230 protein-coding genes, 3 tRNA genes and 1 pseudogene (1 of these 234 running past the window's edge) are annotated in these 222,257 nt (G+C 61.1%); 93 read left to right on the top strand and 141 right to left on the bottom strand.

Going from position 1 to position 222,257, the window contains the following annotated elements; all coding sequences use genetic code 11:
- On the bottom strand, positions 1–756 hold the start of the coding sequence (gene rpsA / locus DDE77_RS07530; RefSeq protein ID WP_108396833.1) for a 30S ribosomal protein S1. It extends 957 nt beyond the left edge of the window; the window shows 756 of its 1,713 coding nt (coding positions 1–756); it begins with the start codon at positions 754–756; its stop codon lies beyond the left edge, outside the window.
- A 172-nt stretch (positions 757–928) separates the two neighbouring features.
- The gene (locus DDE77_RS07525; protein ID WP_108396832.1) at positions 929–1,570 is read right to left on the bottom strand and encodes a (d)CMP kinase; all 642 of its coding nucleotides are present in this window, start codon (positions 1,568–1,570) and stop codon (positions 929–931) included.
- A 242-nt stretch (positions 1,571–1,812) separates the two neighbouring features.
- On the opposite strand from DDE77_RS07525, the gene DDE77_RS07520 reads away from it, so the two are divergent.
- Together DDE77_RS07520 and DDE77_RS07515 are read left to right on the top strand one after the other, a co-directional pair.
- On the top strand, positions 1,813–2,217 hold the full coding sequence (locus tag DDE77_RS07520) for a TIGR02300 family protein (protein ID WP_108396831.1): 405 nt from the start codon (positions 1,813–1,815) through the stop codon (positions 2,215–2,217).
- A 140-nt stretch (positions 2,218–2,357) separates the two neighbouring features.
- Positions 2,358–2,433 (top strand) — tRNA-Ala (locus DDE77_RS07515).
- Between the two features lie 97 nt (positions 2,434–2,530).
- Here the strand turns inward: DDE77_RS07515 and DDE77_RS07510 are convergent.
- Positions 2,531–3,415 carry a YsnF/AvaK domain-containing protein gene (locus DDE77_RS07510; protein WP_245895120.1) on the bottom strand — a complete coding sequence of 295 codons (885 nt, stop codon included), beginning with the start codon at positions 3,413–3,415 and terminating at the stop codon, positions 2,531–2,533.
- A 1-nt stretch (position 3,416) separates the two neighbouring features.
- Positions 3,417–3,815, bottom strand: a complete 399-nt coding sequence (locus tag DDE77_RS07505; protein WP_108396829.1) for a YsnF/AvaK domain-containing protein — start codon at positions 3,813–3,815, stop codon at positions 3,417–3,419.
- A 152-nt stretch (positions 3,816–3,967) separates the two neighbouring features.
- On the opposite strand from DDE77_RS07505, the gene DDE77_RS07500 reads away from it, so the two are divergent.
- The 4 genes from DDE77_RS07500 to DDE77_RS07485 all read left to right on the top strand — a co-directional run bounded on the left by DDE77_RS07500 (position 3,968) and on the right by DDE77_RS07485 (position 7,167).
- Positions 3,968–4,240 carry a hypothetical protein gene (locus DDE77_RS07500; RefSeq protein WP_108396828.1) on the top strand — a complete coding sequence of 91 codons (273 nt, stop codon included), beginning with the start codon at positions 3,968–3,970 and terminating at the stop codon, positions 4,238–4,240.
- Positions 4,241–4,304: 64 nt separating this feature from the next.
- Entirely contained in the window at positions 4,305–5,444 is a 1,140-nt protein-coding gene (locus tag DDE77_RS07495; RefSeq protein WP_108396827.1) for a winged helix-turn-helix domain-containing protein, read from the top strand.
- 72 nt (positions 5,445–5,516) lie between these two features.
- Positions 5,517–6,827: a nicotinate phosphoribosyltransferase gene (gene pncB / locus DDE77_RS07490; RefSeq protein ID WP_108396952.1), complete on the top strand. Its 1,311-nt coding sequence runs from the start codon at positions 5,517–5,519 to the stop codon at positions 6,825–6,827.
- Positions 6,828–6,924: 97 nt separating this feature from the next.
- Positions 6,925–7,167: a hypothetical protein gene (locus DDE77_RS07485; protein ID WP_108396826.1), complete on the top strand. Its 243-nt coding sequence runs from the start codon at positions 6,925–6,927 to the stop codon at positions 7,165–7,167.
- A gap of 81 nt (positions 7,168–7,248) precedes the next feature.
- Here DDE77_RS07485 and DDE77_RS07480 read toward each other — a convergent pair whose 3' ends face one another.
- Positions 7,249–8,520, bottom strand: coding sequence for an NAD(P)/FAD-dependent oxidoreductase (locus DDE77_RS07480; protein ID WP_108396825.1), 1,272 nt, complete (start codon positions 8,518–8,520; stop codon positions 7,249–7,251).
- 169 nt (positions 8,521–8,689) lie between these two features.
- Between DDE77_RS07480 and DDE77_RS07475 the strand changes: the two genes are divergently transcribed.
- The 4 genes from DDE77_RS07475 (at position 8,690) to DDE77_RS07460 (ending at position 11,912) form a co-directional block, all read left to right on the top strand.
- On the top strand, positions 8,690–9,127 hold the full coding sequence (locus DDE77_RS07475; protein ID WP_108396824.1) for a hypothetical protein: 438 nt from the start codon (positions 8,690–8,692) through the stop codon (positions 9,125–9,127).
- A 96-nt stretch (positions 9,128–9,223) separates the two neighbouring features.
- Positions 9,224–11,029, top strand: a complete 1,806-nt coding sequence (lepA, locus tag DDE77_RS07470) for a translation elongation factor 4 (protein ID WP_108396823.1) — start codon at positions 9,224–9,226, stop codon at positions 11,027–11,029.
- A gap of 276 nt (positions 11,030–11,305) precedes the next feature.
- Positions 11,306–11,500 carry a DUF2283 domain-containing protein gene (locus DDE77_RS07465; RefSeq protein ID WP_108396822.1) on the top strand — a complete coding sequence of 65 codons (195 nt, stop codon included), beginning with the start codon at positions 11,306–11,308 and terminating at the stop codon, positions 11,498–11,500.
- Positions 11,501–11,600: 100 nt separating this feature from the next.
- Positions 11,601–11,912: a YdeI/OmpD-associated family protein gene (locus tag DDE77_RS07460; RefSeq protein WP_108396821.1), complete on the top strand. Its 312-nt coding sequence runs from the start codon at positions 11,601–11,603 to the stop codon at positions 11,910–11,912.
- A gap of 40 nt (positions 11,913–11,952) precedes the next feature.
- Here the strand turns inward: DDE77_RS07460 and DDE77_RS07455 are convergent, their stop codons facing one another.
- Complete coding sequence (locus DDE77_RS07455; protein ID WP_108396820.1) at positions 11,953–12,210, bottom strand: YjhX family toxin; 258 nt, start codon at positions 12,208–12,210, stop codon at positions 11,953–11,955.
- A gap of 371 nt (positions 12,211–12,581) precedes the next feature.
- Between DDE77_RS07455 and mscL the strand changes: the two genes are divergently transcribed.
- On the top strand, positions 12,582–13,016 hold the full coding sequence (gene mscL / locus DDE77_RS07450; RefSeq protein ID WP_108396819.1) for a large conductance mechanosensitive channel protein MscL: 435 nt from the start codon (positions 12,582–12,584) through the stop codon (positions 13,014–13,016).
- 317 nt (positions 13,017–13,333) lie between these two features.
- On the opposite strand, the gene DDE77_RS07445 is transcribed toward mscL, so the two are convergent.
- On the bottom strand, positions 13,334–13,783 hold the full coding sequence (locus DDE77_RS07445) for a universal stress protein (protein WP_157959710.1): 450 nt from the start codon (positions 13,781–13,783) through the stop codon (positions 13,334–13,336).
- Positions 13,784–14,333: 550 nt separating this feature from the next.
- On the opposite strand from DDE77_RS07445, the gene DDE77_RS07435 reads away from it, so the two are divergent.
- The gene (locus DDE77_RS07435) at positions 14,334–14,798 is read left to right on the top strand and encodes a hypothetical protein (RefSeq protein ID WP_108396817.1); all 465 of its coding nucleotides are present in this window, start codon (positions 14,334–14,336) and stop codon (positions 14,796–14,798) included.
- Positions 14,799–15,400: 602 nt separating this feature from the next.
- On the opposite strand, the gene DDE77_RS07430 is transcribed toward DDE77_RS07435, so the two are convergent.
- A complete protein-coding gene (locus DDE77_RS07430; protein ID WP_108396816.1) occupies positions 15,401–15,616 on the bottom strand; it encodes a hypothetical protein in 216 nt (71 codons plus the stop codon).
- A 494-nt stretch (positions 15,617–16,110) separates the two neighbouring features.
- Between DDE77_RS07430 and DDE77_RS07425 the strand changes: the two genes are divergently transcribed.
- Positions 16,111–16,755: a LuxR C-terminal-related transcriptional regulator gene (locus tag DDE77_RS07425; RefSeq protein ID WP_170116491.1), complete on the top strand. Its 645-nt coding sequence runs from the start codon at positions 16,111–16,113 to the stop codon at positions 16,753–16,755.
- Here DDE77_RS07425 and DDE77_RS07420 read toward each other — a convergent pair.
- On the bottom strand, positions 16,745–17,026 hold the full coding sequence (locus tag DDE77_RS07420) for a hypothetical protein (RefSeq protein WP_108396814.1): 282 nt from the start codon (positions 17,024–17,026) through the stop codon (positions 16,745–16,747). The genes DDE77_RS07425 and DDE77_RS07420 overlap by 11 nt on opposite strands.
- A gap of 221 nt (positions 17,027–17,247) precedes the next feature.
- Here DDE77_RS07420 and DDE77_RS07415 point away from each other — a divergent pair, with 221 nt between their 5' ends.
- Both DDE77_RS07415 and DDE77_RS07410 read left to right on the top strand, forming a co-directional pair.
- Positions 17,248–17,721 carry a glutathione peroxidase gene (locus tag DDE77_RS07415; protein ID WP_157959729.1) on the top strand — a complete coding sequence of 158 codons (474 nt, stop codon included), beginning with the start codon at positions 17,248–17,250 and terminating at the stop codon, positions 17,719–17,721.
- 124 nt (positions 17,722–17,845) lie between these two features.
- Positions 17,846–18,499 carry a DUF1236 domain-containing protein gene (locus DDE77_RS07410; protein ID WP_108396812.1) on the top strand — a complete coding sequence of 218 codons (654 nt, stop codon included), beginning with the start codon at positions 17,846–17,848 and terminating at the stop codon, positions 18,497–18,499.
- A gap of 73 nt (positions 18,500–18,572) precedes the next feature.
- Here DDE77_RS07410 and infB read toward each other — a convergent pair whose 3' ends face one another.
- The 4 genes from infB to rimP are packed head-to-tail and all read right to left on the bottom strand — an operon-like array spanning position 18,573 to position 24,393.
- Positions 18,573–21,410 carry a translation initiation factor IF-2 gene (gene infB, locus DDE77_RS07405; protein ID WP_108396811.1) on the bottom strand — a complete coding sequence of 946 codons (2,838 nt, stop codon included), beginning with the start codon at positions 21,408–21,410 and terminating at the stop codon, positions 18,573–18,575.
- On the bottom strand, positions 21,403–22,104 hold the full coding sequence (locus DDE77_RS07400) for an RNA-binding protein (protein ID WP_108396810.1): 702 nt from the start codon (positions 22,102–22,104) through the stop codon (positions 21,403–21,405). Before DDE77_RS07400 ends, infB begins: the two co-directional genes overlap by 8 nt.
- A gap of 24 nt (positions 22,105–22,128) precedes the next feature.
- Positions 22,129–23,730: a transcription termination factor NusA gene (gene nusA, locus DDE77_RS07395; protein ID WP_108396809.1), complete on the bottom strand. Its 1,602-nt coding sequence runs from the start codon at positions 23,728–23,730 to the stop codon at positions 22,129–22,131.
- The gene (gene rimP / locus DDE77_RS07390) at positions 23,731–24,393 is read right to left on the bottom strand and encodes a ribosome maturation factor RimP (protein ID WP_108396808.1); all 663 of its coding nucleotides are present in this window, start codon (positions 24,391–24,393) and stop codon (positions 23,731–23,733) included.
- A 551-nt stretch (positions 24,394–24,944) separates the two neighbouring features.
- Here rimP and DDE77_RS07385 point away from each other — a divergent pair.
- Complete coding sequence (locus tag DDE77_RS07385) at positions 24,945–25,244, top strand: hypothetical protein (protein WP_108396807.1); 300 nt, start codon at positions 24,945–24,947, stop codon at positions 25,242–25,244.
- 48 nt (positions 25,245–25,292) lie between these two features.
- Here DDE77_RS07385 and DDE77_RS07380 read toward each other — a convergent pair whose 3' ends face one another.
- From DDE77_RS07380 to lnt, 4 genes are all read right to left on the bottom strand, one after another.
- Positions 25,293–25,682, bottom strand: a complete 390-nt coding sequence (locus DDE77_RS07380; protein WP_108396806.1) for a winged helix-turn-helix transcriptional regulator — start codon at positions 25,680–25,682, stop codon at positions 25,293–25,295.
- Positions 25,683–25,793: 111 nt separating this feature from the next.
- Positions 25,794–26,498, bottom strand: a complete 705-nt coding sequence (gene trmB / locus DDE77_RS07375) for a tRNA (guanosine(46)-N7)-methyltransferase TrmB (protein WP_108396805.1) — start codon at positions 26,496–26,498, stop codon at positions 25,794–25,796.
- Between the two features lie 12 nt (positions 26,499–26,510).
- A complete protein-coding gene (gene metK / locus DDE77_RS07370) occupies positions 26,511–27,767 on the bottom strand; it encodes a methionine adenosyltransferase (RefSeq protein ID WP_108396804.1) in 1,257 nt (418 codons plus the stop codon).
- A gap of 141 nt (positions 27,768–27,908) precedes the next feature.
- A complete protein-coding gene (gene lnt / locus DDE77_RS07365) occupies positions 27,909–29,522 on the bottom strand; it encodes an apolipoprotein N-acyltransferase (protein ID WP_108396803.1) in 1,614 nt (537 codons plus the stop codon).
- A 150-nt stretch (positions 29,523–29,672) separates the two neighbouring features.
- Here lnt and DDE77_RS07360 point away from each other — a divergent pair, with 150 nt between their 5' ends.
- Positions 29,673–30,677, top strand: coding sequence for an adenosine kinase (locus DDE77_RS07360; protein WP_108396802.1), 1,005 nt, complete (start codon positions 29,673–29,675; stop codon positions 30,675–30,677).
- On the opposite strand, the gene DDE77_RS07355 is transcribed toward DDE77_RS07360, so the two are convergent.
- The gene (locus DDE77_RS07355; protein ID WP_108396801.1) at positions 30,674–31,441 is read right to left on the bottom strand and encodes a TIM barrel protein; all 768 of its coding nucleotides are present in this window, start codon (positions 31,439–31,441) and stop codon (positions 30,674–30,676) included. The two genes, DDE77_RS07360 and DDE77_RS07355, sit on opposite strands and share 4 nt — an antisense overlap.
- Complete coding sequence (pyrF, locus tag DDE77_RS07350; protein ID WP_108396800.1) at positions 31,438–32,136, bottom strand: orotidine-5'-phosphate decarboxylase; 699 nt, start codon at positions 32,134–32,136, stop codon at positions 31,438–31,440. The genes DDE77_RS07355 and pyrF overlap by 4 nt, the downstream gene beginning before the upstream one ends.
- A 122-nt stretch (positions 32,137–32,258) precedes the next feature.
- Between pyrF and DDE77_RS07345 the strand changes: the two genes are divergently transcribed.
- On the top strand, positions 32,259–32,474 hold the full coding sequence (locus DDE77_RS07345; protein ID WP_108396799.1) for a hypothetical protein: 216 nt from the start codon (positions 32,259–32,261) through the stop codon (positions 32,472–32,474).
- On the opposite strand, the gene DDE77_RS07340 is transcribed toward DDE77_RS07345, so the two are convergent.
- Positions 32,460–33,071 (bottom strand): histidine phosphatase family protein, encoded by a 612-nt coding sequence (locus DDE77_RS07340; protein WP_108396798.1) that lies wholly within the window; start codon positions 33,069–33,071, stop codon positions 32,460–32,462. The genes DDE77_RS07345 and DDE77_RS07340 overlap by 15 nt on opposite strands.
- A gap of 4 nt (positions 33,072–33,075) precedes the next feature.
- Positions 33,076–33,621, bottom strand: coding sequence for an NADPH-dependent FMN reductase (locus tag DDE77_RS07335; RefSeq protein WP_108396797.1), 546 nt, complete (start codon positions 33,619–33,621; stop codon positions 33,076–33,078).
- A 245-nt stretch (positions 33,622–33,866) separates the two neighbouring features.
- On the opposite strand from DDE77_RS07335, the gene DDE77_RS07330 reads away from it, so the two are divergent.
- The 4 genes and pseudogenes from DDE77_RS07330 (at position 33,867) to DDE77_RS07315 (ending at position 37,382) form a co-directional block, all read left to right on the top strand.
- Positions 33,867–34,898, top strand: coding sequence for a PhoH family protein (locus tag DDE77_RS07330; RefSeq protein WP_245895119.1), 1,032 nt, complete (start codon positions 33,867–33,869; stop codon positions 34,896–34,898).
- 5 nt (positions 34,899–34,903) lie between these two features.
- Complete coding sequence (gene ybeY / locus DDE77_RS07325; RefSeq protein ID WP_108396795.1) at positions 34,904–35,368, top strand: rRNA maturation RNase YbeY; 465 nt, start codon at positions 34,904–34,906, stop codon at positions 35,366–35,368.
- 67 nt (positions 35,369–35,435) lie between these two features.
- A complete protein-coding gene (locus DDE77_RS07320) occupies positions 35,436–36,461 on the top strand; it encodes a hemolysin family protein (protein WP_245895118.1) in 1,026 nt (341 codons plus the stop codon).
- 8 nt (positions 36,462–36,469) lie between these two features.
- Positions 36,470–37,382 (top strand): annotated as a pseudogene (locus DDE77_RS07315) (acetamidase/formamidase family protein).
- A 95-nt stretch (positions 37,383–37,477) separates the two neighbouring features.
- Here the strand turns inward: DDE77_RS07315 and DDE77_RS07310 are convergent.
- Positions 37,478–38,044: a NifU family protein gene (locus DDE77_RS07310; RefSeq protein WP_108396793.1), complete on the bottom strand. Its 567-nt coding sequence runs from the start codon at positions 38,042–38,044 to the stop codon at positions 37,478–37,480.
- A 129-nt stretch (positions 38,045–38,173) separates the two neighbouring features.
- Between DDE77_RS07310 and DDE77_RS07305 the strand changes: the two genes are divergently transcribed.
- A complete protein-coding gene (locus DDE77_RS07305; RefSeq protein WP_210204354.1) occupies positions 38,174–38,464 on the top strand; it encodes a DUF3817 domain-containing protein in 291 nt (96 codons plus the stop codon).
- Positions 38,465–38,478: 14 nt separating this feature from the next.
- Here the strand turns inward: DDE77_RS07305 and gshB are convergent, their stop codons facing one another.
- The 4 genes from gshB to DDE77_RS07285 form a co-directional block, all read right to left on the bottom strand.
- Complete coding sequence (gene gshB / locus DDE77_RS07300) at positions 38,479–39,423, bottom strand: glutathione synthase (protein WP_108396792.1); 945 nt, start codon at positions 39,421–39,423, stop codon at positions 38,479–38,481.
- A gap of 105 nt (positions 39,424–39,528) precedes the next feature.
- Positions 39,529–39,873, bottom strand: a complete 345-nt coding sequence (locus tag DDE77_RS07295; RefSeq protein ID WP_245895117.1) for a YraN family protein — start codon at positions 39,871–39,873, stop codon at positions 39,529–39,531.
- 7 nt (positions 39,874–39,880) lie between these two features.
- Entirely contained in the window at positions 39,881–40,783 is a 903-nt protein-coding gene (gene rsmI / locus DDE77_RS07290; RefSeq protein WP_108396791.1) for a 16S rRNA (cytidine(1402)-2'-O)-methyltransferase, read from the bottom strand.
- A gap of 38 nt (positions 40,784–40,821) precedes the next feature.
- Complete coding sequence (locus tag DDE77_RS07285; protein ID WP_108396790.1) at positions 40,822–41,382, bottom strand: TetR/AcrR family transcriptional regulator; 561 nt, start codon at positions 41,380–41,382, stop codon at positions 40,822–40,824.
- A 60-nt stretch (positions 41,383–41,442) separates the two neighbouring features.
- On the opposite strand from DDE77_RS07285, the gene DDE77_RS07280 reads away from it, so the two are divergent.
- A complete protein-coding gene (locus DDE77_RS07280) occupies positions 41,443–41,895 on the top strand; it encodes a DUF2214 family protein (RefSeq protein WP_108396789.1) in 453 nt (150 codons plus the stop codon).
- Here DDE77_RS07280 and nth read toward each other — a convergent pair.
- Entirely contained in the window at positions 41,883–42,578 is a 696-nt protein-coding gene (nth, locus tag DDE77_RS07275) for an endonuclease III (protein ID WP_210204353.1), read from the bottom strand. The genes DDE77_RS07280 and nth overlap by 13 nt on opposite strands.
- A 48-nt stretch (positions 42,579–42,626) precedes the next feature.
- Between nth and DDE77_RS07270 the strand changes: the two genes are divergently transcribed.
- A complete protein-coding gene (locus tag DDE77_RS07270; RefSeq protein ID WP_108396788.1) occupies positions 42,627–43,112 on the top strand; it encodes a DUF2244 domain-containing protein in 486 nt (161 codons plus the stop codon).
- 72 nt (positions 43,113–43,184) lie between these two features.
- Complete coding sequence (locus DDE77_RS07265) at positions 43,185–44,054, top strand: methylated-DNA--[protein]-cysteine S-methyltransferase (RefSeq protein ID WP_108396787.1); 870 nt, start codon at positions 43,185–43,187, stop codon at positions 44,052–44,054.
- 60 nt (positions 44,055–44,114) lie between these two features.
- Here DDE77_RS07265 and DDE77_RS07260 read toward each other — a convergent pair whose 3' ends face one another.
- Complete coding sequence (locus DDE77_RS07260) at positions 44,115–44,729, bottom strand: 2,3-bisphosphoglycerate-dependent phosphoglycerate mutase (RefSeq protein ID WP_108396786.1); 615 nt, start codon at positions 44,727–44,729, stop codon at positions 44,115–44,117.
- Positions 44,730–44,746: 17 nt separating this feature from the next.
- Entirely contained in the window at positions 44,747–45,559 is an 813-nt protein-coding gene (gene dapB, locus DDE77_RS07255; RefSeq protein ID WP_108396785.1) for a 4-hydroxy-tetrahydrodipicolinate reductase, read from the bottom strand.
- 116 nt (positions 45,560–45,675) lie between these two features.
- Between dapB and DDE77_RS07250 the strand changes: the two genes are divergently transcribed.
- Positions 45,676–46,026 (top strand): VOC family protein, encoded by a 351-nt coding sequence (locus DDE77_RS07250; protein ID WP_108396784.1) that lies wholly within the window; start codon positions 45,676–45,678, stop codon positions 46,024–46,026.
- Between the two features lie 131 nt (positions 46,027–46,157).
- On the opposite strand, the gene coaA is transcribed toward DDE77_RS07250, so the two are convergent.
- From coaA to hisB, 7 genes are all read right to left on the bottom strand, one after another.
- A complete protein-coding gene (gene coaA / locus DDE77_RS07245) occupies positions 46,158–47,108 on the bottom strand; it encodes a type I pantothenate kinase (protein ID WP_108396783.1) in 951 nt (316 codons plus the stop codon).
- Entirely contained in the window at positions 47,108–47,425 is a 318-nt protein-coding gene (locus DDE77_RS07240; RefSeq protein WP_108396782.1) for a phosphoribosyl-ATP diphosphatase, read from the bottom strand. The genes coaA and DDE77_RS07240 overlap by 1 nt, the downstream gene beginning before the upstream one ends.
- Positions 47,422–48,237, bottom strand: coding sequence for an imidazole glycerol phosphate synthase subunit HisF (hisF, locus tag DDE77_RS07235; RefSeq protein WP_108396781.1), 816 nt, complete (start codon positions 48,235–48,237; stop codon positions 47,422–47,424). Before hisF ends, DDE77_RS07240 begins: the two co-directional genes overlap by 4 nt.
- The gene (gene hisA / locus DDE77_RS07230; RefSeq protein WP_108396780.1) at positions 48,234–48,965 is read right to left on the bottom strand and encodes a 1-(5-phosphoribosyl)-5-[(5-phosphoribosylamino)methylideneamino]imidazole-4-carboxamide isomerase; all 732 of its coding nucleotides are present in this window, start codon (positions 48,963–48,965) and stop codon (positions 48,234–48,236) included. The genes hisF and hisA overlap by 4 nt, the downstream gene beginning before the upstream one ends.
- Complete coding sequence (gene hisH, locus DDE77_RS07225; protein WP_108396779.1) at positions 48,962–49,612, bottom strand: imidazole glycerol phosphate synthase subunit HisH; 651 nt, start codon at positions 49,610–49,612, stop codon at positions 48,962–48,964. Before hisH ends, hisA begins: the two co-directional genes overlap by 4 nt.
- Positions 49,609–49,953, bottom strand: a complete 345-nt coding sequence (locus DDE77_RS07220; RefSeq protein ID WP_157959708.1) for a DUF2628 domain-containing protein — start codon at positions 49,951–49,953, stop codon at positions 49,609–49,611. The genes hisH and DDE77_RS07220 overlap by 4 nt, the downstream gene beginning before the upstream one ends.
- Positions 49,954–50,105: 152 nt before the next feature.
- Positions 50,106–50,693, bottom strand: a complete 588-nt coding sequence (gene hisB / locus DDE77_RS07215; RefSeq protein ID WP_108396777.1) for an imidazoleglycerol-phosphate dehydratase HisB — start codon at positions 50,691–50,693, stop codon at positions 50,106–50,108.
- A 156-nt stretch (positions 50,694–50,849) separates the two neighbouring features.
- On the opposite strand from hisB, the gene hslV reads away from it, so the two are divergent.
- Genes hslV through hslU form a run of 3 tightly spaced genes read left to right on the top strand, consistent with a single transcriptional unit; the run spans position 50,850 to position 53,235 of the window.
- Positions 50,850–51,410 carry an ATP-dependent protease subunit HslV gene (gene hslV / locus DDE77_RS07210; RefSeq protein ID WP_108396776.1) on the top strand — a complete coding sequence of 187 codons (561 nt, stop codon included), beginning with the start codon at positions 50,850–50,852 and terminating at the stop codon, positions 51,408–51,410.
- Positions 51,407–51,928: a GNAT family N-acetyltransferase gene (locus tag DDE77_RS07205; RefSeq protein ID WP_157959707.1), complete on the top strand. Its 522-nt coding sequence runs from the start codon at positions 51,407–51,409 to the stop codon at positions 51,926–51,928. Before hslV ends, DDE77_RS07205 begins: the two co-directional genes overlap by 4 nt.
- Entirely contained in the window at positions 51,925–53,235 is a 1,311-nt protein-coding gene (gene hslU / locus DDE77_RS07200) for an ATP-dependent protease ATPase subunit HslU (RefSeq protein ID WP_108396774.1), read from the top strand. The genes DDE77_RS07205 and hslU overlap by 4 nt, the downstream gene beginning before the upstream one ends.
- 115 nt (positions 53,236–53,350) lie before the next feature.
- On the opposite strand, the gene DDE77_RS07195 is transcribed toward hslU, so the two are convergent.
- The 7 genes from DDE77_RS07195 to rph form a co-directional block, all read right to left on the bottom strand.
- Entirely contained in the window at positions 53,351–53,992 is a 642-nt protein-coding gene (locus DDE77_RS07195) for a MarC family protein (protein WP_108396773.1), read from the bottom strand.
- A gap of 29 nt (positions 53,993–54,021) precedes the next feature.
- A complete protein-coding gene (locus DDE77_RS07190) occupies positions 54,022–54,465 on the bottom strand; it encodes a Fur family transcriptional regulator (protein WP_108396772.1) in 444 nt (147 codons plus the stop codon).
- 9 nt (positions 54,466–54,474) lie between these two features.
- The gene (rimI, locus tag DDE77_RS07185) at positions 54,475–54,954 is read right to left on the bottom strand and encodes a ribosomal protein S18-alanine N-acetyltransferase (protein ID WP_108396771.1); all 480 of its coding nucleotides are present in this window, start codon (positions 54,952–54,954) and stop codon (positions 54,475–54,477) included.
- Positions 54,951–55,553: a tRNA (adenosine(37)-N6)-threonylcarbamoyltransferase complex dimerization subunit type 1 TsaB gene (gene tsaB / locus DDE77_RS07180; protein ID WP_108396770.1), complete on the bottom strand. Its 603-nt coding sequence runs from the start codon at positions 55,551–55,553 to the stop codon at positions 54,951–54,953. The genes rimI and tsaB overlap by 4 nt, the downstream gene beginning before the upstream one ends.
- Positions 55,554–55,795: 242 nt before the next feature.
- Positions 55,796–56,953, bottom strand: a complete 1,158-nt coding sequence (gene hemW / locus DDE77_RS07175) for a radical SAM family heme chaperone HemW (protein WP_108396769.1) — start codon at positions 56,951–56,953, stop codon at positions 55,796–55,798.
- The gene (locus tag DDE77_RS07170) at positions 56,943–57,584 is read right to left on the bottom strand and encodes a non-canonical purine NTP pyrophosphatase (RefSeq protein WP_108396768.1); all 642 of its coding nucleotides are present in this window, start codon (positions 57,582–57,584) and stop codon (positions 56,943–56,945) included. Before DDE77_RS07170 ends, hemW begins: the two co-directional genes overlap by 11 nt.
- 145 nt (positions 57,585–57,729) lie before the next feature.
- Complete coding sequence (rph, locus tag DDE77_RS07165; protein ID WP_108396767.1) at positions 57,730–58,446, bottom strand: ribonuclease PH; 717 nt, start codon at positions 58,444–58,446, stop codon at positions 57,730–57,732.
- Between the two features lie 140 nt (positions 58,447–58,586).
- Here rph and hrcA point away from each other — a divergent pair, with 140 nt between their 5' ends.
- Positions 58,587–59,669 carry a heat-inducible transcriptional repressor HrcA gene (gene hrcA, locus DDE77_RS07160; protein WP_108396948.1) on the top strand — a complete coding sequence of 361 codons (1,083 nt, stop codon included), beginning with the start codon at positions 58,587–58,589 and terminating at the stop codon, positions 59,667–59,669.
- Positions 59,670–59,736: 67 nt separating this feature from the next.
- Positions 59,737–60,321, top strand: coding sequence for a nucleotide exchange factor GrpE (grpE, locus tag DDE77_RS07155; protein WP_425430731.1), 585 nt, complete (start codon positions 59,737–59,739; stop codon positions 60,319–60,321).
- Positions 60,322–60,376: 55 nt separating this feature from the next.
- On the opposite strand, the gene pncA is transcribed toward grpE, so the two are convergent.
- The gene (pncA, locus tag DDE77_RS07150; protein WP_108396766.1) at positions 60,377–61,012 is read right to left on the bottom strand and encodes a bifunctional nicotinamidase/pyrazinamidase; all 636 of its coding nucleotides are present in this window, start codon (positions 61,010–61,012) and stop codon (positions 60,377–60,379) included.
- Positions 61,013–61,960: 948 nt separating this feature from the next.
- On the opposite strand from pncA, the gene dnaK reads away from it, so the two are divergent.
- Positions 61,961–63,874: a molecular chaperone DnaK gene (gene dnaK / locus DDE77_RS07145; RefSeq protein WP_108396765.1), complete on the top strand. Its 1,914-nt coding sequence runs from the start codon at positions 61,961–61,963 to the stop codon at positions 63,872–63,874.
- 379 nt (positions 63,875–64,253) lie between these two features.
- Here dnaK and DDE77_RS07140 read toward each other — a convergent pair whose 3' ends face one another.
- The 10 genes from DDE77_RS07140 to DDE77_RS07095 all read right to left on the bottom strand — a co-directional run bounded on the left by DDE77_RS07140 (position 64,254) and on the right by DDE77_RS07095 (position 79,656).
- On the bottom strand, positions 64,254–64,724 hold the full coding sequence (locus tag DDE77_RS07140; RefSeq protein WP_108396764.1) for a universal stress protein: 471 nt from the start codon (positions 64,722–64,724) through the stop codon (positions 64,254–64,256).
- Between the two features lie 9 nt (positions 64,725–64,733).
- Complete coding sequence (trpS, locus tag DDE77_RS07135; RefSeq protein ID WP_108396946.1) at positions 64,734–65,765, bottom strand: tryptophan--tRNA ligase; 1,032 nt, start codon at positions 65,763–65,765, stop codon at positions 64,734–64,736.
- 66 nt (positions 65,766–65,831) lie between these two features.
- Positions 65,832–67,397 (bottom strand): murein biosynthesis integral membrane protein MurJ, encoded by a 1,566-nt coding sequence (gene murJ / locus DDE77_RS07130; RefSeq protein ID WP_108396763.1) that lies wholly within the window; start codon positions 67,395–67,397, stop codon positions 65,832–65,834.
- Between the two features lie 27 nt (positions 67,398–67,424).
- On the bottom strand, positions 67,425–70,223 hold the full coding sequence (locus DDE77_RS07125; protein WP_108396762.1) for a [protein-PII] uridylyltransferase: 2,799 nt from the start codon (positions 70,221–70,223) through the stop codon (positions 67,425–67,427).
- Complete coding sequence (gene mutS / locus DDE77_RS07120) at positions 70,204–72,909, bottom strand: DNA mismatch repair protein MutS (RefSeq protein WP_108396761.1); 2,706 nt, start codon at positions 72,907–72,909, stop codon at positions 70,204–70,206. Before mutS ends, DDE77_RS07125 begins: the two co-directional genes overlap by 20 nt.
- A 93-nt stretch (positions 72,910–73,002) precedes the next feature.
- Positions 73,003–73,818 (bottom strand): DUF2189 domain-containing protein, encoded by an 816-nt coding sequence (locus DDE77_RS07115; protein ID WP_108396760.1) that lies wholly within the window; start codon positions 73,816–73,818, stop codon positions 73,003–73,005.
- 166 nt (positions 73,819–73,984) lie between these two features.
- Positions 73,985–75,595, bottom strand: a complete 1,611-nt coding sequence (locus DDE77_RS07110) for a glycoside hydrolase family 43 protein (RefSeq protein WP_108396759.1) — start codon at positions 75,593–75,595, stop codon at positions 73,985–73,987.
- Between the two features lie 157 nt (positions 75,596–75,752).
- Entirely contained in the window at positions 75,753–77,060 is a 1,308-nt protein-coding gene (xylA, locus tag DDE77_RS07105) for a xylose isomerase (RefSeq protein WP_108396758.1), read from the bottom strand.
- Positions 77,057–78,520, bottom strand: coding sequence for a xylulokinase (gene xylB / locus DDE77_RS07100; protein WP_108396757.1), 1,464 nt, complete (start codon positions 78,518–78,520; stop codon positions 77,057–77,059). The genes xylA and xylB overlap by 4 nt, the downstream gene beginning before the upstream one ends.
- Positions 78,521–78,612: 92 nt before the next feature.
- A complete protein-coding gene (locus DDE77_RS07095; protein ID WP_108396756.1) occupies positions 78,613–79,656 on the bottom strand; it encodes a LacI family DNA-binding transcriptional regulator in 1,044 nt (347 codons plus the stop codon).
- A gap of 124 nt (positions 79,657–79,780) precedes the next feature.
- On the opposite strand from DDE77_RS07095, the gene DDE77_RS07090 reads away from it, so the two are divergent.
- Both DDE77_RS07090 and DDE77_RS07085 read left to right on the top strand, forming a co-directional pair.
- Positions 79,781–80,791 carry an aldose epimerase family protein gene (locus DDE77_RS07090; RefSeq protein WP_108396755.1) on the top strand — a complete coding sequence of 337 codons (1,011 nt, stop codon included), beginning with the start codon at positions 79,781–79,783 and terminating at the stop codon, positions 80,789–80,791.
- 315 nt (positions 80,792–81,106) lie between these two features.
- The gene (locus DDE77_RS07085) at positions 81,107–81,805 is read left to right on the top strand and encodes a helix-turn-helix transcriptional regulator (protein WP_108396754.1); all 699 of its coding nucleotides are present in this window, start codon (positions 81,107–81,109) and stop codon (positions 81,803–81,805) included.
- 16 nt (positions 81,806–81,821) lie between these two features.
- Here the strand turns inward: DDE77_RS07085 and DDE77_RS07080 are convergent, their stop codons facing one another.
- Both DDE77_RS07080 and DDE77_RS07075 read right to left on the bottom strand, forming a co-directional pair.
- Positions 81,822–82,457 carry a DUF1294 domain-containing protein gene (locus DDE77_RS07080; protein WP_157959706.1) on the bottom strand — a complete coding sequence of 212 codons (636 nt, stop codon included), beginning with the start codon at positions 82,455–82,457 and terminating at the stop codon, positions 81,822–81,824.
- Between the two features lie 142 nt (positions 82,458–82,599).
- Positions 82,600–84,123: a YifB family Mg chelatase-like AAA ATPase gene (locus tag DDE77_RS07075; RefSeq protein WP_108396752.1), complete on the bottom strand. Its 1,524-nt coding sequence runs from the start codon at positions 84,121–84,123 to the stop codon at positions 82,600–82,602.
- 159 nt (positions 84,124–84,282) lie between these two features.
- On the opposite strand from DDE77_RS07075, the gene DDE77_RS07070 reads away from it, so the two are divergent.
- The gene (locus tag DDE77_RS07070; protein WP_108396751.1) at positions 84,283–85,122 is read left to right on the top strand and encodes a glycoside hydrolase family 25 protein; all 840 of its coding nucleotides are present in this window, start codon (positions 84,283–84,285) and stop codon (positions 85,120–85,122) included.
- An 86-nt stretch (positions 85,123–85,208) separates the two neighbouring features.
- Positions 85,209–85,331, top strand: coding sequence for a hypothetical protein (locus tag DDE77_RS20060; RefSeq protein WP_281261294.1), 123 nt, complete (start codon positions 85,209–85,211; stop codon positions 85,329–85,331).
- A 43-nt stretch (positions 85,332–85,374) separates the two neighbouring features.
- On the opposite strand, the gene DDE77_RS07065 is transcribed toward DDE77_RS20060, so the two are convergent.
- Genes DDE77_RS07065 through DDE77_RS07055 form a run of 3 tightly spaced genes read right to left on the bottom strand, consistent with a single transcriptional unit; the run spans position 85,375 to position 87,066 of the window.
- Positions 85,375–85,743 (bottom strand): helix-turn-helix domain-containing protein, encoded by a 369-nt coding sequence (locus tag DDE77_RS07065; RefSeq protein ID WP_108396750.1) that lies wholly within the window; start codon positions 85,741–85,743, stop codon positions 85,375–85,377.
- A complete protein-coding gene (locus DDE77_RS07060) occupies positions 85,740–86,324 on the bottom strand; it encodes a Smr/MutS family protein (RefSeq protein WP_108396749.1) in 585 nt (194 codons plus the stop codon). The genes DDE77_RS07065 and DDE77_RS07060 overlap by 4 nt, the downstream gene beginning before the upstream one ends.
- A gap of 28 nt (positions 86,325–86,352) precedes the next feature.
- Positions 86,353–87,066, bottom strand: a complete 714-nt coding sequence (locus DDE77_RS07055; protein WP_108396748.1) for a Tim44/TimA family putative adaptor protein — start codon at positions 87,064–87,066, stop codon at positions 86,353–86,355.
- A 153-nt stretch (positions 87,067–87,219) separates the two neighbouring features.
- Between DDE77_RS07055 and DDE77_RS07050 the strand changes: the two genes are divergently transcribed.
- Together DDE77_RS07050 and secB are read left to right on the top strand one after the other, a co-directional pair.
- On the top strand, positions 87,220–87,675 hold the full coding sequence (locus DDE77_RS07050) for an FxsA family protein (protein ID WP_157959705.1): 456 nt from the start codon (positions 87,220–87,222) through the stop codon (positions 87,673–87,675).
- A gap of 84 nt (positions 87,676–87,759) precedes the next feature.
- Positions 87,760–88,260 (top strand): protein-export chaperone SecB, encoded by a 501-nt coding sequence (gene secB / locus DDE77_RS07045; RefSeq protein WP_108396746.1) that lies wholly within the window; start codon positions 87,760–87,762, stop codon positions 88,258–88,260.
- Between the two features lie 171 nt (positions 88,261–88,431).
- Here secB and dnaQ read toward each other — a convergent pair whose 3' ends face one another.
- The 4 genes from dnaQ to DDE77_RS07025 are packed head-to-tail and all read right to left on the bottom strand — an operon-like array spanning position 88,432 to position 91,170.
- Positions 88,432–89,145, bottom strand: a complete 714-nt coding sequence (dnaQ, locus tag DDE77_RS07040; RefSeq protein WP_108396745.1) for a DNA polymerase III subunit epsilon — start codon at positions 89,143–89,145, stop codon at positions 88,432–88,434.
- Entirely contained in the window at positions 89,142–89,738 is a 597-nt protein-coding gene (gene coaE / locus DDE77_RS07035; protein ID WP_108396744.1) for a dephospho-CoA kinase, read from the bottom strand. Before coaE ends, dnaQ begins: the two co-directional genes overlap by 4 nt.
- A 2-nt stretch (positions 89,739–89,740) precedes the next feature.
- Entirely contained in the window at positions 89,741–90,592 is an 852-nt protein-coding gene (locus tag DDE77_RS07030) for a shikimate dehydrogenase (RefSeq protein ID WP_108396743.1), read from the bottom strand.
- Positions 90,568–91,170 (bottom strand): Maf family protein, encoded by a 603-nt coding sequence (locus DDE77_RS07025; protein WP_108396742.1) that lies wholly within the window; start codon positions 91,168–91,170, stop codon positions 90,568–90,570. Before DDE77_RS07025 ends, DDE77_RS07030 begins: the two co-directional genes overlap by 25 nt.
- Before the next feature lie 449 nt (positions 91,171–91,619).
- Here DDE77_RS07025 and hemE point away from each other — a divergent pair, with 449 nt between their 5' ends.
- The 8 genes from hemE (at position 91,620) to DDE77_RS06985 (ending at position 100,181) form a co-directional block, all read left to right on the top strand.
- Positions 91,620–92,630 carry a uroporphyrinogen decarboxylase gene (hemE, locus tag DDE77_RS07020; protein ID WP_108396741.1) on the top strand — a complete coding sequence of 337 codons (1,011 nt, stop codon included), beginning with the start codon at positions 91,620–91,622 and terminating at the stop codon, positions 92,628–92,630.
- A 30-nt stretch (positions 92,631–92,660) separates the two neighbouring features.
- Entirely contained in the window at positions 92,661–93,083 is a 423-nt protein-coding gene (hemJ, locus tag DDE77_RS07015) for a protoporphyrinogen oxidase HemJ (protein ID WP_108396740.1), read from the top strand.
- Between the two features lie 186 nt (positions 93,084–93,269).
- Entirely contained in the window at positions 93,270–94,535 is a 1,266-nt protein-coding gene (rho, locus tag DDE77_RS07010) for a transcription termination factor Rho (RefSeq protein ID WP_108396739.1), read from the top strand.
- A 42-nt stretch (positions 94,536–94,577) separates the two neighbouring features.
- Positions 94,578–95,870, top strand: a complete 1,293-nt coding sequence (gene mnmE / locus DDE77_RS07005) for a tRNA uridine-5-carboxymethylaminomethyl(34) synthesis GTPase MnmE (RefSeq protein WP_108396738.1) — start codon at positions 94,578–94,580, stop codon at positions 95,868–95,870.
- Positions 95,871–95,968: 98 nt separating this feature from the next.
- The gene (mnmG, locus tag DDE77_RS07000) at positions 95,969–97,837 is read left to right on the top strand and encodes a tRNA uridine-5-carboxymethylaminomethyl(34) synthesis enzyme MnmG (RefSeq protein WP_108396737.1); all 1,869 of its coding nucleotides are present in this window, start codon (positions 95,969–95,971) and stop codon (positions 97,835–97,837) included.
- Complete coding sequence (gene rsmG / locus DDE77_RS06995; protein WP_108396736.1) at positions 97,837–98,484, top strand: 16S rRNA (guanine(527)-N(7))-methyltransferase RsmG; 648 nt, start codon at positions 97,837–97,839, stop codon at positions 98,482–98,484. Before mnmG ends, rsmG begins: the two co-directional genes overlap by 1 nt.
- Positions 98,485–98,498: 14 nt before the next feature.
- Positions 98,499–99,299 (top strand): ParA family protein, encoded by an 801-nt coding sequence (locus tag DDE77_RS06990; protein WP_108396945.1) that lies wholly within the window; start codon positions 98,499–98,501, stop codon positions 99,297–99,299.
- 9 nt (positions 99,300–99,308) lie between these two features.
- Entirely contained in the window at positions 99,309–100,181 is an 873-nt protein-coding gene (locus DDE77_RS06985) for a ParB/RepB/Spo0J family partition protein (RefSeq protein WP_108396735.1), read from the top strand.
- Between the two features lie 8 nt (positions 100,182–100,189).
- Here DDE77_RS06985 and holA read toward each other — a convergent pair whose 3' ends face one another.
- Genes holA through leuS form a run of 3 tightly spaced genes read right to left on the bottom strand, consistent with a single transcriptional unit; the run spans position 100,190 to position 104,314 of the window.
- Positions 100,190–101,212, bottom strand: coding sequence for a DNA polymerase III subunit delta (holA, locus tag DDE77_RS06980; protein ID WP_108396734.1), 1,023 nt, complete (start codon positions 101,210–101,212; stop codon positions 100,190–100,192).
- Positions 101,212–101,718 (bottom strand): hypothetical protein, encoded by a 507-nt coding sequence (locus DDE77_RS06975; protein ID WP_108396733.1) that lies wholly within the window; start codon positions 101,716–101,718, stop codon positions 101,212–101,214. Before DDE77_RS06975 ends, holA begins: the two co-directional genes overlap by 1 nt.
- On the bottom strand, positions 101,705–104,314 hold the full coding sequence (gene leuS / locus DDE77_RS06970) for a leucine--tRNA ligase (RefSeq protein WP_108396732.1): 2,610 nt from the start codon (positions 104,312–104,314) through the stop codon (positions 101,705–101,707). Before leuS ends, DDE77_RS06975 begins: the two co-directional genes overlap by 14 nt.
- Positions 104,315–104,438: 124 nt before the next feature.
- On the opposite strand from leuS, the gene DDE77_RS06965 reads away from it, so the two are divergent.
- The 3 genes from DDE77_RS06965 to DDE77_RS06955 all read left to right on the top strand — a co-directional run bounded on the left by DDE77_RS06965 (position 104,439) and on the right by DDE77_RS06955 (position 106,510).
- Positions 104,439–105,119 carry a YggS family pyridoxal phosphate-dependent enzyme gene (locus tag DDE77_RS06965; RefSeq protein ID WP_108396944.1) on the top strand — a complete coding sequence of 227 codons (681 nt, stop codon included), beginning with the start codon at positions 104,439–104,441 and terminating at the stop codon, positions 105,117–105,119.
- Positions 105,120–105,275: 156 nt separating this feature from the next.
- Complete coding sequence (locus DDE77_RS06960; RefSeq protein WP_108396731.1) at positions 105,276–105,959, top strand: response regulator transcription factor; 684 nt, start codon at positions 105,276–105,278, stop codon at positions 105,957–105,959.
- Between the two features lie 98 nt (positions 105,960–106,057).
- The gene (locus DDE77_RS06955; protein WP_108396730.1) at positions 106,058–106,510 is read left to right on the top strand and encodes a Crp/Fnr family transcriptional regulator; all 453 of its coding nucleotides are present in this window, start codon (positions 106,058–106,060) and stop codon (positions 106,508–106,510) included.
- On the opposite strand, the gene DDE77_RS06950 is transcribed toward DDE77_RS06955, so the two are convergent.
- Positions 106,507–107,319 (bottom strand): exodeoxyribonuclease III, encoded by an 813-nt coding sequence (locus DDE77_RS06950; protein ID WP_108396729.1) that lies wholly within the window; start codon positions 107,317–107,319, stop codon positions 106,507–106,509. The genes DDE77_RS06955 and DDE77_RS06950 overlap by 4 nt on opposite strands.
- A 31-nt stretch (positions 107,320–107,350) precedes the next feature.
- Between DDE77_RS06950 and DDE77_RS06945 the strand changes: the two genes are divergently transcribed.
- Positions 107,351–108,154 carry an HNH endonuclease signature motif containing protein gene (locus DDE77_RS06945; RefSeq protein ID WP_157959704.1) on the top strand — a complete coding sequence of 268 codons (804 nt, stop codon included), beginning with the start codon at positions 107,351–107,353 and terminating at the stop codon, positions 108,152–108,154.
- A 329-nt stretch (positions 108,155–108,483) separates the two neighbouring features.
- Here DDE77_RS06945 and rplS read toward each other — a convergent pair whose 3' ends face one another.
- From rplS to rimM, 3 genes are all read right to left on the bottom strand, one after another.
- A complete protein-coding gene (gene rplS, locus DDE77_RS06940) occupies positions 108,484–109,035 on the bottom strand; it encodes a 50S ribosomal protein L19 (RefSeq protein ID WP_108396728.1) in 552 nt (183 codons plus the stop codon).
- 189 nt (positions 109,036–109,224) lie between these two features.
- Positions 109,225–109,917: a tRNA (guanosine(37)-N1)-methyltransferase TrmD gene (gene trmD, locus DDE77_RS06935; protein WP_108396727.1), complete on the bottom strand. Its 693-nt coding sequence runs from the start codon at positions 109,915–109,917 to the stop codon at positions 109,225–109,227.
- A complete protein-coding gene (gene rimM, locus DDE77_RS06930) occupies positions 109,914–110,453 on the bottom strand; it encodes a ribosome maturation factor RimM (RefSeq protein WP_108396726.1) in 540 nt (179 codons plus the stop codon). The genes trmD and rimM overlap by 4 nt, the downstream gene beginning before the upstream one ends.
- A gap of 124 nt (positions 110,454–110,577) precedes the next feature.
- Between rimM and DDE77_RS06925 the strand changes: the two genes are divergently transcribed.
- Positions 110,578–110,982, top strand: coding sequence for a hypothetical protein (locus DDE77_RS06925; RefSeq protein ID WP_108396725.1), 405 nt, complete (start codon positions 110,578–110,580; stop codon positions 110,980–110,982).
- Between the two features lie 93 nt (positions 110,983–111,075).
- On the opposite strand, the gene DDE77_RS06920 is transcribed toward DDE77_RS06925, so the two are convergent.
- The 7 genes from DDE77_RS06920 to htpX form a co-directional block, all read right to left on the bottom strand.
- Complete coding sequence (locus DDE77_RS06920; protein ID WP_108396724.1) at positions 111,076–111,384, bottom strand: hypothetical protein; 309 nt, start codon at positions 111,382–111,384, stop codon at positions 111,076–111,078.
- Between the two features lie 167 nt (positions 111,385–111,551).
- The gene (locus DDE77_RS06915; protein ID WP_245895116.1) at positions 111,552–111,965 is read right to left on the bottom strand and encodes a metallopeptidase family protein; all 414 of its coding nucleotides are present in this window, start codon (positions 111,963–111,965) and stop codon (positions 111,552–111,554) included.
- Positions 111,962–113,368: a 3-isopropylmalate dehydratase large subunit gene (gene leuC, locus DDE77_RS06910; protein ID WP_108396722.1), complete on the bottom strand. Its 1,407-nt coding sequence runs from the start codon at positions 113,366–113,368 to the stop codon at positions 111,962–111,964. Before leuC ends, DDE77_RS06915 begins: the two co-directional genes overlap by 4 nt.
- A 107-nt stretch (positions 113,369–113,475) precedes the next feature.
- Positions 113,476–115,059, bottom strand: coding sequence for a bifunctional phosphoribosylaminoimidazolecarboxamide formyltransferase/IMP cyclohydrolase (purH, locus tag DDE77_RS06905; protein WP_108396721.1), 1,584 nt, complete (start codon positions 115,057–115,059; stop codon positions 113,476–113,478).
- 107 nt (positions 115,060–115,166) lie between these two features.
- Positions 115,167–116,762: a heparinase II/III family protein gene (locus tag DDE77_RS06900; protein ID WP_157959703.1), complete on the bottom strand. Its 1,596-nt coding sequence runs from the start codon at positions 116,760–116,762 to the stop codon at positions 115,167–115,169.
- Between the two features lie 174 nt (positions 116,763–116,936).
- Positions 116,937–118,235, bottom strand: a complete 1,299-nt coding sequence (locus tag DDE77_RS06895) for an RsmB/NOP family class I SAM-dependent RNA methyltransferase (protein ID WP_108396719.1) — start codon at positions 118,233–118,235, stop codon at positions 116,937–116,939.
- Between the two features lie 8 nt (positions 118,236–118,243).
- Positions 118,244–119,227, bottom strand: a complete 984-nt coding sequence (htpX, locus tag DDE77_RS06890) for a zinc metalloprotease HtpX (protein ID WP_108396942.1) — start codon at positions 119,225–119,227, stop codon at positions 118,244–118,246.
- 79 nt (positions 119,228–119,306) lie between these two features.
- On the opposite strand from htpX, the gene DDE77_RS06885 reads away from it, so the two are divergent.
- Positions 119,307–119,522 (top strand): DUF1674 domain-containing protein, encoded by a 216-nt coding sequence (locus DDE77_RS06885; protein ID WP_108396718.1) that lies wholly within the window; start codon positions 119,307–119,309, stop codon positions 119,520–119,522.
- Between the two features lie 232 nt (positions 119,523–119,754).
- On the opposite strand, the gene DDE77_RS06880 is transcribed toward DDE77_RS06885, so the two are convergent.
- From DDE77_RS06880 to ccmA, 5 genes are read right to left on the bottom strand one after another with little or no spacing between them, the layout of a single operon-like run.
- Positions 119,755–120,288 (bottom strand): DsbE family thiol:disulfide interchange protein, encoded by a 534-nt coding sequence (locus DDE77_RS06880; RefSeq protein ID WP_108396717.1) that lies wholly within the window; start codon positions 120,286–120,288, stop codon positions 119,755–119,757.
- Positions 120,288–120,440, bottom strand: a complete 153-nt coding sequence (gene ccmD, locus DDE77_RS06875) for a heme exporter protein CcmD (RefSeq protein ID WP_245895115.1) — start codon at positions 120,438–120,440, stop codon at positions 120,288–120,290. The genes DDE77_RS06880 and ccmD overlap by 1 nt, the downstream gene beginning before the upstream one ends.
- Positions 120,437–121,198 (bottom strand): heme ABC transporter permease, encoded by a 762-nt coding sequence (locus DDE77_RS06870; RefSeq protein WP_108396716.1) that lies wholly within the window; start codon positions 121,196–121,198, stop codon positions 120,437–120,439. Before DDE77_RS06870 ends, ccmD begins: the two co-directional genes overlap by 4 nt.
- Positions 121,199–121,211: 13 nt before the next feature.
- Entirely contained in the window at positions 121,212–121,865 is a 654-nt protein-coding gene (gene ccmB / locus DDE77_RS06865; RefSeq protein WP_108396715.1) for a heme exporter protein CcmB, read from the bottom strand.
- Positions 121,862–122,494, bottom strand: a complete 633-nt coding sequence (gene ccmA, locus DDE77_RS06860; protein WP_108396714.1) for a heme ABC exporter ATP-binding protein CcmA — start codon at positions 122,492–122,494, stop codon at positions 121,862–121,864. Before ccmA ends, ccmB begins: the two co-directional genes overlap by 4 nt.
- A gap of 167 nt (positions 122,495–122,661) precedes the next feature.
- Here ccmA and acnA point away from each other — a divergent pair, with 167 nt between their 5' ends.
- From acnA to DDE77_RS19860, 3 genes are all read left to right on the top strand, one after another.
- Positions 122,662–125,334 carry an aconitate hydratase AcnA gene (gene acnA, locus DDE77_RS06855; protein ID WP_108396940.1) on the top strand — a complete coding sequence of 891 codons (2,673 nt, stop codon included), beginning with the start codon at positions 122,662–122,664 and terminating at the stop codon, positions 125,332–125,334.
- A 266-nt stretch (positions 125,335–125,600) separates the two neighbouring features.
- On the top strand, positions 125,601–126,338 hold the full coding sequence (locus DDE77_RS06850) for a DUF1223 domain-containing protein (protein ID WP_108396713.1): 738 nt from the start codon (positions 125,601–125,603) through the stop codon (positions 126,336–126,338).
- A 319-nt stretch (positions 126,339–126,657) separates the two neighbouring features.
- Positions 126,658–127,005, top strand: coding sequence for a DUF2794 domain-containing protein (locus DDE77_RS19860; protein WP_245895126.1), 348 nt, complete (start codon positions 126,658–126,660; stop codon positions 127,003–127,005).
- Positions 127,006–127,149: 144 nt separating this feature from the next.
- Here DDE77_RS19860 and DDE77_RS06840 read toward each other — a convergent pair whose 3' ends face one another.
- Both DDE77_RS06840 and DDE77_RS06835 read right to left on the bottom strand, forming a co-directional pair.
- A complete protein-coding gene (locus DDE77_RS06840; RefSeq protein WP_108396939.1) occupies positions 127,150–127,647 on the bottom strand; it encodes a GNAT family N-acetyltransferase in 498 nt (165 codons plus the stop codon).
- A gap of 82 nt (positions 127,648–127,729) precedes the next feature.
- A complete protein-coding gene (locus DDE77_RS06835; protein ID WP_108396711.1) occupies positions 127,730–128,500 on the bottom strand; it encodes a Bax inhibitor-1/YccA family protein in 771 nt (256 codons plus the stop codon).
- A 199-nt stretch (positions 128,501–128,699) separates the two neighbouring features.
- On the opposite strand from DDE77_RS06835, the gene thpR reads away from it, so the two are divergent.
- From thpR to DDE77_RS06810, 5 genes are all read left to right on the top strand, one after another.
- The gene (gene thpR / locus DDE77_RS06830) at positions 128,700–129,239 is read left to right on the top strand and encodes an RNA 2',3'-cyclic phosphodiesterase (protein WP_108396710.1); all 540 of its coding nucleotides are present in this window, start codon (positions 128,700–128,702) and stop codon (positions 129,237–129,239) included.
- Between the two features lie 216 nt (positions 129,240–129,455).
- Complete coding sequence (locus DDE77_RS06825) at positions 129,456–129,977, top strand: invasion associated locus B family protein (RefSeq protein WP_157959702.1); 522 nt, start codon at positions 129,456–129,458, stop codon at positions 129,975–129,977.
- A gap of 88 nt (positions 129,978–130,065) precedes the next feature.
- Positions 130,066–130,569 carry an invasion associated locus B family protein gene (locus DDE77_RS06820; RefSeq protein WP_108396708.1) on the top strand — a complete coding sequence of 168 codons (504 nt, stop codon included), beginning with the start codon at positions 130,066–130,068 and terminating at the stop codon, positions 130,567–130,569.
- 918 nt (positions 130,570–131,487) lie between these two features.
- Complete coding sequence (gene rlmN / locus DDE77_RS06815; protein ID WP_108396707.1) at positions 131,488–132,693, top strand: dual-specificity RNA methyltransferase RlmN; 1,206 nt, start codon at positions 131,488–131,490, stop codon at positions 132,691–132,693.
- 24 nt (positions 132,694–132,717) lie between these two features.
- A complete protein-coding gene (locus DDE77_RS06810) occupies positions 132,718–133,083 on the top strand; it encodes an HNH endonuclease family protein (protein ID WP_108396938.1) in 366 nt (121 codons plus the stop codon).
- A 2-nt stretch (positions 133,084–133,085) separates the two neighbouring features.
- Here DDE77_RS06810 and DDE77_RS06805 read toward each other — a convergent pair whose 3' ends face one another.
- On the bottom strand, positions 133,086–133,244 hold the full coding sequence (locus DDE77_RS06805; RefSeq protein WP_108396706.1) for a YqaE/Pmp3 family membrane protein: 159 nt from the start codon (positions 133,242–133,244) through the stop codon (positions 133,086–133,088).
- Positions 133,245–133,299: 55 nt separating this feature from the next.
- Positions 133,300–133,947 (bottom strand): LysE family translocator, encoded by a 648-nt coding sequence (locus tag DDE77_RS06800; protein ID WP_108396705.1) that lies wholly within the window; start codon positions 133,945–133,947, stop codon positions 133,300–133,302.
- A 113-nt stretch (positions 133,948–134,060) separates the two neighbouring features.
- Between DDE77_RS06800 and DDE77_RS06795 the strand changes: the two genes are divergently transcribed.
- The 5 genes from DDE77_RS06795 to DDE77_RS06775 all read left to right on the top strand — a co-directional run bounded on the left by DDE77_RS06795 (position 134,061) and on the right by DDE77_RS06775 (position 140,841).
- On the top strand, positions 134,061–135,284 hold the full coding sequence (locus DDE77_RS06795) for an argininosuccinate synthase (protein ID WP_108396937.1): 1,224 nt from the start codon (positions 134,061–134,063) through the stop codon (positions 135,282–135,284).
- A 132-nt stretch (positions 135,285–135,416) separates the two neighbouring features.
- Positions 135,417–137,522, top strand: a complete 2,106-nt coding sequence (locus DDE77_RS06790; RefSeq protein ID WP_157959701.1) for an EAL domain-containing protein — start codon at positions 135,417–135,419, stop codon at positions 137,520–137,522.
- 199 nt (positions 137,523–137,721) lie between these two features.
- The gene (gene typA, locus DDE77_RS06785; protein ID WP_108396703.1) at positions 137,722–139,539 is read left to right on the top strand and encodes a translational GTPase TypA; all 1,818 of its coding nucleotides are present in this window, start codon (positions 137,722–137,724) and stop codon (positions 139,537–139,539) included.
- A gap of 114 nt (positions 139,540–139,653) precedes the next feature.
- Complete coding sequence (locus tag DDE77_RS06780; RefSeq protein ID WP_108396702.1) at positions 139,654–140,262, top strand: DedA family protein; 609 nt, start codon at positions 139,654–139,656, stop codon at positions 140,260–140,262.
- Positions 140,263–140,550: 288 nt separating this feature from the next.
- Positions 140,551–140,841, top strand: a complete 291-nt coding sequence (locus tag DDE77_RS06775) for a YggT family protein (RefSeq protein WP_108396701.1) — start codon at positions 140,551–140,553, stop codon at positions 140,839–140,841.
- Here DDE77_RS06775 and DDE77_RS06770 read toward each other — a convergent pair whose 3' ends face one another.
- The 5 genes from DDE77_RS06770 to ppa all read right to left on the bottom strand — a co-directional run bounded on the left by DDE77_RS06770 (position 140,842) and on the right by ppa (position 146,940).
- Complete coding sequence (locus DDE77_RS06770; RefSeq protein ID WP_108396700.1) at positions 140,842–141,861, bottom strand: sensor histidine kinase; 1,020 nt, start codon at positions 141,859–141,861, stop codon at positions 140,842–140,844.
- 195 nt (positions 141,862–142,056) lie between these two features.
- The gene (locus DDE77_RS06765) at positions 142,057–144,201 is read right to left on the bottom strand and encodes a sodium-translocating pyrophosphatase (protein ID WP_108396699.1); all 2,145 of its coding nucleotides are present in this window, start codon (positions 144,199–144,201) and stop codon (positions 142,057–142,059) included.
- Positions 144,202–144,363: 162 nt separating this feature from the next.
- Positions 144,364–144,972: a chloramphenicol phosphotransferase CPT family protein gene (locus tag DDE77_RS06760; protein ID WP_108396698.1), complete on the bottom strand. Its 609-nt coding sequence runs from the start codon at positions 144,970–144,972 to the stop codon at positions 144,364–144,366.
- A complete protein-coding gene (locus tag DDE77_RS06755; protein WP_108396697.1) occupies positions 144,969–146,318 on the bottom strand; it encodes a serine hydrolase in 1,350 nt (449 codons plus the stop codon). The genes DDE77_RS06760 and DDE77_RS06755 overlap by 4 nt, the downstream gene beginning before the upstream one ends.
- An 88-nt stretch (positions 146,319–146,406) precedes the next feature.
- A complete protein-coding gene (gene ppa / locus DDE77_RS06750; RefSeq protein WP_108396696.1) occupies positions 146,407–146,940 on the bottom strand; it encodes an inorganic diphosphatase in 534 nt (177 codons plus the stop codon).
- Positions 146,941–147,054: 114 nt separating this feature from the next.
- Between ppa and DDE77_RS06745 the strand changes: the two genes are divergently transcribed.
- On the top strand, positions 147,055–147,597 hold the full coding sequence (locus DDE77_RS06745) for a hypothetical protein (protein ID WP_108396695.1): 543 nt from the start codon (positions 147,055–147,057) through the stop codon (positions 147,595–147,597).
- A 122-nt stretch (positions 147,598–147,719) separates the two neighbouring features.
- On the opposite strand, the gene DDE77_RS06740 is transcribed toward DDE77_RS06745, so the two are convergent.
- Positions 147,720–148,160, bottom strand: coding sequence for a tellurite resistance TerB family protein (locus DDE77_RS06740; RefSeq protein WP_108396694.1), 441 nt, complete (start codon positions 148,158–148,160; stop codon positions 147,720–147,722).
- 242 nt (positions 148,161–148,402) lie between these two features.
- Here DDE77_RS06740 and DDE77_RS06735 point away from each other — a divergent pair, with 242 nt between their 5' ends.
- The 3 genes from DDE77_RS06735 to DDE77_RS06725 are packed head-to-tail and all read left to right on the top strand — an operon-like array spanning position 148,403 to position 154,213.
- A complete protein-coding gene (locus DDE77_RS06735; RefSeq protein ID WP_108396693.1) occupies positions 148,403–149,209 on the top strand; it encodes a hypothetical protein in 807 nt (268 codons plus the stop codon).
- A complete protein-coding gene (locus DDE77_RS06730; protein ID WP_108396692.1) occupies positions 149,130–150,767 on the top strand; it encodes a Y-family DNA polymerase in 1,638 nt (545 codons plus the stop codon). The genes DDE77_RS06735 and DDE77_RS06730 overlap by 80 nt, the downstream gene beginning before the upstream one ends.
- Positions 150,764–154,213 carry an error-prone DNA polymerase gene (locus DDE77_RS06725; protein WP_108396691.1) on the top strand — a complete coding sequence of 1,150 codons (3,450 nt, stop codon included), beginning with the start codon at positions 150,764–150,766 and terminating at the stop codon, positions 154,211–154,213. The genes DDE77_RS06730 and DDE77_RS06725 overlap by 4 nt, the downstream gene beginning before the upstream one ends.
- 25 nt (positions 154,214–154,238) lie before the next feature.
- Here DDE77_RS06725 and DDE77_RS06720 read toward each other — a convergent pair.
- From DDE77_RS06720 to hemC, 5 genes are all read right to left on the bottom strand, one after another.
- Positions 154,239–154,314, bottom strand: a tRNA-Thr gene (locus tag DDE77_RS06720).
- A 13-nt stretch (positions 154,315–154,327) separates the two neighbouring features.
- On the bottom strand, positions 154,328–155,692 hold the full coding sequence (locus tag DDE77_RS06715; RefSeq protein ID WP_108396690.1) for a heme biosynthesis protein HemY: 1,365 nt from the start codon (positions 155,690–155,692) through the stop codon (positions 154,328–154,330).
- Positions 155,689–157,023: a COG4223 family protein gene (locus DDE77_RS06710; protein ID WP_108396689.1), complete on the bottom strand. Its 1,335-nt coding sequence runs from the start codon at positions 157,021–157,023 to the stop codon at positions 155,689–155,691. Before DDE77_RS06710 ends, DDE77_RS06715 begins: the two co-directional genes overlap by 4 nt.
- A gap of 30 nt (positions 157,024–157,053) precedes the next feature.
- Entirely contained in the window at positions 157,054–157,785 is a 732-nt protein-coding gene (locus DDE77_RS06705; RefSeq protein ID WP_170116487.1) for a uroporphyrinogen-III synthase, read from the bottom strand.
- Positions 157,782–158,726: a hydroxymethylbilane synthase gene (gene hemC, locus DDE77_RS06700; protein WP_108396687.1), complete on the bottom strand. Its 945-nt coding sequence runs from the start codon at positions 158,724–158,726 to the stop codon at positions 157,782–157,784. Before hemC ends, DDE77_RS06705 begins: the two co-directional genes overlap by 4 nt.
- A gap of 80 nt (positions 158,727–158,806) precedes the next feature.
- Here hemC and tsaD point away from each other — a divergent pair, with 80 nt between their 5' ends.
- The 4 genes from tsaD to DDE77_RS06680 are packed head-to-tail and all read left to right on the top strand — an operon-like array spanning position 158,807 to position 161,579.
- Positions 158,807–159,862, top strand: a complete 1,056-nt coding sequence (gene tsaD, locus DDE77_RS06695) for a tRNA (adenosine(37)-N6)-threonylcarbamoyltransferase complex transferase subunit TsaD (RefSeq protein WP_245895125.1) — start codon at positions 158,807–158,809, stop codon at positions 159,860–159,862.
- Positions 159,852–160,838, top strand: coding sequence for an NAD(P)H-dependent glycerol-3-phosphate dehydrogenase (locus DDE77_RS06690; RefSeq protein WP_108396685.1), 987 nt, complete (start codon positions 159,852–159,854; stop codon positions 160,836–160,838). The genes tsaD and DDE77_RS06690 overlap by 11 nt, the downstream gene beginning before the upstream one ends.
- 6 nt (positions 160,839–160,844) lie before the next feature.
- The gene (locus DDE77_RS06685) at positions 160,845–161,138 is read left to right on the top strand and encodes a YciI family protein (protein WP_108396684.1); all 294 of its coding nucleotides are present in this window, start codon (positions 160,845–160,847) and stop codon (positions 161,136–161,138) included.
- Between the two features lie 6 nt (positions 161,139–161,144).
- Positions 161,145–161,579, top strand: coding sequence for an EVE domain-containing protein (locus DDE77_RS06680; protein ID WP_108396683.1), 435 nt, complete (start codon positions 161,145–161,147; stop codon positions 161,577–161,579).
- Between the two features lie 161 nt (positions 161,580–161,740).
- Here the strand turns inward: DDE77_RS06680 and DDE77_RS06675 are convergent, their stop codons facing one another.
- The 4 genes from DDE77_RS06675 to dapF form a co-directional block, all read right to left on the bottom strand.
- Complete coding sequence (locus DDE77_RS06675) at positions 161,741–162,361, bottom strand: septation protein A (RefSeq protein ID WP_108396682.1); 621 nt, start codon at positions 162,359–162,361, stop codon at positions 161,741–161,743.
- Positions 162,362–162,449: 88 nt separating this feature from the next.
- Entirely contained in the window at positions 162,450–163,658 is a 1,209-nt protein-coding gene (gene ftsY / locus DDE77_RS06670) for a signal recognition particle-docking protein FtsY (RefSeq protein WP_108396681.1), read from the bottom strand.
- Positions 163,659–163,782: 124 nt separating this feature from the next.
- A complete protein-coding gene (mtaB, locus tag DDE77_RS06665; protein ID WP_108396680.1) occupies positions 163,783–165,048 on the bottom strand; it encodes a tRNA (N(6)-L-threonylcarbamoyladenosine(37)-C(2))-methylthiotransferase MtaB in 1,266 nt (421 codons plus the stop codon).
- Complete coding sequence (gene dapF / locus DDE77_RS06660; RefSeq protein ID WP_108396936.1) at positions 165,048–165,899, bottom strand: diaminopimelate epimerase; 852 nt, start codon at positions 165,897–165,899, stop codon at positions 165,048–165,050. Before dapF ends, mtaB begins: the two co-directional genes overlap by 1 nt.
- 276 nt (positions 165,900–166,175) lie before the next feature.
- On the opposite strand from dapF, the gene DDE77_RS06655 reads away from it, so the two are divergent.
- Positions 166,176–167,378 (top strand): GNAT family N-acetyltransferase, encoded by a 1,203-nt coding sequence (locus tag DDE77_RS06655; protein ID WP_157959700.1) that lies wholly within the window; start codon positions 166,176–166,178, stop codon positions 167,376–167,378.
- Positions 167,379–167,385: 7 nt separating this feature from the next.
- Here DDE77_RS06655 and DDE77_RS06650 read toward each other — a convergent pair whose 3' ends face one another.
- A complete protein-coding gene (locus tag DDE77_RS06650) occupies positions 167,386–168,579 on the bottom strand; it encodes a GNAT family N-acetyltransferase (protein WP_108396678.1) in 1,194 nt (397 codons plus the stop codon).
- An 88-nt stretch (positions 168,580–168,667) separates the two neighbouring features.
- On the opposite strand from DDE77_RS06650, the gene DDE77_RS06645 reads away from it, so the two are divergent.
- From DDE77_RS06645 to rpsP, 3 genes are all read left to right on the top strand, one after another.
- Positions 168,668–169,165 (top strand): methyltransferase domain-containing protein, encoded by a 498-nt coding sequence (locus tag DDE77_RS06645; RefSeq protein ID WP_108396935.1) that lies wholly within the window; start codon positions 168,668–168,670, stop codon positions 169,163–169,165.
- A 320-nt stretch (positions 169,166–169,485) separates the two neighbouring features.
- Positions 169,486–171,069, top strand: a complete 1,584-nt coding sequence (gene ffh / locus DDE77_RS06640) for a signal recognition particle protein (protein ID WP_108396677.1) — start codon at positions 169,486–169,488, stop codon at positions 171,067–171,069.
- 31 nt (positions 171,070–171,100) lie between these two features.
- Positions 171,101–171,475, top strand: a complete 375-nt coding sequence (gene rpsP, locus DDE77_RS06635) for a 30S ribosomal protein S16 (protein WP_108396676.1) — start codon at positions 171,101–171,103, stop codon at positions 171,473–171,475.
- Positions 171,476–171,911: 436 nt separating this feature from the next.
- Here the strand turns inward: rpsP and leuB are convergent, their stop codons facing one another.
- From leuB to argC, 6 genes are all read right to left on the bottom strand, one after another.
- A complete protein-coding gene (gene leuB / locus DDE77_RS06630; RefSeq protein WP_108396675.1) occupies positions 171,912–173,012 on the bottom strand; it encodes a 3-isopropylmalate dehydrogenase in 1,101 nt (366 codons plus the stop codon).
- 75 nt (positions 173,013–173,087) lie between these two features.
- Positions 173,088–173,717, bottom strand: a complete 630-nt coding sequence (locus tag DDE77_RS06625; RefSeq protein WP_108396674.1) for a CPBP family glutamic-type intramembrane protease — start codon at positions 173,715–173,717, stop codon at positions 173,088–173,090.
- Between the two features lie 6 nt (positions 173,718–173,723).
- Complete coding sequence (locus tag DDE77_RS06620) at positions 173,724–174,113, bottom strand: RidA family protein (RefSeq protein ID WP_108396673.1); 390 nt, start codon at positions 174,111–174,113, stop codon at positions 173,724–173,726.
- 6 nt (positions 174,114–174,119) lie between these two features.
- The gene (locus DDE77_RS06615) at positions 174,120–174,545 is read right to left on the bottom strand and encodes a GNAT family N-acetyltransferase (RefSeq protein ID WP_108396672.1); all 426 of its coding nucleotides are present in this window, start codon (positions 174,543–174,545) and stop codon (positions 174,120–174,122) included.
- Between the two features lie 8 nt (positions 174,546–174,553).
- Positions 174,554–175,159: a 3-isopropylmalate dehydratase small subunit gene (gene leuD, locus DDE77_RS06610; protein ID WP_108396671.1), complete on the bottom strand. Its 606-nt coding sequence runs from the start codon at positions 175,157–175,159 to the stop codon at positions 174,554–174,556.
- Positions 175,160–175,368: 209 nt separating this feature from the next.
- The gene (gene argC / locus DDE77_RS06605; RefSeq protein ID WP_108396670.1) at positions 175,369–176,319 is read right to left on the bottom strand and encodes an N-acetyl-gamma-glutamyl-phosphate reductase; all 951 of its coding nucleotides are present in this window, start codon (positions 176,317–176,319) and stop codon (positions 175,369–175,371) included.
- Between the two features lie 135 nt (positions 176,320–176,454).
- Here argC and deoD point away from each other — a divergent pair, with 135 nt between their 5' ends.
- The 4 genes from deoD to DDE77_RS06585 all read left to right on the top strand — a co-directional run bounded on the left by deoD (position 176,455) and on the right by DDE77_RS06585 (position 179,969).
- Positions 176,455–177,165 carry a purine-nucleoside phosphorylase gene (gene deoD, locus DDE77_RS06600; protein ID WP_108396669.1) on the top strand — a complete coding sequence of 237 codons (711 nt, stop codon included), beginning with the start codon at positions 176,455–176,457 and terminating at the stop codon, positions 177,163–177,165.
- A 257-nt stretch (positions 177,166–177,422) separates the two neighbouring features.
- The gene (locus DDE77_RS06595; RefSeq protein WP_108396668.1) at positions 177,423–178,781 is read left to right on the top strand and encodes a hypothetical protein; all 1,359 of its coding nucleotides are present in this window, start codon (positions 177,423–177,425) and stop codon (positions 178,779–178,781) included.
- Positions 178,778–179,590: a COG3904 family protein gene (locus DDE77_RS06590; protein WP_245895114.1), complete on the top strand. Its 813-nt coding sequence runs from the start codon at positions 178,778–178,780 to the stop codon at positions 179,588–179,590. The genes DDE77_RS06595 and DDE77_RS06590 overlap by 4 nt, the downstream gene beginning before the upstream one ends.
- An 88-nt stretch (positions 179,591–179,678) precedes the next feature.
- A complete protein-coding gene (locus DDE77_RS06585; protein ID WP_108396667.1) occupies positions 179,679–179,969 on the top strand; it encodes a hypothetical protein in 291 nt (96 codons plus the stop codon).
- A gap of 220 nt (positions 179,970–180,189) precedes the next feature.
- Here the strand turns inward: DDE77_RS06585 and DDE77_RS06580 are convergent, their stop codons facing one another.
- Positions 180,190–181,377, bottom strand: coding sequence for a GGDEF domain-containing protein (locus tag DDE77_RS06580; RefSeq protein WP_108396666.1), 1,188 nt, complete (start codon positions 181,375–181,377; stop codon positions 180,190–180,192).
- 76 nt (positions 181,378–181,453) lie between these two features.
- Positions 181,454–182,461, bottom strand: a complete 1,008-nt coding sequence (locus tag DDE77_RS06575; protein ID WP_108396665.1) for an LLM class flavin-dependent oxidoreductase — start codon at positions 182,459–182,461, stop codon at positions 181,454–181,456.
- A 190-nt stretch (positions 182,462–182,651) separates the two neighbouring features.
- On the opposite strand from DDE77_RS06575, the gene DDE77_RS06570 reads away from it, so the two are divergent.
- Both DDE77_RS06570 and DDE77_RS06565 read left to right on the top strand, forming a co-directional pair.
- Entirely contained in the window at positions 182,652–183,248 is a 597-nt protein-coding gene (locus DDE77_RS06570) for an acyloxyacyl hydrolase (RefSeq protein WP_157959699.1), read from the top strand.
- 107 nt (positions 183,249–183,355) lie between these two features.
- Positions 183,356–183,916 (top strand): hypothetical protein, encoded by a 561-nt coding sequence (locus DDE77_RS06565; protein WP_108396663.1) that lies wholly within the window; start codon positions 183,356–183,358, stop codon positions 183,914–183,916.
- 117 nt (positions 183,917–184,033) lie between these two features.
- On the opposite strand, the gene DDE77_RS06560 is transcribed toward DDE77_RS06565, so the two are convergent.
- Positions 184,034–185,224, bottom strand: a complete 1,191-nt coding sequence (locus DDE77_RS06560; RefSeq protein ID WP_108396662.1) for a BaiN/RdsA family NAD(P)/FAD-dependent oxidoreductase — start codon at positions 185,222–185,224, stop codon at positions 184,034–184,036.
- Positions 185,225–185,565: 341 nt separating this feature from the next.
- Between DDE77_RS06560 and DDE77_RS06555 the strand changes: the two genes are divergently transcribed.
- On the top strand, positions 185,566–186,606 hold the full coding sequence (locus DDE77_RS06555) for an aspartate-semialdehyde dehydrogenase (protein ID WP_108396933.1): 1,041 nt from the start codon (positions 185,566–185,568) through the stop codon (positions 186,604–186,606).
- Between the two features lie 111 nt (positions 186,607–186,717).
- Here the strand turns inward: DDE77_RS06555 and DDE77_RS06550 are convergent, their stop codons facing one another.
- The 6 genes from DDE77_RS06550 to DDE77_RS06525 all read right to left on the bottom strand — a co-directional run bounded on the left by DDE77_RS06550 (position 186,718) and on the right by DDE77_RS06525 (position 194,119).
- Positions 186,718–187,143, bottom strand: a complete 426-nt coding sequence (locus tag DDE77_RS06550) for a F0F1 ATP synthase subunit epsilon (protein ID WP_108396661.1) — start codon at positions 187,141–187,143, stop codon at positions 186,718–186,720.
- 86 nt (positions 187,144–187,229) lie between these two features.
- Positions 187,230–188,669, bottom strand: a complete 1,440-nt coding sequence (gene atpD / locus DDE77_RS06545; protein ID WP_108396660.1) for a F0F1 ATP synthase subunit beta — start codon at positions 188,667–188,669, stop codon at positions 187,230–187,232.
- A 21-nt stretch (positions 188,670–188,690) separates the two neighbouring features.
- Positions 188,691–189,578: a F0F1 ATP synthase subunit gamma gene (locus DDE77_RS06540; protein WP_108396659.1), complete on the bottom strand. Its 888-nt coding sequence runs from the start codon at positions 189,576–189,578 to the stop codon at positions 188,691–188,693.
- 22 nt (positions 189,579–189,600) lie between these two features.
- Positions 189,601–191,136 carry a F0F1 ATP synthase subunit alpha gene (gene atpA / locus DDE77_RS06535; protein ID WP_108396658.1) on the bottom strand — a complete coding sequence of 512 codons (1,536 nt, stop codon included), beginning with the start codon at positions 191,134–191,136 and terminating at the stop codon, positions 189,601–189,603.
- Positions 191,136–191,696, bottom strand: coding sequence for a F0F1 ATP synthase subunit delta (locus DDE77_RS06530; RefSeq protein WP_108396657.1), 561 nt, complete (start codon positions 191,694–191,696; stop codon positions 191,136–191,138). Before DDE77_RS06530 ends, atpA begins: the two co-directional genes overlap by 1 nt.
- Before the next feature lie 254 nt (positions 191,697–191,950).
- A complete protein-coding gene (locus DDE77_RS06525; protein WP_108396656.1) occupies positions 191,951–194,119 on the bottom strand; it encodes a primosomal protein N' in 2,169 nt (722 codons plus the stop codon).
- 125 nt (positions 194,120–194,244) lie between these two features.
- Here DDE77_RS06525 and DDE77_RS06520 point away from each other — a divergent pair, with 125 nt between their 5' ends.
- The 4 genes from DDE77_RS06520 (at position 194,245) to DDE77_RS06505 (ending at position 197,613) form a co-directional block, all read left to right on the top strand.
- Positions 194,245–194,436: a hypothetical protein gene (locus DDE77_RS06520; protein WP_108396655.1), complete on the top strand. Its 192-nt coding sequence runs from the start codon at positions 194,245–194,247 to the stop codon at positions 194,434–194,436.
- Positions 194,437–194,479: 43 nt separating this feature from the next.
- On the top strand, positions 194,480–195,409 hold the full coding sequence (locus DDE77_RS06515) for a tyrosine recombinase XerC (RefSeq protein WP_108396654.1): 930 nt from the start codon (positions 194,480–194,482) through the stop codon (positions 195,407–195,409).
- 80 nt (positions 195,410–195,489) lie between these two features.
- Positions 195,490–196,434, top strand: a complete 945-nt coding sequence (locus tag DDE77_RS06510; RefSeq protein WP_108396653.1) for a DMT family transporter — start codon at positions 195,490–195,492, stop codon at positions 196,432–196,434.
- A gap of 96 nt (positions 196,435–196,530) precedes the next feature.
- Positions 196,531–197,613, top strand: a complete 1,083-nt coding sequence (locus DDE77_RS06505; protein ID WP_157959698.1) for a hypothetical protein — start codon at positions 196,531–196,533, stop codon at positions 197,611–197,613.
- Positions 197,614–197,861: 248 nt separating this feature from the next.
- On the opposite strand, the gene DDE77_RS06500 is transcribed toward DDE77_RS06505, so the two are convergent.
- The 5 genes from DDE77_RS06500 to sdhC form a co-directional block, all read right to left on the bottom strand.
- Positions 197,862–198,644 carry a succinate dehydrogenase iron-sulfur subunit gene (locus DDE77_RS06500; RefSeq protein WP_108396651.1) on the bottom strand — a complete coding sequence of 261 codons (783 nt, stop codon included), beginning with the start codon at positions 198,642–198,644 and terminating at the stop codon, positions 197,862–197,864.
- Positions 198,645–198,793: 149 nt separating this feature from the next.
- Positions 198,794–199,084 (bottom strand): hypothetical protein, encoded by a 291-nt coding sequence (locus DDE77_RS06495; RefSeq protein WP_108396650.1) that lies wholly within the window; start codon positions 199,082–199,084, stop codon positions 198,794–198,796.
- Positions 199,084–200,895, bottom strand: coding sequence for a succinate dehydrogenase flavoprotein subunit (sdhA, locus tag DDE77_RS06490; protein WP_108396649.1), 1,812 nt, complete (start codon positions 200,893–200,895; stop codon positions 199,084–199,086). The genes DDE77_RS06495 and sdhA overlap by 1 nt, the downstream gene beginning before the upstream one ends.
- A gap of 6 nt (positions 200,896–200,901) precedes the next feature.
- Entirely contained in the window at positions 200,902–201,294 is a 393-nt protein-coding gene (gene sdhD, locus DDE77_RS06485) for a succinate dehydrogenase, hydrophobic membrane anchor protein (RefSeq protein ID WP_108396648.1), read from the bottom strand.
- A complete protein-coding gene (gene sdhC / locus DDE77_RS06480; protein WP_108396647.1) occupies positions 201,294–201,680 on the bottom strand; it encodes a succinate dehydrogenase, cytochrome b556 subunit in 387 nt (128 codons plus the stop codon). Before sdhC ends, sdhD begins: the two co-directional genes overlap by 1 nt.
- 227 nt (positions 201,681–201,907) lie before the next feature.
- On the opposite strand from sdhC, the gene DDE77_RS06475 reads away from it, so the two are divergent.
- Positions 201,908–202,495, top strand: coding sequence for an NUDIX domain-containing protein (locus DDE77_RS06475; protein ID WP_108396646.1), 588 nt, complete (start codon positions 201,908–201,910; stop codon positions 202,493–202,495).
- A gap of 4 nt (positions 202,496–202,499) precedes the next feature.
- Here DDE77_RS06475 and DDE77_RS06470 read toward each other — a convergent pair whose 3' ends face one another.
- A complete protein-coding gene (locus DDE77_RS06470) occupies positions 202,500–202,706 on the bottom strand; it encodes a DUF1737 domain-containing protein (protein WP_108396645.1) in 207 nt (68 codons plus the stop codon).
- 73 nt (positions 202,707–202,779) lie between these two features.
- Between DDE77_RS06470 and DDE77_RS06465 the strand changes: the two genes are divergently transcribed.
- Positions 202,780–203,421, top strand: a complete 642-nt coding sequence (locus tag DDE77_RS06465; protein ID WP_108396644.1) for a carbonic anhydrase — start codon at positions 202,780–202,782, stop codon at positions 203,419–203,421.
- 10 nt (positions 203,422–203,431) lie between these two features.
- Here DDE77_RS06465 and DDE77_RS06460 read toward each other — a convergent pair whose 3' ends face one another.
- Positions 203,432–204,307: an EamA family transporter gene (locus DDE77_RS06460; RefSeq protein ID WP_108396643.1), complete on the bottom strand. Its 876-nt coding sequence runs from the start codon at positions 204,305–204,307 to the stop codon at positions 203,432–203,434.
- Positions 204,308–204,561: 254 nt separating this feature from the next.
- Here DDE77_RS06460 and DDE77_RS06455 point away from each other — a divergent pair, with 254 nt between their 5' ends.
- Positions 204,562–206,715 (top strand): methyl-accepting chemotaxis protein, encoded by a 2,154-nt coding sequence (locus tag DDE77_RS06455; RefSeq protein WP_108396642.1) that lies wholly within the window; start codon positions 204,562–204,564, stop codon positions 206,713–206,715.
- A gap of 232 nt (positions 206,716–206,947) precedes the next feature.
- Here DDE77_RS06455 and DDE77_RS06450 read toward each other — a convergent pair whose 3' ends face one another.
- The 17 genes from DDE77_RS06450 to DDE77_RS06370 all read right to left on the bottom strand — a co-directional run bounded on the left by DDE77_RS06450 (position 206,948) and on the right by DDE77_RS06370 (position 221,485).
- Positions 206,948–207,634: an aspartate/glutamate racemase family protein gene (locus DDE77_RS06450; RefSeq protein WP_108396641.1), complete on the bottom strand. Its 687-nt coding sequence runs from the start codon at positions 207,632–207,634 to the stop codon at positions 206,948–206,950.
- Positions 207,631–208,167 carry an RNA pyrophosphohydrolase gene (locus tag DDE77_RS06445; RefSeq protein WP_108396640.1) on the bottom strand — a complete coding sequence of 179 codons (537 nt, stop codon included), beginning with the start codon at positions 208,165–208,167 and terminating at the stop codon, positions 207,631–207,633. Before DDE77_RS06445 ends, DDE77_RS06450 begins: the two co-directional genes overlap by 4 nt.
- A gap of 11 nt (positions 208,168–208,178) precedes the next feature.
- Complete coding sequence (locus tag DDE77_RS06440) at positions 208,179–209,276, bottom strand: divergent polysaccharide deacetylase family protein (protein ID WP_108396639.1); 1,098 nt, start codon at positions 209,274–209,276, stop codon at positions 208,179–208,181.
- Positions 209,277–209,358: 82 nt separating this feature from the next.
- On the bottom strand, positions 209,359–210,825 hold the full coding sequence (locus DDE77_RS06435) for a S41 family peptidase (protein WP_281261293.1): 1,467 nt from the start codon (positions 210,823–210,825) through the stop codon (positions 209,359–209,361).
- 7 nt (positions 210,826–210,832) lie between these two features.
- On the bottom strand, positions 210,833–212,332 hold the full coding sequence (locus DDE77_RS06430) for a murein hydrolase activator EnvC family protein (RefSeq protein ID WP_108396638.1): 1,500 nt from the start codon (positions 212,330–212,332) through the stop codon (positions 210,833–210,835).
- A gap of 102 nt (positions 212,333–212,434) precedes the next feature.
- A complete protein-coding gene (gene rlmH, locus DDE77_RS06425) occupies positions 212,435–212,914 on the bottom strand; it encodes a 23S rRNA (pseudouridine(1915)-N(3))-methyltransferase RlmH (RefSeq protein WP_108396637.1) in 480 nt (159 codons plus the stop codon).
- Positions 212,915–212,923: 9 nt separating this feature from the next.
- Positions 212,924–213,316 carry a ribosome silencing factor gene (gene rsfS / locus DDE77_RS06420; RefSeq protein ID WP_210204352.1) on the bottom strand — a complete coding sequence of 131 codons (393 nt, stop codon included), beginning with the start codon at positions 213,314–213,316 and terminating at the stop codon, positions 212,924–212,926.
- A gap of 179 nt (positions 213,317–213,495) precedes the next feature.
- Entirely contained in the window at positions 213,496–214,137 is a 642-nt protein-coding gene (locus DDE77_RS06415; RefSeq protein WP_342748550.1) for a nicotinate-nucleotide adenylyltransferase, read from the bottom strand.
- 106 nt (positions 214,138–214,243) lie between these two features.
- On the bottom strand, positions 214,244–215,485 hold the full coding sequence (locus tag DDE77_RS06410; protein ID WP_108396929.1) for a glutamate-5-semialdehyde dehydrogenase: 1,242 nt from the start codon (positions 215,483–215,485) through the stop codon (positions 214,244–214,246).
- A 25-nt stretch (positions 215,486–215,510) separates the two neighbouring features.
- Positions 215,511–216,650, bottom strand: a complete 1,140-nt coding sequence (proB, locus tag DDE77_RS06405; protein WP_108396636.1) for a glutamate 5-kinase — start codon at positions 216,648–216,650, stop codon at positions 215,511–215,513.
- Positions 216,651–216,807: 157 nt separating this feature from the next.
- Positions 216,808–217,851 carry a GTPase ObgE gene (obgE, locus tag DDE77_RS06400; RefSeq protein WP_108396635.1) on the bottom strand — a complete coding sequence of 348 codons (1,044 nt, stop codon included), beginning with the start codon at positions 217,849–217,851 and terminating at the stop codon, positions 216,808–216,810.
- A complete protein-coding gene (locus DDE77_RS06395) occupies positions 217,838–218,383 on the bottom strand; it encodes a GNAT family N-acetyltransferase (RefSeq protein ID WP_108396634.1) in 546 nt (181 codons plus the stop codon). The genes obgE and DDE77_RS06395 overlap by 14 nt, the downstream gene beginning before the upstream one ends.
- Positions 218,380–218,907 (bottom strand): GNAT family N-acetyltransferase, encoded by a 528-nt coding sequence (locus DDE77_RS06390; protein WP_108396633.1) that lies wholly within the window; start codon positions 218,905–218,907, stop codon positions 218,380–218,382. The genes DDE77_RS06395 and DDE77_RS06390 overlap by 4 nt, the downstream gene beginning before the upstream one ends.
- Complete coding sequence (locus tag DDE77_RS06385; RefSeq protein ID WP_108396632.1) at positions 218,904–219,422, bottom strand: GNAT family N-acetyltransferase; 519 nt, start codon at positions 219,420–219,422, stop codon at positions 218,904–218,906. Before DDE77_RS06385 ends, DDE77_RS06390 begins: the two co-directional genes overlap by 4 nt.
- A 215-nt stretch (positions 219,423–219,637) precedes the next feature.
- Positions 219,638–219,907 carry a 50S ribosomal protein L27 gene (rpmA, locus tag DDE77_RS06380; protein ID WP_108396631.1) on the bottom strand — a complete coding sequence of 90 codons (270 nt, stop codon included), beginning with the start codon at positions 219,905–219,907 and terminating at the stop codon, positions 219,638–219,640.
- Positions 219,908–219,919: 12 nt separating this feature from the next.
- A complete protein-coding gene (gene rplU / locus DDE77_RS06375; RefSeq protein ID WP_108396630.1) occupies positions 219,920–220,477 on the bottom strand; it encodes a 50S ribosomal protein L21 in 558 nt (185 codons plus the stop codon).
- 237 nt (positions 220,478–220,714) lie between these two features.
- Positions 220,715–221,485, bottom strand: coding sequence for an MBL fold metallo-hydrolase (locus tag DDE77_RS06370; RefSeq protein ID WP_108396629.1), 771 nt, complete (start codon positions 221,483–221,485; stop codon positions 220,715–220,717).
- A 242-nt stretch (positions 221,486–221,727) separates the two neighbouring features.
- Here DDE77_RS06370 and DDE77_RS06365 point away from each other — a divergent pair.
- Positions 221,728–221,817, top strand: a tRNA-Ser gene (locus tag DDE77_RS06365).
- Positions 221,818–222,257: the final 440 nt, after the last annotated feature.

The following is a 222,257-nucleotide window of genomic DNA, read 5'->3' as shown; positions in this document are numbered from 1 at the left end:
AACGATCTGGACCTTGATGGTCTCGCCGATCGTGAGCACTTCGGATGGATGGTTCACACGGCGCCATGCGATGTCGGTGACATGGAGCAGGCCGTCAATGCCGCCGAGATCCACGAACGCACCGTAATCGGTGATGTTCTTGACCACGCCGTCGACGATCTGGCCTTCTTCGAGCTGCTGCACGATTTCCGAACGCTGTTCGGCGCGCGATTCCTCGAGGATGGCACGACGCGAAACAACGATGTTGCCACGACGCTTGTCCATCTTGAGGATCTGGAACGGCTGGGGCACGTTCATGAGCGGGGCGATATCGCGGATCGGACGGATGTCCACCTGCGAACGCGGCAGGAAGGCGATGGCGCCTTCGAGGTCGACCGTGAAGCCGCCCTTAACCTGGTTGAAGATGGTGCCTTCAACGCGCTCATTGTTGTTGTACATTTCTTCGAGCTTGACCCAGCTCTCTTCGCGGCGAGCCTTCTCGCGCGACAGAACGGCTTCACCGGCAGCGTTTTCGACGCGGTCAACATAGACCTCGACGATCGAGCCAACCTTGATGGTGCCGTCACGGCCAGCCTGGCCGAATTCCTTGAGCGCGATGCGCCCTTCGGTCTTGAGACCGACGTCGATGATCGCCAGATCCTTTTCGATCGCGACCACGGTGCCCTTTACGACGGCACCCTCTAGCGGCTCGTTGTCGACAAACGAGTCCATCAAGAGCGATTCAAAATCTTCTTTCGTCACAGTTTGCTGTGCCAAATATCTTCTCCGTTGCGCCGGTGGCTTGAGGTTGAAGACCGAAGGCCCGCCATTCCCAAAACGGAAATGCCGGCGCGCGAGCGCCCGGTCGAACAGTTGATTGGGATATGTCCCGCTGCTTTCGCTGGCTGACCGCCGGGACCGAAACGCACAAGGGGGAAATTAGGCCGAACTAGTGGCCTGCCTTGAGCGCCATGGTCCGATCGACGATCGCGATGGCTGCGCGGAGTGCGGCCTCTATATCGAGAAGCGTGGTGTCGAGCAAGTGCGCGTCATCAGCTTTATAGAAACCACCATGGGGATTGGCCATGTCACGGGCGTCCCGCTCTTCTATTTGGTGAAACAGGGCATAACGATCAACCACCTGCCCTCGTTTTTCCAGCTGCCGCGCCCGACGCTCCATGCGCGCCTTGCTGTCGGCCTGAATAAAGAGCTTCACATCGGCATCGGGGCAGATGCGCGTTCCGATATCACGGCCATCCAGCAGCGCGCCGCCGGGCTGGGTGGCAAAAGCGCGCTGATAATCAAACAGTGCCTGGCGCACCGGCCCGATCACCGCGACCTTGCTGGCAAGAACCCCCGTGCGGGCATTGGTGAGTTCCTCGATATCCTGCAAGTGGCTGGCATCGAGCGCACGCGCCGCCGCGATGGCCGCCTCCTCGAAACCGGGCTGATCCTCCAAATCCGCCACGGCCAGCCCCACGGCGCGATAGAGCAGGCCTGTATCGAGATGTGGCAGCCCATAGTGGCAGGCCAAGCCCTCGGCCAGCGTGCCCTTGCCAGAGGCGGCGGGTCCATCCACGGCGATGATCATCCCTTGCTCCTCTTTAAACGGCACGGACCTCCTCCCTTTGGCACAATGGTTGCGCGCCGCAAATGCCCCGGAGGGGAAAATACATATGCCTGGGGGAGCCCATCCACAGCCACGGCGTTGTGCTGGACATGAGGCGCTGGGCACACGGCTCGCATTTTGGGTTTGACAGTTATCGGCTTTGTCCATAACCGGACTGACCGAACAGGGCCCCGAGCCCCCAAACTCCACCACGAGGAACATCGATGGCCAGTTCCGAACGCGGCACCAAGCGGATCGACCCCGATACGGGCAAGAAGTTCTACGATCTCAACATGGATCCGATTGTTTCCCCTTATACCGGCAAAAGCTATCCGCGCTCCTATTTCGAGCAGGTGCTGGCCGGCAAGCCTTCTCCCGTAACCGCCCGCAAGGTGGATGACGAGGATGACGAGGACGTCGAAGAGGAAGCCGAGGACGCAGCGGCACCCGAAATCGTGTCGCTGGAAGATGCCGACGCCGAGGAATCCGGCGACGAGGATATTCCAGACGTCGAGGACGTTGAAGTCGACGAAGATCTCGGCGACGACGAGGAAGATGTCTTCCTTGAAGAAGACGAAGACGCAGACGACGAACTCGGCTTTGATGTCGGCGGCGACGAAGACCGTTGATTTCGCTATGATTTTCCGGCTGGCGGCCTAAAGCTGCCGGTCGGATAAAAAAGTGTCATTTTGCCACTTGCGCGGTTCGGGATCATCCAATAAGTTCCGCCTCGCTTCGGACGGCTACCAGCCTCCGAGACCCAATAGATGGGGCCATAGCTCAGCTGGGAGAGCGCTTGCATGGCATGCAAGAGGTCAGCGGTTCGATCCCGCTTGGCTCCACCAAATCTTTTCATGTCCATAAACGAGTACGAGCGGCCCATTCGGACCGCCCGCGTTGTTTGATCTGCGGCACCCGCTTTGGAGCAGGTGCCCTTTGTTGTTAGCGCCGGCTCAGCCGTTCGCTGTCGAGGCTCCGATCATCCTCGATCTCGACTTCGGTCTTGCGTACCGTGTCGCTGATCGTTTCCTGATGGTCGGTGCTTTCCTTGCGCAGCGAGATTTCCTCGGTCACACGGGCTTCCTTGCCGATCACGGCTTCTTCGGCATGGGCTTCGGCTTCGATCGTGCGGTCGCGGAAGGCGGCGTCGGCATCTGTAAGCGGACGGTCAACCGGGCGGCGTTCCAGCGTCACGCGCTCTTCGTGCAGATTAACGTCTTCGCTGACGGGTTCTTCGCGCAAATAGGAGCGCACGCGGACGCGGCCGAGATTGACGTCGCGCTTGCCCACGACAAGGCGCTCATTCACCACCGGAATGACTTCGTCATTGGTGGTGCCAAAGCCGGCTGTCGAATCGATGTCGCGATCCGTGGAGGTTGCGGCAGAGGCGCCCATGGTATCGGCACCCAGGCTATAGCTCGAACCGGTTGCGTCGGTCTGGAAGCCGGTCCAGCCTTCCGAGCGCCAGCTCTGCTCGCGCTGGTCCAGGTCGATCGAGCCTTCATCGTCTAGAATGTCGATGGCGCGATCGTAATAGGCCATGTCAATATCGCTGGCGACAACCATGTAGCCGCCGCGGCTCAAGCCCTCGGCATAGGTGTAGCGATCTTCATCGGGCATGAAGAGATCAGCGAGCGAAGAGAAAAAGCCCTTGTGCTGCTCGGACCGGTTGGTGACAGGCGTATCGTTTTCATAGCCGGGAACGAGGCGCACATTGGCTTGGGGAATGCCGGCTTCGAGCAGGCGATCCACGGCGCGCTGGGCGTCGTTCCGGCTGTCGAACATGGCCGAAATGGTTCGGGTCGAATTGGCTGAAATTTGGCTCACTTCACGTTTCCTCTTCGTTTGGGTTGGGTGCGACATCCCGCTGATCGATCACCGCATGCTGCTTGCGCAGCGTGACGGGGAGTTCGACATTTTCGGTGATCGCTGTTTGGCGGACATGGATTTCCTCGCGGAGCACTAGCCGCTTCTCGACAACAAGAATTTCCTCCACGACCGGAATGATCGTGACGCCGCCTTCGGTGCGGATCGGGGGGGCCGCGTCGATCTCGCGATCCACAGGAACACGCGTGACCTCGACATCCGTGCGCTCGAGGGCGGCTGAAACCAGCTCGTCCTCTGTCGTGGTCCTTGTGTGAACACGAACCCGCTCGGTGACGACGTCGCGCTTTTCGAGCGTGACGCTTTCCTCGATGATCGGGAGCACATCGTCTTTTTCAGGCATGGCACCATCCGTTCCGAGCCTTGCCAACGGGTCGTTCTCCACATCGTTCCAACACAAGCTGGTCGCGATTGGTTTACCGCAGCCTGGACGGAGTTAACCTTTCCTTCACCAAGAGGCGTGAAGTTCGATGAGGACGTGCAGAGGCTACCCAGATGCAGACGATCGAAATCATTGATGATGTGCGCATGCGCTTTCCCGGGCGCGGTGCCGAGTTCGATCTGGGCGTGGAAGTCGGATCGGTCAGCGTGCTGCTGGCGCAGGGCGTCCCCCTCGTGCAGCGCACCCTGTCGGCAGCGGCCACCGAGCAATTGCGGCCCATCGCCGAGCGTTTCCGCTATGCGCTGGTTGCGACCTCGGCGGGCGAGGGCATGATGGAAGTAAGCCTTGTCCACTGGTCGCGCCGTCCGCTGCTGCGCGTGGTCTGACGCACCAGCTTGACGTCGGGCTCGGGCTGCCCATCCTTGGGGCGCCCAAGATTCGGATGCCCCCGTGCCCAAAGCCACTTTCTCCGTTTCGCAAACACGCGCGTGCTATCTCTGGATCGCGGCGCAAAAGCTCGATGCAACCGAACCGTTCGGCGCTGGGCCGCAAGCCACCCAACAAGCAATTGAACAGCTCGGCTATGTGCAGATCGACACCATCAATGTGATCGAGCGCTGCCACCATCATATCCTGCAGACCCGCATCCCCCAGTACCGCCGCTCCGACCTGACCCAGCTGCAATCGGCCGACAAATCGATCTTTGAATACTGGACCCATGCGCTGAGCTATGTGCCAATCTCAGCGCTGCCGTTTTTTCTTCCCGCAATGAAAGGGCATCGTGTGGGCACCAGCCGCTGGTTCGGCTCGGTTACTTCCGAGGAAATCAAGGCCATGCTCGGGCGGCTGCGCACCGAAGGGCCCTTGTCGATCCGCGACATTGCCGATGATGAGCTGGTCAGCAAGAACCACCCCTGGGCCAGCCGCAAGCCATCCAAGCGCGTGCTGGAAGCCATGTTCTTCCAGGGGCTGGTCGCCATTTCGGTGCGCCAGGGCATGGTCAAGACCTATGACCTTTTCGCCCGTCATTTTGGCTGGAGCGCACCGCCCAAGCCTGCTACCGCGCGGCAAACCACCGCCTATCTCCTTGACCGGGCCCTGCGCAGCCAGGCTTTGGTGAGCCTGGATTCAATCTGCCACCTCAATGCGCCCGCCAAAAAGGCTGTGCGCGAACTCATCGACAGCCGGGTGCGACGCAAGCTGCTGCTGCCCGTCCGCATCGAGGGCAGCGCCGTGGAACATTGGGCAGAGCCGCAGACGCTGGAGCAATTGATCGAGCCGCCAAGCCTTGTTCATATCCTTTCTCCCTTTGATCCGCTGGTAATCCAGCGCAAGCGGCTCAAGCTCTTTTTCGATTATGAGCATGTGTTCGAGGCCTATGTTCCCGCAGCCAAACGGCGCTTCGGCTATTTCGCCCTGCCGGTTCTCGTGGGTGACCGTATCGTTGCCGCCATCGACTTCAAGACCGACCGCGTAGCCGGCAAGCTCCTGATCCAGAATTGGACGGATATCGCTCCTATGGGTGCAGAGGAGAAAACCGCCATAGATTTGGCGCTCGAGCGCTTCGAGCGATTTCAGCTCGGCGACTAGACGCCTCGGCCCCTCGGCGCCTTTCCATCATGTCCGGCACAGGCTAAAAGCAGCCCGCGAAAAGGAATGTCCATGGCGATCTACACCGATATTGCCCGGCGGGTTTACAATCACACCTGGAAGCTCGATCCCATTGTGCGATCGCTGCTCGATACGGACTTTTATAAGCTCCTGATGCTGCAGATGATCTGGGGGCTCTACCCCAAGGTCAACGCCACCTTCTCGCTGATCAATCGCACCAAGTCGGTCAAGCTGGCCGAGGAGATCGATATCGAGGAGTTGCGCGCGCAGCTGGAACATTGCCGCACCCTTCGGTTCACCAAAAAGGAAATGATCTGGCTGGCAGGCAACAGCTTTTACGGCTCGCGCCAGATTTTCGAGCCGGCGTTCCTGAAGTGGCTCGAAGATTTCCGCCTGCCCGAGTTTCGGCTTGAAAAGCGGGACGGCCAGTTCGTTCTGGAATTTCCCGGGCTTTGGCTCGAAACCACTATGTGGGAAATCCCGGCCCTCGCTATCATCAACGAATTGCGCTCGCGCGCCGCGATGAAGCACTACGGGCCCTTCACGCTCGATGTGCTTTACGCCCGCGCCAAGGCCAAGATGTGGGACAAGGTCGAGCGCCTTCAAAAGCTTCCCGAGCTCAAGATTTCCGATTTCGGCACAAGGCGCCGCCATTCGTTTCTTTGGCAGCGCTGGTGCGTCGAGGCACTCAAGGAAGGGATTGGCGACGCTTTTACCGGCACCAGCAATGTCATGCTTGCCATGGACAATGACCTCGAAGCCCTGGGCACCAATGCCCATGAGCTGCCCATGGTCCTTGCCGCCCTTGCCAAAACTGACGAAGCCCTCAAGGCCTCGCCCTACCAGGTTCTGCAGGATTGGGAGAGCTATTATGGCGGCAATCTCAAGATTGTCCTGCCCGATGCCTTTGGCACCGATTCCTTCCTCAAGCACGCGCCTGACTGGGTTGCCGACTGGACCGGCTTCCGGCCCGATTCCGCCCCCGCCATTGAAGGGGGCGAGCGCATCATCGCGTGGTGGAAGGAACGCGGCCGCGACCCACAGGAAAAGCTCCTGATCTTTTCGGACGGGCTCGATGTCGACATGATCGAGGAAGCCTATCTTCATTTCGAAGGCAAGGTGCGCATGGCCTTTGGCTGGGGCACCAACCTCACCAATGACTTCGAGGGTTGCGCTCCCGATGGCCCCAATCCCGGCCTCGGTCCAATCTCCATCGTCGCCAAGGTCAGCGAGGCCAATGGCCGCCCTGCCGTCAAGCTGTCCGACAATCCCGCCAAGGCAACCGGCACTCCTGCCGAAATCGAGCGTTACCTGCGGGTATTCGGCGACGCTGGCATGGTGGAACACCGCGTCAAGGTTTGATTGCCGATCAAATCGGGGTTCACCCCAGGGAAACCAAGCAGGGAATCGCCGATTACCCTGTCTGGCACATGCTCGTGCCGGCAGGGGGCCAGGGCGTTTGGATTTGATCGACATTGCGGTGCAGGACAAGCAAAGCCATCCGCGCCTGCCGGGCCGTATCACCGGCCACGTCCGCGCTGTGCTCAGCGAACAGCTGGGCGAGCAAAGGCAAGACCACGAACTCGTGATACCCGTCTGGACCGACGCTAACCCCGGCGCCAGCGAGGGCGACATCGACATGGCCCTGATGCTCAAGGCCGCAGGAATAATCGCTAGGATGAAGGCGCGCTTGGCAGAATAGCTATAAGCCATTCAACCCATGCCCCGCCTTGAGCCGGGGGTGACACCTGCTGGATGCACTAGAATCATCCCCCCAGAATCTTCAACGCCCCATCCGCCCCAGGAACCGTTCCATACCGAACGGCTTGGTATCGATTGCCGTTGGTTCTCCCGTCATCTGCTGCGCCAGCAATTCTCCCGTGGCTGGTCCCAGCGTAAACCCATGGTGCGCATGGCCCACGCCCACGAACAGTCCTTCATGCCGCGGCGCCTTGCCGATAATGGGCATCATATCGGGGGTACAGGGGCGTGCCCCTTTCCACGGCTCGGGATCACGCCGCTCCCCAAGCGGGAATATCTCCTGTGCTGCCCGTTCAGCCTTGCCCAGTTGCACCGGCGTCGGCGCTGCATCGCGCATGGCAAATTCCGCGCCTGTGGTCAGCCGGATTCCGCGCGCCATGGGCGCCAGCACATAGCCCACCTCGGCATCAAGCACGAGCCGGTTGAGCATGGCATTGCCTTGCGTGCCATAATGCATGTGGTAGCCGCGTTTGACGAACAGCGGCAGGTAATAGCCCAGCTTGTCCAGCACTTCGGGCGCCCAGGGCCCGAGCGCAATAACGGCCTGCCGGCCCTGATAGGTGGCTCCGTCCACCTCCGTGCTCCAGCCGCCATTGGTCTCGGTCAAGCCATCGGCCGTGCCCTGGACAAACACGCCGCCCAGCCGCTGGAACAAGGCAAAATACTCGCTCACCAGCGCACCGGGGTCGCGCACCGTCCACGGATCGGTCCAGTGGATCGCGCCCACCAAGCCGCCGATCAGTGACGGCTCCATGCGCTGCAATTCGGGCCATTCCACCACCTTGTGCCCGATACCGAATTCGGCAGCATCGCCCTGTGCCTTTTCCGCCTCATGCCGCAACCCTTTTTCCGACCGGAACGCGAGGAGCCAGCCCCCTTTGCTGACCAGCGCTTCGGCTTGCGGCCCGGCCTCGACCATGAGATCGGCATGGGTGACGATCGATCGTCCAATCAGGGGCGCATAGGCGCGAACTACGCGTCGGTAATGCTCGGGCGAGGAGGCCCACCAATAGCGCAGCAGGGCCGGTGCCAGGCGCGGCAGGGCCAGCGGTTCGTAGCGTGCAGCGGTGGACAGGTGCAGCCCCACTTGCAGCAGCATGTGCAGATCGCGCGGGAAAGGATGCGGCCGCACGCCTTCGCGCTGGATGATCCCGGCATTGCCAAACGAGGTTTCATGCCCCGGCTCGCGCTTGTCGACCAGCGTCACGCTTCTTCCGCGCCGCAGCAGGTGAATGCCCGTCGCAATGCCGACAATGCCGGCTCCCAGAATAACAACGTCGCTTGCTTGTGCCATGTCGCGCCCACTCGATTTTGGCCAAGGCTAGACGAGGCGCGCGCCCGCGCCAATGCGCTATCTTTGTTTCCCGCCGCTGGCCTGATGCCCTCAAGCGCCGCGCTCAGGCCATAATCACCTCGTTGAAGGAGAGCCAAGCGTCTTTTCCGCACCCTAACGGAGCTTTCCCATGATCCGCCCCCTTCTCGCACTCGCGCTTCTTGCCTCTCCCACCATTGCCCTGGCGCAACAAGCCGTTCCTGCCCCGTCCGAGGTCGTGGTCGATCCAGCAGCCCCGATCGATGCCACGCCCAAGCAAGCCAATCTGCTGACCGGCATGTATGCCACCAAGGCTGTGATCGAAATCTGCGCCATCAGTTTCGAGGAAGGCGTCATCAACGGCATGAATGCCGACCAGAAGCGGCTGGAAACCTCGCTCCTCATGGATGCGCCTACGGCCGAAAAGGCTTATGCGCAGGTCAAGGCCGATGTTGAAAAGACCAGCCCGGACTGCACCGAAGGTAGCCCGGACCGGCTGGGCGTGCAGGCTGTTGCCGACATCTACAGATCCACCGCCCCTGCGGCTGGCCAGACCGAAGCGCCCGCCCCGGCTGCTCCCGCACAATAAACATGGACAAACCGTCACCTCGCCCAGCGAGGGGACGGCTTTAACCCTGCGGAAACCATCTTTGCGCCTCTGCCGGCTTCTGCTACACGCACGCGCATGACAACGCCCCTCTCGCACATCCGCAATTTCTCCATTGTCGCCCATATCGACCATGGCAAATCCACCCTCGCCGATCGCCTGATCCAGAATACGGGCGGGTTGGACCAGCGCGAGATGAAGGAGCAGGTGCTCGATTCGATGGATATCGAGCGCGAGCGCGGCATCACCATCAAGGCGCAGACCGTGCGCCTCTCCTACAAGGCGCAGGATGGGGAAACCTATATCCTGAACCTCATCGACACGCCCGGACACGTCGACTTCGCCTATGAAGTGTCGCGCTCCATGGCGGCCGTGGAAGGCTCGCTGCTTGTGGTCGATGCGTCCCAGGGCGTTGAGGCGCAAACGCTTGCCAATGTGTACCACGCGCTCGACGCCAATCACGAGATCGTCCCCGTGCTCAACAAGGTCGACCTGCCCGCCGCGGACGTTGATCGCGTGAAACAGCAGATCGAGGACGTGATCGGGATCGACGCGTCGGACGCGGTTGAAATCTCTGCCAAGACCGGCCTCAACATCGAGGGCGTGCTGGAAGCGATCGTGCATCGCCTCCCTGCCCCCAAGGGCGACATCAACGCCCCCCTCAAGGCGCTGCTGGTGGATAGCTGGTACGACACCTACCTTGGGGTCGTGGTTCTCGTGCGCATCATCGATGGCGTGATGAAGAAGGGCCAAAAGATCCGCATGATGGCCTCGGGCGCCGTTTATGAGCTCGACCGCGTCGCCGTCAACACGCCCAAGCTGGTCGAGGTCAAGGAACTGACCCCGGGCGAATTGGGCGTTTTCACCGCCTCCATCAAGGAAGTGGCCGAAACCAATGTCGGCGACACCATTACCGAGGACAAAAAGCCCACCGCCAACCCCTTGCCCGGGTTCCGGCCGGCGCAGCCCGTGGTGTTCTGCGGCCTCTTTCCCGTGGATGCCTCCGATTTCGACGAGCTGCGCGCCGCCATGGGCAAGCTCAGGCTCAACGACGCCTCATTCTCTTTCGAAATGGAAACCTCGGCAGCGCTGGGCTTCGGCTTCCGCTGCGGCTTCCTAGGCCTCCTTCATCTCGAAATCATCCAAGAGCGCCTGAGCCGCGAGTTCAACCTCGACCTGATCGCAACCGCCCCTTCGGTGGTCTACGAGGTCGCCATGACCAATGGCGAAACCATCATGCTCCACAATCCGGCCGATCTGCCTGATGTGATGAAGATCGAGGAAATCCGCGAGCCCTGGATCAAGGCGACCATCCTCACGCCAGACGAATATCTCGGCTCGATCCTCAAGCTCTGCCAGGATCGCCGCGGCATCCAGCGGAACCTGAGCTATGTCGGCAATCGCGCCATGGTGGAATATGATCTGCCGCTCAACGAAGTGGTGTTCGATTTCTATGATCGGCTGAAGTCCATCTCCAAAGGCTATGCGAGCTTTGATTACCATCTCGACGAGCACCGCCCCGGCGATCTGGTGAAACTCTCGATCCTCGTCAATGCCGAGCCCGTCGACGCCCTCTCCATGCTGGTGCACCGCACGGTTGCCGAATCGCGCGGCCGCGTCATGTGCGAAAAGCTGAAAGAACTGATCCCGCCCCATCTGTTCGTGATCCCGATCCAGGCCGCCATCGGCGGCAAGATCATCGCCCGCGAAACGGTGCGCGCCATGCGCAAGGACGTGACGGCCAAGTGCTATGGTGGCGACGCCACTCGCAAGCGCAAACTGCTCGAAAAGCAGAAGGCCGGTAAAAAGAAGATGCGCCAGTTCGGCTCGGTGGAAATCCCGCAGGAGGCGTTTATCAAGGCGCTCAAGATGGGCGACGACTAGCCGGTTCGCCTTCGGCGAAGCCGCGGCGCCAGCGGCGCCACGGCAGGCTAGTCGCCGGGTCGCTGCCAAAGGCAGCGGGCACCCGGAGCGAATGTGCAGTCACCCCCACCTAACCTCCCCTTCAGGGGGAGGAAGCGGGCCGCAGCAGACCCTCTTTCTGTTCCGACCCAGCCCAAGGGAGGCTAGGTGGGAGTCTTCTCATTTCGTTGCATGTGTGGAAACCGACGACAACATACGTATAATATCAGCGTTTCTGGATCGTCGCGCGAGGCGGCAATGACACCGCAGGTGACCTACGACTCAGCGGCCAACGCCGCTTACATCCGCTTCTCTCCTGAAAAGGTTCAGGAGAGCGAAGAAGTATCGGAAGGCATTGTTCTCGATTTCGACGCCGAAGGCCGCATCGTGGGTATGGAAGTGCTCGACGCTCGCGCGCACCTCTCGCCTGACCTGCTGACCAAAGCTGCCTGATCGACTGAAAGTCGTACTTGGTTACGCCGATGGACACCCTCAAATCGGCAATCTCGAAAGTCTAACCTCGGCCAACTTGCCTCGCTCACTGGAGGTTTCCATGACCGCTTTTCCGCAAGGCACAGTGCATCAAGCTGGGGACGATCTTGAAGCAGCCATTCGTTCGGACCCGAAGCTCCTCGGCTTGTGGGAGAACCTTACGCCCCTGGGCCGCAACGAATTCATCTGCTGGGTGGAGGATGCCAAGCAGCCTGCAACCCGCCAGCGCCGCATCCGGCGCACCGGGGAAGAGCTGCTTGAGGGCAACAAGCGTCCCTGCTGCTGGGTGGGCTGCATCCACCGCACCGACAAGGCCCCAAGCCCCTGGCAGCAAGCCGTTCTTATCGACGGCAAGGCAAAACCCAACAGCTGATCGGCGCGCCAAAGTGCAGGGACCGTTGGGCCCCTGCCGTTCAGCGATTGTCGAGCTGGCTCCGGACCAGCTCAAGACCCCGACGCGAGATGCGATAGGGGGAGCCGTTGTGCGAGGCGATCGCGCCCTTGCTGCGCAGCTTCTTGAAGATCGGCAAGGTGCATTGCGCCAGCAGCCACCCCTCGCGATTAAAGCATTCCACCTGCGCAATGCGGCCCTTGTCGTCCTTGAGCGGCTTGATGCAACCACCCTGCGCGAGCGCATGGAGCACCTTTTGCTCTGGTTTGGAGATATTCATGGGGAAAGACCCGAGATCGGCGCCGCTTCGGGCGCACAAAAACACTGGATCGCGGGCAGCATAGCGTCTGCCGGCAATCTGGTTCGATCATCACCTCGCCCAGCGTGGAGCGAGGTCTTAGAGGGTCTCTGCGTGCTTACACATGCCACAAGAATAGCGCGGAACGGCGAACCGGGCAATCACCCGCGATTTCCGCTCCAGCCCCACACCCGCACTGGCACACAGGCCAGAGAAGCGGCCATTCCTGGCTTGCCGGGCCGCCTAAGACGACATCGCGGCCCATTGCAATTGCAAACAGGACTATTAATGCTTGCTGCTAGCGGGGTCGCGCGGGCGCCTCAACAAGGTCAGTTCAACAAAGGACGGGAACTATGTTCAAGGAATTTCGTGATTTTGCCATCAAGGGCAACATGATCGACCTGGCCATCGGGGTCATTATCGGGGCTGCCTTTGGTGCGATCGTTTCATCGATCGTTGACGACATTTTCATGCCGCTGATCGGCCTGATCATCGGCGGCATCGACTTTTCCAATCTGTTCGTGGTGCTGTCCAACCCTGACAATGTCGCGGTCCCCTCGGTTGCCGCAGCCAAGGCCGCTGGCGTTGCCACGCTCAATATCGGGCTGTTCATCAACGCCGTGGTCAAGTTCACCATCATTGCCTTTGTGCTGTTTCTGGTGGTCAAGGCAATCAATCGCCTCAAGCGCCAGGCCGCTGCCGAGCCCGTGCAAACCACCGCCGCCCCGAGCAAGGAAGAGGTGCTTCTCACTGAAATTCGCGACGCGCTGCGCAACGCACCGCGCTGACGCGCGTAGAGGAACCGGAACGCCTCTGCACACTGTCCAAAGCTGTGTTGATCGGTTGCGGCAGGCGACGCCGGTTCACTTATATCTGAACATCCAATTTGCCGGACCGGCACCCTTAAAGACGCCGGTGGTGTGATGAATGATCGCGTAGTCTGTAGAATGAAGGTGCAATTCTGATGGCTGTGGGTGCATTCATGAGCCCTTGGCAGGTGCCTACGCTCGTTCACAGTCGTTTGGCATTGGCCGATGATATTAGGTACCTTGCCATTGACTGCACGGCGTGAAGGACAACCACAAAAGAGCTAATCCAGTCCCTTCTACTTGATGATGAGCACGGGAACTTTCGAGCCAGCCAGGACGGCTGCCGCCTGGCTTCCAAGCAGCAGCTTTTGAAATCCCCTTCGGCCATGTGATCCCATAACCACAAGGTCGCAGCCAAGCTTCTCCGAATTTTCCAGAATGCTGTCCGCCGCCCTCTGGTTGGGCACATAGAGGGTCTCGGCGTCTATGCCTGCTTCGGTGGAGGTTTTTTTGGCAGCATCAAGGACCTGGTTTGCCTCTGCGGCGTAGGCTTGCTCCAGCTGTTTTATGACCGAGGCAGCGTCGAAGGTGCCGAAACCTCCGGTCCCAAGGCCGGCACTGATCGGATCGGTACACGTTATGATCGTCACCCTGGAGCCATGCACTCTTGCAAGTTCAAGGCTGGACCTGAGCGCCCTCTCGGCTAGCTCTGAGCCGTCGACGGCAACAACTAGATGGTGGAACACTTGTATCTCCGTTGTTCGTTTTGGATGGTTAACTCATTCCGCGGCGGTTAATGCGATAGTTCGCGCAGCTAGGCTTGCATCGCGGCGATCTCCACCTGCTGAGCAGCGATGATGTCCTGAGTGATTGTTCCGATTCAAGGCATCGTCAGAGTGGTGTCGCGTGAATTCAGCCGCGCTCTGATGGAACAGGATCATGCTACACACGAAAGCGGTTTGGAAGTCCTTGGCGGTTGTGCCGCGCATCATGTCCGAATGCATTGGCCATGTGGTTTGCAGCAGTGCCGCATGAGCGGGTGTGACGGGATTCCTGATTATCGGTTGGAGCACCGCGTATTTGGTAACCGCCAGCACGCGAATAGGTCCCTTTCGGACCGGCGATCACTTCTGACGACAAGCAACTTTCTGTGCCGAGTAGATTGGCGGCTCAATGTATGCTTTCTGGGGAATACCCCTGGAAGCTGGCGGTCCGCAAAACCTGACTAATCCCCCTCCCCTCACCGCCGCTTACCCTCTCCTGTTCCGGCCCTAGGCCAAACACAGGAGTTCAACCTTGCTCAAACCTCACACACCCCCGCCCGTTACCCTCAAGCTGGCGGGGCGCCATGAGGCGCTGTGGCTTAAACTCACAGCGCTCCACAAGCAGATTGCCCCGCTGGCCGCGCGCAAGCCTGAAACGCCTATTGCCGAGCAGACGCGGATCGTGGCGGAGGCCTTGCTGGCCGATGCGTGGGTCTTTGGGCCGGGATGGGACAAATTGCCGATGGCCGCGCCCGACCATGGTGGGCTCTTGACGCAGCTGGGGCAGGCGCTCGCCGAGATGGAGAATTATGAAGTGCGCCAGACCGGCTGGCACGACGACAAGAAATGCTTCATGTGGTCCATACCCAATGCCCCCGCCCCGGTGCGCCGCCTGCGCCCTATGGTGCATGAGCGAGAAAAAGTCGGCGACACGGCCAAGATCGCCGATCTGCGGCACAAACTGGCGGTCCGCATCCAACAGTTCCAGCGGCGGTGAGTTCTTGCGGCTAGTAAGGGGACTCCTGGGAGTAGAATTTGGTGCGCCCGCTAAACCGGATAGACAAGGCGAGGACCCCCAAACCCATGTTGGATCCGATGGACCGCCAACTCACACCTCGTCACCCCTGGGCTCGACCCGGGGGCTCTGCACTTAACGATTGCTCCGCCCTGCAGTCTCCTCTTTCCAACTCCGAAGGATGACGATCGAGGATGTGGCACCATCCATTCTCAAGAACCAAGTTCCAAGGCTGCATGGCGGGTCGGGGTGCCACGCCCTCGTGGTTCGGCAGGCTCACCATGAGGGCTACTGAGGAGAGCAAGGGGCCGCAGGAGCGATCGCCCCTCGCCCGAGGGAAAACGGGGAAGGATTCAGTGCTGCGCAAATCGCCCAAAGCCCGAGACCTCCACCCAAGGCCCTAAAGGCCTCATGGTGAGCCTGTCGAACCACGGGGCCGAGAGAGTGGAGAGCCGAGTGCCACGCCTCTCCGTTCAACAGGCTCACCCTGAGGTACACTGCGCGGAATTTCCCCTGCCGCTGCGGGCTGCTTCACAACCCATGACCACCATCGCATCAGGCGCCCGCAACACCAACCCGCCCTCCTAACGCCGCTTGGCCTTCCCTCCTGCCGAGATGATCGGCACCACGGCGAGCAGGATCAGCCCGACCATGCCGCCAATCCCCAGAAATCCTGTTGGCGTTATCTCGGCGTCCACTTCCATGCTGGCCTTGCCCCAGCTCCAGCGCAGGCGCGCCCGGGCCGGTGCATTGGCTTTCGCATCTGTGGGTTCGTGGTATTGGGTGATGTCGGTGCCCATGCAGTTCTCCCCTGTGGCCAAGAGCAACGCCGGGACTGGCGCGACTGTTGCGGGAGCCAAGACATCCGCGCCAAACAATGCCGCTTCTCCCCCTCTCCTTCGTCTCCCTTACACTCACCCCATTGCTGCGCAGAGACGGCGTGCACGGCCAATGGCGCAGCAACAACCGGGGGGTGGGAGGTCGTGCTCCTGCCTGGGCAAGCGGAAGTGCTTTTGGCGGGCCAGGGGCCTTGCGGAAGCCAGAGTCGCGCGCGCCAGAAAATCCCGGGCACCCCGAGGCGCCCTGTGTCTCATCTCCCATTCCCTATCGGGACGCTGGGCGTCTCGGGGTCCGTCTCACCGTTCCGAACCGGAAGCCTTCAGGCCTGCCGGTGCTTCGGCGCGCCTCCATGTTCTCCCGTCGCTCAGGAGCGAAAATAGAACGATAAACATTTATCTTTGTCCCAAAGCTGTTCCGTGATTATGATGATTGTGGCGCAATTGTGCAGATGGGCATGCTGGTGGATTCTGAGGCGGAAAAAGTTTGGACGCCCGAGAGGCAGGCGATCCGTTTCTTGTCTGATCCCGTGCCCCACATGATCTGGCTCGCCAATGAAAATGGCTGCGCCATTTATGTGAACCCGCAATGGACCGCCACGACCGGCCAGGCCCATGACCACGCCCTCCATTATGGCTGGCTCGCCGTCATCCACCCCGATGACAAGGAAGCGGCCCTTGCCGGCCTCACCAGCGCGAGGATCGAACGGCGCCCGTTTCAGACCGAATACCGCATCCTGCAGGCAACCGGGCACTACCAGCTTGTGCCGGCCACCTCCAATCCGCTGTTTGATGCAGCGGGGCACTATATCGGCTATGTCGGTACCATCACCCTGGGGCAGGCTGCCGCCGCATTGGACACGTCCGATGCCAAGCCATCCAAGCCCTTTATCCTTTCGCGACGCGAACGGGCTGTCCTGACCTGGGTCGCGGCAGGCCTTACGGCCGAGGAAATTGGCGGCAAGCTGGAAATAACGCCCCGCACGGTGGAATTTCACATCCACTCGTCGGCCCGCAAGCTTCGCTCAACCAACCGGGTGCAAACGGTCGCCAAGGCCGCCATTTTCGGGGAGATCGATCTTAGCCGGGCAATCAGTCTATGAGCGCACCCCAGTTTGTAGGCCAGAGCGCTCTTTCGCCGGCAATGCTGAGCTGGCAGCCGCTGATGGAGGCCGCCAGCACCGCATAGCTCAAGGCAAAGGGCAAGGACATGGCATCGCCCGAACGAGCTGCCGCAGGGCTGAGGCTCTCCATTTGCCGGAAGGCTTGCGGGGGCAGATTCACCAGCCCAAGCGCTCCGCTCCGCCCGCTGATCAGCTCAACGGAAATACAGTCTGGCGGAGGTATGCGCTCGTAGCAAAAGTGGGCAATCATGGACAATCCAGCATTGCGTCCCCGGGCTTGAACTTACCTGTATAAACTACGGGGCGTATAGCAGTTGAACTACGTAGCCTTGGCGCCTGATTGTCGCAGGCAGCAGCTTGTCCTCGCTGCCAGAAGGATGCTTTGCCATTTCGATGGCGCCCCTTTTTGCCCCCTTGCCAGGCCTGTGCTAGAAACGTTCAGCACTATTCCGGGCAGGAGCGATCATGGTCATGACACTCGGCGATTTCAGCCCACAATTGCTGGATGGAACAACGCAGCCGCTGGCCGACTATCTCGGCAAAGTAGTCTTGGTGGTCAATGTCGCGAGCAAATGCGGGCTGACGCCACAATATGAGGGGCTCGAGGCGCTTTATAGGCGCTTTGGCGACCGGGGTTTTGTTGTTCTTGGTTTTCCCTGCAATCAGTTCGCAGAACAGGAACCAGGAAGTGCCGCAGAGATCGCTCGGTTCTGCTCCCTTTCCTATGAGGTTTCCTTTCCCCTGTTCAGCAAGATCGAGGTGAATGGTCCGGGTGAGCATCCGCTCTATACCTGGCTCAAGCGATCAGCGCCTGGCGCTGAAAGCGAGGACATCAGCTGGAACTTTGCCAAGTTCCTGCTGGGCCGGGATGGTCATGTGGTGGAGCGCTTCGCCCCGGGCGTGGAGCCGGAAAGTCTTGCGCCGGCCATCGAGCGGCTGCTCTAGCGCTTCGGAACGAACGGGCTTGTCCTCCGTTTGTTGGCACGGGGCGGAACAATGGGCGCAGGTCTTTGCGACATGCGCTGCCCGCACAATGAGTGGCTCGCCACTCCACTAAAGGACAAGAACAATGAAAAAGATCCTCATGGCCTCCGTGGCCGCAATTTCGCTCGCCGCCGCAAGCCTGCCGGCAATGGCCCAGGACCGGGTGGTGGGTGTTGAATCCGCTGCTGAACAGGACGCCGAAGAAGGTGCGCTTGTTGGCGGTGCCAGCGGCGGCGCAGTGGGCGCGTCGGTAGGCGCCGTTGTTGGCGGCCCGATCGGCGCGATCATCGGCGGCTTTGCCGGGGCAACCCTTGGTGCAGGCGCCGGCGTTCAGGCCTCCAGCGTTGAATACGCTATGGCGCAGCCGGTTGAACCCATCTACCTCAGCGACAGCGTCGATGTTGGCTTTGTGGTTCCGTCCGATGTCACCATCTACCCGATCGAGGGCGATGATTCTTACGGCTATGTCTATGCCAATGATCGCGTCTGGATCGTGGATCTCGAGTCGCGCGCCTTTGTGCAGTCCCCCGGCTATCTCGTGCCGCAGACTTCAGCCGACTACGTCACCAGCAATCCGATCGATCCAGTCGAGCTCGAAGGCGATGTGACAGTTGGCTATGTAGTTCCGGAAAGCGTTGAACTCGTTCGCGTTCCAGACTCCAGCTATTCTTATGTCTATGTCGGCGACCGTCCAGCCTTGGTCGATACCCAGACCCGCGTAATCGTCCAGCTGAACTAAGCGGCCAAGCGGCTATGAAAAAGGGCGCCGGGAGAAATCCCCGCGCCCTTTTGCTCGTCTATGATCTCGACGGTTACAGCGTGCGCTGGACCGTTTCGACGCGGAAGCATTCGATAACGTCGCCAGCGCGCATGTCTTCGTAGTTTTCAAAGGCCATGCCGCATTCTTGACCCGTCTGAACTTCCTTGACCTCGTCCTTGAAGCGCTTGAGCGTCTTGAGCTTGCCTTCGTGGATAACAACGTTGTCGCGGATAAGCCGCACGCCCGAGCCACGCTCCACCATGCCTTCGGTGATCCGGCAGCCGGCAACCTTGCCGACCTTGGTGATCTGGAAGACTTCGAGGATTTCCGCGTTGCCGATAAAGGTTTCGCGGCGTTCCGGCTTAAGCAAGCCGCTCATCGCGTTCTTCACGTCATCCACGAGGTCGTAGATGATGTTGTAGTATCGGATTTCGATGCCGTCGCGGGTGGCCAGATCCGTCGCCTGCTTGTTGGCACGCACGTTGAAGCCGATGACGATGGCGTTCGATGCCGAAGCCAGGGTCACGTCGCTTTCGGTGATGCCGCCAACCGCGCTCATAAGGATCTGCGCCGACACTTCGTCGGTCGAGAGCTTGTTGAGCGAAGCCACAATGGCCTCCACCGAACCCTGCACGTCACCCTTGATGATCAGCGGGAACTTGGCGATGCCGGCGACCTTGAGCTGATTCATCATCTGCTCAAGGCTCGTGGCTCCGCCGCCTGCCGTCTTCTCGCGGATTGCGCGCTGACGGTATTCGGTAACTTCACGAGCACGCGCTTCGGTCTCGACCACCGAGAAGCGGTCGCCCGCGCTCGGCACGCCGGTAAAGCCCAGCACTTCCACCGGAATAGAGGGACCGGCTTCCTTGACCTGCTCGCCCTTGTCGTTGATCAGGGCACGCACACGGGCAAACTCGGTGCCGGCAACCAGGATGTCACCGACGCGCAGTGTACCGCGCTGCACCAGAACCGTCGCGACGGCACCGCGACCGCGATCGAGCTTGGCTTCGATGACCAGACCCTCGGCGCGCCCGTCGCGGGCTACCTTGAGTTCAAGCACTTCGGCCTGCAGCAGGATGGTTTCGAGCAGCTTGTCGAGGCCGGCCTGGGTCTTGGCCGAAACTTCCACGTCCAGCACGTCGCCGCCCATGGATTCCACGAACACTTCGTGTTGCAAGAGCTCGGTGCGAACGCGGGTCGGGTTGGCTTCGGGCTTGTCCATCTTGTTGATGGCCACGATGATCGGAACACCCGCTGCCTTGGCGTGGCGGATGGATTCGATCGTCTGCGGCATCACGCCGTCATCGGCTGCCACCACCAGAACCGCAATATCGGTCGCCTGGGCGCCGCGGGCACGCATGGCGGTGAACGCCTCGTGGCCGGGGGTATCAAGGAAGGTGATCTTGCTGCCGTTCTTTTCGACCTGGTAGGCGCCGATATGCTGGGTGATGCCACCGGCTTCACCCGACACCACATTGGCTTCGCGGATCGCGTCGAGCAAGGAGGTCTTGCCGTGGTCAACGTGACCCATGATGGTCACAACAGGCGCACGATCGGTCAGATCCTCGGCCTTGTCGTCCGATGCAATATCGAACAAGCCCTCTTCCACGTCGGCTTCCGACACACGCTTAACGGTGTGGCCCAGTTCGGTCGCGATCAGTTCAGCCGTATCGGCGTCAAGAACGTCGTTGATCGTGGCCATCTGACCCTGCTGCATCAGCAGCTTGATCACGGTTACCGAGCGCTCGGCCATGCGGTTGGCCAATTCCTGCACCGTGATCGCTTCAGGAATGGTCACTTCACGGCTCAGCTTTGGCGCATCCTGCTGGTTGCGGCCCATCTTCTTGTCGCGACGACGGCGCATGGCGGCCAGCGACGGACCACGATCGCGATCGTTTTCGGTGGTTGCGCTGGCAACGGTCAGGCGGCTGCGGCCAAGGGCTTCCTCACCGGCACGGCGCGTGGGCCGTTCCGGCGTGGCGCGGGATGCGCGGCGGGCATTTTCAAGTTCTGCGGCCGTGGTCGGGCGGACCTGGGGCGCGCCCGAGCGGATCTTGCGGCCATCGGCTTCGCTGGGTGGTGCGGGTGGCACATTGCCGATCGGCGCCATGCCGGCACCGGCCGGACGACGTTCACCGGCGGGGCGGCCAGCTGTGCCGGATGGGCGGGCGCCGGGCGCACCCGGACGCGCACCGGCAGCACCGGGCTTGATATAGGCATTGGCACCACGCTCGCTTTCGGGGCGCGTATTGCTGGGCCGCTCGGCGCGTGGGGGACGTGGCGGCTGGCCAGGACGGCCGGCCACGACGCGCACGCTGGATGGTCCAGGATTGCGCTGCGAGGCGGGGATCACGGGTGCGGCAGGGGTTGGCGCAGCAGCCGGCGCAGCTTCAGCGGCTGGCGGCGTGGGCTCTGCGGCAGGCTCGGGCGCAGCGGGGGCGGCGGCGGCAGCAGCCGCTGCGGCAGCCTCGCGCTCGGCGCGTTCGGCTTCCTCCCGGATCTGGCGACGACGCGCATCTTCCTCGATGCGACGGGCTTCTTCAGCTGCAAAGCGCTGGTTGTCTTCAGCAGCGCGAGCGCCAGCGAGGGCCAGCGCCTGGCGGCGGGCCTCGGCTTCGGCCGGGGACAGGCCTAGTGGCGCGCGAGCAGCCGGAGCCGGTCGGCCGCTTTGTGGACGGCCGCTGCCTTGCCCACCAGCAGGCGGTCGTTGCGGCGTGTTCATCGGCGCATTGGGCTTTGGAACCAGCCTTGTGCGCTTTTCGACAACCACCGTCGAGCGGGAAGGACCGCGCGACATGCCCGGACGGTTGCCCAGGCCTGGGCCGCCCTTCAGTGTCAGCGTCTTCTTCGCGCCCGTGTCTTCGGTGCGCTTGTCGTCGTTATCAGCCATGTATCTCGCGTCTTTCGTCCTGTTCCTCGGGCAAAAGATCACCGTCAACCGCTGCGCGGCCGGTGTCCATTTCCGTTGGCTTGGCGAGGAAAAGTGCCAGTCTACGCGCCTTTTCCACTGCCGATTGGGCTGCTGCCCCATTCGTTAGGGCAGCATGTATCACATTTTCCAGTCCAAGTGCCAAACCCATTTGCTCGGAAGTGAGCAATTCGAAATGAGGCACGTTGAACCCGTCAATTCCTTGTTCGGCAGCGGCATAATGGAGGGCCCTCAAGGCTCCCGCCATCTTGCTGCGCCCGTCCTCGGCTGCATCCGTCGCCGTGATCAGCGCCAGCAGCCCGCCATTCTCGATCAAGCTGCGCACCTTGGTGGCGCCGAATGTCAGCTGGCCCGCCTTGCGCGCCATGCCCAGCGCGCCCAAAAAGCGCTGCTCGAGCCGCATTTGCGTGAGACCGGGCAAATCCCCGGGCAGCTTTACCTCGCACTTGAGGCTGCGCGCAAATACCTTCTTCTTGACCGCCTCGGCGACCAGTTCACGGTTGAGGCTGAGCCACACACCGCGCCCTTCCGCCTTGGCTTCCGTGTCCGGGACCACGACGCCGTCAGGCCCCAGCACGAAACGGATCAGCTCCGCCACGGGCTTTTCAGCCCGTGTCAGAGCGCACATCCGACTTGTTTCTTCGCGCCGGGCCATCTGGTCCCTCGCTTCCGAAACGGCCTAAGCCGTTGCCTCGTCGATGGCTGCTGCGTCACCCTGTTCGGCCGCCAGCTCGTCCTCGTTGATCCAGCCGGCCCTGAGGCGGGCCTGCATGATCATGTCTTCGGCTTCCTCGCGAGAAATGGGGAAGTCCTTGAAGGTGCCTTCAAAGCGCTTGGTTTCCCCGTCCTTGCGTTCGCTCCAGCCGATCAGATCATCGGCGGCACAGCCCGCAAAGTCTTCCACGGACTTGATGTCCTCCTTGCCCAGAGCCACCAGCATGGCGGCGGTCAGGCCAGGGATTTCATAGAGTTCATCCTCCACGCCGAGCTTCTTGCGCTCTTCGTCATGGGCCCGGTCGATTGCTGCCAAATATTCGGCGGCACGGTTCTGGATTTCGCCAGCGGTTTCCTCGTCGAATCCTTCGATAGAGGCAATTTCGTTGGCGTCAATATAGGCCAGTTCCTCGACCGAGGAAAACCCTTCGGAAGCCAATAGTTGGGCAACCATCTCGTCAACGTCAAGGGCCTGCATGAACAAGCTGGACCGTTCGGTGAATTCTTTCTGGCGCCGCTCGGATTCTTCCTGCTCGGTCAGGATGTCGATATCCCAGCCGATCAGCTGCGAAGCAAGGCGTACGTTCTGGCCGCGACGACCAATGGCAAGCGAGAGCTGCTCGTCCGGCACTACGACTTCGATGCGCTCGGCTTGCTCGTCGAGCACCACCTTGGCGACATCGGCAGGCTGCAAGGCGGAAACAACGAGATCGGCAATGGAGTCGGTCCAAGGGATGATGTCGATCTTTTCGCCCTGCAGCTCAGCAACCACGGCCTGCACGCGCGAACCACGCATACCAACGCAGGCGCCGACGGGATCGATCGAGCTATCGGAGGATGTCACGGCGATCTTGGCGCGCGAGCCCGGATCACGGGCAATCGAGCGAATGGTGATCACGCCATCATAGATTTCGGGCACTTCCTGCATGAAGAGCTTGGCCATGAATTGCGGATGGGTGCGCGACAGGAAAATCTGCGGCCCGCGCTGTTCGCGGCGCACATCATAGACATAGGCGCGCACGCGATCGCCATAGCGGAACATTTCACGCGGGATCAGCTCGTCGCGGCGGATAATGGCTTCGCCACGACCCAGATCGACGATGACATTGCCATATTCGACGCGCTTGACCGTGCCGTTGACGATCTCGCCGATGCGGTTGAAATATTCGTCATACATGCGCTCGCGCTCGGCATCGCGCACCTTTTGCACAATCACCTGCTTGGCAGACTGGGCAGCGATACGGCCGAATTCCATAGGCGGCAGAGGCTCGGTCAGAAAATCGCCGATCTTCGCCTCGGGCGACTTGCTCTGCGCGCGCTTGAGATCAACCTGGCGGCTGGGCTCCTCGACATTCTCGACAATCTCAAGAAGGCGCCACATGCGGGTTTCGCCCGAACGCGGATTGATCTCGACCTTGATCTCGGTTTCGGCGCCATAGCGACCCTTGGCCGCCTTTTCCATGGCGTCCTGCATCGCCTCGATCACGACCATGCGGTCGATCGACTTTTCGCGGGCGACGGCATCTGCGATCTGCAACAGCTCGAGGCGGTTCGCGCTAACGGCCATTTAGTGGGTCTCCTTGGTCGGCTTGGTTCCCGCCGCGTCCTCGGGGGAAATATCGTCTTCATCGTCAATGTCTGCATCGGCGTATTCGACCGTTTCGGTCTCATCATCGTCGATGGGATGAGCTTCCTGGTCGAGGCGTGCCTTTTCCATCAGGGCGTCGGTCATCAAGAGCTTGGCTTCCGCGAGATTACGGAAAGGCAGGCGGTGATCGGGATCGGTGCCGGCAGGTGCGTCAGGCAGGGTGATGATGACAGCATCGTCTTCCACAGCCTTGATGAAGCCGCGGAAGCGCTTGCGCCCATTGATCATGTCGCCAAGCTCGATCTTGGCCTCATGGCCGATATAGCCTTGGAAATCGCGGCGGCGCACCAGCGGGCGGTCGATCCCTGGAGAAGATACTTCCAGATGGTATTCACGATCGATCGGGTCTTCCACATCAAGAACCGGCGAGAGATCCTTGCTCAGGGCCTCGCAGTTGACGATGGTGAAGCGGCCGTGTTCGTCTTCCGCCATGATCTGGAGCGTGCAGCCGTTTTCCTGGGTGATCTTGACCCGCACCAGGGAAAAGCCCAGGCCATTGGCCACGGGCTCGACAATTCGGGCGACGCGAGCCTCGAGGCCCGTTTCCTTGATGAAGCGCTGTTCGGTGAGATCGAAGCTCATCGGTCCCTTCATGTAATAAAAAAGAGCGGGGCCGGAAGGCTCCCACTCTGCAAAATCGCTAGAGATGTTGGCCTCTATATAGCGCGCCCGGCGCTGAGCCGCAAGTGCACTGCTGATTGCACATCGCACGGCAAGATGGCGCGAAGGTTGTGCGGCACGAAATTGCCCCAGCCGAAAGGCTTCACTCCACGCCTTCAAGCGTCGGATCAAAATTATCGCATTTTTTTCTGCAAAAAATAGACGACCGACGGGACAGCAAATCAATGCCTCCAAATGCCTATCCAGTCGGTTCATCAAGGCCGTTTGTGTTCTTTCCAAACCCATCCGGGCAGCGGTCCACGGGGGTGCAAAGCCCTGCCCGGCCGGATTGTCACTCAAAGGAAACGCGGTGTCACGAAGGAAACCCGGTCACGTTTAAGTCCCTCGATTTCCTTGAGAAAACCCTTGGGGGCCACTGGCAGAGTTCAACCCCTGCCAAGCGCAAGATCGCGTCTTGTGCCCGTTTGCGGCCGCCCCATTTCCAGGGTGTTCAAACGAAAGGAACACCTCAAATGATCAAGAACACTGTTATCGCCCTTGTTGCCGCTGCCGCACTTGCTGGCGTAGCTGCTCCCGCCTTTGCCGAGCCCAATTCGGCAATAGGCCTCGACGACTTCAACAGTGAAGAATCCGACCAGAGCAGCTACGACACCGCTGCCCAGAACATCCTGTCCCGCCTGCGCGACAAGGGCGTCAACGCCAATGCCGTTGAAAACTGGGGTGGGCTGGTTCGCGCCTTTGTGACGCTCGAGGACGGCCGTCAGGTCATGCAGTTCTTTGCGCCCGGCACGCTGGAGCAGGTCGCGCTCTAGGCTCTGCCGATCACGGCGCCGTCGCTATGGTGACGGCGCCCGTACTCCCTATCTGGGATGGCTAAGCCGGATCACCGGCTCTCCACCCGCATCGTCGAATTGCTGACGTGCAGCGAGCACCCGGTCGGCAATCACCGCTGCAAACAGGCGCATATTGTCCGCCATCTCCAGCAATTCCCGCCCCAGCTGCGTCAGTTCATAATCAACCCTCGGCGGAATGGTCGCGAACATGGTGCGCGTGACAAACCCATCGCGCTCCAGTTCGCGCAAGGTAAGAGTCAGGGTCTTTTGAGCAATGCCGGCTTCGCGCTTGATTTCATTGAAGCGCAGCCTGTTGTGGCGGAGCAGTGTCACCACCGTCAGTGTCCATTTGCCCGGGCGTATCCGAAGCACATCGTTGTCAGCTTCGCTATCGCCATTGATGGACGCCCTTGGCATTGGCTTGCCCCGAAGAAGTTGATGGAAAAGCCGATATGGGAGCGCCGATACGGCTTACCAATACCCAGCTTAACTCAAACGGGAAGATGTGGCGCGCGCGTAAGGCGCAACTCACTGTCGGGTAAACGAGAAGTAAAAGCTTACCAACCGCCCTTCGCGCCGTGCCTTTTGCTCATAACGCGTCGGCTCCCAACCGGGGTAAGGCTCATGCCAGCCGCCCGGCTTATCCGGCATAAAGGAGAAGGAGGGTGTGCGCACAATATGTGCCAGTGTCCAGTTTGCATAATCTTCGATGTCGGTTGCAAAATGAAAACGGCCACCCGGCCGGATCACGCGAGCCAGTTCGGCCAGCGTGGTCGGAGACACGAAGCGGCGTTTATGGTGCCGTGTCTTGGGCCAGGGATCGGGATACAACAGGTAAACCTCGTCCAGCGAGGCATCCGGAAGTGCCAGGAGCAGCTTGAACGCATCGTCGGTAAACAGGCGCACATTGCGCAGATCCTGCGCAGCAATGGCCTGAACCATCTTGCCAATGCCGCCGGTAAACACTTCGCAGCCGATGTAACCGATCTGCGGGTGGCGCCCGGCCTCCAGCGCTAGATGCTCCCCACCGCCATAGCCGATCTCCACAATGATCTTTTCGGCTTGGGGAAACAAAGCGCGTGGATCAAACGTGCCCTCAACCCTGATTTCAAGTGCCGGCAGGGTTGCGTCGAAAACAGCCTGCTGGCCGCCATGCAGCTTTTTGCCGGAGCGGCGGCCAAAGAAAGCCCGCGGCTCGCCCGCGCGGGTCTTGGGCAGTTGGTGATCGGTCATCAGCTCGCTGCTTTACTTTACGGCCGCCTTGAGCGCGCCGACCAGATCAGTCTTTTCCCAGGAAAAACTGCCGTCCCGTCCCGCCTTGCGACCAAAATGCCCGTAGGCCGCGGTTTTGGCATAGATGGGCTTGTTGAGATCAAGATGGGTGCGAATGCCACGCGGCGTCAGATCCATCACCTTGGCCAGAGCCCCTTCCACAACAGCCTCGTCCACCTTGCCGGTGCCATGAAGGTCCACATAGATCGAAAGGGGCTGCGCTACGCCAATGGCATAGCTGAGCTGGATGGTTGCGCGATCAGCAAGACCTGCAGCAACCACGTTCTTGGCGAGATAGCGCGCGGCGTAGGCGGCCGAACGATCCACCTTGGTCGGGTCCTTGCCTGAAAACGCGCCGCCACCATGGGGCGCCGCACCGCCATAAGTGTCTACAATGATCTTACGACCGGTCAAGCCAGCATCGCCATCAGGCCCGCCAACCACGAACTTGCCCGTCGGATTGACGTGCCAGACCGTGTCATCGCTAATCCAGCCGTCAGGAAGGGCAGCCCGCACATGGGGTTCCACAATGGTGCGGACATCGGCCGAGGTGAGCGAAGGATCAAGGTGCTGGGTTGACAGCACAATCTGGGTCACGCCGATTGGCTGACCGTCCTCGTAGCGCACCGTCACCTGCGACTTGGCATCAGGTCCCAGCTTCCCGGCCGGGCCATTATTGGCCTTGCGTGCCGTGGTCAGGGTTTCAAGGATCTTATGGGCATAATAGATTGGCGCCGGCAGCAATTCAGGCGTTTCCCGGCTCGCATAGCCGAACATAATGCCTTGATCGCCCGCACCTACATCCTTGTTGCCGCTTTCATCCACGCCCTGAGCAATATCGGCCGACTGCCCATGCAGCAGCACATCGATACGGCAGGTCTTCCAGTGAAAACCATCTTGCTCATAGCCGATGGCGCGGATGGCCTTGCGCGCAGCAGATTTGAACTTGGATGGATTGACCACCGGATTGCCGGAGCTATCGAGCAGGACGGTGCCGTCCTTGCCTTTTTTGAGCAAGGTTTCGGGCACGCGCACTTCGCCGGCAATCACGACACGGTTCGTGGTTGCCAGGGTCTCGCAGGCGATGCGGACCTGGGAAGGGTCCATGCCGGTTTTCTTGGCTTCCTTGAAAACCAGATCGACGATCTCATCGCTGATCCGGTCGCAAACCTTGTCTGGATGACCCTCGGAAACCGATTCCGAGGTAAAGAGATAGGACGACCGTGCCAAGAAAAATCCCCTGAACTATCCGAAACACGCCATTCGGAAGCTGTTTCGAGGGGTTTGTGACATCGGCTCACCCTCTGGTCAAGGCGGATATAAAGAAAGCTTGATATCCCACCTTGCCGTTTTGGAGCACGATTTCGCTTCCTATACTCTGGCGCGGCGTCCGCGGCGGGAAACCACAAGGGATATCAGGAGGCCTGCAATGATGGCGATCAACAAAGGCCAATGACGCAGCTGGGAAAAAACTGTGGCGGGGAGCCGTTCATGCGGCCGGACATCGAGCACTGCCATTTGCAGCGGGGCAATACCGGCCGTGACCCGCCCAAGCGGATCGGTGGTGAAGGTCAGGCCAGTATTGGCGGCGCGGATCAAGCTCAGGCCCTCCTCCACAGCCCGTACTCGAGCATGATGGGCATGCTGCGCCGGTCCAATAGAATGGTCGAACCAGGCATCATTGGTGATGTTGAGAATGAACTGCGCGCCTGCTGTGTCACCCAGATCGCCCGAAAACAGAATCTCGTAGCAAATCAGCGCCAGAAAGGCCGGAGTACTGGGCAAGCTCATAAGGCGACGTCGGGCATCGCCATGCGCCCAGCCCTCGGCCCCGGGCACGAACTGCTTGATGCCGAGCCGGGAAAAGAACTGGCTGAATGGCAGGAATTCGCCAAAGGGTACCAGATGAGACTTGTCGTAGGACGCAATGATCTCGCCGCTGGTATCGATGGCCAGCAGGGCATTGAACGGCGGGCCTGCACTTTGCGTTTGCCCTGGCTCAAACTGCTGGCGCGGAATGCCGGCCAGCAAGGTTGCTGTGTCCGGCAGGAGCCGGGCAATGCGGGCCAGCGCATCGGGGTAGGAGGACAAAAAGAACGGCAGGCTGGATTCCGGCCAGACAAGGTGGGTGATATCAGCCAGCCCCTGATCGGCTGGGTCCATCCGCATTTCGGAGATCATCAGCAGCTTGTCGATCAAGGCAGCCGGATCAACATTGCCCCAATCCGAATGCTCGTACACCATGGGCTGGACAAGGCGCATTGCAATATCGGTGCGCTCGGTGGAGATTGTTCCAGCCAAGCGATTGAAGCCGTAACCAAGTTGCACGGCGATGACCAGGATCGCCAGAAAGAACGGCAACAGGCGCCTGCTGAGGCTCCTGTTGCTAGCTGGCCAGATCAAGGCGGGTGTCAGCGCCAGCAGCGCTGCAACAAAGGTCAGCCCGTAAACACCAATTACCGAGGTGATCTGCATCATCTCGTCAGTTGGGGTCAGCGCATAACCTAAAAGGTCGAACGGAAAGCCCGTGAGCACGTGGCCACGCGCCCATTCGGCAATGGTGATGAAGGTCCCCAGCGTCACAATGCGCCATGGCCCGTGGCTCCAGAACAGATGCGCAAGAGCGCTGCCAAGGCCCCAAAAGAAGGCGATCAACGCTGCCAGCGCCAGAATGGCGAACGGCATGAGCGCAATCATGATCCCGCCGTCTACGAAAAACGCGGCGCCAAGCCAATGAAAGGCGACGGTGAAATAGCCCCAGCCAAAAGCAAAGCCTATGGCAAAGGCCTGTCCGAAAAAGCGCCGCCAGCCGCGACCCGGCTCGGCACCATCAAGGCACCAGACCCAAAACGGGAAGCTGATGAACAGTGCTGGCAGAACAAAGAGCGGGGGCACCGACAAGCCCGCAATTGCGCCTGCAATCAGCAGAAGGAGAAAGCGGCGCCAGCCGTGGCTCAACATGGCGGTTTCGGCCAGCCAGGTCATGGCGTCTCTGTCGGGGAATCAGAATGCATGCGGCAAAGTCGCCGGAAGGGGCTGAGGCGTCAAGGCGGCTCGACTGCCTTGGTCGTTGCGCCAAAGGGGCAGTTCCTCTAAACCCGCACTCGGCTTTTCTCCCTCCGTCCGGACCCGCACATGACCGAAACCCGCTTCGACGTTCTGACCATCGGCAATGCGATCGTCGACATCATCGCGCCCGTGGAGCCCGGGTTTATCGAACGTGAGGGCATGACCGAAGGCATCATGCACCTGATCGATACCGAGCGGGCAGAAGAGCTCTACAGCAAGATGCCATTGAGCCGGCAGCAGATCTCGGGCGGCAGTGCGGCGAATACAGCCGCCGGCGTTGCTTCGCTCGGAGGTCGGGCGGCGTTCGTGGGCAAGGTGGCTGATGATCCGCTGGGCGATGTGTTTGAAGCAGACCTTGGCGCCCTCGGGGTTCATTATTCCACGTCGCGCCTCAAGAATGGCGCCCTGACTGCCCGCTCGATGATTTTTCTCAGCGAAAGCGGAGAGCGCACCATGAACACTTATTTGGGCGCTTGCCACCAGCTGACTGAGCAAGACATCAAGCCAGACGAGATTGGGTCCGCCGCCATCACTTATATGGAAGGTTTTTTGTGGGATCCCGTGGAGTCCAAGAAAGCCTTTGTCCTTGCCGCGCATTATGCGCACAAGAGCGAGCGGGCTGCCGCCTTTACCTTGTCGGACCCGTTCTGCGTTGATCGTTACCGCGCCGAGTTCCTGGACCTCATCCGGTCCAAAACCATCGACTATGTTTTCGCCAATGTGCATGAGCTTAAATCACTTTACCAGACGGAAGACCTCGGCGAAGCCGTGCGCGAAATTGCCAAGGATGCTGAACTGGCTGCCATCACCATGGGTGCCGACGGCGCCATGGCGATCCACAATGGGGAGATCGTGTCGGTTCCAGCTTTCCCCGTCGATGGGGTCGTGGACGCCACTGGCGCAGGCGATTTGTTCGCCTCGGGCTTTTTGCTTGGCATGGCACGCGGCCAGTCGCTGCAATCAGCCCTTCAAACAGGGTGCCTGGCGGCCAGCGAAGTGATCTCCCATATCGGCGCCCGCCCGCAGCTTGATCTGCACGATCTCACCAAGCAGCACGGTTTGGTGGGCTAGCCGAAGATCGCGCGCGTTTCAGCCAGCGCATCGGCAGTCAGACCAGTGGGGCGGAATTCAAGCCCCGTATAGCCGTTATAGCCTTTTGCCCGGAGCCAATCGAGGCTTTGTGGAATTGGCAGTTCCCCTGTTCCTGGCTGGTTTCGCCTGGGATGGTCGGCAACATGGATATGGGCAATGCGGTCGACGCGCCCCGCCAGGACCTCCGCCGTTTGTTCTCCCATCACCATGGAATGGTAGAGATCATAAAGCAGCGCGATCTCGGGCCGGCCGACCTCATCAATGATGTCGAGCCCCTCGCTGGTGGATGCGAGATAATAGCCTTGGTGATCAACCAGCGTATTGAGCGGCTCCAGCGCCAGCCGCACGCCCGAGCCTTCCAGCACGAGGGCTGACCGCCGCATCGCCTCCACCACAGCATCGTGCTGCGTTTCACGTGGAACATTGCTGAGTTCAGGACCTGCCTGGGCGATCATCACGGGGGCACCGAGGCGCTTGGCGACCTGAAGGCTAGAGGCTAGGCCCTCAAGAAAACGGTCATGGTCAGTGGTGCGGGTGAGTTCGGCAAAAGGTTCGGCTACAATGGCGGCAAGCTTGACCCCGGTCGCCCCGAGCGCATCCTCGATGGCGTCGAGATCCTTGTTGCTCCAAAGCCAGAACTCCACCGCGTCCATGCCGGCGGCCCTGGCCAAATGAATGCGCTCGGCAATGCTCTGTGTCTCGCGAACAAACAGCATGTCGACACAGGCGGAATAACGCATCACGCCAGCCTTGATCCGGTGTTCATCTCGGCAAGGATGGCCCGGGCCGCTGCCGCTGGATTGGGCGCTTCGATGATCGGCCGTGCCACAACAAGGTGCGTGGCCCCTGCTCCTAAGGCCTCAGCCGGACCCATGACGCGCTTCTGGTCGCCCGCCGCTGCGCCAGTGGGACGAATACCGGGCGTCACAATTTGCATTTTCGGCCCAACAATGGTGCGTACCATTTCGGCTTCGTGGGGCGAGGAAACAATCCCGCCAATGCCGGCGTCCCGTGCCTGCTGGGCACGCAGCGCCACAAGGCCGGCCGCATCGCGCTCATAGCCGGCTTCCTTGACATCGGCATCGTCCATGGAAGTCAGCACCGTCACACCCAGGACGCAAAGACCAGTTCCAGCCGCCGCTTTTGCAGCTGCGCGCATCGTTTTTGGGTAAGCGTGGACGGTCAGCATGGCAGCGCCTGTTTGGGCAAAGGCCGCAACCCCCTGTTCCACGGTGTTGTCGATGTCCAGGAGCTTCAGATCGAAAAAGACCTTTTTGCCAGCCGCAATCAACGACTTCCCTAAGGCAAGGCCATCTGCGCCATAGAAGCATTGATAACCGATTTTGTAGAAATCCACCGCATCGCCGAGTTGCTCGACGAGCTGCTCTGCCCTGGCGCGGGAGGAAACATCTAACCCAACAATCAACTGGCCGGTCATGGATGCTCCTGCGATATAGTGCGCTAAGCTTGAACTAGAGCAAACCAGATACGGCGGCAACCCGCCTGGCTTGATGGCGCATGCCGAAACGTTAAGCTGTCGGTCCACCCTGGAGAGCGCTCATGTCCAAACTTATGATCACCAATCTCAACCACGATTTCCAGAACCGGAAATCCTTTGTGGTCTTTGTCTGGTCCGACGATCCGTCCAAGCATTTGGGACTTGAGGTCCCGTTTGGGACAGCACTGTCTGATGTGGAACAGGAGGCAGAAAAGGCGGTCAGCGCCTTGGCCCAGGAGTTAAGCCGAGCCGAGATCGTCCTTTTACCCAATCTCTAGCCATTCTGGCCCAAACGCCTCCATTGGAGTCCACTCACAGCCCAGAACCATCTCCTCGAGATCGAACACAAAGCAATTGCCGCCACCCTTGTCGCCATGCCGGCTCTGATCCTCGGCGCGGGCAATGGGACGCTTGTCGACATGGCATTTGAGCAAAGTGCCCACCGCGCCATGACCGCAGAATATTGCAGGCGTTCCTTCCGGCACGCTCAAGAGCGCAGTTCGAACCGCTCCAACAATACGCTCCTGCGCATCCACGGCGCGCTCCCATCCATCGGCACTTCGGTCGGGCTCGGCAAAGAAACGGTCCGCCATTTGCTCGAATAGTGCAGGCGGCAAGAAACCGGTGGCGCTCCGATCATTTTCGCCCATCTGGTGATCGGTGATTACCTTTGCTCCCGTTTGTCGCGCCAATATTTCCGCTAGTTCCACAGCCTTGCGCTCGCCGCTGGAGAAGATCACGGCGCCTTCCGGTACGATTCCCTTTCCCGCAAACTGCATGGCCCTTTGCCGTCCCTGCTCGGAGAGGCCCCAAAGCGGAACGGGAATGTTTGGAGCGATCTCTACCTGCGGGTGAGTGACATAGAGCGCGCGCATCTTTTTAGCCTCGGCTAAAGTGGGTGAGTTCGTGCACCATCTGGTCGATCTTGCGGATAATGCCCGGCTCCACCGGATTGCCTTCCTGGTCAAAGGCTTGTTCCGCTGGCCCAATCCCTAAGAGCGTTGGCACCACAAGCGCGCCCATCTTGGTGAGGGACTCGCGCAGATGGCTCAGGCCCCAGATCGTGCCGTACTTGCCCGAACTCACCCCGCCAATACCGAACACGGCATACCGAAAGGGGCTAGGCTTCTGCCGGCTCAGCCAGGTGACGGTGTTAACCAGCAGGGGAGGCAAGCCGCCATTGTATTCAGGCGTAGCAATAAAGATGATGTCGTGCGTTCGCCAGAGCTCGGCGAGCTGAGGAGCAGCGTTCGGGGTGTGCTCGGCCTCCAGATCTTCGTTGAAGATTGGCATCGGAAAATCGCTCAGGTCGATGGAACTGACCGACACGCCAGCCGTCCCGAGTTGGCGGTCCATATGCGCCTGCAAGCTCTTGTTGAACGATCCCTGGCGAATGGAGCCCGACAGGGTCAGTGCAGTTGGCATGGCAAATTCCCGATTTTCACGGGGCAATCTGCCCACGTGTTCCAGCCTGTGCAAGCCAGCCTAGTAGTGTACTGACCCATTGCTCTGGTCTACCAGGCGGTAAGCGTTTCAGCGCGGCACTTGCTCAGACTGTGTTTGAACACAATATAGCGCAAGACATGGCACGGAAATCGTCCTAGCCTCGTTATCTCGAAGCGGTGCAAATTGTGCCGCATCCTCGGAGCCACACCAGTTTGAGCAGGCATTTGCCCCCAACAGCAGACAACGCACTCGCATCCCAGCTAGAACTCGCTTTTGATGACAATCGCCTTGCGGCGCAGCTTTATGGCGATTTTGACCAGAACCTGGCCCTGATCGAACAGCGGCTCAAGGTTTCGGCGACACCGCGCGGTAATCACGTGCTGCTCAAGGGCGCTGCCTCTGCCGTCGACCAGGCGCGCCGCTCGCTCGAATCGCTTTATGGCTCGCTCGAGGAAGGACGCACCATCGACATCTCTGATGTGGACGGTGTGATCCGCATGATCCAGACCGAGGATTCCCAGCTCACCCTCCCAACGCTTGAGCGTAAGGGCAAGGTGCGCATGGCCCAGATTGCCACGCGCAAATCCACCATTGTTGCCCGCACGCCCGCGCAAGATGCGTATATGCGGGCCATGGAGCGGAGCGAATTGGTGTTCGGTGTTGGTCCGGCCGGTACCGGCAAGACCTATTTGGCCGTTGCCCATGCCGCGTCCCTGCTTGAGCGCGGTGACATCAACCGCATCATCCTGTCCCGGCCAGCTGTCGAAGCGGGCGAGCGCCTGGGGTTTTTGCCCGGGGACATGAAGGAGAAGGTCGACCCCTATTTGCGTCCGCTTTATGATGCGCTTTACGATATGATGAAGCCCGAAAATGTCGAGCGCTGCATCACATCAGGCATCATCGAAGTGGCCCCCCTGGCCTTCATGCGCGGCCGCACCTTGGCTAATGCCGTGGTGATCCTGGACGAAGCGCAGAACACCACGTCCATGCAGATGAAGATGTTCCTGACCCGCTTGGGCGAGAACTCGAAAATGATCGTTACGGGCGACCCTACGCAGGTCGATTTGCCGCGTGGGGAAAAGTCGGGCCTCGTGGAAGCCGTCCATCTGCTGGATGGCGTTGAAGGCATTCATGTCTCCCGCTTCAACGACAAGGACGTTGTGCGACATGCCCTTGTGGGCCGCATCGTTCGCGCCTACGAGGCCGATGCAACCAAGAAGCTCGCGGAAAAAGCTGCCGAAGGGGTCGTCCGCTGAGCTCCTTGCCGCTTGAAATCGCTGTTATCCGCAATGATGAACTGTGGCCGTCCGATCTTGATGCCGTGGCCGAACAGGCCGTGCTCGCTGCACTGGAAGGATCAAAAGCCAAGCTCAAGGGCGCGGCGGAGCTTTCCATCCTCCTCACCAATGATGCGGAACAGCAAGAGCTCAACCGCGAGTGGCGCGGCAAGGATAGTTCCACCAACGTGTTGAGCTTCCCCCAAATTGAGCCCTTTGGGGCTGTTTCCGGCATTCTGGGCGACATTACCCTGGCGCGCGAAACGCTGGAACAGGAGGCGGCCGAACAGGGTGTTTCGTTCACAGATCACTTCCGTCACCTTGTGGTGCATGGATTTCTCCATATTTTGGGCTATGATCACCTCACTGATGAAGAAGCTCTCGAAATGGAGGGCCTCGAAACACAGATATTGGCAAAGCTCGGGGTTGCGGACCCCTATGCCGATTGACGCGGAAGCCCAAAGCTCCGCATTTCCCGCGTAAGGATCAACGAGCCGCTTCTGGCGGCGACACACCATGAACGATAGCGACAGTACGGGTCACTCGGCGCCCACACCAGCCGAACCTCCATCTAGTTCCTCCCCGACGCCAGCGCGCGGACCGTCCATCTGGAACCGTTTCAGGGCCATGTTGGCACGCGGAACGGTTTCTCTGCGCGACGATCTGCAGGTAGCGCTCGACGAGCAGGGGAGCGCTGAATCAGCCGACTTCTCGGAAAGCGAGCGCACGATTCTCCAGAACGTGCTCAAGCTCGGCAATGTCTCAGTTGGCGACGTGATGGTGGAGCGCTCGGATATCCAGGCGATCGAGGCCGACGCTAATCTCGGCACGCTCCTTGCCAAGTTCCGCCAGGTCGGTCATTCGCGCCTGCCCGTGTATGACGACGGACTCGACAACATATTGGGCTTCATCCACGTCAAGGATACGCTGGGCAAGATCACCGAAGCGGTGACGGACCCGACCAAGGATGTGCCGGTCAAGCTGGTCTCCAGCGTACTCAAGCAAAAGATCAACAAGCTCGAATTGGTGCGCACGGCCATGTTCGTGCCAACCTTCATGCCAGTGGGTGATCTGCTGCAATCCATGCGTGCCTCGCGCGTCCACATGGCCATTGTGGTCGACGAATATGGCGGTACAGACGGCCTTGTGACCATTGAGGACCTGCTGGAAGCCGTTGTCGGTGAGATCGAGGACGAACACGACGAACTCGCAGCTTCCCTGATCCGCAAGGTTGGCAACGACACCTTTATCGCCGATGCACGTGCCGAACTGGACGATGTGCGCATCATGCTCGGCCCCGAGTTCGACCCCGGCGAATATGCCGAAGAGGTGGATACGATCGGTGGCCTGGTGTTCGATCTGGCAGGACACGTCCCAAAACGCGGCGAACGAGTTAACAAGCTCGATGGCTTTGAATTCGAAGTGCTTGCCGCCGATAGCCGGCGTATCAAGCGCCTGCGCATCCGTCGCAAAAGGCTGGAGGCCGAGCCATTGGCCATTACTGACCAGCGCTCGCCCGAGGAAAAGGCGGCGGCCGAATAGGAGCATCTATGACGACGCACCGCTTTGTTCCCACCACATGGCACAATGTGTTGGGCACACTCCCCCCCTGCCCTCTTCATTGCCGATGGCGATACGGTGATTACCGAGACCATCGACGCTAATGGATTTGACAAGGACGGGATTGCGCGTTGCTCGGGACCAAACCCGATGAATGGCCCCATCTTTGTTGAAGGTGCTGAACCGGGCGATGCCCTTATGGCCGAGATCATCCGCATGACGCCGATCCGCGCGACAGGCTGGACGCGACAGGTGCTGGCCGCCAATGTCGTAGAGCCCGAACGCGTGCGCGATCTGCCAAAGCGTGAGCGGACCGATTGGATCATCGACATCAAAGCCTCGACCGTCCGGCTCAAGGAGCCGGTTGCAGGCCTGGAACATCTCGTGCTGCCGCTCGATCCCATGATCGGCTGCTTCGGTGTTGCCCCAAGCCTTGGCCAGGCGTCCTCCACCGCGACTAGTGCAGAAAACGGCGGCAACATGGATTACCGAGGGTTCCGCCCCGGCACCAAGGTTTACCTGCCAGTAGCAGTACCGGGGGCGCTCTTTTTCCTAGGCGATTGCCACGCTATCCAGGGTGATGGGGAGATCGTTGGGACTGGTGTTGAAACGGCGATGGAAGTCGAAGTTCGCCTCAGTCTCCGCAAGGGCCAAAAGCCCAATTGGCCGCGTGGGGAAGATGCCGCTTCGATCTTTACCGTCGGTAATGCCCGCCCTCTTGAGCAGGCCCTGCAACACGCCACAACCGAAATGTTCGATTGGCTCATGGACGCCTATGGCCTCTCGGCCGTTGCCGCGAGCCATCTGCTGGGGCAAGTGGTTCGCTACGAGATCGGCAATGTGTTTGATCCAGCTTACACAATAGTGTGCAAGATCGAAAAGAAATGGCTGCCGAAGATTTAGACTCGCCGTCCAAGGGACACATCTCACCGATACCCCACGAACAAAAAGCCCGGTGATCTCTCACCGGGCCATGCACACCGCAGGTTGCAGATAAGCTAGACCTGCTGAACGGCCTCAACACCGGGCACGAAGTGCCGCAGCAGATTTTCGATACCGCTTTTGAGCGTCGCCGTGGACGATGGGCAGCCAGAGCAGGCCCCCTGCATATGGAGGAACACGGTGCCCTCCTTGAAGCCCTTGAAGATGATGTCGCCACCATCCATGGCAACGGCCGGACGAACGCGCGTCGCCAGCAATTCCTTGATCACCTCAACCGTTTCGCCGTCTTCTTCTTCAAAGAATTCTTCGACTTCATCGAAGTTCGGAACCGCTGCGCCGCCTTCGGTGATTACCGGCTTGCCGGAAAGAAAATGATCCATGATCACGCCGAGAATGGCTGGCTTGATGTGGGCCCAGTCGGTTTCATCCTTGGTCACCGAGATGAAGTCGGAACCGAGGAACACGCCCGTGACGCCAGAAATGGCGAAAATCCCCTGGGCCAGCGGCGAGACGACAGCGGCGTCCGCACTGCGAAAATCACGCGGCTCACCGACAAGGACATCGCGACCGGGCAAGAATTTGAGCGTCGCAGGATTAGGCGTGGCTTCGGTCTGGATGAACATGGGGCGGCCTGCTTAATAGATTTAGAACGCTTCTAAAATAGTCTTCCGCAGCCGAAAAGCAAGGGCCCTGACGCATGAGCGGCCATGCGTCACGTTTCTGTCTTCCGCGATTGCGGCTAGACATACCCCATGATCAGAATTTTCCGCGCCATTGGCCTTTTCGAAGGCGTCACCACCCTCGCCCTGTTCTTTGTTGCCATGCCGCTTAAATATGTGTTCGGCAATCCTGCGCTGGTACCATCCATCGGCATGATCCATGGCGTAGCGTTCGTCATGTATTTGATCGCCATGGTTGTGTGCCTATGGGGTCGCGGTTTCAGTGGTTGGGAATGGGCGCGCACAACGCTTGCTGCTTTTATTCCCTTGGGAACATTTCTCAACGATGGCCTGCTCAAGCGGAAGCAGCTTGCAGCTGCCTGACCGCCCCCACCCGCTCAGGCGCGACGCTTTTCGATCGCATCCCAGATCAGCACGGCAATGTCAGGGCCACCGAAGCGCTTGATCTCGCGGATGCCTGTGGGCGATGTGACATTGATCTCGGTGAGATAATCGCCAATCACATCGATGCCCACAAAGATCATGTCGCGCTCCTTAAGCGCTGGTGCGATTGCTGCGCAGATCTCACGGTCACGTGCCGTCAGTTCGATGAATTCTGGCCGCCCGCCCACATGCATGTTGGAACGCGCTTCGCCCTCTGCGGGAATACGATTCAGCCCCGCTACCGCTTCGCCATCGATGATTATGATCCGCTTGTCGCCCTTGCGCACGTCCGGCAAATATTTCTGGACCATGAAGGGCTCGCGGTAATTCTGCTCAAACAGCTCCAGCAGGCTCGCCAGATTATGGTCGCCTTCCTGAAGAAAGAATACGCCCGCGCCGCCATTGCCATAAAGCGGCTTGACGATGATGTTGGTATGCTCCTTGCGAAAAGCGTGGATCATGTCCCGGTCACGCGTAACCAATGTGGGTGGCATCAGCTCGGGGAAATCTGTCACCAAAATCTTTTCCGGTGCATTGCGCACAGCAGAGGGTGGATTGACCACCAGTGTCTTGGGGTGCAGCCGCTCCAGGAGATGGGTGAGGGTGATATAGTTCATGTCGAAGGGCGGATCCTGGCGCATCAGGATCACGTCCTGCGTCGAAAGATCCATCCGGTGCGCCTCGCCCAACACGAAGTGCTCCCCCTTAGATGCATCCGTAACCGTGATAGGCTGCACCAGCGCCGAAACCACATTGCCCTGCAGAGCCAGCGTATCCGGGGTATAGTGGAGCAAGTCATGCCCTCGCGCTTGAGCCTCCAGCATCATGGCGAAGGTCGAGTCGCCGCGTGGGTTGATAGTGGCGACATGGTCCATCTGGACCGCAACTTTAAGCTTCATTATGCTTCTACCTGGCGATTTCGGAGGGCCCACAAGCAAGCCGCGGAGCGTTCTTCACATCGCCCGACGCGGCGGCTGACGCAAGCCATTTTGCGGCATGGTCGGCTAAAGCGAAAACGCATTCACCCAGTGGCGTGGAAAACTTCGCGGGGCCACAAAGATTACATCGAAGCGTAGATCACACCCGGCATATTGCGGGTGCCTGGCAAGCCAGTATTGTGCAGCGCGCGCGATACGCTGCTGATTGACCGCAGCCAGGGCGTCAGCCTCGCCACTGGCGCGGCGTCTTGCCTTGACCTCAACAAACACGATTGTCCCGAAAGCTTTGGCGATAAGGTCGATTTCGCCCAGAGGTGTTTTGTAGCGTGTGGCGAGAATCCCATAGAACTTGAGCCGCAAGAACCAGGCGGCAAGCGCCTCCCCCCGGTGCCCACTCCAATAAGCATCCAAGCGAGCCTTACTCGGCGTTTTTGAGCCGGAGCGCCGCATCATACACATCCTTGCGCTTCAGCCTGAACTGCGCCGCAACAGCATCCACCGCAGCGCGCAATGGTTGACCTTCCATCGCGCTGGCGAGTGCACTTAGCCATTCTGCCTCGTTTACCGGAGCCGCTTCCGCGGCCCCTGCCACCACAATCACTGCCTCGCCCTTGGTCTCTCCCCCGGCAAACTCTGCTGCCAGTTCGCTCAGCGCACCTCGATGCACGCGCTCGAAGCGCTTGGTCAGCTCCAGCGCGACCACCGCCTGCCGTTCCCCCCAGATGTGGGCCATGGCCGACAGGGTATCGGCCAAGCGACGCGGACTTTCATAGAACACCAAAGTTTCACGTGAAACCGCAAGGCTCTGCAGCGCATTGGCGCGCGCTCCAGCTTTTGCCGGCAAGAAGCCGTGGAAAGCGAAAGCGTCCGTCGGCAAGCCGGCAACGACCAAAGCAGACAGGAGCGCTGAAGCGCCTGGGATGGGATAGACTGGCTGCCCTGCTTCCGCCATGCCACGGATCAGCGGAAAACCGGGATCAGACAGAAGGGGCGTTCCAGCATCGGAAATCAGCGCGATTGCCTGCCCTGCCGCGATATGACCGACGATCTCGTCCGCCTTCGCCCGCTCATTGTGTTCATGCATGGCAATGCGGCGGCCGCGAATACCATAATGATCGAGCAGACGCGCCGACATGCGAGTATCTTCACACAGGATCACAGAGGCAGCCGCCAGGGTTTCAAGCGCTCTTATGGTGATGTCGCGCAGATTGCCGATCGGCGTTGCCACAACATAAAGCCCCGGCGCCAGAGGCGGGGCTGGGAAGCTCGTGCCACCAATGAAATAGCTCTTGGTGTCCAATGGTTCTTTATCAAGGTGCATGCTTGTTTGTAGCAGCCAGCCCTGACTTGTACAGCGCCCTAGAGCTTGCCCAGAACAGCGTCGATGAGTTGCTCCACATCATCGCCAACCCTTAGCGCGATTTGCTTATCTAGCAGCAACACAGCCAATCCATGCACGCGCGCCCAAGCGGCCAGCGCCGCAACACGATTGGCACCGGTTGCTCCGCCGATCACATGGCGCAAGGTGTTGAAGGCCTGATCAGCTGCCATCCTCAGGCCAGGGCGATTGTCCTTGCGAACTTCAGGCGAAAACATCAGCCGGAACAGACCAGGATTGGCGAGTGCAAACTGCACATAGGCGCGGCCCATGGCTACGGGAATATCTGGCGAATTGCTCTGAGCCGTCTCCTCCATTTTCTTGATGAAGCGCTGAAAGCCAATCACGGCGAGGGATTCCAGCAGGGCGGCTCGGCTGTCGAAATGCCGATATGGCGCTCCGGGAGAGACATTCACCGCCCGGGCGAGATCGCGCAATTGAATGCCCGCTTCGCCATCCCGCTCCAGGATGATCAGGGCAGCATCCAACAGGGCACGCCGAAGGTCCCCATGATGATAGTGGCCATTAGTTGATGTTGACATTGCTTACTTCTAGGCTTCTATATGTAAGCGCTTCTTACATCGCCAAATCACGAGAGCCAAATGGATATTGATCTGGTTCTGGCCATCGCACACCATCTGGCCGTTTTTGCCCTCGTTGCGATCTTCGCTGTGGAAGTCGCGCTTGTGCACCCTGGCCTTGCTGCCCCGGCCATTCGCCAGCTTGGGCGGGTCGATGCGATCTATGGCGCAACCGCTGGGATCGTGATCGTGGTTGGGATTATCCGCGTCATCTTCAGCGCGAGCGGCTGGGACTATTATGCAGGCAATCACATGTTCTGGGGCAAGATGACGGCGTTCCTGCTTGTCGGCATCCTTTCTGTTCCGCCCACCTTGGCTATTCGCCGCTGGGCAAAGAACCTTGCGGCCAACAGCAGCTATGTTCCCGCGACCACAGAAATTACTGCCAGCCGCCGCTTTATTTTGTTCCAGGCAGCGCTTTTTGCGCTCATCCCCAGCTTTGCCGCAGCCATGGCGCGCGGCTATGGCGCCTGAACTGCCGGCGTCTTAACCTTGGGCGCAGGTGTTTTTGGCTCATAGCAGCACCATTCCACAATCGGACAGCGCCAACACTCGGGCGTTCGAGCCTTGCAAATGTAGCGGCCGTGCAAAATCAGCCAGTGATGAGCATGGAGCATGAACTCAGACGGCACCACTTTTAGGAGCTTCTGTTCCACAGCCAGCGGATTGGCGGCCACTGCCAGCCCGGTGCGATTGCTGACCCGAAACACATGCGTGTCTACAGCCATGGTGGGCTGCCCGAAGAACATGTTGAGCACCACATTCGCCGTTTTGCGCCCAACCCCCGGCAGGGCCTCCAGCAACTCCCGCTCCGCCGGCACCTCGCCGCCATGGCGCTCCAGCAATTGCTGGCTTAGCAAGAAAACGTTTTTGGCCTTGGTGCGAAAAAGGCCAATGGTTTTGATGTATGCTTCAATTGTTTCCTGGCCTAGCGCCACCATGGCTGCAGGCGTAGGCGCTGCAGCGAACAGCGCGCGAGTCGCCTTGTTTACTCCTGCGTCAGTCGCTTGAGCCGAAAGAACTACGGCCACGAGGAGCGTAAAAGCGTTCACATATTCGAGTTCGCCCTTGGGCTCTGGCGTAATTTCCTGAAAACGCTGGAACATTGCTTGGACATCGGCCTTAGGCAGGTTCTTCACTTTTTTGGCGGCAGCCATTTTCTCGCCCCTTGTTCTGCCGTTATAGTTAGCGTCGGAGAGGCCAACATGCCAATGCAAGCCACAACAACAACACCCCTGTTTTCGGCGGAACTGACGCCCCACCGTTCGCTTGATGGACGCGGCGTCATGCTGGTCACCTGCCTCTGCCTTGTGTTTGCCGGCCTGCCGGCCTTGTCGATGCTGTCGATCGGCCTCTGGCCTATTGCCGCACTAATGGTTCTAACGGCTTTGGCGACGGGTGCTGCCCTCTATTTCTCGCTGCGCCAGGGCAAGCGGCACGAGCAAATCACTGTCTGGCACGATGGACTTGAATGGGTGACCACCGACGCCAATGGTGCGCGCACGCTGCGCCGCTTCAATCCGAAAACCATTAAGCTGGTGCTGGATCGCGACGTCGATGAAAAGACCATCCGCATCCGGCTGCGTACCGCCAAGGAGGAGGTCGATATTGGCGCTTTCCTAACGAGTGACGACAAATCGAGCTTCGCCAAAGCCCTGGGCACCGCTCTGCGCAAGGCCCGCGCCAGCTAAGCGGTTAAAACCGGGTCGCCCCAAGGCGACAACAGCGATAAACAGGCAGCCAGGAAAAGATCGGGTGCTGCCATGAACCAGATGATGACCATGAGCCCTGCGTCAGATTATGACGCAATTCGCGCCGCCATCCGCTATCTCAGCGAGAATGGTCCCGATGTCGCGGATCTCTCGGGCTTTGCGCAATCTATGGGCATGACCGAGCGGCAACTCACCGATCTGTTCCGCCGCTGGTGCGGGCTCACGCCGAAGAGCTTTGCCCAGGCTGTTGCGCTGGACCATGCCAAATCGCTCTTGCGGCAAAAACAAAGCGTTCTGGACACCACCTATGAGGTGGGCCTCAGTTCAACCTCGCGGCTCCATGATCTGTTTGTGGCCTATGAAGCCATGCCGCCCGGTGTTTTCCGTGCTGGTGGCGCCGGGCTCGACATGATTTGGGGCACGGCCTCGTCGCCGTTTGGCACTGCGGTAGCGACTGCAACCGAATATGGCCTCTCCGGCATCGGCTTTGCCGACGCGGAAACGGACGTGGATACCGCGTTTCTTGATCTCGCGAACCGCTGGCCCAATGCTCGTTTCATCCGCAACGACCAGCATATCGCCCCGTTGGTCGCCCAGGCCTTTGATCCCCAGCAATGGTCAGCCGATCGGCCGGTGCGCATCGTGCTGATAGGCACCGATTTCGAGGTCAAGGTTTGGGAAACCCTGCTCAAGATTCCCATGGGAAGCGCCGCGACCTACCAGAGCGTTGCCAGCCACATCGGCCGCCCCAAAGCCTCCCGCGCGGTCGGTGCCGCGGTCGGCAAGAACCCTATCTCTTTCGTGGTCCCTTGCCACCGGGTGGTCGGCAGCACGGGCGCCCTTACCGGCTACCATTGGGGCGTCCCGCGCAAGCGCGCGATCCTGGGCTGGGAAGCTGGCGTAATTTCGGCCGCGCACTAGCGGCCGCGCCCACCAGCCAAGTTCCCCCGCTTTCAGTGGAGGTTATGTGGGGGTGCCGCCCTAGAGCTCTATGCGCTCCTCAAGCTTGCCATCGGTGCCGATCCGGTAAACCGTCGGCTCGCCTGTCGCGATTTCGCGCTTCAGGATCTCGTCCGGGGTGAGCCCTTCGATCGCCATCACCAGCGCCCGCAGCGAATTGCCATGCGCGGCAATCAATACGGTCTTGCCCGCCTTGAGCTGCGGCAGGATTTCACTCTCGTAATAGGGCAGGGTCCGCGCTGCCGTGTCCTTGAGGCTTTCTCCGCCCGGAGGGGGCACATCATATGAGCGGCGCCAGATCAGAACCTGCTCCTCGCCCCATTTTTCGCGTGCATCATCCTTGTTGAGGCCGGCCAGATCGCCATAATCGCGTTCATTGAGTGCAGTGTTGCGGATAATGGTGACGTTGAAGATCCCCATCTCTTCGAGCATCAGATCCAGCGTATGCTGCGCCCGGCGCAGGGCCGAGGTGTAGTAAAGGTCCGGAACGATCCCCTTGGCTTTGAGCGCCTTGCCTGTTGCCCGCGCTTCGCTTTCCCCCAATTTGGTCAGGTTGGGATTACGCCAGCCGGTAAATAGGTTCTTGAGGTTCCACTCGCTCTGCCCATGGCGCACGAGGATCAGGGTGCCGGTCATGTGGTTTTCCTTTTCGTTTATTTAGCGAGGCCGAGCATATCAGCCATGGAATAAAGCCCGGCCGGCTGCCCGGCGGCCCAGAGCGCCGCCCGCACCGCTCCGTTGGCATAAATAGTGCGGTCCTGCGCGCGATGACTGAGCTCGATGCGCTCGGACTGGCCCGCCAGGATCACCATGTGGTCGCCGATCACATTGCCGCCGCGTAGCGTTGCAAAGCCGATGGTTCCGGCTTCACGCGGTCCGGTATGGCCATCGCGCACACGCACGGAATGATCCTTGAGCGCAATGTCGCGCCCCTTGGCCGCCGCCTCCCCCAGCATCAGCGCCGAGCCCGAAGGGGCGTCCACCTTGCGGTTATGGTGCATTTCCATGATTTCAATGTCGTATTCCGCCAATGCACGGGCAGCCTGCTCCACAAGGCTGGTCAGCACGGTCATGCCCATGGAGAAATTGCCAGACTTGACGATGCGGGCGCCTCGGCCTGCAGCCTGGGCGATGGCAGCGTCGTCAGCTTCCGAGCAGCCGGTCGTTCCAATAATATGCACCAGACCACGTTCGGCAGCCTTTTGCGCCAGGGTAACGCTTGCTGCCGGAGCGGAAAAATCGATGATGGCGTCTGCACCGATCAGTGCCGCGTCGACATCGTCGCTGATCGCCACGCCAAGGCCTTCGAGGCCCGCCAGCGTTCCGGCATCTTTGCCGATGGAAGCGGCGCCGGGCCGGTCGAGCGCGGCATGGAGGGCAATGCCGGCAGTTGCAGCAATGGCCGCAATATTGGCAGCGCCCATGCGTCCGCCAGCGCCTGCAATCACGACCTTCAAATCTGCCATTCACCGAACTCCCATTTGCCCCGGCTATAGCAGCGCAGCGGCAAAACGCCAACAGCGCTGCCCCATTGCCGACACTGTGCTAGGGTGGTGTTTCGCGACGCAGGGGGAACAAGCAATTGACCATAACCAACGCGCTGGCCGGTATCGCGGTGGACGACATGAACGAAGCACTCGATTTTTATGAACGGCTGTTCGGCCGCCCGGCCGACGCCCGCCCCATGGCGGATCATGCCGAATGGAAGCTGCCCGGCGGGGGCTGGGTGCAGGTGCATACAGATAGCGACCGCGCGGGTGCCTCAAACTTGACGCTGATCGTGGACGATATTGCCGAAGAGCTTGGGCGTCTTAGCCTGCAAGGCCTCAACCCGGTCGCAAAATCGGTTGGCGATTTCTTCAAGACCGCCAAGTTCCGCGACAGCGATGGCAACCAGATCATCCTGAGCCAGCCGCAGCCGGGAACATACTAACCGCCAAGCGCCATAGCTCCGCCCCACCGTCATCACCCGGCTCGTCCGGGTGATCCATCCCTCCACAGGCACGGGAACATGGATCGCCCGGACAAGCCGGGCAACAACGCTGTGGGGGCGATAGGGCAAAATTAAACCCGGCGCAGCTGCACTTCCTCGATCAGATGGCTTTTGCCTTTTTTGAGGATCAAATCGGCCCGCCCCCGCGTGGGCAGCACATTGTCCAGCAGGTTCGGCAGATTGATCGTGCGCCACACCATGCGCCCGAACGTCCCCGCCTCCTGTTCGCTCATTTCGGCGAACTTGCGGAAAAAGGAATTGGGGTCACGGAACGCCGTTTCGCGCAGCTGAAAGAACCGCTCCATGAACCAGGTTTCCAGATCCTCGGCATCGGCGTCGATGTAGATCGAAAAATCGATGAAATCGGAGGCGAAGAGGATCGGCTTGCCGGTTCGGGGCAGTTCGCCGGGCTGGAGAATATTGAGCCCTTCCACGATCAAAATATCGGGCCGGTCGATCGTAATCTCGCTGCCTTCAACGACGTCATACACCAGGTGCGAATAAACCGGCACCTGGACATTGCCCTTGCCCGACTTGATGTCGGCCAGGAACTGCACGAAGCGCGGGCGATCATAGCTTTCGGGGAAACCCTTGCGCTCCATGATCCCGCGCTCGGAGAGCACGGCATTGGGATAAAGAAACCCGTCCGTCGTCACCAGATCAACCTTGGGGCTCGATGGCCAGCGCTGCAAAAGCGCTTGGAGGATGCGCGCCGTGGTGGATTTTCCCACTGCCACTGATCCGGCCACGCCGATGATGAAAGGCACCTTCTGGTCAGCTGTTTCGAGGAACCGCGTCGACACGTTATGAAGGCCTTGAATGGCTTCCACATAAAAAGACAGCAGGCGCGTCAGAGGCAGATAGGTTTCTTCGGCTTCTTCCAGGGAGATCGGATCGCTCAGGGTGCGCAGCCGCTTGATGTCTTCCCCGGTCAGCGTCATCGGCTCGTCGGCGCGCAAGGCGCTCCACTCCGCCTTGGTGAAGTGGTGATAAGGCGCCAGCACCCGTGAGCCTTTCGCCATCAGCCCTTGTCTCCACGGGCGGCCTTTTCAGCCAGGCCCGACTGACCAGTTCGCCCGTCCAGTTCGGCCATGACGTCGCTCAACGGCACGCCCGCAGCCTTGAGGACGACAAGAAGATGGAACAGCACATCAGCTGATTCCTTGACCAGTTCGACGCGATTGCCCGTCACGGCTGCGATCACAGCTTCGGTGGCTTCTTCGCCCAGCTTTTGCGCGCATTTTTCCATGCCTCGGCCGATGAGCTTGGCGGTATAGCTTTCTTCGGGCGATGCCGCAGCGCGAAGGGCAACACGCGCTTCAAGATCTTCTAGATTCATGGCCGTGCCAGCTCCTGCAGGGCCTTGTCCATCCGCACATCAACCCCATGGTCGCGCAGATATTGCTTGGCCTCGCCAATGGTGAAAGTGCCGAAGTGGAAGATCGAAGCCGCCAGTACCGCGCTGGCATGGCCTTCAACAACGCCATCCACCAGATCCTGCAACGAGCCCACCCCGCCCGAGGCGATCACCGGCACTTCAACCGCATCGGCAATTGTTCGCGTCAGCTTAAGGTCGAACCCCGATTTGGTGCCGTCGCGGTCCATGGACGTCACCAGCAATTCCCCTGCCCCGCGCTCGACCATGCGGGCAGCAAATTCCACCGCATCGATGCCGGTCGGCTTGCGTCCGCCATGGGTGAAGATTTCCCATTCCGAACGGTTGTCCCCACCCACTCGCTCGGTCAGCCGCTGCTTGGCATCCACTGAAACGACAATGCACTGATTGCCGAACTTGTCTGCGGCCCGGGAAATGAAATCGGGGTCGTTCACGGCAGCCGAATTGATCGCGACCTTGTCGGCTCCGGCAAGCAGGAGCTTTCGGATGTCCTCGATGGTCCGCACCCCGCCACCCACGGTCACCGGCATGAAACAATGTTCGGCCGTGCGTGCAACGACGTCGAAAATCGTGTCGCGGCCCTCGTGGCTCGCGGCAATATCAAGGAAGGTAAGCTCGTCGGCGCCGGCCGCATCATAGGCCATGGCCGCTTCAACCGGATCGCCAGCGTCGCGCAGGTCGACGAACTGCACGCCCTTGACCACGCGCCCATTCATCACGTCGAGGCAAGGGATCAGACGGGTCTTGAGGGTCATGCGGCCCTCTTCAAGAGCGCGAGTGCTTCACGTGAATCAATTCGCCCATCATAGAGCGCCCGCCCCGATATCGCGCCTTCCAACACCTGATATTCGGCGTGCGTCATGCGCTCTATATCGGCCATGGAGGCCAGCCCGCCCGAGGCGATTACGGGGATGCTGGTCGCGCGCGCCAGCTCCAGTGTTGCGTCCCAGTTGATCCCGGCCAGCACCCCGTCGCGATCGATATCGGTATAGATGATCGCTGCAACACCAGCGCCTTCAAAGCGCTTGGCGAGTTCGATCACCGACAGCTCGGAGGTTTCAGCCCAGCCTTCCACCGCTACCATGCCCTTGCGGGCATCAATGCCCACGGCAACTTGCCCCGGAAAGCGCTTGGCCGCTTCCTTGACCAGCGCCGGATCACGCACCGCAACAGTGCCCAGGATCACGCGCGCCAAGCCCTTGCCGAGCCAGCCTTCCACATGCGCAAGCGTGCGAATGCCACCCCCGAGCTGCACCGGAAACCGGACCGCCTTAAGAATGGCTTCCACGGCCGCGCCATTGCGGCTTTCCCCGGCAAAGGCGCCATCCAGATCAACGACATGGAGGTATTCAAACCCCTGGTCCTCGAACGATTTGGCCTGCGCGGCGGGATCGTCGTTGAACACCGTCGCCTGGTCCATGTCCCCCAGCTTGAGGCGTACGCACTGGCCGGCCTTGAGGTCGATTGCGGGAAACAGGATCATGGTGTCCACCTCAAAAAGTTGTCGATCAGCCGCAGGCCCAGCGCCTGGGATTTTTCGGGATGAAACTGGGCACCAAACAAATTGTCTCGTCCTACGCAGGCCGTCAGCGCGCCACCATAATCGGTGATGGCAATGCGCATGGCATCGTCTTCGGTCACCAGGTGGTAGGAATGGACGAAATAGGCATGAAGTCCATCCGGACCGTCCGGAATACCTTCCAGCAGCGCATGCGGCCGGGTCTTGGTGATGGTGTTCCAGCCCATATGGGGAATCTTGAGCTGAGGGTCACTTGGTCGGATGCGCTCCACAGCGCCAGGGATCCAGCCAAGCCCAGCCGTTACGGCCTTTTCCCGGCCCTCCGATGCCATCAGTTGCATGCCAACGCACACGCCCAAAAATGGCTTGCCACCCCGGATCACCTGCTCCTCAAGCACCTCGATCATGCCTAGCACGGCATCAAGCCCTGCCTTGCAATCGGCAAAGGCCCCGACGCCGGGCAGCATGATCCGGTCTGCCTGCCGAACTTGCTCTGGGTCGGCGGTCACAAGAATATCAACGCCGCCCAGCGCCCGCGCCATGCGCTCAAAGGCTTTGGCTGCGGAGTGCAGATTGCCCGCGCCATAGTCGATAATGGCAACACTGCTCATCGAATCGCCTCCAATTGCGCCAGTTCGGCGTCGGCTGCCACGCGCTCACCGCGATAGCGCCAACCGCGGGACCGCAGCGCATGGCGACGAAACGATGGCGCCGCAAAGCCGAGCCAGATGGCACCAAGCACATAAAGCCAGAAGGCTGCGGTGCCCAGGAATGGGGTAAGAACCACCAGCGCCACGACCATCAGCACCCAGGCGAGCATTTCCAGCCAAAGCCCGTGCAGCAGCAGAAACACGGGCGGCAGAAGTGCCGCCAGCCAGCTGAACTGTTCGGGAATGGCAGCCGGCAAGTCGGCCGTGTCCGGCTTGGGATCGAAAATGGCGTAGAGGGTCACCAGACACTCCAAATATTCGATGTCATCCCGGCCTTGAGCCGGGATCCATCTCGAGATCTCAGGATGGACCCCGGATCAGGTCCGGGGTGACACCGCGTTTGATGGTGCAATAGTGCAAAAGCCCAGCCAGTGAAAGCCCAGCCACCAGAGGCCTAGAGCGTACCCTTGGTGCTCGGCACCCGATCGGCCGCCCGCGGATCAATCTCCACCGCCTCGCGCAGCGCACGTGCCACGGCCTTGAACATCGACTCCGCCAAATGGTGGTTGTTGTCGAAGTAGAAGTTCTCAAGATGCAGTGTGATGCCGGCATTCATGGCAAAGGCCTGCCAGAATTCGCGGAAGAGTTCAGTATCGAACTCCCCGATCTTGGGCCGGTCGAACTCTGCCTTGAACACCAAAAACGGGCGTCCTGAAACATCGAGCGCCGCCCGCGTCAGCGTGCCGTCCATCGGCAAATCGGATGAGGCGTAGCGTCGGATGCCCTTCTTGTCGCCCAGCGCCTCGCGAATGGACTGCCCCAGGGCGATGCCGACATCTTCCACGCTATGGTGGAAATCGATGTGGAGGTCCCCCCCGCACTGCACATCCATGTCGATCAGGGAATGGCGCGAGAGCTGTTCCAGCATGTGGTCGAAAAAGCCGATGCCCGTTGCCATGGTGTGCGCACCAGTGCCATCGAGGTTCACCGAAACCGTGATGCTGGTTTCGTTGGTCTGGCGCGAAATGGTGGCGGTACGCATAGGGGCAGTCTCCGGTTCGAAGGCTCCCTACCAGATCAGCACAGGCGCGTGAAGAATGTGTGTGCCGCCTCGGCCGCCCTGCCTTCCGCACCCTTCTGTTGCAATCGCCGCTGCCACTCCTAAATATCACCCAACAGTTCTGGAGTATCTTCCCCAATGAGTGAGAGTTCTTTTCCCGGGTGGCACGGGACGACCATCGTTTCCGTGCGCAAGGGCAACAAGGTCGTGGTGGCTGGCGATGGCCAGGTCTCCATGGGTCAAACCGTGATGAAGCATGGCGCCAAGAAGGTGCGCCGGCTGGCTGGCGGCAAGGTGATCGGCGGCTTTGCCGGCTCCACGGCCGACGCCTTTACGCTGTTCGAGCGGCTTGAAGCCAAGCTCGAGCAATATCCCGACCAGCTGATGCGCGCTGCCGTCGAGCTCGCCAAGGATTGGCGCACCGATCGCTACCTTCGCAAACTCGAAGCCATGATGATCGTGGCCGACAAATCGGACACGCTTGTGCTGACCGGCAATGGCGACGTCCTCACCCCCGATCATGGCGTGATCGCCATCGGCTCGGGGGGCAATTACGCCCATTCGGCCGCCCTGGCGCTGCATCAGGCAACTGAGCTCGACGCCGATGATATTGCTCGCCGCGCCATGAAGATCGCAGAAGAAATCTGCGTCTATACCAATGGCAATGTGACGGTGGAAACCATCGAGCTCAATTCGTGACCTATTCGGTCCGACGGCTCACGCGGGATGATGTCGAGAGCTATCGCGCCATCAGGCTCGAGGCCCTCACCAGCCATCCCGAAGCCTATGCCAGTTCGCCCGAAAGCTTTGCCCGGCAAAGTCTTGAGGAGCTGGCGGCGCTTCTTGGACGCATGGCGTTTTTCGGCGTATTTGCCGACAACACGCTGGGCGGCATCGTGGCCTTTGGACAAACCGATGGCGAGCGCGAGCGTCACCGCGGCTGGCTCTACCAGGTTTACCTGCAGCCGCGGCTGCGTGGCACGGGCGCGGGCCTGGCCCTCTTAAATGCAGCCATCGAGCATGCCAGCCAGTCGGTGCTCCAGCTGCATCTAATGGTGGGTGCGCACAATGCGCCGGCGATCCGGCTTTATCAAGAGGCGGGGTTCGAGACTTATGGTACCGACCCTCGCTGCCTTCTCGTGAACGGTCGATTTATCGACGAACACATGATGGTGCGCTTTTTCGACAAGGCACCAGGAAAGACAGACCAAAAATGAGCGAAACCAATTTTTCCCCGCGCGAGATCGTTTCCGAGCTCGACCGCAATATTGTGGGTCAGAACGATGCCAAGCGGGCTGTTGCCGTTGCCCTGCGCAATCGCTGGCGCCGCCAGCAGCTCCCCCCCGAGCTGCGCCGCGAAGTTTCCCCCAAGAACATCCTCATGATCGGGCCGACGGGTGTTGGCAAGACCGAGATTTCGCGCCGCCTTGCGCGTCTTGCCCAGGCGCCCTTCATTAAGGTGGAAGCTACCAAGTTCACCGAAGTGGGCTATGTCGGCCGCGACGTCGAACAGATCATCCGTGATCTTGTGGAGGCTGGCATCACAGTCCTGCGCGACCGGCGCCGTGCCGATGTGCAGGCTCAGGCGCACCAGAATGCCGAAGACAGGGTCCTTGATGCCCTGGTCGGCCAGTCGGCCGCGCCTTCAACACGCGATTCCTTCCGCCGCAAGTTGCGCAACAACGAGCTGGACAACAGCGAAATCGAGATCGAGATGACCCCTACCGTCAGCACGGGTGGCTTCGAGATCCCCGGCATGCCCAATGGCGGCATCGGCATGATTAATCTGTCCGACATGTTCAAGTCCGCCATGGGCGGGCGCGGGGTCAAGCGCAAGATCAAGGTTAAGGACGCCTATGAGCCCCTGATCGCCGAGGAAGCCGACAAGCTCCTCGACCAGGACCAGCTCAAGAGCGAAGCCATCGAGCTCGTTGAAAACCACGGCATCGTTTTTATCGACGAGATCGACAAGGTCGCCCATCGCGAAGGTGGCGCCCAGGGCGGTCCGTCCCGTGAAGGCGTGCAGCGCGATCTCCTGCCGCTGATTGAGGGCACCACGGTTTCGACCAAGTATGGACCGGTCAAGACTGACCATATCCTGTTCATCGCCTCGGGCGCGTTCCATGTGAGCAAGCCCAGCGATTTGTTGCCCGAACTTCAGGGTCGCCTGCCGATCCGGGTGGAGCTCAAGGCGCTAACGCGCGAGGATTTCATCCGCATCCTCAACGACACTGATGCAAGCCTCATCAAGCAATATGTGGCGCTGATGGGCACAGAAGGGGTGACGCTCGACTTCACCCCCGACGCCATTGAGGCCATCGCCGATGCGGCTGTTCGGGTGAACTCTTCGGTCGAAAACATCGGCGCGCGGCGCCTGCAAACGGTTATGGAGCGGCTGGTGGAAGACATTTCTTTCGAAGCCCCCGACAAGCAGGGCCAGACCATCCGCATCGACGCTCCGTTCGTAGCGGAAAAGGTCGGCGTCCTGGCCGGCGATACGGATCTGAGCAAGTTCGTGTTGTAAGACTCAACACTTTGTTCGTCACCCTCGGGCTCGACCCGAGGGTTCTTCACTTCAGAAATCCAGCGAGTGCAACGCCCTCGGATCGAGCCCGAGGGTGACGCCTTGTGCGCGTTATTTACCCCGCCACATGCCCCAGCAAACCGCTGGCCTTTACCCCATCAAACACAAACTGCACGGCAAGCGCCGCAAGCAGGATACCCACCACGCGCGACACCACGGCGAGCCCCGTCACGCCCAGCAGGCGCTGGATGGGAATGGCGACCAGAAGCGTCAGCCAGGCCAAAAACAGGATCACGACGATCGCCAGCAGCACGGCCCAGAATTCGGCATTGTTGGTCGCGCCGGTCGTGAGCAGGATCACGGCGCTGATAGCACCGGGCCCCGCCAATAGCGGCATGGCGAGAGGGAACACGGCAATATCGTCGCGCTGCCGGGCTTCCACCTCTTCCTCGTCCGTCGTGCCCGTGCCACCGGAATGACGGGCAAAAACCATGTCGATGGCGATCAGGAACAGCAGCAAGCCGCCTGCGGTACGCAACGCCGGAATGGTGATGCCGAACACTTCCAGGATCGGATTGCCCAAAATGGCAAACAGCAGCAGGATGCCCGTGGCGATCAGCACGCCGCGCGTGGCAAAGGCAAAGCGCTCGGCCGCGGTGTTCCGCTTGGTGAGCGCGGCAAAAATAAAGGCGATATCGGCCACGCCTACAGTGGCAAACAGCGTCGCAAAGGCAACAAAGAATGTCGTTGTCGGCATGACGCTGTTCCCCGGCGTGTTGCTGGCGCCTATGGTTTGGTGCGCTCTGTCGAATTGATCGGGACGGCATAAAGCTCGAGCCGATGATCAACCAACCGATAGCCCAGGCGCTTGGCAATCACTTCCTGGATCGCCTCGATTTCCTCGTTGCGGAACTCGATCACCGTGCCTGAGCGAACATCGATAAGGTGATCGTGATGCTCGTCAGGAATAAGCTCGAAGCGGGCACGGCCATCCTTGAAATCGTGCTTGGTGATGAGGCCCGCTTCTTCAAACAGATTGACCGTGCGGTACACTGTTGAGAGCGAAATCCGATCATCAATCGCCGAAGCGCGGCGATAGAGTTCTTCCACATCGGGATGGTCCGAAGCGGCCTCGATGATCTGTGCAATGACCCGGCGCTGGTCGGTCATCCGCATGCCCTTTTGCACGCAGGCTTCCTCTAGGGTCAGCTCGGAAGGAGTTTTGTTCATCCAAACGGGTTACCCAAGATCACGCGACATGACAAGCGCCGTTGCCGCGGAGCCATCGGGCTTTGCATAATAGCCTTTGCGCTGCGAAATGGTGGCAAAACCCTGGCTCTTGTAGAGCCGGATCGCTGCCTGGTTGTCCTCGCTGACTTCCAAAAACATGCGCCGCGCCGGGCTCATCAACAGATCGTCGAACACAGCACGCAGCAGCGCCGCTCCGACGCGCTTGCCGCGCCATTTGGGATCCACCGCAATGGTCAGTAATTCCGCTTCGTCGGCGGCGATGCGGATCAGGGCAAAGCCTGCGATGCGACGCTTTGGGTCGCAGGCGACATAAACCGGTGTGCTGGGATCCCCGAGGAAATCGGCGAATTCTGCTTCTGGCCAGCCCCGGTAAAATCCCGTCGCGTGAATACGCGCTAGCTCGCGTGCGTCCCCCATTTGTCCGGGCTCGATATGCAGCCCTGCCGGCGCCATCCAGAGTTTCATCATGCATTGAGCCTGGCAATACGCGCCGCACCTTGCGGCTTGGCATCGGCATCCCGGACATAGGCCGCCTCGGGCAGGTAGGTGTTTGGATCAGCCTGCGCTGCGAAGCGAGCCACAAGGGCGATATCAACAAAGGGCGATTCGATCAGAGCCGCGCCCGGCACCACAGCGGCACGCGCCTCCTCCATCTGGAGCAGCCTCGCCTCATCCTTGGGCTGCCCGGCACCCAAGAAATTTTGCAGATAGGCCTCGCCCCGCCTTGCATCGAGCAGGACGGTGGATGGCCCCCTAACGCTCAGCGACAGCGCCAAAAGACTCGGCACTCCAACGACCGGAATGGCACGGGCCAGCCCAATGCCCCGCGCGGCCGATAGCCCGATCCGCAAACCGGTAAACGATCCCGGCCCCGTCGTGCTCGCCACTCGCTCGAGATCCTCATAGCCCACGCCATTGCGCCCAAGCAGTTGCCCAATCCGCTCAAAAATCAGTTCGGCGTGACCGGTGGCGATCTCGTCCACCGACACATCCACATGGCCATCGGCTGGAAGCAAAGCCAATTGCAGTCGTGGCGCAGCGGTGTCGATGGCAAGGGTGATGGTCATGGGAATGGCTCTAGCGTCCCCAGCGCCTGGAGTCGAGTTTGTCGGGCTACATCTCCCGACAAACAGCCTCGGCGCAAGCTACCACCATGCGTCACCCTCGGGCCTGACCCGAGGGTACTACACTTTCCCCAAAGTGCAGAGCCCTCGGCTCAAGGCCGAGGGTGACGATTCGTGCGGTATAAAGATCGAGAGCCACCGAACCATTGCTCTCCCTCGCAGGGGAAAGGTCAAGGTTGAGTCCCTCAGGCCGCCAGATCCGCTACGACCGCATCCAGCACTGGCCAGCCCCGGTCCGTGACCCGAATATTCCCATTGGGCAGGGTTTCAACGAACCCATACCCCTTGAGCGCTTCGATCTGGCGCGGCGAAATCTGCCGCCCCGAAATGGCGGTAAAGCGCGAGGGCGAAATGCCTTCCTTAAGGCGCAGGCCCATGACGAGGAACTCGTCGCCCTGCTCTTCCCAAGTGAGGACATCGTCCACCACCATGCCGTGGCCAGCGCTGTTGACGCGCTTCTGCCAGTCGAATGGCATTTTCTCGGCCGCCGTGGCGTGGCGCTGATTATTGATCATCAGCCGGCCATGCGCACCGGGGCCGATCCCGGCATATTCGCCATAGCGCCAGTACAGAAGATTGTGCTGGCTCTCCTGCCCGGGGCGGGCATGGTTGGAAATCTCATAAGCCGGCAAGCCCGCCTCGGCTGTCAGCTCCTGCGTCAGCTCATAGAAATCGGCCGCCAGATCCTCGTCGGGCATCTGGAGCTTCCCCGCGCGATGCAGGTCGAAATAGCGCGTCCCCTGCTCGATGGTCAGCTGGTAAAGGCTGATATGGCCGCGTGCGAGCCAGAGCGCCTCCTTGAGCTCGTCCTCCCAATCCTCGAGCGTCTGTTTGGGGCGAGCATAGATGATGTCAAAGCTCGAGCGCTCGAAAATGCTCTGGGCAATGCGCACTGCGGCGATGGCTTCGTCCACAGAGTGTCGGCGACCGAGTTCCGCCAGCGGCCCTTCGCGCAGCGACTGCACGCCTAGCGAAACGCGATTGACGCCTGCGGTGCGAAACCCCTTGAAGCGGTCGACCTCGACGCTGGTCGGATTAGCCTCGAGCGTGATCTCGGCCTTGCTTTCCACCGTCCAGTGCCGGGCAATGGCATCGATGATCCGGCCCGTGGCATTGGGCGACATCAGCGATGGAGTGCCGCCGCCGAAAAAGATCGACTGCACCACCCGGCCGGGCGCCAGCGCCGCTGCATGGGCGATCTCGCGCTCATAAGCCTTGACGTAGCCATCCTCGTCGAAGGGGCCGCGGTGGACGTGCGAATTGAAGTCGCAATAGGGGCATTTGCTGGCGCAAAATGGCCAGTGCACGTAAACGCCGAAAAGGTCGTTCGCCCTAGTGCTCAATCTGGTGTTCCACAAACTGGGCAAAGGCGCGTGCCCGGTGGCTCAAACCTGTCGTCCCCGGCGTCCAGCCATGCTTCATCTCGGCCGTCATCTGGCCAAAGGTGATGTCATAGCCATCGGGCATAAACACGGGGTCATAGCCGTGGCCGCGCTCGCCGCGCGGAGGCCAGACCAGCATGCCATCGCACTTGCCCACATAAAGGACGTCACGCCCATCGGGATGGGCCAGGCACAGCGTGGCATTGAACGAGGCCCGGCGCTGGCTGGGCGAAGTGGCGTTGGCGGCCTGCAAAGCATCTTCCACGCGGTTCATGGCATGATCGAAATTGCGCGGCACACCGGCCCAGTCGGCCGTATAGACACCAGGATCGCCATTGAGCGCATCAACGCACAGCCCCGAATCATCGCTCAGCGCCAGCATGCCGGCGCCTTGGGCCGCAGCATGAGCCTTGATGCGCGCATTTTCGGCGAAACTCGTGCCGGTTTCCTCGGGCTCGGGCAGGTCAAGCTCGGCGGCGGAGATCAGTTCCAGCCCATAGGGCTCGAACAATCCCTGAAACTCCTCGAGCTTGCCCTTGTTGTGGGACGCCAGGACGAGCCGGTCACCTCTGCGCAGCCGTTCGATGCTCATTTGCTTGCACTCTTGGGTTTGGCGTCAAGTGCGCGCGTTACATCGTGCCAGATGGCGCAACGCTCTAGCGACATCTCCGACTTGGCCTGATTGGCCTGATTGGCCTGAACAGGCGCAGATGCCACTTTCCTGAGGAGCCAGCCGATCATGCCTGAAGAACCGTTTGTTGCATTTCACTGAGGTCGGCGATGCCCTGCTCGGCCAGCGCCATGAGCGCATTGAGCTCGTCGCGCGAGAAGGGCACTTGCTCGGCCGTACCTTGGATTTCCACGAACTTGCCCGAACCCGTCATCACGAAATTGGCGTCGGTATGGGCTTCCACGTCTTCCAAATAGTCGAGGTCCAGCACGGGCGTGCCGCGATAAATGCCGCAGGACACGGCAGCTACGGAATCGCGCAGCGCCTGCCCCTTGGTGAGCTTGCGCTCGTCCATCCACCGAATGGCATCGGCCAGCGCGACATAGGCGCCGGTGATGGACGCCGTGCGCGTGCCGCCATCGGCTTCGAGCACATCGCAGTCCACCGTAATCTGGTTTTCACCAAGCAGCTGCAGATCGACCACGGCGCGCAGCGAGCGCCCGATCAGCCGCTGGATTTCCTGGGTGCGGCCCGATTGCTTGCCGGCGGTCGCTTCCCGACGCGTCCGCGTTCCCGTGGCGCGCGGCAGCATCCCATATTCGGCAGTTACCCAGCCTTGCCCCTTGCCACGCAGCCAGCCAGGCAGGCTCGTTTCCACCGAAGCGGTCACCAATACGCGGGTGTTGCCAAAGGCAACCAGGCATGAGCCTTCAGCCTTGAGAGCAACATTGCGCTCAAAGGTGACGGCGCGCATCTGGTTGGGCTCACGTCCGGAAGGGCGCATCAGGAATCCATGGAAAGTTATTGTTAACCGCCTCTTAACCCTCATCCGGCTCGCTCACAAGCCGCACCGGCTTGGCGCAGGGCGGTAATGCGCTTAAATGAGGGCTCACGGTTAAAGTGGATCATTTTATCGAAAACCGCATGAACAAGCCCCCTGAAGATTTCTTGAGTGTGCTCAACGCCCGCAGCCAGGAGATTTTCCGCAAGATCGTCGAGCGTTACCTGGACACCGGATCCCCTGTGGGCTCGCGTGATCTCTCGCGCATGCTCCAGACCGGCCTGTCGCCCGCCTCGGTGCGCAATGTCATGGCGGACCTTGAGGATCTGGGCCTGATCGCGGCTCCCCATACCTCGGCTGGTCGAGCGCCGACGCAGGAGGGCTTGCGCTTTTTTGTTGATGCAATGCTCGAAGTGGGCGCCGTCAACGAGGTAGAACGCAACCAGATTGCCCAATCCATCCAGGGTCAACGGCAGGGGCATGTGGAAGATGTGCTGACTGAAGCCAGCCAATTGCTCTCGGGTCTGAGCCAGGGCGCAGGCGTGGTGATCGCTACAAAATCGGACATGGTGCTGCGGCACCTCGAATTCGTGCGGCTGGATGCCAATCGCGCCATGGCGATCCTGGTGGGCGAAGACGGGCAGGTGGAAAACCGCATCCTTGATACGCCGCCGGGCCTCACTGCCAGCGCCCTGACACGGGCCAGCAATTTCCTTGCCCACCACGTCGTCGGCCGAACCATTGCCGAAGCGCGCAAGATCCTTGCTGAGCAGCGCGCCGAGCAAAGGGCGGAGCTCGATGAACTCACCCAGAGGCTGGTAGATCAGGGTATTGCAACCCTCAGCCAACCATCCGCCACCAGCACTCCCACCGTGATCGTGCGCGGCCGCGCCAATCTCATCAACGACACCATGGCGTCGGACGAGCTGTCGCGCATGCGGCAATTGTTTGATGAGCTGGAAAGCAAGGACGGCTTGCTGGAACTGCTGGGCGATGCCGAAAAGGCGCAAGGCGTGCGCATCTTTATCGGCTCGGAAAACAAGCTCTTTTCCCTTTCCGGCTCCTCGGTCATCCTTTCTCCTTACAAGGATGCCAATGACAAGGTCGTGGGCGTTCTGGGCGTGATCGGCCCTACGCGCCTCAACTATGCCCGCATCGTGCCGGTGGTGGATTACACCGCCCATGTCATCACGGCGATGATGGCGCGCAAGCGCAACAGCGGCTGAGGGTTGAAAAGCAGACCGTTCTGGCCGATATCGGCGTTAATCCCTTTACCTATGCGGAAACAGAATAATGATGAGCGACGAGAACGCCGCCTCCGGCGAAACCAACGAAGTCGAAACCGAATTGGAACAGCCCGAGATCGATCCGGTTGAAGCGCTGCGCGCGGAAAACGCCGAGCTCAAGGATCGCGTGCTGCGCACCATTGCGGAGATGGAAAATCTGCGCAAGCGCACCGAGCGCGATGTTGCCGACACCCGCTCCTATGCGATTTCCGGATTTGCTCGCGACATGCTGAGCGCCACGGATGCCCTCAGCCGTGCCCTTATGGTTCTGCCGGCGGAGGCCCGTTCCTCCGAAGACGCCACGATCAAGTCGCTGATCGAAGGCATCGAGATGACCGAGCGCGAAATGCAGCGGCTTCTGGCCAAGCACGGCGTCAAGCCAATTGAGGCCGAGGGGCAGAAATTCGATCCGCACAAGCATCAGGCCATGTTCGAAGTTCCTGACGCAACCCGCCCCGAGGGCACGGTTGTTCAGGTCGTCCAGGCCGGCTTTGCTATCGGCGATCGCGTCCTGCGCCCCGCCATGGTGGGTGTCGCCAAGGGCGGCCCGACTCATGCTCCAGCCGATGAAGCGGTCGACAAGAGCGCCTAGTTTTCAAGACGAAACGTTTCACGTGAATCCCCGCTCCTGGCGGGGATTTGCTTTTTCAGCCCAGAATATCCTTGCTCACGATGCGCTGCACACCGGCTTCCTCCATGTCGGCCCAGGCCCGCTCCAGCGATCCCCCATTGTCGATCCCCCGCGCCGCATCCTCGATCACCAGGACATCATAGCCGGCCGCTGCGCCGTCGATCGCGGTCCAGGCGACACAAAAATCAGTCGCGAGCCCCACCACAAATAGGCGCCCCACATCGCGCTCGTTGAGATAACCGGCGAGCCCCGTCAGCGTCTGCCGGTCCGCTTCCTGGAACCCCGAATAGCTGTCGATCTCGCGATTGTAGCCCTTGCGGATAATCAGCTGCGCATGCGGCAGATGCAGATCATGGGAAATTTCGGCGCCATGCGTGCCCCAAACACAATGATCCGGCCACAGCACCTGTGTGCCATAGGATAGCTCAACCGTTTCAAACGCCGCCTTGCCCCCGTGTTGGCTTGCAAAGGAAACGTGATCGGCCGGATGCCAATCCTGGGTCAGCACCACATTGGTGAAATGCTTGCCCAGCGTGTTGATCAACGGCACGATCTCATCGCCCCCGGCCACCGCAAGGCTGCCACCAGGCAGGAAATCATACTGCACATCCACAACAACCAGCACGTCCTCGGGTGCGATCGTGATATTCATGGCGGCTTCCCCTTGTTTGCACCGAGGCAGTTATGACCGTTCGCCCGCAATTGTCGAGAAGGGCCATGTGAACGCCGGAGGTACCATCCCGCCGAACTCGGGTTAAAACAATCTTCCACCACACAACACCCCCAGAGGCCCCATGGTGAGCCTGTCGAACCACGAGGCCGCGCGAGTGGAGGCTCGGCTGTCACGCCCCCATGGTTCGACAAGCTCACCATGGGGGCCACTGCGTAACCTGAGCCCTTACTCACCCATCGTCACCCTCGGGCTTGACCCGAGGGCTCTGCACTTTACCAGCGTCCGGCAAGGGCAGTCTCCTCGGGTCAAGCCCGAGGATGACGATCGAAGCTGCGCCACCATCTCACCCACCCACCGCGCCAGTCCCTCCCCTTCTCAGGGGGAGGCTAGGTGGGGGTCCTCTCCCCGCACGCAAATCTCTGCGCTTATTCCCCCTTCTCCCCCCACCATCCTCATGCCCTATCCTCCCTCCACTGCCTTCACCAACCAGCGGGTCGCGCGAACCGGCTTGTGAAGGGGCAGATGGGGCGGGGATGTCGCGATCCCCGTAGGACGGCGGAAGTGTTTACGATGCCTCTGGGAGGCTAGGGACCAGAGTCGCGCCGGGATCAGCCTAAAATCCCATCTGATGTGGCGAGGCTTTGTCTCACTACACTATCTACTTCCGAGGCAGGGCCTCGCCACATCAACGCTGCTTATCACCGCACCCGAGGCGGCGCTTCGGCACGTCTGTCGAAACCACCTCTCCGCAAGCCAATTATGGGACAAACTGTGCCTCATCCCGCTTGAAGCGCCAATGGCACCCCCCTATATACGCCGCAGGCCCAGCGATGGGCACAACAGTTCCAAGGAACCCGGCTCTCCCAGCCACGAGACTGCCTCGCAAGGGGGTTTCACCAAGGGTTTGCTCAAGAAAGGCTAGAGTTCATGGCTAAAGTCATCGGTATCGACCTGGGCACCACCAATAGCTGCGTTGCGGTGATGGATGGGACCAATCCCAAGGTTATCGAAAATGCTGAAGGCGCCCGTACGACGCCCTCGATGGTCGCCTTTTCCAAGGATGGCGAGCGTCTGGTCGGCCAGCCGGCCAAGCGCCAGGCCGTCACCAATCCTGAAAATACCCTGTTTGCCGTCAAGCGCCTGATCGGTCGCCGGTTCGACGACCAGGTCGTGGCCAAGGACAAGAACCTTGTGCCGTTCAAGATCGTCAAGGCCGACAATGGCGACGCATGGGTTGAAGCCTCGGGCGACAAGTACTCGCCCTCGCAGGTATCGGCCATGATCCTGCAGAAGATGAAGGAAACCGCCGAATCCTATCTCGGCGAGAACGTCACGCAGGCCGTGATCACCGTTCCGGCATACTTCAACGACTCCCAGCGTCAGGCCACCAAGGACGCCGGCAAGATCGCGGGCCTTGAAGTGCTCCGCATCATCAACGAGCCGACCGCTGCCGCGCTCGCCTATGGCCTCGACAAGAAGAACACCGGCACGATCGCGGTTTATGACCTTGGCGGCGGTACCTTCGATATCTCCATCCTCGAAATCGGCGATGGCGTGTTTGAGGTGAAGTCCACCAATGGTGACACGTTCCTGGGCGGTGAAGACTTCGACATGCGTCTGGTCGACTACCTCGCCGACGAGTTCAAGAAGGAGCAGGGCATCGATTTGCGCTCCGACAAGCTCGCCCTGCAGCGCCTCAAGGAAGCTGCTGAAAAGGCCAAGATCGAACTCTCGAGCTCGACCCAGACCGAAATCAACCTGCCCTTCATCACGGCCGATGCCTCGGGTCCAAAGCACCTGACGCTCAAGCTCTCGCGCTCCAAGCTTGAATCGCTGGTGGATGACCTCATTACCCGCACCATCGACCCCTGCAAGCAGGCGATGAAGGATGCCGGTGTTTCGGCTTCCCAGATCGACGAAGTGGTCCTGGTCGGCGGCATGAGCCGCATGCCCAAGGTGCAGGAAGCGGTCAAGCAGCTGTTCGGCAAGGAACCCCACAAGGGCGTGAACCCCGACGAGGTCGTGGCGCTCGGCGCGGCCATCCAGGCCGGCGTGCTCCAGGGCGACGTCAAGGACGTCTTGCTGCTCGACGTGACCCCGCTCTCGCTCGGCATCGAAACGCTGGGTGGCGTGTTCACGCGCCTGATCGATCGCAACACCACCATCCCGACCAAGAAGTCGCAGACCTTCTCGACCGCCGAGGACAACCAGAGCGCGGTGACCATCCGCGTGTTCCAGGGCGAACGCGAAATGGCCGCCAACAACAAGCTCCTGGGCAATTTCGACCTTGCCGGCATTCCGCCCGCACCGCGTGGCGTGCCGCAGATCGAAGTGACCTTCGACATCGACGCCAACGGGATCGTGCAGGTTTCGGCCAAGGACAAGGGCACCGGCAAGGAGCAGCAGATCCGCATCCAGGCCTCGGGTGGCCTTTCGGACGCCGACATCGAAAAGATGGTCAAGGAAGCCGAGCAGAACGCTGAAGCCGACAAGCGCAAGCGCGAAGCTGTGGAAGCCAAGAACCAGGGCGAGTCGCTGATCCACTCGACCGAGAAGTCGCTCAAGGAATATGGCGACAAGGTTTCGGCCGAGGACAAGACTGCAATCGAAACCGCGATCACCGATCTGCGCGCCGTTATTGATGGCGACGACAGCGAAGTGATCAAGGAAAAGACCGAAGCCCTGGCCCAGGCCTCCATGAAACTGGGCGAGGCCATGTACAAGGCTTCCCAGGCTGAAGCCGAAGCCAAGGCCAACGGCACTCAAGACGAAGAAGACGACGACGTGGTTGACGCCGACTTCGAAGAGGTCAAGGACGACGACAGCAAGAAGTCGGCCTAAGCCGCCAAACAAAGGCCCGGGGAAACCCGGGCCTTTTTGTTTGCGCAGATCGGATGGAGCAACACCGCTCCCGCAGTAGCCCTCATGGTGAGCCTGTCGAACCATGAGGGCGTACGTACCCCTATCGTGCCACGACCTCGTCCTTCGACAAGCTCAAGATGAGGTCTGACGGGAGATCCTCTGCGGTCGTCATTGCCCGGCTTGTCCGGGCAATCCATTTCTGCAGTGCTCGAAAAGTGGATCACCCGGACAAGCCGGGTGATGACGGTGGACGAAATTAGATCGTCCAGCAGACCTCATCCTGAGCCTGTCGAAGGACGAGGGCGTGCCACAACGGCCCCACTCGCCCCCTGAGGCCCTCACCAAACTTATCCCCGCCTCAGCAGATCGCGATAATCTCTTCGTCGCTCATCCGCCCCGGGACCACGGTCAATGGGATGGGCAGATCATTGGCCCGCCCCGCGAAGTGCATCACGAGGGGACCCGGGCCTTCGTTGGATGTGGAGGCGGCCAGAACCAAAATGGCGATATCACGGTCCTGGTCGATGACCCGCTCGATCTCCTCGGAGGGTTCCCCTTCGCGCACCACCGATTCGCTGCGTACATCGCCAATGTCGCGCAAGCGGGCGAGCCGTACATCCAGATTGCGCTCCGCTTCTTCCACCGCCTCAGCGCGCAGCACATCTTCCACGCCCAAGCCGATGAACTCGGGCTTTTGCACCACGCTCATCAACACCACCGTACCGCCTGTGCGCTTGACGCGATACGCGGCAAAGGTCAGCGCCCGGTCGCATTCAACGGTTTCGTCGATGACGACCAGGAATTTGCGCTTGTATTCGGTGTCGTACATGGTGCGCTCCTACCGGACGAAACCAACAATGCGGCGCACATCGGCCATCACCGGCTGGGCAATGGCACGGGCGCGCTCGGCGCCATCGGCCAGGATGCGATCCATTTCGCCGCGATCCGCCACCAGCCGCTTCATTTCCTCGGCTATCGGGGAAAGCACCGCCACGGCAAGATCGGCCAGCGCCGGCTTGAATGCCCCCCAGCCCTGTCCGCCGAACTCACCCAGGACATCATCCACCGAGCGGTTCGAGAGCGCCGCAAAAATGCCAACGAGGTTTTCCGCCTCCGAACGTCCGGCCAGCCCCGCCGCCTCGCTGGGCAAGGCCTCCGCATCAGTGGTCGCCCGCTTGATCTTTTTGGCAATCAGATCGGCGCCATCCATCATGTAGATGGTGGACAGGTCCGATTCCGCCGACTTGCTCATCTTCTTGGAGCCGTCCTTGAGCGATTTGACGCGCATGGCCGGGCCGGTCGCCAAGGTTTCGGTGATCGGAAAGAAATCCCCCTCGCTGCCCAGCGCCTTAATCTGCTTGCGGAAGTCGTGGTTGAACTTCTTGGCGATGTCGCGGGTGAGTTCAAGGTGCTGCTTCTGGTCCTCGCCTACTGGAACGCCAGTGGCCTTGTAAAGGAGGATGTCGGCGGCCATCAGCGAGGGATAGGCGAATAGGCCCAGTGAGACGTTTTCGGAGTTTTCGCCAGCCTTGTCCTTGAACTGGGTCATCCGCGCCATCCAGCCCATGCGGGCCACGCAGTTGAATATCCAGCTCAGCTCCGCATGCTCGATCACCTGGGACTGGTTGAAGATGATGGATTTGCTGGGGTCCAGTCCTGCCGCGATATAGGCCGCGGCGATCTCATAGGTCCAGCGCTTGAGGTCCTCGGGATCCTGCCAAACCGTGATCGCGTGCATGTCGACCACGCAATAGATGGTTTCGTGCGTATCCTGCAGCGGAACGAAGCGGCGGATAGCGCCAAGATAATTGCCCAGGTGCAGATCGCCCGAGGGCTTGATGCCGGAAAAAACGCGGGGCGTGAAAGCCATGAGGAAAGCCTGAAGAAACATAAAAACTGGGGCAACATCTATATCCCCAGCGCCCCAATGTCATCCTCACCTGCGCCGGCGCCGCAACCGGCTAAGGAGAGCGCCCAGTGGCTGCGCGCCGCTGAAATGAACCAGGGTGAAAAAAAGCGCCGCGGAAAACAGGCAGATTGCCGCCAGTGCCACGATCTGGAGCAGAAGCGAACCGCCGGGAGCAAAGATAACCGCACCGCGATTGCTGAGCAGCACCAGCACGCCCCCCATCACCACGGCCGAAAGCAGAATCAGGCCATGGCGACGAAGCTCATCGAGCGTCAGCGCAAAATGCCCGCGCAGCGACAGGAGGACACCGAGTCCTGCGACGTTGATCCAGGCAGAAATGGAGGTCGCCAAGGCAATCCCAAGGGCCTGCAGGCTTGGGAACAGCAGCAGCGAAATCGCGATGTTGGCCACCACCGAAACACCGGCCAGGATTGTCGGCGTGACCGTATCCTTGCGCGAGAAAAAGCCGGGCTGCAGCACTCGGATCAAGACGAATGCGGGCAGGCCAATGGCAAAGCCGACCAGCGTCTGGCCTACGGCAACACTATCAGCCGCATTGAACTGGCCACGCTCAAACAGCACACGCACGATCGGCACGGGAATGGTCATCAGCGCCGCGGCCGCCGGCAAGGAAAACAGCATGGAGAGCAGCAGCGACTGGCTTTGCGTCGCCCGTGCCTCCTCTTCCCGGCCCGCGCCAAGATGGCGCGACAATTCGGGCAGGAGCACCGTGCCGATTGCGATGCCAATAATGCCGAGCGGCAGCTGATACAGCCGGTCGGCATTGCTGATGATGGAAATGGCATCATCAGCACCCGACGCGATCACGGTGCCAACAAAGATATTGATCTGGGTAATGCCGCCGGCAATAATTGCCGGAACAGCCAGGATCCAGAAGCGGCGCACCTCGCCATTGAAGCGCGGCAGGCTCAGCCGGGGCACAAAGCCGGCGCGCCGAATGGCCCAATAGACCAGCGCCAACTGCGCCACGCCTCCGGCCAGCGCCGCGATCGCCAGCCAAAAGGCGATATCGGCCTGCTCGTTCAGCGTCACGATCGCCAGGGGCACCAGAACGGCGATGTTGACGATGTTAAGCAGAACGGGGGCAAAGGCCGCGGCAAAGAACCGGCCGAGCGAATTGAGAATGGCGCCATAGGCGGCCATCAGCGACATGCAGGCCAGATAGGGAAACATCAGCCGGGTCAGGAACACTGTCAGCTCGAATTTTTCCGGGCTGTCGGTAAAGCCCGGAACAAACAGCGCCATCAGCTGCGGCATGAAGATTTCAGCCAGGATGGTGACGACCAGGATGGCTGCCACGAGCCAGCTGATGATGCGCCCGGCCAGCTCCCGCGCCTTGTCCGGCCCTTCCTGTTCGAAAGCGGTCGAAAACATCGGCACGAAGGCGGTGTTAAAGGCGCCTTCGGCAAACAAGCGCCGAAACAGATTGGGAAAGCGGAACGCGGCGTTAAAAGCGTCCGCCACCGGCCCGATGCCGAGTACGGCCGCCATCAGGGCATCGCGAACAAAGCCGGCCACACGCGACAGGAGCGTCAGCCCGCCCACCGAAAGGAAATTGCGGTAAAGGCTCATCTGCGCGGGTCCGCCCACCCATTGGGGCTACCCATTGACCACCTTGGGCTCAGCTACGCGCGGATGAAACACGCTCATCAGCGCATCATGGATCTTGCGCTGGCGCGGCTTGCTCATGATCTTCTGCCCCGTGAGATCGGTGACATAAAAGACGTCCACGGCCTTTTCGCCATAGGTGCCGATATGGGCCGAGCCGATGGTGAGGTTGAGGTCGGAAATCTGGTGCGTGAGGGAATGGAGCAGCCCCATGCGATCAAGGCCCGAGACTTCGATCACGGTGAACTTTTCCGAAAGGGCATTGCTGACCGATACCTGCGCCGGCAGCGCAAAGGGCTTCAAACGCTTATTGTGCCGCGATTCCTTGCCCAGATCGATCAATATGGTCCGCTTGCCCTGCAGCAATTGCTTGACCGTATCGATGATGCGCGTGGCACGGACCTTTTCGTCTTCATCGGAGGTAAAGGTGCGGCGCAGGCGGAACGTGTCGAGAGCGTGGCCGTCACGCGTGGAAAAAATCTGCGCCCCGATAATGGATGCGTCCTGCATGGTGCAGGCGCCGGCGATCAGCGACAGCAGGCGGGGGTGATCGGGCGTATAAAAAGAGACTTCAGTTATGCCCTCGAATGCCTTGATGCGGATGGAGCCGGCAAAGCCGCTGCCCGCCTGGTCGGCATTGCGGATCATGCGGGCGTGTTCTACCTGCAGTTCAGGCTCGGCGCGCAGCCAATAATGATCATAATGGCGCGCCGTATAGCTCTGCACTTCGTCCGTTGGCCAGGCCTCGAGCGCCGCAGCGAGCTGGCGCTTGGCATCATCGATCCGGTCCGATTGGGTGACCTGGGAATGCCCGCCTGACAGGAGCGGCTCGGTGGCGTAATAGAGCGAGCGCAGGAGCGAGCCCTTCCAGCCACTCCAGACACCCGGGCCCACCGCGCGAATATCGCAGGCGGTGAGGATCATCAGCAGGGCCAGGCGCTGGGGCGATTGCACTACATCGGCGAAGGCATTGGCGGTTTCAGGGTCCTGGATATCGCGCGCCTGGGCGATCTCGCTCATCAGCAGATGATATTCGATGAGCCACGCCACCGTATCGGTCTCGGCCGGCGACAGGCCAAAGCGCGGACACAGCTTGCGGGCAATCCGCGCGCCGGCCACCGAATGGTCCTCGGGCCGCCCCTTGGCGATGTCGTGGAGAAACAGCGCCACATAGAGCAGGCGCGTATCGTTGAGCTGTGGCAGCAATTCATGGGTCAGCGGCAGCTGGTCGCGCAGTCCACCATTGGCAATATCGGCCATGACGCCGACCGAGCGGATCAGATGCTCGTCCACCGTATAATGGTGGTACATGTTGAACTGCATCAGGGCGACGATCTTGCCGAAATCGGGCACGAACTTGCCCAAAACCCCGCTCTCGTTCATTTGCCGCAAGATGCGCTCCACCGATTGCGGTGCAGTCAAAATAGCGAGGAAGTGCTCATTGGCTTTGGGGTCATGGCGCAGTTTGTTGTTGATCAGGCCCAGCGAGCGGGTGATGTGCTTGATGGCGTCGGGGTGGAACAGCAATTGTTCGCGCCCGGCCACAAGGAACATGCGGATCAGGTTGACTGGGTCCTTCTCGAACACGTCGTGGCGGGCAATATTGAGCCGGCCCGTATCGAGAACAAAATCGGTCTCGCCCTTGATGCGGGAGCGCCCGGAGCGGAACGGCGCCAGCACCTGGCCGATCAGATCCATGTCCTTGGCGTGATTGAACTCGAGCGACGCGCAGAAAATGCGGGTAAGGTCGCCGACATCCTTTGCCACCAGGAAATAATGCTTCATGAAGCGCTCGACGCCTAGCATGCCGATGCGCTTGGCATAGCCCATGCGTTCGGCCAGTTCTGGCTGCACGTCAAAGGTCAGCTTTTCTTCGGCGCGGCCGGTTACGAAATGCAGATGGCAGCGCACGGCCCAAAGGAAATCCTCGGCGCGCGAAAAGAGCCGATATTCCGAAGCGCTCAACACGTTCTTGCCGACCAGCTCGTGCGAAGTCTTGACCTGGTAGAAATACTTCCCGATCCAGAACAACGTATTGAGGTCGCGCAGGCCTCCCTTGCCGTCCTTAATATTGGGCTCCACCACATAGCGCGTATTGCCCATAATCTTGTGCCGCTCATCGCGCTCGGCCATCTTTGCGGCAATGAATTCCGGCCCCGTCTTGGGCACGACCTCGGTTTCGAAGCGCTTGACGAGATTGTTGAACAAGCTCTTGTCGCCAATCAGGAACCGCGCCTCGAGCGTGGCGGTGCGCACGGTCATGTCAGCGCGCGCCATGCGGATGCATTCCTCCACGGAGCGCACGGCATGGCCAACTTTCTGGCCAAGGTCCCAGAGCATGTAAAGAACATATTCGGTGACCTGCTCACCCCAGGGCGTCTGCTTGTAGGGCAGGATAAACAAGAGGTCGATGTCCGAGCCCGGCGCCAGCGTGCCACGGCCATAGCCGCCAACTGCGGAAAGCGCGATCGCCTCGGCGCCGGAAGGATTGTCGACGGGATAAACCCGTCGTGTCGCGAAAAGATAGACCGCGGTGATGATTTCGTCCTGCGCATCGGACAGGTTCTGGGCGCAGCGCAGACCCTTGTTGGTCGCCAGCAATTCAGCTTCGGCGTCCTGGCGCGCTTCAGCCAAGGTCTTGCGCATATGCGCCAAAACAGCCGCACGTGCCTCGCTCGACTTGGGCGCGTCCTCGCCAATAATGCGATCCAATTCGCCAAGGATGGTCTCGGCGGATTTTAACACGAACTGGGGCTTTCGCGGCTTGGCGTCAGCTTCGACGAGCGTCATCGCGGATTTTCTTCAACTCGTAGAGCGCCTCGATTGCTTGCTTGGGGGTCATTTCGTCGGGACGGACGGCGTCGAGCGCTTGGTGCACAGGGTCCTTCTGCGCTGGCCGGGGAGCGGGCTGGTGCGCAAAGAGTGGCAGATCATCTAGCACGCTGGCCTTCTGGCTGGAAGAGGCCGTTCCCACCGAGCGCTGCTCCAGAACGGTCAAAACCTGGCGAGCGCGTTGCAACACCGGTTCAGGCAGCCCGGCGAGGCGCGCAACCTGAATGCCATAGGAGCGATCAGCCGCGCCGGGGCCAACTTCGTGGAGGAACACGACATCGCCTTCCCATTCGCGCACCTTCATGGTCACGTTGGACACACGGCTCAGCGTCTTGGCCAGGCTCGTCAGCTCATGAAAATGGGTTGCGAACAAGGCCCGGCAGCCGGTGGTTTCGTGCAGGGCTTCGACAGCCGCCCAGGCAATGGACAGCCCATCAAAGGTGGCCGTGCCGCGCCCGATCTCGTCCAGAACGACAAGCGAGCGGCGGGTGGCGCGATTGAGAATGGCAGCGGTTTCAACCATTTCCACCATAAAGGTCGAGCGGCCATGGGCAATATCATCGCTCGCTCCGACGCGGGAAAACAGCCGGTCGACCACCCCGATATGGGCTTTGCTGGCCGGAACGAAACTGCCCATCTGCGCGAGAACGGCGATCAGCGCGTTCTGCCGGAGAAAGGTTGATTTACCGCCCATATTCGGTCCGGTCACGAGCCAAAGCCGCCCGCCGCCGACAGCATCGCTGCCCGAAAGATTGGCGTCGTTGGCGACAAAGCTCTGTCCCTCGGCCGCCACCATGTCCTCCACCACGGGATGACGGCCATCAAGGATTTCAAAGGCCAGCGAATTGTCGATCTCGGGCCTTGTATAACTGCGCGTTGCAGCCAGATGCGCCAGGGCAGCGGTGACATCGAGTTCGGCCAGGGCATCAGCGATCTCGCGCAATGCAGCTGTTTGCTGGAGCACCGCGTTGCGCAGCTCGGCAAACACGGAGGTTTCGATCTGGAGGGCCGCTTCATGCGCCCGGGCAATGCGACCCTGGAGGTCCGCCAGCTCGGTCGTTGTGAAGCGCATGGCATTGGCCAGCGTCTGACGATGAATGAACTGGTTGCGGTGCGGCTCTTCCATGAGCTTGCCGCCCTGAGCCGCCGGCAGTTCAACAAAATAGCCGAGCACACCATTGTGCCGGATCTTGAGCGAACGCAGATCGGTTTCCTCGATCAGCCGCGCCTGGAGCGAAGCGATAACGCTGCGCGTCTGGCTGGCCAAGGCACGTTCCTCGTCCAGTTGCGCGTCATAGCCTTCACGCACAAAGCCGCCATCACGGCTCAGCAAGGGCAATTGCTCGTCCAGCGCCCGCGCAAGCTGATCAGCCAACTCAGCCGGCGCCGCGGCAAGCGTTTGCGCCAGGCGCTGGAGGATCGGGGGCAGTGTATCATCCCCACCAAAATGCGCTGCCACTGCCTTTGCCGCGCCAACAGCCTTGCCGATGGCGGCCAGATCGCGCGGCCCACCACGATCAAGCGTCAACCGCGTCAGCGCACGAGCGAGATCGGGCACTGTCTTGAGTTCGGCCCGCAAGCGAGCGGTCAGCATGGTGTCGTTGACCAGCAAGGCCACCGCATCAAGTCGCGCATTGATAGCCGCAGCATCGGCCAGCGGTGCTGCAAGGCGAGCGGCCAGGAGGCGCGAACCGGGCGCAGTTACCGTCAGGTCAATATGCTGGCGCAGCGATCCCCGCTGCTGCCCGCGCTGGGTCTGGTGCAACTCGAGCGAGGCGCGTGTCGCCTGATCAATGATTATATAGGCGGCATGAGCCTGCGGCACCGGCGCGCGCAACGCCACGCCGACGCCTTTTTGCGCCTCCCCGATATAGCCGACAATGGCGCCCAGCGCGGCCCGGGCCGCACGGGACAGGGCTGTCGGGTCGAACTCGCCCCGGGGGAAGGCCTGCCGCAAGGCTGTGGTCGCTGTTTCGCTGTCGAAGCTTTCGGCGGGCGCGGTGTGGGCGATGGCCGCCCAGCTTGGCGCAAACAGATGCCGTTCGGTCAGCACCGATTTTGTGGCTTCGGTGAGCAGCAGTTCGGCTGGATTGATGCGCGCCAGTTCGTCCCCAAGCTGCTCAGCCTGCAGGTCGGCGGTAAAAGTCTCGCCGGTGGAGACATCCGCCCAGGCGAGGGCGAAATCGGTTTCCCCGTGCCGCACCATGGCGAGCGCAGCCAGGAAATTGGAGGCCTTGGCGTCGAGGTGATCGTCCTCGGTCAGCGTTCCGGCGGTGATCAGGCGCACCACGTCTCGCTTTACCACCGATTTGCTGCCGCGCTTCTTGGCTTCCTTGGGGTCCTCCACCTGCTCGCAGATGGCGACGCGATGGCCCAGCTTTATAAGCTTGTTGAGGTAGTCATTGGCGGCATGGATGGGCACGCCGCACATCTGGATGTCCTGGTCCAGATGCTTGCCGCGCCGCGTCAGCACGATGCCGAGCGCCGCGCTGGCGATCTCGGCGTCTTGGAAGAACAGCTCGTAGAAGTCCCCCATCCGGTAGAACAGGAGATAGCGGGGATGGGCCGCCTTGATCTCGAAATACTGCGCCATCATCGGCGTCAAGGCCGGGTTGGCAACAGGGTCGATTGGCGTAGCATCCATCGGGCAAAAGGTCTCTGCAGGGAAGCAGGGACCTTAAGACTTTCATCCGGGGAATCCAACCGACGCCAAGGGATTTTGCCCGCTTACTTGCCCCTAAAGGCCACGAATGGCCGAGGCTGGCTCCACGAGCTTGCGATAAAGGTGCCAGGTCGCATGGCCAAAAATGGGGATGACCACAGCCAGTCCAACAAAGAGCGGCAGCGATCCAAGGAACAGCCCTGCGCCCACGATAATGCCCCAAACCAGCAAGGGCACGGGATTGCGCAGCACGGCCCGGAAGGAGGTCTCCACCGCCACATAGGCGCCGACATCGCGATCCAGCAGCAGCGGAAAGGCAATCACGGTGGTGCAGAGCGTAACAAGGGCAAACAGCGCGCCCAGCGCCGAGCCGATGATCAGCAGGCTCATCCCCGCTGGCTCCCCTAGCACTTGGCCGAACAAGGCAGGGAGGGTGCGCGGCGGGGAGGAGCCGAACATGCTCTCATAGAGCGCCTGAGCCGAGGTCAACCATAGGGTAAACAGCACAAGCAGCATGGCACCAAGCGCCGCAATCGAACCGATGGCGGGGGAGCGCAGCGCGTCAAAGGCGTGGTGCCAGGATGTATCGAGCCCCTGCTCCCGGCGCCTGGAAATCTCATAGAGCCCAAGGGCTGCGAATGGACCTATGAGAGCAAAGCCACCGATCAGCGGATAAAGCAGCGGCCAGGTGTGATAGCCGTTCATCCGTACGGTGAGCACAATGCCGATCACGGGATAGATCAGCACCAGCATGGCGTAATGGCTAGGTTTCTCCCAGAAGTCGGCGGCACCCTGCCGCAGCGCGTCGAACACATCGGACGTGGAAATAGTGCGGATCATCGGCATGTCGAGCTTATCGCCCGCGCCGGAAACAACATGAAAATTGGACATGGCCGTGAGCTCTCCATCAAGGGAGGCCGCTAGGCCCGCTGATAGTCCGCGTACCCGCGACCAGCTAGATGCAAAGCTTAGCGCCGGGACGCTCGATTGTCGCCCCGGTTCGGCGAAACGTGAACAAAGGGCTGCCACCCCAAGGGATAGCAGCCCCATGTGAGTTCTAGATCTCGTAGCGATCCGTTTCGTGACGAACGGGACGATAAACGAAGTAGTCGAAATCGGCTGGCATCGCCGTGCCGTTGAGGTCGCTTGCAGCAACACCCACAAAGGCGCCGGTAAAGCTGCCATGGGCCTGATGGCCACCACACTCGTCCGAGAGGATCGAGGCGTCGAGCACCGGGCCGATTGGCTGCAGCTCCTGCCCTTCCAGAGCATAGAAGAACTGCAGCTTGGGTCCGCGGATGGTGAGGGCCAGCTTGACCTTGCCTTCGTTGGGGATCTGCACCGGCTCGGCCGGGAAGCTGAGATTGCCATCGGGCCAGCTGATTTCCGAGCTCATCAGCAGCAATTCGCGCTGGCCGTCGGAGTGAGCCGAAACGGTCAGGTAGAAGAAATTATAGCGCGAATAATAGGCAGTAAGACCGGCAAACTGCCGCTCATCGGTGGGCGAGAAATCCAGCACCGTCTCGGCGTCATAGGAGAAGTGCGTTTGCCGACGCGCAACCAAGGCCTGCTCAAACCAGGATCCGATGGATTCACGGCCAAAAAGGCGCAGCTTGCCGCCTTCTGTCGTGAAGATGCGCTCAGATTCCGGCGTACGCAGCCACTGGAAATCCTTATGGAGGCCATTCTCGAATGTGTAGCGCTGCTCGGCCCAGTACTTGTCGTTATCGAACGTGCCGGGCACTTCCACGTGGAGGGACGGAACCGGCCCCTGTTTCACGTGAATCCAGTCGTCCTCGCCCCAATAGGCTTCCTGGATCGAAGTTTCGCGGCCCAGAACGCAACGGCGTTCCTGCGTCGTCGGACGGCCACCAAGATGAACCAGATAGGTCTTTCCATCTGGCGTCTCCACCAGATCACCATGGCCGGCGCGTTGGATGGCGGCGAACGGCGCGTCCTTGGACGTGAGGATGTGCTTGTCCGGGTGGGTTTCGTATTGTCCGTCGATCGTGCGGGAGCGGGCAAAGGTGCAGGCATGATCATATGCCGTGCCCCCTTCTGCGGTCAGCAGGTAATACCAGCCATTGCGCTTGTAGAGGTGCGGGCCCTCCACGAGCTTGAGGTCGGTGCCCTGATAGATGTTGGTGCGTGGGCCAACGAGCTTGCCCTGCTTGGGATCAAACTCCTGCAGCGCGATGCCGGCGAACTTCAAGGGCCGCGTGCGGTGGTCCCACATCATGTTGACGAACCACTTGCGGCCATCATCATCGTGGAACAGGGAAGGATCGAAACCCGACGAGTTGATATAGATCGGGTCGGACCAGGGGCCTTCGATATTGTCGGCCGTGACGATGTAGTTGTGCGCGTCCTTGAACGAGCCGTCCTTGCGCTTCACATCGGTATAAACGAGCCAGAACTTCTCGCCGTCATGGGTGATGTCAGGGGCCCAAACACCGCATGAATCGGGATCGCCGCGCATGTCGAGCTGCGTCTTGCGATTGAGCGGGCGGCAGACCAGGTCCCAATTGGCGAGGTCCACCGAATGATGGATCTGCACGCCGGGAAACCACTCGAAGGTGGAGGTGGCGATATAGTAATCATCGCCCACGCGGCAGATGGACGGATCCGGATTAAAGCCGGGCAGAATGGGATTGGTAATCTGGGGCATTTTTTGAGCCTTTGCGCTGCAGATGCAGTCGACACCCTCCCCCTTGCGGGGAGGGATCAAGGGTGGGGGTTGGCTCGCCCGCAATCCTGTGGCTTGCACGCCCCCCTCCCGACCTCCCCCGCAAGGGGGGAGGTGGACGACTGAAGCGTCGTGGTTACTAGACGAAGCGGTTGATCAGGTTTTCCAGATATTCCTGCTGGCCCGAACGCGGCTGCGGGTTGATGTTGTCGCTTTCGACCTTGGCTGCGAGGTCGGCTAGGCTCAGCTTACCATCAAGGATGTCCTTGCCCATGCCTGCATTCCAGCCGGCATAGCGCTCGTCGACAACCTTGTCATAGGTGCCGTCCTCGATGATTGCGGCCGCAGCCTTGAGGCCACGGGCAAGCACATCGAGACCACCGATGTGGCCATGCAGTAGATCCGCGGGATCAAGCGACTGGCGGCGCACGCGAGCGTCGAAGTTCCAGCCGCCATTGCCCAAGCCACCGGCCTTGAGGATCTGGTAGAAGGCGAGCGTGGTTTCAGCCACATTGTTGGGGAACTGGTCGGTGTCCCAGCCGGATTGCAAATCGTTGCGGTTGGCATCGACGGAGCCAAGAATGCCCAGCGATGCAGCCAGCGCCAGCTCGTGCTCGAAGGAGTGGTTGGCAAGGAATGCGTGGCCAACTTCGATGTTGCACTTCACCTTGGTTTCAAGGCCGTACTTCTTGAGGAAGCCATAGACCGTCGCGACGTCGAAGTCGTATTGGTGCTTGCTGGGCTCCTGTGGCTTTGGCTCGATCAGGATCTGGCCCTTGAAGCCGATCTTTTCAGCGTGCTCGACGACCATGTTGAGGAAGCGGCCCATCTGGTCCATTTCCTGGCCGATCTTGGTGTTGAGCAGGGTCTCATACCCCTCGCGACCACCCCAGAGCACGTAGTTGGCGCCGCCCAGCTCGTGGGTCAACTCCAGCACGTTCTTCACCTGGCCAGCGGCATAGGCGAAGATTTCGGGATCAGGATTGGTCGCAGCACCCGCCATGTAGCGGCGATTGCTGAAGAGGTTTGCCGTACCCCAAAGGAGCTCGGTGCGGCTCGTTTCCATCTTACGGGCAAAGATTTCGCCGATCTCGCGCACATTGCGGTTCGATTCAGCCAGCGTTGCACCTTCAGGAGCGATGTCGGCGTCGTGGAAGCAGAAGAAGGGAATATCCAGGAGGTCGAACAGCTCGAAAGCTACGTCGGCCTTGAGCCGTGCGCCTTCCATGCCCTTGTCCCACCAGGGGCGATCAAAGGTGCGGCCGCCAAAGGGGTCGCCGCCCTCATAGGCAAAGGTGTGCCAATAGGCGACGCCGGGGCGGATATGGTCTTCCATCCGCTTGCCCAGGACCATTTCGTCCTTGTTGTAGTGGCGATAGGCGAGCGGATTGGTGCTCTCTGCGCCTTCAAACTTGACCGGCGAAATGCCCTTGAAAAAATCAGTCACTGACGTGCCTCCTCGATGGCAGGGTAGAGCGCGCGATAGCGCGCATATTGATCGGAATAGGCGGCCGACAAAGATTTGTCGGGCGCAATAGTGGTTTTAATGGGCGGCATGGTCATCACGGCCTGCGGATCGGCGCCTTCGGCTGCGCACAGCGCTAGCCGTGCCGCCCCTAGTGCTCCGCCGAAATCACCGTCCTCGGGCAGCGCTATTTCCATGTCGAGATTGGTGGCAAGGAGCTTGAGCCACAGCGCCGAACGCGAGCCGCCGCCAACGGCGAGCAGCCGGTTGATTTGCGTCCCCGCGTCATGGAGCACGCGCTGGCAGTCGCGCATGGCAAAGCTCACGCCTTCCATCACGGCCTGCGCAAGCTGGGCCGGTTCCGTGCTCTGGCTCAGGCCCACGAATGCACCACGGGCACGGGCATTGTTGTGCGGCGTGCGTTCACCGGAAAGATACGGCAAAAAGATCGCCTCACCCGGTCCCTTGAACCCAGCCTCGGCCGCGCCAGCCAGATCGGCCTGCTTCTGCCCCGTCATGCGGGAGAGCCAGTTCAGCGAATCGGTCGCGCTCAGGATCACACCCATCTGGTGCCAGGTGTCAGGAATGGCATGGCAAAAGGCGTGCACGGCCCCTTGCGTATTGGGGCGGAACTTGTCGTTGGACACAAACAGGACGCCCGATGTGCCCAGCGAAACGAAACCTTCGCCCGGCCGAACCGCACCGATGCCACATGCTGCCGCAGCATTGTCCCCTGCCCCGCCAGCCACCACAACCGAGCCCGACATGCCCCAGCGTCCAGCCAGCTCAGGCTTGAGCGTCGCCGAAACGGCTGACCCTTCCACAAGGCGCGGCATGTGTTCGCGGGTGAGACCCGTCACGGCCAAAAGCTCGTCGGACCAGTCGCGCTTGGCGACATCTAGCCACAGCGTGCCCGCCGCGTCCGACATTTCTTCCACATGCTCGCCCGTTAGCAAGAGGCGCACATAGGCCTTGGGCAAAAGCACCTTGGCGATCCTGCTGAACACCTCGGGCTCATGCTTGCGCACCCAGGCAATCTTGGGCGCGGTAAAGCCCGGCATGGCGATATTGCCGGCGATTTCGCGCAGACGAGGAAGCGCCGCTTCCATTTCCGCGCATTCGGCAGCCGAGCGACCATCGTTCCAAAGGATGCAGGGGCGCAGCACTTCGTCGTTCTTGCCCAGCAAGGTCGCGCCATGCATGTGCCCGGAAAGGCCAATGCCCTTGACAGATGCCAGCTCGGAGGGATGTTTCTCCCCAAGCTTGTCGATCGCGCCCAGCGTCGCCGTCCACCAATCGGCCGGGTTCTGCTCGGACCAGCCGGGTTGCGGCCGCGTCGGCTCAACGGCGGCAGCCGAGGCTTCGCCCAGCGCCACCCCATTTTCGTCGATCAACAGCGCCTTGACGCCAGATGTGCCGATATCGATGCCAAGATAAGTCATGAGGTACGTACCTCACAACGTGGAATGCAAACCATCGGAAAATCCTCCCGGCCCTTTTTTGGGCCACGCCAGTGCGGTGAACGGCGCGCTTCTTAGCGCAGATTGTCGCGCAGGAAAATCCCAATTTCAATGGGGTTACTGACCAGTGCGCCATTTGCGCCCAAAGCCAGGCCACGCGCTGCCGCAATGGCCTCCCGAATTTCGCCATCCGGGTTCTGGTCCAGCACCACGTCGATCGCTCCCGATTCGAGCCCCTGCCGCGTGGGTTCGGTTAATTCATGCGCGATCACGCGGATGCGCCGGGCACGCCCGGATTTTTCCAGCGCTGCCACAAGCCCGGCATTTCCGGCACCAAGATTATAAAGACCGCCAAGATCTGGATGCATTCGCAAGAGATCGGCAACAATCGCTTCGGTTTGCGGGCGCTCGTCATGACCTTCGATGGGCCCGATCAGCTCCAGCTGCGGAAACTCCGCCTCCAACGCTTGCCGAAACCCATTGAGCCGGTCGGCATGGTCGCGCAGGTGCAGCGAGCCGGCAATCACGGCGAGCTTGCCACCCTGAGGCATGAAGCGGCCCAGCAAGGAGGCCGCCGTGCGTCCTGCGGCTACATTGTCGATCCCGATAAATTGCCGGCGCAGCGAGCCCGGCAGGTCGGACACCAGCGTCATCACCATCACGCCACGCCGTGTGGCGCTGTCGACGGCGGCCAGCACGGACGCTTCTTCACTTGCTACAATCACCGCGCAGTCGCAATTGCGCGGATGCAGGCCATCAAGGCTGCGCGCCAGCGCTGCTGCATCGAGCGGCTGCACCCGCAGGGTCTGGATTTGCATGCGATCATTCAGCGCCTGGCTCGCGCGACGCTCCACGGCCCCGGCAAGGCTGGCCATGAATTCATTAGTGCCATCGGGAATAACAAAGGTCAGCGCCAGATTGCGCGCCCGCGCCAGGAGCGACGCAGACAGATCGCGCTGGAAGCCGATTTCGGCAATGGCTGCCTCAACTTTTTCCGCCGTTGCGCTGCGCACGCCGGGCCGGTTGTTCAAGACGCGGTCCACTGTTGCCAGCGAAACGCCTGCCGCCCGCGCTACATCGTGAACGGTTGCACGGCGATGGACCCCAATTTTGTTCACGCTGTCTCCCAGGGATATTTGGGCAAAGTCTTTGGCAAGTGTGCAGAAAAGGTCAAGTGTGACGTTGCAGCACGCAGTTAAAGCAGGCTACAGCTTCTCCCGTTTTGACAGGAGGGCACCGGCGATGGCTATCGCAGTTTCCGCATTCGGCGATTACCAGGGCAAGCGCGTGGACCAGTTCCGCCTTGTGAGCGACACGGGCGTCTCGGTCGACCTGATCAATTACGGCGTTGTGGTGCGCGACTGGCGCGTTCCGGTCAAGGGCGGTGAGCGCTCCGTTGTCCTGGGCTTTGACCATTTCGACGCCTATCCCGAACAAAGCCCCCATTTCGGCTCCCTTGCCGGGCGCGTTGCGAACCGCATCCAGGGCGCGAGCTTCACCCTTGATGGCAAGACCTATCAACTTCCACCCAATGATGGGCCGCTTCACCTGCATGGCGGTGCGGAAGGTCTGGGCCGGCAGGTCTGGACGGCCGAGTTGGACGAGGCCAACAATGCCGTGCGCTTCACCCATTTCAGCCCCGATGGCGCCATGGGTTATCCCGGCAACGTGAATTTCTCCGCCACCTACACCCTGCGCGGCAACCGACTGCGCCTGGAACTTTCCGCCACTACCGATCGCCGCACGCCGATCAGCCTTGTGCAGCACCAATATTTCAATCTGGGCACGACCGATCTCGTGCTGGACCACAAATATCAGGTCAATTCCAGCGCCTATACCGAACTGGGCTCCGATCTTGTCGCCACCGGCGCCATCCTGCCATCGGCCAACACGCCTTATGATCTGCGCATTGCGCGCACCATGCGCGATAGCAGTGGCGCGCCGATCGATTATGATATCGGCCTTGTGCTCGACACCGGCCGGAGCCTGCATGATCCCATCGCTACCGTGGTCTCACCGGACGAGGATTTGACGCTCAAGCTTTGGAGCGACCGGCCAGGGCTGCAGATCTACAATGGTGTCTGGACCAAGGTTTCCTTGCCGGGTCTTGGCGGCAAGCACTACCCCAAGCATTCCGGCTTCTGCCTCGAAGACCAGGTATTTGCCAATGCGCTACACCATCCACACTTCCCCAACATCATCTATTCCCCCGAGCGGCCCTACAGCCATTGGTGCGAATTCGAGATCGCCTGATCCTAAAGGCGGCCCTGCCCACGCAAGCTTTCCTGCTGCCATAGGCTGACCAGACGCGGCTCCATGATGGCTCCAGTTCCTTGGAGAACAGATCATGGAGCCTTTACCCACAAGCACCATTCGGCGACCGGCAATTCCGCTTCCGCAAAGGCGCGTACACCGCTTACGCCCTATTGTACGCTGGACAGAGCCGCTCGGCGGCGGCATCTTCCGGCCCCTGAAACACCCAACGCCACTAGGCGCGAGATCTGCTCCTTTCCGGAGCGAATCGCCTGATTGGCGGGCACGGGGCAACGGTTTGGGGGAGCATGCACCATGGACAAGACCGAGCGGTTGTTTGCCGTCATGGATGCCCTGCGGCGCCACCGCCGCCCCGTCACCGCCGCGGCCCTTGCCCAGGAGCAGGGTGTGTCCGTGCGCACGCTTTATCGCGACATCCAGACCCTTATCGGCTTGGGCGCGCCCATCGATGGCGAAGCGGGAGTGGGCTACATGCTGAAACCCGGCTTCTTTCTGCCTCCGCTGATGTTTACACCCGAAGAACTGGAGGCTCTTGTGCTTGGTGCGCGCTGGGTAGGCGCCCAGCCCGATGATGGCCTGGGCGCGGCCGCCAAGAATGCCCTGGCCAAGATTGCCACCGCATCGCCCGAGGATTTGCGCGACCGCATCAACGACACTGGCCTCTGGCCCGTTGCTGTCTGGGCCGAAAAAAAGCCCATGCCGATCCTGGGCGATGTCCGGCTCGCCATGCGCAATGAGCGTGCCATTTCCGTCGGCTATGAAGACGAAGCCGGCAATTGCACCGAGCGGACCATCTGGCCTGTGCAACTGGCCTATTATGAAGGCAAGCAAACGATAGCGGCATGGTGTTGCCTGCGTTCAGCCTTCCGTCATTTCCGCACCGATCGGATCACAACGCTTAGCGTCACCGAGGAACGCTATGGCAAGCGCCGCGCCGTTCTGGAGCGGGAATGGCGCGATGGCTGGGTGCATGACCGGCGCTATATAGGCTAGCGCGGTTTCACGTGAATCAGCCCAGCTGGGGCAGGAGCAATTCAAGCCAGCCAAATGAAATGCTCGCCAGCAGCAGAGTATGAAACAGCGCTATGGCCCAAGTAGCGGCCACAAAACGCGGCTTGACCGTCTTGTGGCGGTAGAATTCCTGCGCACATAGGCCGCCAATAATGCCGAAGCTCAAATCCACCGCATGAAGATTGGTCTCGCTCACCCGCCAGCGATCGGTAAGGGCATAGATCTTGTCGAAGCGGTAGAGCATGGCGGACGCCAATCCCATGCCCGCATAGAGAACGGCGAGCCACACCGGCGCGTTGTCCATGCCGATGCCAAAAAGGATCAGCAGCGTCATCATAGTTGCCGCGCCTACGCGCAGCCCTAGCTTGTAGCGGGAAATGGATGGTGGGCTGCGAAGCGCCTCGGGCAGGCTGGTCACGCGCGGACGCATTTCCTCGAGAACCCGCGCATCTACCGCCGCCGGGCGGCCATTCCGACCTGTTGCGAGTTCGAAATCGACCTTGTCCCCGATGCGGGGTCGCTCGCCGGCAACTTTGGAAATATGGAGATAGAAATCCCGCCCCGTGCCATCGCGCACGAAGCCGTATCCACCCTTGTTGTTCCACTGCACCAGTTCGCCTGAGCGGCGTGTCATGATCTTGCTCACGCCTCAGCAATAGGAGCCGCCGGTTAACGGCCCCTAAGCAAAAAACCGGCGTTTTGGCCGGGATCATCAGAAAATCCAGCGCCCGGGCAGAACGCGCGGATTCACGTGAAACACTTATCCACAGCTTTCCTCAGGTCGCGCCGATATTGAGGCGGTAGCTCAGCGCTTCGGCAATATGGGGCCGCGCCACGCGCTCCACGCCCGCAAGGTCCGCCAGCGTGCGCGCAAGCTTGAGCACGCGATGGTAAGCGCGCGCCGAAAGGTTGAACCGCTCGGCTGCCTGCAGCAACAAGGTCTGGCTTTCCCGATCCGGATCAACCACGGCCTCGATCAGCGTCGCGCTGGCCGCGGCATTGGTGTGCACATTGGGCACGCCCCGCTCAAGGTAGCGCTGCCGCTGGCGTTCGCGAGCCACTGCCACCCGCTTGGCCACCACGGCAGAACTCTCCGTTTCCCCCGCTGGAGCAATCATGTCGGCAGCCGTTACGGCCGGCACGTCGATTCGGATGTCGATGCGATCCAGAAACGGTCCCGACACCCGCCCCTGGTAATCGCTCGCACAGGCCAAACCCCTTCGGCAGGTATGCCCCGGCGTTCCTGCCATGCCGCATTTGCAAGGGTTCATGGCTGCAATCAGCTGCACGCGGCTGGGATAACTCACCCGCGCATTGGCCCGGGCGATCACCGTTTCCCCCGCTTCCAGCGGCTGGCGCAAACTGTCGAGCACGCTTGGCGCGAACTCGGGCAGTTCATCAAGAAACAGCACGCCATTGTGCGCCAGGCTCACCTCCCCTGGCCGAACCTTCAAGCCACCGCCCACCAGCGCGGCCATCGAGGCCGAATGATGCGGCGCCCGGAACGGCCGGCGATCCGATAAGCCACCGCCCGCCAATTCCCCCGCAATCGACTGGATCATGGAAACATCGAGGATCTCGCGCGGATTAAGCAGCGGCAAAATGGAGGGCAGCCGCTGCGCCAGCATGGATTTGCCAGCCCCTGGTGGTCCGATCATCAGCATATTATGCCCACCGGCGGCGGCCACCTCCAGCGCGCGCCGCGCCACATGCTGCCCGCGCACGTCGGCGAGATCGGGCAGGCTCCCTTGCGCCACATGCTTGCGCGGAATGGGCCGGCTCGCCTTTTGGTGGCCGGTCAGGTGATTGACCAGCGCCAGCAGGCTTTCTGCCGCCACAATATCAAGCGTTTCACCCGCCCAGGCCGCTTCCGACCCCGAGGCCTCGGGGCAGATCAGCCCCATCTCCATTTCCTGCGCCGCAATCGCTGCCGGCAGCACGCCGCCCACATGGGCCAGTCGCCCGTCGAGCCCCAGTTCACCCAGCGCTAGAAAACCCGCAAGCGCGTCCTCGGGAATGGCACCGATCGCGGCCATGATCCCCAGCGCGATGGGTAAATCGTAATGGCTGCCTTCCTTGGGCAGGTCGGCCGGCGCAAGGTTCACCGTGATGCGCTTGGGCGGCAGGCCCAGCCCCGAGGCAACCAGCGCCGCTCGCACGCGCTCGCCGCTTTCCTTGACCGCCTTGTCGGGCAGCCCCACCAGCACAAAGGCCGGAAAACCGGGCGCAATTTGCACCTGCACATCCACCCGGACCGCTTCGATGCCTCGAAACGCCACCGTCGCAACCCGCGTGACCATGCCCCTGCCCCTCCGTCGGCGGCAACCTAGCAAAACCCCGTAGGTGCCACAAGGAAACCGCTTGTTAACCACGCCGATTGCCAAGGCGGTAAACCTAATCCCCCGTTAACCCAGTCATGTTGAATCAAAGGCCGTGTATTCCAGCCAGAGTTGCGTCCTATGCTGATCAGACGGCCCTTTCCCTCGTTTTCCACGATCGCAAAGGGCGCCATCTCAGCCATGCTGGCGCTCGCTCTTGTGGCCTGTTCTTCGGGCGGCGGCCTTTATGGCCCCATCCAGGGCGACAACCGCCCCCATGCCGGCGTCGATCGCGCCCGCGGTATGCCGATCCAGGGGATCGATGTGGCCCGCTACCAGTCGGACATCGATTTCCGCAAGGCCTTCCAGTCGGGCATCCACTTCGTGTTCATGAAGGCCACCGAGGGTCGCGATTACATCGATCCCAATTTCCGCAGCAATTGGGTCAAGGCGCGCGACGCCGGTATGCCGCGCGGCGCCTACCACTTCATGACCTGGTGTTCCCTGGCGTCCGAACAGGCCGCCTGGTTCATGGCCAATGTGCCCAATGATTATGATGCCTTGCCGCCCGTGCTCGATCTTGAGTGGAACAACCATTCCAGCTGCAAGAATAAGCCCAGCCGCGCCGATGCGCTGGAAAAGATCCGCGTCATGCTCGATGCCATGGAGCGCCACACCGGCAAGCTGCCCATCATCTATACCGACATGAACTTCCACCGTGATATCCTGGAAGGGGAATACTTCCCCAACGCCTTCTGGCTGCGCTCCACCGCCGCCGAGCCGCACCAGCGCTACAACAACCGCACCTGGACGTTCTGGCAGTGGACGCAAACCGGCGTCGTGCCCGGCATCAAGGGCGAGGTGGATCGCAACGCCTTTTATGGCGGGCAGAACGAGTGGATCCAGTTCCTCCTGACCGGTTGTGATCCGCGCGCCATTGCTTCGCTTGGGCCCACCGGACGCTGCCAATCAGCCAAGTAAAGTGGTGCTTGCCAGCATAGGGAGGCAGGTCTAGCCTCCCCCTTGCAACAAGGGCGTCGAAAGCCCTCGGGCAAGGAGATTATGCCATGGCCAAAGGTCAGCTGCGCAGCAACAAGGAAGCCAAGAAACCCAAAAAGGACAAGGTGGCCGCCACCAAGGCTGTCACCGGTCTGGGTTCAGGCAGCGCCGGCAATACGGCAAAGAAATAATCGGGGCTCCCGTCCCTCGAGATGACCTTGTGCCCGCCCGGGCCTAGCGGCGCTTGCCCGAGCGGCGGATCACTTCGTCGCGCAGAAAGCGTAGATCTTCCGGATCAAGCTTGTCGATTGCGCCCGCCAAGCGGTTGGTCAGCTCAGTCGCCTCGGGGGGCAAGCCGCCGGTATCAATGGAAATCTTGGGGTCGCTGATCTCGGCCAGGCGCTGCAGCTCCTCGGCTTCATCCCAGATCACGTTGAAATAGGCGATAATCCGATGCAGCAAAAACCCAGTCGGCTTGCCGCGTTTTCCATGTTCAAGCGCCGAAAGATAGGCGCTGGAAACCCCGAGCGACTCGGCCATGTCCTTGAGCGAAATGCCTCGCTCCTCGCGCAGGGCGCGCATCTTGGCTCCCAAAGGGGTCATGCGCGGCGCAGGCGCACATACCACGCGCCCTCCCCGCCATGGCCACGCGCAGCTACGCTCCAGCCGGACACCATGGGCGCTAGGGACGGCTCGCTTAGCCAGATCGGCAACATGGTCCTTAAGATCCCGCGCTCGCTCATGGCTGCGATGTAATCATCATCGGTTTTGGCGCCCTTGCCCGTAATCACCAAAACCGTGCGGTCGCCCCGGCTCCAGCGCGCATGCAGATAGCGATGCAGTGCCGCCCGGGCTTCGGCCTGCGTCATGCCATGCAAATCGATCCGGCCATCGATCTCGATGCGCCCGCGCCCCAGCTTCTTGCGAATGGAAGGATCAACGCCCTTTTCCCCCCCTGGGGTCGGGGGGAGCGGTGCCTGGTAGGGCGGCAAAAAGGGTTGGCGCGGCGCTGGCTTGCCCGCTGGCGGCTTGCTTGGCTTGGGCGCTGGCTCGTCCTGCGGCAGGGGCAGGGGTGCCGCATGGAGCTTGAGCAGGCCCTTGCGCCGCAGCGGGTCAACCGTGGAGGCCACGGCTGTCCAAAGGTGGAAGTCGTGCGGCAGGCGTTTGGGGTCACGCTTGGACATGGCGATACGCCGAACCTGCCGCTTGTGTTCAGTCGAGCTGGCTGGTGGTCACAACTTTCCAGTTGGGGTCGCGCGACTTGGGATTGCGCGCAAAGGTCCATTCATCGGCAATGGTCTGCACCTGGTCAGCATTGCCTTCAACCAGATTGCCGTCCTTGTCGCGCGTGGCCGACACCACTTCGGCATGGAAGCGCACCGTCACCAGCACGTTCTTTTTGTCGTATTCAGCGCCGGAGAATTCGATCTTGGGCAGGCCCACAAAGGTGAAATCGACCTTTTGCCCGGCCGCTTCGCGATCGGCGATGGCGCGCTGGAAGCCTTCAAACACATCCTTTTCCAGCAGATTCTTGAGCGTCTGGCGGTCGCCTTCGGCAAAGGCAGTAACGATCATCTCATAGGCCTGCTTGGCACCTTCAAGGAAGGTTTTCGGCGTAAATGTGGAATCAACTGCAGCCACCTGACGCAGGCCATCGGCCAATGGGGCATCGTCGCGGGCGAACTGCTCGATCTCTGATTCGAGCTTGCGGGCGCGCAATTCGTCATTTAGTTCCGGATTGCCAGCACCGCGGGGTCGCAATGGCACCACCGTGTCTTCCGCTGCCGCAGCTTCGGCGGGCTTACGGCGCTCGATTGGCGGGCGTTCATGCCCTGTCCTTGTGCCCAGAACCGAGCGCAGCCGGAACAACACAAAGATCGCCACAACGATCACGATGAGGGTGGGCAGATCAAGGAATTCGTCCATGGGCTAGGGCCTTACCGTCGAATGCGTCGCAGGGACGCGGGAACACTCGCTGAGTGCAACAATTGACCTATATATAGGAAACGGCTCACCTCCAAACCAGTTCACACAAGTGGCGAGTGATGTTTTGTCGCCCCGGCGAAAGGAACCAGGATCGTGCTACGATATCTCGCACTTGGTCTGCTCATACTTCCCATCATCGAAATCGCCATCTTTATCAAGGTGGGGCAAACCATTGGCCTTTTGCCAACCCTGGCGCTGATCATTGGCGCGGCCGTGCTTGGCGCCGTCCTGATCCGCGCACAGGGGCTCTCGGTGCTGACGCAAATGCGCAGCAATCTGAGCACGGGGCGCATGCCGGCGCGCACTATTGCCGACACCATGATGATCGGCCTGGCCGCCCTTTTTCTGGTTCTGCCCGGCTTTCTCAGCGATTTTGTTGCACTGCTGCTGCTCCTGCCACCGGTGCGCGGCTGGATCTATGCGCAGTTGAGCAAGCGCGTCACCGTGGTTGCTGCTCGCAACGCCAGCTGGAGCGCGGAACCTTTTGATCGCCCGTTGCAAAGGCCAGATACTATCGATCTTGATGAAGACGACTATCGCCCGCAATAAGCCGGCTGGCCCCTGCGCTTGTGACCTCCCGGCAAAGATGTTAGCCAGCCGGCAGCAGATTTTCCCTTGAAGGATCCCAGTTACATGTCTGACGAAACCCAGGGCAGCGCATCTCCCCAAGCCAATGCACCCTCCATGAACATGGTTGGCCAGTATATCCGCGACCTCAGCTTTGAAAATCCAGGCGCGCCTGGCTCGATCATGGCTGGCGGCGGCAATCCGGCGTTCAACGTGTCCATCTCGGTCGCCGTCAAGAAGCAGTCCGACGATATCTATGCGGTGGAACTGACGCTCAACGCCAAGGCCAATCGCGAAGCAACTGTCCTGTTTAATGTAGAACTGGTTTATGGCGGCGTTTTCCGCCTGCGCAACGTGCCCGAGGCAACCCTCAGCCAGTTGCTGATGATCGAATGCCCGCGCCTGATCTTCCCCTTCGCCCGCCAGGTCCTCGCCAGCGTTACCCAGCAGGGCGGCTTCCCGCCGCTGATGATGGAGCCCGTCGACTTCGCCTCCATCTACCGCCAGAACCTTGCGGCCCTGGCCGCCAAGCAGAATGCGGCTCCTGCGGGCGAGCAGCCAAACTAAGCTGCAGCGCTTCATTGCTGAATCAGAAAGCCCCGGACTATTGGCCGGGGCTTTTTCTATTTGGCTGCTTCAATGAGGCTCAACATATTGCGCAGATCGCCTCGTTCTCGGCCCACGCTCTCCCCTGAGCGTAGATGAAGCGCGTAGCCAAAAGGCTAAAAATATCCGGCCTTATTCCGCGGCCTCGGCGACCACGGCATATTGCGCCCAGATCGCGTCATCCCCGAGCTTGGCCACAAACGCATTATGCGCCGCCAATTCATCTGCCGTGATCCGGGGTGGGAGGGGATTGGGCCTTGGCAGCGCCACCACCCGATTGGCGATCGCATCAGCGCCGGTGATGCGGTTTTCTGCGATCAGCGCCAGGCTCACCTGCTTGCCGCCGATCAGCTCCAGATAAACTTCGGCCAGGATCTCGCTGTCAAGGAGGGCGCCATGAAGCGTGCGGCGGGAATTGTCGATCCCGTAATGCTTGCACAGCGCGTCAAGGCTGACCCGGGCGCCGGGATGCTTCTCGCGCGCCAGATGCACGGTATCAAGCACGGGATTGCTTAGCGGGGGCCGGCCAGCGCGTTCCAGCTCGGCATTGAGAAACCCGATATCGAAGCTCGCATTGTGGATAACGAGCTGCGCGTCCCCAATGAACTCGAGAAAATCCTGCGCCGCATCCTTGAACAAGGGCTTGTCGGCCAGAAACTCTTCGCTCAACCCATGCACCCGAAAGGCTTCTTCGGGCATGGAGCGCTGGGGATTGATGTAAACGTGGTAGTGCCGGCCAGATGGAATGTGGTTGATCAATTCCACGCAGCCGATTTCCACGAGCCGGTCGCCGGCAGCCGGTGAAAGGCCGGTGGTTTCCGTATCGAGGACAATTTCACGGTTCACGTTTGGCCCTCTTTGGCTCGAATGCTCGCAACAAGCGCAGCGACCATCGCTGCAATCGTCTCGCGCGGAAGCCCTGTATCAAAAAGATAGGCAGCCCGCCTTTTCTTTTCCTCCTGTGGCAGCTGCCGGGCAAGAATGGTTTGCAGCTTATCCCCGCTCATTCCCGGCCGCGCCAGCGCCCTTTCGCGCTGCACCAGCTCATCCACCCAGGTTACGCCCACAGCATCAAAGCCATAATCATAACCGCTTTCAAACAGGAGCGGCACTTCCACCACGGCCAGCGTTTCGCCGCGCGCTTCCGCATCATCCATGAACTGTTTGATTTTAGCCCGCACCAGGGGATGCACCACGGCTTCAAGCTTTTTGAAACCCGCAGGATCAGCTGCCAGCCGCCGGCTCAGCTCGTTCTTGTCGATGCTGCCATTGCGCGCAACGCCGGGAAACAAGGCATCTACCTCTCCGACAGCCGGACCGGCATAAAGCTCTCCTACCGCTTCATCGGCGGAAAATACCGGAACGCCTTGATCGGCAAAGGCCTGCAGGACCGTGGATTTGCCCGTTGCGATGGAACCCGTCAGCCCGATGCGCCACATGGCTAATGTCCCAATGTCGCTTCGACCTTGGTCCGCAATGGCTTGTCCACCTGTGGGCGCACGCCGAACCAGGCTTCAAAGCCCGGCACTGCCTGGTGAAGCAGCATGCCCAGCCCATCCACAACCGCTAAGCCTCGCGCCTCGGCTTCGGCCAGAAGGGGCGTTTGCAAGGGCGTATACACAATGTCGGTAACAAGGGCGTGCGACGGGAGCGTGGCCAAATCAAGCCCCTCGAACCGGCTGCCATGCATGCCAATTGATGACGTATTGACCACCAGTCCTGCCAGGGGTGCTACATCGTTGAACGCGTTAAGGCTCGCGACGCTGATCGATCCCGCCAATTCCGCGGCCAGTTCTTCCGCCGTTTCCCGCGTGCGGTTCAGCAGGACAATCGAGCCGACATTGCGGCTCTGCAGCGCCACAAGGATCGCCCGCGCCGCGCCCCCTGCTCCCAGCACAATCGCCGTATCGAGCCGCTCCGACCAGCCGGGCATTTCCGCGTCGAGATTGCCCAGAAAGCCCAGATAGTCCGTATTGGTGCCGTGCACCTGCCCGTCCTGAACCACCAGCGTATTAACCGCGCCAATGCTGGTGGCGAGCGGATCAACGCTGTCGCAAAGGGCAAAAACGTCCTGCTTATGAGGAATGGTCACATTGCCGCCCGCGAATTCGCCCCTGCGCAGCCGTTTGAAAAACGCCGGCAATTGGTCCGGTGCCACATCGATCGCCTCGTAGCTGGCATCAAGCCCATGCTGGCTGATCCAGGTGCCGTGGATAAGCGGCGAGCGGGAATGTTTGATCGGATGGCCGATCACAAAAGCTTTGGTGGTCACGACAAGGTCTCTGGCGCCCATTCGCGCAAGGCCGCCAGAAGCGGCAGGAGCGGCAATCCCAAAATAGTGAAGTAATCACCGCTTACAGTTTCAAACAATCGGATGGACGGGCCTTCGAGACGATACCCCCCCACCGATCGCAGCGACGCTTCCCCTTCGCGGGCCAGCACATCATCGCGCTCGCCCGGCGAAAAATCGCGCATGGTCAGCTCCGCGGTCTGCACATCGGACCATGCAACACCGCCATCGCGCACCAGCGCCACTCCTGCATGCAGCCGGTGGGTCTTGCCACGCAAGCGCTCGAGCTGCGCCACTGCGCCGTCCCGATCCCCCGGCTTGTGCAAAAGCTCGGTTCCAAGGCTCAGCGTCTGGTCCGCCCCAACAACCCAGGCGCCGGGATGCTCGGCAGAAACCGCCAGCGCCTTTTTTTGCGCCAGCAGCAGCGCCACATCGCGGCCGTCGCCGCCGGCCTCCAAAACCCCAATTTCCAGCCCCCGCTCATCGAGCTGGGCCGGCTGGGTGGAAAACACCAGACCCGCCTGCTCCAGCAGGGCTTTGCGGGTGGAACTATGTGAGGCAAGGATCAACATGGGAGCCATGTTTTCCACACTGTCATCCCCAGCTCAAGCCCAAGCTGTGTTCTTGACTCATGACTTTTGCCCGAGGCCAGACTTGTTCGACCTCGTTAGGAATTCATTAACAATTGGAGTCCGGCCCCGGTCGCGAGGGGCTTGGGATAACAAAGGGGAAAACTCGCCTTGCAAAGCCATGGCTGGCAAAGCCCTTATGCACAGCTCCAAGAGAATCGTTGACTCGGGAGTCGACCCGTTAACGCCACGTTAACCATTGTGGCGGCACCGACCTCGGAGACGATTCACAATGGCATTTACCCCCGATTAACCATAAGAGCTGCGCGCATGTGCCGCCACGAGGGCAATTGTGGAGAGCGCTGAATTGGCCCAAAACACCGCCATGATAATGAAAATACTAAAACAGAAAGACTCTTTAGGGGGTTTTGGAAGGGAAGAAGGCGTTGACCCATAAGCCCATGCTCGCAACCATTCTCGGTGAACGCCAGGAGCGTCCGCCCATCTGGATCATGCGCCAGGCCGGCCGCTATCTTCCCGAATATCGCGAGGTCCGTGCCAACACCAAGAACTTCCTTGAGCTCTGCTATACGCCGGAGCTTGCGACCGAAGTGACCCTGCAGCCCCTGCGCCGCTTCGATCTCGATGCCGCGATCCTGTTCTCCGATATCCTTGTGATCCCTGATGCGCTGGGCCAGTCGGTTCGCTTCGAGCAAGGCGAAGGTCCCGTCCTTGAAGCGCTAAGCCCCAATTCCGTTGCCCAACTTCGTCCCGAAGGGGCTTTGGAGCATCTCGCACCCGTGCTGGAGACCGTGCGCCGCTTGCGAGCAGCCCTGGCGCCGGAAAAGACGCTGATCGGCTTTTGCGGCTCTCCTTGGACTGTAGCCACCTATATGATCGGCGGCCGCGGCTCTCCCGACCAGGCCCTCGCCCGCATTTTCGCCCTGGAACACCCTAAAGCTTTTGCCGCGCTGATGGACATTCTAATTGCGACCAGCATCGATTATCTCGTTGCGCAGTTCGAAGCGGGCGCCGACGCCGTGCAGTTATTTGAAAGCTGGGCGTTGAATCTGGATGACATCGCTTTTGCCGATCGCGTGATCGAGCCCAATCGCCGCATCGTTGCGGGAGTCCGCGCTCGCGTTCCCAATGCACCAATCATCGGCTTCCCGCGCGGCGCCGCTGGCAATCTCGCAAAGTATGCAGCGCTTACTGGCGTAAACGTGCTTGGCCTCGATTACGCCACGCCCCTTGATTTTGCTGCCAAGCACCTGCCCGCGACCCTCCCGGTCCAGGGCAATCTTGATCCCTTGCGCCTTGTCGCCGGCGGTTCGCAGCTCGATGAGCGGATCGACCAGATCATCGCCGCCTTCGCCGATCGCCCCCATATCTTCAATCTTGGCCATGGCATCGTGCCGCAAACCCCGATCGCGCATGTTGCCCGACTGGTTGAGCGCGTGAAAAACGGCTAAGGCACCGCCTTCGTTTTCAAGGAGTTTACCATGGAATGGGTCAAGGCCCTGCATGTGATTTCGGTTATCGCCTGGATGGCCGGCATGCTCTATCTGCCGCGCCTTTTTGTTTATCACTCGGTCAGCGAAACGGGCTCGGCGCAGTCGGAAACTTTCAAGATCATGGAGCGCCGGCTCCTCAAGGGCATCATCAATCCAGCGATGATCGCCACCTACATCTTCGGCTTCTGGATGGTGTTCGGCGGCTGGGTTGATCTCGGTGCCGGCTGGCTGCATCTCAAGCTGGCCATGGTTTTGCTGCTCACCGCCTGCCATGGCGTCCTCGTCAAGTACACGCGCCTGTTTGCCCAGGACAAGAACACCAAGCCGCAGAAGTTCTTCCGTATTCTCAACGAAGTGCCAACCGTGCTGATGGTCATCATCGTCATAGCTGTTGTGGTAAAACCCTTCTGATCCCCCCTGTTTCACGTGAATCCCACGCCAGGGCTGATGTTTTGCGTCTTGAAATTCGTCGAACGACGCGTTATGTGGGTCCTAACGCATCCCAAATTCCAAGCTGACTTCCCAAGTCGCTGCGCGGTGCCTACCCCTCCCAAATAGACTAGCCGTCCAGATTTCCCTCAAGGGTTTATCCGCTACATGCAGAATATGAAGCTCAGCGAGCTCAAGGCCAAATCGCCGGCCGAATTGTTGGTGTTCGCCGAAGAACACGAGGTCGAGAACGCTTCGACCATGCGCAAACAGGAACTGATGTTTGCGATCCTCAAGGAACTGGCCGCTCAGGAAGTGGACATCACCGGCGAAGGCGTCGTTGAAGTTCTGCCGGACGGCTTTGGCTTCCTGCGCTCGCCAGACGCGAACTATCTTCCTGGCCCGGACGATATCTATGTCAGCCCTTCGCAGATCCGCCGCTTCGGCCTGCGCACTGGCGACACGGTGGAAGGCCAGATCCGATCACCCAAGGATGGCGAACGTTATTTCGCCCTTCTCAAGGTCAACACCATTAATTTCGAAGATCCTGAAGCTGTTCGGCACAAGGTCAACTTCGATAACCTCACCCCGCTTTATCCCGAAGAGCGGCTGCGCATGGAACTGCCCGATCCTACCCTCAAGGATCGCTCGGCCCGCCTGCTCGATTTGGTAGCGCCACTTGGCAAAGGCCAGCGTGCCCTGATTGTTGCACCCCCGCGTACTGGTAAGACGGTCTTGTTGCAAAATATTGCACAATCGATCGCGACCAATCACCCTGAGTGCTACCTCATTGTTCTGTTGATCGATGAGCGTCCTGAAGAAGTCACCGACATGCAGCGCTCGGTGCGCGGCGAAGTGATCTCTTCCACGTTCGATGAGCCAGCGTCGCGCCACGTCCAGGTCGCTGAAATGGTGATCGAAAAGGCCAAGCGTCTCGTTGAACACAAGCGCGACGTGGTGATCCTGCTCGACTCCATCACCCGCCTCGGCCGCGCCTACAACACTGTTGTTCCAAGCTCCGGCAAGGTGCTCACGGGCGGTGTGGATGCCAATGCCCTGCAACGTCCAAAGCGCTTCTTTGGTGCTGCACGCAATATCGAAGGCGGCGGCTCTCTGACTATCATTTCCACGGCGCTGATCGACACCGGGTCGCGCATGGACGAAGTGATCTTTGAAGAGTTCAAGGGCACGGGTAACTCGGAAATCATCCTTGATCGCAAGGTAGCCGACAAGCGCATCTTCCCAGCGCTGGATATCACCAAGTCTGGTACCCGCAAGGAAGAGCTGCTGGTCGAATCCGACATCCTCAAGAAAATGTATGTCCTTCGCCGCATCCTCAATCCGATGGGCACGATCGACGCCATGGAATTCTTGATGGACAAGGTTCGCCAGACCAAGACGAATTCGGACTTCTTCGATTCCATGAACACCTAAGGCAATGGACGCCTTGCGCTCCCCTGCCCGGCCGGTCAGCTGATGCGATCCGGCGATACAATCGTGGCGTTGTCCTCCGGGGCAACGCCTTCCGGTGTGGCGGTCCTTCGCCTTTCGGGCTCGCTCGTCCGCGATATTTTGGAAAGTGTCGTTGGCAAGGTTCCCGAGCCACGCCGACTTGCGCTGCGAGCCATAGGCCACGACTCCCTCCTTGATCGCGGCCTTGTCGCCTACTTTCCCGCTCCACACAGCTTTACCGGCGAAGATTGCGCAGAGCTCCAGGTTCACGGTTCACCGGCTGGTGTCCGGGCTATCCTGCGCCTGCTGACAAGCCTTGGTGCTCGCCTCGCCGAAGCCGGCGAATTTACCCGCCGTGCTTTTGAGAATGGCAAGCTCGACCTGGTCGAGATCGAAGGCCTGGGTGATCTTCTTGAAGCTGAAACCGAGAACCAGCGACGCCAGGCCCTCGCTCGTTTTGAAGGGGGGCTCACTCAGAAGATCGAGGAATGGCGGCATGAACTCCTTGATCTGAGGGCGTTGATCGAAGCCAATCTCGATTTTTCCGACGAAGGCGATGTCGATGATGATCTGCCTTTCGACTTCGTCGCACGCCTCCATGCGCTGAGCGCCGACATCGATCATGCCCTTCAAAGCGTTGAGCATGGCCGTGTGATCCGCGAAGGTATCCGGGTAGCGCTTGCCGGCCCTCCTAACGTCGGCAAGTCCAGCCTCCTTAATGCGCTGGCAAGATCAGACATAGCCATTGTTACTGATGAAGCGGGGACAACACGCGACGTTCGCGAAGTCCCCTTGGACATTCAAGGGCAGCTTTACATCCTCCTGGATCTTGCTGGCCTACGGGAAACAAGTAGCAAGGCCGAATCAGAGGGTATCCGCCGGGCTCATCTTGCTATGGAGAATGCCGATCTGATCCTGTGGCTCACGGCTCCCGATATCGAGGATTTACCAGTCCCCAGTTTTACCCCCCCGATAATCAAGGTGGGTACCAAGCTGGATTTAGCTTCTACATCGGGCAGCCATGTTCTGGTATCCACGCGAACCGGCGAGGGCCTTGTGGACCTAACCCGAGCCATCAATCAGTTTGGGCAAAGCATTGTTTCGGGAGAACCGGCCCTTCTTAGTCGCGAGCGCGACAAGGCAGCTCTCACACGGGCTGCCGAAGAGCTGCAAACAGCATCAGCTAATCTTAACCACCCGGAAGTGGCAGCCGAGTGTCTCCGTCAAGCGTCCTATGCCCTGGAGCGTCTAATTGGACGCATGGATGCCGAGACGGTTCTGGATCGCTTGTTCTCCAGTTTTTGCATCGGCAAGTGATTCACGTGAAACACGACTGAGCGGCGCGCCCCTAACATGCGCGTGCGTGAATTGATTCACGTGAAACATTGCCGTATGCAGCGCCAAGGAGAACAAGCATGACAGATTATGCAGTGATCATCGTTGGTGGCGGCCATGCCGGCTGCGAAGCAGCTGCTGCATCGGCCCGCTTGGGTGTTCCAACAGCGCTAATCACGCATAAATTCGCGACTATAGGGGAGATGAGCTGCAACCCAGCCATTGGCGGTCTGGGAAAGGGCCATCTTGTCCGTGAGATCGACGCACTGGACGGCTTGATGGGCCGCGTTGCCGACAAAGCCGGCATCCAGTTCCGCATACTTAACCGCCGCAAGGGCCCGGCCGTTCGTGGACCACGCGCCCAAGCCGACCGTAAACTCTACCGCCAAGCCATGCAAGAAACGCTGTTCGGCCAGCCAAGCCTCGATATCATCGAAGGTGAAGTTGACGACATCGTCACCTCCAATGGAACAGTCTCCGGTGTCCGTTTACTTGATGGTACATTCTACGGGACCAAAGCCGTAGTTCTGACCACTGGTACATTCCTTCGTGGCTTGATCCATCGCGGAGAGGAAACGATCCCAGCCGGCCGAGTTGGTGAGAAACCAGTTCTCGGTCTCTCCACGCGTCTCGAAAGCCTTGGTCTTCAACTCGGTCGTTTGAAGACCGGCACCCCTGCTCGGCTCGACGCTAATTCCATCGACTACAGCAATCTCGAAGCACAGCCTGGCGACACCCCACCAGAGCCCTTTTCGGCTCTGACGCGTGAAATCACTGCGCCGCAGATCAACTGCCATATTACGCGCACGACTGCGGATACGCACCGGATCATCACGGAGAATCTTCACCGCTCCGCCATGTACTCCGGCCGCATCCAGAGCCGTGGCCCGCGCTATTGCCCTTCTATCGAAGATAAGGTCGTTCGTTTCGCTGATAGGGATAGTCATCAGATCTTCCTCGAGCCCGAAGGGCTGGACGACAATACCGTTTACCCAAACGGGCTCTCCACGTCCCTGCCCGCCGACGTTCAGGAAGCCTTTCTTCGCTCCATGCCGGGTCTTGAGAATGTGCGGATTATCCGTCCGGGTTACGCCATAGAATATGACTATGTTGATCCACGTGAACTTCGACCCACTTTGGAGGTAAAGCGGCAGCCAGGCCTCTACCTTGCGGGACAGATCAACGGCACCACGGGCTATGAAGAAGCTGGTGCTCAGGGCCTTCTCGCCGGCGCGAATGCAGCAGTTGCTGCTATGGGCGAGGACCCTATGGTACTATCCCGCACCGAAAGCTATCTTGGCGTCATGGTGGATGACCTCGTCACTCGGGGCGTGTCTGAGCCCTATCGCATGTTTACCTCACGTGCCGAGTTCCGCCTCCACCTCCGCGCCGACAATGCCGATCAACGCCTGTCTCCCATCGGGATCAGCAAAGGCTTGGTGGGTGAAATTCGCAAGGATTTGTTTGCCGCCAAGCAATCGAATCTCCAGTCCGGCCGCGATCTCCTCAAGACTCTGACCATCTCTCCCACTGGGGCGCGAGCTGCAGGGCTTAGCATCAATCAAGATGGCAAGATGCGCTCCGCTTTTGATCTTCTGTCCTATCCCAATGTGACCGTTGAGGATGCAGCGCGGCTCTGGCCTGAGATCTTGGAGATTGATCCATCTATTCTTGAGCAACTCACTGTGGACGCTCAATATGCTGTTTATCTTGATCGTCAGCAGAGCGACATCGATGCTGTGCGACGGGACGAGCAAAAATCCATTCCTGACACTCTGGATTATGCGTCGGTTCCTGGCTTGTCCATGGAACTGCGCAACAAGCTTGCTACGGCGCGCCCGCAAACGATTGCCCAAGCACAAGCGCTGGATGGAATGACGCCGGCAGCTATCACATTGTTGCTCGCCGTTATCCGCAAAGGCCAGCATCAGCTGCAAGAGGCGAGTTGATGGAGAACAAGGCGCTTCTTGCGCCCTATGAGCAATACTTCACCCGTTCCCTGGATGAAGTTTACGCAGATCTGGAAACCTATGCTCAACTGCTGCGTAAATGGCAGCCGGTGCAGAATCTTGTTTCACGTGAAACACTCGACCATCTCTGGACGCGTCACTTCGTCGACAGTCTTCAAGTGCTTCGCCTCTTGAAACCAAGCGACCGCGAGTTCCTCGATTTCGGCAGCGGCGGCGGCTTTCCCGCGCTCCCTCTTGCTATCGCGCTCAAGGGTGAGAAACACCATTTCACCCTTGTCGAGCCAATTAGCCGAAAGGTGAGCTTCCTGCGCACAGTCGCCCGGGAAGTGAAGCTCAATGCTAACAGTCTGCTAACGCGAAGCGACCATATGCTACCCGAATCGGTGCCCAGGCCGGACGTCATCACCTCCCGCGCTCTCGCCAGCCTGCCCCAGCTTTGCTCCTGGATGGCACCCTTTTTCGCCCCACAAACCCGCGCCATCCTTCACAAAGGGCGGGAACATGTTGAGGAACTTGCAGAAACAGTTCCGTCCTGGGACTTCAACGTGCTATTAACCAAGAGCGACACTGATCCGCTCGGTGTTCTTCTCACGCTCACAGATTTGCGTGCGAAAATAAAAGCTTAGCGTTGGAGGCCAAATTGGCGCCCCGTATCCTGACCCTGGCCAATCAAAAAGGCGGCGTGGGTAAGACCACCACAGCGATCAATCTGGCAACCGCCCTGGCCGCCATTGGCGAACGCGTGCTCATCGTCGACCTGGACCCCCAAGGCAACGCTTCCACGGGTCTCGGCATCTCCCGCACCGATCGCGACGTCTCCTCCTACGACCTCCTCGTTGGCGACGCCACAGTTGCGGAAGCGGCCATCATGACCAGCGTTCCCAACGTCGCAGTCGTCCCGTCCACCATGGATTTGCTGGGCGTAGAGCTCACGATCGCTGGCCAGGCGGACCGGGCATTTCGCCTGCGCAATGCCTTCAAACAACTCAGTGAACTGACGATCAACGACAAGGATGTGAGCTACATCCTGATCGATTGTCCGCCTTCGCTGAACCTTCTTACCGTAAACTCGCTGGTTGCTGCCGACGCGGTTCTCGTGCCACTTCAATGCGAGTTCTTTGCTCTGGAAGGTCTTAGCCAACTTCTTCAAACTATTGAGCAAATCCGCTCGACACTTAATCCACGCCTTTCGATCCAGGGCGTAGTGATGACCATGTTCGACAAGCGCAACAATCTTAGCGAACAGGTCTTGCAGGACGTGCGCAGCGAGATGGGCTCACTAGTTTACGACACTGTTATTCCCCGCAATGTTCGGCTGAGCGAAGCGCCATCATACGGCAAGCCGGCCCTGCTGTATGATCTGAAATGTGCCGGCAGCCAGGCCTATCTGCGCCTTGCCACCGAAGTTATCCGCCGCGAGCGGCAGTTGAACGCCGCATAGGAGGGCACCATGAACGAGAGACCAACACGACTGGGCAGGGGCCTTGCAGCACTGATTGGTGACATGGCGACCCTTGAAAGCGCTCGGGTAACCGACAGCGGTGTCAAGAAACTGCCCGTCGACTTTATTATCGGCAACCGCTCCAATCCCCGGCGCACCTTTAATGCGGACCAATTGGAAGAACTCACCAATTCCATCCGCGAAAAGGGCATCATGCAGCCCTTGCTGGTACGTCCAAGCGAAGACCCGCATATCTTTGAGATCATCGCTGGCGAGCGTCGCTGGCGCGCTGCGCAAAGAGCAGGGCTCCACGAAGTGCCCGTTATTGTGCGCGAGGTCGATGACAAGGAAGCGCTTGAACTCGCCATTATCGAAAACGTCCAGCGTGCCGATCTTAATCCTCTTGAAGAGGCAATGGGTTATGGTCAACTGATCGAGCAATTTGACTATACCCAACAGGATCTAGCGCAAGTCATCGGCAAGAGCCGCTCGCATGTCGCCAATACCCTACGCCTGCTGAAATTGCCCGAAGACGTTCGCGACATGGTGTCGAGCGGCGCCTTGACAGCCGGGCACGCGCGTACCCTGATCACAGCCGAAGATCCGGCAGGTTTGGCCCGCCAGATCGTCGCCGGCGGCTTGTCCGTGCGCGATGCAGAAGCCCTGAGCCAGCAGCGCGACAATCCCACCAAGAAAAAGGCAGCCGAGGCACCTGCATCGCGCGATTCTGATACGGTCGCGCTGGAACGGCGGCTTTCCGATGCACTAGGCTTGTCGGTGATCCTGGCTCATAGCGAACGCGGCGGCAAGCTGGAGATCCGCTACAAGACCCTTGAGCAACTTGACAGCATTTGCCTCAAGCTTACTGGGCAGGCCAACTGAACCTCTGCCTAATGGGTTGCGGCGATCATACAGATGCCGAGCAGGGCCCGCCGCAGGCCCGCTTCTGCCAAGCCAGGCCGACGGCGGGTTTCCACTGTTGCCTGTAATAGTCGCTCCGTTGCCGTAGAAAGGGCTTTATCGCTCCACAGCCGCAATTGCTGCTCGAGTGAACCTATACGCGAGAAATGCGGCTTGGGTCTTTGCCCATCCAAAACAGCACGCGGGCTTTTGCCCGTGTCCACCTCTGCTCGCCAGCGCCTGAGATTGCTGAAGTGGATGACGCACAGCGCGAGAATGCGCTGAATATCCACGGCCGATGACAATGCACGGTTGAGCGCCATTTCCAGCCGCTCCGCATTGCCACCCGCCACAGCGTCAAGGATGGCATCGATCACCAGCATACCGTTATCTGCACAGAGGAGGAGCACATCCTCGCGTGTCAGCTGTTTGCTCTCGGCAGCATAAAGGCAAAGCTTTTCCAGCTCGCGCCGGGTGATTTCCCGGTCATTTCCCAAGATTTCACGCAACAGGGTGACAACATCGCCATCGATCCGGATACCGTGCTGGTTGAATGTTTCACGGATCAACGCTTGGAGCGTCTCATCACTATCGGGATAGCAGGGCAGGGCGCGGCCCCATCTTGCAGCTTCCACTAGCGCCCGTAGGGCATCCTTGGGTGTCAGATTGCCGGATTCGAGGATGATAGCTGCGCCTCCTGGATCATCCCGCAGCTCGGTCAGGGTCATTACGAGGGATTTGCCGGCTCCCCGTACCCGCACAATGCGTTTTCCACCGAACAGGGATATTGTTTTAGCTTCGACTGCGAGCAGGGAAGGATCGGCGTCTAACTCGGCGCCTTCCAGGACCACGATGTTGGCAGATTGAGGATCATCTTCGGTGAGCTTGCGGATCAGGCGCTGTGCTGTTTCACGCACCAAGCCAGCGTCCGGGCCATAGGCGAGAAAAATGCCTTCCGAGATATCAGGACGAGCAAGGAAACGCGCAACTTCATGCGCCTTGAGCGCCGCCATTAACGGCTGGCGCTCGCCAAAACTGCGACACGCAGTGATTCTGCCGCAGCTTTTGCTGCTCTCTCAAGTGCCTCTTCCTGAGCACTCCGTTCAGCCAGAACCTGATCATTGCGCGTGTATTGAGCCGTTGCGCGTCGGGTATAGGTCTGCACTGCGCCACCGCTGCCGTCGCGTGGCGTCACGGTGAGCGTCGCCGTTACAGCCGCTTCCATGGCTCTGTTCGGGTTATCTGTGCGCGAAAGAGTCATCTCCCTGATCGCTGGAGAAATGGATACGGACGCCAAAGGAGCTGCTTCGCTATCCGTTGGCCCAAGCCGAAGAGACAGCTCCTGATAAACGATCTGTTCCAGCCGGCTATTAGGCTTGGCATAGGCCAGCGCCAGGGTGCCTTGAGACACCGCAGCGCTGCTGTAGACCGGCGAGAAACTGCACCCGCTCAATGCGGCTGCAGAGCCAATTATTCCAGCGACAAGCAAGAGCTTGAGAGGCTTGTTAAACCACGACATTGACGATCCTGTCTGGCACCACAACGATCTTCTTGGGTGCCTTGCCGTCCAGAATGCGGGTAATTTCCTCCAGCGACAAGACGCGCTGTTCAACCTCGCTGCTGCTGAGCCCCTTGGGCACTGTCAGTTCGCCACGGCGCTTGCCGTTGATCTGGATAGGCAGTGTCACCTCGTCATCCACCAGCATGGCAGGATCGACCTCCGGCCAGGGCGCATCGGCTACGAGCCCCGTCTTGCCCAGCGCTTCCCAGCAGGTTTCCGCCAAATGGGGCATCTTGGGCGCGATCAGCTGAACAAGGCAGCCAATGCCTTCCTCGAGCGCAGTGATCCGGCTTGCGGGAGCTGCGCCGACAAGACCTGCTGAACGCACCAGGGCATTGGTCAACTCATAGATTTGTGCCACGGCCCGGTTGAAGCGTAGCCCTTCAATGTCATTGGCAACATTTTGGACGGCGCGATGGACGATTTTGCGCAGGGCAATCGCTTCCGCATCACTTTCCTGACGCTCTATGGCGGCAGATTGCCGGATGAGCTCCACCGTCTCGCTGACCAGGCGCCACACGCGCTGCTGGAAGCGGCTGGCGCCTTCAACGCCCGCTTCGGTCCACTGAACATCGCGTTCTGGCGGGGAGTCCGACAGCATGAACCACCGCGCAGTATCGGCACCATAGGTGGCGACGATCTCGTCGGGGTCGACGACGTTCTTTTTGGATTTGCTCATCTTTTCGATCGAGCCGATGGTGATCGGCTCGCCCGAGCGCAGGTGCCGTGCCTGGCGCGTTTCGCCCGTGGTTTCCAGCACAACATCGACTGGAGCCACCCATTCGCCAGTAGGAGACTTGTAGGTCTCGTGCGTCACCATGCCCTGGGTGAAGAGCCCCTTGAAAGGCTCATCGAGGCCCACATGGCCCGTGGTCTTCATGGCGCGGGTGAAGTAGCGCGAATAAAGCAGGTGCAAAATCGCATGTTCCACACCGCCGATATACTGATCCACCGGCAGCCATTTGTTGGCCACCGCCGGCTCGGTCGGCGTTTCCGCCTGAGGCGAGGTAAACCGCGCGAAATACCAGGACGAATCCACAAAGGTGTCCATGGTGTCGGTTTCACGCCGCGCATTGGCGCCGCATTGCGGGCAATGCACGTGCTTCCAGCTGGGGTGATGATCAAGCGCATTGCCCGGCTTGTCGAAGGTCACATCCTGCGGCAGTACGACGGGCAGATCCTTTTTGGGCACGGGAATGGTGCCGCAGACCTCGCAATGGATCACCGGTATGGGGCAGCCCCAATAACGCTGGCGGGACACGCCCCAATCACGCAGGCGATATTGTGTCTGTGCCTTGCCCCAGCCGTTCTTTTCAAACAGAGCCAGGGTTTGGTCCATGGCCTCCTGGCAGGTGATCTCCGTGCCAGGTTCCCCGAACCATTGCACATAGCGCACCTTTTGCGTTTTGGTTGGCACAAAGGCCTCATCGCCCACCGGCTCGTCACTGTCGAGCGGCTTAAAGACGTCAATGACGGGCAGACCGTATTTCCGGGCAAAATCGAGGTCGCGCTGATCGTGCGCGGGGCAACCAATAATGGCGCCCGTGCCGTATTCCATGAGGACGAAATTGGCGATAAAGAGCGGCAGCTCCCAGCTGGGGTCGGCTGGATGCGTCACGCGAATGCCCGTGTCATAGCCCAGCTTTTCGGCCTGCTCGATCGCGGCTTCCGACGTGCCCATGCGCATGCATTGCGCATTAAATTCGGCAATCGCCGGGTTAGCCTCGCCCAATGCCTTGGCGAGCGGATGGTCTGCTGCAATGGCGGCAAAGGTGGGCCCGCGCATCGTGTCGGCACGAGTAGTATAGACGGGCAGGGTGCTGAACCCCTCGGGCGCACCCTTGAGGCCGAACTCAAATGCAAGGCCCTGGCTCTTGCCGATCCAGTTGCGCTGCATGGTCCGCACTTTTTCGGGCCATTCGGTGAGCCCATCCAGGCCTTCGAGAAGTTCTTCGGCCATGTCGGAAATCTTGAAGAACCATTGCGTCAGGTCGCGCTGTTCCACCAGAGCGCCTGAGCGCCAACCGCGCCCATCGATCACCTGCTCATTGGCAAGGACAGTCATGTCGACCGGGTCCCAATTGACTTTGGACTGCTTGCGGGTAACGAGGCCGGCTTCCATCATGTCAATGAACATGGCCTGCTGATGCCGGTAGTATTCCGGCTCGCAGGTGGCGATTTCGCGCGACCAGTCGATGGACAGGCCCATGGACTGAAGCTGCGCCTTCATGGCCTCGATGTTCTGGCGCGTCCAGGTGCCCGGATGCGTCTTGCGCTCAATGGCGGCATTTTCCGCCGGCAGGCCGAAGGCATCCCACCCCATGGGGTGAAGCACATTGTGGCCCTTGGCGCGATGATAGCGGGCCACCACATCACCCATGGCGTAGTTGCGCACATGGCCCATATGGATGCGGCCCGAAGGGTAGGGGAACATCTCAAGGACGTAGTATGGCTCGCGCGGATCGTCGTTCCGCGTTACGAAGCTCTGGGCGTCGGCCCAGACTTGCTGCCATTTGCGTTCCATTTCACGCGGGTTGTAGCGTTCACCGCTCACTTTGTATGTCCTTGGATGGATTGCCGGAAGCACACGCAAAAAGGCGGCGCGGCTTGCGTTTATCGGGAAATTTGGCTACCGGACCATCACCAGAAATCCACCCCAAGGTCAACAGGGCGAACGCATGGACAGCGCTGCTCCTCCTCAGCTGGCAGCCATTCGCAACCGCATCAGCGCCGCCCACAAGCTGTTCGGCGCTCCTCCGGAGCAGGTGGAATTGATTGCTGTTTCTAAAACCTTTGGCATAGAGGCCATTGAACCCCTGCTCGGGGCGGGGCAGCGTCTATTTGGGGAAAACCGCGTGCAGGAGGCGCAAGGGAAGTGGCCTGATCTCAAGGCGCGCTATCCCGATACGCAGCTGCATCTGATCGGGCCCTTGCAGACCAACAAGGTGCGCGATGCCGTGGAACTGTTTGACGTTATCCAAACACTGGATCGCGACAAGCTTGCCGGTGCGTTGGCCAAGGAGATGGAGCGGTGCGAACGGCGTCTGCCGTGTTTCGTGCAGGTCAATATCGGCCTTGAACCGCAAAAGGCTGGCATAGAGCCAGCCGAAACCGCGGCGTTTGTCGAGCGCTGCCGCGATGTCCATGGGCTTGAGATCATCGGGCTCATGTGTATTCCCCCGGCTGACCAGCCGCCCGGCCCCTATTTTGCTCACCTTGCGGGGCTTGCAAAAGCCGCAAGCGTCGACAAACTATCAATGGGCATGAGTGCGGATTTTGAAACGGCGATCGCCATGGGTGCAACCCATGTTCGTATCGGCTCTGCCTTGTTCGGCAGCCGTCCGCCATTGACCCCGTAAAAGCATTGTTTTTCAGCGCCATGGCCCACCGCTCTGCAACTTGTTGGGAGTCTTGGTCGTTGCTGCACCGGCAATACCCTGTTGTGACCAGCTGGCTTCAAGCTTGATTAACTCGCGAGCATGGCTTGATGGCGCCGAAACGACCGGAGAACAGTGATGAACAAAAGACGCATCCTGCTCGTAGATGACGATGCAGACCTGCGCCAAACCCTGGTCGAGCAACTCGAAGGCGAAAACGAGTTCGACATTCTTCAGGCGGGTACGGCAAACGACGCGCTCAAGGCCACGCGCGACAAGAATGTGGATCTAATGATCCTTGATGTCGGCTTGCCCGACATGGACGGAAGGGAAGCCGTCAAGGTGCTGCGCAGCGAAGGGTTCAAGAGTCCTATCCTGATGCTCACCGGCCATGACACCGACGCCGACCAGATCAAGGGCCTCGAATCAGGCGCCAATGACTACCTCACCAAGCCTTTCCGCTTTCCGGTTCTTCTTGCCCGCATCAATGCGGCACTGCGCCAGCACGACCAGAGCGAGGACGTGGTTTTCACCATCGGGCCTTATAGCTTCCAGCCTTCGGCCAAGATGCTCGAGACCAATGATGGCAACAAGGTTCGCCTGACGGACAAGGAAACCTCCATCCTTAAATACCTCTACCGGCAGGGTCCGAAAACTATCACGCGCGATGTGCTGCTTAAGGAAGTGTGGGGCTACAACAACCGCGTGACGACCCATACGCTGGAAACCCACATCTATCGCCTGCGGCAGAAAATCGAGCGCGATCCGTCCAATGCACGGCTCCTTGTCACCGAAGAGGGCGGCTATCGTTTGGTGCCATAGCCTGGCAGCTGCAAAATCCGGTACAAACCAACCTAAATGGCCTATATGGTGGCTAGGCTTCGCGGCGGCGGCGCCCAGGTGCATTTGGGTTAGGGTTGATGATCAGGGATGTTGCGGCCGAAGCACTCGCGCGGGCCGAATTCTTCGATATCTGCGACGATGAACAGCGGCGCATGCTCGCCTTCGCTGGTGATCAGCGTCACTTCGATCCCGACGCTGTGCTTTATCGCGCAGGCGAAACCCCGCAGGGTGCGTTTGTGTTGATCACCGGTACGCTCGAAGCCGTGCCCGATGGTGGCGGCGAGCCCTATATAGTGTCGGAACCGGGAAGCGTCGTGTCGGGGATGGCCCTGATTCTCGCCAAGCCCCGGCCCATCACCATCTCGGCTGTCACCGATTGCCAGACGCTTTTCGTTCCGCGCTATGCCTTCATGAAGCTGGTGCAGCAATCGCCTGAACTGGCGCAGCGTGTCATTGCGCGCCTGCAGCAGGATATCGGCAATTACCTCGGCGCGCTTGAGCCTGTCAGCCGGCGGATGAAGGGCGACTAAACGCCGGCAAAGCGTGCAATCACCGGAACATGGTCGCTTGGCTTGTCGGTCCAGCCGCGCGCAGGCTTGATGATCTCCGCAGCGACGCAGTGTTCGGCCACATCATGGGTGGCCCAGATGTGGTCCAGCCGCCGGCCACGATCCGACGTTTCCCAATTCAGGCCCCGATAGCTCCACCAGGAATAGATCTTCTGGTCATAGGGCACATGCTTGCGCACCAGATCGGTCCAGCCGTGCCCACCGTTAAGAATCGCGTCCAGCGCCTCGGTTTCGACCGGCGTGTGGCTGATGACCTTGAGCAGCTGCTTGTGACTCCAGACGTCGTTTTCGTGCGGCGCGACGTTGAAATCGCCGGCGATCAGGTGCCCTTTCTGGAAGCTTGGTTCGCTGAACCAGCTCGTCAATTCACTCAAGAAATCTAGCTTGTGCTTGAACTTAGGATTGATCTGCGGATCAGGTTCGTCGCCACCGGCCGGGATATAGAAATTGTGGACAGTCAAAGGGCCGCGGCCCCAATCAAGCACCGCCGACACGTGCCGTGACTCTGGTATTTCGCAAAACACCCGGCTTGAAATGTCCGTCAACGGGAACTTCGAGACGATAGCCACCCCATGGTAGCCCTTCTGCCCATGCACGGCCTGATAGGGATAACCCGCTTCGGTAAAGGCGTTGGCCGGAAACTGGTCATTAGTGCACTTGATCTCCTGCAGCATCAGCACGTCAGGATGATATTGCGCCAGGAAATCCAGCACCATGGGCAGGCGGAGCCGGACCGAGTTGATATTCCAGGTGACGATTGAGAAGTTCATAAGTCTGTCCAGATGGAATCGAGTTGGTTTCTTGGCACGGACCAGGGTAAGAATTCGAGTTCAAGAAGCACTTTATATTCCTGCATTCTTCCAAAAGGATTCTGCTGTGCCTTCTGGCTATAGCCGCCCCGCCACCCCACAGCCTGTAGAACGCGCACTTCGTCAAGAAGCGGGCTTCGGCTGCGCCAAGTGTGGTCATCCATATCTAGAGTACCACCATATTGTCCCGTTCAGTGAAGAGGCTCATTTCAGGCCTCAAGACATGATTGCGCTGTGCGGAAATTGCCATCCCGCTGTCGCAAAGTGGCAGCGTGATCGTCAGTATGAACTTAAGGCGAAGCCGAAGAACATACAGAACGGCAAGTTTCTGGGGGCGCTAGAATTCGACAAAAGAGATTTGATCTTCAAAGTCGGCGGTAGTTGGTACGACGAAACCCCAGTCATTCTTCAATTTTTTAATAAACCAATCATCGCGTGCACGATTGCAGATGGCCAGGCACTAGTGAGCCTAGAGTTGTTGGACCAGATGGGGCGCACTTTGATCAAGGTTGTAGAAAATCAAGTATCATTCCGCGTGGATGACCTATGGGACTTTGAGTATGCTCACAACATTGCAATAGCCCGGTATGGCCGTCGCGATGTAGCTTTACGGCTCGATTTTCGCGCAGCTGAAGCGGTGATCGAGGGTAAGATTTGGCTTGGAAACACTCAGATTGTTCTCGGCAAAGAAGAGACAACCCTTCCGAATGCTAACGTCCTACGTGGAGGTCGTATCTCCCAATGTGGTGTGGGCGTGCAGATCGGTGATCCTAATCAAAATCCTTGGCGAATATAATAACAAAATGCCCTACTCACTGGCCCGCCTTTCTACCTCATAAGCCTAGAACTATTCGCTTTGGCTTCCCCTCGGCAGCGGCAGCAATAGCTGCGGCTTCCGCGTCCTTGGCGACCTGTTCAACTGCAAATGCTGCTGCAGCGCCGACCTTCTCGGCCTCACGAATTTCGCGGAGGGTTGGGCTACGCCACGCTCGGCGGCTTCTTATTGCCAACGGGGCTCCGGAGGTAAAGCCGAAAACGTCCGAGACATAGTTTCACGTGAATCCCAAACAGCAAAAAGCCCGGCTCCAAGGAACCGGGCTCATGCAATTCACGAAGCGGCAGGGCTTATTCAGCCTTGGGTGCCTCATCGGCAGCGTCAGCCTGCTCGGCGGCGGCGGCAGCTGCTGCGGCTTCCGCGTCCTTGGCGGCCTGCTCAGCGGCGAAAGCCTCTGCCGCAGCGACCTTCTCGGCTTCACGAGCATCGCGGGCAGCCTGGGCTGCCGAACGCTCATTGGCTTCGATCTTCTTGGTACGCGAATTGGTCGATTCGAAAATACGAGCCGACTTACCGCGACGGTCGCGCAGGTAGTAAAGCTTGGCGCGCCGAACCTTGCCGCGCTTGAGAACTTCAACCGAAGCAACGTTTGGCGAATAGAAGGGGAACACACGCTCCACGCCTTCGCCATAGGAGATCTTGCGGACCGTGAAGCTTGCCGTGATGCCGCCGCCATTAAGGGCAATCACCACGCCTTCATAGGCCTGCAGGCGCTCTTTTTCGCCTTCACGGATCTTCACCCAAACCTTGACGGTGTCGCCATGGGTAAAGTCGGGGAGTTCACGGTTGGCCGAAAGGGCAGCTACCTGCTCGGCCTCGAGTTGCTGAATGATATTGGTCATATGCGATTCCGTTCTGAATCTTTTCAATGGAGCGCCTGTTCGGTCCTTGAGGGATCGAGCGCCCGGTCTTGCTTGGTAACGGAGGTTGGTCGTCTTTTTCTTGGTGCGGATTGGGTCCGATCAGCCCAAACCGCTGTAGTGGCGCGGCTATAGGCGAAAAGCACCGGAGAGTCCAGCGTTTTGGCAGTTTTATGACTTGGCCGGCGGCAGGAGGTCTGGTCGGCGGCTGGTAGTTAGCGCCAAGCTTTGCTCCAGACGCCATTTGGCGATACGACGGTGGTCCCCCGATACCAGTATGGGGGGGATCTCCACGCCTTCGAAAACCTGTGGCCGTGTGTATTGCGGATATTCCAGCAAGCCGTTTTCGAAGCTTTCGTCCGCATGGCTCTCAGCACCGCCCAACACGCCCGGGATTACTCGAACCACAGCTTCCAAAAGCACCATGGCCGCCACTTCGCCACCGGCAAGCACGTAGTCGCCAATGGAAATCTCCTCCAGCTGGCGGCCGTCGATCACCCGCTGGTCAACACCTTCAAAGCGTCCGCAAATGATAACGGCTCCAGGCCCAAGCGCCAGTTCGCGAGCCTTTTTCTGTGTCAAAGGCTGGCCGCGCGGAGACATCAAAATGCGCGGCCGCTGGTCGCCAGGCGGGGAAACCGCATCAATGGCGCTGGCCAGAATATCGGGCTTGAGCACCATCCCGGCGCCACCGCCCGAAGGTGTGTCATCCACCGTGCGGTGCCGGTCCTGGGCAAAGTCGCGCAGCTGGATCGCCTCGAGCGACCACAGCTTTTCCGCCATGCCCCGTCCCAGCACCGAGGCGCCGAGCGGCCCTGGAAACAGTTCGGGAAACAGCGTGATGACCGAAGCCGAAAAGCTCAATCGGGCTCTTCCTCGCCCTCGGGCGCATCAAGCGGCACCACGATGGTGAGAAAACCCTCTTGGATGTTGACGTGCGGGACCACGGCCTTGGTGAAGGGATAAAGGAAGGTGTCGCCGCTTTGCGGATCGCGCACTTCGATCAGGTCGCCGGCTCCGAAATTGGGCAGCGCCGTAACCGTGCCCAGCACTACGCCTGTATCGAGCCGCGCCTCGAGCCCGATCAGATCGGCATGGTAGAAATCGTCTTCGTCCTCAGGATCTGGCAATTTGCTGCGTTCCACGTAAAGGTTGACGCCGTTGAGTTGTTCAGCGGCGGTGCGATCTGAAATGCCCTTGATGTGAGCAACGACCACGTTTTTATGCAGGCGAACTTTGTGCAGCGTCACAACCAGCCCGTCCCGGTCCGTCGTCAGCGGTCCGTAGGAGCCGATCGCCTCGGGATCCTGGGTGTGGGTGGCGATCCGGACCTGGCCTTTGATGCCATGTGCGGCGCCGATTGTGCCCAGAAGGATGAGGTTGCTGTCTTTTGTCGTCATGCTCGCTCCGGCTGCTCCGCTTCGCTCTTAGCAGGCCGCAAGCGCCTTGGGAATTGAGCAGGTTTGGAACTGATTGCAGAGCAGGGTGATTGTTCGGGCAAGTCGTTACCCAAGGAGCATCGCCATGGCCAGAATCTTGACCTCACACGAAGAAATCCGCCAATGGGCGAATGCGCGCGGCGGCAATCCGATGCTCCTTACTACGTCGGGCATCCGCGATGAGCCTGTGCTTTTGCAGATCACTTTCGGCCAACATGCCCTTAATGCCGAGCGCAACGAGGGCTCCGATGTTTCGCTTACCGGCGGATGGTCGCTGACGGGGTGGGATGAATGGTTCGAGCAGCTGGAAAAGAATGGCCTGGCGATCAAGGTCAATGATGACGAGCCGGGCAAGCTCAGCAATGACTTCCATTTTGTGCCGCGGGACGGCGACAGCGAAGAGCAGACGACGGATGCTGCGCGTCATCCTGCCAATATCACGATCCAGTCCCCCAACGAGGACGATCGCGCTTCTCCCGACCCCACCTAGAATCTACCTGATCCCTGGGCGGAAAAGAGCGTTAGGAGCCAGCTTCGTGCCGCACACCGGCGGCACTCTGCTGGGCCTCCCAAAAGTGCCGCTTTATTCCTGCTGGGCGGGCAGCGAGTTGAGGCCGCCTTCGTAAAGGCGCATCGTGGCTTCGATGTCCTCGATATGCATGTTCAGGCCCTGCTCGACGGCCTCGAACTGCCGGCGCAGCAAATCGCGGCGGGACAGAAGGTCGAAGCGTTCGCTTTCCAGTTCCTTGACGGCCAGATCGATGCGGTCGCGGTGCGAGGCGAGACGCTGAACCATGGGTGCGGCCTGCTTGGCGGCATCCTGCATGATGGCTTCCATCTGTTCCAGTTCTGGCTGGACGATCTTCAGAGCGGTCTTTGCTCGTGTGGTCATTTGTTCCTCAAATTGCTTGCACTGTTGTTTCGTGGCCCAGCGCCTGAACAACTTGGGGAAACATAGGGTATTTTCTGGTAATGCAGTGCTTTACCGCTTGTTTACCTTAACATCGGCGAGTCCTGGGACCGATTGGAACCTGATCAACACCAAGCAATTGTCGTAAGTTAAGGCTGATCTTCTATGGCTTCCATGTCTTCATCCGAGAAGCCGAAATGATGGCCGATCTCGTGGACAAGTACATGGGTCACGATCTCGCCAAGCGTATTGTCATCATGCTCGGCCCAATAGTCGAGTATGGCCCGGCGATAAAGAAATACGGAGTTGGGAAGCTGCCCGGTTTGGGGCAAAGCGCCGTCCTCGGTCAGGCCCACGCCCACAAAGAGGCCCATGAGCTCGAACGGGCTTTCCATGCCAAAGCCGTCAAGCACGTCGTCTTCGGCAAACTCGGCCACATGGCAGGTTACATCGGCCGCAAGGGACCGGAAGGGCTCTGGCAGTTGCTCAAGAGCTGAAACCGCCAGTGCCTCGATGTCGTCAAGGGTGGGCGCGTAGCGCGCCCGCCAATCATTGTGGCTCACTGCCACTCGCGAATGTCGACGAAGTGGCCGGCAATAGCCGCAGCTGCAGCCATGGCGGGCGAGACCAGATGAGTGCGCCCCTTGAAGCCTTGGCGGCCCTCAAAATTGCGGTTCGAGGTTGAAGCGCAGCGTTCCTGTGGCTTGAGCTTATCCGGGTTCATGGCAAGGCACATGGAGCAACCCGGCTCACGCCATTCAAAGCCTGCATCAAGGAAGATCTTGTGCAGACCTTCGGCCTCGGCCTGATCCTTGACCAGGCCCGACCCTGGCACGACCATGGCGTTAACGCCTGCGGCAACCTTGCGGCCACCGATCACGGCAGCAGCAGCGCGCAGATCCTCGATGCGGCCATTGGTGCAGGAGCCGATAAACACCCGCTCAACCGAGATATCGGTGATCTTGGTGCCGGGCTTGAGCCCCATATAGTCAAGCGCTCGCCATTTGGAGGCACGCTTGGTTTCATCAGGGATGTCGTCCGGGTTTGGCACTTCGCCGGTCACCGAGATCACGTCTTCGGGCGAGGAGCCCCAGGACACGATTGGCGGCAGGTTCGCAGCGTCGAGCACCACTACCTTGTCGAAATGTGCGCCTTCGTCGGAATAAAGCGTCTTCCAATAATCCACCGCCATGTCGAAGGCTTCGCCCTTGGGCGCGCGCGGGCGGTCCTTCACATAGGCAAAGGTTTTCTCATCGGGTGCAATCAGGCCAGCGCGGGCACCGCCCTCGATGGTCATGTTGCAGACCGTCATGCGGCCTTCCATGGAGAGCGAGCGGATCGCCTCGCCGGCAAATTCGATCACGTGGCCATTGCCACCAGCCGTGCCGATTTCGCCGATGATGGCGAGGATGATGTCCTTGGCGGTGACATGGGGCGGCAGCTGGCCATCCACACGCACCAGCATGTTCTTGGCCTTTTGCTGGATCAGCGTTTGCGTCGCCAGCACATGTTCCACTTCCGACGTGCCGATGCCGTGCGCCAGAGCGCCAAAAGCACCATGAGTCGAGGTATGACTGTCGCCACACACGATGGTCATGCCCGGCAGAGTGAAGCCTTGTTCGGGGCCCACGATATGAACAATGCCCTGGCGCTTGTCGAAGGGATCGAAATATTCGACGCCGAAATCCTTGGTGTTCTCGGCCAGAGCGGCGATCTGGATCGCGCTTTCAGGATCGGGATTCGGCAAGGACCGGTCAGTGGTGGGCACGTTGTGATCGACAACAGCCAGGGTGCGCTCGGGGTGGCGCACCTTGCGGTTGTTCATGCGCAAGCCTTCAAAAGCCTGGGGGCTCGTCACTTCGTGCACGAGGTGCCGGTCGATATAAATGAGCGACGTGCCGTCCTCATTGTTCTGAACCAGATGGTCGTCCCAGATCTTGTCGTAAAGCGTGCGGGCCTTGGTCATGTCTATGTTCCGGCGGCTGGAGTTTGGAGCCGTTCTAAGCCGCAAGAGGGCAGGGGGTCAAGTCAAACCGTACTCACGGGTACGGCATTGAACTCGACCCCGATGCCTTAGTGGCGGAAGTGCCGCATGCCTGTCATGACCATGGCAATGCCTGCTGCATCAGCAGCGGCGATGACTTCGTCGTCGCGCATTGAGCCGCCCGGTTGAATCACCGCCGTTGCACCTGCTGCAACAAGGGCTTCCAGGCCGTCGGCAAAGGGGAAGAACGCGTCCGAAGCCACCACCGAACCTTGCGTCAGCGCCTCTGCCAACCCTGCCGCCTCTGCCGCGTCGATCGACTTGCGATGGGCAACGCGCGCCGAATCCACCCGGCTCATCTGCCCGGCGCCGATGCCGGCTGTTGCGCTATCCTTGACGTAGATAATGGCGTTTGACTTGACGTGCTTGGCCACCTTCGCCGCGAGTTTGAGATCGGACAACTCCTGCTCGGTCGGCTGGCGCTTGGTTACGACCTTGAGCTCGCAATCGTCGACATTGCGATTGTCCCGGCCTTGCACCAAGAGGCCCCCGGCCACGGATTTGACCAGCAGGCCTTCAGCCTTGGGATCGGCCAGCCCGCCCGTCAGCAGCAAGCGCAGATTCTTCTTGGCGGCGATGATCTCCTGCGCTTCGGGCGTTGCGGAAGGGGCCACGATCACTTCGGTAAAGACCCTGACGATCTCGATCGCCGTCTCGGCATCGATCTCGCGATTGGTCGCGACGATCCCGCCAAAGGCGGACACAGGGTCGGTGCGCAGCGCCTTGAGATAGGCTGTCTTGAGATCGCCGGCCACAGCAACGCCGCAGGGATTGGCATGCTTGATGATAGCGACAGCAGCGGTCTCGCTCGGGTCGAACTCTGACACCAATTCAAATGCCGCGTCGGTGTCGTTGATGTTGTTGTAGCTGAGTGTCTTGCCCTGCACCTGCTGGGCGGTGGCGACGCCGGGACGATCTTCCCCGGTCTTGTAGAAGGCCGCCCATTGGTGCGGATTCTCGCCATAGCGCATCACTTCGCTCAGCGTGCCGGCAAAGCTGCGATAGCTTACATCGGCAAAATCGATCTCCCGGGCAAACCAGCTTGAAATGGCACTGTCATAGGCGGCCGTGCGGGCATAGGCCTTTGCCGCAAGGCGCTGGCGCAGCTCAAAGGGTATGCCGCCGGCCTTGATGGCGTCCAAGATTGCGGGATAGTCAGCCGGGTCCACCACAACGGTCACATAGGCGTGGTTCTTGGCCGCCGAGCGCACCATGGCGGGGCCGCCAATATCGATGTTCTCGATGATTTCGTCGTATGAAGCGCCCGAGGCGACGGTTTTCTCGAACGGGTAGAGGTTCACCGCGACCAGATCGATGGCGCCGATCTCGTGCTCGTCCATGGACGCGGCATGTTCTGGCTTGTCGCGGACTGCCAGCAAGCCCCCATGCACCTTGGGGTGCAAGGTCTTGACCCGGCCATCCATCATCTCGGGAAAACCGGTGAGGTCTGCAATTTCGCGCACAACGAGTCCGGAATCCTTGATCAGCTTGTGCGTGCCGCCAGTCGAAACAAGTTCAACGCCTGCTTGGGAAAGGCCTTTGGCGAATTCGGCCATGCCCGTTTTATCGAATACGGAAAGCAGTGCGCGCCCGACCTTGACCGTCTTGCTCATTGGATATGTCCCGCCTGGTGAATGTTCGGGCTCGCTACCATGAACTCACCCAAACGCCAATGCACTTGCCGTCTCGTAACCTCATGGCAAGGGCCGAGGCGCCCCGATCACTGTTCCAGGGTAAAAATCCAGGCGATTTCGCGGTCAGCTGCGACTTCGGTTTCCAGAACCAATTGGCGCGTTTTGTGAAAGCCGAGATAGGCCGATTGCCGCACGCTTTCTTCCTCGTGGCACTCGGCGCCTTCCCATAAAAAGCTCCAGACCTGCCCATTTGGCAGGACAAGGCGCACCATATCCTCGTTGTTGTTGCGGCGCACCAGGACGCCGGGCGCCAGATGGAAGCGTGCCGCCAGAACGCCCGAGGGCGTCCCCTTGCCCATCATCCGGTCCTGCCCCACCAAAGTTGTGCCCCCTGACAGAAGAGTCACGCGGCGCTCGAGCTCAACCCCAAATCGCTTGCCATAGCCCGCGCTGGTCATGCTGATCAGATGATCGCCCGCATCGAGCTGCACCTGCGGATTACCCGTTCCGGGCAGGTCTTCATCGTTGATGGTCGGCCCCGAATGAGCAATCCCCTGCCGAAACAAGGCCTTGCTTGCCGGTAGATCGGACGGAGCCGGCCCGCAAGAGCCAAAGATAAGCTCGCTGCCATGGGAAAATTCGATCGCGAGGGCACTGGCGTGGCGTTCGCCATCGAGGCCGGCCGGCGGTAGCAGGCCGGTATCGGCAATCACCACTGCGTCACCATTGCGTAAGATGCCATAGCCACCAAGCAGGCTTGAGCGCCGCTTGCGATTGGGTCCATTGCTTTGGATGGCTATCAGCACGTCATGAGGCAAATGGCCGGTGCCGTTGAAAAAAGCCGGCTCGCCACTCGACAGCGTCAGCGCATCGAGGCTTTCATGCATGCGGTCGATCTGCGCGCCCAGCTCGTTGGCCGCCTCCGACTTGATGGACCCCGCCACGCGTCGCACGCTCACCAGTTCCACCAGCAGCTGCAACTGCAGCTTGCTGTTGCGAGACAGGTGCAGCCCATTCTCGTCGAGTTGGTTGGCCAGCAGCCGATTGAGCTGCTCGACCTTGCCCGGTAGGTCGCTTTTCTCGCCTTGCTCGAAATATTCCGCCGCCAGAACGGCGATTGCGGCAAACAAGCTATCGGCCGGCTCGCTGGCCAGCAGGCCGCGGAGCTTGAGGCTTTGCACCTGCGTGCCGATCACCCGCTGGATGGTCTTGGCTTGTTCGGGCGTTGCGCCTTCCAAAAGGAGCGGCAGATGGCGCAGCCAATTGAGCACGCGCTGCGCCGTCAGCTGAACCGTCCAGCTATCCTTGCGCCATTTTCCGTCGCGGCCGATCCAATCGAGCACCAGCGTGCGGGCAAAGCGCCGCTCGCCCATATCCGTCACATCGCGGAAATGGCGCAGCCAGGAAAAGCTATGAAGATTGTGCCACCAGTCCAGATGCTCGATCTCGACGGCAAAGGGCGAGGTGCCACCGGTCTCCACCAGCTTGCTCGCCAGCAGATAGCGGCCCGACATCATGTCGCGCACGGCATCGCGGTCAGCGGGTCGAAAATCGGCGAGCTCCCCGGCAAAAGCGTCGTCGGCAAGGCTCCGCCAGGTCCAACGCGCGATCGGCAGGGTGATAAGCCCATCGGCCAGCCGGCTGCCGGTGCGGCGTACGCCGTGGCTGATGCGGTTCAACATGGCGCCAGCCTTGCCGCGCGTCCAAGACGGGCGTGCGTTCCTGATTGCTTGCTTTTCAACGCCACATACCTTTGCTGGCCCGCCTTCTCCCGAAAGGCGCCGAATCGGCACTTTAGTCTGGACCGTCCCAAAGCTCTCGGTGAAAAAGCGATTTCCACCCATTCGCATCAATCCCTATTGGCGCCGGAACCGCGCGACGAAAAAGCCGTCCATGCCGCCCTCGCGCCCGCCTGGCATCATGGCTGGGTGGGTGCGCACCAGCCCTTGAGCTGAAACCGCTTGCTCCATCCCCGGCAATTCGGCGGGCGCAACAGGCCAGAGCCCAAGCCCCGGCAAGCTTTCCAGCGCCCATTGCACCTGCTCTTCACCCTCTGCCGGCTCAAGCGAGCAGACGCAATAGATCAAGACGCCTCCCGGCTCCAGGCAGCGATAAGCATTGGTAAGCAGCGCCCGCTGCAGGCGCACCCGACCCGCCACATCGCCCACCGAGCGGTGCCAGATCACTTCGGGGTGGCGGCGGAAGGTGCCCGTTGCCGAACACGGCGCGTCCAGCAGCACGCCATCATAGAGCGAATTGGGAGCAAAGGTCCCGGCATCGCCGATGATGATTTCTGCGGAATAGTTGAGCCGCTCCAAATTACCTTTGAGGCGTTCAACGCGCTTGGGATCGCTGTCCAGCGCCGTCACAAGATGCCCCGCCTTGATCAGCTGCGCCGTCTTGCCACCAGGCGCGGCACACAAATCCAGCACGCGCTTGCCGCTTTCAAGCCCTATGAGCCGCGCGGGAATGGCTGACGCCGCATCCTGCACCCACCAGCGCCCTTCGCTGTAACCCGGCAAGGCTTCCACCGGCCGATCGCGCTGGTCGATGCGCACTGTATCAGCCATGACCCTTTCGGCACCGAGCTGATCGATCAGCTCCGAATCATCATCCTTGAGCGTCAGATCGAGCGGCGCACCCTGGAGCAGAGCCGTGGAAAAACCGCCAATGGCTTCTTCGCCATAAGCCTCAAGCCAAGTGTCGCCAAAGGTATCGGGGATCAGCAGGTCATCGCTCAACATGCCGAACTTGGCCGAATTGGCCTGTGCATTGCGCAAGACGGCGTTCATCAGTCCGCTCAAATGGCGCGCTTTGGGATCGCGCTTGACCGCTTCCACCGCAAGGAACAGCGCCGAGTGCGCGCCCAGATCAGGCAGAAACACCAGCTGCGCGAGCGACAGCCGAAGCACGGCTTCAAACGTGCCTGATTTGCCCGGCATGCCCTTATCGAGCAGCGCGTGGATAATGAAGTTGAGCTGCCCCTGCCGCCGCAGCGCCGTGGTGATCAGCCGGTTGGCCAGGGCACGGTCGCGCCCGTCGGGCAAATCGCTCGTTGTCAGGGGCGAGAAGTTTTCGCCCGCCAAAACGGAGCGGAGCCGCTGTGCAGCAACAAGGCGGAGCTTGAGCCCCGCCGGATCAGGTTTATGCGCCAATCTTGTTTTTATCCCCAGGGACCGCGTTGTCCGCCGTCCTCGTCGGCTCGTCCGACGGTCGGCACGCGCCAGCCGCCGCCATTGTTCCGACCGCTTGTGGCGGGGGCAGGGCGGGGCCGAGGCCGTGCGCCCTTATCGTTCACCTGCATCGATGCTGCAAGCTGGCGCAGCGCCATGATGCGATTGCCCGTGTCTGGGTGGGTCGAAAAGAGGTTGTCCATCCGCTGACCGGACAGGGGATTGATGATGTACATATGCGCCATGGCCGGGTTGCGCTCGGCGGCGATATTGACCTCCCGGCCCGCGAGCTGGGCAATCTTCTGCAGTGCCGAGGCCAGTGCCAGCGGATCGCCGGAAATTTCGGCGCCATCCTTGTCGGCCTCGTATTCGCGCGTGCGGCTCACTGCCATCTGCACCACCATGGCCGCAACGGGCGCCAGGAACACCATCAGAAGCGCACCGATGCCACCCAGCGGATTGTCGCGATTATTGCCACCGCCAAAAAACAGGCCAAACTGCGCCAGCGCCGAAATTGCACCCGCAAAGGTCGCGGTAATGGTCATGATCAGCGTGTCACGCGAGCGGATATGAGCCAGCTCGTGGGCCACCACAGCCGCGACCTCGCGCGTATCGAGATAGCGCAGGAGGCCCGTGGACACAGCCACCGCCGCGTTCTGCGGATTGCGGCCCGTGGCAAAGGCATTGGGCTGGTCGGACTGGATCACGTAAACGGCTGGGGTCGGAATCCCCGCCTTGCGCGAGAGAATATCAACCATCTCGTAAAGCTCGGGCACCCTGGATCGCTCCACCGGCACGGCGTTCTGCATGCGCAGCACCAGCTTGTCGGAGTTCCAGTAGCTGAAGAGGTTGGTGAGCAGGGCAAAGCCAAACGCCAGCATCATGCCGGACGTGCCGCCGATGAAATAGCCAACCACCATGAACAGCGCCGTCAGCGCTGCCAGCAGAACAGTGGTGCGAAGGGCATTGAACATGGTTGGGTCCTTGGGTTCGCGCTCCTGAGCAATTATGTTGTGATCCCAAGGGTTCCATGCAAGCGGCATGAGTGAACCAATGTGGAGCGATCCCGTGAGCGATGAACCGGATATTGAACAGCCCCGTCCGCCCCTGAGCGAAGCAGCCCGGCGCGCCCTCGCTGAAGCCGAAGCGCGCCGTCGCGAGATCGACGGCAAAACCGCCTCCGCACCCAGGGAAGAAGGTGGACGAGGCGGTCTCGAGCCCGTTCGCTATGGCGATTGGGAGATCAAGGGGCTGACGAGCGATTTCTAGGGAGCGAGTAGACCTCATCCTGAGGTCGTGCCGCCATCTCGCCACGCCCTCGTGGTTCGACAGGCTCACCATGAGGGCTGATGTCAGCCTCGTGCCGTCTCTTTATCCAATGTTCCACCGATCAGGTCCGGGAAGCGGGCTGCGGATGGATTGAGTCCTGAACTAGCCCGCAAGATCGAGTAGCCCTCATGGTGAGCCCGTCGAACCACGAGGGCGTGCCACCCAGGCCGCTTCAGCCCCGCGCCCTTTCGATCGCCGGCAACAACTCCCCCTCCATCGCCTCCGGGGTCAGCGGTCCCACATGCTTGAAGGTGATTACCCCTTGGGCATCCACGACGAACGTTTCGGGGACCCCATAAACCCCCCAGTCGATCGACACCCGCCGGTCACGATCGGCGCCCACCGCATCATAGGGATTGCCCAGCTCCGCCAGAAAGGCGCGCGCGTTTTCTGGGGCATCGGCCTGGTTGATGCCGAACAGCCGCACGCCCGTGCTTTGCTTGAGGTCCACCAAAAGCGGATGCTCGTCACGGCAGGGGACGCACCAGCTGGCAAATACATTGACTACCGTCACCTCGCCCTGGAGCGCCGCGCCGTCAAAGCCCGGCACACCAAGCTCGGGAATCTCGAGCAGGGCGGTAGCCGGCGCCGGCTTGTCGATCAGCACCGAGCGCACAAGGCTTGGATTGCGGTCGATCGAAAAGGCAAACACAGCCACAAGGGCCAGGAGGGCGATCAGCGGCAACCCGAAAAGAAGGTAGCGCATCAGCGTGCCGGCCGTTGCGCTTCAAGCGCTGCCAGCTTCCGAGCTGTTCGGCGGCCATCATACAGGATCCAGCCGATGAGCCCGAAAATAGCCAGCAGCACGCCAAGATAAGCCCAGACGATGAAGGCGGCATGGGGTCCAAGATCGATCATGCCGGCTGTCCCTGCGCAACACGGCGCTGCAAGGTGGCAATGCGCCGCCGCTTGATTTCGGTATGCATGGCCTTGAGCTGCAAAACAACAAACAAAAATGTAAACGCTGCAAACATGACCATCAGCGGCGTCAGGATCGACGGGGGCATACGCGGGCCATCGGCACGGAACACGCTGGCGGGTTGATGCAGCGTTGACCACCAATCAACCGAGAACTTGATGATAGGAATATTGATCGCCCCAACCAGGGTGAACACCGCGACGATGCGCGCAGCGCGCAATTGATCATCAAAGGCGCGCCAAAGGGCAATGATGCCGAGATAAATGAAGAGCAGCACCAGGGTAGACGTCATGCGCCCGTCCCATTCCCAGAACGTGCCCCAAGTCGGCCGTCCCCAAAGGGCGCCGGTAAACAGGGCCAGCGCGGTGAAAAGGGCGCCAAGCGGGGCTGCCGCCTTCATGGACACATCGGCCATGGGATGGCGCCAGACAAGCGTGCCCAGTGCCGACACGGCCATGGTGCCGTACACGAACTGCGACAGCCAGGCATTGGGCACATGGACATACATGATGCGCACCGTGTCGCCCATCTGGTAATCCTGGGGCGAGTTGAACAGGGCAAACCACAGCCCCACCAGAAACAGTGCGACAGTGATGGCGGTCAGTGGCCACAGCAGGGGCTGGGTCCAGCGGACAAACTGCCCAGGATGGGCGATCCGGTTCCACCAGCTTTGCTTTGGCGCAGTATCAATGCTCATGAGTGCTAGGGCCTTAATCTTCAGCCGAACTTATCGCAAGCGCGGCGGCAAAGGGAGCCAAAGCCAGGGCCATGAGGCTCAATGCCGCAAGAAACAGCATGGCGGCCTGTGCCTGCTGGCCCGTAATGGCGCCCACGCCAAAGATCAGCACCGGAATGGACAGGGGCGCAATCAAAATCGGCGCGATCAACCCTCCCCGCCGGATCGACACCGTTACGGCCGCGCCAACGGCGCCAAAGGCCGCCAGCGCTGGCGTGCCCAGCAGAAGCGAAAGGATCGAGCGCCAAAAGGCCTCGCCGTCCATCGCCAGCAGCATGGCTAGAATAGGAGAGGCGATGATCAGGGGCAGGGCAGACACCAGCCAATGGGCTGCAATCTTTGCCGCTACGGTAAGGCTGAACGGCAGGGCGGCATGGCGCAGCAGGATCAGCGATCCGTCCTCATAATCGGGCCGAAACAGCCGCTCGAGCCCTAGCAGCATGGCGAGAAAGGCCGCGATCCAGACAATGCCCGGCGCGATCCGCGCCAATAGTGCCTGATCGGGCCCGATTGCGAAGGGCACAATGGCACCCACGATCACGAAAAACAGCACCAGCGTCAAAACATCCCCGCCCCCACGTAGCGCGAGGCGCAATTCATGCGTAAGCATCCGCACAAAGGCGTTCACGAGACTGCCCCAAGCTGCAGGGTCTGCACCTGTTCGGCCTTGGATAGGCTGATCGGGTCATGGGTCGCGGCAACAACCATGCCGCCCATGGCAAGATGCGTGTCGATCAGCTGCCCAACAAGCGCGTGGCCATCCACATCCAGCGCAGCGGTCGGCTCATCCAGTAGCCAAAGCGGGCGCAGGCTCACCAGAAGGCGGGCAAGCGCCAGCCGGCGCGTCTGGCCAGCCGAGAGAAACCCTGCATCCAGATCGCCTAAGTGCCCCAGGCCAACACGAGCCAGGGCGGCTTGGCTCGAAACACCATTTGCCCCGTTCATTGTGCGCCAGAAATCGAGATTCTCGCATACCGACAGGCGGGGCTTTATCGCATTGCGATGGCCGCAATAATGGATCAGCGGCATATCCTCATCCGCCCCATCAATTCCGAAGGAGCCGCTTAATGGCCGGATAATTCTCGCCAGCGTCAGCAGCAGCGTGGATTTTCCTGCGCCATTGGCGCCTCGCAGCAAGAGGCATTGGCCCGATGGGACGCTGAACACAAGGTCTTGGCTCAGCGCCATGCCCCCGCGCCCGCAGGACAGGCCTTCGGCACGCAGGGTGAGCGGGGGAAAGACTTGCCGTCCGGTCATGACCCCTTCTCGTATTGAACGAAAGGTCGGGCTGGCAAGCCCCATACTTGTTCTCTATAACCCCTTCTAGATTGGATTCATTCCAGGGTGGGCAGCCTTGCTGGAATGGCTTTGGCCTTTTGCTAGCCGCGCGCCTGCCCCAAAACATAACAACAGGGCGGAACACCATGAGTTCGGTAAACAGCTTCAACGCGAAATCGACCCTGACGGTCGGCGGCAAGACCTATACCTATTATTCCATCGCCGAAGCCGAAAAGAACGGCCTCGCCGGCGTGTCGAGCTTGCCCCATTCCATGAAGGTGGTTCTGGAAAACCTGCTGCGCTTCGAGGACAACCGCACGGTGCGCCGCGAGGATATCCTTGCAATTGCCGAATGGCTCAAGACGCGCACCTCCGAATACGAGATTTCCTACCGTCCCGCGCGCGTTCTGATGCAGGATTTCACCGGCGTTCCGGCCGTGGTGGACCTTGCCGCCATGCGCGACGCCACAGCCAAGCTCGGCGCCAATCCGCAAAAGATCAATCCGCTGGTGCCTGTGGATCTGGTGATCGACCACTCCGTGATGGTCGACAGCTTCGGCACGCCCTTCGCCTTTGAGCAGAACGTGGAGCTCGAATACGAGCGCAATGGCGAGCGCTACGAATTCCTGCGCTGGGGTCAGTCGGCGTTCGACAATTTCCGCGTCGTGCCCCCCGGCACCGGCATCTGCCACCAGGTGAACCTTGAATACCTTGCCCAGACTGTCTGGACCAAGGAAGAGAACGGCGAGATCGTCGCCTATCCCGATACGCTGGTTGGCACCGACTCGCACACCACCATGGTCAACGGCATGGCCGTGCTGGGCTGGGGCGTCGGTGGCATCGAGGCCGAGGCAGCGATGCTCGGCCAGCCCATCACCATGCTGATCCCCGAAGTCGTTGGCTTCAAGATGACCGGCCGTATCAACGAAGGCGTCACCGCGACCGACCTTGTGCTGACCGTTACCGAGATGCTGCGCAAGAAGGGCGTGGTCGGCAAGTTCGTCGAATTCTACGGCCCCGGCCTTGATTACCTCAGCCTTGAGGACCAGGCGACCATCGGCAACATGGCGCCTGAATATGGTGCTACCTGCGGCTATTTCCCCGTGGATGCCGATACGCTTAAATACCTCACCACCTCCGGCCGTGATCCGGAACGCGTGGCGCTGGTTGAAGCCTATAGCAAGGCCCAGGGCATGTTCCGCGATACCGATTCGCCCGATCCGGTCTTCACTTCCACGCTCGAGCTCGACCTGTCCACCGTCGTGCCATCCATATCCGGTCCCAAGCGCCCGCAGGATCGAATCACCCTGGCCAACGCCAAGGAAGCCTTCGCTGCAGCCCTGCCCAAGGAATTCGGCAAGACCGACGATCCGGCGATTCCGGTCGAAGGCAAGGATTTCTCCCTTGGCCATGGCGACGTCGTGATCGCGGCCATCACCTCGTGCACCAACACCTCCAATCCTTCGGTTCTCGTGGCCGCAGGTCTTGTGGCCCGCAAGGCGCGTGAGCTGGGCCTTAACAGCAAGCCATGGGTCAAGACCTCGCTCGCCCCCGGCTCGCAGGTGGTGACCGACTATTTGACCTCCGCTGGCCTGCAGGACGATCTCGATGCGTTGGGCTTCAACCTCGTCGGCTATGGCTGCACCACCTGCATCGGCAATTCGGGTCCGCTTCCGGCCGAAATCAGCAAGGCCGTACAGACTGGGGACCTTGTTGCCGCCTCGGTCCTGTCGGGTAACCGCAACTTCGAAGGCCGCGTCAATTCGGATGTGAAGGCAAACTTCCTTGCCTCCCCGCCGCTGGTCGTCGCCTATGCCCTGGCCGGTTCGATGAAGATCGACATCACCACCGAGCCGCTCGGCACGTCCAAGGACGGCAAGCCGGTTTACCTCAAGGACATCTGGCCCTCCAACCACGAGATCGCCGAGATCGTGCGCCAGCATGTCACCAAGGAAATGTTCCAGGGCCGCTATTCCGACGTCTTCAAGGGCGACGAAAACTGGCAGGCCATCCAGATCGAGGGTGGTGAAACCTATGCCTGGAACTCGTCCTCCACCTATGTGCAGAACCCGCCCTATTTCGAAGGCATGTCGATGGAGCCCAAGCCCATCACCAATGTCCAGGGTGCCAAGGTCCTTGCGCTGTTCCTTGACTCCATCACGACCGACCACATCTCCCCGGCCGGCTCGTTCAAGGCTTCCACGCCTGCCGGCAAATATCTCGAGGACCGTCAGGTAGCCCCGCGTGACTTCAACTCCTATGGTGCCCGTCGCGGCAACCATGAGGTGATGATGCGCGGCACCTTCGCCAATATCCGCATCAAGAACCAGATGCTGCCAGGCGTTGAAGGCGGCTTCACCAAGGGTCCCGATGGCTCGCAGATGCCGATCTATGACGCGGCAATGGCCTATCAGAGCCAGAACACGCCACTGGTGATCTTTGCCGGCAAGGAATACGGCACGGGCTCCTCGCGTGACTGGGCAGCCAAGGGCACGAATTTGCTTGGCGTGCGCGCTGTGATCGCTCAGAGCTTCGAGCGCATCCACCGCTCCAACCTTGTGGGCATGGGCGTTATCCCGCTCCAGTTCAAGGACGGCGAGAGCTGGCAGTCCTTGGGGCTCGATGGCACCGAAACCGTGGACATTGAAGGCGTGACGGAAATCACCCCACGCGCCATGGTGACGGTCAAGATCACCCGTGCCGACGGCTCCGTGCTCAATGTCGAAACCCGTTGCCGCATCGATACCGCCAACGAGCTCGATTACTACAAGAACGGTGGCATCCTGCATTACGTGCTGCGCAGCCTCGTCGCCGCGTAAGCAAGACTTACCCAAAAGCGATTACCCCGGCCCTCGGCCGGGGTTTTCTTTTGGCAAGATGCTGGTGGTGCGCCTCGTCCTCGGCACAGGGTGGGCGAGGGGTGCTGAGCGCAGAGCATAATCTGCATAGGCCGTGCACTGATGCCTAAATCACCATTGCACAAGCCGCATTGACGGCTGAAGGGCAAGGGCCACCTCGGCAATTTTCAGACTCTCACCCTCTTTTGACTAGCGGGCCGTGATCCCAGCGGCTTACAACTCTGCTCATGACGAAAAGCCCATTTCTTCGCATGGCCCTTGGCCTGGTTGCGCTCGGCTTGCTGGCAGCTCCCGCCGGTGCCGAGAGCATGCGTGCCCGCCCCAAGGCCGTGGTTGAACTCTTTACCAGCCAGGGCTGCTCGTCCTGCCCGCCCGCCGACGCATTGCTGACCGGGCTGGCCGAGGACCAGGACGTGATCGCCTTGGCCTACCATGTTGATTACTGGGACTATGTGGGCTGGAAGGATACTTTCGCCCATGCCGAATTTTCCGACCGGCAACGCGCCTATGCTGAAAGCTGGGGTTCCTCGCGCATCTATACGCCACAAATGGTGGTGAACGGCCAGAAGGGTGTTGTCGGCTCACGTCGCAATGATGTTCATCGTGCCATCGACGGCGCAGCCCTGCCGCTCCCGGTGGACATCTCGCGCCACGACAAGATGCTCAAGATCGCCATCCCCCCCAGGGCTGGCTTGGCCGATGCCGTGGTCTGGCTCGTCACCTATCTTGATCGTTCCGAGATCGCGATCGACAAGGGCGAAAACGCTGGAAAAACCATGGTCTATACTCAGGTCGTTACGGGTCGGCAGGTTCTGGGCATGTGGGAAAGCGGCAGCGGGGCGAGCCTAAAGCTTCCCATCCCCGAAGTGCTTGCCGAAACCAGCACGGGGATCGCGGTTCTGGTGCAGCAGGAGCAGGATGGACTGCCCGGTCCCATATTGGGCGCCGCGGCCTTCGAGCCTTAAGCCAAAAGAAATCCCGTTCATGAGGGGCATGAACGGGATCTAGTTGGAATGGTCAACTCTGGAGCAGTGCCGACGCCCGGGCCGACAGATTGGGGCTCAAATGGCCCGGGCGTCAGTTACTGGAGGCAAGGGTCATCCTCCAAGGCCATTCTGGCGCGTTGAGGGTGGGAATGTGTCCGAAAAGGGGTATTTGGCCCCTTTAGCCCCGCCCACTTGCTTCCTCCGGCGAAAGCCGCAATCATGCCCATTGCTTAAACAACAGGAGGCTGGGGGACCGGTGCAAGGCCCTAACCCGAAGCACAAGGCTATCAGCCTGGAACTGGTCCATACCAGCGAAGACCGGCCGCAGCCCGCTTCCAGCAAAATTCCGGCCCAGGTGGCGTTTGATCGTCGCGAACTGGCGCTGATCCTCAATGTTTACGGCCGCAAAGTCGCCTCGGGCGACTGGCGCGACTATGCCATGGACTTTCTAAAGGACCGCGCTGTCTTCTCGGTTTATGCCCGCGTATCGGAGCGGCCCCTGTTCATCATCGAAAAATCTCCGCGCCTGCGGAACCGGCAGGGGCAATATTCGGTCACCAATCAACAGGGCCGGATCCTCAAGCGCGGCCACGACCTCAGCCTTGTCCTGCGCGTGCTGGACCCTGATCTGGTTGTGGTCCAGTAGGTTAGGCCTGCCGATCTCACGACTTCCCTCATCGCAGTAGACCTTGTGGTGAGCCTGTCAAACCACGAGGTGGTGGCTCAATGATGCCACGACCTCCCCTTTCGACAGGCTCGGGATGAGGCTACCGGGATCTCAGGCACTCGCCTAAAGCTCCATTTGCAGATGCACGATGTCGTGCCAGCGGTCGAACTTGAACCCCACAGCTTCATAGCGCCCCACATGGCGGAACCCGAACTTCTCGTGGATCGCAATGGAATTCGCCGTATCGGCCGTGATCACCGCAATCATCTGCCGGAACCCGAAGGCACGCGACTGCACCAGCAATTCTGTTAGCAGCGCCTTGCCGATCCCGCGCCCTTTCACGTCAGGCCGCAGATAGATCGAATCCTCGCAAGTGAACCGATATGCCGCCCGCGGGCGGTAGAACGAGGCATAGGCATAGCCCACCGTCTCGCCCCCACTTTCCGCCACGATCAGCGGGTGACCGAGGGTCAGCAGATGAGCATATTTTTCCGCAATGGCGGATTCGCTGGGCACCTCCGTATCAAAGGTGATCGCGGTATTCTCCACATAGTGCTTGTAGATGGCAGCAATGGCGGGCACGTCGCCCCACTGGAACTGGCGAAGGGTGTAGTCGGACACGTGGAAGCGCTCGGCAAAAGAAAAGGACCGCAGCTGTTTTAAGCTGCGGTCCCGTTTATCGTCCAACCAAATCGTCGGCTGCTTATTCGCGATTGCCGAACAGACGCAGCAGCATCATGAACAGGTTGATGAAGTCGAGGTAAAGGCTCAGCGCGCCCATGATGGCACCCTTGGCCAGAACGTCGGCACCAAAGGTCTCGGAATAGCCTTCCTTGATCTTCTGGGTGTCATAGGCGGTCAGGCCCACAAAGATCAGCACGCCAACCGCAGAGATGACGAATTCCATCATCGAGGACTGCATGAAGATGTTGACGATGGAGGCGATGATCAGGCCGATCAGGCCCATGAACAGGAAGCTGCCCATCTGGGTCAGGTCACGCTTGGTGGTATAGCCGTAAAGGCTCATGGCACCAAAGGTCGCGGCGGTGATAAAGAACACCTTGGCGATGGAAGCGTCGGTATAAACCAGGAAGATCGAGCTCAGCGACACGCCCATGATGGCCGAGAAGGCCCAGAATGTTGCCTGGGCGGCGCCAACGGAAAGCTTGTTGATGCCAAAGCTCAAGACCATCACGAAGGCGAGGGGAGCCAGCATCACGACCCATTGCAGTGGGCTTGCATAGAGCAGTGCGCCCCACTGGGTCACATATTGGCCATTGGCCAACTGGCCCACGGCGGCGTCTGGATTGGTGGTGATGGCAGCAGCCGCGGCGAACCAGGCGGCAAGGCCGGTCACAACAAGACCAATACCCATGTAGTTGTAAACGCGCAGCATGTAGCTGCGTAGACCCTCGTCGATGGCCAAGGCCGAGCCGGCCCGCGCTCCGAGGGTCTGACGGTCATATTCAGCCATAGTCGGTTTCCTTTCCCAATAAAGAGCGGTCTTTGATACCGCCGGTGGGCCTTAGATTGCCACTTAGCGAACAATATGGATAGCAGCCTGGCGCTTTACAAGACGTTTCAGCGCCTTGCGACGATTCGACTGGCCGGCCCACCCTCTTGTGCTAGGCTCCCGGACGAATCGTCACCCGAACCAGCAAAGAGGAGGGCCTATGCCCCGGCTCTTTACCGGCCTTGAAATCCCGGCCGCAATCGGGTTCTCGCTTTCGCTCAAGCGCGGCGGCCTGCCCGATGCCCGCTGGATCGATCCCGAAAACTACCACATCACCCTTCGGTTCATCGGCGATGTGGATCGCCAAATGGCCGACGAAGTGGCCGATACGCTGGACCGGCTTGCCAATTCCCTAGCCTTCACCGTCCGGCTCACCCATCTGGGTGCCTTTGGCGGTGACAAGCCGCGCGCCCTTTATGCCGGTGTCGAGCCAAACGAGCATCTCCTGCGCCTCCAAAGCGCGCAGGAGCGGGTGCTGCAGCGACTTGGCCTTCCCGCTGAGGGGCGTAAATTCGTGCCCCATGTAACCCTGGCGCGCCTGCGGGCCGGAAACCCGGTCGAAGTGGCGCGCTTCATCGCTGAAGCGGGGCGCTTTGAACCGCTGAGCTTTCCGGTGGGGCGGTTTGTGCTTTATTCCAGCCGTGACTCGGTGGGCGGTGGACCCTATGTGGTGGAGCAAAGCTATCCGCTCGCCTCCTGAACGCTCACGCAAGTGTTAGCCCATTGTTAACGCTATGGGCGCAAACCCCGGCCCAGCAGCTGCCCCGTGTCAAATTCCCGCCGCGATTGACTCGCTATTGAAACAAATCATGTTGGACGCGGCGGCGTTTGACGTCTTGGTAACCATGTTCAGGGCAAAGTCAGCGGGCAGCTTCCCTGGGTCTGGAACCTTCATAAAAAGAGGATGATTTTGGCGATGACGACAAAAACCGGTGGCCTTGTGTTTGGGCTCGCGGTCGGCGCGATCATGGCTCTGTCCCCTGCCGCTCAAGCACAGCAGGCGACCGAGCTCGGCACCTTCAATGCCTGGACCGCGTGGCAGGCCACAGATGCGAGCGGCGTTATCTGCTACGTGTCGGCAACGCCCAGCAAGAGCGAGCCGGCCGGCGCCAATCGCGATCCGATCCACTTCATGATCATTCATCGCAAGGGAATGGGCACCAAGAACGAAGTGCAGACTATTATCGGCTATCCCTACAACACCAGCGACGCCAAGGCGAGCGCCACCATTGATGGCAAGAGCTATCCCATGGTGACCGAAGGCTCCGCCGGCTGGCTCGCATCCACCGGCGATGAAGCCGGGTTCGTCCAGGCCTTCAAGGCCGGCAGCAATCTGGTGGTGCGCGGCACCAGCCAGCGCGGCACCAATACGGTTGATACCTATTCGCTGTCTGGCGCGACGGCTGCCGTCAACGCGATCGACGCTGCCTGCAAGTAAATGTTTTGCGCTTGCCCCTCGTGGGTGATCCGCCATAACTGGGCGATGGGCCATGCGGTCCTTCGCCCATTGCTTTTCGTGAGGCCCCATGAGCAAGTCTGCCCTCCTGATCGCCCTTCTTGCGGTCGCGACCCTCACCACCACGGCCAGCGCGCAACAGGTGCGATTGCTGAATGAAAGCCGTGCCTGGTCCAGCTATGGCGCCAATGACGCCAGTGGCAAGGTGTGCTTCGCCATGAGCAAGCCGCAAAGCGTTTCCCCCACGCCTGACGGGTACACGCAGGCCTATCTTTATATCACCAACCGCCCGGCGGAAAACGTCGCGAGCGAATTCAACCTCGTTGCCGGCTTTACTTTCCAGCCCGACAGCGTGGCAACGGTCAGCGTGGGCAATCAAAGCTTCAACCTCTTTACCCAGAACGACGCCGCCTGGCTCGATGACGCCGCCCAATCAGCGGCCCTGGCCAGTGCCATCCGCGCCGGCTCGTCTCTGACCGTGGAAGGCACCACGGCCGCGGGCATCAAGGTCACCCAGACTTATTCTCTCGCCGGCGCCACGGCAGCGCAGCAGTCGATCGAAGGGGATTGCTGAGGGCGACTGGCGCTGGTCTAGTCGGGTCTGCCCACCTCCCGGCACGAAGTTTCCAAAGGCTTCATGGTAAGCCTGTCGAACCACGAAGCCGCGCGAGTGGATCCCTTCCGTGCCCCGGCCTCCTGGTTCGACACGCGCACCATGGGGGCTACTGCGTAGACCTGAGCCGTCACTCGCCCATCGTCACCCTCGGGCTTGACCCGAGGGCTCTATACTTAACAATTGCTCCGCAAGTGCAGTGTCCTCGGGTTAAGCTCGAGGATGACGACCGGGGAAGTGGCACCATCCCACCCCACCCACAATGTCACCCCGGGCTCGACCCGGGGCCCATCTCGAGATACCACTCCCAGCCGCAAGGTGGTTCAGACGGTGTCACCTTCACCCACCCAACCACCTCAGGATGGATCCCGGGTCGAGCCCGGGATGACACCGAGGCTGTGGCTGATCCGGTGAACTGATGTTCCTCCACCTCCAGGGGGAGGCTAGGTGGGGTCCTCTCCCCACGCACAGCATAAGATATCCCCCTTCTCCCCCTACCATCCGCCTTGCGCTAATCTCCCCCCACTGCCTTCACGAACCAGCGGGTCGCGCGAACCGGCTTGTGAAGGGGCAGATGGGGCGGGGATGTCGCGATCCCCGTAGGACGGCGGAAGTGATCGTGGGGGCTATTGACGCCCTTCGTCCAGAGTCTCGCCGGGATCAGCCTAAAATCCCATCTGATGTGGCGAGGCTTTGTCTCACTACACTATCTACCTCCGAGGCAGGGCCTCGCCACATCAACGCTGTTGATCACCGCACCCGAGGCGGCGCTTCGGCACGTCCTTTTTTGGACACCGCCCTGTGACTTTGCGTGCACGCTCCCCATATGCTATGGGCTGCGGCACTCCCCGATTTCCCTGTTCTTGAAGCCAGAGCCCCATGAGCATTGCGCTGAACCTTGACCATTCGACTGCCGTCCGGCCTGCTGTTGCGAGCCGGCCCTCGCTGATCGGGCTCAGCAAAGCGCAGATCGCCTCTGCGCTGGTCGACGCCGGCATCACCACGGACCGGGAATCGCGCATGCGCGCCAACCAGCTGTGGAATTGGCTTTATGTGAACGGCACCACCGATTTCGACCGCATGACCAATGTGGCCAAGCCAGTGCGCCAGAAATTGGCTGACACCTTTATCCTTGATCGGCCCGAGATCGTGTCCGAACAGGTTTCGAGTGACGGCACCCGCAAATGGCTGTTCCGCTTCCGCGACCCGGCCAATCCGCTTTACCCGCCTGTCGAGGTCGAGACCGTCTATATCCCCGAGCAGGATCGCGGCACGCTTTGCGTTTCCTCGCAGGTGGGCTGCACGCTGACCTGTTCGTTCTGCCACACCGGCACCCAAAAGCTCGTTCGCAACCTGACTGCCGGTGAAATCCTGGGCCAGGTGCTGATGGCGCGCGAACGGCTGGGCGACTTCCCAGGCGGCCAGCGCCCCGATGATGGTGGCCTTGTTCCTTCAGGCGATACCCGCGCCATCACCAATATCGTGATGATGGGCATGGGCGAGCCGCTTTATAACTACGAGAACGTCAAGCAGGCGCTGCTGATTGCCTCAGCCGGCGACGGCATGTCGTTATCCAAGCGCCGCATTACCCTTTCGACTTCGGGCGTGGTGCCCTTCATTGAGCCGACCGGGCGCGAGATCGACGTGATGCTCGCCATTTCGCTGCACGCCACCAACAATGATCTGCGCGATGTTCTTGTGCCGATAAACAAGAAGTGGCCGATCGAGGAGCTGCTCGACGCTTGCCGCAACTATCCCGGCCTCAGCAATGCCCGCCGCATCACCTTTGAATATGTGATGCTTGATGGCATCAACGACAGCGACGCCGAGGCGCGCGAACTGGTGCGGCTGCTGGCCGGCATTCCGGCCAAGATCAACCTTATTCCGTTTAACCCGTGGCCAGGTTCCAACTACGGCACCTCGCCATCCTCGCGGATCGAGCGCTTCGCTGACATCGTCAACAAGGCCGGCTATGCCAGCCCCGTGCGCACGCCGCGCGGTCGCGACATCTTCGCCGCCTGCGGTCAGCTCAAGAGCGAATCGGAGCGCTTGAGCAAAAAGGACCGCGAGGCATTGGCGGGCTAGTTGGCGCGACCTTCGCTCAAGCGCATTGAGGCCGCAATTACGGCAGCTGAAAGCGCGGCTGCCCGCCGTGCGCCAATCATTTGCCCTCTGTGCGGCCGGCCTATTCCGCCGCAAGCCAAATCGAGCCGCCACCATTTGACACCGCGCCTCAAGGGCGGCACCCATATGGGGACGGTGCGCTTGCACCAGATCTGCCACAGCGCCATCCATGCGCGGTTCAGCGAGACCGAACTGGCCAAGCGCCTCGATGACATCGAGTCGCTTCGCGCCGATCCGGAGCTCGCCGCCTTTATCGAATGGGTTGGCGACAAGCCCCCAAGCTTCCATGCCCCAACCCGCATGACGCGGGACCGGCGCGAAGCTAAGGCGAGCAAGAACCGCTGGGTCTAGCCTTATTTGCGCAGGATCACCCAGATCGCGTGGATCAGGCCGGGGAAATAGCCGAGCAGGGTCAGCAGAATATTGAGCCAGAAATGCAGACCAATACCGACCTGGAGGAACACGCCCACAGGCGGAATGATGACCGACAGGATGATGCGCAGGATGTCCACGGTGTGCCCCTCTGCTTTATGCTGGGATGAAACACGCCGGGGCGGCGAATTGTTCCTATTTGCGCCCTTCCGCCAGAAGGATGGTCACTGCGAAAGCCATGAATACCGCCGCAAAGCTCCAGTTCAGTGCGCGTGACACCCATTCCTTCTCCCGCAATGTCGTGGTGAGCCATTCGGCTGCGAGCACTACGCCCACAACCACGGGAAGCGAAACAAGCACGAATTCGGCGCCCAGGAACAGGAGCTTGGCGGAAGCAGCGGGATCACTGGCCGAAACAAACTGGGGCAGAAAGGTCACGAAAAACAGCGCCACCTTGGGATTGGTGAGATTGATCCCCAACCCCGTCATGAAGCTTTGCCCCAGGCTCGGCAGCCCAGCCGATTGCCGCCCCACCAGCAGCCCGCCACCCGAGCGAATAGCCTGCACGGCAAGCCAGACAAGATACAGCGCGCCCACGATCTTGAGGACCCAGAACGCCGCTGGCGCCGCCACGATCAAAACGGAAACGCCAAAGGCCACCAGCGTTGTGTGCACCGCGATGCCCGTAACGGCACCCATCACTGTTGCAAAGCCGTGCCCGCGGCCAAAGCTCATGGTGCGCGATACAAACAGCGCCATGTCCGGTCCCGGCGTTACCGCCAGAACGAAAGCCGCGACGGCAAAGGCCAGCAGCACAGGAAGGTCGGGAACAAAGGCTGGCATGGTCGGGGTCCAAAGAATCTGATGGCCAACAATTGCACGCAAGCCCACACCTGAATAGGGTGCGCCCGATTTCCGCCCGCGGCGCGGGTGTTCCCACGAAAAGCGCAAAGATCATGGCAAACAACATCAAGAAAATCGTGCTGGCCTATTCGGGCGGCCTCGACACCTCCATCATGCTCAAATGGCTGCAGGAACATTACCAGGCCGAGATCGTCACCTTCACGGCAGATCTGGGCCAGGGCGAAGAACTCGAGCCCGCGCGCAAAAAGGCCGAGATGTTCGGCATCAAGGACATCCGGATCGTTGATCTGCGCGAAGAATTCGTGCGCGATTTCGTGTTTCCCATGTTCCGCGCCAATGCCCTTTATGAGGGCCAGTACCTGCTGGGCACCTCCATTGCGCGCCCCGTGATTGCCAAGCATTTGGTCGATATCGCACGCGAAACTGGCGCCGACGCCATCGCCCATGGCGCTACCGGCAAGGGCAATGACCAGGTCCGGTTTGAGCTCACCGCCAATGCTCTGATGCCCGGCCTCAAGGTCATTGCCCCCTGGCGCGAATGGGATCTGCGCTCGCGCACCGCGCTTCTGAGCTATGCCGAACAGAACCAGATCCCGATCGCCAAGGACAAGCGCGGCGAGGCCCCGTTCTCGGTGGATGCCAATTTGCTCCACACCTCGTCCGAGGGCATGGTGCTGGAAGACCCCGCCGTGCCATTCCCCGATTATGTCCCCCAGCGCACCACCGATCCCGAAAAGGCGCCCGACACGCCCGAGATCATCACCATTGGCTTTGAAAAAGGCGATGCCGTTTCCGTCAATGGCGAGGCACTGTCTCCCGCAGCGCTGCTCACCAGGCTCAACGAATTGGGCGGCAAGCACGGCATTGGCCGGCTGGATTTGGTGGAAAACCGCTTCGTTGGCATGAAGTCCCGCGGCCTTTACGAAACACCGGGTGGCACGATCCTGCTGGCGGCGCACCGCGGCATTGAATCCATCACGCTTGATCGTGGCGAGGCTCACCTCAAGGACGAGCTCATGCCCAAATATGCCGAGCTGATCTATAACGGCTTCTGGTATTCGCCCGAGCGCGAAATGCTGCAGGCCCTGATCGACAAATCGCAGCAATATGTAACCGGTGAAGTGACAGTAAAGCTCTACAAGGGCTCAGCCAATGTCACGGCCCGCACCTCGCCCTATTCGCTCTATTCCATGGATCTGGTGACCTTCGAGGAAGGCGCCGTGGCCTATGACCATCATGACGCTGAGGGTTTCATCCGGCTCAATGGCCTGCGCCTCAAGACTTGGGCTGCGCGCAACAGCAAGGCCAGCCGCTAAGGCCGGAAAGCTGGTCAGATTAGTTGCGGGCCTCCTTAATGGCCCGTTAACACGATCCGACTAGCGTCACCCGAAGCGTCGCGCAGGAGCCGGAACGGGAGATCTGGGGTGCAGGCATGGGATGCAAGCAGCTTGGGTGGGAAGGCTGAAGCGCTGCTGCTTGATGCAGCGCTTGAGAATATCCCCTATGGCTTTTGCGTCTGGTCGCCCCAGTTCCGCCTCGTCATGTGGAACAAGAACTGGCGCGACCTCTATGGCTTCGACAAGTCCCAGGTGCGCCGGGGCATGACCCTTGAAGAGGTCGTGCAACTCTCCATCAACATGGGCAATCATGGCGGGCTGACCCTCCATGATTTCTATGAAAGCTATACCGAAGAGCTGCTCGCTAACAGGAGCGGCGTGCGCATCAAGAGCCGCGAAGTTGTCCGGGGGGATCGGACCATCGAGCGCGCCCATGTTTATTCGCCTGAGCTCGGCTGGGTCATCACCCACGAGGACATCACCGACGGCCTGGCGCGCACCGAAATCGTCGAAAAACGCAAGCTCGAGCTGGAACGGCAGAACATTCGCCTGGACGCTGCGGTCAACAATATCTCCCAAGGGCTCTGCATGATGGACGCCCGTGGGCGGCTGGTGATCTGCAATGAGCCCTATGCCCGCATCTACAATCTGCCCGAGAAACTGCTCCGTCCCGGAACGCCGTTGAAGGACATTTTGAGCCATCTGTTCGACATGGGCATGAGCGCGACTGGGTCGCGGGAAGAATATCTCGCCTGGCGCAATGACGTGATCGCCCGGCGCGAATATGGAAAAAATGTCCACGAGCTCAATGGCCGCGTTATCATGATGCAGCACCATCCCATGAAGGATGGTGGTTGGGTTTCAACGCACGAGGACATCACGGAGCAAAAGCAGAACGAAGCCCGCATCCGCCATTTGGCGCGGCACGATGCCCTGACTGATCTGCCCAACCGCATCGAATTCCTTGAGCAGATGGCCAAGATGGAGTCGGGGCTCAGTCGCGGTGAAATGGCGGCGGTGCTTTATATTGACCTCGATCACTTCAAGGCGGTCAACGACACGCTTGGCCATGCCGTGGGCGATGAAGTTATCAAGCAGGCCTCCGCCCGTCTTTGGGGCACAACGCGGGAAACCGACGTGCTGGCGCGGCTGGGCGGTGACGAGTTCGCCCTTCTTATGCGCCCGGTCGATGCCGTCGGCGATGCGGCGAAGGTGGCTGATCGGATCATCAAGGCCATTGGCGCCCCGATGTTTATCGGCGGGCAGCAGATCGAGATCGGGGCTTCGGTGGGCATCGCTGTCGGGCCGGGCGATGGCGTCAAAACTGATACCCTGGTCAAGAACGCCGACCTTGCCCTCTACAAGGCCAAAAGCGAGGGCCGTTCCACCTACCACTTCTTTGAAAGCGGCATGGACAAGGCACTCCAGCAAAGGCGCTCCATCGAGGCGGGGCTGAGGCTCGCGCTGCAGCGCAACGAATTGCGCCTAGTCTACCAGCCCCTGCTGGGCCTTGCGGAAAACCGCGTGAGTTGTGTCGAGGCCTTGCTGCGCTGGGAACATGAGGGGCGCACCATTTCCCCGGTCGAGTTCATCCCGATTGCCGAAGAAACCGGGCTTATTGTCGCCATTGGCGATTGGGTCCTGCGCGAGGCGCTGCGCACCGCTGCCACTTGGCCCAACCATGTCAGGGTGGCCGTCAACCTTTCGCCCGTTCAGTTCAAGAGCCGTGACCTTGTTTCGACAGTTCGAACAGCGCTGCGCGAGGCTGGCGTAGCGGCCGAGCGGCTCGAGCTTGAGATCACCGAATCCCTCTTGCTCAACGACAACGAAACCAATCTGCGCGCGCTGCATGAGCTGCGTGCCATGGGCGTCCGCATCTCCATGGACGATTTTGGCACCGGCTATTCCTCCCTGAGCTATTTGCGCTCCTTCCCCTTCGACAAGATCAAGATCGACCGCTCCTTTATGGCGGACCTGACCATTCGCAAGGACAGCCAGGCCATTATCCAGGCCATTATCGGCCTGGGCAAAAGCCTGGGCATGACCACCACGACCGAAGGCGTTGAAACCGAGGAGCAGCTTTCCCTGGTTCGCCAGCACGGGGCCACAGAAGTGCAAGGGTTCCTGTTTTCCCCGCCCCTTACCCCAGGCGCCTTGGCCAATTTGCTCCAGATCGACACCTTCAACAGCCAGGTGCCGCACAAGAAAGCCTCCTAGACGAGCGCAAGCGCAACCCAGTATTGCACCGGCCGTGCTTGCCGGATTTGCCATTCTGCTGTAATGCAGCCTCAAATGCGCCAGTCCCGTTTGTGCGACGGCTTGGCGCCTGTTGTTTCCTGCATGATTCAGCCGTTTTTGCCGCCCTGTTTTGCGGACGGTTTTTTGGGATCATGCCAAAGAGGCCGGATTCCCCTTTATGTCTTTGCGCAATATCGCCATCATCGCCCACGTTGACCACGGCAAGACCACGCTGATCGACGTCCTGCTCAAGCAGTCCGGCTCCTTCCGCGAGAACGAACGCGTCGAAGAACGCGCCATGGACAGCAACGACATCGAGCGCGAACGCGGCATCACCATCCTGGCCAAGGTCACGAGCCTGCTCTGGAAAGACACCCGCATCAACATCGTCGACACGCCCGGCCACGCCGACTTTGGCGGTGAGGTCGAGCGCATCCTGTCCATGGTCGATGGCGTGGTGCTCCTGGTGGACGCGGCTGAAGGCCCGATGCCCCAGACGAAGTTCGTGCTTGGCAAGGCCCTGGCACAGGGTCTGCGGCCCATCGTTGCCATCAACAAGATCGATAAGTCTGACGAGCGTCACCTTGAAGTGCTCGAAGAAATCTTCGACCTGTTCATTGCGCTTGACGCAACGCCAGAGCAACTCGACTTTCCGGTGCTTTATGGCGCGGCCAAGCTTGGCTGGATGGCCAATGAGCCCGACGGTGCGCGCGAAAGCCTTGCGCCTCTGCTGGACAAGGTCATCGAGCACGTGCCCGAGCCAAAGGTCGAAGAAGGCCCATTCCGCATGCTGGTCACCACCATCGAACGCAACCCGTTCCTTGGGCGCATCCTGACGGGCCGCATTTTTTCGGGTTCGGTCAAGGCTGGCGATGCCATCCACACGCTGAACCGCGAAGGCAAGGTCGTCGAGAAGGGTCGCGTCTCCAAGGTGCTGGCGTTCCGCGGTCTTGAGCGCAACCCGATCGAGGAAGGCGTGGCTGGCGACATTGTTGCCATTGCTGGTCTCGAAACCACTACCGTTGCCGACACCATTGCAGTCCCTTCGGTTTCCGAGCCGATTGCGTCCAAGCCGATCGATCCGCCGACCCTGTCGGTCACCTTCCGCATCAATGACGGCCCGCTCGCCGGCCGTGAAGGCGACAAGGTGCAGTCCCGCGTCATCCGCGAGCGCCTGATGCGCGAAGCCGAAGGCAATGTCGCGATCCGCGTCACGCCGGGTGAAGACAATGATTCGTTCGATGTTGCCGGCCGCGGCGAATTGCAGTTGGCCGTGCTGATCGAGAACATGCGCCGCGAAGGGTTCGAGCTGACCATTGGCCGCCCAAAGGTGCTGTACAAGGAAGAAAACGGGGTCAAGCTCGAGCCGATCGAGGAAGTCATCATCGACGTCGATGACGAGCACACCGGCGCGGTCGTCCAGAAGCTGACCGAACGCAAGGGTGAACTCACCGACATGCGTCCCTCCGGCGTTGGCCGCACGCGTATCCGCCTGCTGGTTCCCACCCGCTCGCTAATCGGCTATCAGGCTGAACTGCTGAGCGACACCCGCGGTACAGCTATCTTTAACCGCCTGTTCCACGAATTTGCCCCCTTCAAGGGCGAGCTGGCCAGCCGTCGCACCGGCGTGCTGATCTCGAACGGCACCGGACAGTCCGTGGCCTTCGCCTTGTGGAATCTGGAAGATCGTGGCCCGATCATGATCGACGCTGGCGTCGACATCTATGAAGGCATGATCATCGGCGAGCACTCCCGCGAGAACGATCTGGAAGTGAACGCGCTCAAGGGCAAGCAGCTGACTAACATCCGCACCACCAGCAAGGACGAGGCCGTTCGCCTGACCACGCCCAAGAAGCTGACGCTGGAACAGTCGATTGGCTACATCGCCGACGATGAATATGTGGAGGTCACGCCAAAGTCGATCCGCCTGCGCAAGATCTGGCTCGATCCAAACGATCGCAAGCGCATGAGCCGCGCCGCCGCCAAGTCGGCATAAGCGGCACAGTCTTATTGAAAATCGTGATTGCCCGGCTTGTCCGGGCAATCTATTTCCGGACCCGCGGGGTAAAAGCCCGGTGGTGACGGCTATGATCAAGGGCGGGGTGAACCCATGAGCGACTTCATTATTGGGCTTATTACCCAATGGAGCTATCTGGGCATCTTCCTCCTGATGGTGGCGGAAAACATCTTTCCGCCCATCCCGTCCGAACTCATCATGCCCTTTGCTGGCTATGTGGCCGCCAATGGCGAACTCAACGTTATCGGCGTTCTTGTTGCGGGAACTCTCGGTTCGCTCGTGGGCACCTCTGCCTGGTATTTCGCCGCCCGGCTGCTGGGTCTCGATCGCTTTGTCTGGCTCTGCAACAAGCTGGGCCGTGTCGCCACCCTGAGCGAAGACGATGTTGACAAGGCCGATCACTGGTTCAAGCGCCACGGCATCTGGGCCGTGCTGATCGGCCGCTTGATCCCGGCGATCCGCACCCTCATCTCGGTGCCGGCAGGCCTTGCGGCCATGCCGTTTGGCCAGTTCCTTCTGATCTCGGCTATCGGCACGCTGGTCTGGACCGCCATCCTGACCGCGGCAGGCTATGTGCTCCAGGCCAATTTCCACGCCGTTGAAGCCTGGGTGGATCCAGTTTCGACCGGGGTCGTTGTGCTGGCAGTGGTGATTTATCTCTACCGCTTCGTCACCTGGAAGCCGATCAAGGACATTGGCTGACCATTCGCGTTCTGCGATTGCGCTTTGCAATTTGCAAGGCAGAACGCGGCCATCACCTCGCGCCTTTACCCAAGCTTAAGAGCTGGACCCCGGTTTGTGGGCCCATCCGACTTGGCACGCTTCGTGCAATCTTTGTTGCGTCCGGAGATTGTTGTTTTGCGTACCGGACCAAAGCAGTCATGGGCCTCGTTCTGTGCGACCGGAGCGAGGCCCGCGCTTTTTGGGTCGCACCTTGTTCGGGGCGCTGCTACCGATTAGATAAGCCCCAGCTTTGTTCCGGAGACGCCCATGCGCGCCGTGCTTGATATTATTCTTCTGATTTTGCAGCTGTATTGGTGGGTGGTGCTGGCCATGATCATCATGAGCTGGCTGATTTCCTTTAACGTCATCAACACGCGCAATCAGTTCGTGGAATCGGTCTGGCGCGTCCTCAACCAGCTGACAGAACCGGTCCTGCGCCCGATCCGCCGGGTTATGCCCAATCTGTCGGGGCTGGATCTGAGCCCCATCATCCTCTTCATCATCCTGTTCTTTATCGAACGGGTGATCATTTATTACATCTATCCGAACGTCTTCTGATTAGCCGTCCGATTGCGCGCCGGCTAGGTTCGCCAGTAGCCTGAAGCGCAGCCCCCCCGGCTCGAAATCGAGCCAGGCCCGGCTGGCTGTGCCCGATAATCCGCCTTGCACGAGGCGGGTGCCAAAGCCCCGGGTTGCCGGATGGGTCACAGCCGGCCCGCCGCTTTCAGTGAAAACAAGTTCAATGGCAGGCTCGCCATCCATTTCGGCGAGCCTCCAGACGATCTCAATACGCCCATGCGGCACCGAGAAACAGCCGTGCGTTGCAGCATTGATGCTGAGCTCATGAAGGATCAGGGCAAGCGACAGGGCAGCTTTGGGGCCCAGGACCAATTCGGGACCCTCAAGGCTCACACGCCGCTGGTCGAGCATGTGGGTGCCCGTTTCGACCAGTGCCCGCATGGGAACCCGTTCACCAGGGCTGTGCATCAACAGATCATAGGTGCGCGCCAGCACATCGAGCCGCGCCGCGATCATTTTCTTGGCCGTGTCGGGTGAATAGGTGCCGCGCAGCGTTTGATTGACGATGCTCTGCACCACAGCCATCTGGTTCTTGCTGCGATGGTTGTGCTCTGAACTTAGACTGTGAAGGGCCTGCTGCGCTCGGTGGTGCTCGGTGATGTCGCGCGAAATAGCCAGAAGGCGTTGCGGGCTGCCATCCTGCCCGACCAGGGGGCTGACTTCCACGTCCCAGAAGCGCCAATTGCCAGCAAAGCTGTCCCGCGCCATCGAGAAGCGACCGATGCTGCCGCCCTGCGCGGCCGCCAGAGCCTCCATCGCACCCGGATTAGGTTCGGGCCACAATCGGGCCCAAGGCAAGTGGCGCAGGGGCTCGAAGTTAGTGACTTCCATCAAGCGCCGCCCGCCTTCGTTCATGAACAGCAGATTGCCCTCGAGGTCGAGGACCTTGATGCAGTCCCTGGATCGGGCAAAGAGGCTCGCGAGCAGCGTTGCATCAGACGCAAAGTCCCGCTGCTCAAACGGCGCAGAATGGTCGGGCCGATCGTGGCTTTGTGTCATGCGGCAGAACTGGTCCCGGGACAGACTCGATAGGCATGACCCTAGCACAATGCTCCGGGGCAGTTGAGGCTAGGCTAGGTTAATTTAAATCAGGTCAGGCTTGTCTTGGCTTTTCGCCTGCGGTCGCTGAGTCGTTGGCGCCAAAACAAAAGGCCCGGGATCGCTCCCGAGCCTTTATCCGCCTTTTTCGCTGCGTCAGCCCAGATGAGCCAGAATGGCCAAGAGGAGCAGAGCCACGATGTTGGTGATTTTGATCATGGGGTTCACAGCCGGGCCTGCCGTGTCCTTGTAGGGGTCCCCGACAGTGTCGCCGGTCACGGACGCCTTATGCGCCTCGCCGCCCTTGTGGTGGGTCACGCCAGCCGAATCGGTGAAGCCGTCTTCAAAGCTCTTCTTGGCATTGTCCCAGGCGCCGCCGCCTGCCGTCATCGAAATGGCAACGAATAGACCGGTGACGATCACGCCCATAAGCATGGCGCCCAAGGCCGAGAACCCGGCCGCAGCCCCCGCGATCCAATAGATCACGAAGAAGACAACGATGGGTGAGAGCACAGGCAGCAGCGATGGCACGATCATTTCACGGATCGCCGCCTTGGTCAGCATGTCCACGGCTCGGCCATAGTCGGGCTTTTCAGTGCCGGCCATGATGCCGGGTCGCTCCTTGAACTGACGGCGCACTTCCACCACCACCGATTGGGCCGCGCGCCCCACGGCTGTCATGCTCATGCCACCAAACAGGAAGGGCAGGAGCCCGCCGAACAGCAGGCCCACCACCACGTAGGGGTCAGCCAGAGAGAAGGTCAGCGTGCCCATGCCGGCAAAGATCGCGGGGGCGTCAGGCAGGGAGGAGAAGTAAATGAGATCCTGCGTATAGGCGGCAAACAGCACCAAGGCGCCAAGGCCCGCAGAACCAATGGCATAGCCTTTGGTCACAGCCTTGGTAGTGTTGCCAACGGCATCGAGCGCGTCGGTATTATGGCGCACTTCCTTGTCGAGCCCGGCCATTTCGGCAATGCCGCCGGCATTGTCGGTCACCGGCCCAAAGGCGTCGAGGGCCACGACGATACCCGCCAGCGCCAGCATGGTTGCAACGGCAAAAGCAATCCCGAACAGGCCTGCCAAATTATAGGTGACGATAATGCCAGCGATGATCACGATGGCGGGCAGGGCAGTCGACTCCAGCGACACGGCCAAGCCCTGGATGACGTTGGTCCCATGGCCCGTGACCGAAGCTTCGGCGATGGAATTGACTGGGCGCCGGTTGGTGCCGGTATAATATTCGGTGATGACGATGATGAGGCCCGTGATCACCAGGCCTGCCACGCCGCACCAGAATAGCGACCAGGGGGTGAAGGTCTTGTCGGACGCCTCGATGGCGACGTTCATATCGCCGAACACCATCCAGAGCACCGGGATCAGCACAACGAGCGACAAGACGCCCGTGGCAATGATGCCCTTGTAGAGCGCGCCCATGATGTTGTTGTCAGATCCAAGCTTGACGAAATAGGTGCCGATGATCGAGGTGACGACGCAGGCGCCGCCAATGGCCAGGGGCAGGACCATGCCGGTGAGCTTGAATGCATCGGGCAGGATGATGGCCGCCAGGACCATGGTGGCGACAATGGTCACCACATAGGTTTCAAACAAATCCGCCGCCATGCCGGCGCAGTCGCCGACATTATCGCCCACATTGTCGGCGATGGTGGCAGGGTTGCGCGGATCATCCTCGGGAATGCCGGCTTCCACCTTGCCCACCATGTCGCCGCCAACGTCGGCGCCCTTGGTGAAGATGCCGCCGCCCAGGCGGGCGAAAATGGAAATCAGCGAAGCGCCAAAGCTCAGCGCCACGAGGGAATCGATCACCACGCGGTCGTTATAAGCGAACCCTAAGAACTGGGTCAGGATGATGAAATAGAGCGTGACGCCCAGCAGGCCGAGGCCCGCCACCAGCATGCCGGTGACGGCGCCGGATTTGAACGCGAGGTCCAGCCCTTTGCCTAGCGAGGAGATCGCGGCCTGCGCCACACGGACATTGGCGCGCACCGAGACGTTCATGCCGATGAAACCGGCGGCGCCCGATAGGACGGCACCGAGCAGGAAACCAATAGCCGCATAGGGCCCGAGCAGGAAAAAAGCGGCGACGAGAATAACGACACCGACGATCGCAATGGTGGTATATTGCCGGCGCAGATAGGCCGATGCACCTTCCCGGACGGCTGCCGAGATTTCCTGCATTCGGGCGCTGCCAGCATCGGCGGCAAGCAATTGTTGAGTGGTGATTACGCCATAAACTATAGACAGACCGCCGCACAGAACGATCAGCCACAATGCCAAAGTCATTCGAAACGTCCCTCTAGAGAATTCCTCCAGGGACTCCATGCGGGATCCAGCCGGTCCTCCAACCGACGTGGCGCCCACCCTCCGAGAGCCCCCTCCAGGAAGGGAGCTTAGCGGGATTATGGGGTTAAGCAATGGCGATTGCGATGTTTTGTCGCGCCTGTACTAGAACGCTGCTATTTGCTCCAGAGCCGGCATGCGGCGGGGAGGATGGTCAAGGGCATTGGCGATCTGCAGCACGCATTCGTCGGCATCGAGCAGGGACGTGTCCAGTTCCAGATCGTAAATCCCAGGCACATGCACCGCGTCCTGCCAGCGCTGCACCGGCTCTGGAATACCCGGGCCGCTGGCATAATAGCCATCCTGCGGATCGGCGTTGCGCCTTGCCATGATGATGTCGATGGGGCAGCGCACGCCAACGAAAAGGGTTTGCAGCCCCTCAAGGCGCTTGGCACAGGCCGGCAAAATGCCGAGCGGACGGGAATAGCTGTCATGGTGGCCAAGATCGGCCACCACATCGAAGCCGTGCCGGGCGTGGGCCGCGATGGAATCATAGGCGGCGAAAAACAAATTGGGAATGTCGACTTCAAGGTCGGGTCGCTCGCCGCCAGGCCGCAGGCCGATGCCGGGCCTGAGGCTGGCCGGCAGGGTCGCCATGGCGTGGTCCACCCCAAGATTGATCCAGCGGCCGTCCAGCTTGTCCTTTATGGCCCGAACAATGGTGGATTTGCCCGAGCGCGGCGCGCCGTTGAGGATGACGATGCGGCCGCTCATTTTCTTTGCCCCGGAATATCCTGCCCATTCTGGTGAAGCACAAGCCCGCTTACGACGCCATCCGCGCCACGCTGGAAGCTGATCTGGGCATCCACCTCGCGCAGGAAGAATTTGGTTTCGCTTTCGGGATAAGCGGCGAGCCTGGCCTGACCGCTCGCCTGGACAAACAGCTGGTCTCCCTCGGCGGTGACAGCGATGGAGAATTCGGGACCAAGCTCGTAATTGCCGACATAATCCCCAAGAACCGCCGGATCGATCTCGATAGCCTCGCGCTGCTGGGGCTGCGGCGCCAGCTGGGCCTGGGGATCGATCAGGTGAAAGCCAATGTCCTCGATGCCGGTTTGGGTCACGGCATTGGCGAGCACGATTGCCGCCTTGCCGGTTTCGCGATCAAAGCCGATGAAGCTGTTGAAGCCGCCGGTGATGCCGTTGTGCCAGACAGTGGTGCAATTGTCGTGGTCGAGCAGCATCCAGCCCAGGCCAATGGTCATGCGGGGTGTTCCGGCCGGCCTTGTGTGCTCCAGCATCAAGGCAAAGGCAGCATCGAGCGGCGTCTTGCGCTGGCCAGCGGCGGCCGCCGCAAATTTGGCAAGGTCGGCGGCGGTGGACACATAGCCTCCAGCGGGCGCGAAGATGTCGAAGGTCCAGTGGGGCACCGGCTCACCCGCCTGGTTGTGCCCGCCTGCAAGGCGCTGGGGATCGTTGGGCTGCAGCGCAGTGTCGGACATGCCCAGGGGATCAAGGATGCGCTCCTCTACGAGCTGGGCGTAAGGCTTGCCCGAAGTATGGCTAACGGCCTCGGCGAGCAGGACGGCGCCGATATTGGAATATTCAAACTGCGTGCCTGGGGCGCGCGGGAGCGTGAATTCGGCCAGAAAACGATAATAGGGTTCCGATCCATAGCCTGCATAGGGGTTGAGCGGATCGGCCTGCGCCAGGTCGGGGGGAATGGAGGGAAGGCCCGCGCTGTGGGTTGCAAGATCAGCCAAGGTGATCTGCTGGCCTTCGAACTGGGGGAGCTTGGTGCCTTGGGGAAGGTAGTTGGCAACTGGCGCCTCGAGGTCCATCGTGCCTTCGAGTACCATCTGCGCCAGCAGGAGATTGCCGAATAGCTTGCTGATCGAGCCGATCTCGAACAGCGTTGTTTCATCCACCGGCGTTTCCCCACCGGCATCAGCCGTCCCGAAGCTGGTGAATTGGGGCGTATTGTTTTCGATAGTGGCGGCAACAATGCCCACGCCCTGCCGATCGCGCTCGATGCGGTCAGACAGGATCTGCCCAGTGTCCTGGGCAAAGCCTGCGCTCATGGGCGCAAGCAGCATCAAGAGGGCAAGGACGTGACGCATATGGACCTCCCGGGCTTTAGCCGAGGAGCTTAGCGTCAGATGCGGCAAGGATGAGGCGAGCGGGTGGTGCTCGCCTCCTTCGAATCGATTACTTGCTGTTGCGGTGCATTTCGATGGAGTCGAGGATCACCTTCTTTGCGTCCTCATAGCCACCGACATGGGAAATCTTGGCCCATTTGCCGGGCTCGAGATCCTTGTAGTGAGTGAAGAAGTGCTTCACGCGCTCGATCTGGATGGGCTGCATGTCGCCCACATCCTTGACGGCGTCATACATGCGCGTGAGCTTGGAAACGGGCACTGCGAGGATCTTTTCGTCCTGACCGCCATCGTCTTCCATGAACAGCACGCCGAATGGACGGCAGCGCACCACGGCGCCAGGCACAAGCGGGCGTGAGTTCATCACGATAACGTCGAGCGGGTCGCCGTCGCCGCACAGTGTGTGGGGCACAAAGCCGTAGTTCCCGGGATAGCGCATCGGGGTGTAAAGGAACCGGTCGACGAACAGGGCACCCGAGGCCTTGTCGATTTCGTACTTGATCGGCTCGCCACCCATGGGCACTTCGATGATGACGTTGAGATCGTCGGGCGGGTTCTTGCCGGTTGGAATGGCGTCGATGTTCATTGCGGGTCAGGTCTCGTTCATCGGGAAGGCAACAAAGTGGGCTGGGTTGTGCCCAGTTGAAGCCGTAAAGGCAAGCCAGTTTGGTGCAAAGCTGCCGATTTGGGGGAAAGAGGGATGAAAAAGACATGGGCCATCGGCCTCTTGCTGTGTGCATTGGCATCGCCGGCCTATGCCGGCTTCAACAGCGCCTATACCGACATCGATCTTGATCAGTGCCTTGTGCTCGATTCCGATGATTTCGGCACCAGCTGGTCCTGCCCTGGCTACAAGGGCTACCCCCTCATGGTGACCGAAGGCGATCTGCGTTTTTCGCTGATTTATGGCTTTGGCGCGAAGCTGGCGGACGGCCAGACCCTGCCGCCTTTCAACCATCTGGGTCAAAAACTCGAATGGCGCCTGTCCAATGCCCTGGGCCGCTGGATGCCCATCGCCACCATCGTGCGCTACCACACGGCAGCGCCCGAAACCGGCGAAGACGAGGGCCAGATCCTCGTCGTGACGCAACTGGTGGAGGGCAACACCTGCCACATCGCCTATATCGATGCGTTGGCCAATCCCGATGCAAACGAGCTGGCGCGCGAGGTGGCGGATGAGTCGGGTGATTTCGACTGCGAGACGGACGAGATCGAGACCATCGGCAAGTTCGAGGCCTGGTAGGCTGAGATTTGCCCAAGGCCTCATGGTGAGCCTGTGGAACCATGAGGTCGGGCGAGTGGAGGATTAAGCGCCACGACCTCGTCCTTCGACAGGCTCAGGATGAGGTCTACTGCAGGATCAGCTCAGGCCTGTTCGGCCTTGCGAACCTGGTTGCGCAGAATAGTCCGGTCGCGGCTCGAAACCCCGATCAGCTCGGCCACGCGCCAGACCATGTTGTCTTCCAGCTCGTGATTCTTGCTGTCGGAAAACACCACCGTCCACATCATGCGGATGATTTCGATGCGGTCTTCCATCTCGAGCGACGTTAGCGCCGAGGTGAAGCGATAAAAATCCACAGCTTCGGCATCGCGCAGCGCGGCCTCCCGGATCAGCCGGTCGACGCTCGCTTCATCAAGCCCATAATGCTCGATCAGGGCGCCGCGAATGGTGTTACGCTCCTCGTCCTTCATCTGCCCATCGACGGACGCCAGATGCACCAGCAGCACCGTGACGGCGAGCTTGGGATCATGGCTATCGAGTGCCGTTTCAGGCTTGTTGAACAGGCGGGTAATGGCCTCGAACATGGGCTAGGGCATCCTTGAACAGCGCGCGGGAATCGGCGATGTGGGTAGGCCGCCCGCAAGGAGAGGCTTGCAACAAACGTAAGCATTGACCGTGATTTGCTCAATGCCCGTTGCCTTGCGCTCACGTGCTCTTGAGCGCTGTTGATGCGGTATGGTCACATTCCACAGCGCGAAAAATGACTCGACTCCCATCAAAAAGGGAGTCTAGATGTTCCTGTTTTGTTCACAACAGGCAGGTTGTCATGCCTTCGTCCGACCGCCAACAGCGCCTTGCCGCGCTGCGGGATTGTATTGCCGATATCGAGCGCAAGCCTGCCCTGGCCCAGGCGCGGGTTGAGGTCGAGAGCAGAACAGGCGCCTTTCCCCAATTCGGCAATGGGCTCTTGCAGGAAATGTTTACCGACGAACCGCGCAATAGCGGTGCAGTGCTGGGCTTTGCCCTGGCGCAGGCCAAGGGCCTGATCAGCACGCAGCGGCCGGCCCTGATCTATCTGCAGCTGGCCGACGAAGGGCAAAAGCTTGGCCTGCCTTATGGTCCGGGGCTTTTGAGCTTTGGGCTTGACCCCGATCGCATGGTTCTGGTGCGGGTGGCCAATATGGCCGAAATGCTGTGGGCCGCCGAGGAAGCCCTAGCCTGCCGGGCCGTGGCCGCTGTTGTCGCCGATATCGGCTCCCATTCCAAACTGCTCGATTTTACCGCCAGCCGGCGTCTGAGCATGCGCTCGGCTGCAACTGGCGGGTCGATCTTTCTTCTGCGCTATGGCCTGGGGCGCCAGACCAGTGCGGCGCATTTGCGCTGGCGGCTGTCTCCCGTCCCTAGCGCTCCTCCTCCATACGACAGCAAGGCACCGGGGCCACCCCGCTGGCGGGCTGAACTGGAGCGGGGAACGCTCATCAAGCATCAGGCCTCTTGGCTGCTGGGATGGACGGACGATGGATTTGCAACATTTGAGCTCGAGCGCCCCATTGATGACGGACTCGGTGGGGGAGCGGCGCTTCCTCGCGCTGTTCCTGCCCAATTGGCCGACCGACTATCTCAAACGGCATGATCCTTCGCTTAGTGGGCCCCTGGTACTCTTTGAAAAGATCAAGGGCGGCTTGCGCCTCGTGGCCGTGGATCCCGAGGCCAGCCGGGCAGGATTGCGCATCGGGCAAACCCTGGCCGTGGCGCGCGCCATGCTGCCGGAACTGACGGCCCGCGAAATCGATCGCCCGCTGCTGGAGGCAGGCTTTGCCGATCTTGCCGACTGGCATTCCAATGCCAGCCCCCTTGTTGCGGTGATGACCGATTGGCAGGCTTTTGGCGATCTGGTGCTCGACATTACCGGCGTAGCGCATCTGTTTGGCGGGGAAGGGCCGATGCTGCGCACCCTTCTTACCCGGCTGCGCGAGCTCGGCTATTCGGTTGCCGGCGCCATTGCCCCCACGATTGGCGCGGCCTGGGCCGTCAGCCATTTTGCCCGCAGCCAGATCGTGCAGAACAGGGACTTGGCTCCAATACTCGACAGCTTGCCGGTCGCGGCGCTGCGGCTCGATGAAAAGCAGATTGCAGGATTGAGCCAGATGGGGCTCACCAGCATCGGGCAGCTGCGCGAACGCCCCCGCAAGCCCCTCCAGGCGCGGTTCGGGCTATCGCTGCTGCTGCGGCTCGACCAGGCCTATGGCATTATCCAGGAGCGCATGAGCCCGCGCCTGCCGCCGGCCGAGCATTATGCCGAGCGTCGCTTTGCCGACCCTATCGGGTTGATGGACGATGTCTTGATGGCCTGCCAGGATCTGGCGGTCCGATTGGCGGGTATGCTGGAAGCCGAGGGGCAGGGCGGGCAGGCGTTCCACCTGTTTTTGTATCGGGTCGACCACAAGGTCATGTCCCTTTCGGTCAATTCAGCCCGGCTGACGCGCGATCCCCACCATATCACGGCACTGTTCAGCCACCGGGCCGAGCGGCTGGCGGGAGAATATGATGCCGGTTTCGGCATCGACATGATCCGGCTGGCGGTCAGCTCGGTTGCCCCGCTCGATCCCGTGCAATTGGGCACTTTCTCCCATGGCGAGGCCGCCGAAGACCTCGACCAGCTCAATGATCGCATGACGAGCCGCCTGGGCACCATGGCCGTGCTCAAGACCGAACTGATTGCCAGCCACATTCCCGAGCGCGCGGCGCGGCTGGCACCGGCGCTGGCGGCTCATCATGAGCCCCGGCAAGACTGGCCCAGACCCTTGCGTCCCTTGCGGCTCCTGCCGGTGCCCGAAATCGTCACCATCAATGCCGAAGTGCCCGACGGGCTGCCGGCTTCCATGATCTGGCGCCGCGAAAGCTACAGGATCGTGAAGGCTGCGGGTCCCGAACGGCTGGGCGCCGAATGGTGGCGCAGCGGGCAAAGACTCCAATTGGTTGAGAGCGACGAGGACGGGGAGCCAGCCTCCGGCGAGCCGCTCGTGCCCAGGGTGCATGTGCCAGATCTCGCGCCCTTTGAGGCCGATCGGGCCCTGCGGGATTACTACATCGTCGAGGATGCGCACGGGCATCGCTTCTGGGTTTACCGTCAAGGCATGCACCGGCCAGGCGAGCCGGCACGCTGGTATCTGCATGGGTTTTTCTCATGAGCCAGGTGCTTGCCTTTGATCCCCCTCGGCGCATCAAGCCCACCCAGGTTCGGAACACAGCCTTTGCCGAGCTGATTTCAACCAGCAATTTCTCCTTCCTGCGCAGCGGGTCGCACCCCGAAGAACTCGTGGCCGGTGCGATCCATCTCGGGATGACAGCGCTTGGCCTGTGCGACCGCAACAGTTTTGCGGGCGTGGTGCGTGGCTACATGACGGCGCGCGACAAAAAGGAGCTTGATCCACAGTTCCGCTATTTTGTGGGCGTGCGGCTGGTGTTTGCCGACGGGACGCCTGATATCATCGCCTACCCTACAAACCGCGTCTCCTATGGGCGGCTGTGCAAGCTCCTGACCATCGGCAACCAGCGGGGCGAAAAGGGCAGTCCCAAGCTGTTCCTCAAGGATCTCTCCGGATCGAGCGATCCCCTTTCGGACACCGAGCAGGGTCCGCCCGAAAATTTCTCGCAAGGCCAGCTGTTGATCCTCATGCCCGATGAGCGCGATTGGGGCCTGACGGAAGCCACATTGGATCATCTGAGCACGCTCGCACCCGGCCGGGTCTGGATTGCCGGCACGCCGCGCTTGGATGGGCAGGACCGGGCCCGGCTCAACCGCGTCGATACCCTGGCAAGGCGCCACGGCGCCCGCATGCTAGCCAGCAATGACGTGCTCTACCATGAGCCCGACCGCGCCATCGTGGCCGATGTGGTCACCTGCATCAGGGAGCACACGACGCTGGAGGAAGCAGGCTTCCGGCTTCAGGCCAATGCCGAACGGCATCTCAAGCCACCCATGGAAATGGCGCGCCTTTTTGCCGAACACCCCGATGCCATCGAGCAGACGCAGCGCTTTGCCGATCGCATCGGGTTTTCCCTTGATCAGCTCGAATACAACTATCCCGAAGAAACCACGGGCACGGGCGAAACGGCCCAGCAAACGCTGGAGCGCCTGACGTGGGAAGGCGCCGCCAAGCGCTTCCCCCAGGGCCTGCCGCCCGGCATTGCCGAAACAATCCGAACCGAGCTCACCCTGATCGCCGAAAAGCGCTATGCCGCCTATTTCCTGACCGTGCAGGACATTGTGCGCCACGCCCGCTACGATCTGGGCATCCTCTGCCAGGGAAGGGGATCGGCCGCCAATTCCACGGTCTGCTATTGCCTTGAAATCACCGAGGTCGACCCCCGCAAGGCCAATCTGGTGTTCGGGCGCTTCATTTCCACCGAGCGCGACGAGCCACCCGATATCGATGTCGATTTCGAGCACGAGCGGCGCGAAGAGGTGATGCAATATGTGTACAGCAAATATGGCGGACGGCGTACGGGGCTGACCGCCAATGTGATCTGCTATCGCTCCAAAAGCGCCATCCGCGAAACCGCCAAGGTCTTCGGCGTTTCCGAAGATGTGGTCGCCGGGCTCAACCAGCTTCATTGGGGCTGGGGATCGGGGCTCGATCTGCAAAGCGTTGCGGCCATGGGGCTCAACCCCAATGATCCGGTGCTGGCACAGATGTTCGAGGTGATCAAGGTTTTGCGCGGCTTTCCGCGCCATCTCAGCCAGCATGTGGGCGGCTTCGTGATCACGCGCGATTCGCTTGAAAGCCTTGTGCCGATCAGCAAATCGGCCATGGACAGCCGCACCATCATCGAATGGAACAAGGACGATATCGACGCCCTCAAGATCCTCAAGGTCGACGTGCTGGCCCTTGGCATGCTCACCTGCCTGCAGCGTGCCTTTGGCCTTATGGACAAGCACTACAATCATAAGGTGAAGCTGGCAGAGCTCCAGAACGAGGAGTTCGAATATCCCGAGCGGGCCAGGCCCGTCTACGAGATGACGCATCGGGCCGATACGGTCGGGGTGTTCCAGATCGAAAGCCGCGCACAGATGACCATGCTGCCGCGGCTCAAGCCCACAAAATTCTATGATTTCGTGATCGAGGTTGCGATTGTCCGGCCCGGTCCCATCCAGGGCAACATGGTGCATCCCTATCTCAGGCGCCGGCAAGGGCTGGAAGAGGCGGTCTACTACAATGACGCGCTGAAAGCCGTTCTCGAGCGAACGCTGGGCATTCCCCTGTTTCAGGAACAGGCCATGCAGATCGCAATTGTGGGCGCCGGCTTTTCCCCTGGCAAGGCCGACAGCCTCCGTCGCGCCATGGCGGCCTGGAAGCGCACCGGCAAGATTGCCCAGTTCGGCGAGGAGTTCATCGATGGCATGCTCCGGAACGGCTATCCGCTAGAGTTCGCCAAGAACTGCTTCGCCCAGATCCAAGGTTTTGCCGAATACGGGTTCCCCGAAAGCCACGCTGCAAGCTTTGCCCTTCTGGTTTATGCCTCGTGCTGGCTTAAATGCCACTACCCCGATGTGTTCGTATGCGCGCTGCTCAATTCCCAGCCCATGGGTTTTTATGCGCCCAGCCAATTGGTGCGCGATGCCAAGGAACACGGCGTCGAGATGCGCCCGCCCGACATCAACCATTCCGGCCATGACAGCAGTCTTGAGGACGATGGCTGGCCCATTGCCGACCATATCTGGCCGCGCCATGCTGTGATGGCCCATGTCATCCGCACCACCAAGGCCGTCCGGCTGGGCCTGCGCACCATCGAGGGCATGCGGGAAAAGGACATCCACCAAATCGTTGCGCAGCGCGGCGCTGGCTACCATTCCATCCGCGAGCTCTGGCTGCGCACGGGTCTTTCGATTTCAAGCCTTGAAAGGCTGGCCCGGGCTGATGCCTTTGCGTCCCTGGGCCTCAACCGGCGCGAAGCCCTCTGGACCGTCAAGGGGCTGGTGGGCACCCATGGCGCCGAAACGCTGCCGCTCTTTGCGGCCGCCCCGCTCGCGTCCAAACCGATCGTGGAGGCTAGTGGCGATCTTCCCGTGATGGCCATGGGCGAAGAAATCATCCACGATTACGCAACGCTTTCGCTCTCGCTCAAAGGTCACCCCGTGCAGTTCCTGCGCCCCATGCTGCAGGCGCGCGGCACGACGCGGGCGCAAAATCTTGGCACGGTCCCGCCCCGGCATCGCATTGAAGTGGCCGGATTGGTCCTCGTGCGGCAACGGCCCGGCACGGCCGGCGGGGTGATCTTTGCCACCATCGAGGATGAAACAGGCGTCGCCAATATCGTGGTCTGGCCCAAGCTGTTTGCGGATGACCGGATCCGCAAGATCCTTCTTTCAAGCCGCATGTTGCTGGTGCGCGGGCATGTGCAACAGGAGGGAATCGTGATCCACGTCATCGCCGAAGATCTGGAGGACTGGACGCCGCACCTGCTTGATCTGTCCCATGGCAAGGACATGGGCGACGCCATCATTGCCCGCGCCGACGAAGGCAAATCTGGCCCCCACGGCAGCCAGACGCGGGATCGTAACGCCATGCGCGAGATCGAACTCGCCCGCCGCCGCGCCTATGCGTCCCTCCCCAAGGGGCGAAACTTTCACTAAGGCACAGTGGCCATGTAGGGAAAACTGGTGCCGCTTGCGTGACTCGAACACGCGACCCCATCATTACGAATGATGTGCTCTACCAACTGAGCTAAAGCGGCAACGAGGGGCCTTTTACGTTGGGTTTTGTGCCGGTGCAAGAGGCAAGGCAGCTTCGGCGGAGGATTGTGCAGGAAGCGTTGCAACCGAGCGCGACGAGAGGGTCACAGGCACCTTCCATTCAAAGGCATCAAGCCGCCCGGTGACCGGTGAAACCGGCTCCCATTCATCGCTGACGAGCCCATCGGCGGTCCAGGCCGGATCGCGTGGCGCCTGCACAGCGCGGGCAAGCCATTCGCGCGCCTTGCCATGATCGCCGTTCTGACCTTCCTCGATCTCCGCCATTAGGCTCGCCACGCCCTGCGTTGCCTCCGGGCCGACAAAAGGGGCCAAGGCATTGCGGGCCAATGGCCAGTCATAGGCATCGATGGCTGCGCGCGCCAGGGCCGTGCCGGCGGAGCGATGGGGCGGGGGTACGTCGATGATTTCGCGTAGGCGCTTGAGCCTGTCCACGGCCGAGGCGCCGGGCTGGGCGTGGCTATAAAGCGCTGCCACATCCGGGTGCCCTGTGGATCGCCAGATCCGGCGCAAAAGGCTCATGGCCTTGCGCGTTTCGCCCCGGTTGATGTGGATGCGTGCGGCAATCAAAGCGGCCGGAACAAAATCGGGCAGGAGCTTGAGCGCGGTCGAAGCATGGTCCAGCGCCACCAAAGGATCGCTGTTTTCTGCTTCCCGGGCGCGCGCTGTTTCGATCACCGCCTGGCGGCGGCGCTTGCGGGCGCGATCTTCCCGATTGTTAGCCGGCTCGGCATTGACCATGGCAACAGCCTCGGCCCATTGCCCGCGCCGTGCCAGATCGTCGAACACGGCATCGGCCGCCCAGGCGCTGCCTGGCGCCAGCGCCAGGGTTTTGCGCGCAAACACCAGCGCCGCGTCCTCACGATTTTGCGCCCGTGCCTGATCATAAAGCCCTGTCAGGGCCGCAACGGCTGTTTTCTCGCTGGCGATCAGGGCGCGGTAATGCTCGCGCGCCGCCGGCATATCGCCCAGGGCCAGGTCCGCCCGAGCTTCCAGCAGCTTTGCGGCTGCATTGCCGGGCAAACGCGCCTGCGCATCACGCGCCAGGCTGCGGGCACGCGCGGGATCGCCCGCCTGCAGCGCCACCACGGCGTCCGACAGGGCATCCACGCCCTGCAGATGGCGCCGCTGCCGGTTGCGCTGCGCAATGGCGCGCGGCGCCGTGATGATGCGGCGGATGATTGCCCAAAGCACGATCACAAGCAGCGCCACCAGCATGAACAGGAAGATAGCCGCGCCCAGGCGTGGCTGCATGCGATAGCCCGCAACCTCCAGCGTCAACGTGCCGGGCAGCGAGATCAACCAAGCGGCAAGCGCCGCAACAACAAGCGAGCCAATAATCCAGGAGGCGAGACGGATCATGGTTGGGCCTCGCTGGCGAGGGCCTGATTGCGAACGGCTTGCAAGAACTGCGCTGCGTCCGCTTGCGCTGCGACCAGGGCGGGCACGTCCCCGGCTGCAGCCCGCATGGGCTCGGGCAGGGCGGCGAAAAGCTCGTTGGCGGCGGCAAAATCGCGCCGCGCAACAGCGCTTTCAAGCCTTGAGGTAATGGCTTGGGGCGTGTCGCCTTCCAATTCACCGGTTGGCCGCAGGGCAATGGCCGAGGTGAACCAATCGATCGCCCCCTGCTGCCATTGCGCATTGGGGTCGGCCGGTTGGGCGGCAATAATGGCAGGCAGTACCGCGTCGAAACGCTGTGCAACAAGGTCGGGGCGAGGCAGGCCGGTGCCTGCGGCATTGCTGACCGTGCTCGGCGGTGCCGTGTCCGGGGCGGCACTGCGCAGCGCATCGAGCTCGGTTTGGAAGGGGCGACCAGTGGCAAAGGCGGTTTCAAGGCCCGAAAGGATCAAGGGCAGCTGCAGCACGGCGCCGATATCGGCCGGCTGCTCGGCCAGGGCAGCCGTGGTTTGCGCCACGCTTGTGTCGAGCGCTTGAAGGCTTGTCTCGGCCGTGCCAAGCCGCCCGGCGAGTTCCTCCACACGCGAGCCAATCGCCGCGATCTCGGCCCTGATACTTTCCACATCGACTTGGGGCGCAGCAGGCTCGGCGGGTAGCGCATCGACGCGTGATTGCAGCTGCGCAATGCTTTCTTCAATACCCGAAAGGTCCACCGGTTCTGCCGGCGCTGGGGCTGGGGCTGGCGCAGGAGGAGGCGCTGCGGCAGTCACGGGCTCCGCGTCTTCAAGCGCCGCAATGCGCTGGTTCAGCGCTGCCAATTCCGACTGGGTGGTTTGCGTAACCGTTTCGAGCTCGGGAATGGCCGTGGCGAACTGCGCCAGCCGTGGATCGGGAGCCGGCTGGGGCGCAGGTGGGGTCGGCCACAAACCCGCGGACGCGATGCCATAGGCCGCGGCAAGGCCGAGCACCCCGCCCGCTAGCGTTGCTCCGATTGGGAAGCGGGACCGGCTTTGCCCGTCGCCGGACGTTTTGTCAGCGGGCTTTGTTGTGGGGGGAACAGTGCTGCTCGGCTTTGTCTTTACCTTGCTATCCGGCTGGGTTGGGGGCGTCACAGGCGGCTTGGAACCCGCCTTGCTTTCCGGCTTGTCGTTCTTGCCAGGCGCTTCAGCTGATGGAGTGGCGGTCGAACTTTCGCGCGCCGTCAAATCCAGCACGGGTGGCTTGACCGCAGCCGATTTCCCATCCGCCGGCTTGTCCGGTCCTGCCTTGGGATCATTGCCCTTATTATCAGCCATCAAAGGGAATCCTCTTTGTTTAGGAGCCGATCATGGCCCAGTTTGCTCGCGCGCAACAGCCAGAGCCAGCGCCATCATGGCATCTTCATCGGGCCGGTCGGCAAGGCTGATGCGAATGAAGTGATTTTCCAGCAATGGCTCGGCCACCGCTTCGCTGAGGCACAGCATGGCGAGGCGCTTGCGTTGTGCCGCTTCAAGGTCCTGCGTCAGCTGGGCAAAGATTTCGGCGGTGCGGCGGGAATAGCAAAGGACTGCCGTGATGCTCCCGTCCTTCAGGCTTGCCATGATTTCGGGGGGCAGGCTGTCGACCGCAACCATGTCGTAGATGCGCGCGGTAGCAACCATGATGCCGAGCGGCGCGACGGCCTGGGCCAGATCGCCGGCGCTGTAGCGGCCAGTGGGGTGAAACACGGGGCCCGGCAGGCGGGCAATAGCCATGGCATTGACCAGATCCTGCAAGGCGCCCGCAGCGCTGCTGACCCGTTTAAAGCCAACGGCTTCCGCCTCGCGGGCGGTACGATCGCCCACGGCAAAAACGGGCAACTGCAAATAATTGCCCAACACACCGCGCTCTTCGAGCGAGCGAATGGCATTGGTGCTGGTCAGGACCATGGCGGTAAAGCCATCCGGCGGCGGCAGGCTGACATCAAGCGTCTTGCGCACCATAACGGGGGTAGCCTGGGCGGATATTTCTAGCGCCTGCAAACGGGCCAGGGTTGATTGACCATCGGGCTCAGGGCGCGTCACCAGCATGTGCGTCATTGAATTGCCGCCCACTGCGCCAGCCATTCCGTGCCAGCCTGCCGGATCAGATCTTCCCCGACCTTGCGGCCCAGCGCCAATGGATCGGCACCACTCGCCGCACTGTCAAAAGCGGTTTGTCCATCAAGGCTCAAGATTTGCCCTTTCAGCGTCAGGGTGGAACCGTCAAAACGGGTCAGCGTGCCCACCGGTGTGCGGCAGGAGCCATCAAGCACAGCGAGCATGGCCCGCTCCGCATCCACCATATAGTGGGTGATTGGATGATCAAGCACGGAAACGGCGTCCATCATGGCGCGATCATCGCTGCGCACGGCCAAACCGATGGCGCCCTGCGCCGGCGCCGGCATGAAAAGCTCTGGATCAAGCAGCGCCGTAGCGCGATGCCCTTCCTCAAGGCGATTAAGCCCCGCAATTGCCAGCAAGGTGGCGTCGGCAACCCCATCCATCAGTTTTTGCAGCCGCGTATGAACATTGCCGCGAAATGGCACGATGCGCAGATCGGGGCGCTGGCGCAGCACCTGGGCCGCCCGGCGAATGGAAGAAGTGCCAAAGCGGGCGCCCTCGGGCAAATTGTCGAGACCGGCGACCGTCACGGAAATAAACGCGTCCCGCACGTCTTCTCGCTCAAGGATGGCGGGCAGGGCGATGCCGGGGGTGAGCCTGGTCGCCACATCCTTGGTGGAGTGCACGCCGATATCGATACGGCCCTGGAGCAGGGCCTCGTCGATCTCTTTGGTGAACAGGCCCTTGCCACCGATTTCGGTCAGCGGCTGGTTGCTGGCCTGCGTGCGGTCGCCACCGGTGGAGATGACCTCGATGACGATGTCGTCTTCGGCTACGCCATGTGCGTCAGCCAGAAGTGTTCGCACCATCCTGGCCTGTGTCAGCGCGAGTGGGCTGCCACGCGTTCCGATCCGGGCAAAGGGGGCTGGCGATTGCAATCTCTAAACGTCCTATAGTAGGCAGGGTTACCCCTAAGTGGAGTAACCAGTTCAACGTGACCGGGCAAGCGCAAGCCACTATTCTAGGCATAGAGACCAGTTGCGATGAGACCGCGGCCGCGATCGTTGTTCGCGACCAATTCGGTGGCGCGACCATAAGTTCCAATGTGGTCCGTTCGCAGCTCGATGAACATGCGGCATTCGGCGGCGTCGTGCCCGAGCTGGCCGCCCGGGCGCATGTCACCTATCTCGACCACATCATCGAGCAGGCGTGCCGCGAGGCGGAGGTGAAGCTCGCTGACGTCGACGCCATCGCTGCAACGGCGGGCCCCGGGCTGATCGGTGGCGTGCTGGTGGGCCTGACCACCGCCAAGGCACTGGCAGCGGCACTCGGCAAGCCATTGATCGCAGTCAATCATCTGGAAGCCCATGCGCTAACGGCGCGGCTCACCAACAATGTTGCGTTCCCCTATCTGATGTTGCTGGTTTCAGGCGGGCATTCCCAATTCGTCCTCGTGCGGGGCGTTGGAGATTACGAGCGCTGGGGCACGACGATCGACGATGCGCTTGGCGAGGCCTTCGACAAGGTCGCCAAGCTCTTGAGCCTTGGCCATCCCGGGGGTCCGGCGGTGGAGGCGATGGCCCGGCAGGGCGACGGCAAGCGTTTCCGCTTCCCCCGGCCGCTGCTGCGCGAGGCCAGGCTTGATTTTTCATTTTCGGGGCTCAAGACCGCCGTGCGCCTGCAGGCCGAAGCGCTGGCGCCGCTGAGCGATGGGGATGTCGCCGATATCGCCGCGAGCTTCCAGGCCGCGGTGGCGGAGATCGTGGCTGTGCGATCACGGCAGGCGCTGGAGCGCTTTTCGCAGGATTTTCCCGGCCAAGCCATGCAGCTCGTGGTGGCTGGCGGCGTCGCCGCCAACCAGGCGATTGCCCAGGCGCTGCGCGAGGTTTGCGAGGAGGTCGGCGCAAGCCTCATTGTGCCGCCCATCAAGCTATGCACCGACAATGGTGCCATGGTTGCCTGGGCCGGAGCGGAGCGTTTTGTTCTGGGCGCAACCGACAATCTCCAATTCACCGCCCGTCCGCGCTGGCCGCTCGACACGCCGGACATGAAGGTCACGCCCGATGCGGCTTGAAACCGTCGGCGTAATCGGCGGCGGCGCCTGGGGCACAGCCCTGGCGCAGGCAGCGGCCATGGCTGGCCGCCAAGTTCATCTCGTGGTCCGCGATGCGGCGCAGGCCGATGAAATCAATACCCAGCGCACCAACCAGCGCTATCTTGGCGCGCAGATACTGCACGATGCCATCACGGCGGGCACCGAGGCGAAGCCCGCTGATGTGGTGATCCTCGCCGTTCCCGCCCAATCGAGCCGCGCGGCCCTTGCTGCAGTGGATGTTGCCACATTGGTCGGCAAGCCCGTGGTCCTGTCGGCCAAGGGGCTCGAGACCGGCACCTTGCAGCGGCAAAGCGAAATCCTTGGGGATATGGCGCCGGGAGCCATACCCTTCGTCCTGTCAGGCCCAAGCTTTGCCGCCGATGTCGCAGCGGCACGGCCAACGGCGGTGACGCTGGCGGGCGATGATGCGGAATTGACGTCTGCGCTTGCTGCAGCCCTGGCTGGCCCCAGCTTCCGGCCCTACGCTGCCGATGATCGCATTGGCGTTGAAATCGCGGGCGCCCTCAAGAATGTTTATGCCCTGGCCTGCGGTGCCGTCGAAGGCGCGCAACTCGGAGCCTCGGCGCGCTCGGCCCTGATCGCGCGCGCTTACGCCGAAATGGCGCGCATGGTGTCGGCTATGGGCGGATCGGCCCATACGCTGACGGGGCTTGCGGGCCTGGGGGACCTCACCCTCACCTGCACCTCCACCCAGTCGCGCAATTATCAGTTCGGCATGGCGCTGGGGCGCGGCGAAAGGGTCGAGGAAATCCTTGCCGGCGGCGCCAAGCTCGCCGAGGGCGTTGCCACCACCCCGGTTGCCGAAGCGCTTGCCAAGACCCTCGGCGTCGATGCGCCGCTTATCTCCGCCGTGCAGGCTGTGCTCAGCGGCTCGGCCGATATCTCCACTGTTGTCGCGGGGCTGATGTCCCGCCCCCTGAAACGAGAGGACTAGAACCCAATGCTTTACGCCATGATCGCCAAGGACAAGCCCGGCAATACCGACAAGCGCCTCGCCGTGCGCCCGGTGCATTTGCAGCACCTCGATAGCCTTGGCCAGCAATTGCGCCTTGCCGGCGCGCTGCTCGATGAAACCGGCACGCCCGAAGGCTCGCTCGTCGTGGTGGAAGCCGAGACCATCGAGGCCGCAACGGCCATCTTCAATGCCGACCCCTTCGTGTCGGAAGGTATTTTCGAGAGCATTGAAATCAAGCCATGGCGCCTCGCCTACGATCACATGTCGCCCAAGGCGTAAGCCGAAGTGGCCTATTGGTTGATGAAATCGGAGCCGAACGTTTTTTCGTTCGACGACATGATGGCTAAGACCCAGCGCGGCGAGCCCGAGTCCTGGCACGGCGTGCGCAACTACGCGGCCCGCAACAATATGCGAGCCATGCAGATCGGCGACGAAGCTTTCTTTTACCACTCCAATATCGGCAAGGAGATCGTCGGCATCATCCGGGTGATCGCCCTGGCGCACCCCGATGATACTGCCGAGCTCAACGCCAAGGGCGAAGTGGTCTGGGAGTGCGTCGATGTAGAAGCGGTCAAGCCCTTAGCCAAGCCCGTGACGCTCGCGACCATCAAGGCCACGCCGGAGCTGGCAAATCTCGAGCTGGTTACCCTTTCGCGCCTATCGGTTAGCAAGGTGTCGCCCGAGGAATGGGCACTGGTCTGCCAGATGGGTGGGTTGTAGGGGCGCTCACGCGGTTGCCTGGCTTGGCTTGGGCCAAATGGCGCCGCATCCTCGATCGTCACCCTTGGGCTTGACCCAAGGGGACTACACTTGCTGAATGAGCCTTAAGTACCGATCCCTCGGGTCAAGCCCGAGGGTGACGTCTGGTTGTTGGCAGACCCTCAGGTCTCCACCACCACCGGCGGCACATGCTTGGGCTCGTCAACCGGCGCATATTTGTTGAGTAGCGACAGCTGGCTGATGGAAAACACCACCGTCAGCGGCATCACGCCCCAGACCTTGAACGCGACCCAGAAATCGGTCGAGAAATTGCGCCAGAGCACTTCGTTGATGATGGCGAGCGCAACAAAGAACAGTCCCCAGTTCAGCGTCAGCTTGCTCCAGCCTTCGGGCCTGAGCTTATAAACATCGCCGAAAACATAGCGCAGCAGCGACTGGCCAAACAGGAGGCCTCCCAGCAGCACCGCTGCAAACAGCCCGTTGGTGATGGTCGGCTTGATCTTGATAAAGGTGTCGTCCTGCAGCCAGAGCGTCAGCCCGCCAAAGACCAACACGACGACGCCGGTCACCAGTGGCATGACGGCGATCTTTTTAAGGATCAGCCAGGTCAAGATCAGCGACACGGTCATTGCGGCCATGAAGCAGGCCGTGGCCACGAAGATGTCAGCGCGCGCATTGGCGATAAAGAAAACGACCAGCGGACCCAGCTCAAGCGCCATCTTGATGATTTGCGGGCGCAGTTCTTCCCAATTGACATCGGGTTCGGCAGCTTTGTCGGTCATAGGCCTGTTCTTTCGTGTCACCGCAATGTGGCGGCAAGTGCTTCCTCTTGCAAGGCCGGGATAGGCAGCAAGCGTGGTCAGATTGCGGCTATTCCCGTCCCGCGATAGCCCGCGCAAAGTCCGAAGCGGTAAAGGCTTCGAGATCACCAACCCCTTCGCCCACGCCGATGAAGTGAACAGGCAGGCCGAATTTGCGTGCGATGGCAACAAGGATGCCACCCCGCGCCGTCCCGTCGAGCTTGGTCATCACAAGGCCGGTGACACCGGCGCGGGCGCCAAAGATCTCCACCTGCCTCAGGGCATTCTGGCCCGTCGTGGCATCCAACGTCAAAAGCGTTGCGTGGGGCGCCGTCGGGTCGACCTTCTTGATCACGCGGATGATCTTTTCGAGCTCGTTCATCAGCTCGTCGCGGTTTTGCAGGCGTCCGGCCGTGTCGATAATGAGAACATCGCGCCCCTCCGCCCTGGCTTGCGTCACCGCATCAAAGGCGAGGCCCGACGCGTCGGCGCCGGCCGGGCGCGAGATCACCGGGGCTCCCGTGCGCTGGCCCCAGACCTGCAGCTGCTCAATGGCGGCGGCCCGGAAGGTGTCGCCAGCCGCCAGCATGACCGAGCGGCCTTCGGCGGCAAATTTTTGCGCCAGCTTGCCGATGGTCGTGGTCTTGCCCGAGCCATTGACCCCGATCATCAGGATCACGAAGGGTTTTTGGGCGGTGTCGACCGCAAGCGGGCGGGCCACGGGACCAAGAACCTTTTCGACCTCGGCTGCCAATACGGCGCGCACATCTTCCCCCGATACATCGCGGTCGAAACGATCGCGGCGCAGGGTGTCGGTAATGGCGGTGGCGGTCTCGATACCCAGATCGGCCTGGATCAGCACGTCTTCGAGCTCATCGAGTGTCGCCGCATCGAGCTTGCGCTTGGTGAAGACCGAGGTGATCGAGCCCGTCAGCTGGTCCGACGAGCGCTTGAGCCCGCTGGTGAGGCGCGTAAACCAGCTTGCGCGCGGCGCCTCGGCCGGCACTTCCACCATGGCGGGGGGATCAACGGCGACAACAAGGTCTGGCTCGGGCTCCGCACGGGCGGCAGCCTGCTCCTCGATTTCCTCAACGTAATCGGGCGTGGTTTCGGGAGGACCAGGTGGCGGCAGGTCCTGGGGAGCGGTAGGCGCTTGGGGCGCAATAGGCTCCGGCTCAGGCGTCGCTGGCGGTGGCTCGGGCGGCGTCGGCTGCGCTGGCGGCTCCCCCACGATCTCGCCCCAGAGGCGCTTAAAGAAACCCGGCTTTTGTTCGCTCATGCGCTTGCCTTCTTTTGGGTATTACGACCTCCTCCTTCAACAAGCTCAGGAAAAGGATTAGCTTGGCTCTCCAGAAGTAGTCCTCATGGTGAGCCTGTCAAACCGTGTGGACGTGGCAGGATCGTCAAGCCGCATGCTGCAGCGCCTCGCCCACCAGCCCTTCATTGGTCACATCACCTATCCGAACGGTCAGCAACTCGCCCGGTTGCGCATCGGGCACATGGACGGGCACGAACTGCTCGGTGCGGCCCATGCCATTGCGCTCGATCAGCACGTTTTCCGTCTGCCCGACGCGGCTGCGGCAAAGCTTGGCAAATTGCCGGTCGCCCTCGGCGCGCAAGAGGGCGGCGCGATCGCGCGCCACGGCCTTGCTCACCTGCGGCATGCGGGCGGCAGGCGTGCCTTCCCGCGGCGAATAGGGAAAGACATGCAGATAGGTCAGATCCGCCTCGCCCACGATCCGCAGGGTGTTTTCGAACATCTCCTCGGTTTCCGTCGGAAAACCCGCGATGATGTCAGCGCCGAACACCATGTCAGGGCGTAAGGAGCGCAGCTTGGCGACAATCGCCAACGCGTCGTCGCGGCTGTGGCGGCGCTTCATGCGCTTCAAAATCATGTCGTCGCCCGATTGGAGCGACAGGTGCAGATGCGGCATCAGGCGGCGATCGCTCGCCATCGCATCATAAAGCGCTTCATCGGCTTCAATGGAATCGATGGAGGAAATGCGCAGGCGCGGCAAATCGGGCACGTGGCGCAGAATGGCCTGGGTCAGCTTGCCCAGCGTTAGATTGCCGGGCAGGTCCGGGCCATAGGAGGTCACATCCACCCCCGTCAGCACCACTTCGCGATAGCCATTGCTGACGAGCTTTTTGACCTGGTCCACCACCGCCCCCATGGGCACGGACCGCGATGGGCCCCGGCCAAAGGGAATGATGCAAAACGTGCAGCGGTGATCGCACCCATTCTGGACCTGCACAAACGCACGGGCACGCCCATCCATGCCCTCGATCAGATGGCCCGCGGTTTCCCGCACGCTCATGATGTCGTTGACCTGCACCTTGTCGTTCAGGGGCACGCCAAACACCATGGGCTGGTAGCTCTCGGACCGCATCTTGTCTTCATTGCCGATAACAAGATCGACTTCGGCCATGTCGCCAAAGGAGCGCGCTTCAGTTTGTGCAGCGCAGCCAGTGACGATGATGCGCGCGTCGGGATGGTCGCGCCGGGCCTTGCGCACGGCCTGCTTGGCTTGCTTAACGGCCTCGGCCGTCACCGCGCAGGTGTTGATGATGACGGCGTTGTCGAGCCCCGCCTTTTCGGCTTCGCTTTTCATCACCTCGGCCTCATAGGCATTGAGGCGGCAGCCAAATGTCAGGGTTTCGATCGCCATCAGGCCGCAACCTCGTTGCGGGCCCAGAGGCCGGAAAGCGGCTCAAGCGTGCCGGTCCATTCCAGCTCCGAGGGGCCGGAAAGGGTGACATGGTCGTCAGGGCGCCATTCAATCACGAGATCGCCGCCGGGCAGGGTGACGGTCACCTTGCGCGCTGTGCGGCGGGTGCGGGCGCCATTGACCACGGCGGCGCAAGCAGCGGTGCCACAGGCCTCGGTCAGCCCCGCTCCGCGCTCCCAGGTGCGCAGCACCATGCGATCGGGCGTCAGCACCTGAGCCAGCGAGATATTGGCCCGCTCGGGGAATATCGGATGGTTCTCCAGCATGGGCCCGAACCGGTCCAGCGCATAGCTCCACACATCATTGTTGACCCAGAAGGTCGCATGGGGATTGCCCATGGATGCCACCGATGGCGAATGAAGCACCGGTGCGTCGATCGGCCCGATCTGCAGCTCGATCTGCCTTGTATCGGCGAATTCCTCGGCCAGGGGGATATCGTACCAGGCGAATTTTGGCGTGCCCATGTCGACGGTGATCAATCCGTCTTCCTCGACCCTGCCGAACAGGATGCCCGCGACCGTCTCGAAGGTAAATGCCCTCTCGTCGCCCTGAGACGCCAGAAATTGCGTGACGCAGCGCATGCCATTGCCGCAGGCCTGGGCACGCGAGCCATCGGAATTGATGATCTCGATGAAATTGGCCGTACCCGGCGTCCTGGAATCATGGATGGCCATGATCTGGTCGAACTTGGTTGGCTGGGCCGCATTGATCGCGATTGCGGCGGCCGAGCTGACGCGATCGGTTCGGCCGCGCATGTCGACCACGATGATCTGGTTGCCCAGACCGTTCATCTTGAGAAAGGGGACACTGCTCACTTGCCGGTTCGCCGCTTCGATTGCCAAGAGCCGGTCAGGCCGGCCATTGGCCCTATATGGCGGAACGCGACGGAAAATACCAGCACGGGGCGAGATCACGCCTTTGCGGGGCAGCCGCAAGCAAGATTGTCTCCAGCACAGTATTGGGTTCAGCCGCTTTTAACCAGAAGACATGGTTGCAAGCTCGTCGCGGGGCAAAGTCCTGTATTCAATAGTCAAGCAAGTGAATGGGCAGGGATTATGACGAGCGCAATGGCATTTGATCTGACCGAAACAGCGACCATTTCTGCTTCCAAGCTGGAGCAACTCACCTTTCGCCAATTCGATGTGGCAGGGCTTCGTGCAATTGGGGCAAAGGAGTGGGGTGACCTCGCTGCGGCGGCGCTGGTCGAAAATCCATTCTATGACCGCGGTCACGTCCTGGCTGGCCTTGATAACATGGACCAGGGTAAAAAGGTGCGCGGCTATAGCTTCACCACGGCTTCAGGGCAAATGGTGGGCCTCTTTCTCACCCAGCCCCGCTCCATTGTTCCTTCGCCCTTTCCCGTGGCTAATAGCCTGGCCAATATCTACCAGTTTAGCGGCACACCCCTGGTGCATCGCGACCATGCCGAGCAGGTGATCGAGGCCTGGGTGAATGGCTTAAGCAAAGGCAAGCTGCCGGCGATCTGGAGTTTTGCCGATTTCGATACCGCCTCACCGCTTGCAGAGATGATGCGGCAGGCGGCGCAAGCCCGGGGGCTTCACTGGCAGGTCGTTGTTCCCTATGAACGGGCGCATCTTTCCCGGCTTCCGGATGGTTTCGAGGCGCATCTACAGGAGGTGCTCTCCAAGAGCCGCTTGCACGATGTCCGCCGCACAATGCGTCGGCTGGGCGAAGCCGGCTCCTTCTCGCTTGAACATGTGCAGGATGGTCCTCAATTTGCCCAGCGTCTCGAAGATTTCCTCCAGCTGGAGCATTCCGGCTGGAAGGGGGCGCAGGGAACCTCCTTCCTGTCGCACGCGAAAGACACCGCATTCGCCCGGGCGGCCTACCGCCCCGGCTTTAGCGCTCTTGATAGTCTCCTGTTCGAGGGCAAGCCCATTGCCATGAAGCTCGCGATCCGCACTGGCCGGACCGCCTTCACGCCCAAGATCGCCTATGACGAAAGCTTCAAGAAGCTTGGGCCGGGCATGGCGCTGGAATATCTGCTGCTGCAGGAATTCTACAATTCCGACGGGCTGGACGCGATTGACTCGGCCTCCACCGCCGAAGGCCATTCGGCCCTCAACTTCTTCAACAATCGCAAGGCGATGGGTACGGTGCTGGTTGGCCGGCGCCAGTGGCAGGTCAAGCTGCTTGCCGTCCTTTATGAAGGGCGTAAGGCGCTCAAAGGCAAGGTCAAGTCATGGCAGGCGCAATGGAACGCCCGGCGCACTCGGCCCGCCGCTACAAAGGCTTCGGGCACGAAGTAATCAGGCGCTAGTGCCGGTTTCGCAGCTTGAACAGCGCGCGGCGGATATGCTGGGCCGTCTGCCACAGGGCCGGGGTTTGCTTGATCAGGCGCTTGCCGGCACTCAGCTGCGTCCTGGCTCGGGCAGCAATGCGTCCCTTGAGCGTCAGTGGCAGGACGCTGTTGAACACAGGCTCTGACTTGGTCCATTCGGTTTTGTAGTCGAAATCGCCCAGGCCCATGTCAAAGGTCGTGATGCCCTGAACGGTCAGCGCATCCATGAGCTCACTGATCAGAATGCCCATGAGGCTATAGCGTGCCGCCGCTCCCGAGGTGGTCGAGTTGATGTATTGCGAATAATGCGTGCTCGACTGCAGCCCCCAGCTGGTGGCCACGATCTCGTCACCGGCATAAAGCGCGTGAAGACACAGGGTTGGGCGCTCGCTCCCGAAGCCCGCGCGGGTAAGATCGCGGAACAGCTGGTAAAAGGGGGCCTGTGCGAACATGTTGCTTATGCCCATTTCTGCAAAACGGGCGCCGCGCTGATCCAGAAACGCCTGGTGGACCTGTGCGAGCATCTGATCGTCCCGCACATGCACCATCCGCACTTCGCCATGCTGCTCGGCCAGCCGCCGCCGCCCGCGGTTGATGTTGCTGCGCCGCTTGGTGCTGAGCCGGTGATCGATATAGGGCACCGGCGTCGGGCCGATCACGGCCGTATAAAGATTGGATGGCGCCGGCGCATGATCGAGAACAAGCAGGGGATTGTCGTGCCCCTGCCAGGTTTGGGGAAGATTGGACAGTGACAGAAGGTCGATGCCACCTGCTGCCTGGCTGACCAGGGCGAAAATCCGGTGCAGTTCGGCTTTGCTCGGGCTAAAGCCCGGCTCGGCAATCAGCCAATCGGCATTGGATTGCTCGGCGCCCAGCATATGGGCTTCGGTTAACCCACGATGCTTGCGCAGGCCAAGGGGCAGGAGCGCCACCGGGCGCTCGTTTCTCGTGATCACCGCCACAAGGACGCGGCTGTTTTTTTCCGCCCCTGCCGCCAGCAGGGCGTTGATCCAGTCGAAACGCTGATAGGGCGTTGCAACGGCGCGCTCCTCAAGGCTGCGCCAGATCGCTTCGGCCCCCTGGAGCGTATCGAAGATCTCGACCCCTAGTGGCGCAGCAGCCAATGCTGGCGAGACTGAGCGAGGCTGAATTTCGGAGACATCCGACATGGAGCGACATCTTGGTTCGGGACGGTGGGTCCACTCTAGAAAACAAAGCGCGCGATTTCGTTAATGGGCATGCCAAAGGATGAAGGAAATGGGCAGGGGAATATCTCGTCACGAACGCGCAGTCGCGGCGCTAGGCTTGGTTGGCCATGAGCATGTACTCGAGATCGGATGCGGGCACGGCCTTGCCGTGCGCCTCGTGCTGGAGCGGCTGACCAGCGGCACCATAACCGCCTTGGACCGCTCAACCAAAATGATCGACGCCGTCCGCGCCAGCATCCAGGACCCGCGCCTTTTTACCTGCGCCCAAACGCTGGAAAATGCCCAATTCGGTTCACGGCGGTTTGACGCCATCCTTGCCGTCAATCTGGACGTCAATTTGCGCTTCGCTGATCGCTGGCCCGCCATGCTCAAGGCGCTGCTGCAACCAGATGGACGCATTGTTCTCCTGATGGAGGCTCCAGCCGGCAGCGGCAAGGCTGCGCTTTTTGCCAGCCAATCGCTGCGCCTTTTGAGCGACGCCGGGTTTGCCGCGCACCAATTGCCGGCACCACGTGAGATGGCGATTGTCCGGGCAAGCCTCCCCTGAAATGGCGTTTCTCCGCACGTTTCTTGACTCAGGCGCCACTTTCCCCTAAACGGCACGCTATTCATCAGGCCCAAGCACCTGAAAGCCGACCGGGACCCCACAGGGTATAAACCGATCCCGGAGGTCACCATCCGCCAGCGCGTTGCGCCCGCGGGTGGGTTTGGCGTTTGCCTTGGTGGATACCATATGGCTCACTGGACGAGCGAAGCGAGGACCTCGGCAACCGTTTGCCGCCCCCGCGGAGGACCAGCGAAGCGACCAGCGCGGCTTTAGCGCGTCGGTCGAAGAGCGGCGCGGCCCGTGAGCGAGAAGGAAAAAGAATGTTTGAGAGCTTAAGCGACCGGCTTGGCAAGATCTTTGATGGCCTGCGTGGCCGTGGTGCCCTGAGCGCCGCGGACGTCGATGTGGCGCTGCGCGAAATTCGCCGCGCGCTGATCGAGGCCGACGTTTCGCTTGAAGTGGTGCGCGCCTTTGTCGAGCAGGTGCGCGACCGCGCGGTGGGCGTTGAAGTCACCCGCTCGGTGACGCCGGGCCAGCAGGTCGTCAAGATCGTTCATGACGAATTGGTCGGTGTTCTGGGCGACAGTGCCGTGGCCATCGACCTCAATGCGCCAGCGCCCGTCACCTTGCTGATGGTAGGCCTGCAGGGCTCGGGCAAGACCACGACGACCGCAAAGATCGCCAAGCGCCTCAAGGACCGGCAGAAAAAGAAGGTCCTTCTCGCTTCGCTCGATACGCGCCGCCCTGCGGCCATGGAGCAGTTGCGCGTGCTGGGCGAACAGGTGGGCGTCGATACGCTGCCGATCGTCCCTACCGAAACGCCGGTGCAGATTGCCCGCCGCGCCGAGCGCGAGGGCCGTTTGGGCGGCTATGACGTGCTGATCCTCGATACGGCGGGCCGCACGCATATCGACGAAGAACTGATGGTTGAAACCACCGAGATCAAGTCGGCAACCAAGCCGCACGAGATCCTCCTCGTGGTGGATGCCCTGACCGGCCAGGACGCGATCAATGTCGCGCGCTCGTTCGATACGCGGCTCGATGTCACCGGCATCGTGATGACGCGCGTCGATGGCGATGGTCGCGGCGGTGCGGCGCTCTCGATGCGTGCGGCCACGGGTAAGCCGATCAAGCTGATCGGCGTCGGCGAAAAGATGGATGCGCTGGAGGATTTCCATCCTAGCCGCATCGCCGACCGAATTCTCGGCATGGGCGACATTGTTTCGCTCGTGGAAAAAGCGGCCGAGCATGTTTCGGCCGAAGACGCCCAGAAGATGGCCAAGAAGCTCAAGAAGGGCTCCTTTGACCTCGACGATCTGCGCAATCAGCTCATCCAGATGAAAAAGATGGGCGGCATGGGTGGCCTCATGGCCATGATGCCCGGCGCCGGGCAGATGAAGAAAGCCATGGCAGGCGCCAATATCGACGAGAAGGTGTTTGATCGGCAGATCGCCATCATCAACTCGATGACGAAGAAGGAACGCGCCGATCCGGACCTCTTGAACGCTTCCCGCCGCAAGCGCATTGCGGCTGGCGCGGGCGTGGAAGTCTCGGAAATCAACAAGCTTGCCAAGCAGCACCGCCAGATGGCCGACATGATGAAAAAGGTCGGCAAGGGTGGGATGGGCGCGCTGGGCGGCATGTTCGGCGGCAAGATGGGCAATATGCTCGGCGGCATGCCGGACCTGAGCAAAATGGATCCGGCCCAGCTCGAGCAGATGGCGCGCCAGGCCGGGATCGACCCCGCTTCGCTCAAGGGCCTGCCATCGGCGCCGACCCCGCAACTCACCCAAAAGCTGCCGACCGATGTCGGCGCGCTGCTCAAATCCTCCGGCTCGGGTCTGCCAGGCCTGGGTGGAGCGCCCCGTTTCCCCGGCCTTCCCGGCCTGGGCAAGAAAAAGTAAGCCTTTCAACCAAACTCAAGGATTTTTACCCATGTCCCTCAAGCTCCGTCTGGCCCGTGGCGGCACCAAGAAGCGCCCATTCTACCACATCGTTGTTGCCGACGCCCGCTCGCCCCGCGATGGCCGCTTCATCGAAAAGCTGGGCACGTTCAACCCGCTCCTGGCCAAGGATGCCGAGAACCGCGTCGTGCTGAACACCGAACGCGCCAGCCACTGGCTCCAGGTCGGCGCCCAGCCGACCGACCGCGTGCTGCGCTTCCTTGATGCCGCTGGCCTCACCAAGCGCGAAGCTCGCAACAACCCCAACAAGGGCAAGCCCGGCGAAAAGGCCACCCAGCGCGCCGAAGAACGCGCTGCCCGCGAAGCCGCTGCCAACGCCCCGGCCGAGGAAGCTGCTGCCGAGTAATCTCTTGGCCGCGTGAATATGAAAGCCCCGGTGCACCGCGCCGGGGCTTTTTTGTTGTCACAGGGCCGGCCACACCCACAATGTCATCCCGGCCTTGAGCCGGGATCCATCCTGAGATTTTTTGTCTGGACGGCATGGCTGTTCAAACCACCTTGCGGCTGTGGCGCAATCTCGAGCTGGGCCCCGGCTCAAGGCCGGAGTGACATTGTGGGTGGGAACCGTGCTGTGCCACATACTCAATGCGGCACCTCCCCCTAGAGGGGGGAGGGCGGGAGGGGGTGCGAGAGCGCGGATATCAGGAACAGTTCCCACCGTTGATCAAGCCGAAGGCATAGCTCTCAGGGCCTTGTCCGCTCAGATAGCTCCACAGGAGCTACTTGCCTTTCAGGTCGCTCCCAAGCCGCGCAAGGGGGAGGTGCCAACTGCCAAATTTCGCTTACGCCTTCAACTTCGCCAAGATCGCCGCGCCCATTTCTTCCGTGCCCACCGTGCGGCGATTGTCCTGCGCGATATCGCTCGTGCGCAGCCCTTCGCTCAGCACAGCCGAGATGGCGTTCTCGATATTGGTCGCGAGCTCGATCATCCCAAACGAATAGCGCAGGGCCATTGCCACGCTCGCGATCATCGCAATCGGATTGGCAATGCCTTGGCCTGCAATGTCAGGTGCCGAGCCATGCACGGGCTCATAGAACGCCTTGCGCTTGCCCGTTACCGGATCGGGCGCGCCGAGCGACGCCGATGGGAGCATACCGAGCGATCCCGTCAGCATGGCCGCAACGTCGGACAGGATATCGCCGAACAAATTATCGGTGACCATCACGTCGAACTGCTTGGGGTTGCGCACCAGCTGCATGGCGGCGTTGTCGGCGAGGATATGGTGCAGTTCCACGTCCGGATAGTCCTTGCCGACCCCCTTGACCACTTCGTCCCAGAGCACGCCCGACTTCATCACATTTTTCTTGTCGGCCGAATGCACCTTGTTGTTGCGGGTGCGCGCGAGGTCGAAGGCTACACGGGCAATGCGGTCGATTTCATAGGTCTCGTAGACCTGGGTATCGATGGCGCGCTTTTCGCCGTTTTCGAGATCCGTGATCGTCTTGGGCTCGCCGAAATAAACGCCGCCCGTCAGTTCGCGCACGATGAGGATATCAAGGCCTTCCACCAGTTCGCGTTTGAGCGAAGAGGCGTCGGCAAGCGCGGGATAGCAGATGGCGGGGCGCAGGTTTGCAAACACAGCCAGTTCCTTGCGCAGGCGCAGGAGCGCGGCTTCGGGGCGGTGCTCATAGGGAACATTGTCCCACTTCGGACCGCCCACGGCACCAAAGATCACCGCATCGGCGGCCTTGGCCTTGGCCACATCCTCGTCGGTGATCGCAACCTGGTGCTTGTCATAGGCCGAACCGCCGGCCAGGCCCGTATCGGTCGAAAAATCGGTCAGCTGTTCGGAATTGGTCCACCGGATCAGCTTTTCCACCTCGACCATGATTTCGGTGCCGATGCCGTCGCCGGGAAGAAGAAACAGGGAATGGGTGGCCATGGGGATCCTTGCCGTACTGCTGGTTACGCCTGGAGCGGCACATAGCTCCAACTTGCCGCGCTGCGCAAGCCGGCTTTAGCCTAAAGCGTTCCGATCCAGCAAAAGCCAGAGCAGCAGGATATCGGTAAGCGTATGGGCAATGGCGGTCCAGAATACCGAACCCGTGCGCCAGGCGAGGGCGCTCCAGAAGAGCGTCAGCACCGCCATCACGCTGGCCAGAAAAGGCCAGTCTGCTCCTGTGGCATAAAGAACGGGAAGCTGAGCCGCGCTACAAAGGAGCCAGCCCAACCACAGGCCAATAGGCGGCTGTTGGGGGAAGACGCGAAGAAAGCCGCCGCGCCAGGCGATCTCCTCCAAGGGCGCCACAAGCAGGGCGATCATGGCCGCCAGCATGGCGCTTTGGGTGGTCAGAACAGCTGTGTTGGGCACAAAAAGAAGCAGCGTGACCAACCCCAATTGCCCGAGCAGCGCCAGGACGATCCACCATTGGCGCCAATGAAGGCGCTCGCTGAACAGCGCGCCCCGTCCACGCCAGACATGAAAGGCAATCACCGGCAGGCAAAACAGCAAGGCCTGCAGCAGGAGGGCAAAGATGGGGCCTGCGGCAGCGCCGAAGGCCCGGGTCAGATGCGGTGTCGCAACGGCAAGGCCGGCAATGCAGGCAAGAGCATGCAGCACAAGCGCGACTTGCCGGCGATTGGGCATGTTCGGTTAACTGGTCGCGGCGCCGATGCGGGCGGTGACTTCGATCTCGATCTTCATGCCAGGCTCGATCATCTGCACGATCAGCATGGAGGCGGCGGGACGGATATCCTTGAACACGGGACCTACGGCTTTCACCACGGCATCCACGTCGTTGCGATCGCCCACATAATAAACCACGCGCACCGTGTCCTGGATGGACGATCCGGCTTGCTTGAGCGCCTTGTCGATGGTTGCCAAGGCATTGCTGGCCTGCTGGCCCACATCGTCGGGCATGGTCATGGTGGCATAGTCATAGCCCGTCGTACCCGAGACATAGACAGTGTCTTCGTGCCGCACGGCGCGGGAATAGCCGAAGGTCGTCTCGAAGGGCGAGCCTGTGGAAACGCGTTGGACCATGATCGATCAACTCAAGGGTTTGTGGAGGAAAAAGCGGCTGAACCCGGGCGGGTAGTCCTGGATTTCGCCGAACACGGAATAGCCGAGCTTTTGGTAGAAGCCGGGCGCCTGAAAGGTGAAGGTATCGAGCCAGATGCCGGTGCAGCCATGTTCGCGCGCCACATCCTCGGCCCGCTCCATCAGCTGTCGCCCAATGCCTGTGCCGCGCAAATGCTCGGGCACAAACAGCAGTTCAACGAACATCCGGCTATAGCCGATGCGCGCCGTCAGCCCGCCAATGGAGGCTCTCGTATCGGGATCCCTGAGCGCCAGCGCGATGTTTCGGGGCGGGCCGAACTGGCTCGCCGTTTGTCGGGAATTAAAGGAGATCAGCCCTTCCAGAATGGCCGCACGCGTCTCAGCCTGCGGTTCGGGCTCGAAGACGATCTCCATCGATGTCCTCAGAGCCAGGGCCGTTCGGCGGCCATCTTGTTTTCGAACGAGGAAATGGAGGGGTCGGACTTCAGCGTTCCGGCGATGTCGTCTAGCCCTTCGAGCAGGATCTGCTTGCGCGAGGGATCGATGTCGAAATGCAGCGTGCCGCCATCGGGACCCTGGATGGTCTGCGCCTCGAGATCGATTGTCAGCGTGGCATTGGAGCCGCGCTCGGCATCATCCAGCAGCAGCTTGAGCTGCTCGGGGCTGACCACAAGCGGCAGGATGCCGTTCTTGAAGCAATTGTTGTAGAAAATGTCGGCAAAGCTCGTCGAGATCACGCAGCGAATGCCGAAATCGAGCAGCGCCCAAGGCGCGTGCTCGCGCGAGGAGCCGCAGCCGAAATTGTCGCCGGCCACGATGATCTGCGCATTGCGGTAGCCCGGCTTGTTGAGCACGAATTCCGGGTTTTCCGTGCCGTCCTCATTGTAGCGCATTTCCGAAAACAGCGCGGTGCCCAGGCCCGTGCGCTTGATCGTCTTCAGATATTGCTTGGGGATGATCATATCGGTGTCGATATTGATGATCGGCAGGGGCGCCGCTACCCCGGTCAGGGTGGTGAATTTTTCCATAGGGAGAAAACCTCGCTTTGCCCTGGGTCTTTGCCTAAAGCGAAGCCGTGGTCAAGCCTGAACCGTACTCAAGGGTACGCCTCACGCAAGATTTCGTGCCTAGTGGGGATTATGACCTAATCTCTCCACTCCCCCTGGCCAGCACCTCCCCCTCGACGGGGGAGGTTGGGAGGGGGTGCCGAGAGCCCCGATATCAGGGCCCACCACCCCTACACCGCCAGGCTCTCGCGCGCATCAACCCCCAGCATCAGATTGAGGTTCTGCACCGCCGCGCCCGAGGCGCCCTTGCCCAGATTGTCGTAGACCGCTGCCAGCACCACTTGCCCACGCTCGTCATTGCCAAACACATGAAGCTGCATGCGATTGGTGTTGTTGTAGCTCTGGGGATCAAGCAGCGGCGTCTTGGCGATGTCCTCAAGCGGCGCCACCTGGACAAAGCTGTCCTTAATCCCGGCATAATGGTCAGCGATCGCGGCATGGATGTCGCGCGCCTTGGGCGCCGATGCCAGCTGGCCCAGCTGCAGCGGCACGAACGTTGTCATGCCCTGGGCGAAATCGCCCACGGTTGGCACAAAGAGCGGCGCGTGCGACAGGCCCGTATAAACCGTCATTTCGGGCAAATGCTTGTGGTTGAAGCTCAGGGCATAGGGCATGAAATGGCTCGCTGACGCGCCCGCCGCCTCGTATTCGGCAATCATCTGCTTGCCGCCGCCCGTATACCCCGAAATTCCATGGTAGGTGACGGGGAAATCGGCCGGCAGCAGCCCTGCTGCGATGAGTGGACGCAACGTTGCGATCAGCCCCTGCGGCCAGCAGCCTGGATTGGCCACAAAGCGTGCCTTGCTGATGGTTTCGGCCTGGCCGCGATCCATCTCGGCAAAGCCATAGGCCCATTGGGGATCGACGCGAAAGGCGGTGGAGGCATCGATCACCCGCGTCGTGCCGTTCTCGATCAGGGCGACGCTTTCGCGCGCCGCATCATCGGGCAGGCAGAGGATCGCCACATCGGCTTCATTCAGCAGCCGCTTGCGCTCGCCCTGATCCTTGCGCTTGTCGGGGGCAATCGAGAGCACTTCGAGATCGCGCCGGTTTTCGAGGCGCTCGCGGATTTGCAGGCCCGTGGTTCCGGCTTCCCCGTCGATGAAAATCTTGGCGACCATGGCGTGCTCCTCGTGTTCGGCAGTCTAGATGGACTTCGTCTGCCAAGAGGTCAAGACATGGGCCGCCCGGTGGTTGCAGTGCCCAAGGCGCAATGGCAATGATCGGGTCTGGACCAAAGCAACAAGGACGCCGCCATGACCCCCCACAACCATGCCAAGCCGGGTGATTATGCCGAAGCGGTGCTCCTGCCCGGTGATCCCTTGCGCGCCCAGTGGATTGCGGAAAACTTCCTCGAAGGGCCCCGATTGGTCAATTCGGTGCGCAATTGCTTGGGCTTTACCGGCATTTGGAAGGGCCAGCGCGTTTCGGTGCAGGCGACCGGCATGGGCCAGCCCTCGCTGGGCATCTATGTGCATGAGCTCATAAATGTTTATGGCCTCAAGCGGCTGATCCGCGTCGGCACCTGCGGCGGGCTCAATCCGTGGGTCAAGGTGCGCGATTTGATCCTGGCGCAAGGCGCCTCGACCGACTCCAGCATCGTCAAGGACCGTTTCGGCGCCTACCAGTTCGCTCCCCTGGCCGACTGGGCCCTGCTGCGTTCCGCTGCGGACAAGGCCAAAGCCAAAGCCATGCGCTTTCACGCCGGCAACATACTGAGCTCGGACATTTTCTACCACGGCGATTGGGAAGCGGCCTATGGCAAGCTGATGGCCCATGGTGTCCTAGGCGTCGAAATGGAAGCCGCCGTGCTTTATACGCTCGCCGCCCGCTTCGGCGTCCAGGCTCTGGCCATCTGCACTATGACCGATTGCCTTGTCACGGGCGAGGAGATCGACGCCGAGCAGCGGCAGAGTTCACTTGGGGACATGGTGGAACTGGCGCTCGATGTGGCGGTGGAGGGATAGGACCACCTCCCTCAGTAGACCTCATCCTGAGCCTGTCGAAGGACGAGGTCGTGGCACCATTGATGAGCCCGACCTCGTGGTTCGACAAGCTCACCATGAGGTCTGCGGGGGACATATGCCCCAACCCCACCACCAATCGTCACCCTCGGGCTCGACCCGAGGGCTCTGCGCTTCCTCTCCAAACCCCACCATAAAATCCGCCACCGTTCTGCCGGGATCATTGTGTTAAGCTCCCCTGCGCAACAGGGGCCCCATCGATGCAGCTCAAGCCGAATGCTTATCGCCTCAACGAAACCGTCCGGGGCGTCGAGACGATGACCCGCTTCGCCCTGGCCGTCCTGGCCCTGGCGTCGGGTGTTTACACTTATCTTGGGGTGCGCGGACTTCTGGATGGCTCGGCCACCTTTGTGTTTTTCGCCGCCATCATCTATTCGGCCGCCGTGTCGGTGGCGATCTATGCCTTTTGGAGTTTCATGCTCCGCTTCGTGCCACTGGTGACTTCGGGCGTGCAGCGCATGGCCCTGTTTCTAACCATGGCGATCGGCTGCGCCATGATCATGGCGATGAGCTCCTGGCTCAATGCAGCGGCACTGGCCGGCTCCGCCGCCACCGAGCAGCACATGGCCGTGACGCTCCAGGGCTATGCCGAAGACCTCGACAATGCCCATGCCAATGCGCTCGCCGCCCAGTCCCTGCTGCCCGACGTGCAGCGTGCAGCAGAGCGGTTCTCGGGCCTTGCCGCCGATGAGCGGGAGTCGGGGGCTCTCACCGGCACCACTGGCTCGGGGAGCGTAGTGCAGCTGCTCACCCAGATGGGCGCGCAGATGAACCAGCTGGCGGCAACCATCACCGGATCGCGCGAGGAAGTGGCTGGATTGTTTGAGCAGGGGTCGGCGCGCCTTGCCACCATGCGCGAACTGGTATCCACCCCAGGCGCCATTGAGCCGCGCGCCGACAGTTTCCAGGCCGAGGCGGTGCAGCTGACCGCCGTGATCGCCGCGCTCCAGCAAACCGGGGTTGCCGCATCGGTCAAGCGCGCCGCGGCCGATTTGTCTGCCGGGTTCATTGCGCCGGTGGCCGATGGGCAGGTCGGCGATCTCGCCCTGCGGCAGAACCAGGTCATGGATACGGTGCGCAATTCCGTTGCCGCCCAATCGGCAGCGCTTTCCGCCGCCGCCGACGAAATCCTTGCGACCCCGCCCGTGGAGCAGCGCCGCTTCGTGCCCCTGTCCAGCGCCGAAGCCGTTCTGCGCTATTGGCAGGATTTCATCCCGAGCTGGGCCGGCGCCATTTCCATTGATCTCCTGCCTGTTGTTTTGGTGCTGGTCCTTATGATCGTCAACGACGCAATGCGCCGTGACTCGGAATCCCTCGAGGAAGCCGAAAACATCACCGCCGCCGAAATGCTGCGCGCCATGGCAATCTACCGGCAGATGGAAGCCGCAGGCATCGATGTGGCCACCGGCAAACCCAAGCCGCTGACGGAGCCTGAGTTCCAGCCGCAGCCCGAGCCCAATGAGGCGCCCGCGGCAGCGGAAAATGTTGCTGAAGAGGCCACGGTGACCCCGATCGATGCGGCGCAGCGCAAGCGCACCGATGGGCCACGCCCGGCATGACCATTGCGGCAAACAACCAGACCCGAGACCGAGACCCCTTTTACCGCCGTGCCGTTCAATGGGCGGGCAGTCTTGAAGACGGCGCCATTCTGCGGGTGGCGTTTTTCGGGCTGCTGCTGGGAACGATATCGGTTCTGTATGTCGATTACCGCGAACTGACGGCCAATCAAGGCGCAGCCCTCGCCGCGCCCATGCAGCCCATCCTGCCGCCGGCCATCGATGGCCCTGCCCAAGGCCCCATGCCCGAGATCACCACCAGCCCGGACCTCCTCGACAATCCGCTTGAGATCGCCCTTGGCGCAGGCGGTCAGCTCACCCTTGTCGGCACGATCGATCCGGGAGCTGGGGAACGTTTTGCAGCAGAGATTGAGGCGCGGGGCGAATACGTGCAGAGTGTGGTTCTCGATTCGCCTGGAGGATCGGTAGTGGATGCGCTGGCTATCGGCCGTTTGATCCATGAAAAGGGCCTTGCCACCAAGGTCGCTGCCGGCTCCCTCTGTGCCTCCTCCTGCCCCATTGTTTTTGCCTCGGGCAAGAGCCGGATCGCCAGCCCCGAGGCCGCGATCGGCGTCCATCAGATCTATGCCGCAGCGCTCAGCGGCGACCCGCAGGACGCCCTGCGTGTTGCCGGGTCCGCCATGGCCGATGCCCAAAGCACCACGGCCGAGATCATCGCTCATCTGACGGAAACAGGCGTTGACCCAGCACTGTGGCTTCATGCGCTGCAAACGCCGCCAAACCAGCTTTATTATTTCACCGCCACCGAAATGGAGGACCTCAGGCTCGTTACTGAACTTACACAGGATTAATTATTGACGCGATGGAACCGGTGGAGGATCGGCGCCGTTAGCGTTGGTTAGAAGCTGCGAAAAGCAGTTATTTGGAGGGGAGGCCAATATGACGATCATGCAAACTCTGACGCGCCACCGTGATATCCAGAATTGGGTCAGCACGCGCCGTGGAACACCGGCGATTTCGCGGATTCGCAACCGCTTCGGTCAGGAACGCGCTCAGCTCAAGCTCAAGTTTGACCAGGTCCGCAAGACACCCCATGCCGGCCTTGACGACGGCTTGAGCCCTTGCTCCTGGACGGCCTGGCTTGCCGAGCTCGACCGTCAGCAATTGGCCCTCAAGGTCGACCCAGCGGCTGACGAATTCGAATTCGTGGAGCGCGGCCAGGCGAACTAAAGGTCGGCGTGCCGTAAATCTGTGGGAGCCCGGCCGCAACAATTCGTTTGCGCCATTACAATTCCACCCGCAATCGGCTCCCCCGGACTTGATCCGGGGGTCTTTCGCCACTTGCGCCAGATCGACACTGACCCAAGGATCAAGGTTGCGGGAAGCGATAGTGGTTTGATCAGGCACGGGCGCTCTTTCTCGCCCCAAGGGGTAGCCCCCGAAGCGAGCCTTAAGACCCCCGCGATCCCATCCGTCGCCCCGGCACTCCGCCATCCGCAACCACACTGACCTGGTCACGACCCTTCTTCTTGGCATCATACAGCGCCAAATCCGCCCGCCGCATGGCGCTCCCCAGCGTCTCGCCCTCGGCCAGCTCCACCACGCCAAAGCTTGCACTTAGTCCCGGCACGCCCAGGCATGGTCCCTTTGCCGAGAAAGCCGTTCGCACCGCCTCGGCATAGAGCCGCGCCGCGGGGAGATTTGCGCCGGGCACAAACACGGCAAACTCCTCGCCCCCCGTCCGGCCCACCACCATGCGCTTGTCGGCATTGTCCATCAGGATGCCGGCAAAGGCGGCAATCACCTCGTCACCATGGGCATGGCCAAGAGTATCGTTGATGCGCTTGAAGCGATCAAGATCGGCCATCACCAAGGCACTTGGAACTCCGGCGCGGCGAGCCTCCACAAGCGCGCGTTCGCTATGGTCCTCGAAGCCCCGACGGTTCCACAGGCCCGAGAGCTTGTCGGTTTCCGAGCGGATGGTCAGTACAGCCAATTCGTCCCGTACCATGATCAACAGCATCAGCACGCCATTGGCGATCAGCAAAAACGCCGTCAGCATCTGCGAATAAGCGCCATAAAGGCTGTGGAGGTAGTTGTCGGGCGTAGCACCGCCCAGGCTCACCACCATGAAGGGCTTGGCAACAAATTGCAGGCCGCTGATCACGAAAAACACCAGCAGTGTCACGTCCATAGGGCCCCGCCGTCCGGAACGGAACACGATGGCAGCTCCCAAAAGATGGACAGCAAAATAGGGTAGCTGGTAAACCATGGCCCGCTCGAATGACGCGCTCGAGGCTTGATCCATCATCGCGGCATTAAGAGCAACCGACACCAGCCCCAGCGCCCCTATCGTCTTCCAGGGCACCTGCTTGTTGTAGTGGCAGGCTAGCCCCACCACACAGGCCAGAAAAGCGCCAAGCGCCACGGCAAACACAACCAGGGTCAGCAGGCGCGGATCGCTCTGCCCGGGCAGGACCAGCTCAAGCCCGGCATTCACGATGCCCAGGCCATAGGCGATGGCCAGCCAGCGGGCGCCAATGGCCTCGCGACTGTGCCAGGCTACGGCGCCGAACGCCGCCGCAAACAGGCCCGCCACAAAGATATTGATGGCCAGAACGAAGCCAGCAGCGCTCACGAAACCGAACTCAAATACCGAAGATCGGTCTATTTAGCCCATGAGCCAGAAACGAGATGTTAATGCCGGCTCCAAATCAGCGCGGCGATAGATCAAATGCCTTGGCGAGAAGCTCATAGGAGCGCCGGCGCAGCTCATAGCTGTGCACCGTAGTGGTGATCATCACCTCGTTGGCACCGCAGGCCTCTGCCTTTTCGCCAATAGTCTGGGCCATGCGCTCGGGGCTGCCCACCAGCCATAGGCTCGATTGGTGCTCGATGATCTGCTGCTGCTGGGGCGTCAACTGGTGCTCCATGGCCTTTTCGGGCGAGGTCAGCTGGCGCTGTTCCCCGCTTACAAAGCGCGCCCAGTTCACCGCCTGGGAGATGCTCAGATACTCGGCCTCTTCATCGGTCGGCGCACAGATCACCGAGAGGCACAAAATAGTGCGCGGCTCGGGGAAATCTTCCGAAGGCTCGAACGACTCGCGATAAGCAGCAAAGGCCGGTGCGGCAGGGGTATGGCTGAAATGGGCGGCAAAGGCATAGCCGAACCCCAACTGGCCCGCCGCGTGCGCGCTGTTGCCCGATGAACCCAGGAGCCATTTGGGCGGCAGGCGGATGCCGCCGGGCGAGACAGGCACGCGCGAAAAGGGATGCTCGGGCGGAAAGCCGTCCTCGTCAAACGCCATGAGCTCGGCCAGATAGGTGGAAAACTCCTCGCCACCACCGCTGCGCAGGGCGCGCATGGCATAGCCATCGCCACCCGGCGCACGGCCCAGCCCCAGGTCGATCCGGCCGGGATGCAGCGCTTCCAGCGTGCGATAAGCCTCGGCAATGCGCAGCGGCGCATGGTTGAGCAGCATGACGCCGCCTGAGCCGATGCGCAGCTCCCTGGTATGGGCTGCGGCGCTGCCGATCAGGATCTCGGGCACAGACGAGGCGATGGAGGGCATGCCATGATGTTCGGCATACCACAGGCGCGTATAGCCAAGCTTTTCAGCCGCCTGCGCCAAAAGGATCGTTTCGTGCATCGCTTCGGGCGTCGATGTGCCTTCGGCGATGGGAGCAAGATCCTGCAGGGAAAGGGCGAAGGGAGCGGCCATGGGTAAACTCGGATGGTGATCTGTGCTCGAGCTTTTATCGGCGAAATACGATGAAAGCGAGGCCGTTCTGCAAGCAGGCGTGGCCTGCCCGTCACATCGGGCGCCGGAGGAGCGGCCGCAGCGCCCAAGTGCATTGACTTGCCCACGCGACTTCGGCTTCTAGTAGATTGTCCCGTCCGGAGGATTGCCTTTGTTGTTGCGTGTTGCCGTTTGTGCCCTGGGTCTTGTTGCTGCCGCTGCCATCCCGGCTAATGCGCAGAGCCTCACCTCGCCGCAGCCCTTTGCCGACATTGTCGATGAAATCCGCATCGGCATCCACGCCCATGACGTGAGCTACACCGCCCTGCCGTTCAAGGTGGGCGATTGGGATTTGAGCCAGGTCGAGGATTTCTCCTTTGACGTGCTGTTCACCTCGCCCGATCTCGATGCCTTCCGCTGGATCGGCGCCCCGCGCCCCGATCTTGGCGTCACGGTCAATCTCGATGGGCAGGACAGCATGGCCCATCTGGGCCTCACCTGGCAGCTGCCGGTGTTCGATACGCCCTTCTACCTCGAAGGCACCTTTGGCGGCGCCATCCACAATGGCTATTTGACCAATTCGCCCGATCCGTCGCGGCGCGCCAATTTCGGCTGCCGCGTCAATTTCTACGAGCGCTTCGGCGTGGGCGCAAATCTGAGTGAGTCCATGACGGCGACACTCACCTATGAGCACACTTCCAACAATGGCTGGTGCGACGCCAATCAGGGCCTGAGCAATTTCGGCCTGCGTCTGGGGTGGAAATTCTAGCGCTAAGGCGGTCTCAACGTTAACAGTCTGTTAGCGTCAATTTAGTTAAAATCTTGCAGATCGGGCATAACATCGCCCCATTAGGGCCATCAAGAAAGGTGGCCTTCATGGTGCGATCCCTGTTCAGGCTGGCCCTGATCCTGCTGCTGGCCGGCGCCACAGCGCCCGCTTTTGCACAGTTCAACCTCCTTCCCGAGATCCGCGCCGGCATCACTGCCCGCGGCGTTGATGTCGATGGCGACCTGCTCGATCCCGAGCGGATCGGCAACGCCAATGTGGAATTATTGTTTGCCGCACCGGACCTTAACGCCTGGACCGTGATTGGCGAGTTGCGCCCGCATCTGGGCGCTACGGTCAGCTTCCGCGACCAGCCATCCTATGGCTATGCCGGCCTGAGCTGGACCTTCCAGGCACCTATCCTGCCCGTCTTTGTTGAAGCGAGCCTTGGTGGAGTGGCGCACACCTCGCTGGTCTCCGCTCCCCAAGACGATCCCTCCCGCAATTTCGGCTGTGGTTTTGGCCTGCGCGCAGCCGGCAGCGTGGGTCTTAACCTGCCCCTTGGCACCTCCCTGATCGCCACGGTGGAACACCTCCCCGATTTCGGCGCCTGCGGCACGCCAGAGCGGGCCAATACCAATGTCGGCGTCCGGCTGGGCTGGCGGTTCTAAGGACCTCCCGGTCTGAATATGCCCACCAGTAGACCTCATCCTGAGCCTGTCGAAGGACGAGGTCGTGCCCTGACCCGCGCAGTCCAAAATCTCAAGCTTTTACGTTGCCTTACCAGCTCAGGCAGCTTGGCCCGCTGCCCAGCCCGAGGCCCAGGCCCACTGGAAATTATAGCCGCCCAGCCAGCCCGTGACATCGACCACTTCGCCCACAAAGAACAGTCCTGGCACGTTCCGCGCTGCCAGCGTCTTGGCATCAAGGTCACGGGTATCAACACCCCCAAGCGTCACTTCGGCGGTTCGGTAGCCTTCCGAACCCACGGGTTTCAGCGTCCACCCCTTGAGCGTGGCTTCCACGGCCGCCAGCTTTTTGTCCGAGAAATCCCCAATCATGCCCGGCAGGTTAAGATCCTCCCCTAGAAGCTGCGCAAGCTTCTTGGGCAGGAATGCACCCAGGGCCGTTTGCACTTGTACCTTGGGCGTGGCCTTACGCACGGCGCGCAATGCTTCGGCGGCGTCGCGCCCGGGCAGAAGATCAATCGCGATGGCATCGCCTTCGCGCCAATAGGAGGATATTTGCAAGATTGCTGGACCGGACAGACCACGATGGGTGAACAGCAAGGCTTCCTCGAAGGCTGTCTTGCCGTGGCGAACCACTGCATCGGTCGCAATGCCAGCCAATTCCTTGAGCCGCTCGAGGGCACGGGTTTCAAAGGTCAGCGGCACCAGCGCGGGGCGGGTTTCGGTCACGCGCAGGCCAAACTGCGCCGCCAATTGATAGCCCAGGCCCGAGGCACCCATCTTGGGGATGGATTTACCGCCCGTCGCCACAACAAGGCTGTCGCAGGTGATGGACGAGGTGGACAGCTCAACGGAAAACCCCGTGTCATCCTTGCTGACGCGCTCGACGGCGGTTTCCAGCACCAGGGTAACCCCAGCCTGGCGCATTTCACCCAATAGCATGGTGTTGATCTGCGTTGCCGGGCCGTCGCAAAAGAGTTGGCCCAGAGTCTTTTCATGGTAGCGAATGCCGTGGCGCTGCACCATGGCGACAAACATCTCGGGCGTGTAGCGGCTGAGGGCAGAAAGGGCAAAACGGGGATTATCGCTCAAAAAGCGATCCCGCCCCTTGTCGTGCGTGGCATGAATATTGGTGAAATTGCAGCGTCCACCGCCCGAAATGCGGATCTTTTCGCCAGCGAACTTGGCATGGTCGACGACGAGAACGGACCGGCCGCGCTTGCCCGCTTCAATGGCCGCCATCATGCCAGCGGCACCGGCGCCGAGCACCACGACATCATAATGGGGCATAAATCTTCCTGATCCTTTTCGAGAAGTGGACGGTCTAGTCGAAGCGAGCAGGCATGCCAAGCCATTGCTCTTTTATGTGAGCATTGACTAATTCCTATATCGGAGTATGACTTCGCCTGCTTTTACCTGAGCAGTCACACATGCGCAGCCCTATGCCTATCGCGAAAACCGCAACTGTTCGGCCCCTGGCCGACAGCATGGCTGCGCTTATGACCAAAACCACAAAAACCACCTGACGCTTTTCCCCGGGTCGACTCCCCGACGGGGAGAGGCGAAATCGGAATGGCCGTGATCAGTTGATCGCGCGGGGCGGCAAGGTTACGGGACTGGAGTTCCAACAAATGGGTTATCGCGTCGCTGTCGTAGGTGCCACGGGCAATGTGGGCCGTGAAGTTCTCAATATCTTGGCGGAACGCAAGTTTCCGGCCGACGAGGTGATCGCGCTGGCGTCGTCCAAGTCGACAGGGCGCGAGATTTCCTACGGCGACAAGATCCTCAAGTGCAAGAACCTCGATGATTTTGACTTTGCAGGCGTGGATTTCGCCATCATGTCGGCCGGCTCAAGCGTGAGCAAGGATCTGGCACCTCGGATCGGTGCGTCAGGCTGCATTGTCATCGATAACTCCAGCTATTGGCGCTATAATTCCGACATTCCGCTGATCGTGCCGGAAGTGAACGGCCATGTGCTCGACCGCTGGCTGGCTGACCCGAAGCGCAGCAACATCATCGCCAATCCCAATTGCTCCACCGCGCAGCTGGTGGTTGCGCTCAAGCCCCTGCATGACTTTGCCAAGATCAAGCGCGTTGTGGTCTCGACTTACCAATCGGTGTCCGGTGCCGGCAAGGAAGGCATAGACGAGCTCTGGAACCAGACCAAGGGCATCTTCGTCAATGACAGCGCAACGCCTGGTAAGTTCACCAAGCAGATCGCCTTCAACGTCATTCCGCATATCGATGTGTTCATGGAAGACGGCTACACCAAGGAAGAATGGAAGGTGCTGGCCGAAACCAAGAAGATCCTCGATCCCAAGATCAAGGTGACCTGCACCGCCGTGCGCGTTCCCGTGTTCGTGGGGCATTCGGAAGCCGTCAACATCGAGTTCGAGAATCCCATCACCGCCGACGAAGCGCGTGACGTCCTGCGCGAGGCGCCCGGCATCTCGGTGCTCGACAAGCGCGAGGCTGGTGGGTACGCCACGCCGGTTGAAACGGTGGGTGAATACGACACCTACGTGTCTCGCATCCGCGAGGACAACACAGTCGAAAATGGCCTCGCCATGTGGGTTGTTTCGGACAATCTGCGCAAGGGCGCTGCGCTGAACACGATTCAGATCGCCGAAGAGCTGATCGCGCGTGGCCTCAAGGCTCGCCTGGCGGCTTGATAGGTTGGTTGGGGCGGATTATTCAGCCGCCCCTTCTTTCTCGCCAAGACAAACTAAAACAAAAGGCCCGCGTTCAACGCGGGCCTTTTCGTATGCTGTTCAGCTAGATACCTAGTGGATATGAGTGCCGTTGATCTGGCCGGCTTCGGCGGCAAGATTGAGCAACCCGCTGACGACTTCCTGCGCAAAGGTGCGCTCTTCCGGGGATGCTGCCGCTGCCAGCTCGGCTTCGGCAGACTTGATCTGCGTGGTCAGGCCGGCATGGTCGAATTCGGAGAAGGGTACGGATTCTTCGGCCAGGATGGTTAGGCCTTCAGGCGAAACGTCGGCAAAGCCGCCCTTCACGAAGTAAACCTCGTTGGTGCCGCCGGTGCCGTTCACAGTGATGAAGCCGGAACGCAGGGTCGTCATGAACGGCGCATGGTCCTGCATGACGGTGAAATAGCCCTCTGTGCCGGGCACGGTAACGGACTGGACGACTTCGGACAGCACCAGCCGCTCGGGCGATACGATCTCGATCTTGAGGCCTTCAGCCATTCTCTTGGTCCTTTGGCAGTGGAGCCCGGTTTGACCCGAGCTCCATTACAACGACAGGGTAGGGGCTTAACTGCCCCGAACCGTTCTTAGGCGGCCTGTGCAGCCAGCTTCTGGGCCTTCTTGACGGCATCTTCGATGGTGCCGACCATGTAGAAGGCAGCTTCGGGCAGGTGGTCATACTCGCCGTTCACCAGGCCCTTGAAGCCCTTGATGGTGTCTTCGAGCTGAACGAACACGCCGGGCGAGCCGGTGAACACTTCAGCCACGTCGAAAGGCTGGCTCATGAAGCGCTCGATCTTGCGGGCGCGGGCCACGGTCAGCTTGTCTTCTTCGGACAATTCGTCCATGCCCAGAATCGCGATGATATCCTGGAGAGCCTTGTACTTCTGGAGCACTTCCTGCACGCGGCGGGCGGTGTCGTAGTGTTCCTGGCCAACAACGCTGGCATCAAGAATACGCGAGTTGGACGCCAGCGGGTCCACGGCCGGGTAGATGCCCTTTTCCGAAATCGCGCGGTTCAGCACGGTTGTTGCGTCCAAGTGGGCGAACGAGGTAGCCGGTGCCGGGTCGGTCAAGTCGTCGGCCGGCACATAAACGGCCTGCACGGAGGTAATCGAACCCTTGGTGGTGGTGGTGATGCGTTCCTGCATCGCGCCCATATCGGTCGCCAGCGTCGGCTGGTAACCCACAGCGGAAGGAATACGACCCAGCAGAGCCGACATTTCAGCGCCAGCCTGGGTGAAGCGGAAGATGTTGTCCACAAAGAACAGCACGTCCTGACCTTGGTCGCGGAAGTTCTCGGCGACGGTCAAGCCGGTCAGTGCCACGCGGGCACGGGCCCCTGGGGGCTCGTTCATCTGGCCGAACACAAGGGCGCACTTGGAACCAGCAGCCGAGCCACCGTTCTCGTGCGGGTCCTTGTTCACGCCCGATTCGATCATTTCGTGGTAGAGGTCGTTGCCTTCGCGGGTGCGTTCACCAACGCCTGCGAACACCGAATAACCACCGTGCGCCTTGGCGACGTTGTTGATCAGTTCCTGGATCAGAACGGTCTTGCCCACGCCGGCGCCACCGAAGAGGCCGATCTTGCCGCCACGAGCGTAAGGCGCGATCAGGTCCACGACCTTGATGCCGGTAACCAGCACCTGCGATTCAGGGGATTGCTCGACGAAAGCAGGGGCCTCCTGGTGGATGCCGCGACGATCGACTTCGCCGATTGGGCCGGCTTCATCGATGGGCTCGCCGATCACGTTCATGATACGGCCCAGGGTTGCGTCACCAACTGGAACCGAGATGGCGTTGCCGGTGTCGACCACTTCGGCGCCGCGCACGAGGCCTTCGGTGGTGTCCATGGCGATGGTGCGCACGGTGTTTTCACCCAAATGCTGCGCCACTTCCAGCACCAGGCGCTGGCCGTTGTTGTTGGTTTCCAGAGCGTTCAGGATTGCGGGCAGGTGACCGTCAAACGTGACGTCGACGACGGCGCCGATGACCTGCGAAACGCGACCGGCCTTGATGTCTGCCATTTGTTCGTCCTCGCTTGTGCGTTAGAGCGCTTCCGCGCCCGAGATAATTTCGATGAGTTCTTTGGTGATCTGGGCCTGGCGCTGGCGGTTGTAGCTCAACTGCAGCTTGCCGATCATTTCACCAGCATTACGGGTGGCGTTGTCCATGGCGGACATCTGAGCGCCGTAGAACGACGCCGAGTTTTCCAGCAAGGCGCGCAGCACCTGAACCGAGATGTTGCGCGGCAGCAGATCTTCAACGATCGCTTCTTCGCTGGGCTCGTATTCGTAGGGCACTGTCGAGCCAGTAGCGACGCCTTCACCCTCAACCCTGTCGAGCTTGGCAGGAATGATCTGCTGGGCTGTTGGCACCTGGCTGATCACCGAGCCGAACTTGGCGAAGTAGAGCGTGGCAATGTCGAACTCGCCGGCGTTGAACATGGCCAGCACCTTGTCCGCAACCTGTTGGGCCTGGGTAAACCCGACCTGCTTGACGTCGCGGAAGTTGAAGGTGTCCACGATCAGATCTGGATATTGGCGGCGCAGAATGTCGTGACCCTTGCGGCCCACAGTCAGGATCTTGACCGTTTTGCCCTGCCCAATGAGCTTGGCCGCATGGTCGCGCGCAAGACGGGCGATCGAGGAGTTGAAACCGCCAGCTAGGCCACGCTCGCCAGTGGCAACGACCAGCAGATGAACCTGGTCCTGGCCAGTGCCGGCCAGCAGCTTGGGAGCATCGGTCTGGCCTTCATAGACCGCGCCGAGCGAAGAAAGAACCCGGCCCATGCGTTCGGCATACGGGCGGGCAGCCTCCGCTGCTTCCTGGGCGCGACGGAGCTTGGCCGCCGCGACCATCTGCATGGCCTTGGTGATCTTCTGAGTCGATTTGACCGAGTCGATCCGGTTCTTGAGGTCCTTTAGCGAAGGCATGGGCCCGTCGTCTCCTTAGGCCTTAAGCCGCGTAGGTCTTCTTGATATCGTCCAGAGCCGACTTGAGCTTGGCGCGAGTGTCGTCGCTGAGCTGCTTTTCGGTGGCAATGGTGTTCAGCAGCGCGGCGTGCTTGCCACGCAGGGCCGAAAGTACCGTGCGCTCGAAATCAGCGACCTTGGAAACCGGAAGCGAGTCCAGATAGCCATTGGCGCCAGCAAAGATCACGGCAACCTGTTCTTCCGTCTTGAGTGGGGAGAACTGGGGCTGCTTGAGCAGCTCGGTCAAGCGGGCACCACGGTTAAGGAGGCGCTGGGTCGAGGCATCGAGGTCCGAACCGAATTGGGCAAATGCTGCCATTTCGCGGTACTGCGACAGCTCACCCTTGAGCGAACCGGCAACCTGCTTCATCGCCTTGATCTGGGCCGAACCACCCACGCGGGAAACCGACAGACCAACGTTCACGGCCGGGCGGATACCCTGGAAGAAGAGGTTGGTTTCAAGGAAGATCTGGCCGTCGGTGATCGAGATCACGTTGGTCGGGATATAGGCCGATACGTCGTTTGCCTGCGTTTCGATAACGGGCAGGGCAGTGAGCGAGCCCAGGCCATGGTTCTCGTTGAGCTTTGCAGCGCGCTCCAGCAGGCGGCTGTGGAGGTAGAACACGTCGCCAGGATAGGCTTCGCGACCTGGCGGACGACGCAGCAGCAGGGACATCTGGCGGTAGGCAACGGCCTGCTTGGTCAGATCGTCATAGGCGATAACAGCGTGCTGGCCATTGTCGCGGAACCATTCGCCGATCGCGCAGCCGGTGAAGGGCGCGATGTACTGCAGCGGAGCCGGATCCGAAGCGGTTGCCGCGATCACGATCGAATAGGGCAGTGCACCCGATTCTTCGAGCTGACGCACGAACTGAGCAACGGTGGAGCGCTTCTGGCCAATCGCGACATAGATGCAGTAGAGCTTGTCGGTGTCCGATGCGCCAGCATCATGAGCGGGCTTCTGGTTAAGGAAGGTGTCCAGGATAATGGCGGACTTGCCAGTCTGGCGGTCGCCAATGATCAGTTCGCGCTGGCCGCGGCCGATCGGGATCAGCGCGTCGATGGCCTTGAGGCCGGTGGACATCGGTTCATGCACGGACTTGCGCGGCAGAATGCCAGGTGCCTTGACGTCGACGCGGCGGCGTTCGGTGTGCTCGATCGGACCCTTGCCATCGATCGGGTTACCCAGGCCATCGACCACGCGGCCGAGCAGGCCCTTACCGACGGGGGTATCCACAATGGAACCAGTGCGCTTGACGACGTCGCCTTCACGGATGGAGCGGTCGTTGCCGAAGATCACGACGCCGACATTGTCGACTTCGAGGTTGAGCGCCATGCCCTTGATGCCGCCGGGGAACTCCACGAGCTCACCAGCCTGCACATTGTCCAAGCCATAAACGCGGGCAATACCGTCACCGACGGAAAGCACCTGACCAACTTCGGAAACCTGGGCTTCCTGGCCGAAATTCTTGATCTGGTCCTTGAGGATCGCAGAAATTTCCGCGGCTTTGATGTCCATTATCCGACCTCTTTCATGGCGATCTTCATCGCAGCGAGTTTTGTCTTGAGTGAGCTATCGATCATCTGCGAGCCGACCTTCACCTGAAGGCCGCCAATCAGGGATGGATCGACGAATTGGTTCAGCGTCACGGTCTTGCCAATCTTGGCGCGGAGCGTTTCGGTGAGGGAATTGACCTGCTCGCCCGTCAGGGGCGCTGCAGATGTAACGTCAGCCGTGACTTCGCCGCGAGCCTTGGCAGCCAGTTCGCGGAAGCCAACAATGATGGCATCAAGCGCAAACAGGCGGCCGTTCTTGGCAACGAGGCGGAGGAAGTTGGCAACGTAGGGATTGGTGTTGGACCGAACCAGCACGGCATCAAGCGCCTGAGCCTTCTCGTCCGCGGTAATCACCGGAGAGCGCAGGAAGCGAGCAAAGTCAGCGCTTTCCCCGATCAAGCGGGACACATCGGAGAGCGATGTTTCGACCGAAGCCATCTGATTCTCGCTCTGGGCGAGATCAAACAGTGCCGACGCATATGGCCGGGCGATGTGGGAAAGCACTGAATTCTGCGCTGCCAATGCCGCTACACCCTCTTATTTGCCTGCCTGCTCATCCGGTTTTCCCTTGGGAAAAACGGCTGGCTGCCGACGCTTGTTCTTGTGTTGGGAAAGAGGACGTTCTACGGCCCCTTCAAAGTCGGGCCCGCTCTAGCACAAGCCTTGCGGCGCTTGCAAGGCTCGCACGTCATATTGGCGGCTAGCGAAAGTGTCGCAGGTGCCCCGCACACTGCCAGTAGCGGAACGCTCGAGCGGGCTGCTTGAGCAAGACATGTCTACATGAAGCTCATGGGGTCGATATCGACCTGAACGCGCAAATTGCCAGTCGTCTTCTCGGCCGAGTTCAGCCAGAAGCGGACATAGCCGCTGAGGTCAAAATCCTTGGCGGATTGCGCAAGCAGGCGCACGCGGTGTCGTCCGCGGATCAGATTGATGGGCGCATCGGCAGGCCCAAACAGGCGCACGCCATCCGCCATGGGTGCGGCTGAAAGCAGTGTCTTGGCGTAGTTCATGGCGGTGTCCCGCTCATTGGCAGACACGATCAGCGCTGCGAGGCGGCCAAAGGGCGGCAGCCCGCCGGCTTCGCGGGCGGTGAGCTCATGGGCGTAGAAAGCCTCGCGATCCCCGCTTACCATGGCGCGCATGACGGGGTGATCGGGGTGGAAGGTTTGCAGGAACGCCTTGCCCGAGCGGGAGGTACGGCCTGCACGGCCCGCGACTTGGGTCAGGATCTGGAAGGTCTTCTCCGCGGCGCGCGGATCGCCATGAGCAAGGCCAAGATCCGCGTCGAGCACGCCGACCACGGACAGCTTTTCGAAATGGTGGCCCTTGGACACCAGCTGCGTGCCGATGATGAGGTCATATTCCCCTTTCTCGATTTCGCTGAAGCGCTCTCGGAGCTGCTTGTTGCTGCCCATGTCCGAGGACAGGATAACCCGGCGCGCATCGGGGAAGCGGATCGCTGCCTCCTCGGCCACGCGCTCGATCCCGGGGCCAACTGCGGCCAAATTCTCCGGGTCACCGCATTTGATGCAAACATTGGGGGTGCGGATCTCGTGCCCGCAATGATGGCACATCAGAATGCCCCGGAAGCGATGCTCAACCATCCAGGCCGAGCAATCGGGGCATTGATATTGGTGCCCGCAAGAGCGGCAAAGTGTTAGCGGGGCGTAACCACGGCGGTTCAGGAACAAAAGCGCCTGCTCGCCCCGATCAAGGGCAGCAAAGATTTCACGCGCCAATTGCGGTGCGATCCATTCTCCTTTTCCAGGGCCGTCGGTGCGCATGTCGATGGCGGTGATGTCGGGCAAGGCCGCCTGGGCAAAGCGCGAGGTCAGCATGACATGACTGTAGCGGCCGCTATTGGCGTTGTTGCGGGTTTCAACCGAGGGGGTCGCTGAGGACAGGATGACCCGGGCATTGGCGAAATGGGCGCGCACCACAGCCATGTCCCGGGCGTGGTAGGTGATGCCGTCGGCCTGCTTATAGGCGCCGTCATGTTCTTCATCGAGCACCAGCATGCCCAGTTCCCGGAAGGGCAGGAAAAGCGCCGAGCGCGCCCCGACCACGGCACGCACCGTTCCATCCAGCACGCCACGCCAGACCTTGGCGCGCTGCACCGGCGTCATGTCCGAATGCCATTCCGCCGGGCGCGTGCCGAAGCGGCGGGTGAAGCGCGTGATAAAGGTGTTGGTGAGGGCTATTTCGGGCAGCAGGATCAGCGCCTGTCGGCCCGCTCGCAGCGTATCGGCCACAGCCTCGAAAAACACTTCGGTTTTTCCCCCTCCCGTGACCCCGTCGAGCAGGGCGACCCCGAAGCGGTGCGGGTCGAGGGCCAGGATGCGATCCAGGGCTTGCGACTGTTCGGGTGACAGCGCGGCTATGGCTGCGTCCGGGTCCGGTGGCAGGACAATGGGAGGCGCTGCAATTTCGAGGCGCTCCAGGGCTCCCGCCCGTTCAAGGCCCTCGATCACGGACGGGGAAACGCCGGTCGCGCCGATGAGCTCAGCCTTGGGCCAGGCCTGTCCATCAAGCAAGGCATCCAGCACCCTGAGCCGGGCCGGTGTGAGCTTTTCTGGTTCCAGGCCGGTGCGCCGGAACGCTACAACGGGCCGCGGCGTATCAAGCGCTTCGGTTGAGCGCAGGACGGCGCGCAAGACCTGGCCGGGCGCAGCGAGGGTGTAACGTGCGACCCATTCCACTAGCTTGAGAAGCTCGCCGCTGAGCGGGGGCACGTCATAGGCATGGGAAATATCGCGCAGGCGATTGTGGGCAACCATGTCCTTGGGTGGACCCCAGACCACGCCCTGGATCAGCCGCGGCCCCAAGGGCACAGCCACGATCGAGCCGCGCTCTACGCCCATGCCCTGGGGCACGCGGTAGCTATAGGGGCCCTCGACGGCCACCCCTACTAAAACCGCAACAATGTCCGGATGCGCTTCCATTTGTGCCCGTTCTGTTCGCATTCGAAGATAGTGAGCGCAAGTGCTTTCGGCAAAAAAGCTCGTGTGCTGACAAGCTCTGTCAGTAGCCTCTGTTTATGCTTTGTTCTCGAGCACAGGAGGATAAAATGACCACTCCGATTGATCAAAGATCGCCTAGTGACGAGATCGTCGCCGTTGCCGAGCGGGCTAGCCTTTACGCCGTGCTGCTGTCCGCATTGGCCCACCAGCGGCGCCCGCAGCGCCTGCCGCGGGCGCTTCATGTAGACCTCAATGTGTTGCCGAGCGAGCAGCCGGACTGGCATCCGCACGTTCGTTGAGGCGCAGAACGCTTTGCTAACCAGGGGTCGCTAGCCTTGCGGCATGGTCGACTCAGCCTTTGCCACTGACGAATTTGTTCGTGCCCAGATCGGCGCATGGCAGCGCGAGCTCCTTTCGGTTCGCCGCCTCGCCGATAATACGCTTGAGGCCTATAGCCGGGATCTTGATCAGTTCATGGGTTTCCTGGCCGGGCATGCCGGCGGGCCGGTGAGCCTGCAGGTGCTCAAGGAGCTGCGTGGCGCCGATATCCGGGCCTTTATGGCGCAGCGCCGCAACGAATCGCTGGGCTCCCGTTCGTTGGCGCGGGTGCTTTCGGCGCTGAAAAGCTTTTTCCGGTTTCTGGAGCGTGAGGGGGTCCTGGCAAGCGAAGCGCTTGATGTTATCCGCACGCCCAAGCTGCCCAAATCCTTGCCAAAGGCACTGAGCGTGACTGAGGCGCGGGGTGCGATCGCGACAACTGCAGAGATGGAAGACAAGCCTTGGGTGGCCGCGCGAGACATGGCGGTGCTGTCGCTATGTTACGGAACAGGCTTGCGAATATCCGAAGCGCTGGCGCTGACTCGGGCCGATCTGGAGAGTGCGGTGATCCGGGTGACGGGCAAGGGTGGCAAGGTGCGGATGGTGCCGTTGATTGCGGCGGTGCGGGGGGCGATCGATCGATATCTCGAGCTCTGTCCGTTCAGCCTGGGTGCGCAAGAGCCTTTGTTTCGGGGGGAAAAGGGCGGTGTGCTGTCGCCGCGGCTGATCCAGAAGCGGGTGGTGCAGCTGCGGGGTGCCCTTGGTTTGCCGCAGTCGGCGACGCCCCATGCCTTGCGCCATTCCTTTGCAACGCACCTGCTGGGGGCGGGGGGAGATTTGCGGGCGATCCAGGAATTGCTGGGACATGCAAGCCTTTCGACGACGCAGATCTATACGGCGGTCGATACGGGCCGGCTCCTGGACAGCTATCGGAAGGCCCATCCGCGCGGTTAGCGACCCCTGTTTAACGTTAGCAGACTGTTAGCGTTGAGCGGCCTTTACGGGAAACACCTGTAGGTTTAGCCAAGGGGCCCATGGCCACGATCACACAATCTGCAAACCCCGTTGCCGATCCGCTCGGCTATAGCTTCGCGATAGGTGGGGCGGTGCTGTTTTCGTCCAAGGCCATTTTCATCAAGCTCGCCTATGCGCAGGGTGCGGCAACCGAGGTGCTCCTGGCGTTGCGCATGCTGGTGGCGCTGCCAGTATACCTGATGATCCTCCTTGTGCTGCTGCGGCGCAATCGGAAGCTCTTGCGCTTGTTCACGCCGCGCCTGCTGGTCCCGGCCATGCTGGTTGGGCTGCTGGGCTATTATGTTTCGAGCTATCTCGATTTTGCTGCGCTCAACTTCATTTCGGCGCAGTATGGGCGGCTGGTGCTGTTTACCTATCCGTTTTTCGTGGTGCTGTTCGGGGCATTGTTTTTCCGCGTGCCGTTCAGCTGGCGCATCCTGCCGGGGATGCTGATCGCCTATGGCGGGATCGTCTTGCTGTTCGGTTGGAGCTTTTGGGCGGAGCCTGATGGCCTGCTGATCGGCACGGCGCTGGTGTTGACGGCGGCGGTGACCTTTGCCCTTTACCAGCTGCTCGCCAAGGGGCAGATGCGGGGGTTGGGAACGGGGCTTTTTACCTGCATTGCCATGTCGACCGCAGCGGTCTTTGCGATCGGGCAAAGCCTTCTTATCACCGGCCCGCAGGCGCTTTTGAGCTTGCCGCAGCCGGTTTGGCTCCTGGGCCTGGCGCTGGGGATTTTTTCAACCGTTCTGCCGTCTTTCATGATGAACGCCGCCATTGCGCGGATTGGGGCGCGGGCCAATTCCTCGACGGCCGCGTTCGGCCCGCTTCTGACCATCGCCTTTGCGGTTGTGGTGCTGGGCGAGCCCTTCACGATCTATCATGGATTGGGGACGGCCCTGGTGCTGTTGGGTGCAACGCTGTTCACCCGGGCCGAGCAGCGCCTGCGGGCACAAGCCGGCTGACCTTGCCACAAAGGCGCGACAATGTTCTTGCACGAGAAGGTTTTGGGGAGAGCGCGGGCGATGATGGTGTTTGGAAGGCTGCTGGGCGGGACCGCAATGGGCCTTGCACTCATCGCGACGCTTGCGGCACCGGCCTTGGCCAACAAGATTTCGGCCAGCGGCAAGAACCCGCCGATCAGCACATCAGCGTCTGAAGGTGCGCCGATCGATTTCGGCAATGATAGTAGCGAATATGCTGATGATGGCGAGTGCGATGATCCGCGCTTCGAGGGCCCCGGCATGGGTCCCGAGCCGCTCCTGTCGAATACGGGCAAGGACGCCAAAGACTGCCGGGCAGCGCTTGAGGCGGGCAGTGTTTCGCTCAAGGGCGCCAGTGAAGAACCTCCTGCAGATGCTTCCATCGATTTTGGCGATGATAGTGGCGAGTGGGCTGATGATGGGGAGTGCGATGACCCGCGGTTCCAGGGTCGGGGCATGGCCGATGAATTGGTGGAGGCGGATCTGCTCAAGGACGCCAGCGATTGCCGGGAGGCGTTCGAGGCCGGGACGGTGACCATCAATCCCGACTACAAGGGCGGGGATGCCCCGGGGATCGCCTATGGCGATGATGCCAGCAAATGGGCCCATGACGGCGAATGCGATGATCCACGCTTTTCAGGCAGGGGCGTTGCCCGGGAGTTGGTGGAGGAAGACCGGCTGCACGATGCCACGGACTGCCGTGCCGCGGTGGAAGCAGGTACAGCGGTTTTCAACGGTGATGCCGAAGCGGAGCCGGCAATTGCCATGTTTGACTATGGCGGCGACGCCAGCAAATGGGCCAATGATGGGGAATGCGATGATCTGCGCTTCGAAGGCGCGGGCGTCGACAAGAAGCTGCTGCCCGAGGACATGAGCGCCGATGCCAGCGACTGCCGGGCGGCGGTGGAAGCAGGCACGGCCCGTATCCGGCCCGTGTATTCGCCTGAATATGCGGCGGGGGCGCCTTACAACAGCGCCGGGATCAATTTTGGCGACAATGCTTCGGAATATGCCGGTGACGGCCTGTGCGACGATCCACGGTTCGAAGGGCCAGGAGCGGCGGTAGTTTTGCTGGACGGGGATATCCGGCACGACCGGGAGGATTGCAAGGCGGCGTTCGAAGCAGGCCGGATCGTGCTCCGCGAGGACGTGGAGGGGTAGGGCTCCGGGTGTGGGATTTGGGGGAGAATCACCGGCGCTCTCAACCACTAGCGGTCACCCTTGGGCTTGACCCAAGGGGACTTCACTTGCGGAGCGTTGAGTTAGCATAGGGCCCTCGGGTCGAGCCCGAGGGTGACGATTTTAGGTGTGATGGGCCTGACAGCGAAGCCTGAAATCTCAGGATGGGCCCCGGCTCAAGGCCGGGGTGACATCGTGGGCGGGATGGTGCGGTGGCCAGAGAGCTTGGCTCAAGCGGCCTTGCGCTCCACCATCATTTTCTTGATTTCGGCGATGGCCTTGGCGGGGTTAAGGCCTTTGGGGCAGACCTTGGCGCAGTTCATGATGGTGTGGCAGCGATAAAGCTTGAAGGGGTCTTCAAGGTTATCGAGGCGTTCCGTCGTGGTTTCGTCACGCGAGTCGATCAGCCAGCGATAGGCCTGCAGGAGGGCGGCGGGGCCGAGATAGCGTTCGCCATTCCACCAATAGCTGGGGCAGGACGTCGAGCAGCAGGCGCACAGGATGCACTCGTAGAGCCCGTCAAGCTTGGCGCGCTGGGGAACGGACTGGGTCCATTCCTCTTGCGGGGTAGGCGAGGTGGTCTTTAGCCAAGGCTCGATAGCGCGGTGCTGGGCGTAGAAGGTGGTGAGATCGGGCACCAGATCCTTGACCACGGGCATGTGGGGCAGGGGGTAGATCTTGATGGGGCCGGTCGAGTCGTCCATGCCCTTGGTGCAGGCCAGGGTATTGAGCCCGTTGATGTTCATGGAACACGAGCCGCAAATGCCCTCGCGGCAGGAGCGGCGCAGGGTCAGTGTCGGATCGACATTGTTTTTAATCCAGAGCAGGCCATCGAGGATCATCGGCCCGCATTGGTCGAGATCGATCCAATAGGTGTCGATGCGCGGATTGGCGTTCTCATCGGGATTGTAGCGGTAGATGTGATACTCGCGCAGGCGCTTGGCACCGGCGGGCTTGGGCCAGGTCTTGCCCTTGGTGGGGCGATCGGCCTTGGGGAGCATCAATTCGACCATGGGTCGGTTCCTTCTTTGGGTGCCGATTGGGTGGCACCGGTCTGGTTTTATCCCGGTGTCATCCCGGGATCCATCCTAAGATCTCGAGATGGGCCCCGGGTCAGGCCCGGGGTGACATCGTGAGTGTGGCGCGGCCGGTGGCCGAGCCCTTAGTAGTTCGGCTTGCAGATCTGGTTCGATTTGGCGACGTAGGCATTGTACGCCCTGTATTCGCTTTCGGCCGGGTTGCGCGTGCCCTTCATGGCCGCGATCAGCACATCCATGAAGGGCTGATCGATCAGCGTCATGGCGGCGTCGGCCTTGCAGGTGCAGAGCGCCTCGTCCTGCGCGATGCTCATGCAGACGCGCGTGAACTCGGCTTTTTGCTCGCTGGTTGGCGCCGCGGCCTGAGCGGGCGCGGCGGTCAACAGCAAAAGGACGGGCAGAAGGAAGCGGCGCATCAGTAGACTCGGGCCTTGGGCGCGATTTTCTTGAGGTCGATGCCACCTTCGCTCTCAGGGGTGAGCGGGTCGACATGGACGGGGCGATAGCCCAGGCGCACGGCGCCAGTGGCAGGATCGATCCAGCTCAGCGTGTGCTTGCGCCAGTTCTCGTCGTCGCGGTTGGGGTAATCCTCGTGAGCATGGGCACCGCGGGATTCATGGCGCGCTTCGGCAGAAACCACGGTCACCATGGCATTGGCCATGAGATTTTCAAGCTCGAGGGTTTCCACCAAGTCCGAATTCCAGATCAGCGAGCGATCGGAGACGCGAACATCGCCTAGGCGCGAGTAGATCTCGCTCATGGCCTCGACGCCCTTTTTGAGGGATTCGGAGGTGCGGAACACGGCCGCGTCCGACTGCATGGTCCGCTGCATCTCGTCGCGCAGCTTGGCGGTGGGTTGCGAGCCCGCAGCGTTGCGCAGGCGATCAAAGCGCGCGAGGATTTTTTCGTCCTGCGCCGAATTGATCGGGGGAACGGGAGCGGATTTGTCCAAGACCTTGCCGGCGCGAATGGCGGCGGCGCGACCGAACACCACAAGGTCGGTCAATGAATTGGAACCCAGGCGGTTCGCGCCATGGACGGAAGCACAGGCAGCTTCGCCTACGGCCATGAGGCCCGGCACCACGCGATCGGGATTGTCGGGCGTGGGGGAAAGCACTTCGCCATGGTAGTTCGCGGGGATGCCGCCCATGTTGTAGTGGACGGTCGGCAGGACCGGGATCGGCTCGCGGGTGAGGTCGACGCCGGCAAAGATCTTGGCCGATTCCGTGATACCCGGCAGGCGCTCATGGAGCACCTTGGGATCAAGGTGATCGAGATGGAGGTGGATATGGTCCTTGTTGGGACCGACGCCACGGCCTTCGCGGATTTCCAGCGTCATGCAGCGCGAAACGACGTCGCGCGAGGCGAGGTCCTTGGCATTGGGGGCATAGCGCTCCATGAAGCGCTCGCCTTCCGAATTGGTGAGATAGCCGCCTTCGCCGCGCGCGCCTTCGGTGATGAGGACGCCTGCGCCATAAATGCCGGTGGGGTGGAACTGGACGAACTCCATGTCCTGAAGTGGCAGGCCGGCGCGGACCACCATGCCATTGCCGTCGCCGGTGCAGGTATGGGCAGAAGTGGCGGAGAAATAGGCGCGGCCATAACCGCCGGTGGCCAGAACGACGAGCTTGGCGCGGAAGCGATGGAGCGTACCGTCATCGAGCTTCCAGGCGATAACGCCCTGGCAGGCGCCATCATCGCCCATGATCAGGTCGAGGGCGAAATATTCGATAAAGAACTGCGCATCGTTGCGCAGCGACTGGCCATAAAGCGTGTGGAGCATGGCGTGGCCCGTGCGGTCGGCGGCGGCGCAGGTGCGCTGCACCGGGGGGCCTTCGCCGAACTCGGTCATGTGGCCGCCAAACGGGCGCTGGTAGATCTTGCCCTCGGGGGTGCGCGAGAAGGGCACGCCGTAATGCTCGAGTTCATAGATAGCGGCGGGGGCCTCGCGGGCGAGGTATTCCATGGCATCGTTGTCGCCCAGCCAGTCCGACCCCTTGACGGTGTCGTACATGTGCCACTGCCAGCTGTCCGGTCCCATGTTCTGCAGGGATGCCGCGATACCGCCCTGGGCCGCCACGGTGTGGGAGCGGGTGGGGAAGACCTTGGTGATGCAGGCGGTGTTGAAACCCTGCTCGGCCATGCCCAGCGTGGCGCGTAGGCCAGCGCCGCCGGCGCCAACCACCACCACGTCGAATTCGTGGTCGATCAGTTCATAGCTAGCCATTGGCGGTTAACCCCAGAATACAAGCTTGAGAATGGCTCCGATGCCTAGGAGGGCAATGATGAGGCAGAACAGGGAGTTCAGCATCATGTAGAGCCGGTAGGTGCGACCGCGGAAGTAATCTTCCAAGACGTCGCGCATGCCGTTGCGCATGTGGAGAGTGAGGATGCCCAGGGTTAGCGCAAAGGGCAGGCCGATCAATGGATTGCCGACGGTCTCCACCATGTCGGTGCGATCTTCGCCGGCAAGGCTCACGACGATAAAGAGCAGGAGCAGCAGGAAGACAATGTTGCTGACGCCGCTCAGGCGCTGGAGAATGAAATGGCGGGTCGATGCCTTGGCGTCGCCGTAGTGCGAGCGCGGATCGGCAATGGTCTGGCGGGTAATGGTTTCTTCACGCATCAGGCAACCCACACGAAAATGGTCCAGATCAGCAGGGTGATCAGGGTGGAGGCGACAAGGTTGGCCCAGGCGAGCATTTCGCGCTGGCCTGCTTCCATGCCCAGGATGAAATCCCAGACATAGTGGCGGATGCCGCCCAGCATGTGGTGGACCAGGCTCCAAGTGTAGCCAAAGAGGATGATCTGCCCGATCCAGCTGCCATAAAGCCCATTCACGGCTTCGAGCGGTTCAGGGCCCCAGGCGGCGGCGAGGAGCCAGAGCACCAGCAGCGCCGTGCCAGCGTAATTGGCAATGCCGGTGGCGCGGTGGACGATGGACATCGCCATGGTGATGGTGAAGCGGTAGATCTGCAGGTGCGGCGATAGGGGGCGGGGTCGAACCGTCATGAAGCCTCGCTGGCGCGTGAGGAGGGGACGCGCAGTTTGGAATGGTTCTCGACTTCTAGACTCCGCTGTGGAGAAAATCAAAGGCTTCAAGGCCCCACTTTTGTCGCAAGCCGCACTTTGTTCGTATAGCGCACGAGGTGTGCGGGATACGCAAGTGAGACGGTGGGCGGGTGCTTGGCAGGCCGAGTGGTTCCGCGCATATCTTGGGCCGAACACGTGGAGCACTCATGGCCGATTCCATCACCATTAACAGCGTTACTCCCCTGGCTCATAATTGGGGGCGGCTCGACAATTACCAGGTCACCCATTCGCGGCGGGACGGAACGGTGCAGACCGTGCAGCGGGAGGTTTATGATCATGGGAGCGCCGCAGCGGTGCTGCTTTATGCGGCTGAAGCGGGGACGGTGATCCTGACGCGGCAGTTCCGGCTGCCGCCGCATCTGAATGGCGATCCGGCCTGGATGATCGAGGTGCCCGCCGGTTTGCTGGACGGGGAGGCGCCAGCGATCGCGGCACATCGCGAGGCGGTGGAGGAAACCGGCTATGCGCCGGCGGACATGGTGTTTTTGTTTGATGCCTATCCCAGCTGCGGCTCGCTGACGGAAAAATGCGCGTGTTTCCTTGGGCACTACCGGCCGGGGGAGAAGGCCGGCGCCGGTGGGGGGCTTGCAAGCGAGGGCGAGGATATCGAGGTGTTCGAGCTACCGCTTGAGGAAGCCATGGCCATGATAGGGGATGGGCGGATCGTGGATGCCAAGACGATCATGCTGTTGCAGGCGCTGGCCTTGCGGCTGGTGAAGGGGGAGATGGGCTAGGCGGTCAGAAATCCACCAGCTTTTTGTCGGGATCATAGGGCTGGTCGGCGGCAATGCGGGTGACGGCCTGGCCGACTTTCATTTTCTTGTTGTGCGCATCATAGGCATAGGAGGGCGTGCCATAGAGCTGCCAGCCTTCGCTCAGGGCCTTGGTGACGCGGTGGCAAAAGGCGGCGTCGTCTTCGCCGGTGAGGAAACGGTAAATCAGCATGCATGCCCCCGATGCGTGCGCGTGCTAACGCGCCCGATTGATCTCCACGCCTCTTATCGATATTTGAAGCGCCATGCACCGGTTTCCGCAAGAATTACTCAAGGGCCACGCCAATTTCATGGCGGGCCGCTATGTTCGTGAAAAAGACCGTTATCGCGAGCTTGCCGCGATTGGCCAAAGCCCCACCACGATGATCATCGCGTGCTGCGACAGCCGGGCGGCGCCCGAGCTGATCTTTGATGCGGCGCCGGGCGAATTGTTTGTGCTGCGCAACGTGGCCAATCTGGTGCCGACCTACCAGCCCGATGGGGGGCAGCACGGCACGTCGGCTGGTATCGAGTTCGCCGTCAAGGGGCTCCAGATCAGCAATATCGTGATTATGGGCCATGGTCGCTGCGGTGGCATCAAGGCGGCGCTGAGCCCCGATCCGAGCCCGCTCGACCATGGTGATTTCATCGGCAAATGGATGAGCATGCTGGGGGGGCTGCCCGAGCAGGTGGGCCAGAATGCCCTCATGACGCCGGCGGAACGGCAGACGGCGCTGGAGCGGATCTCGATCCGAAATTCGATCCAGAATTTGCGCACTTTCCCATATGTGGCCGAGTTGGAAGCGCAGGGGAAACTGGCGGTGCATGGCGCCTGGTTCGACATTTCGACCGGCGAGCTCTGGATCATGGATGCCGAGAGCGGCGATTTCGTACGGCCCGAGATTTGAGCGGGTCCTGCTAGGCCATTCGCCGCCGCGCCAGGAGGCGAGGGCCAAAGACGTTAAGGAGCAGGCCGACAAAGATCAGCACGCTTCCAACCACTTCAAGCGTTGAAATGATTTCGCCCAGAAGCAGGGCGGCGGCGGCAAAGCCGACCACCGGCACCAGAAGGGAAAATGGCGCCACAAGGCTTGCCGGATAGCGGCCAAGAAGAATGGCCCAGATGCCGTAGCCGATCAGGGTCGAGCCATAGGCGATGAATAGGGCCGAGCCGATGGCGGCGGCGCTGATCGAGCCGAGGCCCAGAATGGCTTGCGGTCCCTCAAAGATCAGCGAAAGCGCCAGCATGGGCAGGGGCGGCACCAGGGCACCCCAGACGACAAAGCCCAGCATGTCCACCTTGCCGGCGCGCTTGGTGACAATGTTGGACAGGCCCCAGAAAAAGGCAGCGGCCAGGGTCATCACCAGGGGCACAAGCACCGCGCCACCGATGCGCTCGGCGCCAATAGTGCCGAGGCCCAGCAGCGCAACAACAGCGCCCGCGAGCTGGGGCATGCTGGGGCGCTCGCCCAGGAAAAACACCGCGAGCGCCATGGTGAAAAACACCTGCATCTGCATCACAAGGCTTGCGAGCCCTGCCGGCATGCCGAGTTCGATGGCGGTGAACAAGAAGCTGAACTGCAGGACGCCCACGGAAAAGCCATAGGCGATAAGGATCGGCCAGCCCACTTGCGGGCGGCGGATAAAGAACACTGCGGGCAGGGCGCAGCCGATATAGCGCAGCGCGGTCAGCAGGAATGGCGGGATCTCGGCGACGCCCCAGGCGATGGCAACGAAGTTGAGGCCCCAGATCAGGACAACAAGGAGGGCCAGGGCAGTGTCGCGAGGAGGCATGGGATTTCCGTGTGCCGGCCAGGCGTCATGCTGGCGGGCGTCGCTCGTGCTTAGCGAGGACCTGAGCGATCTGCAACTCGCCTCCTCCCATGGCTGCCCTGCGGAGTTGCACCGCATGCACATAGTTTAGGCAAGCTCCTGTTCAGCCACTCGTTTTGGCAACGTAAACCACGGCTTAACCAAATGCGCCCAATCTTTCCCATGGGAATGAGCTTCATGCGCCCGGGCGGCGCAAAGCAATTTGGGGACGCATCATGGGATCTTTGCTGGGCAATCTGCGCCTGTTCTTTGCCATTGCCGCCATGGCGGTTTGCTCGATCGCCATTGCGATCGGGGCCGTGCTGGCGGGGCTATTTGTCAGCCTGTCCAATACGGCCAGCAACGATGCGCGGCTGGAGGTTGCCAGCGCCACCCGCATTGCGGCGGCAATCTTGCAGGTCAATCTGCCCAGCCTTGAGATCGCCTCAAGCGAAACAGGCGATGTCGCCGGCCTGACCATGCGCTCCATGCCGCGGTTTCGCAGCCATGACGTGATCGACACAGTGGCGCGGGTGTCCGGGCAGGATGCGGCGATCTATGTGTTCAACAGCGAGATAGGGCCCGACTTCCTGGTGGGCACAACGAGCCTTCTGGCCGCTGATGGCGAGCGCATGCTGGATGCGCCCATTGCTGCAGGTACGCCCTTGTTTGATGCCCTGATGGCCAACCAGGCGGTGCGCGGGGAAGCCGAGATTGCCGGGGTGGATTATTTCACGCTGCACCAGCCGATCGCCATGGCTGATGACACGGTGATCGGGGCACTTCAACTGGCTGTGGCGCGCGGGCCGATCGAGGCGGTGGTGGGGCAGAACCTACTTATGCTCCTGGGCGTAGGCGGGGGCGCGCTGTTGGTGATCGGCGTGCTGGCGCTTGTTCTGTCCAGGCAACTGATCCGGCCCATCCCCCGGCTTTCCGGCGTTATGAGCGCCATTGCCGATGGAGCGCTCGATACGGAAGTGCCTTATACCGATCGCCGCAACGAGATCGGCGCCATGGCCCGCGCCGTGGAGGTGTTTCGGGCCAATGCCGCGCGGGTGGCTGAGCTGGGTGCGCAAACCCAGCAGCATCTCCGGCAGGCTGCTGATCATACCGGGCAGCTGCAGGCCATCGGCATGGCGCAGATGGTGGCCGAGTTTACCCTCGAGGGCGAGCTGATCACGGCCAACAGCAATTTCCTCGAGCGGGTGGGCTATGGGCTTGAGGAGGTTCGCGGGCAGCCTAATGCCGTATTCCTTTTCGATGCCGATACGCGTTCGGCTGCGTACCGGCAATTCTGGCTCGATCTGGCCGGAGGTGCGTTCAAGGCAGGCGAACATCGCCGCCGGTGCAAAGACGGGGGCGAGATCTGGATACAGAGCACATTCAGCCCGATCCTGGGACTTGATGGGGTGCCCTATAAGGTCGTGCAGTTTGCAACCGATGTGACGGCGCGCAAGAATGCTGTGGCGGCGATCGGGGCGGGGCTGACCATGCTGGCCGAGGGCGACCTGACACAAACAATCGACAGGCCGTTCCCGCCCGAGTTCGAGGATCTGCGGCAGGCGCTCAATGGCACGATCGGCCGCTTTGCCGATGTGCTGGGGCAGTTGCGGGCGACATCGCGGGCGCTCAAGGCGGCGACGGGCGAAATGCTGTCGGGGGCAAACGATCTGGCGGAGCGCACCAGCAAGCAGGCCGCGACCATCGAGGAAACTTCGGCGGCGATGGAAAGCCTTGCAGCAACGGTGGCGGGCAATGCCGGCATGGCCGAGACCGCGTCGGGCAAGGCTGTTGCCGTGTCGCAGACGGCACAAAGCAGCGGCGCGGTGATGAGCGAGGCCAACCAGGCCATGGAGCGGATCACGCGGTCTTCGGCGCAGATCTCCAACATCATCGGGATGATCGACGATATCGCGTTCCAGACCAATCTGCTTGCACTTAATGCCTCGGTGGAGGCGGCGCGGGCTGGGGATGCGGGCAAGGGCTTTGCTGTGGTGGCGGTTGAGGTGCGCAGGCTCGCGCAATCGGCGGCGCAGGCCTCGGGCGAGGTGAAGGCCCTGGTGGAGCAATCGGCCAGCGAGGTGAAGGGCGGAAGCCGGCTGGTGTCGGATGCGGCGGAGCGGCTGGCGGAGATGCTTCAGGCGGCGCAGGAGAATAGCGCGTTGGTGGAGGCGATAGCACGGGCCAGCCGGGAGCAGGCTGTGGCGATCGAGGAGGTCACAGGCGCTGTGCGGCAGCTCGATGAAATGACGCAGCACAATGCGGCGCTGGTGGAGCAGACCAATGCGGCTATCGAGCAGACGGAGCGGCAGGCGCAGACACTGGACGGGATTGTGGATGTGTTTGTGTTGGAGCCGGTTGGGGCGCAGCGGGGGCGGTTGGCGGCCTAGTTTCTGTGCTGTGAGTTATGGGGCGCTCGCACCCCCACCCTTGATCCCTCCCCGCAAGGGGGAGGTGTCGACTGATGAGTTGGTGTTCGGTGGGGTAGTTTGATCAGTCTTGGCGTTCCCTCGGACCTCATGGCGAGCACCACGAGGTCGGGCGAGTGGAAGGTGGTGCCACGCCCTCCCCTTCAACGGGCTCAGGATGAGGTCTAATGAGGGTGTCTGGGCAGGTTTGGGCTTAAGCCAGCGCTGCCTTCACCAGTGCCTTGGCATGAAGATCCGTGGTGTCATAGACCGGAAGGGGGCTGACGCTGTCGTCGATCAGCATGGTGATTTCGGTGCAACCCAGGATCACGGCTTCGGCGCCGCGTTGGGCGAGGCGCTCGATAGCGGTGATGTAGGTGCGGCGGGATTCGTCGCGGATGATGCCGCGGCAGAGTTCCTCGAAGATGATGCCGTGAAGGTTGGTGCGGTCGACTTCGGGGATGATGGATTGAAGGCCACTGGCCGCGAGGCGGTCGCGGTAGAAGCTTTTTTCCATGGTGAAGTTGGTGCCCAGAAGCCCGACATTGCGGAACCCGTCGGCGAGCAGGGCGTCGCTGGTGGGGTCGGCGATGTGGATGAAGGGGATGTCGATGGCGGCTGTGATCTGGTCGGCCACGATATGCATGGTGTTGGTGGCAAGTCCCAGCACTTGGGCGCCCGCGTCCTGTAGCCTACGGGCTATGGTGGTGAGCTCAGCACCGGCGGCGTCCCATTGGCCCGTGCGCTGGAGCTCGGCGATGGGCGCGAAATCCACGGAATGCATGATCAGCGGCGCGGAATGGAGGCCCCCGCGGATGCGGGCGGTTTCCCCATTGATGACGCGATAATAATGGGCGGTGGATTCCCAGCTCATGCCACCAATAAGGCCAATGGTCCTCATGGAGTGAACCGCCCGGGAATGACGGCAAAGGCTTGGACGACCTTGTCGTAGGCGGCCTTTTTGAAGGGGACGATCAGCTGGGGCGTGCGGGAGAGTTTTTCCCAGCGCCAGGCGTCGAACTCGGCCGCGACCTTGCCGCCGCCGGGGTGAAGCACGTCGATCTCGCTTTCCTCGCCGGTGAAGGCAAAGGCGAACCAGCGCTGGCGCTGGCCGCGATATTTCCCGCCCAGAGCAATGCCGAGCGCCTCGTCGGGGAGCTCGTAATGGATCCATTCGGGCGCTTCGGCCAGAAGGCTGACGCTTGCGATATTGGTTTCTTCGTGCAGCTCGCGCAGCGCCGCGCGCAAGGGGTCTTCGCCGCGGTCGATGCCGCCCTGGGGCATTTGCCAGGGCGCTTCGGCGACCGTATTGCTTTCGGCGGGCGCACTGGGCTTGCGGCGGCCGATGAAGACCTCGCCCTGGCTGTTGAATACGGAGATCCCGACGCAGTCGCGATAGGGCAGGGTTTCCCGGGCGGTACGATCAGCAGGCATGGGTCAGTTCTCTATTTCATCAGGGCACTGGCGGGCACCAGGGTGATCCCCTTGCCCTCAAGCTCCGTCGCCCATTCGGCGACCGCGGCAATGGAAATCGGCAGGGCGCTCACCATACCAATTGCCTGCCCGTTCTCCATGGCCTTCTGCTCAAGGCTCCCAAGCGCCTGCTGAATGGCCTGGCGGGAGGGATTGGCGTCGATCATGATTTCGGCCCTGGCGAAGGGGACTTTGTTGCCACCGGCAAGTTGAGGGGCGACGGAGCGGGCCGAGGAACCATCATCGAGATAGCCGAGGCCCCGGGCTCCCAGCTCTTCCATGATGGGTGCGAAATCGGCAGCCGAGGCAGTAAAGCGCGCGCCCATGTTGTTGACCAGGCCTGCATAGCCCCCGAAGCGGGACATGAGCCAGAAGAGCTTGTCGAGATTGGCGCGGGTGGGTTCCCCGGTGAGCAGGGTTTGCGGGCCGGGATCGTTCTGCGGGTAGTCGAAGGGCTCGAGCGGGATTTCCAGCAGCACTTCGTGGCCGGCGCTGCGGGCGGCGGCAACGGTGCTGGTCAGCGTCTTGCCATAGGGGGCAAAGGCGAGCGTCGCCTGCTTGGGCAATTGATCGATCGCGGCGAGCGAGCCCTGTTCGTTTATGCCCAGGCCCCCCACAACAATGGCGACCATGGGCTTGCCGCTGGCAAGGGCTGCATCGGCCGGGCGCTTATAGGCAGCAAAGGGGGTGAGGCCAGCGGCGGAAATGCGAGGAATGGGACCCTGAGCGGTTTCTTCGCTGAGATCAGGCAGGGCGCCGAACTGGTCGGGTGCGCCAAGAGCGGCCGAGGGGTCGGCCGTGCCGGCGGGATATTGCTGGGGGTCGGCGGTGATGGTGACGGGTTCGTCGCGCACGGCATTGGCGATTTCGTTGCTGTTGCGCGTGGCGGTGATGGCGACGTCCTGGCTGGGCCGGCCGCCATCGGGATCGTTGACCAAAAGAATGCGAGCGGCAAAGCCGGCGCCGATCAGCACCAGAAGGGCCAGCAGGATGCGGGCGATGGGCCAGTGGCGCCTGGATTGATCCTTGCGCTTGCGCCCGGTCAGCGGAGTGGAAAGGTCATTGGCCACGAAAGGATGATCCCGTCAGCAAAGGGGCAGGGCAGCCAGCTGGCCACCCCGCCCCGTGATTTCTAGCATGCGCCGGCCGGGCTCATTCCGGCTTGGGCGGGAAGGCCGGGTTGGTCTCCTCGCCATTGATAAGGCGGATGGCATATTGCAGCTGCGCATCATCGGCGGCCTCGGGCGGCACATAGACCGAGGAGCCGACGGTGGTTTCCTCCTGGCCTTCGATGGTGATGTGGCCAGCAAGCCCTGCTTCGCCGATGATCTCGTCGCGGCCCTGGAATTCCTCGGGCACGACCTGCTTGATCTCGATATCGGGCGTGATGCCAAGCGCCTGGATGGAGCGGTTGTTGGGCGTGTAGTAGCGCGCCGTAGTCAGCCGCATGGCGCCATCGGGGCCAAGCGAGATGATGGACTGCACGCTTCCCTTGCCAAAGGAGCGCGTGCCCACAAGGGTTGCGCGCTTGTGGTCCTGCAGGGCACCGGCGACGATTTCCGAAGCGGAAGCCGAGCCGCCATTGATCAGGACCACCATGGGAACATCGGCCAGTTCGGCATCCAGCGGATCGGGCTGGGCGTCGTAGCGGGCGGATTCTTCGGGTACGCGGCCGCGGGTCAGTACGACGGCACCCTGCTTGAGGAAGGCGTCGGCGACATAAACGGATTGGTCGACGAGGCCGCCCGGATTGTTGCGCAGATCAAGGATTATGCCCTTGGGGGCTAGGTCGTCCCGTTCGGCGTAGATGTCCTTGATGGCCTTTTCGATGCCGACAAAGGCCTGTTCGGAGAAGCGGGACAGGCGCAGGACGGCCACGTCGCCTTCCATGGTCCAGCGCACGGCGCGCATGGCGATGGTGGCGCGTTCGAGCTCGAAGTTCAGCGGCTCAGGCACGCCTTCGCGGGCGATGGTGATCTTGACCTTGGTGCCGAGGGGGCCACGCATCTTGCCCACGGCATCGTCCAGGGTCAGACCCTGAACCTGGGCGCCGTCAATCTCGATGATGAGGTCATTGGCCATGATGCCGGCGCGGGCGGCGGGGGTGTCATCGATGGGTGAGACCACCTTGACCACGCCTTCTTCCATGGTGACTTCGATGCCAAGACCGCCAAATTCGCCCGAAGTATCCTCGCGAAGATCATTGGCGTCGGCCGGTGGCAGATAGCCGGAATGAGGGTCAAGCGAAGTCAGCATGCCCTGGATGGCGGCGCGGATCAGCTCCTGCTCGTCGGGTGGATCGACATATTCGGCGCGGATGCGATCAAAGATTTCGCCAAAGAGATTGAGGTCGGAATAGATCTCGAGTGGATCGCGCGGGGCGGCGGCGTTTTCCTCAGGGGTTGGCTCGGGCTCCTCGCCGCTGGGCGATGGCTCTTCGGCGGGGGCTTGGTAGGGCGCCTGGTCTGGTGCGGGCACGGGGGCAGGCGCGGGCTCCTGCTGCACCGGAGCGGGCTCGGGAACGGGCGTTGGCGCCGGTTCTTCCTGGGCAATCAGCAAGCCTGCAGGCAGCGACAGGGCCAGAGCGATGGCCAGCGTGCGAAGGGGGGTAAGGCGCATGAGGGTTCTATCCACTCTGTGTCGGGGTCGCCCACCAGCCGGTGGGATCGACGGGCTCGTTGTTTTCTCGAAGTTCAATATAAAGGGTCGGCTGGGCCGCGCCAGCGCTCGTGGTGACGGTGCGCCCAATTGTGCGTGATCCCATGGTGCCCAGCGGCATGCCCATCTGCACGAATTGGCCGATATCCACGGTTACGCTTTCCAAGCCCGCCAGAAGCATTGTGTAGTTCTGGCCCGTATTGAGAATGACGATTTGGCCGTAATTGAGATAGGGGCCTTTATAGAGCACCCAACCATCGGCCGGAGCGACCACTTGCGCTTCGGCGCGGGTGACGAGGGAGAGGCCCTGGTTGATGCCGCCAAAGCCGTCATTGGCGCCATAATCGAGCACGGTGACGCCATTGGCGGGCATGGTGAGATAGCCGCGGGCGCTCGCAAAGGGGATGGCCGGTTCGGTGCGGGCAGTGTTGGCGAGGGCCAGCTGGATCTGCTCGCCTGTCAGGGGCGGTGCATCGGGGTCGATCGGTTCGGCAGCGCGGGTAGCGGTCGCCACCGAGGTGATCTGGGTCGAGAGATTGTCGATCAGTTCCTTGAGAGAAGTAGCGCGATTTGCCAGTTGCATGGCCTGCTGTTCTTCAGCCGTCAGCTCGGCGCTGCGGGCGGCAAGGCCCTGCTTGCGGGCAGCAATCAAGGTTGCGATGCGCAGCTGTTCTTCTTCGAGAACGGCATAATTGGCCTTGAGGGTTGCTTCTTCGGCAAGAGCTGCGGTCTTGATGCCGGTCAGTTCCTTGAGGTCCGCGGTGACCGCTGCGGCCTTGGCCTGCAATTGGGGCACGATGGCGGAAATCAGGATGGCGCTGCGGGCCGAGCCTAGTGCGTCGTCGGGATCAACGATCAGGGCGGGCGGGGGATTAAGCGAGATGCGCTCGAGGGCTGCCAGCACATTGGCGATCTCGGCGTTGGAGCCATCAAGGCGGCCGCGAACTTCGAGTTCGGATAGGATCAAGGCGTCGAGCCGGGCCTCGACATCGGCGACCTCGATCTCGGCCAGCTTGACGCGCTGCGCTGCCGCGATAAGGGCGGCGTTCTGGCGGGCGGCGTCGCCTTCCATGGCGGCGATCTCGGCCTTGAGCTCGTCGATGCGCTGCTGGCTGAGGGTTATGGAGGATTCGATTGCTTCGAGATCAGCCGTGGTTGGGATGGCCGGTTCAAGCGCCGTTGGTGCAGCCTCAGCGGGCGGCGGTGGAGTCGCCTCGGTGGCTGGCGGAAGGTCTGTCTCGGCAGGAGCAGGCGCCGCCTCGGGAGCGGCAGGAGCTGCGGGTTCTATCGGCGCAGGGGCGGGTGGTGCTGCGTCGGGCAGCGGAGCTGTGGGAGCGGCGTCTACCGTTGGGGGAACAGCTGGCGGCGGCACGGCCTCGGTTTGTGCCAGAAGAGGCAGGGCGGAAACACCAGCCAGCAGCACGCCAGCAAGCCACAGCCCTACGCTTTTGCTCCAGCCAAGCGCCATTCCAACTCCATGGGAGGCGCTTCGGCCCCGAATCAGTGACCGCACCATAGCAAGCAGAGCACAAAGCATAGGTTAACGCGCCTTAACCATGCCGTGAGCGGCTTATTCTCGGTGGTAGGGGTGGCCGGAAAGGATAGTGGTGGCGCGGTAGAGTTGTTCGGCCAGCATGATGCGCACCAGCTGGTGTGGCCAGGTGAGTGGGGAAAAGCTCAGCACCAGATCGGCTTGGCGTACGAAATCGGGGTCGAGGCCATCGGCGCCGCCGATCACAAAGCTGGCGGCGGGGCGGCCATCGTCGCGCCAGCGGCCGATTTGCTTGGCAAAGGCTTCCGAGCCGATGGATTTGCCACGTTCATCGAGCGCCACGACGATGCCGTCGGGGAGGGCGGCGTGAAGGTTTTTGGCTTCTTCGGCTTTGCGGGTTGCCGCGGCGGAGGCACGGGATTCCGTGAGTTCGGAAACCTCGAAGCCTGTCAAAGCCAGCGGCTTGCCGCTGCCGACCGCGCGCTCAAGATAGCGCGCGACCATTTCTCGCTCGGGCCCAGCCTTCATCCGGCCGACGGCCGCTATGGCAATCCGCATCCGAAAAGATCAGTGCGCGTCGGCCGCGAAATCGGCCTGCCACATCTTTTCGATGTTGTAGAATTCGCGCACTTCGGGACGGAAGATGTGGACGATCACATCGCCAGCATCCACCAAAACCCAATCGCAATGCGGCAAGCCCTCGACACGCGGCTTGCCGAAGCCAGCATCGCGCAGGGCGTTGATCATCTGGTCGGCCACGGCACCGACATGGCGCTGCGAACGGCCCGACGCTACGACCATGTGGTCGGCGAGCGAGGATTTGCCGGTGATATCGACCGCCACGACCTCTTCGGCCTTGGCATCATCAAGGCATTCGAGGATCACATCGATCATGGGGCGTTCCGGATTTGCCACGACGGCATCTGGAGCGGAAATGGTGTTCTCGGGCAGCGCGGCCATCAGCAATGGCCTTCCGCCCATGACAATGCATGGGTCATGCGTAGGGTCAGCATCCTTGGTTTGTTGATCGGAATGTGCACGCGTTCTGTAAACGGCAAGCAATCAGTTCCTGTTCCGGTGACTATCATCACGCAAAGGCCAATATGCGCTCTCTGCGGGCTTTTCGCAAGGTTGGCGGCTTATTTTGCATTATTCCCACCTCGCAGCGCCCGAATGGCCGACGACGAGAGGGTGGATTGCTGGCCATGGAGATAGACCCAGGCGGGGGGTGGCATAAGAGCTAGCCGGGGCGCGTCGCCCTCGTCCACACGCCAGCGGCCCAGGGCATTGGCGGCGCGGGAGGCGAGAGCAGTGCCAGCGGAACCAGGCCGCACATAGACGGCAATGGGCAGCATCTGGGCGATTTCGCGCCAGCGCTCCCAATGGTGGAAATTGACCAAATTGTCGGCACCCATGATCCAGACAAAGCGCCGGTCTGGCATGGTTTTGGTGAGGAACAGGATGGTCTGCCAGGAGTAGGTGAAGCCATGGGCGGCTTCGAAACCGGTGACGCGGATTTTTGGGTGGGCGAGCGATTGCCGGGCGGCCTCGACGCGATCGGCAAGTGGGGCGAGTTCGCGGTGATCCTTGAGGGGATTGCCGGGGGTGACGAGCACCCAGAGCTGGTCAAGATCCAGGCGGCGAAGGGTTTCTTCGGCCACGAGGCGGTGACCCTCGTGGACGGGGTTGAAGCTGCCACCGAACAGGCCGATGCGCATGCCGGGGGCCGAGAGGGGCAGCTCGGTTATGCCAGGGATGCGGATGGGGTGGCGCAGGGTCAAGGAGCGCTCGGGGTGTTTGCCATGTGGTGGCTTGGTGTCACGACCTCGTGGTTCGACGGGCTCACCATGAGGTCTACTAGGTTGATCTCCAAAGCCTTTTTATTCGTCACGGGCGGGTCTGGCCGTTGCCGCGGATGCGGTATTTAAAGCTGGTGAGCTGTTCAACGCCGACGGGGCCGCGGGCGTGCATTTTGCCGGTTGCGATGCCGATTTCACCGCCGAAGCCGAATTCGCCGCCATCGGCGAACTGGGTGGAGGCGTTGTGAAGGAGGATCGCGCTGTCGATCTCGCGGAAGAACTTTTCGACTGACGCAGGATCTTCAGAGATGATCGCTTCGGTGTGGTGGCTGGAATAGTGCTCGATATGCGCGATGGCGTTCTCGATGCTGTCGACCACTTTGACCGAGATGATGGCGTCCTCGTATTCGGTGCGCCAATCCTCTTCAGTGGCCGTTTTGGTTAGCGGACTGTTAGCGTTGACTGTCGCATCGCCGCGGATTTCGCACCCTTTTTCCGCAAGGGCGTTGAGAATGGGAGCAAGGTGCGTTTCGAGGACATCCTTGTGGACCAGGAGCGTTTCGGCAGCGCCGCAAATGCCGGTGCGGCGCATTTTTGAGTTGAGGGTGACGGTGACGGCTGTGTCGAGATCGGCCGATTTGTCGATATAGACGTGGACGAGGCCCTCGAGGTGCGCAAAGACGGGGACGCGGGCTTCGTCCTGGACGCGCGCGACGAGGGTCTTGCCGCCGCGGGGGACGATGACGTCGATATTGCCGTCGAGGCCCCGGAGCATTTCGCCAACTGCAGCGCGGTCGGTGGTGGGGACGAGCTGCACGCATTCTACGGGCAAGCCGGCGAGGTGGAGACCATCAAGCAGGCATTCCACAAGGGCGTGGCTCGAATGGAAGCTGTCGCTGCCGCTGCGCAGGATCACGGCATTGCCCGACTTGATGCAAAGGGCGCCGGCGTCGGCGGTGACATTGGGGCGGGATTCGAAGATTACGCCGATCACGCCCAAAGGGGTGCGGACGCGCTCGATATGCAGGCCATTGGGGCGGTCCCACTCGCTGATGGTGGTGCCGACGGGATCGGGCAGTTCGGCGATGGTCTGGACGGCCTCGATGATGCCGTCGATGCGCTTGTCGTTGAGTTCCAGGCGATCAAGGAAGGCCTTCGAAATACCCTTGGTGCGGGCGGCTTCCATGTCCTTGGAATTGGCCGCGAGGATCTTCTTGCGGTGGGCGTTGATGGCACCAGCGGCGGTGAGGAGGGCGGTGCGCTTCTGCTCGGGTGTTGCCAAGGCAAGGGCCTTGGCGCCGATCCGGGCGTTGCGGCCGATCTCGGCCATGATCTCGTTGATAGGACGATCAGCTTCAAGCGCGCTCACTTGTATCCTCCTTGGTGCCGACCAGCACCAGATTGTCGCGGTGTATCAGGGCGGCGCGATTGCCGGTGCCGAGCAGTTCGAGGACGGCATCGCTCCGCTTGCCCATGACGAGGCGAGCTTCGTCGCTGTCTAGCCCGGCCAAACCGCGGGCAATCTCGGTGCCGTCCGGGTTGAGGACGGCAATGGCGTCGCCGCGCTCGAATTCGCCCGTCACTTTGGTGACGCCGATCGGAAGGAGCGACTTTCCGGTCTGCAAGGCACCGGCGGCACCGGCATCGACCGTGAGAGTGCCGGCGACGGCGAGCGTGCCCATGATCCAGCGCTTGCGCGCCTGGGCGCGGCTTTGCGCGGGATGGAACAGGGTGTGGCGGCCGCCTCCTGTCAGGGCCTTAAGGGGATGATGCTCGGTGCCCTTGGCGATGATCATGGCGGTGCCGGCGAGGGTCGCGATCTTGCCCGCTTCCACCTTGGTGGTCATGCCGCCGCGGGAGAGGTGGCTGGCTGCACCGCCGGCCATGGCTTCGATGGCGGGGGTGATGGCGCGCACTTCAGGGATGTGTTGGGCGTCCGGGTCCTTGGCGGGCGGAGCGGTGTAAAGGCCATCGATGTCGCTGAGGAGCACGAGACAATCGGCCTCGATCATGGTCGCGACCCGCGCCGAAAGGCGGTCATTGTCGCCATAGCGGATCTCGGCGGTGGCGACGCTGTCGTTCTCGTTGATGATGGGAACGGCACCGAGGCCTAGCAAGGTCGCGATGGTGGTGCGGGCGTTGAGGTAGTAGCGCCGCTCTTCGGTGATGTTGGGGGTGATCAGGATCTGGCCGGTGACAATGCCGTGCCGGCCCAGAGCCTCGGCCCAGGCTTGGCTGAGGGCAATCTGGCCGGCGCTGGCGGCAGCCTGGGATTGTTCCAAGGTGAGAGCAACGGCGGAGAGGCCAAGCAGGCCCCGGCCCAGCGCAATGGCGCCGGAGGAAACGATCACGATCTCGCAGCCGGAGGTCTTCAGGGCCGATATGTCGGCGGCGAGGTCGGCGAGCCATTGGGCGCGGAGCTTGCCGGCGGGATCGACCAGGAGGGCGGAGCCGATTTTTATGGTGAGGCGGCGATAGGGGGCGAGGGCGTTCATGGTGCCGCGAACTCGATATGCACCCTCCCCCTCGCGGGGAGGGATAGGGTGAGGGGCTGCCAGTGTCGGAACATCGTGGCTAGTCCGCACCCCCTCCTAGCCTCCCCCGTCGAGGGGGAGGTACGGGCCGGTGTTTGCTCGACCATTCGGCTCAAGATCAAGGTGTCCAATTGGGTTCGACCTTGCGGCGGGCGGCTTCGAGGCGCGCGGCTTTTTCGGCGTCCAGGGTCTCGATCACGGCATAAAGGACCTTGTCGGTGCCCTGGCCGGTGACGCCAGAAACCTGCAGCACATCGGCCTTGCTGAGCTTTTTGAGCGTCTTGACCTTTTCCTTGAGCGCATCGGGCTCGATGGCGTCGATCTTGTTGAGCACGACCAGTTCTGGCTTTTCGGCCAGGAGTTCGTTGTAGGCGGCAAGCTCGTTGCGGATGGTTTTATAGGCGGTCTTGACGTCCTCCTGGGTGCCGTCGATCAGGTGGATCAGGACGCCACAGCGCTCCACATGGCCCAGGAACCGGTCGCCAATGCCGGCGCCTTCACTGGCGCCTTCGATGAGGCCGGGAATATCGGCCAGAACGAAATCACGCTCGCCGATGGACACCACGCCAAGATTGGGGTGGAGCGTGGTGAAGGGATAATCGGCGATCTTGGGCTTGGCGGCAGAAACGGCAGCCAGGAAGGTCGACTTGCCGGCATTGGGCAGGCCAACAAGGCCAGCATCGGCAATGAGCTTGAGACGCAGCCAGACCCATTTCTCGGTGCCGACCTGGCCGGGATTGGCATGGCGCGGCGCCTGGTTGGACGAGGTCTTGAAATGGGCATTGCCGAAGCCGCCATTGCCGCCGGACAGAAGGACGACGCGCTGGCCAACTTCGGTCATGTCGGCGATCAGGGTTTCGTTGTCGTCCTCGAACACTTGCGTGCCGACGGGAACGCGCAGGACGATGTCCGCGCCATCGGCGCCAGTGCGGTTTTTGCCCATCCCATGGGTACCCGTCTTGGCCTTGAAGTGCTGTTGGTAGCGATAGTCGATGAGGGTATTGAGGCCGTCGACGCATTCAAGCACGACATCGCCGCCGCGCCCGCCATTGCCGCCATTGGGGCCGCCGAATTCGACGAATTTTTCGCGCAGGAACGAAACGGCGCCAGCGCCGCCATCGCCTGAACGGATATAGACCTTGGCCTGGTCAAGGAACTTCATTTTTTCTGGCCTTCCAGACGCTGCGCGTCAATTGTGTGTCGATATGCGCCACCTCGGCGCCGCGCGCAAGGCAGAGCAGGGTGGAGCGGCCGATTTCGGTAAAGCCCAGCTTGGTCTGGATCGCCAGCGAGGCCGCGTTGAAGTGAAAAACGCCGGAATAAACGACCGGCGCGGGCGTGGCCCGGAAGAACCACTCAAGGCTTGCCTCCACCGCTTCGCTCATGATGCCGCGGCCCCAAAACGGCTTGCCCAGCCAATAGCCGATGATCGGACCCTGCCGGCCAAGGTGGAACCCCACATGACCCACAAGGCCATGGCCGGGCAGCTCGATGGAGAAATTGGTATCTTCGGCCGGAAGGTTCGGCCGGCGCGTGCGCAGCCAGGCCTTGGCATCACTGAGATGGTATGGATAGGGCACGCGCGCAAGATTGCCGGCCACATCGAAATCGTTGAGATAGCGCGCGATGGGCTCGGCATCACCGAGTTCGGCCGGGCGCAGCAGAAGGCGTGGGGTTTGCAGGGTTACGTTCATGGCGCGCTCCAGCTCATGATCAGCAAAGGCTTGCCAAGGTGACGCTCAACTTTGCTGGTGGTGTGTTCCAGGAGGCGGAAACCGCATTTTTCGAGCACGCGAATGGAGCCTTCATTGTGGGCCAGAACACGGGCGCGCACTTCGGGGATGCCAAGGTTTGATGTCGCCCGGAGCAGGGCCGATGCGGCTTCGGGCACGATGCCCTGACCCCAGAAGGGTTCGCCCAGCCAATAGCCGAGTTCGGGTGGCTCGTTCTCCATGAACTTCATGCCGACGACGCCCAGCAAGCTGTCGTCCGTTGCTTGTGCAATGGCATAAGATTGTGCCTTGCCCGGCGCACCCAGGGTATTCAGGAACGCGCGTCCGTCATCCTCGGTATATGGGAAAGGTATGACGGCCGTCGGCTCGACGACCTTCCAATTGCCCAGCAGATCAACGAGGCGCGGCAGGTCGCCGGAGTTGGGAAGGCGCAGCACGAGGCGATCGGTTCTGATTGTTGCGGGCAGGCCGTTTCGGGCGCTCATCGCTGGCTCCTCTCCTGCCAGCGCTGGCGCGTTAGGCGCGTGATCACATGTTCCACATTGTGCTGCAGGGTATGGGAGAAGCGCATTTCACGGCCTTCTTCGGCAAAGCCGAGCTTGCGCTGGACGGCCAGGGACGCCCCATTGTTGTGGTGGGCGCTCGAAACCACAAGATCGGCATGGCTCTCCCGGAAATGCCAATCCAAGAGGGCCGTGGCCGCTTCGGTCATATAACCCCGGTTCCAGTGCGGGCGGGCAATCCAGAAGCCGAATTCGCTTAGGAGCGATACAGCCCCGATGACACCCTTGTTGGGCAGCTCGATCACCAGCATGGATTTCTCGGGCGTGGCAGGGCGGGCCTGACGCAGCCAATCGATGGCCATGCCCAGCGTATAGGGGTAGGGGACGCCCGAAAGGAAGCGGGCGACGTCATATTCGCCAACGCCCAGGGCATAGCAGGGCGCATCGGCCAGGGTTGGCTCGCGCAGGGTGAGCCGGTCGGTCGTGATGGATATCATCTCCCTCTATCTCCTCCATGGAGATGGCCGGAGCGGAACCCCTTGGCCGCTCGGATTGGGGTCGTGGCGATCATGGCGGCGGCGCGTTTGGTCTGCATGGTATGGGCTCCAGAACGAAGAAAGGGGAACCGGCGGACCGGTTCCCCTTTGATATCGCTCTAGATCAAACACGAGCCGGGGAACTGGTCACCGGCCGGGCTTGAGGACCTGCCGGGTTATTCGGCGGCCTCTGCTGCCGGAACAACAGAAACAAATACCTGGCTCTTGGCGCGGGTACGGAAGGAAACATTGCCATCAACCAGGGCATAGATCGTGTGGTCCTTGCCCAGGCCAACGCCCGTGCCAGGATGCCACTTGGTGCCGCGCTGGCGGATGATGATGTTGCCGGCAATAACGGTTTCGCCGCCAAACTTCTTGACGCCGAGACGACGGCCAGCGGTATCACGACCGTTGCGGGATGAACCGCCTGCTTTTTTGTGTGCCATCTGTTTTAGTCCTTATTCCTGGTCGGCCTTGGGAGCAGCCTTCTTGGCTGCGGCCTTCTTCGCCGGCTTTGCGGCGGCGGTGTCTTCGGTTGCTTCAGCCTTGGGTTCGGCCTTCTTGGTCGACTTCTTGGCTGGAGCTGCCTCGGCCGTATCGGCAGCGGCAGGCGCTGCGGCAGCCTTTGGTGCCTTCTTGGCAGGCGCCGGAGCTTCGCTCACGCTTTCGGTAGCGCCAGCAGCCGCGGCGGCCTTGATGGTCGGCTGGGCGCCGCCGGTCAGGATCTCGGTGATGCGCACGGTCGAGAGCAGCTGGCGGTGGCCATTGCGGCGACGATAATTGTGGCGACGGTTCTTCTTGAAGATGATGACCGTCTTCTGCTTCTTGGTTTCAAGCAGTTCGGCAGCGACCAGCGCGCCTTCAACGAGCGGAGCACCCACTTCATCGCCCACCATCAACACCTGGTCAAAGGTGACGATGGAGCCGGCTTCGGCATCGAGCTTTTCAATCTTGAGAACGTCGTTGGCGGCAACTTTGTACTGCTTGCCACCGGTCTTGATCACGGCAAAAGTCATTCATTCAACCCGGCGCGTCAAACGCCCGGTCCCATTTTTGTCGCGCTCTGTGGCGCCGCAGGGTCTTCTGATAGCCCTTGAACCTGCGGTCTTCGTGCGGCCGGCGACTAAACCGGCGGGCAGCCTCGAACAGCGTTTTACGAACAAAGAACGCGCGCCAGTTGGAGCCAGCGCGCATTTCCGGGGGTGCTTATCCCCGCAAAGGGGGCAGAAGTCAAGCCTTTGGGCCCGGTCCGATCAGCCCTGGCCGTTGGGATACCAGTTGAGGAGGCGCACTTCGGTGCCATCCTCCACGTTGGTTTCCAGCACGGACAGGTCGCTTTCCCCGTAGTGATAGGGATAAACAATGCGCGGCTTGAAGGTGTTGATGGCTTCCACGGCCTGCTCGGGGGTCATGGTATAGGGCAGGTTCATTGGCAGGAAGGCCGCCTCGATGCCGGAAAGCTCCAGCATTTCGGGGGTGGGTTCGGTGTCGCCCGCGACATAGATCACCTTGTCGGCAAAGGTGATGAGATAGCCGTTGCCGACGCCGACCGGATGGTACTGCATGCGGTCTTCGGTGATGTTGTGGGCGGTGGTGGCTTCCACGGGCAGGCCTGCATGGTCGGTGGTGCCGCCATTGGCGATGGCTTCGGCTTGGCCCTTCAGGCTTTCGGGCAGTTTGTCGAACACGTCCTGGTTGGCAATAATCGGGGCGGAGCCGGCGATGGCCTCAAGCGTGGGCACATCGAAATGGTCGCCGTGGCCGTGGGTGATCAGGATCGCGGTGGGTGCGGGCAAGCCTTGGTAGAGCTCGGCGCCGCCGACTGGGTCGACATAGATCACGTGGTCGCCATGGGTGAGCACGACGCTCGCGTGCTCGATGGGGTGGACCGAGATGTCACCATCGGCAGTGGGGATCGTGTCGGCGGCATGGCCGGCGTGCTGCGCCCAGGCAAGGTGCGAAGCGGCAAACGAGGCGATGGGCAGGGCGGCAAGTGCAGAAACAACGGCGCGACGTTGAACCATTGGTATTCTCCCATGAAAAAGATGCTTGCTGGAAACGCTTGGGGTAAATCCCTGGATTGGTGGTGACGCAAAAGTGAGGTGTGCCGCGCTGGCGCGGGGATGCTGGAAGGATTGCGCAGGCACCAGGCGTCATGATTGTCCCACCCAAAGCTCACAAGGGGTGTTGCGGGCTTCTCATTGCTATGTCATAAGCCCGCCCGTGTCGACCAGCGGGCCAATCCCATGCGCCCGTTCGATCTCGCGGAGAGATGGCAGAGTGGTTGAATGCACCGCACTCGAAATGCGGCATAGGGGCAACTCTATCGGGGGTTCGAATCCCTCTCTCTCCGCCACTCCCTCCAATAAAAGCTGTTCGCGCAGTGACTTGGCCCTATGTGGCTTTGCTGCCCTAGCGCTTGCCCTATCAATCAGTCGCCGTGCTGTGGTCACCTTATAAACTCGCAACTCTACGTGATGCTTCGGTGGTAAGATCACATTTGGCTGTAAGTGGCGTGTTCGACTCGGCTGCTCAGCGCCCCATTTCCGCCGTTCAGCCTGCGGTTTCGTGTTCCCGAAAGCTGCCGGTCCGCTCTGGGCGCGCCAACGTCGCAGACGGGGTGGATTCTTGCCAGACTGCTTCTGGCGGCGGAATTGGAAAAGCGGTCATTCAGGTGACCGCTGCACTTCTACAGGAACACGCGCTCAATCCAGCCGTCCAGGCAAGCTTTTGCCTTACGATGAAGAGGACGTTCGGCGTGTGTCTGCAATGAACGGCAACCTCGGGTCGCGCGGA

Origin of the sequence: Devosia submarina (assembly GCF_003056345.1) — a bacterium.
Lineage (GTDB): Bacteria > Pseudomonadota > Alphaproteobacteria > Rhizobiales > Devosiaceae > Devosia > Devosia submarina.
Note: the sequence above shows the minus strand (reverse complement) of the source record. Positions and strands in the feature narration are given on the sequence as shown.

What these genes read in the sequence shown, in the direction of transcription:
- DDE77_RS07525 (WP_108396832.1), bottom strand. Translation starts at nt 1,570, where the DNA reads ATGATCATCGCCGTGGATGGACCCGCCGCCTCTGGCAAGGGCACGCTG.
- DDE77_RS07520 (WP_108396831.1), top strand. Translation starts at nt 1,813, where the DNA reads ATGGCCAGTTCCGAACGCGGCACCAAGCGGATCGACCCCGATACGGGC.
- DDE77_RS07505 (WP_108396829.1), bottom strand. Translation starts at nt 3,815, where the DNA reads ATGCCTGAAAAAGACGATGTGCTCCCGATCATCGAGGAAAGCGTCACG.
- DDE77_RS07500 (WP_108396828.1), top strand. Translation starts at nt 3,968, where the DNA reads ATGCAGACGATCGAAATCATTGATGATGTGCGCATGCGCTTTCCCGGG.
- pncB (WP_108396952.1), top strand. Translation starts at nt 5,517, where the DNA reads ATGGCGATCTACACCGATATTGCCCGGCGGGTTTACAATCACACCTGG.
- DDE77_RS07480 (WP_108396825.1), bottom strand. Translation starts at nt 8,520, where the DNA reads ATGGCACAAGCAAGCGACGTTGTTATTCTGGGAGCCGGCATTGTCGGC.
- DDE77_RS07475 (WP_108396824.1), top strand. Translation starts at nt 8,690, where the DNA reads ATGATCCGCCCCCTTCTCGCACTCGCGCTTCTTGCCTCTCCCACCATT.
- lepA (WP_108396823.1), top strand. Translation starts at nt 9,224, where the DNA reads ATGACAACGCCCCTCTCGCACATCCGCAATTTCTCCATTGTCGCCCAT.
- DDE77_RS07465 (WP_108396822.1), top strand. Translation starts at nt 11,306, where the DNA reads ATGACACCGCAGGTGACCTACGACTCAGCGGCCAACGCCGCTTACATC.
- DDE77_RS07460 (WP_108396821.1), top strand. Translation starts at nt 11,601, where the DNA reads ATGACCGCTTTTCCGCAAGGCACAGTGCATCAAGCTGGGGACGATCTT.
- DDE77_RS07455 (WP_108396820.1), bottom strand. Translation starts at nt 12,210, where the DNA reads ATGAATATCTCCAAACCAGAGCAAAAGGTGCTCCATGCGCTCGCGCAG.
- mscL (WP_108396819.1), top strand. Translation starts at nt 12,582, where the DNA reads ATGTTCAAGGAATTTCGTGATTTTGCCATCAAGGGCAACATGATCGAC.
- DDE77_RS07430 (WP_108396816.1), bottom strand. Translation starts at nt 15,616, where the DNA reads ATGGGCACCGACATCACCCAATACCACGAACCCACAGATGCGAAAGCC.
- DDE77_RS07425 (WP_170116491.1), top strand. Translation starts at nt 16,111, where the DNA reads ATGCTGGTGGATTCTGAGGCGGAAAAAGTTTGGACGCCCGAGAGGCAG.
- DDE77_RS07420 (WP_108396814.1), bottom strand. Translation starts at nt 17,026, where the DNA reads ATGATTGCCCACTTTTGCTACGAGCGCATACCTCCGCCAGACTGTATT.
- DDE77_RS07415 (WP_157959729.1), top strand. Translation starts at nt 17,248, where the DNA reads ATGACACTCGGCGATTTCAGCCCACAATTGCTGGATGGAACAACGCAG.
- DDE77_RS07410 (WP_108396812.1), top strand. Translation starts at nt 17,846, where the DNA reads ATGAAAAAGATCCTCATGGCCTCCGTGGCCGCAATTTCGCTCGCCGCC.
- infB (WP_108396811.1), bottom strand. Translation starts at nt 21,410, where the DNA reads ATGGCTGATAACGACGACAAGCGCACCGAAGACACGGGCGCGAAGAAG.
- DDE77_RS07400 (WP_108396810.1), bottom strand. Translation starts at nt 22,104, where the DNA reads ATGGCCCGGCGCGAAGAAACAAGTCGGATGTGCGCTCTGACACGGGCT.
- nusA (WP_108396809.1), bottom strand. Translation starts at nt 23,730, where the DNA reads ATGGCCGTTAGCGCGAACCGCCTCGAGCTGTTGCAGATCGCAGATGCC.
- rimP (WP_108396808.1), bottom strand. Translation starts at nt 24,393, where the DNA reads ATGAGCTTCGATCTCACCGAACAGCGCTTCATCAAGGAAACGGGCCTC.
- DDE77_RS07385 (WP_108396807.1), top strand. Translation starts at nt 24,945, where the DNA reads ATGATCAAGAACACTGTTATCGCCCTTGTTGCCGCTGCCGCACTTGCT.
- DDE77_RS07380 (WP_108396806.1), bottom strand. Translation starts at nt 25,682, where the DNA reads ATGCCAAGGGCGTCCATCAATGGCGATAGCGAAGCTGACAACGATGTG.
- trmB (WP_108396805.1), bottom strand. Translation starts at nt 26,498, where the DNA reads ATGACCGATCACCAACTGCCCAAGACCCGCGCGGGCGAGCCGCGGGCT.
- lnt (WP_108396803.1), bottom strand. Translation starts at nt 29,522, where the DNA reads ATGACCTGGCTGGCCGAAACCGCCATGTTGAGCCACGGCTGGCGCCGC.
- DDE77_RS07360 (WP_108396802.1), top strand. Translation starts at nt 29,673, where the DNA reads ATGACCGAAACCCGCTTCGACGTTCTGACCATCGGCAATGCGATCGTC.
- pyrF (WP_108396800.1), bottom strand. Translation starts at nt 32,136, where the DNA reads ATGACCGGCCAGTTGATTGTTGGGTTAGATGTTTCCTCCCGCGCCAGG.
- DDE77_RS07345 (WP_108396799.1), top strand. Translation starts at nt 32,259, where the DNA reads ATGTCCAAACTTATGATCACCAATCTCAACCACGATTTCCAGAACCGG.
- DDE77_RS07340 (WP_108396798.1), bottom strand. Translation starts at nt 33,071, where the DNA reads ATGCGCGCGCTCTATGTCACTCACCCGCAGGTAGAGATCGCTCCAAAC.
- DDE77_RS07335 (WP_108396797.1), bottom strand. Translation starts at nt 33,621, where the DNA reads ATGCCAACTGCACTGACCCTGTCGGGCTCCATTCGCCAGGGATCGTTC.
- DDE77_RS07320 (WP_245895118.1), top strand. Translation starts at nt 35,436, where the DNA reads ATGAACGATAGCGACAGTACGGGTCACTCGGCGCCCACACCAGCCGAA.
- DDE77_RS07310 (WP_108396793.1), bottom strand. Translation starts at nt 38,044, where the DNA reads ATGTTCATCCAGACCGAAGCCACGCCTAATCCTGCGACGCTCAAATTC.
- DDE77_RS07305 (WP_210204354.1), top strand. Translation starts at nt 38,174, where the DNA reads ATGATCAGAATTTTCCGCGCCATTGGCCTTTTCGAAGGCGTCACCACC.
- gshB (WP_108396792.1), bottom strand. Translation starts at nt 39,423, where the DNA reads ATGAAGCTTAAAGTTGCGGTCCAGATGGACCATGTCGCCACTATCAAC.
- rsmI (WP_108396791.1), bottom strand. Translation starts at nt 40,783, where the DNA reads ATGCACCTTGATAAAGAACCATTGGACACCAAGAGCTATTTCATTGGT.
- DDE77_RS07285 (WP_108396790.1), bottom strand. Translation starts at nt 41,382, where the DNA reads ATGTCAACATCAACTAATGGCCACTATCATCATGGGGACCTTCGGCGT.
- DDE77_RS07280 (WP_108396789.1), top strand. Translation starts at nt 41,443, where the DNA reads ATGGATATTGATCTGGTTCTGGCCATCGCACACCATCTGGCCGTTTTT.
- nth (WP_210204353.1), bottom strand. Translation starts at nt 42,578, where the DNA reads ATGGCTGCCGCCAAAAAAGTGAAGAACCTGCCTAAGGCCGATGTCCAA.
- DDE77_RS07270 (WP_108396788.1), top strand. Translation starts at nt 42,627, where the DNA reads ATGCCAATGCAAGCCACAACAACAACACCCCTGTTTTCGGCGGAACTG.
- DDE77_RS07265 (WP_108396787.1), top strand. Translation starts at nt 43,185, where the DNA reads ATGAACCAGATGATGACCATGAGCCCTGCGTCAGATTATGACGCAATT.
- DDE77_RS07260 (WP_108396786.1), bottom strand. Translation starts at nt 44,729, where the DNA reads ATGACCGGCACCCTGATCCTCGTGCGCCATGGGCAGAGCGAGTGGAAC.
- dapB (WP_108396785.1), bottom strand. Translation starts at nt 45,559, where the DNA reads ATGGCAGATTTGAAGGTCGTGATTGCAGGCGCTGGCGGACGCATGGGC.
- coaA (WP_108396783.1), bottom strand. Translation starts at nt 47,108, where the DNA reads ATGGCGAAAGGCTCACGGGTGCTGGCGCCTTATCACCACTTCACCAAG.
- DDE77_RS07240 (WP_108396782.1), bottom strand. Translation starts at nt 47,425, where the DNA reads ATGAATCTAGAAGATCTTGAAGCGCGTGTTGCCCTTCGCGCTGCGGCA.
- hisF (WP_108396781.1), bottom strand. Translation starts at nt 48,237, where the DNA reads ATGACCCTCAAGACCCGTCTGATCCCTTGCCTCGACGTGATGAATGGG.
- hisA (WP_108396780.1), bottom strand. Translation starts at nt 48,965, where the DNA reads ATGATCCTGTTTCCCGCAATCGACCTCAAGGCCGGCCAGTGCGTACGC.
- hisH (WP_108396779.1), bottom strand. Translation starts at nt 49,612, where the DNA reads ATGAGCAGTGTTGCCATTATCGACTATGGCGCGGGCAATCTGCACTCC.
- hisB (WP_108396777.1), bottom strand. Translation starts at nt 50,693, where the DNA reads ATGCGTACCGCCACCATTTCGCGCCAGACCAACGAAACCAGCATCACG.
- hslV (WP_108396776.1), top strand. Translation starts at nt 50,850, where the DNA reads ATGAGTGAGAGTTCTTTTCCCGGGTGGCACGGGACGACCATCGTTTCC.
- hslU (WP_108396774.1), top strand. Translation starts at nt 51,925, where the DNA reads ATGAGCGAAACCAATTTTTCCCCGCGCGAGATCGTTTCCGAGCTCGAC.
- DDE77_RS07195 (WP_108396773.1), bottom strand. Translation starts at nt 53,992, where the DNA reads ATGCCGACAACGACATTCTTTGTTGCCTTTGCGACGCTGTTTGCCACT.
- DDE77_RS07190 (WP_108396772.1), bottom strand. Translation starts at nt 54,465, where the DNA reads ATGAACAAAACTCCTTCCGAGCTGACCCTAGAGGAAGCCTGCGTGCAA.
- rimI (WP_108396771.1), bottom strand. Translation starts at nt 54,954, where the DNA reads ATGATGAAACTCTGGATGGCGCCGGCAGGGCTGCATATCGAGCCCGGA.
- tsaB (WP_108396770.1), bottom strand. Translation starts at nt 55,553, where the DNA reads ATGACCATCACCCTTGCCATCGACACCGCTGCGCCACGACTGCAATTG.
- DDE77_RS07170 (WP_108396768.1), bottom strand. Translation starts at nt 57,584, where the DNA reads ATGAGCATCGAACGGCTGCGCAGAGGTGACCGGCTCGTCCTGGCGTCC.
- rph (WP_108396767.1), bottom strand. Translation starts at nt 58,446, where the DNA reads ATGCGCCCTTCCGGACGTGAGCCCAACCAGATGCGCGCCGTCACCTTT.
- hrcA (WP_108396948.1), top strand. Translation starts at nt 58,587, where the DNA reads ATGAACAAGCCCCCTGAAGATTTCTTGAGTGTGCTCAACGCCCGCAGC.
- grpE (WP_425430731.1), top strand. Translation starts at nt 59,737, where the DNA reads ATGATGAGCGACGAGAACGCCGCCTCCGGCGAAACCAACGAAGTCGAA.
- pncA (WP_108396766.1), bottom strand. Translation starts at nt 61,012, where the DNA reads ATGAATATCACGATCGCACCCGAGGACGTGCTGGTTGTTGTGGATGTG.
- dnaK (WP_108396765.1), top strand. Translation starts at nt 61,961, where the DNA reads ATGGCTAAAGTCATCGGTATCGACCTGGGCACCACCAATAGCTGCGTT.
- DDE77_RS07140 (WP_108396764.1), bottom strand. Translation starts at nt 64,724, where the DNA reads ATGTACGACACCGAATACAAGCGCAAATTCCTGGTCGTCATCGACGAA.
- trpS (WP_108396946.1), bottom strand. Translation starts at nt 65,765, where the DNA reads ATGGCTTTCACGCCCCGCGTTTTTTCCGGCATCAAGCCCTCGGGCGAT.
- murJ (WP_108396763.1), bottom strand. Translation starts at nt 67,397, where the DNA reads ATGAGCCTTTACCGCAATTTCCTTTCGGTGGGCGGGCTGACGCTCCTG.
- DDE77_RS07125 (WP_108396762.1), bottom strand. Translation starts at nt 70,223, where the DNA reads ATGACGCTCGTCGAAGCTGACGCCAAGCCGCGAAAGCCCCAGTTCGTG.
- mutS (WP_108396761.1), bottom strand. Translation starts at nt 72,909, where the DNA reads ATGGATGCTACGCCAATCGACCCTGTTGCCAACCCGGCCTTGACGCCG.
- DDE77_RS07115 (WP_108396760.1), bottom strand. Translation starts at nt 73,818, where the DNA reads ATGTCCAATTTTCATGTTGTTTCCGGCGCGGGCGATAAGCTCGACATG.
- DDE77_RS07110 (WP_108396759.1), bottom strand. Translation starts at nt 75,595, where the DNA reads ATGCCCCAGATTACCAATCCCATTCTGCCCGGCTTTAATCCGGATCCG.
- xylB (WP_108396757.1), bottom strand. Translation starts at nt 78,520, where the DNA reads ATGACTTATCTTGGCATCGATATCGGCACATCTGGCGTCAAGGCGCTG.
- DDE77_RS07090 (WP_108396755.1), top strand. Translation starts at nt 79,781, where the DNA reads ATGGCTATCGCAGTTTCCGCATTCGGCGATTACCAGGGCAAGCGCGTG.
- DDE77_RS07085 (WP_108396754.1), top strand. Translation starts at nt 81,107, where the DNA reads ATGGACAAGACCGAGCGGTTGTTTGCCGTCATGGATGCCCTGCGGCGC.
- DDE77_RS07080 (WP_157959706.1), bottom strand. Translation starts at nt 82,457, where the DNA reads ATGACACGCCGCTCAGGCGAACTGGTGCAGTGGAACAACAAGGGTGGA.
- DDE77_RS07075 (WP_108396752.1), bottom strand. Translation starts at nt 84,123, where the DNA reads ATGGTCACGCGGGTTGCGACGGTGGCGTTTCGAGGCATCGAAGCGGTC.
- DDE77_RS07070 (WP_108396751.1), top strand. Translation starts at nt 84,283, where the DNA reads ATGCTGATCAGACGGCCCTTTCCCTCGTTTTCCACGATCGCAAAGGGC.
- DDE77_RS20060 (WP_281261294.1), top strand. Translation starts at nt 85,209, where the DNA reads ATGGCCAAAGGTCAGCTGCGCAGCAACAAGGAAGCCAAGAAACCCAAA.
- DDE77_RS07065 (WP_108396750.1), bottom strand. Translation starts at nt 85,743, where the DNA reads ATGACCCCTTTGGGAGCCAAGATGCGCGCCCTGCGCGAGGAGCGAGGC.
- DDE77_RS07060 (WP_108396749.1), bottom strand. Translation starts at nt 86,324, where the DNA reads ATGTCCAAGCGTGACCCCAAACGCCTGCCGCACGACTTCCACCTTTGG.
- DDE77_RS07055 (WP_108396748.1), bottom strand. Translation starts at nt 87,066, where the DNA reads ATGGACGAATTCCTTGATCTGCCCACCCTCATCGTGATCGTTGTGGCG.
- secB (WP_108396746.1), top strand. Translation starts at nt 87,760, where the DNA reads ATGTCTGACGAAACCCAGGGCAGCGCATCTCCCCAAGCCAATGCACCC.
- coaE (WP_108396744.1), bottom strand. Translation starts at nt 89,738, where the DNA reads ATGTGGCGCATCGGGCTGACGGGTTCCATCGCAACGGGCAAATCCACG.
- DDE77_RS07030 (WP_108396743.1), bottom strand. Translation starts at nt 90,592, where the DNA reads ATGGGCGCCAGAGACCTTGTCGTGACCACCAAAGCTTTTGTGATCGGC.
- DDE77_RS07025 (WP_108396742.1), bottom strand. Translation starts at nt 91,170, where the DNA reads ATGGCTCCCATGTTGATCCTTGCCTCACATAGTTCCACCCGCAAAGCC.
- hemE (WP_108396741.1), top strand. Translation starts at nt 91,620, where the DNA reads ATGCTCGCAACCATTCTCGGTGAACGCCAGGAGCGTCCGCCCATCTGG.
- hemJ (WP_108396740.1), top strand. Translation starts at nt 92,661, where the DNA reads ATGGAATGGGTCAAGGCCCTGCATGTGATTTCGGTTATCGCCTGGATG.
- rho (WP_108396739.1), top strand. Translation starts at nt 93,270, where the DNA reads ATGCAGAATATGAAGCTCAGCGAGCTCAAGGCCAAATCGCCGGCCGAA.
- mnmE (WP_108396738.1), top strand. Translation starts at nt 94,578, where the DNA reads ATGCGATCCGGCGATACAATCGTGGCGTTGTCCTCCGGGGCAACGCCT.
- mnmG (WP_108396737.1), top strand. Translation starts at nt 95,969, where the DNA reads ATGACAGATTATGCAGTGATCATCGTTGGTGGCGGCCATGCCGGCTGC.
- rsmG (WP_108396736.1), top strand. Translation starts at nt 97,837, where the DNA reads ATGGAGAACAAGGCGCTTCTTGCGCCCTATGAGCAATACTTCACCCGT.
- DDE77_RS06985 (WP_108396735.1), top strand. Translation starts at nt 99,309, where the DNA reads ATGAACGAGAGACCAACACGACTGGGCAGGGGCCTTGCAGCACTGATT.
- holA (WP_108396734.1), bottom strand. Translation starts at nt 101,212, where the DNA reads ATGGCGGCGCTCAAGGCGCATGAAGTTGCGCGTTTCCTTGCTCGTCCT.
- DDE77_RS06975 (WP_108396733.1), bottom strand. Translation starts at nt 101,718, where the DNA reads ATGTCGTGGTTTAACAAGCCTCTCAAGCTCTTGCTTGTCGCTGGAATA.
- DDE77_RS06965 (WP_108396944.1), top strand. Translation starts at nt 104,439, where the DNA reads ATGGACAGCGCTGCTCCTCCTCAGCTGGCAGCCATTCGCAACCGCATC.
- DDE77_RS06960 (WP_108396731.1), top strand. Translation starts at nt 105,276, where the DNA reads ATGAACAAAAGACGCATCCTGCTCGTAGATGACGATGCAGACCTGCGC.
- DDE77_RS06955 (WP_108396730.1), top strand. Translation starts at nt 106,058, where the DNA reads ATGATCAGGGATGTTGCGGCCGAAGCACTCGCGCGGGCCGAATTCTTC.
- DDE77_RS06950 (WP_108396729.1), bottom strand. Translation starts at nt 107,319, where the DNA reads ATGAACTTCTCAATCGTCACCTGGAATATCAACTCGGTCCGGCTCCGC.
- rplS (WP_108396728.1), bottom strand. Translation starts at nt 109,035, where the DNA reads ATGACCAATATCATTCAGCAACTCGAGGCCGAGCAGGTAGCTGCCCTT.
- rimM (WP_108396726.1), bottom strand. Translation starts at nt 110,453, where the DNA reads ATGACGACAAAAGACAGCAACCTCATCCTTCTGGGCACAATCGGCGCC.
- DDE77_RS06925 (WP_108396725.1), top strand. Translation starts at nt 110,578, where the DNA reads ATGGCCAGAATCTTGACCTCACACGAAGAAATCCGCCAATGGGCGAAT.
- DDE77_RS06920 (WP_108396724.1), bottom strand. Translation starts at nt 111,384, where the DNA reads ATGACCACACGAGCAAAGACCGCTCTGAAGATCGTCCAGCCAGAACTG.
- leuC (WP_108396722.1), bottom strand. Translation starts at nt 113,368, where the DNA reads ATGACCAAGGCCCGCACGCTTTACGACAAGATCTGGGACGACCATCTG.
- purH (WP_108396721.1), bottom strand. Translation starts at nt 115,059, where the DNA reads ATGAGCAAGACGGTCAAGGTCGGGCGCGCACTGCTTTCCGTATTCGAT.
- DDE77_RS06900 (WP_157959703.1), bottom strand. Translation starts at nt 116,762, where the DNA reads ATGTTGAACCGCATCAGCCACGGCGTACGCCGCACCGGCAGCCGGCTG.
- htpX (WP_108396942.1), bottom strand. Translation starts at nt 119,227, where the DNA reads ATGTTCAATGCCCTTCGCACCACTGTTCTGCTGGCAGCGCTGACGGCG.
- DDE77_RS06885 (WP_108396718.1), top strand. Translation starts at nt 119,307, where the DNA reads ATGTGGAGCGATCCCGTGAGCGATGAACCGGATATTGAACAGCCCCGT.
- DDE77_RS06880 (WP_108396717.1), bottom strand. Translation starts at nt 120,288, where the DNA reads ATGCGCTACCTTCTTTTCGGGTTGCCGCTGATCGCCCTCCTGGCCCTT.
- ccmD (WP_245895115.1), bottom strand. Translation starts at nt 120,440, where the DNA reads ATGATCGATCTTGGACCCCATGCCGCCTTCATCGTCTGGGCTTATCTT.
- DDE77_RS06870 (WP_108396716.1), bottom strand. Translation starts at nt 121,198, where the DNA reads ATGAGCATTGATACTGCGCCAAAGCAAAGCTGGTGGAACCGGATCGCC.
- ccmA (WP_108396714.1), bottom strand. Translation starts at nt 122,494, where the DNA reads ATGACCGGACGGCAAGTCTTTCCCCCGCTCACCCTGCGTGCCGAAGGC.
- acnA (WP_108396940.1), top strand. Translation starts at nt 122,662, where the DNA reads ATGAGTTCGGTAAACAGCTTCAACGCGAAATCGACCCTGACGGTCGGC.
- DDE77_RS06850 (WP_108396713.1), top strand. Translation starts at nt 125,601, where the DNA reads ATGACGAAAAGCCCATTTCTTCGCATGGCCCTTGGCCTGGTTGCGCTC.
- DDE77_RS06835 (WP_108396711.1), bottom strand. Translation starts at nt 128,500, where the DNA reads ATGGCTGAATATGACCGTCAGACCCTCGGAGCGCGGGCCGGCTCGGCC.
- thpR (WP_108396710.1), top strand. Translation starts at nt 128,700, where the DNA reads ATGCCCCGGCTCTTTACCGGCCTTGAAATCCCGGCCGCAATCGGGTTC.
- DDE77_RS06825 (WP_157959702.1), top strand. Translation starts at nt 129,456, where the DNA reads ATGACGACAAAAACCGGTGGCCTTGTGTTTGGGCTCGCGGTCGGCGCG.
- DDE77_RS06820 (WP_108396708.1), top strand. Translation starts at nt 130,066, where the DNA reads ATGAGCAAGTCTGCCCTCCTGATCGCCCTTCTTGCGGTCGCGACCCTC.
- rlmN (WP_108396707.1), top strand. Translation starts at nt 131,488, where the DNA reads ATGAGCATTGCGCTGAACCTTGACCATTCGACTGCCGTCCGGCCTGCT.
- DDE77_RS06800 (WP_108396705.1), bottom strand. Translation starts at nt 133,947, where the DNA reads ATGCCAGCCTTTGTTCCCGACCTTCCTGTGCTGCTGGCCTTTGCCGTC.
- DDE77_RS06795 (WP_108396937.1), top strand. Translation starts at nt 134,061, where the DNA reads ATGGCAAACAACATCAAGAAAATCGTGCTGGCCTATTCGGGCGGCCTC.
- typA (WP_108396703.1), top strand. Translation starts at nt 137,722, where the DNA reads ATGTCTTTGCGCAATATCGCCATCATCGCCCACGTTGACCACGGCAAG.
- DDE77_RS06780 (WP_108396702.1), top strand. Translation starts at nt 139,654, where the DNA reads ATGAGCGACTTCATTATTGGGCTTATTACCCAATGGAGCTATCTGGGC.
- DDE77_RS06775 (WP_108396701.1), top strand. Translation starts at nt 140,551, where the DNA reads ATGCGCGCCGTGCTTGATATTATTCTTCTGATTTTGCAGCTGTATTGG.
- DDE77_RS06770 (WP_108396700.1), bottom strand. Translation starts at nt 141,861, where the DNA reads ATGACACAAAGCCACGATCGGCCCGACCATTCTGCGCCGTTTGAGCAG.
- DDE77_RS06765 (WP_108396699.1), bottom strand. Translation starts at nt 144,201, where the DNA reads ATGACTTTGGCATTGTGGCTGATCGTTCTGTGCGGCGGTCTGTCTATA.
- DDE77_RS06760 (WP_108396698.1), bottom strand. Translation starts at nt 144,972, where the DNA reads ATGAGCGGCCGCATCGTCATCCTCAACGGCGCGCCGCGCTCGGGCAAA.
- DDE77_RS06755 (WP_108396697.1), bottom strand. Translation starts at nt 146,318, where the DNA reads ATGCGTCACGTCCTTGCCCTCTTGATGCTGCTTGCGCCCATGAGCGCA.
- ppa (WP_108396696.1), bottom strand. Translation starts at nt 146,940, where the DNA reads ATGAACATCGACGCCATTCCAACCGGCAAGAACCCGCCCGACGATCTC.
- DDE77_RS06745 (WP_108396695.1), top strand. Translation starts at nt 147,055, where the DNA reads ATGAAAAAGACATGGGCCATCGGCCTCTTGCTGTGTGCATTGGCATCG.
- DDE77_RS06740 (WP_108396694.1), bottom strand. Translation starts at nt 148,160, where the DNA reads ATGTTCGAGGCCATTACCCGCCTGTTCAACAAGCCTGAAACGGCACTC.
- DDE77_RS06735 (WP_108396693.1), top strand. Translation starts at nt 148,403, where the DNA reads ATGCCTTCGTCCGACCGCCAACAGCGCCTTGCCGCGCTGCGGGATTGT.
- DDE77_RS06730 (WP_108396692.1), top strand. Translation starts at nt 149,130, where the DNA reads ATGACGGACTCGGTGGGGGAGCGGCGCTTCCTCGCGCTGTTCCTGCCC.
- DDE77_RS06725 (WP_108396691.1), top strand. Translation starts at nt 150,764, where the DNA reads ATGAGCCAGGTGCTTGCCTTTGATCCCCCTCGGCGCATCAAGCCCACC.
- DDE77_RS06715 (WP_108396690.1), bottom strand. Translation starts at nt 155,692, where the DNA reads ATGATCCGTCTCGCCTCCTGGATTATTGGCTCGCTTGTTGTTGCGGCG.
- DDE77_RS06710 (WP_108396689.1), bottom strand. Translation starts at nt 157,023, where the DNA reads ATGGCTGATAATAAGGGCAATGATCCCAAGGCAGGACCGGACAAGCCG.
- DDE77_RS06705 (WP_170116487.1), bottom strand. Translation starts at nt 157,785, where the DNA reads ATGACGCACATGCTGGTGACGCGCCCTGAGCCCGATGGTCAATCAACC.
- DDE77_RS06690 (WP_108396685.1), top strand. Translation starts at nt 159,852, where the DNA reads ATGCGGCTTGAAACCGTCGGCGTAATCGGCGGCGGCGCCTGGGGCACA.
- DDE77_RS06685 (WP_108396684.1), top strand. Translation starts at nt 160,845, where the DNA reads ATGCTTTACGCCATGATCGCCAAGGACAAGCCCGGCAATACCGACAAG.
- DDE77_RS06675 (WP_108396682.1), bottom strand. Translation starts at nt 162,361, where the DNA reads ATGACCGACAAAGCTGCCGAACCCGATGTCAATTGGGAAGAACTGCGC.
- ftsY (WP_108396681.1), bottom strand. Translation starts at nt 163,658, where the DNA reads ATGAGCGAACAAAAGCCGGGTTTCTTTAAGCGCCTCTGGGGCGAGATC.
- mtaB (WP_108396680.1), bottom strand. Translation starts at nt 165,048, where the DNA reads ATGGCGATCGAAACCCTGACATTTGGCTGCCGCCTCAATGCCTATGAG.
- dapF (WP_108396936.1), bottom strand. Translation starts at nt 165,899, where the DNA reads ATGAACGGTCTGGGCAACCAGATCATCGTGGTCGACATGCGCGGCCGA.
- DDE77_RS06655 (WP_157959700.1), top strand. Translation starts at nt 166,176, where the DNA reads ATGGCATTTGATCTGACCGAAACAGCGACCATTTCTGCTTCCAAGCTG.
- DDE77_RS06650 (WP_108396678.1), bottom strand. Translation starts at nt 168,579, where the DNA reads ATGTCGGATGTCTCCGAAATTCAGCCTCGCTCAGTCTCGCCAGCATTG.
- DDE77_RS06645 (WP_108396935.1), top strand. Translation starts at nt 168,668, where the DNA reads ATGGGCAGGGGAATATCTCGTCACGAACGCGCAGTCGCGGCGCTAGGC.
- ffh (WP_108396677.1), top strand. Translation starts at nt 169,486, where the DNA reads ATGTTTGAGAGCTTAAGCGACCGGCTTGGCAAGATCTTTGATGGCCTG.
- rpsP (WP_108396676.1), top strand. Translation starts at nt 171,101, where the DNA reads ATGTCCCTCAAGCTCCGTCTGGCCCGTGGCGGCACCAAGAAGCGCCCA.
- leuB (WP_108396675.1), bottom strand. Translation starts at nt 173,012, where the DNA reads ATGGCCACCCATTCCCTGTTTCTTCTTCCCGGCGACGGCATCGGCACC.
- DDE77_RS06625 (WP_108396674.1), bottom strand. Translation starts at nt 173,717, where the DNA reads ATGCCCAATCGCCGGCAAGTCGCGCTTGTGCTGCATGCTCTTGCCTGC.
- DDE77_RS06620 (WP_108396673.1), bottom strand. Translation starts at nt 174,113, where the DNA reads ATGGTCCAACGCGTTTCCACAGGCTCGCCCTTCGAGACGACCTTCGGC.
- DDE77_RS06615 (WP_108396672.1), bottom strand. Translation starts at nt 174,545, where the DNA reads ATGGAGATCGTCTTCGAGCCCGAACCGCAGGCTGAGACGCGTGCGGCC.
- leuD (WP_108396671.1), bottom strand. Translation starts at nt 175,159, where the DNA reads ATGGAAAAATTCACCACCCTGACCGGGGTAGCGGCGCCCCTGCCGATC.
- argC (WP_108396670.1), bottom strand. Translation starts at nt 176,319, where the DNA reads ATGGTCGCCAAGATTTTCATCGACGGGGAAGCCGGAACCACGGGCCTG.
- deoD (WP_108396669.1), top strand. Translation starts at nt 176,455, where the DNA reads ATGACCCCCCACAACCATGCCAAGCCGGGTGATTATGCCGAAGCGGTG.
- DDE77_RS06595 (WP_108396668.1), top strand. Translation starts at nt 177,423, where the DNA reads ATGCAGCTCAAGCCGAATGCTTATCGCCTCAACGAAACCGTCCGGGGC.
- DDE77_RS06590 (WP_245895114.1), top strand. Translation starts at nt 178,778, where the DNA reads ATGACCATTGCGGCAAACAACCAGACCCGAGACCGAGACCCCTTTTAC.
- DDE77_RS06585 (WP_108396667.1), top strand. Translation starts at nt 179,679, where the DNA reads ATGACGATCATGCAAACTCTGACGCGCCACCGTGATATCCAGAATTGG.
- DDE77_RS06575 (WP_108396665.1), bottom strand. Translation starts at nt 182,461, where the DNA reads ATGGCCGCTCCCTTCGCCCTTTCCCTGCAGGATCTTGCTCCCATCGCC.
- DDE77_RS06565 (WP_108396663.1), top strand. Translation starts at nt 183,356, where the DNA reads ATGGTGCGATCCCTGTTCAGGCTGGCCCTGATCCTGCTGCTGGCCGGC.
- DDE77_RS06560 (WP_108396662.1), bottom strand. Translation starts at nt 185,224, where the DNA reads ATGCCCCATTATGATGTCGTGGTGCTCGGCGCCGGTGCCGCTGGCATG.
- DDE77_RS06555 (WP_108396933.1), top strand. Translation starts at nt 185,566, where the DNA reads ATGGGTTATCGCGTCGCTGTCGTAGGTGCCACGGGCAATGTGGGCCGT.
- DDE77_RS06550 (WP_108396661.1), bottom strand. Translation starts at nt 187,143, where the DNA reads ATGGCTGAAGGCCTCAAGATCGAGATCGTATCGCCCGAGCGGCTGGTG.
- atpD (WP_108396660.1), bottom strand. Translation starts at nt 188,669, where the DNA reads ATGGCAGACATCAAGGCCGGTCGCGTTTCGCAGGTCATCGGCGCCGTC.
- DDE77_RS06540 (WP_108396659.1), bottom strand. Translation starts at nt 189,578, where the DNA reads ATGCCTTCGCTAAAGGACCTCAAGAACCGGATCGACTCGGTCAAATCG.
- atpA (WP_108396658.1), bottom strand. Translation starts at nt 191,136, where the DNA reads ATGGACATCAAAGCCGCGGAAATTTCTGCGATCCTCAAGGACCAGATC.
- DDE77_RS06525 (WP_108396656.1), bottom strand. Translation starts at nt 194,119, where the DNA reads ATGGAAGCGCATCCGGACATTGTTGCGGTTTTAGTAGGGGTGGCCGTC.
- DDE77_RS06520 (WP_108396655.1), top strand. Translation starts at nt 194,245, where the DNA reads ATGACCACTCCGATTGATCAAAGATCGCCTAGTGACGAGATCGTCGCC.
- DDE77_RS06515 (WP_108396654.1), top strand. Translation starts at nt 194,480, where the DNA reads ATGGTCGACTCAGCCTTTGCCACTGACGAATTTGTTCGTGCCCAGATC.
- DDE77_RS06510 (WP_108396653.1), top strand. Translation starts at nt 195,490, where the DNA reads ATGGCCACGATCACACAATCTGCAAACCCCGTTGCCGATCCGCTCGGC.
- DDE77_RS06505 (WP_157959698.1), top strand. Translation starts at nt 196,531, where the DNA reads ATGGGCCTTGCACTCATCGCGACGCTTGCGGCACCGGCCTTGGCCAAC.
- DDE77_RS06500 (WP_108396651.1), bottom strand. Translation starts at nt 198,644, where the DNA reads ATGGTCGAATTGATGCTCCCCAAGGCCGATCGCCCCACCAAGGGCAAG.
- DDE77_RS06495 (WP_108396650.1), bottom strand. Translation starts at nt 199,084, where the DNA reads ATGCGCCGCTTCCTTCTGCCCGTCCTTTTGCTGTTGACCGCCGCGCCC.
- sdhA (WP_108396649.1), bottom strand. Translation starts at nt 200,895, where the DNA reads ATGGCTAGCTATGAACTGATCGACCACGAATTCGACGTGGTGGTGGTT.
- sdhD (WP_108396648.1), bottom strand. Translation starts at nt 201,294, where the DNA reads ATGCGTGAAGAAACCATTACCCGCCAGACCATTGCCGATCCGCGCTCG.
- sdhC (WP_108396647.1), bottom strand. Translation starts at nt 201,680, where the DNA reads ATGACGGTTCGACCCCGCCCCCTATCGCCGCACCTGCAGATCTACCGC.
- DDE77_RS06475 (WP_108396646.1), top strand. Translation starts at nt 201,908, where the DNA reads ATGGCCGATTCCATCACCATTAACAGCGTTACTCCCCTGGCTCATAAT.
- DDE77_RS06470 (WP_108396645.1), bottom strand. Translation starts at nt 202,706, where the DNA reads ATGCTGATTTACCGTTTCCTCACCGGCGAAGACGACGCCGCCTTTTGC.
- DDE77_RS06465 (WP_108396644.1), top strand. Translation starts at nt 202,780, where the DNA reads ATGCACCGGTTTCCGCAAGAATTACTCAAGGGCCACGCCAATTTCATG.
- DDE77_RS06460 (WP_108396643.1), bottom strand. Translation starts at nt 204,307, where the DNA reads ATGCCTCCTCGCGACACTGCCCTGGCCCTCCTTGTTGTCCTGATCTGG.
- DDE77_RS06455 (WP_108396642.1), top strand. Translation starts at nt 204,562, where the DNA reads ATGGGATCTTTGCTGGGCAATCTGCGCCTGTTCTTTGCCATTGCCGCC.
- DDE77_RS06450 (WP_108396641.1), bottom strand. Translation starts at nt 207,634, where the DNA reads ATGAGGACCATTGGCCTTATTGGTGGCATGAGCTGGGAATCCACCGCC.
- DDE77_RS06445 (WP_108396640.1), bottom strand. Translation starts at nt 208,167, where the DNA reads ATGCCTGCTGATCGTACCGCCCGGGAAACCCTGCCCTATCGCGACTGC.
- DDE77_RS06435 (WP_281261293.1), bottom strand. Translation starts at nt 210,825, where the DNA reads ATGCGCCTTACCCCCCTTCGCACGCTGGCCATCGCTCTGGCCCTGTCG.
- DDE77_RS06430 (WP_108396638.1), bottom strand. Translation starts at nt 212,332, where the DNA reads ATGGCGCTTGGCTGGAGCAAAAGCGTAGGGCTGTGGCTTGCTGGCGTG.
- rlmH (WP_108396637.1), bottom strand. Translation starts at nt 212,914, where the DNA reads ATGCGGATTGCCATAGCGGCCGTCGGCCGGATGAAGGCTGGGCCCGAG.
- rsfS (WP_210204352.1), bottom strand. Translation starts at nt 213,316, where the DNA reads ATGGCCGCGCTGCCCGAGAACACCATTTCCGCTCCAGATGCCGTCGTG.
- DDE77_RS06410 (WP_108396929.1), bottom strand. Translation starts at nt 215,485, where the DNA reads ATGGCCGAGATCGGCCGCAACGCCCGGATCGGCGCCAAGGCCCTTGCC.
- proB (WP_108396636.1), bottom strand. Translation starts at nt 216,650, where the DNA reads ATGAACGCCCTCGCCCCCTATCGCCGCCTCACCATAAAAATCGGCTCC.
- obgE (WP_108396635.1), bottom strand. Translation starts at nt 217,851, where the DNA reads ATGAAGTTCCTTGACCAGGCCAAGGTCTATATCCGTTCAGGCGATGGC.
- DDE77_RS06395 (WP_108396634.1), bottom strand. Translation starts at nt 218,383, where the DNA reads ATGAACGTAACCCTGCAAACCCCACGCCTTCTGCTGCGCCCGGCCGAA.
- DDE77_RS06390 (WP_108396633.1), bottom strand. Translation starts at nt 218,907, where the DNA reads ATGAGCGCCCGAAACGGCCTGCCCGCAACAATCAGAACCGATCGCCTC.
- DDE77_RS06385 (WP_108396632.1), bottom strand. Translation starts at nt 219,422, where the DNA reads ATGATATCCATCACGACCGACCGGCTCACCCTGCGCGAGCCAACCCTG.
- rpmA (WP_108396631.1), bottom strand. Translation starts at nt 219,907, where the DNA reads ATGGCACACAAAAAAGCAGGCGGTTCATCCCGCAACGGTCGTGATACC.
- rplU (WP_108396630.1), bottom strand. Translation starts at nt 220,477, where the DNA reads ATGACTTTTGCCGTGATCAAGACCGGTGGCAAGCAGTACAAAGTTGCC.
- DDE77_RS06370 (WP_108396629.1), bottom strand. Translation starts at nt 221,485, where the DNA reads ATGGTTCAACGTCGCGCCGTTGTTTCTGCACTTGCCGCCCTGCCCATC.